The sequence below is a fragment of the Novosphingopyxis baekryungensis DSM 16222 genome, assembly GCF_000420305.1.
GTDB lineage: Bacteria > Pseudomonadota > Alphaproteobacteria > Sphingomonadales > Sphingomonadaceae > Novosphingopyxis > Novosphingopyxis baekryungensis.
On sequence record NZ_ATUR01000004.1, the window covers coordinates 1 to 223,356 of the forward strand.

The 223,356-nt window shown below is 62.8% G+C and carries 232 protein-coding genes, 6 tRNA genes and 1 riboswitch (1 of these 239 only partly in view); of the genes, 122 read left to right on the forward strand and 116 right to left on the reverse strand.

Going from position 1 to position 223,356, the window contains the following annotated elements; translation table 11 throughout:
• Positions 1-180: helix-turn-helix transcriptional regulator (locus G410_RS0106795; protein ID WP_022672901.1), on the forward strand; the 180-nt coding region annotated here is incomplete at its 5' end.
• Here the strand turns inward: G410_RS0106795 and G410_RS0106800 are convergent.
• Together G410_RS0106800 and G410_RS0106805 are read right to left on the reverse strand one after the other, a co-directional pair.
• Positions 177-1,493 carry a tyrosine-type recombinase/integrase gene (locus G410_RS0106800; protein ID WP_022672902.1) on the reverse strand — a complete coding sequence of 439 codons (1,317 nt, stop codon included), beginning with the start codon at positions 1,491-1,493 and terminating at the stop codon, positions 177-179. The two genes, G410_RS0106795 and G410_RS0106800, sit on opposite strands and share 4 nt — an antisense overlap.
• A gap of 158 nt (positions 1,494-1,651) precedes the next feature.
• A tRNA-Ser gene (locus G410_RS0106805) sits at positions 1,652-1,744 on the reverse strand.
• Positions 1,745-1,958: 214 nt separating this feature from the next.
• Here G410_RS0106805 and G410_RS0106810 point away from each other — a divergent pair.
• Both G410_RS0106810 and G410_RS0106815 read left to right on the forward strand, forming a co-directional pair.
• Positions 1,959-2,768: a DUF1134 domain-containing protein gene (locus G410_RS0106810; protein WP_022672903.1), complete on the forward strand. Its 810-nt coding sequence runs from the start codon at positions 1,959-1,961 to the stop codon at positions 2,766-2,768.
• Positions 2,769-2,837: 69 nt separating this feature from the next.
• Positions 2,838-4,049, forward strand: coding sequence for an amino acid aminotransferase (locus tag G410_RS0106815; protein ID WP_022672904.1), 1,212 nt, complete (start codon positions 2,838-2,840; stop codon positions 4,047-4,049).
• Positions 4,050-4,310: 261 nt separating this feature from the next.
• Here the strand turns inward: G410_RS0106815 and G410_RS0106820 are convergent, their stop codons facing one another.
• Both G410_RS0106820 and G410_RS0106825 read right to left on the reverse strand, forming a co-directional pair.
• Positions 4,311-5,084 carry an alpha/beta fold hydrolase gene (locus G410_RS0106820; RefSeq protein WP_028971162.1) on the reverse strand — a complete coding sequence of 258 codons (774 nt, stop codon included), beginning with the start codon at positions 5,082-5,084 and terminating at the stop codon, positions 4,311-4,313.
• A gap of 63 nt (positions 5,085-5,147) precedes the next feature.
• The gene (locus tag G410_RS0106825; RefSeq protein WP_211215003.1) at positions 5,148-5,633 is read right to left on the reverse strand and encodes an Rrf2 family transcriptional regulator; all 486 of its coding nucleotides are present in this window, start codon (positions 5,631-5,633) and stop codon (positions 5,148-5,150) included.
• A gap of 132 nt (positions 5,634-5,765) precedes the next feature.
• On the opposite strand from G410_RS0106825, the gene G410_RS0106830 reads away from it, so the two are divergent.
• Entirely contained in the window at positions 5,766-6,209 is a 444-nt protein-coding gene (locus G410_RS0106830) for a carboxymuconolactone decarboxylase family protein (RefSeq protein ID WP_022672907.1), read from the forward strand.
• Between the two features lie 58 nt (positions 6,210-6,267).
• Here the strand turns inward: G410_RS0106830 and ribH are convergent, their stop codons facing one another.
• The 5 genes from ribH to G410_RS15940 all read right to left on the reverse strand — a co-directional run bounded on the left by ribH (position 6,268) and on the right by G410_RS15940 (position 9,512).
• Complete coding sequence (gene ribH / locus G410_RS0106835; RefSeq protein WP_022672908.1) at positions 6,268-6,690, reverse strand: 6,7-dimethyl-8-ribityllumazine synthase; 423 nt, start codon at positions 6,688-6,690, stop codon at positions 6,268-6,270.
• A gap of 24 nt (positions 6,691-6,714) precedes the next feature.
• Positions 6,715-7,335, reverse strand: a complete 621-nt coding sequence (locus tag G410_RS0106840; RefSeq protein WP_022672909.1) for a riboflavin synthase — start codon at positions 7,333-7,335, stop codon at positions 6,715-6,717.
• A gap of 1 nt (position 7,336) precedes the next feature.
• Positions 7,337-8,296 carry a bifunctional diaminohydroxyphosphoribosylaminopyrimidine deaminase/5-amino-6-(5-phosphoribosylamino)uracil reductase RibD gene (gene ribD / locus G410_RS0106845; RefSeq protein WP_156851913.1) on the reverse strand — a complete coding sequence of 320 codons (960 nt, stop codon included), beginning with the start codon at positions 8,294-8,296 and terminating at the stop codon, positions 7,337-7,339.
• Positions 8,296-8,745 (reverse strand): hypothetical protein, encoded by a 450-nt coding sequence (locus G410_RS0106850; RefSeq protein ID WP_156851884.1) that lies wholly within the window; start codon positions 8,743-8,745, stop codon positions 8,296-8,298. The genes ribD and G410_RS0106850 overlap by 1 nt, the downstream gene beginning before the upstream one ends.
• A gap of 80 nt (positions 8,746-8,825) precedes the next feature.
• Positions 8,826-9,512: an energy transducer TonB gene (locus G410_RS15940; RefSeq protein ID WP_022672912.1), complete on the reverse strand. Its 687-nt coding sequence runs from the start codon at positions 9,510-9,512 to the stop codon at positions 8,826-8,828.
• Positions 9,513-9,751: 239 nt separating this feature from the next.
• On the opposite strand from G410_RS15940, the gene G410_RS0106860 reads away from it, so the two are divergent.
• Positions 9,752-10,687: a ribose-phosphate pyrophosphokinase gene (locus G410_RS0106860; RefSeq protein ID WP_022672913.1), complete on the forward strand. Its 936-nt coding sequence runs from the start codon at positions 9,752-9,754 to the stop codon at positions 10,685-10,687.
• A 4-nt stretch (positions 10,688-10,691) separates the two neighbouring features.
• Positions 10,692-11,489 (forward strand): histidinol-phosphatase, encoded by a 798-nt coding sequence (hisN, locus tag G410_RS0106865; RefSeq protein WP_022672914.1) that lies wholly within the window; start codon positions 10,692-10,694, stop codon positions 11,487-11,489.
• A 22-nt stretch (positions 11,490-11,511) separates the two neighbouring features.
• Here hisN and G410_RS0106870 read toward each other — a convergent pair whose 3' ends face one another.
• Positions 11,512-12,261, reverse strand: a complete 750-nt coding sequence (locus G410_RS0106870) for an SDR family NAD(P)-dependent oxidoreductase (protein ID WP_022672915.1) — start codon at positions 12,259-12,261, stop codon at positions 11,512-11,514.
• A 254-nt stretch (positions 12,262-12,515) separates the two neighbouring features.
• Here G410_RS0106870 and rpmI point away from each other — a divergent pair, with 254 nt between their 5' ends.
• The 5 genes from rpmI (at position 12,516) to G410_RS0106895 (ending at position 18,398) form a co-directional block, all read left to right on the forward strand.
• Positions 12,516-12,719, forward strand: a complete 204-nt coding sequence (gene rpmI, locus G410_RS0106875) for a 50S ribosomal protein L35 (RefSeq protein ID WP_022672916.1) — start codon at positions 12,516-12,518, stop codon at positions 12,717-12,719.
• Positions 12,720-12,761: 42 nt separating this feature from the next.
• Positions 12,762-13,124: a 50S ribosomal protein L20 gene (gene rplT / locus G410_RS0106880; RefSeq protein WP_022672917.1), complete on the forward strand. Its 363-nt coding sequence runs from the start codon at positions 12,762-12,764 to the stop codon at positions 13,122-13,124.
• Between the two features lie 86 nt (positions 13,125-13,210).
• On the forward strand, positions 13,211-14,305 hold the full coding sequence (gene pheS, locus G410_RS0106885; protein WP_022672918.1) for a phenylalanine--tRNA ligase subunit alpha: 1,095 nt from the start codon (positions 13,211-13,213) through the stop codon (positions 14,303-14,305).
• Positions 14,302-16,692: a phenylalanine--tRNA ligase subunit beta gene (gene pheT / locus G410_RS0106890; protein WP_022672919.1), complete on the forward strand. Its 2,391-nt coding sequence runs from the start codon at positions 14,302-14,304 to the stop codon at positions 16,690-16,692. Before pheS ends, pheT begins: the two co-directional genes overlap by 4 nt.
• Positions 16,693-16,817: 125 nt before the next feature.
• A complete protein-coding gene (locus G410_RS0106895; protein ID WP_022672920.1) occupies positions 16,818-18,398 on the forward strand; it encodes a peptide chain release factor 3 in 1,581 nt (526 codons plus the stop codon).
• 93 nt (positions 18,399-18,491) lie between these two features.
• Here the strand turns inward: G410_RS0106895 and G410_RS0106900 are convergent, their stop codons facing one another.
• Positions 18,492-19,757, reverse strand: a complete 1,266-nt coding sequence (locus G410_RS0106900; RefSeq protein WP_028971164.1) for a spinster family MFS transporter — start codon at positions 19,755-19,757, stop codon at positions 18,492-18,494.
• Between the two features lie 67 nt (positions 19,758-19,824).
• On the reverse strand, positions 19,825-22,218 hold the full coding sequence (locus G410_RS0106905) for a TonB-dependent receptor (protein ID WP_022672922.1): 2,394 nt from the start codon (positions 22,216-22,218) through the stop codon (positions 19,825-19,827).
• A gap of 175 nt (positions 22,219-22,393) precedes the next feature.
• Between G410_RS0106905 and G410_RS0106910 the strand changes: the two genes are divergently transcribed.
• Positions 22,394-23,008 (forward strand): TetR/AcrR family transcriptional regulator, encoded by a 615-nt coding sequence (locus tag G410_RS0106910; RefSeq protein ID WP_245559315.1) that lies wholly within the window; start codon positions 22,394-22,396, stop codon positions 23,006-23,008.
• A 9-nt stretch (positions 23,009-23,017) separates the two neighbouring features.
• Here the strand turns inward: G410_RS0106910 and metW are convergent, their stop codons facing one another.
• On the reverse strand, positions 23,018-23,623 hold the full coding sequence (metW, locus tag G410_RS0106915) for a methionine biosynthesis protein MetW (protein ID WP_022672924.1): 606 nt from the start codon (positions 23,621-23,623) through the stop codon (positions 23,018-23,020).
• Positions 23,620-24,735 carry a homoserine O-acetyltransferase MetX gene (metX, locus tag G410_RS0106920; protein ID WP_022672925.1) on the reverse strand — a complete coding sequence of 372 codons (1,116 nt, stop codon included), beginning with the start codon at positions 24,733-24,735 and terminating at the stop codon, positions 23,620-23,622. Before metX ends, metW begins: the two co-directional genes overlap by 4 nt.
• 82 nt (positions 24,736-24,817) lie before the next feature.
• Here metX and hisC point away from each other — a divergent pair, with 82 nt between their 5' ends.
• Positions 24,818-25,912 carry a histidinol-phosphate transaminase gene (gene hisC / locus G410_RS0106925; RefSeq protein ID WP_022672926.1) on the forward strand — a complete coding sequence of 365 codons (1,095 nt, stop codon included), beginning with the start codon at positions 24,818-24,820 and terminating at the stop codon, positions 25,910-25,912.
• Here the strand turns inward: hisC and G410_RS0106930 are convergent.
• The 4 genes from G410_RS0106930 to ftsE all read right to left on the reverse strand — a co-directional run bounded on the left by G410_RS0106930 (position 25,909) and on the right by ftsE (position 28,749).
• Complete coding sequence (locus tag G410_RS0106930; protein WP_022672927.1) at positions 25,909-26,601, reverse strand: 1-acyl-sn-glycerol-3-phosphate acyltransferase; 693 nt, start codon at positions 26,599-26,601, stop codon at positions 25,909-25,911. The genes hisC and G410_RS0106930 overlap by 4 nt on opposite strands.
• Positions 26,602-26,603: 2 nt before the next feature.
• Complete coding sequence (locus G410_RS0106935; RefSeq protein WP_022672928.1) at positions 26,604-27,134, reverse strand: YdcF family protein; 531 nt, start codon at positions 27,132-27,134, stop codon at positions 26,604-26,606.
• The gene (locus G410_RS0106940) at positions 27,131-27,958 is read right to left on the reverse strand and encodes a cell division protein FtsX (protein ID WP_156851885.1); all 828 of its coding nucleotides are present in this window, start codon (positions 27,956-27,958) and stop codon (positions 27,131-27,133) included. The genes G410_RS0106935 and G410_RS0106940 overlap by 4 nt, the downstream gene beginning before the upstream one ends.
• Before the next feature lie 77 nt (positions 27,959-28,035).
• Positions 28,036-28,749, reverse strand: coding sequence for a cell division ATP-binding protein FtsE (gene ftsE, locus G410_RS0106945; RefSeq protein ID WP_022672930.1), 714 nt, complete (start codon positions 28,747-28,749; stop codon positions 28,036-28,038).
• Positions 28,750-28,855: 106 nt separating this feature from the next.
• Between ftsE and G410_RS0106950 the strand changes: the two genes are divergently transcribed.
• Positions 28,856-29,629, forward strand: coding sequence for a zinc-ribbon domain-containing protein (locus tag G410_RS0106950; RefSeq protein ID WP_245559316.1), 774 nt, complete (start codon positions 28,856-28,858; stop codon positions 29,627-29,629).
• 112 nt (positions 29,630-29,741) lie between these two features.
• Positions 29,742-29,827 (forward strand) — tRNA-Leu (locus G410_RS0106955).
• 563 nt (positions 29,828-30,390) lie between these two features.
• Here the strand turns inward: G410_RS0106955 and G410_RS0106960 are convergent.
• Positions 30,391-31,248, reverse strand: coding sequence for an SDR family oxidoreductase (locus tag G410_RS0106960; protein WP_022672932.1), 858 nt, complete (start codon positions 31,246-31,248; stop codon positions 30,391-30,393).
• 98 nt (positions 31,249-31,346) lie between these two features.
• Here G410_RS0106960 and G410_RS15945 point away from each other — a divergent pair, with 98 nt between their 5' ends.
• Both G410_RS15945 and G410_RS0106970 read left to right on the forward strand, forming a co-directional pair.
• Positions 31,347-31,760, forward strand: a complete 414-nt coding sequence (locus tag G410_RS15945; protein WP_022672933.1) for a winged helix-turn-helix transcriptional regulator — start codon at positions 31,347-31,349, stop codon at positions 31,758-31,760.
• 106 nt (positions 31,761-31,866) lie between these two features.
• A tRNA-Leu gene (locus G410_RS0106970) sits at positions 31,867-31,952 on the forward strand.
• 199 nt (positions 31,953-32,151) lie between these two features.
• Here the strand turns inward: G410_RS0106970 and G410_RS0106975 are convergent.
• From G410_RS0106975 to G410_RS0107000, 6 genes are all read right to left on the reverse strand, one after another.
• The gene (locus tag G410_RS0106975) at positions 32,152-33,057 is read right to left on the reverse strand and encodes a ParB/RepB/Spo0J family partition protein (protein WP_022672934.1); all 906 of its coding nucleotides are present in this window, start codon (positions 33,055-33,057) and stop codon (positions 32,152-32,154) included.
• Positions 33,054-33,830, reverse strand: coding sequence for a ParA family protein (locus G410_RS0106980; RefSeq protein ID WP_022672935.1), 777 nt, complete (start codon positions 33,828-33,830; stop codon positions 33,054-33,056). Before G410_RS0106980 ends, G410_RS0106975 begins: the two co-directional genes overlap by 4 nt.
• Positions 33,827-34,447 (reverse strand): 16S rRNA (guanine(527)-N(7))-methyltransferase RsmG, encoded by a 621-nt coding sequence (rsmG, locus tag G410_RS0106985; protein ID WP_022672936.1) that lies wholly within the window; start codon positions 34,445-34,447, stop codon positions 33,827-33,829. The genes G410_RS0106980 and rsmG overlap by 4 nt, the downstream gene beginning before the upstream one ends.
• Positions 34,444-36,264 (reverse strand): tRNA uridine-5-carboxymethylaminomethyl(34) synthesis enzyme MnmG, encoded by a 1,821-nt coding sequence (mnmG, locus tag G410_RS0106990; protein WP_022672937.1) that lies wholly within the window; start codon positions 36,262-36,264, stop codon positions 34,444-34,446. Before mnmG ends, rsmG begins: the two co-directional genes overlap by 4 nt.
• 66 nt (positions 36,265-36,330) lie before the next feature.
• Positions 36,331-37,620, reverse strand: coding sequence for a tRNA uridine-5-carboxymethylaminomethyl(34) synthesis GTPase MnmE (gene mnmE / locus G410_RS0106995; protein ID WP_022672938.1), 1,290 nt, complete (start codon positions 37,618-37,620; stop codon positions 36,331-36,333).
• A gap of 12 nt (positions 37,621-37,632) precedes the next feature.
• A complete protein-coding gene (locus tag G410_RS0107000) occupies positions 37,633-37,893 on the reverse strand; it encodes a DUF6489 family protein (RefSeq protein WP_028971170.1) in 261 nt (86 codons plus the stop codon).
• Between the two features lie 102 nt (positions 37,894-37,995).
• On the opposite strand from G410_RS0107000, the gene G410_RS0107005 reads away from it, so the two are divergent.
• Entirely contained in the window at positions 37,996-38,694 is a 699-nt protein-coding gene (locus tag G410_RS0107005; protein ID WP_022672940.1) for a dienelactone hydrolase family protein, read from the forward strand.
• 11 nt (positions 38,695-38,705) lie between these two features.
• Positions 38,706-40,310 (forward strand): FMN-binding glutamate synthase family protein, encoded by a 1,605-nt coding sequence (locus G410_RS0107010; RefSeq protein ID WP_028971171.1) that lies wholly within the window; start codon positions 38,706-38,708, stop codon positions 40,308-40,310.
• Positions 40,311-40,442: 132 nt separating this feature from the next.
• Here G410_RS0107010 and G410_RS0107015 read toward each other — a convergent pair whose 3' ends face one another.
• The 4 genes from G410_RS0107015 to hemE all read right to left on the reverse strand — a co-directional run bounded on the left by G410_RS0107015 (position 40,443) and on the right by hemE (position 44,197).
• Positions 40,443-41,153 carry a TerC family protein gene (locus G410_RS0107015; protein WP_022672942.1) on the reverse strand — a complete coding sequence of 237 codons (711 nt, stop codon included), beginning with the start codon at positions 41,151-41,153 and terminating at the stop codon, positions 40,443-40,445.
• Positions 41,154-41,250: 97 nt separating this feature from the next.
• On the reverse strand, positions 41,251-42,507 hold the full coding sequence (gene rho, locus G410_RS0107020) for a transcription termination factor Rho (RefSeq protein ID WP_028971172.1): 1,257 nt from the start codon (positions 42,505-42,507) through the stop codon (positions 41,251-41,253).
• A 205-nt stretch (positions 42,508-42,712) separates the two neighbouring features.
• Positions 42,713-43,153: a protoporphyrinogen oxidase HemJ gene (gene hemJ / locus G410_RS0107025; protein ID WP_022672944.1), complete on the reverse strand. Its 441-nt coding sequence runs from the start codon at positions 43,151-43,153 to the stop codon at positions 42,713-42,715.
• A 15-nt stretch (positions 43,154-43,168) separates the two neighbouring features.
• Entirely contained in the window at positions 43,169-44,197 is a 1,029-nt protein-coding gene (hemE, locus tag G410_RS0107030) for a uroporphyrinogen decarboxylase (protein WP_028971173.1), read from the reverse strand.
• Positions 44,198-44,499: 302 nt separating this feature from the next.
• Between hemE and G410_RS0107035 the strand changes: the two genes are divergently transcribed.
• From G410_RS0107035 to G410_RS0107085, 11 genes are all read left to right on the forward strand, one after another.
• Entirely contained in the window at positions 44,500-45,339 is an 840-nt protein-coding gene (locus G410_RS0107035) for a pyruvate, water dikinase regulatory protein (protein WP_022672946.1), read from the forward strand.
• Positions 45,339-45,932, forward strand: a complete 594-nt coding sequence (locus G410_RS0107040) for a Maf family protein (RefSeq protein ID WP_028971174.1) — start codon at positions 45,339-45,341, stop codon at positions 45,930-45,932. The genes G410_RS0107035 and G410_RS0107040 overlap by 1 nt, the downstream gene beginning before the upstream one ends.
• Positions 45,929-46,753: a shikimate dehydrogenase family protein gene (locus G410_RS0107045; protein WP_022672948.1), complete on the forward strand. Its 825-nt coding sequence runs from the start codon at positions 45,929-45,931 to the stop codon at positions 46,751-46,753. The genes G410_RS0107040 and G410_RS0107045 overlap by 4 nt, the downstream gene beginning before the upstream one ends.
• The gene (gene coaE, locus G410_RS0107050) at positions 46,750-47,382 is read left to right on the forward strand and encodes a dephospho-CoA kinase (RefSeq protein ID WP_022672949.1); all 633 of its coding nucleotides are present in this window, start codon (positions 46,750-46,752) and stop codon (positions 47,380-47,382) included. The genes G410_RS0107045 and coaE overlap by 4 nt, the downstream gene beginning before the upstream one ends.
• A 31-nt stretch (positions 47,383-47,413) precedes the next feature.
• Positions 47,414-48,118 carry a DNA polymerase III subunit epsilon gene (gene dnaQ, locus G410_RS0107055; RefSeq protein WP_022672950.1) on the forward strand — a complete coding sequence of 235 codons (705 nt, stop codon included), beginning with the start codon at positions 47,414-47,416 and terminating at the stop codon, positions 48,116-48,118.
• 64 nt (positions 48,119-48,182) lie between these two features.
• Positions 48,183-48,752 (forward strand): ribosome hibernation-promoting factor, HPF/YfiA family, encoded by a 570-nt coding sequence (gene hpf, locus G410_RS0107060; RefSeq protein WP_022672951.1) that lies wholly within the window; start codon positions 48,183-48,185, stop codon positions 48,750-48,752.
• Positions 48,753-48,829: 77 nt separating this feature from the next.
• Positions 48,830-49,315, forward strand: coding sequence for a PTS sugar transporter subunit IIA (locus G410_RS0107065; RefSeq protein WP_245559317.1), 486 nt, complete (start codon positions 48,830-48,832; stop codon positions 49,313-49,315).
• Positions 49,275-49,769 carry a PaaI family thioesterase gene (locus tag G410_RS0107070; protein ID WP_033317460.1) on the forward strand — a complete coding sequence of 165 codons (495 nt, stop codon included), beginning with the start codon at positions 49,275-49,277 and terminating at the stop codon, positions 49,767-49,769. The genes G410_RS0107065 and G410_RS0107070 overlap by 41 nt, the downstream gene beginning before the upstream one ends.
• 23 nt (positions 49,770-49,792) lie before the next feature.
• On the forward strand, positions 49,793-50,110 hold the full coding sequence (locus G410_RS0107075; protein ID WP_162604081.1) for a DUF1491 family protein: 318 nt from the start codon (positions 49,793-49,795) through the stop codon (positions 50,108-50,110).
• A 176-nt stretch (positions 50,111-50,286) separates the two neighbouring features.
• A complete protein-coding gene (locus G410_RS0107080) occupies positions 50,287-51,015 on the forward strand; it encodes a cell wall hydrolase (RefSeq protein WP_022672955.1) in 729 nt (242 codons plus the stop codon).
• An 85-nt stretch (positions 51,016-51,100) separates the two neighbouring features.
• Positions 51,101-51,580 carry an MmcB family DNA repair protein gene (locus tag G410_RS0107085; protein ID WP_033317484.1) on the forward strand — a complete coding sequence of 160 codons (480 nt, stop codon included), beginning with the start codon at positions 51,101-51,103 and terminating at the stop codon, positions 51,578-51,580.
• 55 nt (positions 51,581-51,635) lie between these two features.
• Here G410_RS0107085 and G410_RS15950 read toward each other — a convergent pair whose 3' ends face one another.
• On the reverse strand, positions 51,636-52,253 hold the full coding sequence (locus G410_RS15950) for an ankyrin repeat domain-containing protein (protein WP_033317461.1): 618 nt from the start codon (positions 52,251-52,253) through the stop codon (positions 51,636-51,638).
• 72 nt (positions 52,254-52,325) lie between these two features.
• On the opposite strand from G410_RS15950, the gene G410_RS0107095 reads away from it, so the two are divergent.
• Genes G410_RS0107095 through G410_RS0107105 form a run of 3 tightly spaced genes read left to right on the forward strand, consistent with a single transcriptional unit; the run spans position 52,326 to position 54,083 of the window.
• Entirely contained in the window at positions 52,326-52,952 is a 627-nt protein-coding gene (locus tag G410_RS0107095; protein WP_022672958.1) for an SCO family protein, read from the forward strand.
• Entirely contained in the window at positions 52,949-53,389 is a 441-nt protein-coding gene (locus G410_RS0107100) for a YcgN family cysteine cluster protein (RefSeq protein WP_022672959.1), read from the forward strand. The genes G410_RS0107095 and G410_RS0107100 overlap by 4 nt, the downstream gene beginning before the upstream one ends.
• Positions 53,373-54,083 (forward strand): M48 family metallopeptidase, encoded by a 711-nt coding sequence (locus G410_RS0107105; RefSeq protein ID WP_022672960.1) that lies wholly within the window; start codon positions 53,373-53,375, stop codon positions 54,081-54,083. The genes G410_RS0107100 and G410_RS0107105 overlap by 17 nt, the downstream gene beginning before the upstream one ends.
• A 12-nt stretch (positions 54,084-54,095) precedes the next feature.
• Here the strand turns inward: G410_RS0107105 and G410_RS15955 are convergent, their stop codons facing one another.
• From G410_RS15955 to G410_RS0107135, 6 genes are all read right to left on the reverse strand, one after another.
• Positions 54,096-56,213 carry a transglycosylase domain-containing protein gene (locus G410_RS15955; protein WP_051137238.1) on the reverse strand — a complete coding sequence of 706 codons (2,118 nt, stop codon included), beginning with the start codon at positions 56,211-56,213 and terminating at the stop codon, positions 54,096-54,098.
• Positions 56,214-56,314: 101 nt separating this feature from the next.
• Positions 56,315-56,725, reverse strand: a complete 411-nt coding sequence (msrB, locus tag G410_RS0107115; RefSeq protein ID WP_028971179.1) for a peptide-methionine (R)-S-oxide reductase MsrB — start codon at positions 56,723-56,725, stop codon at positions 56,315-56,317.
• A gap of 162 nt (positions 56,726-56,887) precedes the next feature.
• Positions 56,888-57,928: a DNA polymerase III subunit delta gene (gene holA / locus G410_RS0107120; protein ID WP_022672964.1), complete on the reverse strand. Its 1,041-nt coding sequence runs from the start codon at positions 57,926-57,928 to the stop codon at positions 56,888-56,890.
• 22 nt (positions 57,929-57,950) lie between these two features.
• Positions 57,951-58,457, reverse strand: coding sequence for an LPS assembly lipoprotein LptE (gene lptE, locus G410_RS0107125; RefSeq protein WP_022672965.1), 507 nt, complete (start codon positions 58,455-58,457; stop codon positions 57,951-57,953).
• Positions 58,454-60,961, reverse strand: coding sequence for a leucine--tRNA ligase (gene leuS, locus G410_RS0107130; RefSeq protein WP_022672966.1), 2,508 nt, complete (start codon positions 60,959-60,961; stop codon positions 58,454-58,456). The genes lptE and leuS overlap by 4 nt, the downstream gene beginning before the upstream one ends.
• A 10-nt stretch (positions 60,962-60,971) precedes the next feature.
• Positions 60,972-61,403, reverse strand: a complete 432-nt coding sequence (locus G410_RS0107135) for a DUF3576 domain-containing protein (protein WP_425411246.1) — start codon at positions 61,401-61,403, stop codon at positions 60,972-60,974.
• A gap of 268 nt (positions 61,404-61,671) precedes the next feature.
• On the opposite strand from G410_RS0107135, the gene G410_RS0107140 reads away from it, so the two are divergent.
• Positions 61,672-62,415, forward strand: coding sequence for a hypothetical protein (locus tag G410_RS0107140; protein WP_156851887.1), 744 nt, complete (start codon positions 61,672-61,674; stop codon positions 62,413-62,415).
• 51 nt (positions 62,416-62,466) lie between these two features.
• On the opposite strand, the gene G410_RS15960 is transcribed toward G410_RS0107140, so the two are convergent.
• Positions 62,467-63,045: a thiamine phosphate synthase gene (locus G410_RS15960; protein WP_022672969.1), complete on the reverse strand. Its 579-nt coding sequence runs from the start codon at positions 63,043-63,045 to the stop codon at positions 62,467-62,469.
• A 23-nt stretch (positions 63,046-63,068) separates the two neighbouring features.
• Between G410_RS15960 and G410_RS0107150 the strand changes: the two genes are divergently transcribed.
• Positions 63,069-63,728 carry a YggS family pyridoxal phosphate-dependent enzyme gene (locus G410_RS0107150; RefSeq protein WP_022672970.1) on the forward strand — a complete coding sequence of 220 codons (660 nt, stop codon included), beginning with the start codon at positions 63,069-63,071 and terminating at the stop codon, positions 63,726-63,728.
• A gap of 42 nt (positions 63,729-63,770) precedes the next feature.
• Here the strand turns inward: G410_RS0107150 and G410_RS0107155 are convergent, their stop codons facing one another.
• The 8 genes from G410_RS0107155 to G410_RS0107190 form a co-directional block, all read right to left on the reverse strand.
• Positions 63,771-65,675 carry a cation:proton antiporter gene (locus tag G410_RS0107155; protein WP_028971181.1) on the reverse strand — a complete coding sequence of 635 codons (1,905 nt, stop codon included), beginning with the start codon at positions 65,673-65,675 and terminating at the stop codon, positions 63,771-63,773.
• 73 nt (positions 65,676-65,748) lie between these two features.
• Positions 65,749-66,438 carry a ligase-associated DNA damage response endonuclease PdeM gene (pdeM, locus tag G410_RS0107160; protein WP_022672972.1) on the reverse strand — a complete coding sequence of 230 codons (690 nt, stop codon included), beginning with the start codon at positions 66,436-66,438 and terminating at the stop codon, positions 65,749-65,751.
• Complete coding sequence (locus G410_RS15965) at positions 66,438-67,514, reverse strand: retroviral-like aspartic protease family protein (RefSeq protein ID WP_022672973.1); 1,077 nt, start codon at positions 67,512-67,514, stop codon at positions 66,438-66,440. The genes pdeM and G410_RS15965 overlap by 1 nt, the downstream gene beginning before the upstream one ends.
• 127 nt (positions 67,515-67,641) lie before the next feature.
• Positions 67,642-70,080 carry a ligase-associated DNA damage response DEXH box helicase gene (locus G410_RS0107170; RefSeq protein WP_022672974.1) on the reverse strand — a complete coding sequence of 813 codons (2,439 nt, stop codon included), beginning with the start codon at positions 70,078-70,080 and terminating at the stop codon, positions 67,642-67,644.
• A 9-nt stretch (positions 70,081-70,089) separates the two neighbouring features.
• Entirely contained in the window at positions 70,090-70,278 is a 189-nt protein-coding gene (locus G410_RS0107175) for a hypothetical protein (RefSeq protein WP_022672975.1), read from the reverse strand.
• 124 nt (positions 70,279-70,402) lie between these two features.
• A complete protein-coding gene (gene pgmG, locus G410_RS0107180) occupies positions 70,403-71,797 on the reverse strand; it encodes a phosphoglucomutase/phosphomannomutase PgmG (RefSeq protein ID WP_022672976.1) in 1,395 nt (464 codons plus the stop codon).
• A gap of 37 nt (positions 71,798-71,834) precedes the next feature.
• The gene (locus G410_RS15970) at positions 71,835-72,116 is read right to left on the reverse strand and encodes a co-chaperone DjlA (protein ID WP_022672977.1); all 282 of its coding nucleotides are present in this window, start codon (positions 72,114-72,116) and stop codon (positions 71,835-71,837) included.
• 1 nt (position 72,117) lies between these two features.
• Positions 72,118-72,897 carry a division plane positioning ATPase MipZ gene (locus tag G410_RS0107190; RefSeq protein ID WP_022672978.1) on the reverse strand — a complete coding sequence of 260 codons (780 nt, stop codon included), beginning with the start codon at positions 72,895-72,897 and terminating at the stop codon, positions 72,118-72,120.
• Positions 72,898-73,027: 130 nt separating this feature from the next.
• Here G410_RS0107190 and panC point away from each other — a divergent pair, with 130 nt between their 5' ends.
• A complete protein-coding gene (gene panC, locus G410_RS0107195) occupies positions 73,028-73,873 on the forward strand; it encodes a pantoate--beta-alanine ligase (protein WP_028971182.1) in 846 nt (281 codons plus the stop codon).
• A gap of 69 nt (positions 73,874-73,942) precedes the next feature.
• Positions 73,943-74,236, forward strand: a complete 294-nt coding sequence (locus G410_RS0107200; protein WP_022672980.1) for an SEL1-like repeat protein — start codon at positions 73,943-73,945, stop codon at positions 74,234-74,236.
• Between the two features lie 80 nt (positions 74,237-74,316).
• Here G410_RS0107200 and G410_RS0107205 read toward each other — a convergent pair whose 3' ends face one another.
• The 4 genes from G410_RS0107205 to G410_RS0107220 form a co-directional block, all read right to left on the reverse strand.
• The gene (locus tag G410_RS0107205) at positions 74,317-75,456 is read right to left on the reverse strand and encodes a GNAT family N-acetyltransferase (RefSeq protein WP_022672981.1); all 1,140 of its coding nucleotides are present in this window, start codon (positions 75,454-75,456) and stop codon (positions 74,317-74,319) included.
• A gap of 88 nt (positions 75,457-75,544) precedes the next feature.
• Positions 75,545-76,006: a RidA family protein gene (locus G410_RS0107210; protein WP_022672982.1), complete on the reverse strand. Its 462-nt coding sequence runs from the start codon at positions 76,004-76,006 to the stop codon at positions 75,545-75,547.
• A complete protein-coding gene (locus G410_RS0107215; RefSeq protein ID WP_022672983.1) occupies positions 76,003-76,659 on the reverse strand; it encodes an HAD family hydrolase in 657 nt (218 codons plus the stop codon). Before G410_RS0107215 ends, G410_RS0107210 begins: the two co-directional genes overlap by 4 nt.
• Positions 76,656-76,937 (reverse strand): DUF3572 family protein, encoded by a 282-nt coding sequence (locus tag G410_RS0107220; RefSeq protein ID WP_022672984.1) that lies wholly within the window; start codon positions 76,935-76,937, stop codon positions 76,656-76,658. The genes G410_RS0107215 and G410_RS0107220 overlap by 4 nt, the downstream gene beginning before the upstream one ends.
• 51 nt (positions 76,938-76,988) lie before the next feature.
• Here G410_RS0107220 and G410_RS0107225 point away from each other — a divergent pair, with 51 nt between their 5' ends.
• On the forward strand, positions 76,989-77,354 hold the full coding sequence (locus G410_RS0107225; RefSeq protein ID WP_022672985.1) for a response regulator: 366 nt from the start codon (positions 76,989-76,991) through the stop codon (positions 77,352-77,354).
• Positions 77,355-77,503: 149 nt separating this feature from the next.
• On the opposite strand, the gene rpmG is transcribed toward G410_RS0107225, so the two are convergent.
• The 4 genes from rpmG to G410_RS0107245 form a co-directional block, all read right to left on the reverse strand.
• Positions 77,504-77,671, reverse strand: a complete 168-nt coding sequence (gene rpmG, locus G410_RS0107230; RefSeq protein ID WP_022672986.1) for a 50S ribosomal protein L33 — start codon at positions 77,669-77,671, stop codon at positions 77,504-77,506.
• Between the two features lie 172 nt (positions 77,672-77,843).
• Positions 77,844-78,206 (reverse strand): Hpt domain-containing protein, encoded by a 363-nt coding sequence (locus G410_RS0107235; RefSeq protein WP_022672987.1) that lies wholly within the window; start codon positions 78,204-78,206, stop codon positions 77,844-77,846.
• The gene (locus tag G410_RS0107240; RefSeq protein ID WP_022672988.1) at positions 78,203-78,820 is read right to left on the reverse strand and encodes a LuxR C-terminal-related transcriptional regulator; all 618 of its coding nucleotides are present in this window, start codon (positions 78,818-78,820) and stop codon (positions 78,203-78,205) included. The genes G410_RS0107235 and G410_RS0107240 overlap by 4 nt, the downstream gene beginning before the upstream one ends.
• Positions 78,821-78,908: 88 nt before the next feature.
• Complete coding sequence (locus tag G410_RS0107245) at positions 78,909-79,232, reverse strand: hypothetical protein (protein ID WP_156851888.1); 324 nt, start codon at positions 79,230-79,232, stop codon at positions 78,909-78,911.
• 280 nt (positions 79,233-79,512) lie between these two features.
• Here G410_RS0107245 and G410_RS0107250 point away from each other — a divergent pair, with 280 nt between their 5' ends.
• The 3 genes from G410_RS0107250 to G410_RS0107260 all read left to right on the forward strand — a co-directional run bounded on the left by G410_RS0107250 (position 79,513) and on the right by G410_RS0107260 (position 81,033).
• Positions 79,513-79,878, forward strand: coding sequence for a hypothetical protein (locus G410_RS0107250; protein WP_022672990.1), 366 nt, complete (start codon positions 79,513-79,515; stop codon positions 79,876-79,878).
• A gap of 2 nt (positions 79,879-79,880) precedes the next feature.
• Entirely contained in the window at positions 79,881-80,444 is a 564-nt protein-coding gene (locus G410_RS0107255) for a TMEM165/GDT1 family protein (RefSeq protein WP_022672991.1), read from the forward strand.
• 109 nt (positions 80,445-80,553) lie between these two features.
• Positions 80,554-81,033, forward strand: coding sequence for a Dps family protein (locus G410_RS0107260; RefSeq protein ID WP_022672992.1), 480 nt, complete (start codon positions 80,554-80,556; stop codon positions 81,031-81,033).
• 90 nt (positions 81,034-81,123) lie between these two features.
• On the opposite strand, the gene G410_RS17960 is transcribed toward G410_RS0107260, so the two are convergent.
• Complete coding sequence (locus G410_RS17960) at positions 81,124-81,672, reverse strand: hypothetical protein (protein WP_156851889.1); 549 nt, start codon at positions 81,670-81,672, stop codon at positions 81,124-81,126.
• Between G410_RS17960 and G410_RS17965 the strand changes: the two genes are divergently transcribed.
• Complete coding sequence (locus G410_RS17965) at positions 81,646-82,182, forward strand: hypothetical protein (RefSeq protein WP_156851890.1); 537 nt, start codon at positions 81,646-81,648, stop codon at positions 82,180-82,182. The two genes, G410_RS17960 and G410_RS17965, sit on opposite strands and share 27 nt — an antisense overlap.
• A 204-nt stretch (positions 82,183-82,386) precedes the next feature.
• Here the strand turns inward: G410_RS17965 and G410_RS18380 are convergent, their stop codons facing one another.
• Positions 82,387-83,184 (reverse strand): cold-shock protein, encoded by a 798-nt coding sequence (locus tag G410_RS18380; protein WP_022672994.1) that lies wholly within the window; start codon positions 83,182-83,184, stop codon positions 82,387-82,389.
• A gap of 347 nt (positions 83,185-83,531) precedes the next feature.
• Between G410_RS18380 and G410_RS0107275 the strand changes: the two genes are divergently transcribed.
• The 5 genes from G410_RS0107275 to rpoN all read left to right on the forward strand — a co-directional run bounded on the left by G410_RS0107275 (position 83,532) and on the right by rpoN (position 87,844).
• Entirely contained in the window at positions 83,532-84,149 is a 618-nt protein-coding gene (locus tag G410_RS0107275; RefSeq protein ID WP_022672995.1) for a ribonuclease D, read from the forward strand.
• A 57-nt stretch (positions 84,150-84,206) separates the two neighbouring features.
• Positions 84,207-84,932, forward strand: a complete 726-nt coding sequence (locus G410_RS15975; protein WP_022672996.1) for an LPS export ABC transporter periplasmic protein LptC — start codon at positions 84,207-84,209, stop codon at positions 84,930-84,932.
• A gap of 12 nt (positions 84,933-84,944) precedes the next feature.
• Entirely contained in the window at positions 84,945-85,481 is a 537-nt protein-coding gene (locus tag G410_RS0107285; RefSeq protein ID WP_156851915.1) for an LptA/OstA family protein, read from the forward strand.
• Positions 85,482-85,602: 121 nt separating this feature from the next.
• Positions 85,603-86,373 (forward strand): LPS export ABC transporter ATP-binding protein, encoded by a 771-nt coding sequence (gene lptB, locus G410_RS0107290; protein ID WP_156851916.1) that lies wholly within the window; start codon positions 85,603-85,605, stop codon positions 86,371-86,373.
• Between the two features lie 46 nt (positions 86,374-86,419).
• On the forward strand, positions 86,420-87,844 hold the full coding sequence (gene rpoN / locus G410_RS0107295; RefSeq protein ID WP_022672999.1) for an RNA polymerase factor sigma-54: 1,425 nt from the start codon (positions 86,420-86,422) through the stop codon (positions 87,842-87,844).
• 51 nt (positions 87,845-87,895) lie between these two features.
• Here the strand turns inward: rpoN and G410_RS0107300 are convergent, their stop codons facing one another.
• From G410_RS0107300 to G410_RS0107315, 4 genes are all read right to left on the reverse strand, one after another.
• Positions 87,896-88,087, reverse strand: a complete 192-nt coding sequence (locus tag G410_RS0107300) for a DUF1328 domain-containing protein (RefSeq protein ID WP_022673000.1) — start codon at positions 88,085-88,087, stop codon at positions 87,896-87,898.
• A gap of 60 nt (positions 88,088-88,147) precedes the next feature.
• Positions 88,148-88,330 carry a DUF5818 domain-containing protein gene (locus G410_RS0107305; RefSeq protein WP_022673001.1) on the reverse strand — a complete coding sequence of 61 codons (183 nt, stop codon included), beginning with the start codon at positions 88,328-88,330 and terminating at the stop codon, positions 88,148-88,150.
• A 14-nt stretch (positions 88,331-88,344) separates the two neighbouring features.
• On the reverse strand, positions 88,345-89,460 hold the full coding sequence (ald, locus tag G410_RS0107310; RefSeq protein WP_022673002.1) for an alanine dehydrogenase: 1,116 nt from the start codon (positions 89,458-89,460) through the stop codon (positions 88,345-88,347).
• An 84-nt stretch (positions 89,461-89,544) separates the two neighbouring features.
• On the reverse strand, positions 89,545-90,537 hold the full coding sequence (locus G410_RS0107315; RefSeq protein WP_028971184.1) for a peptidylprolyl isomerase: 993 nt from the start codon (positions 90,535-90,537) through the stop codon (positions 89,545-89,547).
• An 80-nt stretch (positions 90,538-90,617) separates the two neighbouring features.
• On the opposite strand from G410_RS0107315, the gene G410_RS0107320 reads away from it, so the two are divergent.
• The 7 genes from G410_RS0107320 to G410_RS0107345 all read left to right on the forward strand — a co-directional run bounded on the left by G410_RS0107320 (position 90,618) and on the right by G410_RS0107345 (position 95,875).
• Positions 90,618-90,707: transfer RNA gene (locus G410_RS0107320), tRNA-Ser, on the forward strand.
• Positions 90,708-90,843: 136 nt separating this feature from the next.
• Entirely contained in the window at positions 90,844-91,989 is a 1,146-nt protein-coding gene (locus G410_RS0107325; protein ID WP_022673004.1) for a tyrosine-type recombinase/integrase, read from the forward strand.
• Positions 91,973-92,464 carry a hypothetical protein gene (locus G410_RS17970; RefSeq protein WP_156851891.1) on the forward strand — a complete coding sequence of 164 codons (492 nt, stop codon included), beginning with the start codon at positions 91,973-91,975 and terminating at the stop codon, positions 92,462-92,464. The genes G410_RS0107325 and G410_RS17970 overlap by 17 nt, the downstream gene beginning before the upstream one ends.
• A gap of 63 nt (positions 92,465-92,527) precedes the next feature.
• Positions 92,528-92,722, forward strand: coding sequence for a helix-turn-helix domain-containing protein (locus G410_RS18455; RefSeq protein WP_084489057.1), 195 nt, complete (start codon positions 92,528-92,530; stop codon positions 92,720-92,722).
• A gap of 1,170 nt (positions 92,723-93,892) precedes the next feature.
• Positions 93,893-94,477, forward strand: coding sequence for an HD domain-containing protein (locus G410_RS15980; RefSeq protein ID WP_022673006.1), 585 nt, complete (start codon positions 93,893-93,895; stop codon positions 94,475-94,477).
• Between the two features lie 25 nt (positions 94,478-94,502).
• Complete coding sequence (locus G410_RS0107340; protein WP_022673007.1) at positions 94,503-94,970, forward strand: hypothetical protein; 468 nt, start codon at positions 94,503-94,505, stop codon at positions 94,968-94,970.
• A gap of 113 nt (positions 94,971-95,083) precedes the next feature.
• Positions 95,084-95,875, forward strand: a complete 792-nt coding sequence (locus tag G410_RS0107345; protein WP_022673008.1) for an alpha/beta fold hydrolase — start codon at positions 95,084-95,086, stop codon at positions 95,873-95,875.
• 132 nt (positions 95,876-96,007) lie between these two features.
• On the opposite strand, the gene G410_RS0107350 is transcribed toward G410_RS0107345, so the two are convergent.
• The 6 genes from G410_RS0107350 to G410_RS0107375 form a co-directional block, all read right to left on the reverse strand.
• Positions 96,008-96,748, reverse strand: a complete 741-nt coding sequence (locus tag G410_RS0107350; RefSeq protein ID WP_162604082.1) for a hypothetical protein — start codon at positions 96,746-96,748, stop codon at positions 96,008-96,010.
• A gap of 223 nt (positions 96,749-96,971) precedes the next feature.
• The gene (locus tag G410_RS0107355; protein ID WP_022673010.1) at positions 96,972-97,889 is read right to left on the reverse strand and encodes a Kiwa anti-phage protein KwaB-like domain-containing protein; all 918 of its coding nucleotides are present in this window, start codon (positions 97,887-97,889) and stop codon (positions 96,972-96,974) included.
• The gene (locus tag G410_RS0107360; RefSeq protein WP_022673011.1) at positions 97,882-98,493 is read right to left on the reverse strand and encodes a hypothetical protein; all 612 of its coding nucleotides are present in this window, start codon (positions 98,491-98,493) and stop codon (positions 97,882-97,884) included. Before G410_RS0107360 ends, G410_RS0107355 begins: the two co-directional genes overlap by 8 nt.
• Before the next feature lie 104 nt (positions 98,494-98,597).
• Positions 98,598-102,620 (reverse strand): hypothetical protein, encoded by a 4,023-nt coding sequence (locus tag G410_RS0107365; RefSeq protein ID WP_022673012.1) that lies wholly within the window; start codon positions 102,618-102,620, stop codon positions 98,598-98,600.
• Between the two features lie 719 nt (positions 102,621-103,339).
• Positions 103,340-104,560 carry a tyrosine-type recombinase/integrase gene (locus tag G410_RS0107370; RefSeq protein WP_022673013.1) on the reverse strand — a complete coding sequence of 407 codons (1,221 nt, stop codon included), beginning with the start codon at positions 104,558-104,560 and terminating at the stop codon, positions 103,340-103,342.
• Positions 104,561-104,569: 9 nt separating this feature from the next.
• Positions 104,570-107,563 (reverse strand): N-6 DNA methylase, encoded by a 2,994-nt coding sequence (locus tag G410_RS0107375; RefSeq protein ID WP_022673014.1) that lies wholly within the window; start codon positions 107,561-107,563, stop codon positions 104,570-104,572.
• Positions 107,564-107,624: 61 nt separating this feature from the next.
• Between G410_RS0107375 and G410_RS0107380 the strand changes: the two genes are divergently transcribed.
• The 3 genes from G410_RS0107380 (at position 107,625) to G410_RS0107390 (ending at position 111,844) form a co-directional block, all read left to right on the forward strand.
• Positions 107,625-107,915, forward strand: coding sequence for a hypothetical protein (locus G410_RS0107380; protein WP_022673015.1), 291 nt, complete (start codon positions 107,625-107,627; stop codon positions 107,913-107,915).
• Between the two features lie 424 nt (positions 107,916-108,339).
• Positions 108,340-109,506, forward strand: a complete 1,167-nt coding sequence (locus tag G410_RS0107385; protein ID WP_022673016.1) for a PepSY-associated TM helix domain-containing protein — start codon at positions 108,340-108,342, stop codon at positions 109,504-109,506.
• A gap of 223 nt (positions 109,507-109,729) precedes the next feature.
• Positions 109,730-111,844, forward strand: a complete 2,115-nt coding sequence (locus G410_RS0107390) for a TonB-dependent receptor (RefSeq protein WP_028971188.1) — start codon at positions 109,730-109,732, stop codon at positions 111,842-111,844.
• Between the two features lie 256 nt (positions 111,845-112,100).
• On the opposite strand, the gene lspA is transcribed toward G410_RS0107390, so the two are convergent.
• From lspA to G410_RS15985, 4 genes are all read right to left on the reverse strand, one after another.
• Positions 112,101-112,583: a signal peptidase II gene (gene lspA, locus G410_RS0107395; RefSeq protein ID WP_022673018.1), complete on the reverse strand. Its 483-nt coding sequence runs from the start codon at positions 112,581-112,583 to the stop codon at positions 112,101-112,103.
• Between the two features lie 152 nt (positions 112,584-112,735).
• Entirely contained in the window at positions 112,736-114,148 is a 1,413-nt protein-coding gene (locus G410_RS0107400) for an aldehyde dehydrogenase family protein (RefSeq protein ID WP_022673019.1), read from the reverse strand.
• A complete protein-coding gene (locus tag G410_RS0107405; protein ID WP_022673020.1) occupies positions 114,145-115,785 on the reverse strand; it encodes an acetolactate synthase large subunit in 1,641 nt (546 codons plus the stop codon). The genes G410_RS0107400 and G410_RS0107405 overlap by 4 nt, the downstream gene beginning before the upstream one ends.
• Before the next feature lie 72 nt (positions 115,786-115,857).
• Complete coding sequence (locus tag G410_RS15985) at positions 115,858-117,225, reverse strand: multicopper oxidase family protein (RefSeq protein ID WP_342662465.1); 1,368 nt, start codon at positions 117,223-117,225, stop codon at positions 115,858-115,860.
• On the opposite strand from G410_RS15985, the gene G410_RS18285 reads away from it, so the two are divergent.
• Entirely contained in the window at positions 117,115-117,528 is a 414-nt protein-coding gene (locus G410_RS18285) for a hypothetical protein (protein ID WP_245559331.1), read from the forward strand. The genes G410_RS15985 and G410_RS18285 overlap by 111 nt on opposite strands.
• On the opposite strand, the gene G410_RS15995 is transcribed toward G410_RS18285, so the two are convergent.
• On the reverse strand, positions 117,501-119,444 hold the full coding sequence (locus G410_RS15995; protein WP_022673022.1) for a cytochrome c/FTR1 family iron permease: 1,944 nt from the start codon (positions 119,442-119,444) through the stop codon (positions 117,501-117,503). The genes G410_RS18285 and G410_RS15995 overlap by 28 nt on opposite strands.
• Positions 119,441-120,100 carry a cation efflux transmembrane domain-containing protein gene (locus G410_RS0107420; protein WP_022673023.1) on the reverse strand — a complete coding sequence of 220 codons (660 nt, stop codon included), beginning with the start codon at positions 120,098-120,100 and terminating at the stop codon, positions 119,441-119,443. Before G410_RS0107420 ends, G410_RS15995 begins: the two co-directional genes overlap by 4 nt.
• Before the next feature lie 86 nt (positions 120,101-120,186).
• Here G410_RS0107420 and G410_RS0107425 point away from each other — a divergent pair, with 86 nt between their 5' ends.
• The 6 genes from G410_RS0107425 to G410_RS16000 all read left to right on the forward strand — a co-directional run bounded on the left by G410_RS0107425 (position 120,187) and on the right by G410_RS16000 (position 124,103).
• On the forward strand, positions 120,187-120,579 hold the full coding sequence (locus tag G410_RS0107425) for a MerR family transcriptional regulator (RefSeq protein WP_022673024.1): 393 nt from the start codon (positions 120,187-120,189) through the stop codon (positions 120,577-120,579).
• Between the two features lie 169 nt (positions 120,580-120,748).
• On the forward strand, positions 120,749-121,084 hold the full coding sequence (locus tag G410_RS0107430; RefSeq protein ID WP_028971191.1) for a hypothetical protein: 336 nt from the start codon (positions 120,749-120,751) through the stop codon (positions 121,082-121,084).
• A 49-nt stretch (positions 121,085-121,133) separates the two neighbouring features.
• A protein-coding gene (locus G410_RS17685) for an IS5 family transposase (RefSeq protein ID WP_413840884.1) occupies positions 121,134-121,900 on the forward strand; the annotation gives its coding sequence in 2 pieces (ribosomal slippage) (positions 121,134-121,455 and positions 121,455-121,900; 768 coding nt in all).
• Positions 121,901-121,903: 3 nt separating this feature from the next.
• Positions 121,904-122,812: a hypothetical protein gene (locus tag G410_RS17975; RefSeq protein ID WP_156851892.1), complete on the forward strand. Its 909-nt coding sequence runs from the start codon at positions 121,904-121,906 to the stop codon at positions 122,810-122,812.
• A 601-nt stretch (positions 122,813-123,413) separates the two neighbouring features.
• Entirely contained in the window at positions 123,414-123,758 is a 345-nt protein-coding gene (locus G410_RS0107445; RefSeq protein WP_022673025.1) for a DUF3140 domain-containing protein, read from the forward strand.
• Positions 123,759-123,857: 99 nt separating this feature from the next.
• Positions 123,858-124,103, forward strand: coding sequence for a DUF2061 domain-containing protein (locus G410_RS16000; RefSeq protein ID WP_022673026.1), 246 nt, complete (start codon positions 123,858-123,860; stop codon positions 124,101-124,103).
• A gap of 52 nt (positions 124,104-124,155) precedes the next feature.
• Here G410_RS16000 and G410_RS0107455 read toward each other — a convergent pair whose 3' ends face one another.
• From G410_RS0107455 to G410_RS0107470, 4 genes are all read right to left on the reverse strand, one after another.
• Positions 124,156-124,500, reverse strand: a complete 345-nt coding sequence (locus tag G410_RS0107455) for a hypothetical protein (RefSeq protein WP_022673027.1) — start codon at positions 124,498-124,500, stop codon at positions 124,156-124,158.
• 239 nt (positions 124,501-124,739) lie between these two features.
• The gene (locus tag G410_RS18290; RefSeq protein WP_051137239.1) at positions 124,740-125,336 is read right to left on the reverse strand and encodes a PEPxxWA-CTERM sorting domain-containing protein; all 597 of its coding nucleotides are present in this window, start codon (positions 125,334-125,336) and stop codon (positions 124,740-124,742) included.
• 450 nt (positions 125,337-125,786) lie between these two features.
• Complete coding sequence (gene thiC, locus G410_RS0107465; RefSeq protein ID WP_022673029.1) at positions 125,787-127,694, reverse strand: phosphomethylpyrimidine synthase ThiC; 1,908 nt, start codon at positions 127,692-127,694, stop codon at positions 125,787-125,789.
• Positions 127,695-127,743: 49 nt separating this feature from the next.
• Positions 127,744-128,136 (reverse strand): hypothetical protein, encoded by a 393-nt coding sequence (locus G410_RS0107470; RefSeq protein ID WP_022673030.1) that lies wholly within the window; start codon positions 128,134-128,136, stop codon positions 127,744-127,746.
• 55 nt (positions 128,137-128,191) lie between these two features.
• Positions 128,192-128,303: riboswitch (TPP riboswitch) on the reverse strand.
• 127 nt (positions 128,304-128,430) lie between these two features.
• On the opposite strand from G410_RS0107470, the gene G410_RS0107475 reads away from it, so the two are divergent.
• Positions 128,431-129,321: a hypothetical protein gene (locus tag G410_RS0107475; RefSeq protein WP_156851893.1), complete on the forward strand. Its 891-nt coding sequence runs from the start codon at positions 128,431-128,433 to the stop codon at positions 129,319-129,321.
• Between the two features lie 19 nt (positions 129,322-129,340).
• Here G410_RS0107475 and G410_RS0107480 read toward each other — a convergent pair whose 3' ends face one another.
• The 3 genes from G410_RS0107480 to G410_RS0107490 form a co-directional block, all read right to left on the reverse strand.
• Positions 129,341-130,207 carry a MipA/OmpV family protein gene (locus G410_RS0107480; protein ID WP_028971195.1) on the reverse strand — a complete coding sequence of 289 codons (867 nt, stop codon included), beginning with the start codon at positions 130,205-130,207 and terminating at the stop codon, positions 129,341-129,343.
• A gap of 163 nt (positions 130,208-130,370) precedes the next feature.
• On the reverse strand, positions 130,371-130,814 hold the full coding sequence (locus G410_RS0107485; RefSeq protein WP_022673033.1) for a DUF2141 domain-containing protein: 444 nt from the start codon (positions 130,812-130,814) through the stop codon (positions 130,371-130,373).
• On the reverse strand, positions 130,811-131,548 hold the full coding sequence (locus G410_RS0107490; protein ID WP_022673034.1) for a sterol desaturase family protein: 738 nt from the start codon (positions 131,546-131,548) through the stop codon (positions 130,811-130,813). Before G410_RS0107490 ends, G410_RS0107485 begins: the two co-directional genes overlap by 4 nt.
• A 177-nt stretch (positions 131,549-131,725) precedes the next feature.
• On the opposite strand from G410_RS0107490, the gene crtY reads away from it, so the two are divergent.
• Together crtY and G410_RS0107500 are read left to right on the forward strand one after the other, a co-directional pair.
• Entirely contained in the window at positions 131,726-132,883 is a 1,158-nt protein-coding gene (gene crtY, locus G410_RS0107495; RefSeq protein ID WP_022673035.1) for a lycopene beta-cyclase CrtY, read from the forward strand.
• 2 nt (positions 132,884-132,885) lie between these two features.
• Complete coding sequence (locus G410_RS0107500; protein ID WP_022673036.1) at positions 132,886-134,454, forward strand: phytoene desaturase; 1,569 nt, start codon at positions 132,886-132,888, stop codon at positions 134,452-134,454.
• Here G410_RS0107500 and G410_RS0107505 read toward each other — a convergent pair.
• On the reverse strand, positions 134,451-134,792 hold the full coding sequence (locus tag G410_RS0107505; protein WP_022673037.1) for a GIY-YIG nuclease family protein: 342 nt from the start codon (positions 134,790-134,792) through the stop codon (positions 134,451-134,453). The two genes, G410_RS0107500 and G410_RS0107505, sit on opposite strands and share 4 nt — an antisense overlap.
• An 89-nt stretch (positions 134,793-134,881) precedes the next feature.
• On the opposite strand from G410_RS0107505, the gene G410_RS0107510 reads away from it, so the two are divergent.
• Together G410_RS0107510 and G410_RS0107515 are read left to right on the forward strand one after the other, a co-directional pair.
• On the forward strand, positions 134,882-135,463 hold the full coding sequence (locus G410_RS0107510; protein ID WP_028971199.1) for an LOG family protein: 582 nt from the start codon (positions 134,882-134,884) through the stop codon (positions 135,461-135,463).
• A 114-nt stretch (positions 135,464-135,577) separates the two neighbouring features.
• A complete protein-coding gene (locus tag G410_RS0107515; protein WP_156851894.1) occupies positions 135,578-136,519 on the forward strand; it encodes a phytoene/squalene synthase family protein in 942 nt (313 codons plus the stop codon).
• A 42-nt stretch (positions 136,520-136,561) separates the two neighbouring features.
• On the opposite strand, the gene G410_RS0107520 is transcribed toward G410_RS0107515, so the two are convergent.
• Positions 136,562-137,347, reverse strand: coding sequence for a 3'(2'),5'-bisphosphate nucleotidase CysQ (locus G410_RS0107520; protein WP_022673040.1), 786 nt, complete (start codon positions 137,345-137,347; stop codon positions 136,562-136,564).
• On the reverse strand, positions 137,344-138,702 hold the full coding sequence (locus tag G410_RS0107525) for a TldD/PmbA family protein (protein ID WP_022673041.1): 1,359 nt from the start codon (positions 138,700-138,702) through the stop codon (positions 137,344-137,346). The genes G410_RS0107520 and G410_RS0107525 overlap by 4 nt, the downstream gene beginning before the upstream one ends.
• A 118-nt stretch (positions 138,703-138,820) precedes the next feature.
• Here G410_RS0107525 and G410_RS17370 point away from each other — a divergent pair, with 118 nt between their 5' ends.
• Both G410_RS17370 and G410_RS16015 read left to right on the forward strand, forming a co-directional pair.
• The gene (locus G410_RS17370; RefSeq protein WP_022673042.1) at positions 138,821-140,164 is read left to right on the forward strand and encodes a sensor histidine kinase; all 1,344 of its coding nucleotides are present in this window, start codon (positions 138,821-138,823) and stop codon (positions 140,162-140,164) included.
• A gap of 14 nt (positions 140,165-140,178) precedes the next feature.
• Positions 140,179-140,535, forward strand: coding sequence for a response regulator (locus G410_RS16015; RefSeq protein WP_022673043.1), 357 nt, complete (start codon positions 140,179-140,181; stop codon positions 140,533-140,535).
• Between the two features lie 81 nt (positions 140,536-140,616).
• Here G410_RS16015 and queE read toward each other — a convergent pair whose 3' ends face one another.
• The 9 genes from queE to G410_RS0107580 form a co-directional block, all read right to left on the reverse strand.
• Positions 140,617-141,249: a 7-carboxy-7-deazaguanine synthase gene (gene queE / locus G410_RS0107540; protein ID WP_022673044.1), complete on the reverse strand. Its 633-nt coding sequence runs from the start codon at positions 141,247-141,249 to the stop codon at positions 140,617-140,619.
• A 16-nt stretch (positions 141,250-141,265) separates the two neighbouring features.
• Positions 141,266-141,976 carry a 7-cyano-7-deazaguanine synthase QueC gene (queC, locus tag G410_RS0107545; RefSeq protein ID WP_022673045.1) on the reverse strand — a complete coding sequence of 237 codons (711 nt, stop codon included), beginning with the start codon at positions 141,974-141,976 and terminating at the stop codon, positions 141,266-141,268.
• Between the two features lie 196 nt (positions 141,977-142,172).
• Positions 142,173-142,568, reverse strand: a complete 396-nt coding sequence (locus G410_RS16020) for a hypothetical protein (RefSeq protein WP_156851896.1) — start codon at positions 142,566-142,568, stop codon at positions 142,173-142,175.
• A gap of 103 nt (positions 142,569-142,671) precedes the next feature.
• Complete coding sequence (gene hslO / locus G410_RS0107555) at positions 142,672-143,619, reverse strand: Hsp33 family molecular chaperone HslO (protein ID WP_028971201.1); 948 nt, start codon at positions 143,617-143,619, stop codon at positions 142,672-142,674.
• A 13-nt stretch (positions 143,620-143,632) separates the two neighbouring features.
• On the reverse strand, positions 143,633-144,559 hold the full coding sequence (argF, locus tag G410_RS0107560; RefSeq protein WP_022673047.1) for an ornithine carbamoyltransferase: 927 nt from the start codon (positions 144,557-144,559) through the stop codon (positions 143,633-143,635).
• A gap of 88 nt (positions 144,560-144,647) precedes the next feature.
• A complete protein-coding gene (locus G410_RS0107565; RefSeq protein ID WP_028971202.1) occupies positions 144,648-145,841 on the reverse strand; it encodes an aspartate aminotransferase family protein in 1,194 nt (397 codons plus the stop codon).
• Between the two features lie 99 nt (positions 145,842-145,940).
• A complete protein-coding gene (locus G410_RS16025; protein ID WP_022673049.1) occupies positions 145,941-146,444 on the reverse strand; it encodes a GAF domain-containing protein in 504 nt (167 codons plus the stop codon).
• 112 nt (positions 146,445-146,556) lie between these two features.
• Entirely contained in the window at positions 146,557-146,928 is a 372-nt protein-coding gene (locus tag G410_RS0107575) for a tRNA-binding protein (RefSeq protein WP_022673050.1), read from the reverse strand.
• On the reverse strand, positions 146,918-147,379 hold the full coding sequence (locus tag G410_RS0107580; RefSeq protein ID WP_022673051.1) for a MaoC family dehydratase: 462 nt from the start codon (positions 147,377-147,379) through the stop codon (positions 146,918-146,920). Before G410_RS0107580 ends, G410_RS0107575 begins: the two co-directional genes overlap by 11 nt.
• A gap of 156 nt (positions 147,380-147,535) precedes the next feature.
• Between G410_RS0107580 and G410_RS0107590 the strand changes: the two genes are divergently transcribed.
• Positions 147,536-148,435: an EamA family transporter gene (locus tag G410_RS0107590; RefSeq protein WP_022673053.1), complete on the forward strand. Its 900-nt coding sequence runs from the start codon at positions 147,536-147,538 to the stop codon at positions 148,433-148,435.
• Between the two features lie 16 nt (positions 148,436-148,451).
• Here the strand turns inward: G410_RS0107590 and glmS are convergent, their stop codons facing one another.
• From glmS to glmU, 5 genes are read right to left on the reverse strand one after another with little or no spacing between them, the layout of a single operon-like run.
• A complete protein-coding gene (gene glmS, locus G410_RS0107595; RefSeq protein WP_022673054.1) occupies positions 148,452-150,287 on the reverse strand; it encodes a glutamine--fructose-6-phosphate transaminase (isomerizing) in 1,836 nt (611 codons plus the stop codon).
• 16 nt (positions 150,288-150,303) lie between these two features.
• The gene (locus tag G410_RS0107600) at positions 150,304-150,669 is read right to left on the reverse strand and encodes a type II toxin-antitoxin system VapC family toxin (protein ID WP_022673055.1); all 366 of its coding nucleotides are present in this window, start codon (positions 150,667-150,669) and stop codon (positions 150,304-150,306) included.
• A 3-nt stretch (positions 150,670-150,672) separates the two neighbouring features.
• Entirely contained in the window at positions 150,673-150,921 is a 249-nt protein-coding gene (locus G410_RS0107605; RefSeq protein WP_022673056.1) for a ribbon-helix-helix protein, CopG family, read from the reverse strand.
• A 47-nt stretch (positions 150,922-150,968) separates the two neighbouring features.
• Entirely contained in the window at positions 150,969-151,640 is a 672-nt protein-coding gene (locus tag G410_RS17375; protein ID WP_022673057.1) for a hypothetical protein, read from the reverse strand.
• On the reverse strand, positions 151,641-152,987 hold the full coding sequence (gene glmU / locus G410_RS0107615) for a bifunctional UDP-N-acetylglucosamine diphosphorylase/glucosamine-1-phosphate N-acetyltransferase GlmU (protein ID WP_022673058.1): 1,347 nt from the start codon (positions 152,985-152,987) through the stop codon (positions 151,641-151,643). It lies immediately after the preceding gene.
• A gap of 73 nt (positions 152,988-153,060) precedes the next feature.
• Here glmU and G410_RS0107620 point away from each other — a divergent pair, with 73 nt between their 5' ends.
• The 3 genes from G410_RS0107620 (at position 153,061) to G410_RS16035 (ending at position 156,198) form a co-directional block, all read left to right on the forward strand.
• Positions 153,061-153,768 carry an HAD hydrolase-like protein gene (locus G410_RS0107620; RefSeq protein WP_022673059.1) on the forward strand — a complete coding sequence of 236 codons (708 nt, stop codon included), beginning with the start codon at positions 153,061-153,063 and terminating at the stop codon, positions 153,766-153,768.
• Entirely contained in the window at positions 153,765-154,517 is a 753-nt protein-coding gene (locus G410_RS0107625; RefSeq protein WP_022673060.1) for an enoyl-CoA hydratase/isomerase family protein, read from the forward strand. The genes G410_RS0107620 and G410_RS0107625 overlap by 4 nt, the downstream gene beginning before the upstream one ends.
• 76 nt (positions 154,518-154,593) lie before the next feature.
• Entirely contained in the window at positions 154,594-156,198 is a 1,605-nt protein-coding gene (locus G410_RS16035; RefSeq protein ID WP_022673061.1) for a hypothetical protein, read from the forward strand.
• Between the two features lie 28 nt (positions 156,199-156,226).
• On the opposite strand, the gene G410_RS0107635 is transcribed toward G410_RS16035, so the two are convergent.
• The 4 genes from G410_RS0107635 to G410_RS0107650 all read right to left on the reverse strand — a co-directional run bounded on the left by G410_RS0107635 (position 156,227) and on the right by G410_RS0107650 (position 158,858).
• The gene (locus tag G410_RS0107635; RefSeq protein WP_022673062.1) at positions 156,227-157,288 is read right to left on the reverse strand and encodes a nucleotidyltransferase domain-containing protein; all 1,062 of its coding nucleotides are present in this window, start codon (positions 157,286-157,288) and stop codon (positions 156,227-156,229) included.
• Positions 157,285-158,142, reverse strand: a complete 858-nt coding sequence (locus tag G410_RS0107640; RefSeq protein ID WP_022673063.1) for an HprK-related kinase A — start codon at positions 158,140-158,142, stop codon at positions 157,285-157,287. The genes G410_RS0107635 and G410_RS0107640 overlap by 4 nt, the downstream gene beginning before the upstream one ends.
• Positions 158,139-158,456 carry an HPr-rel-A system PqqD family peptide chaperone gene (locus G410_RS16040; protein ID WP_022673064.1) on the reverse strand — a complete coding sequence of 106 codons (318 nt, stop codon included), beginning with the start codon at positions 158,454-158,456 and terminating at the stop codon, positions 158,139-158,141. The genes G410_RS0107640 and G410_RS16040 overlap by 4 nt, the downstream gene beginning before the upstream one ends.
• Before the next feature lie 63 nt (positions 158,457-158,519).
• Positions 158,520-158,858 (reverse strand): hypothetical protein, encoded by a 339-nt coding sequence (locus G410_RS0107650; RefSeq protein WP_211215007.1) that lies wholly within the window; start codon positions 158,856-158,858, stop codon positions 158,520-158,522.
• Between the two features lie 258 nt (positions 158,859-159,116).
• On the opposite strand from G410_RS0107650, the gene G410_RS16045 reads away from it, so the two are divergent.
• The 8 genes from G410_RS16045 (at position 159,117) to G410_RS16055 (ending at position 168,517) form a co-directional block, all read left to right on the forward strand.
• A complete protein-coding gene (locus G410_RS16045; RefSeq protein WP_033317503.1) occupies positions 159,117-160,376 on the forward strand; it encodes an ATP-binding protein in 1,260 nt (419 codons plus the stop codon).
• Between the two features lie 207 nt (positions 160,377-160,583).
• A complete protein-coding gene (locus tag G410_RS16050; protein ID WP_022673067.1) occupies positions 160,584-161,633 on the forward strand; it encodes a substrate-binding domain-containing protein in 1,050 nt (349 codons plus the stop codon).
• A 116-nt stretch (positions 161,634-161,749) separates the two neighbouring features.
• Positions 161,750-163,126, forward strand: coding sequence for a phosphate ABC transporter permease subunit PstC (pstC, locus tag G410_RS0107665; RefSeq protein WP_022673068.1), 1,377 nt, complete (start codon positions 161,750-161,752; stop codon positions 163,124-163,126).
• On the forward strand, positions 163,123-164,409 hold the full coding sequence (gene pstA, locus G410_RS0107670) for a phosphate ABC transporter permease PstA (RefSeq protein ID WP_022673069.1): 1,287 nt from the start codon (positions 163,123-163,125) through the stop codon (positions 164,407-164,409). Before pstC ends, pstA begins: the two co-directional genes overlap by 4 nt.
• 58 nt (positions 164,410-164,467) lie before the next feature.
• Positions 164,468-165,271 (forward strand): phosphate ABC transporter ATP-binding protein PstB, encoded by an 804-nt coding sequence (gene pstB / locus G410_RS0107675; RefSeq protein ID WP_033317504.1) that lies wholly within the window; start codon positions 164,468-164,470, stop codon positions 165,269-165,271.
• A gap of 24 nt (positions 165,272-165,295) precedes the next feature.
• Complete coding sequence (gene phoU / locus G410_RS0107680) at positions 165,296-165,970, forward strand: phosphate signaling complex protein PhoU (RefSeq protein WP_022673071.1); 675 nt, start codon at positions 165,296-165,298, stop codon at positions 165,968-165,970.
• A gap of 13 nt (positions 165,971-165,983) precedes the next feature.
• Positions 165,984-166,679 carry a phosphate regulon transcriptional regulator PhoB gene (gene phoB / locus G410_RS0107685; protein WP_022673072.1) on the forward strand — a complete coding sequence of 232 codons (696 nt, stop codon included), beginning with the start codon at positions 165,984-165,986 and terminating at the stop codon, positions 166,677-166,679.
• Positions 166,680-166,867: 188 nt separating this feature from the next.
• A complete protein-coding gene (locus G410_RS16055; protein ID WP_022673073.1) occupies positions 166,868-168,517 on the forward strand; it encodes a sulfatase-like hydrolase/transferase in 1,650 nt (549 codons plus the stop codon).
• A gap of 45 nt (positions 168,518-168,562) precedes the next feature.
• On the opposite strand, the gene G410_RS16060 is transcribed toward G410_RS16055, so the two are convergent.
• Positions 168,563-169,402 (reverse strand): glutaminyl-peptide cyclotransferase, encoded by an 840-nt coding sequence (locus G410_RS16060; RefSeq protein WP_022673074.1) that lies wholly within the window; start codon positions 169,400-169,402, stop codon positions 168,563-168,565.
• Positions 169,403-169,504: 102 nt separating this feature from the next.
• A complete protein-coding gene (locus tag G410_RS0107705; RefSeq protein ID WP_022673076.1) occupies positions 169,505-170,920 on the reverse strand; it encodes an OprO/OprP family phosphate-selective porin in 1,416 nt (471 codons plus the stop codon).
• 287 nt (positions 170,921-171,207) lie between these two features.
• Between G410_RS0107705 and G410_RS0107710 the strand changes: the two genes are divergently transcribed.
• From G410_RS0107710 to G410_RS0107760, 11 genes are all read left to right on the forward strand, one after another.
• Positions 171,208-172,812, forward strand: coding sequence for a carboxyl transferase domain-containing protein (locus G410_RS0107710; RefSeq protein WP_022673077.1), 1,605 nt, complete (start codon positions 171,208-171,210; stop codon positions 172,810-172,812).
• Between the two features lie 60 nt (positions 172,813-172,872).
• Positions 172,873-174,708, forward strand: coding sequence for an acetyl/propionyl/methylcrotonyl-CoA carboxylase subunit alpha (locus tag G410_RS0107715; protein WP_022673078.1), 1,836 nt, complete (start codon positions 172,873-172,875; stop codon positions 174,706-174,708).
• 138 nt (positions 174,709-174,846) lie between these two features.
• Positions 174,847-174,932: transfer RNA gene (locus tag G410_RS0107720), tRNA-Tyr, on the forward strand.
• 139 nt (positions 174,933-175,071) lie between these two features.
• Entirely contained in the window at positions 175,072-176,301 is a 1,230-nt protein-coding gene (locus tag G410_RS0107725; RefSeq protein ID WP_022673079.1) for an MFS transporter, read from the forward strand.
• A 91-nt stretch (positions 176,302-176,392) separates the two neighbouring features.
• Positions 176,393-177,181, forward strand: a complete 789-nt coding sequence (locus tag G410_RS16065; RefSeq protein ID WP_022673080.1) for a hypothetical protein — start codon at positions 176,393-176,395, stop codon at positions 177,179-177,181.
• Between the two features lie 53 nt (positions 177,182-177,234).
• A complete protein-coding gene (locus G410_RS0107735) occupies positions 177,235-178,614 on the forward strand; it encodes an NAD-dependent succinate-semialdehyde dehydrogenase (protein WP_022673081.1) in 1,380 nt (459 codons plus the stop codon).
• Position 178,615: 1 nt separating this feature from the next.
• Entirely contained in the window at positions 178,616-180,028 is a 1,413-nt protein-coding gene (locus G410_RS0107740; protein WP_022673082.1) for a dihydrolipoyl dehydrogenase, read from the forward strand.
• 99 nt (positions 180,029-180,127) lie between these two features.
• The gene (gene rlmB / locus G410_RS0107745) at positions 180,128-180,868 is read left to right on the forward strand and encodes a 23S rRNA (guanosine(2251)-2'-O)-methyltransferase RlmB (protein WP_022673083.1); all 741 of its coding nucleotides are present in this window, start codon (positions 180,128-180,130) and stop codon (positions 180,866-180,868) included.
• Between the two features lie 10 nt (positions 180,869-180,878).
• Positions 180,879-181,496: a DNA-3-methyladenine glycosylase family protein gene (locus tag G410_RS0107750; protein WP_022673084.1), complete on the forward strand. Its 618-nt coding sequence runs from the start codon at positions 180,879-180,881 to the stop codon at positions 181,494-181,496.
• A 99-nt stretch (positions 181,497-181,595) separates the two neighbouring features.
• Positions 181,596-181,808 (forward strand): helix-turn-helix transcriptional regulator, encoded by a 213-nt coding sequence (locus tag G410_RS0107755; protein ID WP_022673085.1) that lies wholly within the window; start codon positions 181,596-181,598, stop codon positions 181,806-181,808.
• Positions 181,805-182,449, forward strand: a complete 645-nt coding sequence (locus G410_RS0107760; protein ID WP_022673086.1) for a hypothetical protein — start codon at positions 181,805-181,807, stop codon at positions 182,447-182,449. Before G410_RS0107755 ends, G410_RS0107760 begins: the two co-directional genes overlap by 4 nt.
• Before the next feature lie 21 nt (positions 182,450-182,470).
• On the opposite strand, the gene G410_RS16070 is transcribed toward G410_RS0107760, so the two are convergent.
• From G410_RS16070 to G410_RS0107775, 3 genes are read right to left on the reverse strand one after another with little or no spacing between them, the layout of a single operon-like run.
• Positions 182,471-182,995, reverse strand: a complete 525-nt coding sequence (locus tag G410_RS16070; protein WP_022673087.1) for a hypothetical protein — start codon at positions 182,993-182,995, stop codon at positions 182,471-182,473.
• A 4-nt stretch (positions 182,996-182,999) separates the two neighbouring features.
• On the reverse strand, positions 183,000-184,553 hold the full coding sequence (locus tag G410_RS0107770) for an ABC transporter permease/substrate-binding protein (protein WP_022673088.1): 1,554 nt from the start codon (positions 184,551-184,553) through the stop codon (positions 183,000-183,002).
• Positions 184,550-185,296: an ATP-binding cassette domain-containing protein gene (locus G410_RS0107775; RefSeq protein WP_245559318.1), complete on the reverse strand. Its 747-nt coding sequence runs from the start codon at positions 185,294-185,296 to the stop codon at positions 184,550-184,552. The genes G410_RS0107770 and G410_RS0107775 overlap by 4 nt, the downstream gene beginning before the upstream one ends.
• Positions 185,297-185,428: 132 nt before the next feature.
• On the opposite strand from G410_RS0107775, the gene G410_RS0107780 reads away from it, so the two are divergent.
• Positions 185,429-186,238, forward strand: a complete 810-nt coding sequence (locus G410_RS0107780; protein WP_022673090.1) for an SDR family oxidoreductase — start codon at positions 185,429-185,431, stop codon at positions 186,236-186,238.
• A gap of 45 nt (positions 186,239-186,283) precedes the next feature.
• Complete coding sequence (locus G410_RS0107785) at positions 186,284-186,661, forward strand: metallopeptidase family protein (RefSeq protein ID WP_022673091.1); 378 nt, start codon at positions 186,284-186,286, stop codon at positions 186,659-186,661.
• 38 nt (positions 186,662-186,699) lie between these two features.
• Here the strand turns inward: G410_RS0107785 and G410_RS0107790 are convergent, their stop codons facing one another.
• Positions 186,700-186,990, reverse strand: a complete 291-nt coding sequence (locus G410_RS0107790; protein WP_211215008.1) for a 4a-hydroxytetrahydrobiopterin dehydratase — start codon at positions 186,988-186,990, stop codon at positions 186,700-186,702.
• A 48-nt stretch (positions 186,991-187,038) separates the two neighbouring features.
• Here G410_RS0107790 and G410_RS0107795 point away from each other — a divergent pair, with 48 nt between their 5' ends.
• Both G410_RS0107795 and G410_RS0107800 read left to right on the forward strand, forming a co-directional pair.
• On the forward strand, positions 187,039-187,641 hold the full coding sequence (locus G410_RS0107795) for an ABC transporter ATP-binding protein (RefSeq protein WP_022673093.1): 603 nt from the start codon (positions 187,039-187,041) through the stop codon (positions 187,639-187,641).
• A complete protein-coding gene (locus G410_RS0107800) occupies positions 187,638-188,276 on the forward strand; it encodes a heme exporter protein CcmB (protein WP_022673094.1) in 639 nt (212 codons plus the stop codon). The genes G410_RS0107795 and G410_RS0107800 overlap by 4 nt, the downstream gene beginning before the upstream one ends.
• Before the next feature lie 31 nt (positions 188,277-188,307).
• On the opposite strand, the gene G410_RS0107805 is transcribed toward G410_RS0107800, so the two are convergent.
• Complete coding sequence (locus G410_RS0107805; protein ID WP_022673095.1) at positions 188,308-189,066, reverse strand: competence/damage-inducible protein A; 759 nt, start codon at positions 189,064-189,066, stop codon at positions 188,308-188,310.
• 65 nt (positions 189,067-189,131) lie between these two features.
• Here G410_RS0107805 and map point away from each other — a divergent pair, with 65 nt between their 5' ends.
• From map to glnA, 4 genes are all read left to right on the forward strand, one after another.
• Positions 189,132-189,959 (forward strand): type I methionyl aminopeptidase, encoded by an 828-nt coding sequence (map, locus tag G410_RS0107810; RefSeq protein ID WP_022673096.1) that lies wholly within the window; start codon positions 189,132-189,134, stop codon positions 189,957-189,959.
• Between the two features lie 130 nt (positions 189,960-190,089).
• Positions 190,090-192,195, forward strand: coding sequence for an outer membrane protein assembly factor BamB family protein (locus tag G410_RS17380; protein ID WP_022673097.1), 2,106 nt, complete (start codon positions 190,090-190,092; stop codon positions 192,193-192,195).
• A gap of 76 nt (positions 192,196-192,271) precedes the next feature.
• A complete protein-coding gene (locus G410_RS0107825; protein ID WP_022673098.1) occupies positions 192,272-192,610 on the forward strand; it encodes a P-II family nitrogen regulator in 339 nt (112 codons plus the stop codon).
• A gap of 121 nt (positions 192,611-192,731) precedes the next feature.
• On the forward strand, positions 192,732-194,144 hold the full coding sequence (gene glnA / locus G410_RS0107830) for a type I glutamate--ammonia ligase (protein ID WP_022673099.1): 1,413 nt from the start codon (positions 192,732-192,734) through the stop codon (positions 194,142-194,144).
• Between the two features lie 93 nt (positions 194,145-194,237).
• Here glnA and G410_RS0107835 read toward each other — a convergent pair whose 3' ends face one another.
• Positions 194,238-195,143 (reverse strand): LysR family transcriptional regulator, encoded by a 906-nt coding sequence (locus G410_RS0107835; protein ID WP_022673100.1) that lies wholly within the window; start codon positions 195,141-195,143, stop codon positions 194,238-194,240.
• Positions 195,144-195,226: 83 nt separating this feature from the next.
• Here G410_RS0107835 and G410_RS0107840 point away from each other — a divergent pair, with 83 nt between their 5' ends.
• From G410_RS0107840 to G410_RS17385, 6 genes are all read left to right on the forward strand, one after another.
• On the forward strand, positions 195,227-195,982 hold the full coding sequence (locus tag G410_RS0107840; protein WP_022673101.1) for a pirin family protein: 756 nt from the start codon (positions 195,227-195,229) through the stop codon (positions 195,980-195,982).
• Between the two features lie 118 nt (positions 195,983-196,100).
• Complete coding sequence (gene wrbA, locus G410_RS0107845) at positions 196,101-196,700, forward strand: NAD(P)H:quinone oxidoreductase (protein ID WP_022673102.1); 600 nt, start codon at positions 196,101-196,103, stop codon at positions 196,698-196,700.
• A gap of 44 nt (positions 196,701-196,744) precedes the next feature.
• Positions 196,745-197,461 (forward strand): RluA family pseudouridine synthase, encoded by a 717-nt coding sequence (locus tag G410_RS16080; protein ID WP_051137256.1) that lies wholly within the window; start codon positions 196,745-196,747, stop codon positions 197,459-197,461.
• Entirely contained in the window at positions 197,448-197,843 is a 396-nt protein-coding gene (gene arfB / locus G410_RS0107855) for an alternative ribosome rescue aminoacyl-tRNA hydrolase ArfB (protein ID WP_033317469.1), read from the forward strand. Before G410_RS16080 ends, arfB begins: the two co-directional genes overlap by 14 nt.
• A gap of 74 nt (positions 197,844-197,917) precedes the next feature.
• Positions 197,918-198,412: a GAF domain-containing protein gene (locus G410_RS0107860; protein ID WP_022673104.1), complete on the forward strand. Its 495-nt coding sequence runs from the start codon at positions 197,918-197,920 to the stop codon at positions 198,410-198,412.
• A 162-nt stretch (positions 198,413-198,574) separates the two neighbouring features.
• Positions 198,575-199,456: a glycine zipper 2TM domain-containing protein gene (locus G410_RS17385; protein WP_084489093.1), complete on the forward strand. Its 882-nt coding sequence runs from the start codon at positions 198,575-198,577 to the stop codon at positions 199,454-199,456.
• Between the two features lie 117 nt (positions 199,457-199,573).
• On the opposite strand, the gene G410_RS0107870 is transcribed toward G410_RS17385, so the two are convergent.
• Positions 199,574-200,317: an arginyltransferase gene (locus G410_RS0107870; RefSeq protein WP_028971214.1), complete on the reverse strand. Its 744-nt coding sequence runs from the start codon at positions 200,315-200,317 to the stop codon at positions 199,574-199,576.
• Positions 200,318-200,459: 142 nt separating this feature from the next.
• Positions 200,460-201,737: a threonine ammonia-lyase gene (locus G410_RS0107875; RefSeq protein WP_022673107.1), complete on the reverse strand. Its 1,278-nt coding sequence runs from the start codon at positions 201,735-201,737 to the stop codon at positions 200,460-200,462.
• Positions 201,738-201,793: 56 nt separating this feature from the next.
• Between G410_RS0107875 and G410_RS0107880 the strand changes: the two genes are divergently transcribed.
• The 3 genes from G410_RS0107880 to G410_RS0107890 all read left to right on the forward strand — a co-directional run bounded on the left by G410_RS0107880 (position 201,794) and on the right by G410_RS0107890 (position 204,659).
• Positions 201,794-202,675 carry an NAD(P)-dependent oxidoreductase gene (locus tag G410_RS0107880; protein WP_022673108.1) on the forward strand — a complete coding sequence of 294 codons (882 nt, stop codon included), beginning with the start codon at positions 201,794-201,796 and terminating at the stop codon, positions 202,673-202,675.
• A 2-nt stretch (positions 202,676-202,677) separates the two neighbouring features.
• Positions 202,678-204,330 (forward strand): amidohydrolase, encoded by a 1,653-nt coding sequence (locus G410_RS0107885; protein WP_051137257.1) that lies wholly within the window; start codon positions 202,678-202,680, stop codon positions 204,328-204,330.
• An 89-nt stretch (positions 204,331-204,419) separates the two neighbouring features.
• Positions 204,420-204,659 (forward strand): hypothetical protein, encoded by a 240-nt coding sequence (locus G410_RS0107890; protein ID WP_022673110.1) that lies wholly within the window; start codon positions 204,420-204,422, stop codon positions 204,657-204,659.
• Positions 204,660-204,757: 98 nt separating this feature from the next.
• Here G410_RS0107890 and G410_RS0107895 read toward each other — a convergent pair whose 3' ends face one another.
• Both G410_RS0107895 and G410_RS0107900 read right to left on the reverse strand, forming a co-directional pair.
• Positions 204,758-206,161 (reverse strand): DEAD/DEAH box helicase, encoded by a 1,404-nt coding sequence (locus G410_RS0107895; protein WP_022673111.1) that lies wholly within the window; start codon positions 206,159-206,161, stop codon positions 204,758-204,760.
• A gap of 180 nt (positions 206,162-206,341) precedes the next feature.
• On the reverse strand, positions 206,342-206,860 hold the full coding sequence (locus G410_RS0107900; protein ID WP_022673112.1) for a hypothetical protein: 519 nt from the start codon (positions 206,858-206,860) through the stop codon (positions 206,342-206,344).
• A gap of 220 nt (positions 206,861-207,080) precedes the next feature.
• Here G410_RS0107900 and G410_RS0107905 point away from each other — a divergent pair, with 220 nt between their 5' ends.
• Complete coding sequence (locus tag G410_RS0107905) at positions 207,081-207,860, forward strand: SapC family protein (RefSeq protein WP_022673113.1); 780 nt, start codon at positions 207,081-207,083, stop codon at positions 207,858-207,860.
• A gap of 3 nt (positions 207,861-207,863) precedes the next feature.
• Positions 207,864-208,418 (forward strand): cytochrome b, encoded by a 555-nt coding sequence (locus tag G410_RS16090; protein WP_022673114.1) that lies wholly within the window; start codon positions 207,864-207,866, stop codon positions 208,416-208,418.
• A gap of 223 nt (positions 208,419-208,641) precedes the next feature.
• Here the strand turns inward: G410_RS16090 and G410_RS0107915 are convergent, their stop codons facing one another.
• Positions 208,642-209,520, reverse strand: a complete 879-nt coding sequence (locus G410_RS0107915; RefSeq protein ID WP_022673115.1) for an N-formylglutamate amidohydrolase — start codon at positions 209,518-209,520, stop codon at positions 208,642-208,644.
• 138 nt (positions 209,521-209,658) lie between these two features.
• Here G410_RS0107915 and cpdR point away from each other — a divergent pair, with 138 nt between their 5' ends.
• From cpdR to G410_RS0107945, 6 genes are all read left to right on the forward strand, one after another.
• Positions 209,659-210,045 (forward strand): cell cycle two-component system response regulator CpdR, encoded by a 387-nt coding sequence (gene cpdR, locus G410_RS0107920; RefSeq protein ID WP_022673116.1) that lies wholly within the window; start codon positions 209,659-209,661, stop codon positions 210,043-210,045.
• Positions 210,046-210,155: 110 nt separating this feature from the next.
• Positions 210,156-210,230: transfer RNA gene (locus tag G410_RS0107925), tRNA-Val, on the forward strand.
• Positions 210,231-210,381: 151 nt separating this feature from the next.
• Complete coding sequence (locus G410_RS0107930; RefSeq protein WP_022673117.1) at positions 210,382-210,858, forward strand: hemerythrin domain-containing protein; 477 nt, start codon at positions 210,382-210,384, stop codon at positions 210,856-210,858.
• 56 nt (positions 210,859-210,914) lie between these two features.
• Entirely contained in the window at positions 210,915-211,682 is a 768-nt protein-coding gene (locus G410_RS0107935) for a thioesterase family protein (protein ID WP_022673118.1), read from the forward strand.
• Positions 211,683-211,941: 259 nt separating this feature from the next.
• Positions 211,942-213,288 carry a spinster family MFS transporter gene (locus G410_RS0107940; RefSeq protein WP_022673119.1) on the forward strand — a complete coding sequence of 449 codons (1,347 nt, stop codon included), beginning with the start codon at positions 211,942-211,944 and terminating at the stop codon, positions 213,286-213,288.
• A gap of 102 nt (positions 213,289-213,390) precedes the next feature.
• Positions 213,391-214,005, forward strand: a complete 615-nt coding sequence (locus G410_RS0107945) for a flavin reductase family protein (protein WP_022673120.1) — start codon at positions 213,391-213,393, stop codon at positions 214,003-214,005.
• 11 nt (positions 214,006-214,016) lie between these two features.
• Here G410_RS0107945 and rlmN read toward each other — a convergent pair whose 3' ends face one another.
• The 3 genes from rlmN to G410_RS0107960 form a co-directional block, all read right to left on the reverse strand.
• Positions 214,017-215,273, reverse strand: coding sequence for a dual-specificity RNA methyltransferase RlmN (rlmN, locus tag G410_RS0107950; protein WP_028971218.1), 1,257 nt, complete (start codon positions 215,271-215,273; stop codon positions 214,017-214,019).
• Positions 215,274-215,356: 83 nt separating this feature from the next.
• On the reverse strand, positions 215,357-215,839 hold the full coding sequence (locus tag G410_RS0107955) for a hypothetical protein (protein WP_022673122.1): 483 nt from the start codon (positions 215,837-215,839) through the stop codon (positions 215,357-215,359).
• Positions 215,836-216,474 (reverse strand): histidine phosphatase family protein, encoded by a 639-nt coding sequence (locus G410_RS0107960; RefSeq protein ID WP_022673123.1) that lies wholly within the window; start codon positions 216,472-216,474, stop codon positions 215,836-215,838. The genes G410_RS0107955 and G410_RS0107960 overlap by 4 nt, the downstream gene beginning before the upstream one ends.
• A 134-nt stretch (positions 216,475-216,608) precedes the next feature.
• Here G410_RS0107960 and G410_RS0107965 point away from each other — a divergent pair, with 134 nt between their 5' ends.
• The 3 genes from G410_RS0107965 to G410_RS0107975 all read left to right on the forward strand — a co-directional run bounded on the left by G410_RS0107965 (position 216,609) and on the right by G410_RS0107975 (position 222,380).
• Positions 216,609-217,271 carry an outer membrane protein gene (locus tag G410_RS0107965; protein ID WP_022673124.1) on the forward strand — a complete coding sequence of 221 codons (663 nt, stop codon included), beginning with the start codon at positions 216,609-216,611 and terminating at the stop codon, positions 217,269-217,271.
• A 147-nt stretch (positions 217,272-217,418) separates the two neighbouring features.
• A complete protein-coding gene (gene dnaN, locus G410_RS0107970) occupies positions 217,419-218,534 on the forward strand; it encodes a DNA polymerase III subunit beta (RefSeq protein ID WP_022673125.1) in 1,116 nt (371 codons plus the stop codon).
• 267 nt (positions 218,535-218,801) lie between these two features.
• Complete coding sequence (locus G410_RS0107975; protein ID WP_033317470.1) at positions 218,802-222,380, forward strand: class I SAM-dependent DNA methyltransferase; 3,579 nt, start codon at positions 218,802-218,804, stop codon at positions 222,378-222,380.
• A gap of 67 nt (positions 222,381-222,447) precedes the next feature.
• Here G410_RS0107975 and typA read toward each other — a convergent pair whose 3' ends face one another.
• Positions 222,448-223,356, reverse strand: the end of a protein-coding gene (gene typA / locus G410_RS0107980; protein WP_022673127.1) for a translational GTPase TypA. The gene runs 918 nt beyond the window's last position; only the last 909 of its 1,827 coding nucleotides appear in the window; the start codon falls outside the window, past its right edge; its stop codon occupies positions 222,448-222,450.

A 223,356-nucleotide genomic window follows, 5' to 3' on the forward strand; every position in this document is an offset into this window, starting at 1 on the left:
CAAGATCGTCTGATCGGATTGGAAAAGGTCAAAGAGCTTTCCGGATTCGGTCGATCCAAAATCTACGCGATGATGTCGGACGGCCATTTCCCAAATCGGGTAGGCGATGGCGGCAAAGCTCTGTGGTCGGAACGCGAGATCGATCATTGGGTAGAGCAGAGAAAAGACAGCCGCCCTTAAGTCCTTCTTTTCCGTCGGGGGCTATGAATAATTGCATTGGGTTCGATAGCGCCTTCCATAATTAGCGTTGCCCATTCCTCTGCCATCTCCCGGCGCCGCGGCATGTATTTGGCCCGGTTATAGCGAAACTCGCTCTCGGACATGCCTGCCGGTACATGCGCCAGCATTAGATCGATAATCAGCCTGTCGCCGATCACGCGAATGTCCTGACCAAGCTCCACGCCGATCGCCTCGTTCATGATGGTGGAGAAGCTGGAGCGCCAACCATGCGGGACGTGGCGGCCTTTGTAGCCCTCGCGGTTGTATAGGTAGCCAACCGCGTTCTCACTAAGTGGCTGCAGGCCGGAGGTGATCGCTGGAAAAATATAGGGGCAATTGCCGCTCAGGCGATGAACTGCCCGGAGTGTTGCCACGGCTGCTTGGCTGAGCGGCACCCGGTGATCATAGTCATCGTCCTGCCGCTGGTCTGCTTCGAGCTTCATCTTTTCCGCAGGCACCACCCAGGTGGCTTCGCTGCTGTCGCTATCGAACGAAGCAAAATCGATGCCATGGATGTCCACCCATTCAGCATGGCGAACCATGCCAGGTCGCTGCGCAACCAACGCGAGGAAGCGTGAGGCCAGCCGAGTAACCGGCGATGCGCCTGCATCGTCAATGATTGCGAGGAAACGTCGGATCTCATCCACGTCGGTGAGAGCCGGATAGCGCTTGGCCTTGGGCACCTTCTTCATCGCCTCGCCAACATCGGTGGCAGGGCTCTCGCACTTGATCCCCATGCCTCTGGCAAACCTGTAGACCGACCGCACGCGCTGCTTCAGCCTGTGCGCGCTCTCGATCGCGCCGCGGTCCTGCACTTTGTAGAGCACCGCCAGCAGCAGCTGTGTATCGATGTCCTCCAGCGGCAGATGTCCCAGATCGGGGAACAGATCGCGCTCCATGCTGCGCATCACATCCTGCGCATGCACCGGCTTCCACGCATCGACCTGCTGTGCATACCAGCGACGCGCGATCGTCTCGAAGCTATAGTCCGAACTCATGTCACCCAGCAGCCGCTTCTTGGCGACGCCGTGCTTCGGGTTGCGCCCTTCCTTCAGAAGCTTGCGCGCACTTTCCATCGCCTCGCGCGCATCGCCCAGTCCTACGTCCGGAAATGCGCCGATAACCAGCAACTGCTCTTTGCCGTCGAATCGGTATTTATAGCGGAAGCTCTTATGCCCCTTGGCGCTCACATGCAGGAACAGGCTGTTCCGATCAGCCAGTTTGTAAGCCTTATCGCGCGGCTTGGCCGTCCGCACCTGTCTGTCCGTAAGCATCCGCTACCCCCAAACCGATTGTTTCGATACCCCCGATCTACCCCCAATCGACATGGATTGGTGCGGAAACGGTTGGACCACAATCGAATCGAAAATAGCGCAAACGTCAAGGGTTGCGGGGCTTTGCGGACACTTATGGAAGGATATGGAAGGGGAGGTGGCGGACACGGAGGGATTCGAACCCTCGGTACGGAATTAACCCGTACGGCGGTTTAGCAAACCGCTGGTTTCAGCCACTCACCCACGTGTCCCGCTTGGCTTGGCAAGCCGCGTCCTATAACCGCGGTCTTTCGGTCCCGCAACGTCAGAATCCACCTGTCTTCCTTCACGCGGCGTACATTGTGCCTTAGGCAGACCGCAAAGCACGGCCTGACGCGCTTTGACCGCCCTTGCCGCGGGGCGATGGCAAGGTGGAATGCCAGGCGGGGACTGGACGGGCCGATGGGTTTGAGGGAGAATGACGCCATGACGAATGCGATAGTGCGACATCTGCTGCCGATAGCGGCGGCGTTCCTCATGATGGGCCAGCCGGCCTCTGCGCAAATTCGGGAGATCGATCCGAATCAGGCGATCGATGCCGATCTTGGCCCAGCCCCGGATGAGCAGCGCCTGCCGGACGATGCGGCGGCCCCCACCTATAATCCCTATGATGTGCCGGCCGAGGACAATGTTCTCATGAACGGCCAGACCGATCCCGATTCGGCCTATCAGGGCCAGCCACTGCCGCCACCGCCGATGCAGGCCGATGGCACCCGCGCGCCGGCCCCCGTGCCCGCCCCTACCGGCCGGGCGGATACCTATCAGAAGGACGATCTGATCGGCGCGGCGCAGGGCGTGTTCGGCAAGGGCGCCAAGGGCCTGGGCGGCGTGATCGAGGATATTCTGGCCAAACAAGGCGAGCCCAATGCCTATATCGTGGGCCGGGAAGGCGGCGGAGCCTTCATCGTGGGCGTGCGCTATGGTTCCGGCACGCTGTTCCACAAGATCGAGGGCGAGCGTCCGGTTTACTGGACCGGGCCGTCGGTGGGTTTCGATGCGGGCGCGAATGCCGGCAGCACCTTCATTCTGGTCTATAACCTGTACGACAGCGAGGAGCTGTACCGCCGCTTCCCCGCCGGTGAGGGCGCGGCCTATCTGCTGGGCGGGTTCAACGTCAGCTATATGCGCAGTGGAGACAAGGTGCTGATCCCGGTCCGCGTGGGTGCCGGCCTGCGGCTGGGGGCCAATGTCGGCTATATGAAATTCTCCAAGAAGCAGCGCTGGCTCCCTTTCTGATCGTTCAAATGCTCCGATAGCGGCGGACCGCGTGGCGCTGCGCTCTTGCAGCGGCGCGGCAGACACGGCATGGCACGGCGCGAACCCAACAAGCCGGAGCGCGCCATGTTCGAACAGCTGCAAGACCTTCCCCCTGACGGGCTGCTCGCGCTGATCAAACTGTATCGTGACGATGCGCGCCCGGAAAAGATCGATCTGGGCGTGGGCGTGTACCGCGATTCCGATGGAGGCACCCCGGTCTTTCGTGGGGTCAAAAAGGCCGAGCATCGGCTCCATGAGACGCAGGACAGCAAGAGCTATCTCGGCCCGGAAGGCGATCTCGGCTTCGTCGCGGCGCTGCGGCCCTATATCTTCGGACAGGGCGATGCTTTTGGCGATCGTCTGCGCGGCGTGCAGACCCCGGGCGGCACGGGTGCGGTGCGGCTGGCTTGCGAAACGCTGGCCAAGGCCGGCGCGACCAAGGTGCTGCTGGGCACGCCCAGCTGGCCCAATCATGCGCCGATCATTCAGGCAACCGGCATGGAACCGGTCACCTTCACCCATGCCGATATCGCGACCGAAACGCTGGATTTCGACGCGCTGCTGACGGCCATGAAGGCAGCCGAAGCGGGCGACGTCGTGCTGCTGCATGGCTGCTGCCACAATCCCACCGGGATCGATTATGATCTGAACCAGTGGGCGCAGATTGCCGATCTGGTGGCCGAACGCGGCCTGTTTCCGCTCATCGACCTGGCGTATCAGGGCCTGGGCGCCGGGTTCGAGGAAGATGCCGAAGGCTTGCGCAAGGTGCTTGCCGCCGCGCCGGAATCGATGCTGGCCTATAGCTGCGACAAGAATTTCGGACTGTATCGGGAGCGCGTGGGCGCGCTGTACGCCATTTCCAAGACCGACGACCAGGCTGCCACCCTGTTCAGCCATCTGCTGTCCAATGCGCGCGCCAACTGGTCTATGCCGCCGGATCATGGCGCGGCGACGGTGCGCGTGATCCTGACCGATGACGAATTTCGCCGCGAATGGGACGCCGAAGTGGCCGAGATGCGCGCGCGGCTGAACCGCATGCGCGCCGCGCTGGCGCAGCATGGCACCATCGGCACGGTCGACCTGGCTGCAGTGGGCGAACAGAACGGGCTGTTCTCCACGCTGAACCTGAACAAGGATCAGGTAATGGCCCTGCGTAAGAGCCACGGCATCTACATGGCTGCTTCCGGCCGCATCAACGTGGCGGGTCTGAACGAGCGGAACATCCCGCACTTCGTCGAAGCGCTGCGATCGATCGCCTGATTCGGCCCGGCCGGAAGTTCGCACTCGGCACACCCCGTTCCGCCAAAATTCTGTCGAAGCGTGTTTTGGCAGCGACGAATGGCGCATGTGCCGGACGGAAATGAACCGAGCCATTGCGGCAGGATAGAGCGCGACGGGCGTGTAGGACAGCGTTCCCACCAAGTGGCGTGGCTACCCCGTCACGTCACGCTCGGCCGGTCCATGCATCAAGGGATGAGTCGGCAAATACAAACGTCGGTTTGTGCTAATTGCGCCAGGCCATCAATCGATTGACTGGAGAAACGCTGTCACCGTGCGTGCGAATGCGGCGACATTGTCTTCATGGACCACATGGCCAGCGTCAATCATCGTCAAATCGCTATCGGGCCGTCGCTGTACCATAGCCTGCAGCACGGCATGATCCACAACCCTGCTGTCGGTGCCACCGATCACCAGAGCCGGACAGTCGCTGGCAAGCCAGTCGTCCCACCAATTACCGTTTAGCCCCTCGCCCACCGCGATCATATCATGCGCGTTGAACGCGAAAATATAGCCGTCCGACGTCTGGCGAACCGAGGCGGCTACGGACCAGTATAATCGGTCGCCGACCGCTTGGGCGACATCCAGCTTGCCGGGAAAATTGCCGGACCATGTCTGCAGAAAGTCAAAGCCACCATGTTCCTCGGCAGCGGCCTCTTCGATGATCATGGCGCGCACGCGGCTCGGGTAACGAGCGGCGAACTGGAAGGCATTGGTCCCGCCAAGCGAATTACCCATTAGCAGGACGGGATCTTCGATCTGCAGATGGTCGAGCAGCGCGCCGATATCACCGACAAATGCCGCACGCGAATAATCGCGTGCGTGATCGCTCCGCCCATGGCCGCGCTGATCCAGCGCAATCACGCGCCAGTTTGGGAACAGACGGCGTGTGACGGCTTCGAAGGAGGTCGCCTCCATCCAGAGAGCATGGAGAGCAAGAATGATCGGCCCAGGACCACCGCTATCCAGATAGGAAAGACGCATGCCGTCATGATGGAAAAAGTGGCGTGTGGACATCTTGTCAGCGCCCAATCATCGACTGGTCGGCTCGGTTCAAGCGCGCCTCGCCGAGATGTCCATTCAGCGGCGATGCTCCGCCACATAATTCGCCACCGCAGCCTTGTTGTGATCGTCGATCTGCGCTTCGCCGTCCCGCACCATATCGGCCACCGTCTGCGTCGATAGCGCATCGCGCCATATTCTTTCGGCATTGAGCATGCGCTTCTTGATGAAACAGTCGGCCGCATAAACGCATGGATTTGTCGCTTTGCCCGGTCCGCGTCGGCGAATTTCGCGGCAAAGGAAGAAAGGCTCGGACCCGTCGATCGCTTCCACTACATCCAGCAGGCTGATCCGGTCCGGCGGGCGGGCGAGACGGTAGCCGCCTTTGGGCCCCTGCACAGCGTCGAGCACACCGGCTGATGTGAGGGCGCGCAGATGTTTGAGCAGATAGCTGTCCGACAGCCCGTGCAGTTCGGCCAGATGCTTGCCGGATAGCAGCGCATTTTCGGGCAGCCCGGCCAGTACCAGCATGCAGTGCAGGCCCGCTTCGACCCCGTCGCTCATTCGTCTCATGCATCAAGGATAGTCTCCGTCCGGTCAGGTGCAAGCGACGCGTCGACAGCGGCTTGACCCTTATCGTCGATAAGTTATATAGATGATAAAGGGGCGTTTCAAACGGAAAAGGAAAGCCAGCCGATGGTACAGCGTTTCAACATAGCAACGCTTGCTCCCGATCTTTACGAGGCCATTACAGCGCTCGACCGCGCACTGACCGCATCCGGCATCGACGCCGATCTTCTCCATTTGCTCAAGCTGCGCGCGTCGCAGATCAATGGATGTTCCTTCTGCGTGGACCTCCACGTGAAAGAGGCCCTTGCCGATGGCATGGACTCGCAACGACTGCATCAGGTCTCTGCCTGGTACGAATCGCCTGCATTCGATGATCGGGAACGGGCGCTGCTATCATGGACTGAGAGCGTCACGCTGCTAGCGGAAAGCCATGCGCCCGACGACGTGTATGCCGAGATGAAACGGCATTTTGCGGCGGATATGATCGCCAGGATGACGGTCGCCCTCGGCGTCATCAATCTATTCAATCGGCTTGCCGTGCCCTCGCGCATGCGTCCGGCACAGCGTTAGGCCATCATCGGTTCGATCTGTCTTTCTGCCGCCATCCAACGGCGCACACGGGCCCTCGTTAACCCGCGAACTTGCCGCGCAAATCCAGCAGGGCGATCGCCGCCTGCGCCGCTTCGCCGCCTTTGTTCTTTTGTGCAGGATCGGCGCGGGCGGTGGCCTGGGCTTCGTTTTCCACGGTGATGATGCCATTGCCGATGGCGATGCCGTCCATGGTCAGCGCCATGACGCCCCGCGCGCTTTCGCCCGCCACGATCTCGAAATGATAGGTCTCGCCGCGGATCACCACGCCGATGGCGACGAAACCGTCATAGCGGCCGCTTTCGGCGGCCATGGCGAGCGCGCCGGGGATTTCCAGCGCGCCGGGCACGGTCAGCACGTCGGCATGATGCCCGGCGTCTTCCAGTGCGGCTTTTGCGCCCTGGATGAGCATATCGTTCAGATGGTCGTAGAAGCGCGCTTCCACGATGAGGAATTTCGCCATGAATATTGTCCTTTGCGGGGCCCGTCAGGCGGCCCGTTTCACCTGTTCGAAGCGCGCCAGATAGCGCGCCAAAATGTCGATCTCCAGATTCACCGCCTGCCCCGTTTCGGCATCCGCCAGGGTGGTCTGCTCGGCGGTGTGCGGGATGATGTTGAGCGTGAAGACCGTGCCGCCCGGCTTGTCCTCCACATCGTTCACCGTCAGCGATATGCCATCCAGCGAGATGGAGCCTTTGCCGGCGATATGCGCGGCCAGCGCGTCCGGCACGCGCACGGTGAATTTGGTGGAATCGCCCTGCGGCTCCAGCGCCACGATCTCGCCCACGCCATCGACATGCCCGGTGACGATATGCCCGCCCAGCTCATCGCCGACCTTCAGCGCGCGCTCCAGATTCAGGCGGCGGCCTTCGCGCCACTGGCCATGCGCGGTGCGCGAGACGGTTTCGCCCGACACATCGACCGCAAACCAGTGGCCGCTATCATCGGTGCCCTTGTCCACCACCGTCAGGCACACGCCCGAACAGGCGATGGAGGCGCCGATGGCGAAATCCGATGGATCATAGGCGCAGCCGATAGTGGCGCGGATGTCGCCGCGCTGATCGATGCTGCGGATGGTGCCGATGTCTGTGATGATGCCGGTAAACATGTCAGCGCTCGTAGACCTCCAGCCGGTCGCTGCCAAGCATGCGCGTGTCGGCAAGGTGCCAGCGATCATGCGCATCGGCCAGCCGGTCCAGCCCGATATCGCCCAGCGCCGCGCGGCCATCGCCGATCAGGATGGGCGCGCGATAGAGGATGAGCCGGTCCACCAGATCGGCGCGCAGAAAGGCGGCGGCGGTCTCGGCCCCGCCTTCGACCAGCAGATAATTGCCGGGCAGATCGGCGATGTTTTCCGGCGCATCGATCCCGGTCCAGCCAGCTGGCACATCGCCGCGCGTCAGCAGCACGCGCTGCGGCGCGCGATCCGCCAGCCCGGCGATGCGCACGTCCAGCCGCGGTGCATCGGCGCGGAAAGTCCCGCCACCGACCAGAATGGCGTCGCTGCGCGCGCGAAGGCTGTGGCCATGGGCGCGCGCGCGATCGCCGGTGATCCAGCGGCTGGCACCGTCGGCCATGGCGATCCGCCCGTCGAGCGATGTGGCGAGTTTTAGCGTGACATGCGGGCGGCCATGCTGCTGGCGCGTGAAGAAACCGGCCATCGAGCGATGCGCCTCGGCCGCCATGACGCCGTGCGTAACCATGATGCCCGAATCGTGCAGGCGGGCGATGCCCTTCCCCTCGGTGCGCGGATCGGCATCATGCGCCGCAATCACCACCCGGTCGGGCCGGGCATCGGCCAGCAGATCCGCGCAGGCCGGGCCACGCGGGCTGTCATGCGCGCAGGGTTCGAGCGTGACGAAGACCGTGGCCCCCTCCAGCGAGCCGGACAGCTGCGCCAGCGCCTGCGCTTCGGCATGGGGGCGGCCACCGGGCTGGGTCCAGCCGCGCGCGATGACGTGCCCCCTGCGGGTGATGATGCAGCCGACATGCGGGTTGGCCCCGGTGCGGCCACGCCCCCGCTCCCCCAAAAAGAGCGCGGCGGCCATGACGTCCCGATCGCGATGCATCATCGGGCGGTGGGCGCTGGATCGGGCGCGGCGGGGCCGGACCGGGCAGGCGTGGCCGTATCGGTCTGGCCGCCGGTCTGCGCCGTGACCGGGCGCTCGGCAGCCGCCTCGGCCTCGATCTCTTCCACATCCATGCCGACCGCGCGGCCCAGCACCTTGTAATTGCTCTTCACCTTGGCCTCGCGCTCGGCCCGCGCGATGCGGCGCTCCTCGCGTTCCTTCATGATCACCGCCATGCTGCGGTCGATCGGCCAGCTTTCGACATAGATGACTTCCGGCGGCAGCGGGGCGGACTTGGCCTTCGCATCCAAGATCAGCGCGACCACCAGCCCGATGGCCGGGATCAATGCCAGCGCCAGAAACAGCAGCTTGAACGGCTGCTCCTGCGAGAGGAACAGCCGCAAATCGGCATAGGCCTTGCGCGGGCTGACCTGCGAAATGAAATTCATCGACGCCATGCGCGCAAATGTAGGACGGATGGGCGCCCTGCGCCAGTGGGCAGACGCGCCGATCCGTGCCGATCGTGGCGCTATGGCGTGATGGTGAACCGAACCATCAGCGTCTGCCAGCTGGGGACCGGCGTGCCATCCTCGGTCGCCGGCTTGAAGCGCCATTTGGCCAGCGCCTGACGCCGCGTCGCCTCACCGAATTCCGGCGCGCTGGCGCGCACCACTTCGGCGCGCGACACGCGGCCGTCCGGGCTGATCAGCACGCGCACCGTGGCGCTGCCCTCCACCTCCTGTCGCAGCAGATTGGACGGGTAATCCGGCTGGAAATTACGGGCATAGCGCGGATCGCGCACCGCCTCGCGCAGCACCGAGGCCGGTGTGGGCGTCGGGGTCGGCTGCACGCGCGGCGCGATGACCGTGCCGGTGCCGCCCAGGGTGATGCCCGGAACCGGCATCGGGATCGGTTGCGGCTCTGGGCTGGTGCGCGGGCCATCGACCGGTGGTTGCGGCACATCGACCAGCGGTTTGGGGTTGAACAGCGGCGGTGCGGGCGGGGCCGGTGTATCGGGTTCGCTCCTCACCTCCGGAGGGGGCGGTGGCGGATCGAGCGGCAGCACGTTCACCGCCTCGAACGGTTTGGCCTCGCGCATTTCCTGCACAGCCGCCGGTGCCAGCAGCACCGCCGCCAGCAATCCGGCATGAATGACGACAGCCGCCGTCATTCCCTTCGCATCGCGCCCCGTGGCGCGTTGATCGACAAAACTCATCCTCACTCTCCTCCATACAGGCGGCTCCTCAACCGCGGACTAATGTTATACCGTAACATGCTGTCCGTGTGAATAGCGTTTGCGGGAACAGCGTTGGCGGCGCCCTGCTCCGATGCGGCTGCGCGGTAGGGGATCGGCGCGCGCAATTGTCCGCGCCTCCAGGCCCGCGCGCACTAGGCATAAGCGGGCGGGCACGTTAGGGCGTCATCCCAACGTCATCTGACAGCGGGACGCGCCCCATGAAAATCATCTCCGGTAACAGCAATCTGCCGCTCACCCGCGCCATCGCGGGCTATCTTGAGCTGCCCATCGTCGACGCCAGCGTGCGCCGCTTCGCCGATGAGGAGATCTTCGTCGAGATCCACGAAAATGTGCGCGGCGAGGATGTGTTCGTGGTCCAGTCGACCAGCTATCCGGCCAATGACAATCTGATGGAATTGCTGATCATGATCGATGCGCTGCGCCGCGCATCGGCCAAGCGCATCACCGCCGTCATCCCCTATTTCGGCTATGCCCGGCAGGACCGCAAGCCCGGCCCGCGCACGCCGATCTCGGCCAAGCTGGTCGCCAATCTGATCACCCAGGCCGGGGCCGACCGCGTGTTGTCGATCGATCTGCATGCCGGGCAGATCCAGGGCTTTTTCGATATCCCGACCGACAATCTGTTTGCCGCGCCGGTGATGAGCGCGGACATTCTGGCGCGCTTCGGGAACGAGCAGCTGATGGTCGTCTCCCCCGATGTGGGCGGCGTGGTGCGCGCGCGCGCGCTGGCCAAGCGGCTCAACAACGCCCCCCTCGCCATTGTCGACAAGCGCCGCGAAAAGCCCGGCGAATCCGAAGTGATGAACATCATCGGCAATGTCGAAGATCATTTCTGCATCATCATCGACGATATCGTCGATTCGGGCGGCACGCTGTGCAACGCCGCCGCCGCGCTGAAGGCGCAGGGCGCCAGCGATGTCGCCGCCTATTGCACCCATGGCGTGCTCAGCGGCGGCGCGGCCCCGCGCATCGACGGTTCGCAGCTGAAGGAGCTGGTGATCACCGATTCGATCAGCGCGACCGAAGCCGTGAAGGACGCCAAGCGCATCCGCCATCTCACCATCGCCCCGCTGCTGGGCGAAGCCATCCGCCGCATCGCCGATGAAAGCTCGGTCTCCAGCCTGTTCGACTGACATCATGACGCCCGCCGATCTCGATCTCGCCAACCGTCTGGCCGATGCCGCCGGAGCGGCGATCCGCCCGTTCTTCCGCGCCGATTTCGCCAGCGAATCCAAGGCCGATGCTTCCCCGGTGACCGAGGCCGACCGCGCTGCCGAGACCGCGATGCGGCGTTTACTGGATGCCGAGGCTCCGCGCGACGGCGTGCATGGCGAGGAATTTGGCATCAAGGAAGGCAGCACCGGGCGCACCTGGGTGCTGGACCCGATCGACGGTACGGTCAGCTTCATGGCTGGCCGCCCGATCTTCGGCACGCTGATCGCGCTGCTGGAGGATGGCTGGCCGGTGCTGGGCATTATTGACCAGCCGATCGGGCGCGAACGCTGGGTTGGCGCGGCGGGCAAGGGCACCACCTTCAATGGCACGCCCATCCATGTGCGCACCTGCGCCGAGCTGTCCGGCGCAACGCTGGCGAGCACCAGCCCGAACCTGTTTTCCGACACCGGCGGCCACCGTTTCATGTCGCTGGCCGCCAAGACGGCGCACAGCCGCCTCGTCTGGGGCGGCGACTGCTATAATTACGGCCTGCTCGCCAGCGGCCAGATCGATCTGGTGGTGGAGCAGGGCCTGAAACTGCACGATTTCGCCGCGCTCGTGCCCATCGTCGATGGTGCGGGCGGGCTGATGTGCGACTGGGCGGGCGATCCGCTGCACGCGGCGAGCGACGGTGAAATCATCGCGCTGGGCGATCCGGCCAGGCTGGAAGATGTGCTGGAGGCCCTGGAGAGCATTCCCCCCATGGTGCATGAACACTAGACCGATCACCCGGACCGGACGTCTAGGCCATGGTCAGGCCGCCATCGACCCTCAGCTCGGCGCCGGTGACATAGCCGGCTTCGTCCGACAGCAGGAACGCCGCCACCTTGGCGACATCGTCCGGCACGCCGATCCGGCCCAGCGGGATCATCCCGGCCACCTTTTCCTTATAGGTCTTCTGCGCGTCGTCCGGCATGCCCCCGCGCGTGTGGAAATGCGTCTCGGTCAGTCCCGGGGTGACCATGTTGACGCGGATGCCGCGCGGCGCGAATTCACTGGCGAGCGAACGCACCGCCTGCCGCAACGCCGCCTTGGACGCGCTGTAAACCAGCGTATCGGCGCGCGCTCCGCCGACCGTGGCCGATCCCACCAGCAGCATCGCGCCGCCATCGCCGATCCGGTCTGCCAGCGCGCGGGCCTGCAGCAGCGGTCCGCGCAGATTGAGATCGAAATGCCGGTCGACATGCGCGGCATCGATATCGCCGAGCGACTCGAACGCTCCGTAACCGGCATTCAGGAACAGCCCGTCCAGCCCGCCGGGCGCAAAGCTGGCCGCCGCCTCAGCCAGCGCCTCCACCGAATCGGGATCGGACGCATCATTGGCGATCACCGTTGCATCCGGCAGGGCGTTGCGCGCGGCATCGATATGGTCCGCGCTATGGCCGGTCAGCAGCAATCTTGCGCCCTCGCCGGAAAGCCGCTTGGCGGTGGCCAGGCCAATGCCGGACGTACCGCCGGTGATGAGGATGGATGCGTCTTTAAATCGGTTCATAAGCTGAAGCTCCTGATAGACCGGAACAACGCAGCGTCGGCGGATCGGTTCGCACGCGTTTGTCTCCGCATTCGGCCGCTCGAGGCCGCTGGCTGAAGGTGCCGCCGGGGCTTGCCATGGCTGCCATAAACGGCTAGCTGCCACCGCTTCGACAGAATGGGACGGGCTGGCCGGTTAGGGCTGCCATGTTCGTCCGCAAAAGGAACGGCACGCCTTCGGGCATCTGCCGATCCCCCTTATCCAAGGAGACCGAAATGCCCAAGCTGAAGACCAAAAGTGGTGTGAAGAAGCGATTCAAGATCACCGCCACTGGCAAGATCAAGCATGGTGTGGCTGGCAAGCGCCACCGTTTGATGAGCCATAATTCCAAATATATTCGCCAGAACCGCGGTACCAAGGTCCTTTCGGATCCCGATACCAAGACGGTCAAGAAATGGGCGCCCTACGGCCTCAACTGAGCCCCGGCGACCACATCTTAGAACATCTGAAGGGAATATAGCATGGCACGTGTCAAACGCGGCGTAACCACGCGCGCAAAGCATAAGCGCACACTCAAAGCGGCAAAGGGCTATTATGGCCGTCGCAAGAATACCATCCGCATCGCCAAGCAGGCCGTCGAAAAGGCCGGCCAATATGCGTATCGCGACCGCAAGGTTAAGAAGCGTACGTTCCGCGGTCTGTGGATCCAGCGCATCAACGCAGCCGTCCGCGTGGAAGGCATCACCTATTCGCAGTTCATGCACGGCCTGAAGCTGACCGGCATCGAGCTGGACCGCAAGGTGCTGGCCGATCTGGCGATGAACGAAGCCGAAGCCTTTGGCGTGATCGTCAAGCAGGCCAAGGACGCGCTTCCCGCCGACTGATCGATTCCATATCGAATGTGAAAGAAGCGCCGCCCCACGGGGTTCGGCGCTTTTTTCTTGTGCGCAGATGATCTAGCGAGAACGCCATGACTGACATCGATGAAATGAAGGCCCGCTATCTGACCCAAGTGGATGCGGCGCAGGATCTGGACGCGCTGGAAGCGGTCCGCGTGGCCGCGCTGGGCAAGAAGGGCGCCATCAGCGAACAGCTGAAGACGCTGGGCAAGATGAGCCCCGAGGAGCGCCAGACGCAGGGGCCGATCATCCAGGGCGCGCGCGGCGCGGTGGCCGATGCCATTCAGGCGCGCAAGGATGCGCTGGAGCGCGCCGCGCTCGATGCGCAGCTGGCCGGGGAGCGCATCGACATGAGCCTGCCCGCGCCGGTGGCTCCTGCTGGTTCCGTGCATCCGGTGGCGCAGGTGATGGACGAGCTGGCGGAAATCTTCGCCGATCTGGGCTTCGCCGTGGCCACCGGCCCGGAGATCGAAACCGACTGGTATAATTTCACCGCGCTCAATATTCCGGAAACGCATCCGGCGCGCGCTGAGCATGACACGTTCTACACGGCGGAAAACGGCCCGGACGGCACGCCGATGGTGCTGCGCACGCACACCAGCCCGGTGCAGATCCGCACCATGACGTCGCAGAAGCCGCCGATCCGCATCATCGCCCCCGGCCGCACCTATCGTTCCGATTCGGACGCGACGCACACGCCGATGTTCCATCAGGTCGAAGGCCTCGTGATCGATCGGGGCATCCATATGGGCCATCTCAAATGGACGCTGGAAACCTTTGTGAAGGCATTTTTCGAGCGGGACGATATCGTGCTGCGCCTGCGCCCGAGCTACTTCCCCTTCACCGAACCATCGGCGGAGGTCGATGTCGGTTTCTCGGTGGAGAATGGCAAGCGCGTGATCGGGGGCGATCCGGAAGGGCCCAATGGCGGCTGGCTGGAAATTCTGGGGTCCGGCATGGTGCATCCCAAGGTGACCAGCGCCTGCGGACTGGACCCCGAGGAATATCAGGGCTTCGCCTTCGGCTGCGGCATCGATCGTCTGGCCATGCTGAAATATGGGATGGACGATCTGCGCGCCTTTTTCGATGGCGATCTGCGCTGGCTGAAACATTATGGTTTCTCCACGCTCGACATCCCCACCTTGAGCACGGGAGTGGGCGCATGAAGTTCACGCTGAACTGGCTGAAAGCGCATCTCGATACGGATGCGGATCTCAAGACCATCACCGACAAGCTGACCGCCATCGGCCATGAGCTGGAAGGCGTGGAGAACCCCGCCGAAGCGCTCAGGGATTTCCGCGTGGCCGAGGTGGTATCCGCCGCGCCGCACCCCAATGCCGACAAGCTGCAGCTGCTGACGGTCGAAGCGGGCAACGACAAGCCGTGGCAGGTCGTCTGCGGTGCGCCCAATGCGCGTGCCGGCATGAAGGGCGTGTTCGCCCCGCCCGGTGCCTATGTGCCCGGTGCCGGTTTCGAGCTGAAAGCCGCCAAGATCCGCGGCGTGGAAAGCTTCGGCATGATGTGCTCCGAAAAGGAGCTGGAAATCTCCGACGCGCATGAGGGCATTATCGAGCTGCCCGCCGATGCGCCCACCGGCGCGGCCTATCCCGATTATGCCGGGCTGGACGATCCGGTGATCGACGTCGCCATCACGCCCAACCGGCAGGATTGCATGGGCGTGCGCGGCATTGCGCACGACCTGGCGGCGTCCGGCCTCGGCACGCTGAAGCCGCTCGCCATGCCAGCCGATGTCAGCCGCTCCGGCGCTGGCCCCGATGTGCGGACCGATGATCCGGAAGGCTGCCCGGCCTTCTACGCCTGCACCGTCAGCGGTGTTGTGAATGGTGACGCCCCGGACTGGATGAAGCAGCGCCTCACCGCGATCGGACAGAAGCCGATTAGCGCGCTGGTCGATATCACCAACTACATCATGATCGATCTGGGCCGCCCGCTGCATGTCTATGACCGCGGCACGCTGAACGGCGCCCTCGTTGCGCGCCGTGCCAGGGATGGCGAAGAGGTGCTGGCGCTGAACGGCAAGACCTACACGCTCGATCCCGCCATCACCGTGATCGCCGACGACCGGCAGGTGCACGATATCGGCGGCATCATGGGCGGGGAGCATAGCGGCGCGGCGGACGGCACCACCGATGTGCTGATCGAGTGCGCCTATTTCACGCCCGAGCGTATCGCGACCGCAGGGCAGAAGCTGACGCTGACCAGCGACGCGCGGACGCGGTTCGAGCGCGGCGTCGACCCGGCCTTTCTCGATGACGGCCTGGAGATCGCCACCGCTTATGTGCTGTCGCTCTGCGGCGGCACGGCGAGCGCGGTCACCCGCGCCGGGTCACCACCGCTCGATGCGCGGACGATCGCCTATGACCCTGCGCGCGCCGAAACGCTGGGCGGCATCGCTGTAAAAGACGATCGCCAGCAGGACATATTGGAGCGCCTCGGGTTTCACGTGGAACGTAGCGCGCCCTGGACGGTCATCGTGCCCAGCTGGCGCCGCGATGTCGAAGGCTCGGCCGATCTGGTGGAGGAAGTCGTGCGGATGGTGGGGCTCGATGCGCTACCCTCCACGCCGCTGCCGCGTACGCCAGGTGTGGCCAAGCCCACCGCCTCGCCCGAGCAGAAGCTGGAACGCCGCCTGCGCCGTCTCGCCGCATCGCGCGGCCTGAACGAGGCGGTCAACTGGTCCTTCATTAGCGCCAAGGAAGCCGCGCCATTCGGGGGCGGTGACTGGACCGTCGCCAATCCGATCAGCGAAGAGCTGAAGATCATGCGCCCCTCGCTGCTGCCGGGGCTGCTTTCCGCCACGAAGCGCAATATGGACCGGTCCGCCGACAGCGTGCGGCTGTTCGAAGTTGGGCGGCGCTACTTCCGCGCGGCCGATGGCAAAAGCGACGAGCGTGCCACGCTGACCCTGTTGCTGGCCGGTGAGCGCACCCCGCGCGACTGGCAAAGCGGCAAGGCGCAAGGCTTCGGGCCGTTCGATGCCAAAGCGGAAGCGAGCGCGCTGCTGGAAGCGGCAGGCGTTGATGTGCGCAAGCTGATGGAAATGGGCGAGGCCGGCGATCATTATCATCCCGGCCAGTCCGGCACCTTGGGGCTCGGGCCGAAGAATATACTCGCCGCCTTCGGTACGCTGCATCCCTCCCTCACCCGCGACATGGGCTTGAAGGGGCCGGTCATGGCCGCCGAACTGTTCCTCGACGCGATCCCGCTGAAGGCGAAAAGCGGCCACCGGCGCGACGGCTATGCGCCCCCCGCATTGCAGCCCGTCACGCGCGATTTCGCGTTTCTGATCGACGCCGACACGCCCGCGAACGAGCTGGTGCGGGCCATCCGCGGCGCGGACAAGGCGCATATCATCGCCGCGCGCCTGTTCGACCGCTTCGAAGGCGCCGGCGTGCCCGAAGGCAAGGTGAGCCTGGCGATCGAGGTCACGCTGCAACCGGGCGAACAGAGCTTTACCGAGGAAGCGCTGAGCGCGATTTCGGACAAGGTCATCAAGGCGGCGGCCAAGCAGGGCGCTGAATTGCGCGGCTAAACAGATATTGCCGTTCGTGCTGAGCCTGTCGAAGCACCGTCCTTCTTTTTCGCAACGTCGGCGGAAAGAACGTACGGCCCTTCGACAAGCGCAGGGCGAACGGATTTTGTGCTATTGGAACCATCATGACCACCCCCACCTCCAACCGCCGAACCTTTGCGATTATCTCGCATCCCGATGCCGGCAAGACCACGCTGACCGAAAAGCTGCTGCTGCAGGGCGGCGCCATCCATCTGGCGGGCGAGGTGAAAGCGCGCGGAGCGGCACGGCGCGCGCGGTCCGACTGGATGAAGATCGAACAGCAGCGCGGCATCTCGGTCACCAGCTCGGTCATGACGTTCGAGCGGCCGGATGCGGACGGCAATATCATCACCTTCAACCTGCTCGACACGCCGGGGCATGAGGATTTTTCCGAAGACACCTATCGCACACTGACCGCGGTCGATTCGGCCATCATGGTGATCGACGCGGCCAAGGGTATCGAGCCGCAGACGCGCAAATTGTTCGAGGTTTGCCGCCTGCGCTCCGTGCCGATCTTCACCTTCGTCAACAAGGTGGACCGGGAGGGCCGCGATCCGTTCGAGCTGCTGGACGAGGTGGCCGACATGCTGGCGCTCGACGTCTGCCCGATGAGCTGGCCAGCCGGCATGGGCGGCCTGTTCGAAGGCGTCTATGATCTGGAGCGCAACCGGCTGGCGATGCCCAGCGGCCCTTCCAAGGAATATGAGGGCAAAGCGGCGGAGTTCTCCGGGCTCGACGACCCGAAGCTGGACGAGACCATCCAGCGCGCCGAACAGCTGCGCGAAGAGGCCGAGCTGGCCCAGGCGGGCTATGCCGATTTCGATCTGGAAGCCTATCGGAATGGCGATCTCACGCCCGTTTACTTCGGCTCCGCATTGAAGAATTTCGGTGTGACCGAACTGATCGACGCGATCGCCCGCTACGCCCCGCCGCCGCGCCCGCAACCGTCCGAACAGGGCGTGATCGGGCCGGAAACGGACGAGGTCAGCGGCTTCATCTTCAAGGTGCAGGCCAATATGGACCCGCAGCACCGCGACCGAATCGCGTTCATGCGGCTGTGCTCGGGCACGTTCAAGCGCGGCATGAAGCTGACGCCTTCCGGCCTCGGCAAGCCGATTGCGGTGCATTCCCCCATCCTGTTTTTCGCGCAGGACCGCGAGATTGCCGATACGGCGCAGCCGGGCGATATCATCGGCATTCCCAATCACGGCACGCTGCGCGTGGGCGATACGCTAAGCGAGAAGAACAGCATCCGCTTCACCGGCCTGCCCAATTTCGCGCCGGAAATCCTGCGCCGCGTGCAGCTGAAAGATCCGACCAAGACCAAGCAATTGCGCAAGGCGCTGGACGATCTTTCTGAAGAAGGCGTGATCCAGGTCTTCTATCCGGAGATCGGCGCGAACCATATCGTCGGTGTGGTCGGGCAGTTGCAGCTGGAGGTGCTCGTGGCTCGTTTGGAAGCGGAATATAAGGTGGAGGCCGCGCTGGAGCAGGCCCCGTTCGACACAGCCCGCTGGCTGATCGGAGACGAGGACAAGATCGAGGCGTTCAAGCGGATCAACCAGGGCAGCCTGGCCAGCGACCGCGACGGCAATGCGGTCTTCCTCGCCAAATCGGCCTGGGATGTCGGCTATCAGGAAGAGAAGAACCCGGACCTGAAGTTCAGCGCCACCAAGGAGCGGTAGAGTTCAGCTTGCTTGCGGGACGGGGCGTTGGCAGCCCTGCATCCGCTCTGGATGGCCGCGTCGTTTACGGTTTTTCGCAATGACGATGGGCGTTCAGCCCACCCAGTCCTTACGCAGATGCTTGGCTGCCAAGGCCATCAGCAGCGCGGCGATCAGGTAGAAGCCTAGCGCGCCGACCATGGTGTAACGCAGCGCCTCGGCGCCATATTGCGCGGTGATCGCATCCGACACGGCGCCCAGGATCAGCGAGCCGAGACCCAACCCGATCAGATTGTTGATGAACAGGAAGCTGGCCGAGGCTGTGGCGCGCATATTGGCGGGCACCAGATGCTGCACGGCGGTGATGACCGGGCCCAGCCAGACATAGGCCAGCGCCTGCGGCAGCAGGAACAGCGCAAAAGCCAGCCAGATCGAGCTCGACAGCATGCCCGCGGCGAACAGCGGCACCGCAATGACGAAGGCGATGGCGGGCAGGCGCGCATAGGCGGCCTTGTCGCGCCCGCCCAGCCGGTCCCCCAGCCAGCCGCCCGCCAGCACGCCGGCGCTGCCGCCGATCAGCAGCACCGCACCGATAAATTGCGATGTGCCGACCAGATCCAGCCCGAAGCTGCGCTGCATCAGGCTGGGAAGCCAGAAGGCCAGTCCATAACCGCACATCGAACTGAACGAGGCACCGAAGGCGAGCAGCCAGAAGCTGGGCTTTCTAGAGAGGATGCCGAATACGGTGCCGAAGGCGGGTCGCTGCGCATCGCCCGCATGATCATCATATCGGCCGCGCGGCGGGTCTTTCACAAGCAGCTTGAACGGCACAGCGATCAGCACCCCGGCCAGGCCGACCGCGATGAACGCCGTGCGCCACTCGATCGCACTGGCGACATAACCGCCGAACAGGACGCCGGCGGCGGATCCTAGCGGAATGCCGAGCGAATAGATGGACAGCGCGCGTGCGCGCTGTTCCTGCGGAAAGGTATCGGCGATCAGCGCATAGCTCGGCGCGACGCCGCCCGCCTCGCCCACGCCGACGCCCAGACGGAACAGGAACATCTGCCAGAATCCGGTGGCGAGCCCGCACAGCGCGGTAAATCCGCTCCAGACGGTGAGCGAAATGGTGATGACCCAGCTGCGGCTGCTCTTGTCCGCCAGCAGCGACAGCGGGATCGCCAGCGTGGAATAGAGCAGCGCAAAGGCGATACCGCCCAGCGCGCCTAGCTGCGTGTCCGTGAGCTGCAGGTCCGCCTTGATCGGCACCGCCAGAATGGAGAGGATCTGCCGGTCGAGAAAATTGAACGTGTAGACCAACAGCAGCATGGCCAGCACGCCCGCCCGACTACCGGGGGAATTTGCAACGGGGCTGGCCATGCGGGGTCCGATCAGAAAGACGCTGCCAGTGCGATGGGTCCGGCAGCGTCATGAGAGGTTAGGCGACTTAGAATTTGATGCCCGCCGTGACGAACACCTGCCGCGGATTGCCATAATAGGCGGTCAGCACCCCTTCACTACCAAGCGTGGAGGTATAGGGGCTTCCATTTGCGGGGTTCGGAACGAAGGCGCCCGTGTCCGGATTTTGCGCCAGGAAGTTGTAGCCTGACACAATATAACGCTTATCGAACAGGTTGCGGCCATGGAGGCCCAGAGTGAAGCGGTCCCCCGGGGCGTGCCAGACGACATTGGCGTCGAACAGCGTGTAGCCCGGTTGATCGAGCAGCGGGTTACGCAATTCGAACTGCTGTGTCTTGCTGCGATAAGCCGCCGTGGTGCTGGCGTCGACATAGCCTTGCCCCACGGGAAGCGAGAGGCTGAGCGTGCCGCTAGCGGTGAATTCCGGCGTGTTCTGAAAGGCGCGGTTGTCCGCCACATCGATCCCGCGTGCATCGATGAACTGCAGATATTCGGCATCCAGATAGCCCGCCGTGGCGCTGATGTTGAAGCGGCTGGACGGACCGGCGAAATCGCGCGCGACCACGGCATTGCCTTCGAACTCAAGACCCTGGATCCGTGCGCGCCCCGCATTGGTGGTCACACCGACAAAGGTCTGTTGGCCATTGACGGTAGCGCCGACCGAACCGGGGATCTGCACTTCGTTATAATCGGAGCGGAACGCGGCGATGCCGACATTGATCCGGCGGTCGAAAAAGGAGCCCTTATAGCCGATTTCATAGGCATCGACCGTTTCGGGATCGAAAGTGAAAAACTGAAAGATATCGTCCTGATCGCCCTGCGCGCCGCTGACACCATTGCCATTCAGATCGGGCGCGGCCGATCCCACGCCGCGCGGATCGAAGCCACCGCCCTTGAAGCCCTTGGAATAGCTCGCGTACAGCAGATGGTCTTCCGTCGGCTTGAAGCTGAGTGAGGCGCGGGGGGTGAACTTCTTGAAATTGCGGGTTCCGTCAAAATCGGTCTGTTGCACGAACAGGCTACCGGTGCCGCCGAAAAACGGAGAGCCCCCGCCGAGATAGACCGCGCGGTTGATGTTGGAGGAACGCTCATCCCAGGTATAGCGTCCGCCCACCGACAGGGCGAATTGCGGCGTGATATCATAGGTGGCATCGGCAAAGACGGCGTAGGTTTCCGTATCGACATCGCCAAAGGTCAGTGCGGTCACGCCGCCGGGCAGACGCACATCGAAGACGGTGCGTGCATTGGCATCCAGATAATAGAAGCCGACCAGCCCGTTGAAATTGCCCACATTGAACAGCGCCTGCACTTCCTGGCTGAACTGCTTGTTGTTGTAAAAAGCGGGCACGTCGACATCGACTGCGGGCAGCGCATCGAAATCGATCGGGGTGGCGCTGTCATCCTTGCGATAGCCGGTGATGGAGCGGAGCGTTACATAGTTGCCGGCCTCAAGCTCCATGAACAGCGAACCGCCATAGGCTTCCACGTCCTGCTTGGGATCGTTCAGGCCACCGCGGGTATCATAAACGTCGTCGAGCGGCTGGATCCCGCTGCTCAAACCGGGAATGAGCCGGTGGCCGCCACGCGGATTGCTATTGTCATCGGTATAATCGCCCGACAAGCGCACGAACAGCGGGCCGCGATCATATTCGATCGACCCGCGCACCGCCCGGATCTGCTTATCGTAATTTTCCAGCCCGGTGGTCAGGTTGGTACCGAAACCGTCGCGCGAGAGCACCGCTCCACCACCGCCAATGGCAAATCCGCTATCGCCGAGCGGCATGGCAAAACTGGCGGTGATATCCGCCTGATTATAGGTGCCATAGGTGGCGCGCAGATTGAGCCTGGGTGTATCGCCCAGACGGCGGGTCACATATTTGATCGCGCCGCCAATCGTATTGCGGCCATAAAGTGTGCCCTGTGGACCGCGCAGAACCTCGATGCGCTCGACATCGTAGATCTCCAGCACCGCGCCCTGCGGCCGGTTCAGATAGACATCATCCAGATAGATGCCGACACCGGCCTCGAACCCGGCCACCGGATCCTGCTGCCCCACGCCGCGAATGAATGCGGTAAGGGTGTTGTTGGTGCCGCGTGAGGGCTCCAGCGTGACGCTTGGGGTGGTCTGCGCAATGTCCGTGATGTCGATGGCACCGGATTGCTGCAGCTGCTCGCCCGAATAGGCAGTGATGGCGATCGGCACGTCCTGCAGCCGTTCTTCACGGCGGCGGGCGGTCACCACGATCACGCTGCCGGGATCGGAAAGATTGTCGCTCTCGTCCTGCGGTGCGGACGAAGCGGAAACGGCCGCTCCCATGTCATCATTCGCGTTGGTCTGGGCGGTTGCCGGTACGCTGCCGAGCGCCGCCATCGCTACACCGGAGAACAGCGCCACGCGCCACTGAGCTGTCGAAAAAGCCATCGGATATCCCCTCACTACAGGCATGGACGGATCGGCCCGTCTCTATAAACGAGGTGCATAATGAAAGTTGAACCATCTTTCAACTACAGATAAACATGCGCGTAATGAAATGATCGACCATGTCCCCCATCGGGGTGATAAGGGGCGGCCGGCATGGCGCGAAAGGATGGGGATGATGCACAGCAGGACGGGCGGGGACGACGTCAAGCAGCCACGTACCGAGCGGGGGCGGCGTACCCAGCGCAAATTGCTCGATGCTGCCGCCGATGAATTTGGCGAAAAAGGATTCCACGAAGCGTCGATCAGTTCGATCACGCGGGCGGCGGGGACCGCGCTGGGCAGCTTCTATACCTATTTCGATTCGAAAGATGCCATCTTCCGGGCGCTGGTGCGCGACATGTCTCACCGCGTCGGCCGTCATGCCGCCGAAGCGATCGGGCAGGAAAAGGGCGCGCTCGCCATCGAACGGCTGGCGCTGCGCAGTTTTCTAGAGTTCGCGCACGAGCATAAGGAAATTTATCGCATTATCGACGAAGCCGAATTCGTCGATCCCGCCAGCTATCGCCGCCATTATGAAACCATTGCCAGTCGGATCGAGGGGCGGCTGCGCGCGGGCAGCGAATCGGGCGAGCTGCGCGGCGATGTCGGGGAACTGCACGCCTGGGCCATCATGGGGATGAACGTGTTTCTGGGGCTGCGCTATGCCGTCTGGGGGCAGGATGCGGACCCGGACGCCTTGTCTGCCGAGGCCGAGCGGCTGATCGCGCACGGGCTGGCGGCACGCGACTGACGCGCTTGTTCAGCGCGTCAGCAGAAACACCGCCTGATCGGCCATCAGATTGGCCCAGCGCTCGCCCCGCGCCCGGCCGCCGGTCAGATACCAGGACTTTTCGATCCGGTAGCCACGCAGACGCGCCAAGGAGCGGAAATCGGCAATGGTCAAATGGTGGATGTTGGGCGTTTCATACCAGCTTTCCGGCAAGGCGCGATTGACCGGCATGCGCCCGCGAAACGCCAGATTGGCACGCACCCGCCAATGCGCGAAATTGGGGAAGGAAACGAACGCCGCCTTGCCGATACGCAGCAATTGCTCGAGCGCGACATCGGGCCGGTTCATCGTCTGCAGCGCCTGGCTGAGCACGGCATAATCGAAGCTGTCGCCGGGATAATCGGCCAGATCGCGTCCGGCATCGCCCTGCACGACCGGCAGCCCCCGCCCCACCGCGTCCGCCACCAGATGCGGATCGATCTCGAGACCGCGCGCATCGACCTGCTTGCGGCTGCGCAGTTCCGCCATCAGATCACCATGGCCGCAACCGATGTCGAGCATGCGTGCGAACGGTTCGATATGCTGCGCGATGATGGCCAGATCCGGGCGCAGGCGGCGGGGCAGCGGGGCGCTCATGCAGACGCACCGATAAAGCCGGACACCACCCGGTCCAGCTCCGGATTGTCCAGCAGGAAGGCGTCATGACCGAAGGGGCTCGACAGCTCGACGAAGCTGACATCCGCGCCCGCCCCGTTCAGCGCATGGACGATCCGGCGGGATTCGGCGGTGGGATACAGCCAGTCGCTATCGAAGCTGACCAGACAGAACCGGGTCTTCGTGCCATCAAAGGCGCCGGCCAACCGGCCGTCATGGGCATCGGCCAGGTCGAAATAGTCCATGGCGCGCGTGATATACAGATAGCTGTTGGCATCGAACCGGCCGGTGAAACTCAATCCCTGATGGCGCAGATAGCTTTCCACCTGGAAATCCGCATCGAAGCCGAAGCTCTTGTCGGTACGGTCCTGCAGACGGCGGCCAAATTTCTCAGTCAGCCCCGCTTCGGACAGATAGGTGATGTGCGCGGCCATGCGCGCGACGGACAGCCCCGCCGTCGGTGGATCGCTTTCATGATAATAGGCCCCGCCGCGCCATTTGGGGTCCGCCATGATCGCCTGCCGCCCGACTTCGTGGAAGGCGATGTTCTGCGCCGAATGCCGCGCCGCGCTGGCGATCACCACGGCCCGCGCCACCCGCTGCGGGAACAGCGAGGCCCATGTCAGCGTCTGCATACCGCCCATCGATCCGCCGATGACGGCATGCAGGCGCTCAATGCCGAGATGCCCGATCAGCAATTCCTGCGCCCGCACCATGTCTGCCAGCGTGATGACCGGAAAATCCATGCCATAGGCCACAGCGGTGGCCGGATCCTCGCTGGCCGGGCCAGAACTGCCCATGCAGCTGCCCAGCACATTGGCGCAGATAACGCAGAACCGATCCGTATCGACGGGTTTGCCAGGCCCCACCATGCGCGCCCACCAGCCGGGCTTGCCCGTCATAGGATGGGTGGAGGCACAATATTGATCGCCGGTCAGCGCGTGGCACACGAGGATGGCGTTGTCCGCATCTTCGTTGAGCGTGCCATAGGTTTCATAGGCGATTTCGACCGGCGCGAAACTGCCACCGCTATCGAGCGGGACCGGCCCCAACAGCCGCACCTTGCGGTCCAATCCGAAACGCTCATCCATCATCTGGTGCCTTAGCAAGCACGGCGCGGCTTGCAATGGCGCGGCGTGCTTGGCGCGGACCGGGCGGCGCGCTAGATGACAGATCATGAGCGCACCAAAACCCAAAGCCTGGATCGATGCCATCCACGCCTATGTCCCCGGCAAGAGCAAGGCGGCCAGCGGCCAGACGCTGATCAAATTGTCGGCCAATGAGAATCCGCTGGGTACATCGCCGCGCGCGATGGAAGCCATGGCGGCGCTGGACGGCCCCCGGCATCTCTATCCCGACCCCGATTCCCGCGCGCTACGGGACGCGATCGGCAAGGCGAACGGGATCGATCCGGCCCGCATCGTCTGCGGTACCGGATCGGGGGAGCTTCTGGGGATGGCCGCGCAAGGCTATGCCGGGCCGGGCGATGAGATCCTGTATGTGCGCTATGGGTTTTCGCTCTATGACATCATCGCGCGCAAATGCGGCGCCACACCGGTGGAAGTGCCGGACCGCGATTATGGAACGGATATCGACGGGCTGCTCGCCGCAGTCACGCCCAATACGCGGGTGGTTTTTCTGGCCAATCCCAACAACCCCACCGGGACGCTGTCCAGCGCGGCGGAGCTGGCCCGTTTGCATGCGGCGCTGCCGGCCGATGTGCTCCTGGTGCTCGATCATGCCTATGTCGAATATCTGTCCGAAGAAGAGCAGGATGGCGGGCTGCAGCTTTCCATGGCGGCGGACAATGTGCTGGTGACGCGCACCTTTTCCAAAATCTACGGGCTGGCCGGAGAGCGCGTGGGCTGGGCGACCGGCCATCCGGATATCATCGCCACGCTCAACAAGATCCGCGGACCGTTCAACCTGACCAGCGATGCGCAGGCCATGGCCGAGGCCTCCGTCCAGGATGCCGATTTCGTGCAGGAAACCCGGGCGCATAATCGCAAATGGCGCGCCTGGCTGACCGAAGAAATCACGGCGCTGGGCAATCACGGCGTCCGTCCGGTGCCCAGCTACGCCAATTTCCTGCTGGTGCTGTTCGAGGGCGGCAAGAATGCGGAGGGCGCACAGGAAGCGCTGGCGGAGGCTGGCTATGCCGTGCGCCATCTGCCCGGGCAGGGCCTGCCCCATGCGCTGCGCATCACGATCGGCAGTGAAGAGGACAATCGCGCCGTGGTGGCCGCGCTACGCGCCTATCTGAACGGTTAGGCGCCCGGCAGGTTGAGCGCGTTGATGGCTGTGTGCACGCGTGCCTCGGCCTCTTCGCGGGGCAAACCGGGGGGTATCGTCTCGCCGATCAGATAGGTGATCACGCCCTTGCGCACGGGCAGGCCGTTGCGGTCGACATGTTGCCGACTGTTCACGGCAATCGGCACCACCGGAATGTTGAGCAGTTTGTACAGACCCGCAAAGCCGGAACGCAGCGGTGGTGCTTCGCCAGGCAAGGCGCGGGTGCCTTCGGGAAAGATCACGATCGGTCGCCCTGCCGCGGACATGGCCCGTCCGGTTTTCATCAGCGCGCGCAGCTCCTTGGCGCCGCCCGCCCGATCGATACCGATCAGTCCATAGGTGGATGCCACCACGCCCCAGAGCGGAATTTTCAGCAATTCCCCCTTGGCGATGACGGCTGGCCGATCGAACAGGCGCGGCATATCGATCGTTTCGAAATAGCTTTCATGCTTGATGGCGTAGAGAAATGGCTCGCGCGGCAATTCTCCGTCGATGCGCACGGTCACCCCGCCGATATGCGCCATGCAGTTGTTCTGAAACCAGCTCCAGTTCTCCGCGATGCGCGCCAGCAGTTCCTTGTTCACGAAGGCCATGATCGTGCCCAGCAGGACATAGATCGTGCTGCCGCCGTAAAAGATGATGGCGTACAGAATGCGGCGAAGCGTCATCGTCAAATTCCCAGCAGCGACGCGGCAAGCCGCAGCCAATATTTGTTATATTCCCGAAATAGCGCCGCAAAGCTCGGCCGGGTCGGCACCGCGTCCGGTACCAGCAGGATCTCCGCCGGCAAGGTCTTGGCCAGTTCCAGCTCGGCCCGGCGCATGTGCCAGTCGCTGGTGACCAGGCGGATCGAGCGGACGTCGCGGCGCGCGGCCCAGCGGGCGGTCTCCGTGGCGTTGGAGCGCGTATCGATCGAACGAAAGCCAAGATCGATGCAGCAATCTTCCAGCTTTTTGGGCCAGTCATATTCCGCTTCCAGATCGGCCACGCGCACATCTGGGTCCACGCCGGAAATCAGCATATAATCGGCATCCCCGTCTTCGAGCACCTGCAAGGCGCGGTCGATGCGGTTGGCCCCGCCGGTCAGAACCACCACCGCATCCGTTTTCTGATCGCTTGCCGGTTCCGGCAGCAAAAGCGAAAACCAGGCAAATCCCAGGATCCAGGCCAGCACGGGCACCGAGAGCAGGCGGACGATCACAGCATTTTCCGCAACGCGCCGAGGATGGTGAGCCGCGCCATCAGCATGGCCAGCAGGACGGTGATGACCGGAATGCCCAGAAGCGGTGCGAGCAACCAGGGTGAAAAGGTCGATGCGTTCAGCAATGGTGTCTCCAGAGCGGCCAGCTGGCGGCTCAGCCCCACCAGCATAGCCGCCCCGGCCAGAAAACCCAGAACAGATCCGAATGTCGCATCCAGCGCCATGCGCCGTTGAAACAGCCGGGATATCTGCAGATCGGTGCCGCCCAGCAGATGAACGATGGCGATGGTAGCGCTATGGCTGCCCAGCGCGCTGCGTGCGGCCAGCACCACGGTGGCCGCCGTTGCGATGGCCAGCAACAGGATCAGCGCGGCGGCCAGCCATTGCAGCGACTGCATGGCCTGCAGAACGGGTTCGAGCCAGGCGCTATCGGCATCGATCCGCGCGCTGGGGGCCACATCCAGTACAGCCGCGCTGATACTGGCCAGCATCATGTCGTCCACCGGACGGGCAAGCGTCAGATCGATCAACGCCGGCAGGGGAATATCCTCTGCAATGCTGCCGCCGCCGAACCACGGTGCCAGCAGCGCCTCCACATCGGCGGGGGGCACGGCATCGGCGCGCACGATCTGTGGCAGCTGCACCAGCGCCCGCTGCGCCGCCCGTTGTTCCCGATCGCGCACGGCGGGGTCGGGCGCCAGGATCTGCACGGTCGCTTCGCGCGACAATTGCTCGCCCGTCGACGTGGTGGCCGAAGACAGCGTAAGCGCGGCGGCGGCGGCCAGCACCGTGAGAAACACCATGATCGCGATGACCCAGGGCATGGGCCCGCTCAGCCGGCCCTCCGGCATCAATTGGCGGTTCGGCGCGCTTTGGGTTCTGCCACGGAACATGAGCGCGTTCAGGCGCCAAGAACCAGCGGCTTGGGCGGATAGCGCAGCGCGCCCGTCGGATCCGACAGGCGGCCGCGATCCAGCTGCATCATCTGCGCGCCGCCGATCTTGCCGATCAGGTGAATATCGTGGGTTGCCACGACCACGGTGGTGCCAAGCTTGTTAAGGGCACTGAACAATTTCAGCAGCCGCACGGCAAGATCGGGATCGACATTGCCCGTGGGTTCGTCGGCCACCAGAATCTCCGGCCTGCCGATCACCGCCCGCGCAATCGCCACACGCTGCTGCTCCCCGCCGGACAAGGTGGCGGGCCGCGCCGTGGCGCGCTCGGTCAGCCCGATCCAGTCGAGCATTTCCTTCACCGGCCCGGCTAGATCGCCCTCCGGCACGCCCGCCACGCGCAGCGGCAGAGCAATATTGTCGAACGCGGTAAGATGGGGCACCAGCCGGAAATCCTGAAACACCACCCCGATACGGCGACGGAACCCCGGCAGACGCCGACGCGGCATCGTCACCGCATCCTCGCCGAATAATTTGATCACGCCGCGGCTCGGCCGCTGCGCCAGATAAAGCAATTTGAGCAGCGATGTTTTGCCAGCGCCAGAGGTGCCCGTCAGGAAGTAAAAGCTGCCTGGAAAAAGCGTGAAGCTGATATCGGACAGCGTTTCAGCGCCGGTGCCGTAGCGCAGGCCGACATTCTGGAATTCCACCACCTGATCCATATCCTGTCAGCAGATGGCAAAAGCCGGGGGCCGGGTAAAGCGCCACGTGCGGCGGCTGGCCTCCCCCGCCAGAAACGTATCGCTGCTTGCGCTTGATTCGCGCCTGATGTTTATGGGCCGCATGCTGCTCATCTGTCCTGCCTGTAACACGCGCTATGTCGTTCCGGACGCCGCGATCGGCGCGACGGGGCGGCAGGTCCGCTGCGCCTCGTGCAAGCATAGCTGGTATCAGCAAGCTGCCGCGCTCGATCTGGAGACAGAGCACCAGAGCGACCCGGTGCCGGATGAGACCTCCCGTCACGCGCCTGCGCCGGAGAGGTCAGCGCCAGAACCGCGTCGGGCAGAGGCACCGCCGAAAATGGCTGAAGAGCCCGCTCCACCGCCGATCACCCCGCCCCGCTATGAACGATCCGTTGAGAATCGCCGCAGCAGCTTTGCGCATGAGCCGCCCTTCCGCCCGCGCCGCAATCCGGCGCGGCTGTGGACGATCGCTGCCTTGCTGTTCGCGCTGGTGATCGCCGGGGGCGGTTTCCTTCTCTGGCAGTCGGGCTGGCTCAGCAGCGGCATGACCTTTGCCGCGCAGCAGCCCGCACTGGAAATCGTGCTCGATGCCAAGCAGGACCGGCAGACATTGACCGATGGGACGGAATATTTCGCCGCCAGCGGGACCATCGTGAACAGCAGCGCCATCGAGCAACAAGTGCCCCCCATGCTAGTGGTGCTGAAGGACGTGCAGGGCCGCACGGTTTATAGCTGGACGATGAACCCGCCGGTGCGCAGCCTAGCGCCGGGCGGCAAGGCGGAATTCAACGAAGCCAAGCTCGACGTGCCGCGTTCGGCCACCGAACTGTTCATCGGCTGGGCCCGCGATTCCGAGTGATCGACAGTTCGCGGGAAAATCTTTGCACGAAATATCATAGCCCTGCCCAGCTTATCTGGTTGCGCGCGCCAGACCCCTTTGCTAATGGCTCCGGCCTACCTGCGGACGGTGTGCGGTCGTGGCGGAATGGTAGACGCGCAACGTTGAGGTCGTTGTGGGCGAAAGCCCGTGGAAGTTCGAGTCTTCTCGACCGCACCAATTATTTCAAGACTTTAAAGACGAATCAACGGGTTAGATGGGTAGGGTTTTCCGACATCCCCCATAATATCCCCTGCGATGAGTTCGCTTGCGTCTGCTGTGTATGTCACTGGATCAGAGCGGGTATCCCAGTGGTTTCGTCTCGGCTTTACGGCACTTCCCGATAAGCCGAGACGACCTTTGCACGAATTTGAATGCCGAAGATCAGGTTCGCTGGTTGCATCTTCTTTGATGATCGCCATCGTATACGCATCTGCCCGCGCGACCGCACCTCGTCACTACAGACCCCGGTGACTGGAGCCAGTCTGCCGCGGAACCAGCCTCAGCAGTGGTAACATCGGTTGTCACAAGCGGCCCAAAGGAGACATCCGACCCTCTGTCTCGATGCTGCGGTGCGGCCCGTCAGACCAGTCGCTCGCTGTAGGTGCAAAATCGAGCCGGCCGCGAATGGGAAGTGTGGCGGACGTAGCTGCCGTTCGCCCTCTGACATCCGACGACCGCTTCACGCGCCTTTCGACGGCGGTTTTGAAGCGGTCGTTGTGTGTCGGCGTGGCCGTCTGGCGCTAGGTGCCGGACGAACTTAGTAAATATGTGACCACAGCGGAAAGTGGTGTTGTTTCACGCCCGATAAGAGCGGACAAATCTTTGCTGTCTTCGAACAGAGCACCGGTCGCTGTGACGGTGTCCATCGCGGCAAGGAAACCAGCAAATTCAGGCGGCATACCGGTTTGCGCCAACGCAGCAGCGTAGTCTGCCTCTGTCATGTTGACGTATGGGATTGCCTTGCCAGCCTGTCTGGACAATTCGGCAGCGGCCTCGGCCAAGGTGAATGCATCGTCACCGGCTAGTTCGTAGGTTTTTCCCTGCTTTGCGGGATCCATCAAGACGGCGGCGGCAGCAGCGGCGTAGTCTTCGCGCGTCGCGGCTGAAATTTTCCCATCGCCCGAGGCTCCAATCAATGCGCCATGCTCAAGCGCAGCGGCAAAACCCATCGCGTAGTTCTCCGTGTACCATCCGTTGCGCAGCAAGGTTGTGGACAGGCCGGAGGCCGCAAGCAACTCTTCGGTGGCTACATGTTCGGATGTCACAGGAGTGGGGTTTTCGGCTGCGCGCAGAAAGCTGGTATAGGCGATATGTTTCACACCCGCGGCTTTGGCGGCGTCGATCACCGCTTTGTGCTGTGCGACACGCTGGCCGATTTCGGAACTTGAAATCAGCAGCAGCTGGTCGACGCCCACCAAGGCAGGGGCAAGTGTTTCGGTGGCGTTATAGTCGAACACGCGGACTTCAACGCCAAGCTCAGTGGCCTTTTCGGGGTTTCTCGCAAGGGCGACGATGGGCTCTGCGTCGATTTGAACCTTGAGTTTTTCAACGACAATTTGGCCCAACTGGCCGGTAGCGCCTGTGATCGCGATAGTCATGTGGTACTCCTTCAAAACTGATGGAAAACTAGATAGCGACTTCACTTACCATCCGTAAGTACGTACTAAAATGTTAGTTTGAGTTTTTGAGAGGCCACATGCCAAGCCTGAGTGAGACGATCCAATCGGGGGGGCTAAAGGGCAACCTTTTGGTTACGCAATGCCCGTCGCGCCAGATCCTGAAGGACGTGACAAGCCGCTGGGGCGTTCTTGTGCTGATCGCGCTGCAAACCGGTAGGCTGCGCTTTGCCGAATTGCGCCGTACCGTGGGCGGGGTCAGTGACCGGATGCTGTCCCAGACCCTTCAAACGCTCGAAAGAGACGGTTTTGTCAGCCGCACCGTCTACGATGTTGTGCCGCCGCATGTAGAATACTCCCTGACCCCCAGAGGCTGCGACGTGGCCGAGTTGGTCCGCGCATTGGCCGATTGGATCGAAAACGCGACGCCTGATATCATGGCAGGAAAAGCGCCCCCACCGACCGAGAGTTTGTCTGGCATCACGTCCGATTAAATCCACAAGTGGCAATGCAGACGGGCCGAACTGCCGCATCCCTACATTGCGACGCAGAACAGCAATGCGCTGATCTTACTGGTTCGAATGTCGACGTCCACGGTGTGCGGTCGTGGCGGAATGGCAGACGCGCAACGTTGAGGTCGTTGTGGGCGAAAGCCCGTGGAAGTTCGAGTCTTCTCGACCGCACCAAATTCATCTGATGTCTCTGAATACCGCGAAGCGCCTAGCCATCGCTTTGGCTTGGCGGTCTCTCGTCATGCCGTGCGTGTTCCCTGCCCGAATGAGGTCCGCCCTTTAGGAAGCCATTGGGCGCGCAATCCCGGGGCAAACCGCTGTTTCTATTGCGAGATCTTGCGAGTGGGTCACGAAGTAGCGCTGCGCGACTTTGCTAAAAGTCTCCGCCGCTCAGCCGCTGACAGAGCATATCGAGCTGGTCCAGACTTCCGTACCGAATCGTCATGCGCCCGGACGAACCCTCGCTGGCGATGGCCACGTCGAGCCCGAGCAGATCCGACAGCTGGGTCTCCAGCGCCTTGATATCCGGATCGTCGCTCTTTGGCGAGTTGGTCGATGCGCGGCGCCGTGGCTCGGCCCCGCCCTTCGATTGCCGCACAATTTTTTCCACGTCACGAACCGTCAGCCCATCGCGTTCAATTCGGTGGGCCAACCCTTCCGCATCGTCAAAACCGATCAATGCGCGCGCATGGCCCATTTGTAGCCGGTTTTCCAGCATGAGGGCACGCACCGAATTTGGCAGATCGAGAAGCCGCATGAGGTTCGCCACATGGCTGCGGGACTTGTCGACCAATGCCGCCAGGGCCTTCTGACTATGGCCGAAGTCTTCCGTCAGACGGTGATAGGCCTCCGCCTCTTCGATCGGGTTCAGATCCTCGCGCTGCACGTTCTCGATCAGCGCGATTTCCAGCGTCTCGCTATCGCCGAAATCGCGGATGATGGCCGGGATCTCATGCAGGGCGGCGCGCTGTGCCGCGCGCCACCGCCGTTCGCCAGCGACGATCTGATAGCCTTTGCCACTGGGTGCAGGCCGCACGACGATCGGCTGGATGATCCCGCGTTCGCGAATGCTCTGGGCCAGTTCCTCCAACGCCGTCTGGGCAAAATGCCGCCGCGGCTGATCGGGATGCGGCTTCAGATCGGCAATCGGAAGCAGCCGAACGCTCGACTGATCTGGCGCCACTGGCGTGTCGTTCGACGGACGATCGCGGATGGCATCGCCCAGCAAGCTGTCGAGACCCCGTCCAAGGCCGCGTTTTTTCTCTCCGGCGGCACTCATGCGGCAATATCCTCTTTCGGAAGACGCTCGATCAATTCGCGCGCCAGATCGATATAGGCCATGCTACCGGCGCAGCGATGATCGTAAATCAACGCCGGCAGGCCATGGCTGGGCGCTTCCGACAGGCGCACATTGCGCGGGATGACGGTATCGAACACGATCGGGCCGAGCACGGACCGCACATCGTCTGACACCTGCTCCGTCAGCCTGTTGCGCCGATCATACATGGTGAGCGCCACGCCCAATATGGACAGATCCGGATTGAACCGCGTGCGCACCAGCTCGACGGTCTGCAACAACTGGCTGAGCCCCTCCAGGGCAAAGAACTCGCATTGCAAAGGCACCAATACGGAATGCGCAGCGACCAGGGCATTGACCGTCAACAGGCCTAGCGACGGCGGGCAATCGATCAGGCAGACATCATAGGTGGAAGCCGATGCGATGGCGGTTTGCAGGGCGTTGGAACGGCGATCGCGATCGACCAGCTCGATTTCCGCGCCGGACAAGTCGACCGTCGCCGGCACGATGGACAATCCGGGCACGTCGGTTTTGACCGTGCACTCCGCCAGATCGGCTTCACCGATCAGCAATTCATAGCTGGTCCAGTCGCGCTGATCCCGTGCAACCCCCAGCCCGGTCGACGCATTGCCCTGCGGATCGAGATCGATCAACAATACTTTCGCGCCCGTCGCCGCCAGTGCGGTCGCGAGATTGATGGCGGTGGTGGTTTTTCCAACGCCGCCTTTTTGATTGGCTATTGCGATGCACCTCATACGGCGCCCCTCCCTACCAGAATGCCGGCGTCTGGATCGCTCAAGCTTTGTTCCACGTGGAACATGACCTTATGTTTTCGCGGCAGTTCGGCATAATGCATAGCAGCATTTTTTCCACGTGGAAGCACCCATGCTGTGTCTTCACAGGAAAACGGCCGCGCAAGATCGAGCAATTCAAGCACCGGCGCAAAAGCGCGTGCGACGATCGCGCCTGCGGGTCTTGGCGCGATCGTCTGCAAACGGCTGCATTCGACCGTCACTCTGGCGCTCAAGCCTAACGCGGTGATGGCTTCTTCCAGAAACGCACAGCGCCGTTTGCGCGATTCGACTAGGACAACATCATCCGACCGCAAGATTGCCAGCACAAGGCCAGGCAATCCCGGACCGCTGCCAAGATCCAGCATCGGCCCTTTCAATGTCTTTGGCAAATGGGGCGCGAGTTGGGCGCTATCGAAGATGTGGCGCTCCCACAAATTTGCGACGGTCGACGCAGAAATGAGATTCTGCTGGCTGTTTTCCGCGACCAGCATGGAAGCAAATTGGTCGAGCTGTCCCAATGTTTCACGTGAAACACCGAGCGTCGCGGACAGCCATTCACAAACGGCATCCTTGGTCACGCTACGGTCAACTTTTTCGACGCAACCAGAATTGCGGTGAGTGCAGCCGGGGTAATGCCGCGAAGGCGGCCGGCCGCGCCCAAACTCTGCGGTCTCGCGGCCTCCAGCCGCTCCACCATTTCGTTCGAAAGGCCGGCTATCCGCCGGTAATCCATATCGCGGTCCAGCCGCAACGCATCGTTCCGTTGCAGCAGATTGAGCTCATTATCCTGGCGGAGCAGATAGGGCGCATAGCGGATATCTTCGGTCACCTCGTCGAGCAGCTCAGCGCCGAACGCATCGTCGACGAAGTCCCGCGCATGATATTCCGGATGCGCCAACCATTCGGCACCGGTTTTCGGCGGCCCTGCCTTCCCGCCACCGTGCGGGTGATCGAAGCGCTGGTTCAGCTGGTCAAGCGCCGCTGCCTTGCGCTCCGCCATGCTCGCATGTTTTGCAGCCCTCTCCGCCCCGACACAACCGAGTGCAATGCCCATGCCCGTCAGCCGCGTCATGGCATTGTCCGATCGCAGCCGGAGACGATACTCGGCGCGTGCGGTCAACATGCGATAGGGTTCGGTCACGCCCTGGAGCACCAGGTCGTCGATCATGACCGCCATATAGCTGTTAGCTCGGTCGAGCGCGGGGCCTGACTTACCGAGAAGCTGGGCCGCAGCATGGAGGCCGGCCATAAGCCCCTGGGCCGCTGCTTCTTCATAACCCGTGGTGCCGTTGATCTGACCCGCGCAATAGAGCCCAGGCATGGCCCGCAATTGCAGCCCATGATCGAGCGAGCGCGGGTCGATATGGTCATATTCCACGGCATAGCCGGGCACGACCATCTCGACCTGTTCGAGGCCGCGCATGGAGCGCAGCATCGCGTGCTGGATGTCCACCGGCAAAGATGTGCTGATGCCGTTGGGATAGATGGCATGATCATCCAGGCCCTCAGGCTCCAGAAAAACCTGATGCCCGTCCCGGTCGCCGAAACGATGAATCTTGTCCTCGATCGACGGGCAATAGCGCGGACCCGCGCCATCGATATGGCCGGAAAAAAGCGGCGATCGATCCAGCCCAGACCGGATGATGTCATGACTGCGCTGATTGGTGCGCGTGATGGCGCAGAACAATTGCGGCACCGAACGCGCGCCTGACAAGGGGGACATGGTCCAATGGCCATCGTCCGACGGCTGCTGCTCAAGCTTTGCCCAATCGATGGTCCGGCCATCGAGCCGCGGCGGCGTGCCGGTCTTCAATCTGGCCATCGGGAGCGCCATGTCCCGCATTTGCGCTGCGAGACGCGTGGCACCGCCCTCCCCGACACGGCCCCCGTCCATTCGCTCCTCGCCGCGGAACATCTTTCCGCCGAGAAAAGTGCCCGTGGCGAGAATGACCGCGCGGCAAGCAATGCGATCCCCATTGGCGAGGATCAGACCGGCGATCACGCCGTCTTGCACCACAAGCTCGGCAGCCTCCCCCTCGACAATGGTCAGATGGCTTTGCGCCCGGACCATCGTCTGGATCGCATCACGAAAGAGACGCCGGTCGGCTTGCACGCGCGGCCCGCGCACGGCGGCGCCCTTGCTGCTGTTGAGCATGCGATAGTGGATGGCCGCCGCATCGGCAGCGCGCGCGATGAGGCCATCCAGCGCATCGACTTCCCGAACCAGATGGCCCTTGCCCAAACCACCGATGGCCGGATTGCAGGACATGGCACCGATCTTGGTCTGGTCGAGCGTGAGCAATGCGACGTTGCAGCCCATCCGCGCGGCGGCTGCAGCAGCTTCGACGCCGGCATGTCCGCCACCGACGACTATGATATCGAATGTGTGGGTCACGGTGCAGACCTACCGCGTGCAGCTTTAGAGGTCAAAATGAGATCGCCCCATGTTCCACGTGGAACATCATTTTCCGATGCAAAAGCCGGAGAAAATATGATCCAGCAAATTTTCCGTATGTGTCCGGCCTGTGAGGCGATCGAAGGCCAGCCGTGCCAGCCGAAGATGCTCGGCGCGCAGCAGAAGATCGCGCGCCTTGGCCGCATCTTCCAGCTGGTTCGCGGCCTCCCGCAATTCGTCCCGCTGACGAGCGTTCAAGGCATAATCTCCAGGACGCGGCACCAGCGTCTTGCCCAACGCGACGATGCGATCCTGCAATGCTCTTAGCCCGTCACCGGTGACCACCGAGACCGGCAGCGCGTCATCGCCTTTGGCCAGCCCGCCGAGATCAGCCTTGCTGTCGATCTCGATCAGCGCAGCATGATCGGGCCCGTGCCCCCGTTCACCAAGCCATAGAATGATGTCGGCCCGGTCCATCGCAGCGTGCGCACGCTGGATCCCAACCTTCTCGATCGCGTCGTCGGTGCTGTCCCGCAGCCCAGCCGTATCGCTGAGCACAAAGGCCAAACCGCCAAGCGCGATAGGCACTTCCACCACATCGCGGGTGGTCCCGGCCATGTCAGAAACGATCGCGGCGTCCCGCTGGGCGAGTGCATTGATCAGGCTGGACTTGCCGGCATTTGGCGGGCCGGCGAGCACCACCCTTATGCCGTCGCGCAAGCGCTCAACCGTTGGCTTTGCCGCCTCCGCCGAAAGCTGGTTCGCCAGCGCCAGCGCGTCGGCCGACACCTGGTCGTCCGCCTGCCCTTCGGACGCGACATCGTCTTCATCGGAGAAATCGAGTTCGGCTTCGACCATGGCTGATAGCTGGAGCAAATGTTGGCGCCACTGTTCCACCTGCCGCCCAAATCCACTGCCCGCCATGTCGATTGCGGCGCGGCGCTGCCATTCGGTTTCCGCAGACAGAAGATCGGACAGCGCTTCGGCCTGGCCGAGATCGATACGGCCATTGGCAAAGGCGCGCCGCGTAAATTCGCCGGCCTCCGCGGCGCGCAAACCAGCGATCTGATCCAGCGCACCTTCCACGGCCCGCACAACCGCGCGTCCACCGTGCAGATGGAGTTCCACCAGGTCTTCGCCCGTCGCGCTGTTCGGGCCGGGAAAACTGAGGACCACGGCCTGATCCAGAACCGCGCCATCGCCGCCGCGCAGCATCTGCAGCGCCGCCGTTCGCGGTTCCGGCACGCGACCGGACAATTGCGCAAGCGCAGTCAGCGCTTGCGGCCCGCTGATTCGAACGATCGCGATGGCGGCGGGCGGCTGCCCACTGGACAGCGCAAAAATCGTATCAGCCATGGCCCGGAAGCGTCAGTCCTTGGACTTCTTCGACGTGCCCTGCATGCTGTTGGCCGCTGCGCCTTCCATGAAAGTCTGAAACATCTTCAGGCCCATTTGACCCATCGGCGCGACCTGCTTGGCGAAGCTTTCGAGCTGATCGAGGTTCGTCACGCCCTTCATGGCCTGCGCGACATTGTCGACATAAATCTCGTTGGCCTTGGTCACATCGGGAAGACCCATGAAGCGGCGGGCCTCTTCCGGCGTGCAGTCGATCTCGATATTCATTTTCATGACGCCCATGCCTCTCGTTGCGGAACGGCCATCATGGCCGCTCGTTGCGTCTGCGATACATAGGGATGGATCGGCCATCCCGAAAGAGCAGGAGAATTCCCCATGACCGCCATGCGCAGCATCGACACCCTGGACGGCAACAACAGCTTCAATTGCTATGTCGCCGAGCCGGAGAACAAGCCGAAAGCGGCGATCATCGTGATTCAGGAAATCTTCGGCGTCAATGCGGGCATCCGGCGCAAGGCCGACAAGCTGGCGGAGGCCGGATATCTCGCCATCGCGCCCGATCTGTTCTGGCAGCTGGAACCGGGCATCGAGCTTGATCCCGACATCGAGGGGGAAATGCAGGAGGCGCTGGATCTGATGCAGAAGTTCGACCAGGATGAAGGCATCCGCGACATCGAAGCGACGATCCGCTTTGCGCGCAGCGAGTTCGGCGTCAGCAAGGTTGGCGCGGTCGGTTACTGCCTGGGCGGAAGGCTGGCCTATATGGCCGCCGCGCGCACCGACAGCGATGCCACGGTCGGCTATTATGCCGTCGGGGTAGATGGCCTGCTTGGTGAAAAGGACGCCATTGCCAACCCGCTCATGCTCCACATTCCCGAAGAAGACGGCTTTGTGGACAAGGAGACGCAAAAGGCCATGCATGATGGCCTGGACGATCACCCCAAGGTGACTCTCCATGACTATCCCGGCATGGACCATGGCTTCGCTACCGAGTTCGGAAACCGGCGGGACGAGGAAAATGCTGCAACCGCCGACAAGCGCAGCATGGACTTCTTCGCGCAGCATCTGGGCTGAGGATCGCCGCGATGACCAGGTTACGTTGGAAAGACGGCTGGCGATTGGTGCTGCCGGTCGCCATTCTGGCCATGCTGGTCGTCTGCCTCTTGGATCCGGGGCGCTATTGGGTGCTCTGGATTCTCGTGCCCTTGACGCTTCTGGCGTTGTGGGACTTCTTCCAGCGGCCCCACACGCTGCTGCGCAACTTCCCGATCACCGGCCATATCCGCTGGATCATGGAGGCCCTGCGGCCCTATCTGCGCAGCTATATCGTGGAAAGCGATCTGGACGGACGGCCGTTCAGCATCGACGAGCGCGCGCTGGTCTATGCCCGCGCCAAGGGCGATCTGGACGATCACCCGATGGGCACCGAGCTGGACGTCTATTCCTCCGAATATGAATGGATGACCCATTCGATCGCGCCCAATGATTCCGCCGACAAGAATCCGCGCGTGCTGGTGGGCGGCCCGCAATGCAGCAAACCCTATCAGGCATCCGTGCTGAACATATCGGCCATGAGCTTCGGATCGCTCGGCTCGAACGCAATTGAGGCGCTCAATCTCGGCGCGAAGCTGGGCGGCTTCTATCATGACACCGGCGAAGGCGGTATCAGCCGCTATCACCGCAAGCATGGTGGCGATCTGACCTGGGAGATCGGCAGCGGCTATTTCGGCTGTCATGACGGTCAGGGCCATTTCGACGCCGAGATGTTTCGCGATAACGCGCAGCATGAGCAGGTGCGGATGATCGAGATCAAACTCAGCCAGGGTGCCAAACCGGGCCATGGCGGTGTTTTGCCCGGCGCCAAGGTGACCGAAGAGATTGCCGAAGCCCGCGGTGTGGAAGTTGGACAGGACTGCGTGTCCCCCGCCGGCCACAGTGCCTTTTCCAACCCCATCGAGATGCTGGAATGGTCCGCGCGGTTGCGCGACCTGTCCGGCGGCAAGCCGGTCGGTATCAAATTGTGCGTCGGCCAGCCGCACGAAGTCATGGCGATCATGAAAGCGATGCTGGAGACGGACATCCTGCTCGATTACATCGTGGTGGATGGCGGCGAAGGCGGAACCGGCGCGGCGCCGGTCGAGCTGTCCAACCGCGTCGGCTATCCGCTTCGCGAGGGGCTGATCATCGTGCGCAACGCGCTGGTCGGATCGGGCCTGAAAGATCGCATCAAGCTGGCCGCGTCCGGCAAGGTGCATAGCGGCGCGGGACTGGCCGCCAATGCAGCGCTCGGCGCGGACTGGTGCAATGCCGGCCGTGCCTTCATGTTCTCGCTTGGCTGTGTGCAGTCCATGCGGTGCCATACCGGCCTTTGCCCGACAGGCGTGGCGACCCAGAATCCGACCAGGCAACGCGGCCTCGTCGTCGAAGATAAAGCGGAGCGGGTGGCACGCTTCCACCAGCAGACCGTGAAGGCCCTGCACATGATCATGGTGTCCATGGGTCTGCAGCACCCGCGCGACATCCGGCCGGAACATTTCCATGAGCGCATTTCGGATATGCGCTCCCAGTCGATCGACAAGGTCTATGATTTTCTGAGCGAGGGAGAACTGCTCGGTGGCAGCGCCAGCGAATCCTATGCCGCGATGTGGAACGCGGCGCAGGCGAGCAGCTTCCGGTCGGTCGCAGCCTGATCAAAGCGCCTCACGCATTGTGCAGACCGGTCTGGAAACCATCGTCATCCAGAACAGGTCAGCTACCACTCTGCTTGAACGAGCAATCCGACGGCGATCGTCCACAACCTAGGGACGATCGTCGATTCCGGTTCAGCCGAACAGCGTCAGCAGGCCCGTTGTGTCCGCGCCGCCGACCAGACCCTCATAGACCATCTTGCCGGCAACATAGAGGATGACGATCAGGCCCAGATAGCCGAGCCAGCGATGCCGTTCGATATATTTGGCGATGATGTTGGCCGCCACACCCATCAGGATGACCGACAGGATCAGGCCAACCACTAGAATGCCGGGATGCTCGCGCGCTGCGCCGGCCACAGCCAATACATTGTCGAGGCTCATCGATACATCGGCCACGGCAACGGCCCAGGCGGCGGCGGCGAAACTCTTGACCGGTTTGACACCGACCTCGTCTCCGCTCGCGCTGCCGCCCTCCTGCAGTTCGCGATAGAATTTCCACGCAACCCAGATCAGCAACAGGCCGCCGGCGAACACCAGACCCACGATCCCCAGAAGCCAGGTGACGATGAGGGCGAAGAAAATGCGCAGGACCAGCGCCGCACCGATGCCGATCAGGATGACCTTTTTACGGTCTTCCGCCGGCAAGCCCGCCGCCAGCGCACCGACGACGATGGCGTTATCGCCCGCCAGCAGCAGATCGATGGCCAGCACCTGACCGAACGCGGCCAGTTGCGACGGCTGCGTGATGTTCGAAAAATCGGCGATGATATGCTGCCAGATTTCCGACAGCGAGCCGATTCCGGCCGATGCACCCGCTTGGGCGAATAGGAGAAATTCGAACATGGAAGCTCCTGGAACGTGACGGGCCAGCCCGCATCACGGGCCAAAATCGGCGAATCCGACCATGGCCCGCATCTTAATGGCGATCTGTAGCGGCTGCCTACTGATTCATCGAGTCGAAGAAATCTTCGTTGCTCTTGGAGTCCTTCATCTTGTCGAGCAGGAATTCCATCGCGTCGATGGTGCCCATCTGCATGAGGATGCGGCGCAGGACCCACATCTTGCTGAGCACGTCCTTCTCCACCAGCAGCTCTTCCTTGCGCGTGCCGGACTTGCCGACGTCCAGCGCGGGGAAGATGCGCTTGTCAGCGACCTTCCGGTCGAGCACGATTTCGCTGTTGCCGGTGCCCTTGAACTCTTCGAAGATCACCTCGTCCATGCGGCTGCCGGTATCGATTAGTGCGGTGGCGATGATGGACAGCGAACCGCCCTCCTCGATATTGCGTGCCGCACCGAAGAAGCGCTTGGGCCGCTGCAAGGCATTGGCGTCGACACCGCCGGTCAGCACCTTGCCGGAGCTTGGCACCACAGTGTTGTAGGCGCGGCCCAGACGGGTGATGGAATCGAGCAGGATGACGACATCCTTCTTGTGCTCGACCAGCCGCTTGGCCTTTTCGATCACCATTTCGGCGACCTGGACGTGGCGATTGGCCGGCTCGTCAAAGGTGGAGCTGATGACCTCACCCTTCACCGAGCGCTGCATGTCGGTCACTTCCTCGGGCCGCTCGTCGATCAGCAGCACGAGCAGATAGACTTCGGGATGATTGTCCGTGATGGCCTTGGCGATATTCTGCAACAGCACGGTTTTACCGGTGCGCGGCGGCGCGACGATCAGCGCGCGCTGGCCCTTGCCCTGCGGCGAGATGATGTCGATCACCCGCGCGGACTTGTCCTTCACCGTGGGATCGAGCGTATCGAGCGTCAGTTTCTGTTCGGGATACAGCGGCGTAAGGTTATCGAAATTCACCCGGTGGCGCACGGCGTCCGGATCGTCGAAATTCACCTTCATCACCTTGGTCAGCGCAAAATAACGCTCGCCATCGCGCGGTGCGCGGATTTCGCCTTCCACCGTGTCGCCGGTGCGCAGACCGAACTGGCGCACCATGTTCGGCGAGACATAGATATCGTCCGGCCCGGCCAGATAGTTCGATTCCGGACTGCGCAGGAAGCCGAACCCATCGGGCAGCACTTCGATCGTGCCGAGGCCCAGGATTTCCTCACCATCATCCGCGCATTCCTTGAGGATGGCGAACATGAGGTCCTGCTTACGCAGCGTGCTTGCACCTTCGACGCCCATTTCTTCGGCCATCGAAACGAGGGCGGCGGGCGCAGTGTCTTTGAGTTCTTGAAGATGCATATGGATTCCAAACCCGGCAGGACGCGGGACAATGTTGAAACTGGAAAATTCGGCGCGCGGCGCCAGGCTGGCGAGGCGCGCGAAACAAAGCCCGGACGGGCTGCATGGCAACGGATTTAGGCTCCGCCGCCGGGCCTGTCAATCGGGCCCGGTGAATCGGGCATCCGATCGGGCTGTTCCGCCGCCGCCATGTGGATGCATGGCCTCAGAAGGGTTTGACGATCACCAGGACGACGATGAGCGCAATCGCGATGGCCGGCACTTCGTTCAACAAACGCAGCGCCTTGCCGCTCAACGGCCGCTCGCCGCGTGCCAGCTTCTTGCCATAACCGATGAGATAGCCGTGATAGCCGGACAGGCCGATCACCAGCAGCAGCTTTGCGCCGAACCATCCCGTGCTCCAAGCACCGATGGTGAAGGCCAGCGTCAGCCCCAAGATCCAGACCAGGATCATCGACGGATTGAGGATGATCTTCAGCAGCTTGCGCTCCCGTTCGGCGAATTTCTCCGCCTCTTCGGAGCCGGACAGGGCCTCCTGGTGATAGACATACAGCCGGGGCAGCATGAACAGGCCAGCCATCCAGAAGATGACGAAAATCAGATGGGCGGCCTTCAGCCAGAGATACAGCACGGACAATGTTTCCATTCGAATCTTGTAGAATTATTTGCCGAGCAGCCCAAGCAATTTTCCGACATGCGCGATCGGCGTGTCCTGCTGAATGCCATGACCCAGATTGAAGATATGCGGGCGATCGGCAAAGGCATGGCGGATGGTCGCCACCGCGGATTCCAGCGCCTCCCCGCCCGCGATCAGCAACAGGGGATCGAGATTACCCTGTACCGGCAGGCCTTTGGGCAGCACGTCATTTGCCCAGACGGGATCAACCGTTTCGTCCAGCCCGATGGCATCGACGCCGGTTGCCTCGGCATAGCGGGCCAGCTTGCCGCCGGCACCCTTGGGAAAACCGATGATCGGGGTATCCGGATGACGGTCCCGCACGCGTTCGACGATGGCGCGGTTGGGCGCGATCACCCAGCGTTCGAACTGCGCGGGGCTGAGCGATCCGGCCCAGCTGTCAAACAATTGCACCGCTTCGGCTCCCGCCGCGATCTGGCCGCTGAGATAATCCGCCGTCACCTCGATCAGCCGATCGATCAGTGCCTGAAAACGCGCTGGCTCGGCATAGGCCATGCGGCGCGTCAGGCTCTGGTCGCGGCTGCCCTCGCCTGCCACCATATAGGTCGATACGGTCCATGGACTGCCGGCAAAGCCCAGCATGGTGGTCTGCGGCGGCAAGGCGGCACGGACCTGGCGTACCGTCTCGTAGATCGGCTCGAAGCGGCTGAAATCGGGCGTCAGGGCGTCCAGCGCATGATCGGCCAGGATCGGGGTCAGGCGCGGCCCCTCGCCCGCCACGAAGCGCAGATCCTGCCCCAGCGCGTGCGGGATGATCAGGATGTCGGAAAACAGGATCGCACCGTCGAAGCCGAACCGCCGGATCGGCTGCAGCGTCACCTCGGCGGCGGACGGGCTGTCATAGACCAGATCGAGGAAGCCGCCCTTTTCCGCCCGCAATGCCCGATATTCGGCAAGATAGCGGCCGGCCTGGCGCATCAGCCAGACGGGGGGCGGATCACGGCGTTCCCCGCGCAGCACGGCGAGCAATGGTTTATCGATTCTCGCAGTCATGCCGGGCTTCCTAAATCCTTATATATTTAAAAGAGAGATAGATGATGGGAGATGGGCCGTGGATAAGCGGCGCTCTAGGTCCATCCACCATGTTTGCCAACAGATTGACTCCATCGCGCCGGGGACTCCGGCAACGAGTCGCACCGGGCTACCCATGTTTTCAACAGCATGGGGATAACAAAGCCAGGCTGTGGACGAATGCTGGGCGACTCGCGTTGCACCATGCCGTTTGTCCGCAGCGCAGATCATCCCCAGCGCTATCCCTTGATTTATCCACGATTCGCCAACAAAGCTCAGCGGCCATGGAACGCTTTCACCTTCATCTGCTCTCGGACTCGACCGGGGAAACGCTGGATAACATCGCCAAGGCTGCGCTGGTGCAGTTCGACGAGATCGACGTGGTGAAGCATTTCTGGCCGATGGTGCGCTCCGATGTGCATCTGGAACGCATTCTGGACGATGTGGCCGAAAATCCGGGGATGGTGCTGTTCACGCTGGTGAATGTCGAGACGCGCCGCAAGCTGGAAAAGCGCTGCCGGGCGCTCGGTCTGCCCGCTATCCCGGCGCTGGATGCTGTGACCGATGCCTTGTCCGACATGCTGGGGCAGAAGGCCAAGGCGCGGCCCGGGCGGCAGCATAGTCTGGACGCCGCCTATTTCGCCCGCGTGGAGGCCATCCAATATACCATCGCCCATGATGATGGGGTGCATCAGGAAGGGTGGGAAGAGGCCGATATCATCTTGGCGGGCGTGTCGCGCACCTCCAAGACGCCGACCAGCATCTATCTGGCCAATCGCGGATACAAGACCGCCAATATCCCGGTGGTGGTGGAATCGCCGCCGCCCGATACGCTCTATCATCTGCGCAACCCGCTGATCGTGGGTTTGACGACGAGCGCGGACCGGCTGGTGCAGATCCGCCGCAACCGCCTGCTGTCGCTGAACCAGATGCCGGAAACTGACTATGTGGAGGGGGATAAGGTGTCCGCCGAAGTGAAATTCGCCCGCCGCATCTTCGCCGATCGCGGCTGGCCGGTGATCGACGTGACGCGGCGCTCCATCGAGGAGACGGCGGCGGCGATCATCAATCTGGCGAATGACCGGGAGCTTTCCGGCCGCAAGCGCCAGGGCAATATCATTTGATCGCGCCGCTTGTCCTGGCGTCCGGCAGTGCGATCCGGCGAACCATACTGGAAGCGGCGGGGGTCGCGTTCCACGTGAAACCGGCACGGGTCGATGAAGATGCGTTGAAGGACGCGCTGTCCGATCTGAAATTGCGCGATCTGGCCGATGCCCTGGCCGAGGCAAAGGCGCTGCGTGGATCGCAGGCGACGCCGGATCAGCTGGTGCTGGGCGCCGATTCCATGCTGGAGCTGGCGGACGGCACGCGGCTGGACAAACCCGAGAATCCGGAGGCGGCGCGCGCGCAGCTGTCCGCCATGTCGGGCGGCACCCATAAGCTGCATGCCGCCGCCGTGATTGCCGAAAACGGTGCGGCGGTCTGGCGGCATGTCGATACCGCGCGGTTGCACGTCCGCACCCTGTCGGACGATTTCATTGCCGCTTATGTGGAGGCGGAATGGGATTCGATCCGCCACACCAGCGGCTGCTTCGAATATGAAGGCCGGGGGGCGCAGCTGTTTTCGCGCGTCGACGGCAGCCATTTCACCATTCTCGGCCTGCCGCTGCTGCCGCTGCTGGCCTTTTTACGCGCCCGAAAGATGATGCCGTCATGAAACAGATAACCGGCCAGCCCTATGCCGAGGTGATCGGCAATCCGGTGAAGCACAGCAAATCGCCGCTGATCCATCGTTTTTGGCTCAACCGTCTCGGGATCGATGCCGATTATCGCATCGCCGAGATATCTGCGGACGGGCTGGCGGACTATTTTGCCGAGCGGCGCGAAGATCCGGACTGGATGGGGTGCAACATCACCATTCCGCACAAGATCGCCGCGCTGGATCATGTGGCCGACCCAGGCGGCGTGCGAGACACGATCGGCGCGATCAATACCGTGTTTCGCGGCGAGGACGGCCTGCTGACCGGCACCAATACCGATGCCGCCGGCTTCTGGGCACCGATTGCGGAGCGCAACTGGTCCGGGCGCCATGCCATCGTCATCGGATCGGGCGGCGCGGCGCGGGCGGTTCTTTTCGCGCTGGCCAGAGGCGGCATCGGCGAGGTGACGATGGTGGCGCGCAACCCGTTGAAGGCCATGGGTCTTTTGGCGCATTTCGGTCTGAAAGGCGGCGTGCAGGCGATGGATGTCAAGCTGCCGGCGGCCCATCTGCTGATCAACGCCAGCCCCCTGGGGATGAGCGGACAGGAGCCCCTGGCGCTCGATCTGGAACCGCTCAAACGCGGCGCCTTGGTCTATGATCTGGTCTACAAGCCGGTGGAAACTGCGCTGCTGCGCCAGGCCGAGGACCGCGAACTGGAGGTAGTGGATGGCCTTTCCATGCTGGTGGCGCAGGCCGCCTTTGCCTTTGAGCTGTTCTTCGGGGAAGCGGCGCCGGAGGAAGGCCAGGAGGCGCTGTTCGAGAAGCTGACGGCATGAGCCATCCGCCCGATCAGAGCACACGGCCCGCCATCATTGGTCTGACCGGATCGATCGGCATGGGCAAATCCACCGTTGCCGCGATGTTTGCCGAACTTGGCGTGCCGATATTCGATGCCGATGCCGTGGTGCGGCACTTGCAGGGTCCAGGCGGCGCGCTGCTGCCCATGATCGAAGACGCCTTTCCCGGCACCACGGGGCCGGATGGCGTGGACCGCGGCGCCTTGGGGGAGATGGTCTTCGGAAAGCCGGACGAACTGGCCCGGCTGGAAGCCATCGTGCACCCCGCCGTTGCCAATCGCCGCCTGGGCTTTCTCGATTCCCATGCCGATGCGCCCCTGATCCTGTTCGATATCCCCCTGTTGTTCGAAAAGGGCGGCGCGGACGGCGTCGATCATATCGTGGTCGTCAGCGCGCCTGCTAGCCAGCAGCGCGAACGCGTGCTCGCCAGGCCCGGCATGACCGAGCAGAAATTTGCCGATATTATGAAACTGCAACTGCCCGATGCCGACAAGCGCGCGCGGGCGCATCATGTGATCGATACCGGCACCACGCTGGAGGAGACGCGCCGGCAGGTGAAAGCGCTGATCGCGCGCCTTGGCGGCAGCCGGGATCAATCCCGGCCTTGAATGACATGGCCCACAGGTGAATAGACCACCCATGCGAGAGATTATCTTCGATACCGAGACGACGGGCGTGGACCCGGACAATGGCGACCGGATGGTCGAAATCGGATGCATCGAGATGATCGACCGGGTGATGACCGGTGCCACCTATCATTGCTATTATAATCCCGAACGTCCGATGGATCCGGGGGCCGAGCGCGTCCACGGGCTGGGCGATGCGTTTTTGCGGGACAAGCCGCGCTTTGCCGAGAAAACCGAAGAGCTGCTGGAGTTTCTGGGCGATGCCGCGCTGGTGGCGCATAATGCCAAATTCGATTTCGGCTTTCTCAACATGGAGCTGGATCGCTGCGGACTGGCTCCGGTGGACTATGCCCGCATGGTCGACACGGTGGCGATTGCACGGCGCAAGCATCCCGGTGCCAAGGCATCGCTCGATGCGCTGTGCACGCGCTACGGGATCGATCGCAGTCACCGGGTAAAACATGGCGCGCTGCTGGATGCCGAATTGCTGGCCCAGCTCTATATCGAGCTGACCGGCGGGCGGCAGATCGGCCTCGGTCTGGGCAGTCAGTCCGGCGACGCGGGACAGGCGGTGCAGACGCCCACCAGCCTGTTGCCGACCGGTCCGGCCCGCGCGCCGCGCCACCATGCACCGAATGACGAGGAATTGGCGCGTCATGCACAGCTTGTCGCTGATATTCCGGGGGCGCTTTGGAGCAGCGGCCGTGCGCGTCGCTGACGGTTTGTACTGAACCGTTTCGGTCCTTCGACCGTTTCAGAACATTAAGAAGGAGAAAAATCCCATGCAGATTCAGGTTTCCGGTCATCAGGTGGACACAGGCGAAGCGCTGCGCGCGCATGTCGAGGATCGCATGACTGCGGTTGCGGACAAATATTTCCCTGACACGATTTCTGGCCAGGCGACGTTCGGCCGCGGCCCGCATGACAGTTTCACCTGCGACATCGTGACCCATGTGATGCAGGGTCTCTGGCTAAAGGCCGATGCCAATGCGCAGGATGCGCACAAGGCGTTCGACGGCGCGCTCGGCAAGATCGAGAAGCAGCTGCGCCGCTATATGCGCCGGATCAAGGATCGCCATAGCCAGGCGGCCCATGCGCTGAAGGAAGAGGAAGCCGCCTATACGGTGTTCGATTCCGAGGAAGAATCGCATGAGGCCAGCGATTCGCCACCGATCGTCGCGGAACTGCGCGCAAACATCCCCGAAGTGTCGGTTTCCGATGCGGTTATGGTGTTGAACATGCGCAGCACGCCAGCACTCCTGTTTAAAAACTCTGGAACCGGCCGCCATAATATGGTTTACCGCCGCGACGATGGCACGATCGGATGGGTGGAACCGCAAACCGCGTCCTGACAGCTGCCAATCCCCGGAGATGTTGGGACAATTCGGGTCACAACACACAGGCTTTACTGGAAGCGCCGCTTTTGGGCGTGAGTTCTTTTACTATGTTGATCGACTATAGCTGTGGGTTGCATGAAAAGGCGGTGGTGGCCGATGCCGCCATCTCCGGCAAGGCGGCTTTGTTTGCACTGATGGGGGCCCGTGCCGAGGCGAGCTACGGCGTGGATGCCGATGCCGTCACCGCGGCCCTTCAGCAGCGCGAAAATCTCGGTTCGACCGGTTTTGGCAATGGCATCGCCATTCCGCATGCCCGGCTGGCGCAGATCACCGATCCCGTCGGTCTGTTCGTGCGGCTGGAAAAGCCGGTCGAATATGCCAGTATCGATGAACGGCCGGTCGATCTGGTGTTCGGCCTCCTGTCGCCTGTCGCGGACGGCGCACGACATCTCAAGGTGCTGGCCGGAATTTCACGGACTTTGCGGGATGAGGGCAATCTAGCCCGGCTTCGCGGCGCGTCGAACGCCGATGCCATTTATGCCTTGCTGGCTGGACGTTATGAGTTCGACGCCGCCTGAGGCCTCCAGCGGGCAGGACGCGCATTTTCGCGCGTTGGAGTCGCTGTATCGGACTGCGCCGATCAACCATCTGTTCGATTCCGAGATCGAGATCATGGGTCCGGGCAAATGCGATATCTGGTTCAACGTCGATGAACGCCATTTGCACGCCGCCGGGGCCGTGCACGGATCGGCCTATTTCAAGATGCTGGACGATGCCGCCTTTTACGCGGTGAACAGCCTGGTGACCGATCGGTTCGTGCTGACGACCGCGTTCAATCTGCTGTTCACCCGCCCGATCCAGCCGGGCCGCCTGCGTGCGACGGGCCGCTGGATCAGCGGCCGCAAGCGCATCTATGTGGGGGAAGCCCGCCTGATCGATGCCGATGGGGAAGAGGCCGGACGCGGCACCGGCACATTCATGCGCTCGCGCATCCCGCTGGCCGGCCTGCCCGGCTATAGCAACGGGGCATGATCGCTCCACGGCTGGCCGCGCATATGCATATCGGCGCGATTCGGCGCCTGTGCGAACGCGAGGGAGGCTTTGCCACCATTCTTGCCAAGGGTGATCAGACCGCCGGTGACATCGTGATCATCCTGCGCGGAAGAGACCAGCAATTGCGGCTGATACGCAGGGCGGCCAGCTGGGACGGCCCACCCAGCTGGTCGAACCTGGATACGCAACATATTGAAAATGAACAGGAACTGGAATCCGCGACCGCAAAAATGCGTGCGGTGGACCAGGATCTATGGCTGATTGAACTGGACGTCCCGCAGGCGGAACGGTTCATCGCGCTACTGCGCGACTTGGTTTGACTCCTGCCGGAGCATGAGTAAATGCGACGCCAGAAACGAGCGCAAGTGGTCAACGGTTCCGTCCAGGGGGGCGAAAATCGACAAACACGCGAGTCGGAAGATGATCCCCAGCAGAATGGGTTGTAATTTTTAGGTTTCTGCTGCGCGGGTGTCTGCCGCACGAATATGTGAAATTGATGTTCAATTATCTGAAGGCTGCGGGTGCCGCGGCTGTTTCCATGTTGCTGGTATCCGCCGTCGTCGTGACCGATACCAGTGTTGCCGTTGCTGCCGAAGAGCAGCAGCAGACCACACTCATCGCCGGCGAGATCAATGTCGATCCCGGTGTTCTTGCCGAGCTTCAGGCCGATCAGGCCGTGGCCGATGCGCAGGAAGGTGCAGACGATGCCCAAGGGCCGAGCACCGACAACATTACATTCTATAGCGAAGCCGTGATTGCACCGGTGCCGGAACGCAGCCAGCCCGAGGTCGCAGCAATCCCCGATACGCAGGCCAGCAGCCTGTCGCAGCTCGTATCCATGCAGCGCGCCGATGCCGCGCTCGATGCCGAAGAGCGCTGCCTTGCCGGCACCATCTATTTCGAATCCAAGGGCGAATCTCTGGAGGGCCAGCTGGCCGTAGCCAAGGTTGTCCTGAACCGCGCCGCCTCGTCCCGCTGGCCGAACTCGATCTGTGGCGTGGTGTATCAGAAGAGCCAATTCAGCTTCGTGCGCGGCGGCAAGATGCCCCATATCCGCAAGGCAAGCGCCTCGTGGAAGCGCGCCAAGGCCATCGCCCGCATTGCGCTGGACGGTGCCTGGCAGAGCGAAGTGGATGATGCGCTGTTCTTCCACGCCAAATATGTCTCGCCCGGTTGGCGGCTCACCCGCGTCGGCGCGGTGGACAAGCATATCTTCTACCGCTGAGCGGTGATGACGATCTGATCTAAAGGCCCCGCTCAGGGGCCTTTATTATGTTCCCCTCCTGTTCTATGGCAGGTCCATGTTGGACATGGCCCCTCGAATCGATCTCACCGGCGCAGCTGCGGTAACGCGCGGACTGCGGCGCATGTTTGCCCGCCATCAGTTGTTCCTTCTGCCGGAAGTCCCGTTGCGCAATGGCCGCCGGGCCGATGGCATGGGGCTGGACGCCAAGGGGCAGGTGGTGATCGTGGAGATCAAATGCTCGCGTGCCGATCTTCTGGGGGACCAGAAATGGCGCGACTATCTGGATTTTTGCGACCGTTTTTACTGGGCCGTTCCGCCGGAAATGGATGAGGCGCTGCTGGCGCGGGAGGGGTTCGAGCCGGAGCGCACGGGCCTGATCGTGGCCGATGCCTATGATGCGGCCATCGTGCGGCAGGCCGTCAGCGTGCCGCTGGCTGCGGCGCGGCGCAAGAAGGAAACCGAACGCCTGGCACGCATCGCCATGCGTCGGCACACGCAGATGCAGGATCCGGAAATAGCCTGGGGCGTGGAACCGAGCGACTGATGTTGGCGATGGCGATGGCGATGGCGATCCGCCCCGTCATGCCGGTGGCCGCGCTTTATTTGATGCCGGAAAAGTCCAGCTCGCCATTGGCCTTGGTGGAAGGGGCATCGGGCTTGGCTTCCAGCAGATCGAGAATGGTGCGCGCCCGGTTGTCTAGGCGCGCATAATCGCGAGCGGACCGTCCGCTCACATTATCCGTGATATCCGCATCCGCGCCATGTTTCAGCAGCATGCGCACCGTCTCGGAATCGCGCAACTGCACCGCGCGGATCAGCGGCGTTTCGCCGGCGCGGTTGGTCTGGTTCACCTTGGCCCCATAGGTCAGCAGGGTTTCCATCCCGTCCAGATAGCCAAGCTGCGTGGCCAGCATCAGCGGCGTGTTGCCGTCATCATCGCCGATATTGGGGTTGGCGTTCTTTGCCAGCAGAAATCTGATCCAGGCGGAATCGCGCCGTTCCACCACCATGTGCATGGCGGTGCGTCCGTCGTCGCGTTGCCGCGCATTGACCACATTGGTGCCCGGCACCTGCAGGAGCGACGTGACCTTCTCGCCATCGCGTTTCTTGACCGCTTCCAGAAAGCTGTAGCTTGGCGACACCTGACTTTGCGCCTGGGCGGCATGATAGGGCACCGCCAGACCGGTGAAACTGGATGCGAGGAGGACGGCGATCATGATAGGGCGCATGGATATGGTACCGTTTGATGGTTGATCGGTGCTGTTTAGCAGACCAAAAGAAAGCCTGTCATGAACAAAGCCCGTTTTTCAAGCATGGTCGCCGCGATGGCGCTTGCCGGATGTCAGGCGTCCGATCCCGCGCCCTCCGCGCCGGAGCGTCCGCCGCTGGAAGGGGCCAGCATCGGTGGGCCGTTCACGCTGACCGGCAGCGACGGCAAGCCGGTCTCCTTCAGCGATTTCGATGGGAAATATCGCATCGTCTATTTCGGCTACACCTATTGCCCGGACGTCTGCCCGGTGGATCTGCAGCATATCAGCGCAGGCCTTCGCCGTTTCAGCAAAGAGAACCCCACGCTTGGCCGGGATATCCAGCCGATCTTCATCACCGTCGATCCGGAGCGGGACACGCCCGCGGTGGTGGGGGACTATGTCGGCAATTTCGGCAAGCGGTTGATCGGGCTGACCGGAACGCCCGAACAGATTGCCAAGGTGGCGCAGGAATTTGCGGTCTATTACAGCAAGGAGCCGGGCAGCGGGCCGGACGATTATCTGATGGCGCATTCGCAAACGCCGTTCCTGATGGGCCGCGACGGCAAACCGCTGGCGGTGTTGCCGGTCGACGATCCCTCCACGCCCAAGGTGGACGAAGGCAGTGCCAAGGCCATTGCCGATGAACTGGACCGCTGGGTTTCATGACCGATCGCTTCTGGGAAAAACCGATCGAAGCGCTGGACCGGGCGCAGTGGGAAGCGCTGTGCGATGGCTGCGGCAAATGCTGCATGCACAAGGTGGAAGATGACGAGACCGGTGAGATTTACGACACCAACGTCTCCTGCCGCCTGCTCGATACCAGCACGGCGCGCTGTTCCGACTATCGCCGGCGGCGGTTCCTTGTGCCGGACTGTATCCGGCTGACCCGCAGCAAGATCGATCGCTTTCCCTGGCTGCCCAAGACCTGCGCCTATCGGCTGCGCGCCGAGGGGGAGCCGCTGCGCGACTGGCACTATCTGATCAGCGGTAGCACGGAGACGGTGCACGAGGCCGGCATCTCCGTGCGGGGCCGTGCGATATCGGAAAGCGTGGCGGGGCCGCTGGAAGACCATATTCTGGACGACGATGTTCTGGAGCACTGAAGAGCCCACCGTCGAGATCGACGGGCAGGTCTATCCGCTGCGGATTCGGCGGATGGCCCAGGCACGGCGCATGAGCCTCAGGGCGGATCCGGTGCGCGGCGAAGTGAAGATCAGCGGCCCGACCAGATTGCGCACGGCCGAGGCGCTGGCCTTTGCCCGGTCCCGGCATGACTGGCTGGCCCAGCGCTTTGCCGCGGCGGCCCAGCCGGTGGCGCTGGACGCCGGATCGACCATCGGTTTCTGCGGCGATCCGGTGGAGATCGTGCATGATCCAGGCCATGGGCGTATCGTCAGCCTGTGCGACGATCGCCTGCTGGTCGGCGGGCCGCCGGAGCATGTCGCGACCAGGGTGGAGCGCTGGTTGCGGCGCGAGGCCCGGCGGCTGATGGCCGACGATCTTTCCTTTTACTGCGCGCGCGCGGGCTGCGCGGTGCCAAAGCTGTCGATCGGCGATGCGCGATCGCGCTGGGGCAGCTGTTCCAGCCACGGGCATATCCGGATGGGCTGGCGGCTGGTCATGGCCCCGCATGCGGTGCGCCGTTCGGTGGTCGCCCATGAAGTCGCGCATCTGACGCATATGGATCATAGCGCCAGATTCTACGCGCTGCTCGACCGGATTTTCGATGGGGACCGCAAAAGCTGCGACGCCTGGCTGAAAGCGCATGGCACCGGCCTGCACATGATCGGTGCCTGACCGGCGGAAACTTTAGTAGATCAGCCCATCCTCACCATTGTCGCTGGGCCGCTCGTCCGGCCGCGGCTGGGCTGGGGGCGGTAGCGGTTCGGGACGGCGGGGCTCCTGGCGCGGTTCCGGGCGGCGTTGCCCACGGCCCAGCGCCCGGTCGATCCAGCTGTCATCGAGAACAGGTTCGCTGCGCGGATCGGGTTGCCCTTCGCGCGCGGGCGGATTGCCTTCGATGGGCAGGCCATATTCATCCACGAACTCGCCGTCTTCCGGCGCGCCATAATAGGAGTCCGGATCGTCCTCCAGCTGCCAGTCGGGCAGGGTAACCTCGGTATCGAACGGCGTGGAGGGGCGCGTGGACGTGGCGGCTTTCATGAACGCGGCCCAGGCGCGCGCAGGGGCGGTGCCGCCCTGCAGGCCGCTGACCGTCTTGGCATCGTCCCGGCCCATCCACACGCCCGTGGTGAGCCCGCTGGAAAAGCCGAAAAAGGTACCGTCCTTGTTGCTGGTGGTCGTCCCGGTCTTGCCCGCCGCCGGCCGCCCGATCTGCGCGGCGCGGCCGGTGCCGGTGTTGACCGCGGTCTGCAACAGGTCGGTCATGGTCGCGGCGACATAGTCGTCCACCAGCGGCGCGCCCGGTTCTTCGCGCCGTTCATACAGCACCTCGTTATCGGCGGTGACGACCTTCAGGATGCCATAGGGCTCCACCGCGCGGCCCCCGCCGGATATCTCGGCAAAGGCGCGCGTCATGTCGATCAGCCGCGTCTCGGACGTGCCGAGCACCATGGCCGGATGCGTGTTGATCGGCGTGGTGATGCCGAAGCGCCGGGCCATGCCGGCTACCGTGCTGAAGCCCAGCTCATTGCCGATCTGCGCGGCCACCGTATTCTTGGAAAAGGCGAAGGCGTTGCGCACCGATATCGGTCCGGAGTAGCTGCCGCCGCTGTTGCGCGGGGTCCAGCCGTCGATCTGCACCGGCTCGTCCGTGACCACATCGTCCGGGCTGTACCCAGCCTCCAGCGCCGCGAGATAGACGAACAGCTTCCAGCTCGATCCGGGCTGGCGCACCGCGGTGACGGCGCGATTGTAGTTGGAAGTGACATAGTCCGATCCACCCACCATGGCGCGCACGGCCCCGTCATTTTCCATGGCGACTAGCGCCCCTTGCGCGCCGGATGGCACGTTGGACTGGATCGCCGCGGTCGCTTCGCGCTGCATGGACAGGTCCACGGTGGTCCATACGTCGATCGGCTGGATGGTTTCGTCGATCAGCATGTCGAGCTGCGGCAGCGCCCAGTCGGTAAAATAGCGCACGCTGTTCTGCGGCGGCTCCGGCGCCAGCGCCACGTCGGCCGGCTCGGTGGATGCGGCCTGCCCCGGGCTGATCACGCCATTGTCTTCCATCGCACGCAACACGACGGAGGCACGGCCGATGGCGGCCTGCGCATCGGCAGTGGGGGAGTAGTTGGACGGCGCCTTGACCAGTCCGGCGATGATCGCCGCTTCGCCAAGACTGAGCGTGGTGGCGTCATGATCGAAGAATTTGCGGCTGGCGGCATCGATGCCATAGGCACCGCCGCCGAAATAGACCTTGTTGAGATACAGTTCGAGGATCTGGTCCTTGGAGAATTTGCTCTCCAGCGCCATCGCCAGCACGGCCTCCCGCACTTTGCGGCCCACGGTATATTTGTTGTTGAGAAAAATGGTCCGCGCGAGCTGCTGCGTGATGGTGGACGCGCCCTGCAGACGGCGGTTGGTGTTGCGGTTCTGCCAGGCAAACAGGGCCGAACGGGCCATGCCCTTGGGGTCCAGCCCGAGATGCGATCGGAAGCGGCGATCCTCGATGGAGATCATCGCGTCCTTCATCACCGCAGGGATCTGGTCGCTCGGCAGCCAGCGGCCATAGCTCGGCCCGATTTCCTGAATGATGGAGCCGTCCGCGGCACGCACGCGGATCATCTGGCCCTGCTCGATATTCTTGAGATCGGTGTAGCCCGGCAATTCGGACCGGGCGACCGCCACCATCACCACCAGGGCGACCAGGCCGATCAGGCCCAAAGCAACTCCGATCTGGACCATGCGCGTCAAGATGCGCAGGACCGGACCCTTCCGCTTATTCGATGATGTCGCCCTCGCCATTCACCCCATCCGATACGCCCAGCAGGACGCTCTCACAAGCGCCGTGGCGCTGTATGGGTGCTGAATGACGGATCGTCGGCGTCGTTGGTCGATCCGGTGGATCAGTCGGCGTCGTCTTCGTCCGGTTCGAAATCCAGCGAGGCACTGTTCATGCAGTATCGCAGGCCGGTGGGCGGCGGGCCGTCCGGGAAAACATGGCCCAGATGGCCACCGCAACTGGCGCAGCGCGCTTCGGTGCGCACCATGCCATGGCTGGTATCGCGCACTTCCTCCACCGCATCGTCGGTGGCAGGCGCGGTGAAACTGGGCCAGCCGGAGCCGCTGTCATATTTATCGGCCGATTCGAACAGTTCACTGCCGCAGGCGGCACAGAAATAGGTGCCGTCGCGCTTCTCGCCGTTCAGCTTGCCGGTAAAGGCGCGTTCGGTGCCGCCCTCGCGCAGGATATGGTAGCGTTCGTCGCCCAGCTTTTCGCGCCACTCGGCTTCGGTCATGGTCTTTTCGTCTGTCATGGCATCCATGTGGGAAGAGTTGGAAATATCTTCAATATCGGGGTTCTGCATGCCGAACGCGTGATGGCTTGCGCGCGTTCCCTGATTGGCTTGCTGGTAGCTCCGGCTGGCCGGTATCGCTGGCGGCGCTTGGCGCAGGGATCCGGCCGTACTGGCCTTGGATCAATGACCGCGCGGATTGGCGGCGCGTGCGATCATCAACAGGTCATTGGCCAGCATGGGGCCGGCCAGCGCCGATCCGCCGGACATCAGCCGCTGCTCGATCTCGAACAGGCGCGCGTTCAACCGCGTCAATTTGGACGATGACCAGCAGGATAGCGCCTGCTTATAGGCACCCTGTTCCTTGAAAAAGATGCTGCGCGTGCGGTCGACCAGCGGGCCGATCTGCGCGCCTTCATCCACTTCCGCGCGCAGCCCGGCCAGCTGCACGACGCGCCGTTGCAGCGCCTTGACGATCCGCACCTCGTTCACGCCGAGCTGGCTGGCCGCGCTGAGCTCTTCGCTCGTCGCTCTGATATTGCCGGCCATCACGGCGCCGAGCAGGCCGGAGATATCCTCCTCCAGCGTCTCGGCGCTCAGCAGGGCGATGGTCTGGGCGTCCACGGTTGCGGGACGATCCGGCGCGGCGTCGCAATAGAGGGCGATCTTGTCGATCTCATTGGCGGCCAGGGTCCGGTCGAAGCCGGTGGACTCCGCCACCAGGCGGGCCAGATCGCGGTCCATGCGCAGCCCGGCGGCTTCGGCCAGCCGCGCGACATGCGCGATCGCATCATTCTCGGTCGGGGGATAGCAGGCCAGCATCATCGCACCGGGATGGCTCTGGCCCAGCTTGCGTAGCTTGTTGGTCGGGGTGAGGTTGCCGGTGGTGGCGATCACCGGTGAGCCCGCCTCCGCCGCATCCAGCAGGTTCTCGATCGCGGCAAAGCCTTCATCGCGCGTCAGCCGCAGGCGAATATAGCGCTTGTCCCCGAACAGCGAGATCGATGCCGCCTCATCGGCCAGCAGCGCCGGTTCGGATCGGATCTGCGCGCCATCCAGATCGAGCCGCTCTGCGTCTTTCATTTCGGCGGAAAGCTTGCGCGCAATATCCTCGATCGTGGACGGATCGGTGCCGAACAGCAGGAAGAGGCGGATGTCGGGGCGCTGGCCGATGGCCGCGATCAGATCGCGCTCGCTGAGTTTTCGGCCCCCGGACCTGCTCATGCCGTCTCTGGCACCGGCCCGCTCATGGTGCGGACTCGGCCTGCGCCCGGGCCGCCTCGGCGGACAGGCGCGTGACGATCTGGCTGGCGAGCCGATCGGCGATATTCTCCAGCGCGGTATTCTCCGCCGCGATCACCGCATATTCGGAGGAGACGACATCGATGCCGGCATCGCTGCCCTCGGTCGCGTCCAGCAGCACCTCTCCCGTCGTGAGATCGGTGACCTGATAGCGCGCGCGCAGCGTCCGGCGTTCACGGGTGATGGCATCGTCGCTGCGCACGCCGAAGCCTTCGATCTCGTCATCCAGCTTCACGGTCAGGCGATAGCGCGGCGCGCCGGTGCCGAGCAGCTGCAGCCGTTCCTGCAGCGCATTGCGCACCAGCCAGCCGCCGCGCCCGGCAATCGGCTCCACCTCCACACTGCCCAGCGCGCTGCCCACAAAGCCGTTGCTGCCGCCGGCATAAAGCGGCTTGAGCCCGCAGCCGGACAGCAGCGTGAGCGCCAGCATGGGCAGCAACCAGCGGATCATAGGACGATGTTCACCAAGCGGTCGGGCACCACGATCACCTTGCGCACCGGCGCACCATCGATGCTGCGCTGCACCTTTTCGGATGCCAGCGCGGCCTTCTCCATGGCGTCCTTGTCCAGGCCCTTGGGCACCGTCAGCGTATCGCGCAATTTGCCTTTGACCTGAATGGCCACGGTCACTTCATCCTCCACCAGCAGGGCAGGATCGAAACGCGGCCATGGCGCATCGGCGATCAGGCCGTCCTGATCCAGCCGCGCCCAGCACTCTTCCGCCAGATGCGGCGCCATGGGGGACAGCAGCAGCAGCAGGGTACGGACGGTCTCGGTCCGGGTGGCAGAGGGCTTGGCCTTTTCCACGGCATTGGTCAGCTCGTAAATCTTGGCGACCGCCTTGTTGAAAGACAGCGCCTCGATATCTTCGCCCACGCCAGCGATGGTCTGGTGCAGCTTGCGCAGCAGCGCCTTGTCTTCGCCCTGCGCCGCGTCGGCAGAACCGACCAGCCGCCAGATCCGCTGCACGAAGCGCCAGGCGCCCTCGATCCCCGCGTCGGACCATAAAAGATCGCGCTCGGGCGGGCTGTCGGACAGCATGAACCAGCGCACCGCGTCTGCGCCATATTGGTCGATGATCGCGTCCGGATCGACGACGTTCTTCTTGGACTTGGACATCTTTTCCACGCGGCCTGCCGTCGCCGGCGTCCCGTCGGAAATGCGCATCCAGTCCGCGCCGTCTTTCTTCACTTCGTCTGGCGAGAGCCAGCTGCCGTCCCCGGCAGACCAGGTCTGATGCGTCACCATGCCCTGCGTGAACAGGCTCTGGAACGGCTCGGCCAGATCGATCATGCCGATATGGCGCAGCGCCCGGGTCCAGAAGCGCGCATAGAGCAGGTGCAGGATGGCATGCTCCACGCCGCCGATATACTGGCCGACGGGCAGCCAGCTCTCGGCCTCCGCCTTGTCGAACGGCTTGTCGTCCGGCTGGCTGGCAAAACGGATGAAATACCAGCTGGAATCGACGAAGGTGTCGAGCGTGTCGGTCTCGCGCCGCGCCGGATTGCCGCAGGATGGGCAATCGACCCTGGACCAGGTCGGGTGCCGGTCCAGCGGATTACCGGGCGTCTCGAAATCGATATCCTCGGGCAGCACGATCGGCAGCTGGTCCTTGGGCACCGGCACCGCGCCGCACGCGTCGCAATGGATGATCGGGATCGGTGTGCCCCAATAGCGCTGCCGCGACACGCCCCAGTCGCGCAGCCGCCAGGTCGTCGTCGCCTCGCCCCAGCCTTGCGCCTCGGCGCGGTCGATCACCGTCTTTTTGGCGTCCTCGATAGCCATGCCATCCAGAAAGCGGGAGTTCACGATGCTGCCATCGCCGGTATAGGCGCTGTCGCCCACCGGTTCGCCCGCATCACCCTCAGCGGATACCACGCGGTTGATCGGCAGATCATATTTGCTGGCAAATTCGAAGTCGCGCTGGTCATGCGCGGGCACGCCGAAGACCGCGCCGGTGCCATAATCCATCAGCACGAAATTCGCGACATAGACCGGCAGCGTCCATTCCGGATCGAGCGGATGGACCGCTTTCAGGCCGGTGTCATAACCCTTTTTCTCGGCGGTCTCCAGCTCGGCGGCGGACGTACCGCTGCGGCGGCATTCGGCGGCGAAGTCTGCCAGGGCGGCGTCTTTTTCCGCCAGTTCCAGCGCGATCGGATGATCGGCGGCCACGGCAACGAAGCTGGCACCGAAAATGGTGTCGGGCCGGGTGGAGAAGACCTCCACCTTGTCGGACCGGTCCGCCAGATCGAACGAAAAGCGCAGGCCCTGGCTCTTGCCGATCCAGTTGGACTGCATCAGCCGCACCTTGTCCGGCCAGTCCTTCAGATCGTCCAGACCGCTCAGCAGCTCGTCGGCAAATTCGGTAATCTTCAGGAACCACTGGCTCAGCTTGCGCCGCTCGACCGGCGCGCCGGAACGCCAGCCCTTGCCGTCGATCACCTGTTCATTGGCCAGCACGGTCATGTCGACCGGGTCCCAATTGACCGCGCTTTCCTTGCGATAGACCAAGCCGGCGGCGTACATATCCAGGAACAGGGCCTGTTCATGGCCGTAATATTCAGGTTCGCAGGTCGCCAGTTCGCGGCTCCAGTCGAACGAGAAGCCGATGCGTTTCAGCTGCGCCTTCATGTGCGCGATATTGGCGCGGGTCCATGTTCCCGGATGGACCTTCTTTTCCATCGCGGCATTTTCCGCCGGCATGCCGAACGCGTCCCAGCCCATCGGGTGCAGCACGGCATGGCCGGTCATCGCCTTGTAGCGCGCCAGTACATCGCCCATCGTGTAATTGCGCACATGGCCGATATGGATGCGGCCCGATGGATAGGGGAACATCTCCAGCACATAGGATTTGGGCCGGTCCGGATAGCGATCGGCGGAAAAGCTCGCCTCCTCGTCCCAGCGTTTTTGCCACCGCGCATCGGCAGTGTGATGATTGAAACGGTCTGCCATCAGATTGCGATCAGCCGGTGATGGCCGAGCGCCTCAGGTCGCGCGCCTTGCCGAGAATGATCTGCTCCATCTTCTGCACCGTGGCCGCGCGCACCGGCGCATCGACCCAGGTGCCGCCATTATTGATCTGGCGGGATCCGGCAACACGCAGCGCATCGGCCCGCAGGTCCTGGTCCAGAATGGTCACGGTGAGCTTCATCCGCTCGCCGGGGCTCTGCGGATTGACGTACCAGTCGGTCACGATCACGCCGCCGGCGCTGTCCGTCTGCAGCAGCGGCATGAAGCTCAGCGTATCGAGCGACGCGCGCCACAGATAGCTGTTCACGCCAATCGTGGTCACCTGGCTGGCGGCCAGATCGGCCGTGGGGCGATCCTTCCCGCCACAGGCGCCGAGCGCCAGCGTGGAAGCGATGAGGATGGCGGATGCGGTAAGGCGCGTCATGCGCATGGAAAACCTCTGGCCTGAGAGTAACGGGAATTGCGCGCTTCTATATATGCTCACGCTGCAAGGGCAAGGTTGCTGCGTCACCGCAGGTTAACCTGAGATGGCTAGGATGAAACTGTGAGATAAAGGACACAGCGGCGCATGAAAACTCAAATGCCCGCATCTGCCAGGCTTTGAGCGGAACCGCTTTCGCTTTAAGGGACTTGGAAGAGTATTGCATATCAGGGGAAGCAGGATGTCGTCGGGCCGCAAGCAGCTTTGGATCATGGGGGGCGCCCTGGCGTCTGCCATGGCGCTGTGCGGTGCCGGCGTGGTGGCCGCGCAACCGGCGGTTTCCAACGATTCGAGCCGCCAGTTTTCCGAAATCCTGCTCAATTCCTCCAGCGGTCTGTTCACGCCGGCCGGTCTCGATGCGAAATCGGCCGAGCGCTTCCGGCAGGCCGCCGTGGCGAGTCGCGGGAAGTTCCGCTTCACGCCGGCTGGGGTCGGTCAGGCCCGTACGCGCGCCGTCACCGTGGCGATCCGCGCGTCATCGGACGAGACGCCGCGCGCCGTTTCCGTGCGCAACGTGATCGCGCAAAGTGAAGCCGGGCTGCGCACATCCGGCAATGGCGAGACCCTGACGGTCAAGCCGACCAAATATGAGCTCGGTACGGCGAAGGGCTGGACCAGCTTTGCGCTGCCGAACGAAAGCCGCAAGAGCAACCTGCCCGCCATCGGGCAGATCAGCGCGGGCGCCGGGTACAGGCTCGATGAAGAAGAGCGCGCCAACAAGCGCAGCAAGTTCAACACGCGGGTCACGCTCGATTCGCCGTCATCGGGCCGGACCTTGCAGCGTCGCATGGGCGGCGCGAACGAATATGCCCTGGATGTCGGCGGCAGCTATTCGATCACCAAGGGTGTCGATGTGACCGCCGGGGTTCGCTATGAAAGCGAGCAGCAGGCACCGCTCGTGGATGAGCAGCAGGACAGCCAGGCCGTCTATCTCGGAACGCTGATCCGCTTCTGATATCGCGGCGTCACGGCCAATCCGGCTTCCCGGCAATCCGGCATTTTCTTCTTATCGCTTGATCAACGCATCGATGGCGGCCCAGCCATCGACCGGAAGGTTGCGCATCATCGCGGCGCGGGCGCGGTTCATTCCGCCCAATGCGATCACTTTTTCCTGTCTGTTCGCCTGCTGCGCCATGGCGCGCCATCCGCCGACGCCCAGAACCGGCTGCCCTGGATGGGACCGGGTCGCATGGACCGGAGAGATCAGCATCCATTGCGCACCGGCTCGGCGGGCGGCACGGAGTTCCTGCCGATCATGCACCGCCGCGCTCGCAGCAAGCCCTGCACAGCGACCGCGCTGCCATCGTCCATGCACGCCGTCCGCGCGCCAGCGGCGGGCCTTGCGCGGGGTATCGGCGAGAAAGACCAGCATGCCGCGCCGTTTGGCGATCCGGTGCAATTGCCGGAACAGGGCGCGGCGCGCGCTCTCCTCCAGATCATAATGCCGCAGCACGATCACGCTGCCGAAGGGCAAGGCGCGCGCGCTGCGGATCAGGGCATCGCCGAATCGCGGATCGGTCATCATCCAGACGACCGGGCGGTTTGGCCGGGGCGAACCGCCTCCTGATGCTTTGCCCTTCGCCATGGCCGCAGCTATAGGCCTGAGCCATGAACGAAGCGACCCCCCTCTCCACCGTCCGCGCGGATATCGCGTCCGCTGCCAGCCGTGCGGCACGCGCGCCGGACGCGATCGATCTGATTGCCGTGTCCAAGACGCGCTCTGCGCAGGAGATCCGCCCCCTGCTGGAAGAGGGGCACCGCAGTTTCGGCGAGAACCGCGTGGGCGAGGCGGCGGAAAAATGGCCGCAATTGCGCGACGATTATCCCGGCGTGGTACTGCACATGATCGGGCAGCTGCAATCGAACAAAGCGGAAGAGGCGGCGCAGCTGTTCGATGTCCTCCACACGGTCGATCGCGCCTCGCTGATCAAGGCGCTGGGCAAGGTGGTGGCATCGGGGGGCCGTTGTCCGCCCTGCTTCCTGCAGGTCAATATCGGCGAAGAGGCGCAGAAGGGCGGCTGCGCGATCGACGATATCGGCGCGCTCCTGGAGCGTGCCCGCACCGCCGGTCTCGATATGATCGGGCTGATGTGCATTCCGCCGCAGGAGGTGGAGCCCGCCCCCTATTTCGCGCTGCTGGGCAAGCTCGCAGCCGAGCATGGCTTGGATCAGCTCAGCATGGGCATGTCCGCCGATTATGACACCGCCGTGTTGCTGGGCGCGACGCAGGTGCGCATCGGCACGGCGCTGTTCGGACCGCGCAGCTAAGTCTCTCGGGCCGGCGCGTTCCGCTGGCGTAGCCGGGACGGCTCAGGCCGGATCGGGGATCGGTCCGCCGCTTTCGCGTCCCTTGGCCGCCTCGCGTCCTGCCGATTTCTCGCGCGCGCCTTCCTTGCGGGCGCGCTCTTCCATCTTCTGCGCCTTCAGCTCTTCCGGGGTGTCGGGCGCCACGAAGCTGATGATGATATCGTCTTCCTCGATCGTCGGCCGGGCCGATGTGGAGAAGAACAGCAGGCGTTTGTCCGGCTTCATCACCGCCACCGGCTCTTCGCCCGCATCCAGATTCTCGACGAACTTTTCGAAGGTGAACTTCTCGGTGATCTGCGTCTTGGAGAAGATCCAGCCGTCGCGCTGACGATCCTGCAGCGTCTCGAAGGTGGGGCCATTCTCCATCAGCACGCGGCCCCGGCTGATCCGGTTATGGGTGCCTTCGTCCGCGCTCACCAGTGTGATCTGGTCATAGCCGATTTCCGGCCCCAGATCGGTGCCGACCAGCTGGTTGTAGCTGTCATTCTCCGTTGCCACGATCAGGTGCTGGAATTGCGCCATGTCCAGCTCATGGCCATGCGCCTCGTCCAGAATCTCGCCCTGATGTATTTCCAGCTCCTGCCGCCGGGCGCTGCGCAGGGCGAACTTGCTCGTGTCGGACACGACCACGCGGTAACCCAGGCCTTTCAGGAACTTGCTCAGATCGATGGTCCAGCGGCTGGCACCGACCATCAGGATCGCCTCACCCTTGCCCTGATCGATCCCGAGACGTTTGGCGACCCAGCTGGCCGAAAAGCCATGGGCCACGATGGTGGCAATCACCACGCTGAACACCAGCGGGACCAGCGCGTCGGCGCCATCATAGCCCAGATCGACCAGCCGCAGGGCGAACAGGCCGGTGACGGCGATGGCGACGATGCCGCGCGGCGCGATCCAGGCGATGAACAGCTGCTCGCGCCAGGGAATGCCCGACAGAAACAGGCTGACGAGCACGGTCACCGGACGCACCACGAACAAGAGCAGCAGCAGGAAGACGACGAACCGTGCCTGGAATGCCTGCATCGTTTCCCAGTCGAGCGTGGCGGACAAGAGGATGAACACGCCGCTGATCAGCAGCACCGCAAGATCTTCCTTGAAGCGGTGCAGCGCGCGGCTGGAATGGACCGGTTTGTTGGCCATCACCACGCCCATCACCGTCACGGTAATCAGCCCGGTTTCATGCATGATGATGTCGGCGATTACGAAGCCGAAGATCACGGTGATGAGTAGCAGCGGCGCCTTGAGATATTCCGGCACCAGACCGCGCGGGAACATATAAGTCAGCGCATAGCCCAGCGCCGCGCCGATCAGGCCGGCCACAAAGGTGGCGCCGATCACCTCGAAACCGATACCGGCATAATCCACGCTGTCGCCGCGATAGCTGATGAAGGCATAGATCGCGACGGCGAGCAGCGCGCCGATCGGATCGTTGACGATGCCTTCCCATTTCAGAATGTCGCGCACCCGATTGGGTACCCGCAGCGTGCGCAGCATCGGCCCGATCACGGTCGGCCCCGTCACCACCAGGATGCCGCCGAACAGTGCGGCCACCGACAGCGGCAGGCCCGCGCCATAATGCACCGCGGCGGTGCCGAGCACCCATCCCACCGGCACGCCGATGATGACCAATCGGGCCACGCCCCATCCGGCATAGCGCAGTTCGCGGAAATTGAGGCTCAGCCCCCCTTCGAACAGGATGACCGCCACCGCCAGCTTGACGATCGGTTCCAGCAGCGTGCCGAAATCGCGCTCCGGCTCGATCAGCCCCAGCGCCGGCCCGGCGATGAGGCCGGCCACCAGCATCAGGGCAATCGCGGGAAGGTTGGTGCGCCAGGCCACCCATTGCGCGCCGATGCCGAGGACACCGATCAGCGCGATCTTTACCATCAGAGAGTCAAGTGGGATCATGCCATAAGCCTATGCGCAACAGGAGGCGCGGATGCCAGAGAAAAGGCACGCCACAATGGGTTAGGCCAATGGGTCAGGCACGTTTGCGCGCCATGGTGCGCGATGCGCCGACGGGAAAGCAGGCCAGCCGGTCGGCCAGCGCCACCAGCGCTTCGGGCGGGGCGGCGCAGGCACGCGCGATCTCCGGATGGTCGACATCCAGCCCGCCGGTGAGCGACCCGAAGGCCGGCAGGATCAGCTTGGTCTCGGTGCGCAAAAAGCAGCGGCGCGCGATGCGGCGGCCCCGGACGGTCATGCGCAGCTTGGGGTGGAAATGGCCGGACAGCTCTGGCCGGGTTTCGCCCGGTTCGGCCTCGTGCCGCAGCAGCAACCCATGTTCTTCCAGTTCGGTCACCGCCCGGCCGCCCCAGCGGCCACGGACTTCGCGATCGTGATTGCCGCGGATCCATATCCAGTCGAGCGTGCCGGTCAGCCGCTGCAGGATGCTCGCGGCGCAGGGGGCCAGCCGCGCTTCACCGGCATCGTCATGATAATTGTCGCCAAGGCAGAAGACGCGCTCTGGCCGGGTGCTTGCGACCAGCGCGTCGATCGCCTCCATCGTGGCGCGGCTGTCATAGGGGGGCAGCATCTGCCCGGCGGCGGCGAAGAAGCTGCCCTTTTCCAGATGCAGATCGGCCAGCAGCAGCGCGCGGCGCGCCGGCCACCACAGGGCAGCGTCTCCCGCCACGAACAGGCGGTGGCCAGCGAACGAAAGGGGAACCATCACCGGTCTATGCGCGCGCCGCGGGTCCGGCGCAAGGGCCGATCCGCCGAGCTATCGGCCAATCGCCGCGCCCGCTGCGTCGCCGTGCGGGCACCGGGCCGGGTGAATTGCACCTGCCGCTTATCGAAATCGATGGTGATTTTGGAAAACAGGCTGATCACGTCCATGCCCAGCAGCAGGGCGGGCTTCTCGTGAAGATCCAGCGCACGAAAGGCATAGGCATCGGCAAAGCTGATCGGCAGATTTTCCACCGTGATGCCGCCGATCTCGATCCGTTCGGCCAGCGCGATGGTGGAGGCAATGCTGTCTCCGGTCACGCTTTGCAGGGATCCGGTGCTCGTCCGGGTGCCCCGCCGTGCCAGCAACCGATCGCGCAGCACGCCATTGCCGATGCTGGTCTGCGCGCCGGTATCCAGCACCAGATCGACCGTGATGCCGTTGATCTGCGCCTGATGGATCACCATCCGCCCGCGCACCCGCTGCGCATTGACCACGATGGTGCCATCCGCCGCGATGCCGGAACGCAGCTTGCGACCGGTATCCTCCACCGTCATCCGGTCCTCGTCGAAATCCATCACCACCCGGTGGCCGTTGAGGCCGTCCAGCCCGATCAGCCCCTGCGCGCCGAGATGACGGCGCTGCAGCGCCGGCGCCTCCAGCGCATCGATCGCGAAGCCGCCTGTTTCCAGCCGTTCGACATAGAAGCTGGTGGCTTCATGCCGCCCCGCGATGGTGGCCAGCGTGAGTGGCGGCCCGGCTTCCAGCTGCAGCGCGCGGGCCAGATCGTGGGAAATGACCGATCGCTCGGCGCCGGTATCGATCAGGAAATAATAAGGCCCGGTCCCGTTGACCGCGACTTTCACCGAAACGCGGTTCGATCGGTCGAGTTCGAAGGGCTGGAATTGCGGCGGCAGGTCTGGCTGGGTGGCCGGCACCGGCGGCGGCAAGGGCAGCGGCGCGACTTGCGCGGCGGCGCTGCCTGCCCCGGCCAGCAAGGCGGCAGCCACGGCGCCCGTCACAAAGCGGGCGAAGCGTCGACGCCCGATGAACAGGCGGGATGGGGCCTCAAAGGTCACGGCAGGCAGCCTAGCAGAGCCGCGCGATCCGGAACAGGGACGCAGCGCCTCGCCGCGGTTGGCCCGGTCGTGATCCGGCTGCGCTTTTACTTGTCGGGGAAAGGCGCGCGCAGGGGCCGCCACCCTTTTACAGCGTCATGGCCTCCGCAATCAGCGCCTCGGCCTCGGCAAGCAGTTCATCATCGGCGCTGCCCTGCGCCACGCTTTCGCGGCCGATCAGCACCATCAGCGGCACCGCCAGCGGGCTGACGCGGTCCAGCGCGACATGCACCATGGTGTCCGCCGCGCGGTCGAGCAGATCGCCGAGCCGTCCGATGTCGGTCAGACGCGCGCGCGCGTCGGCCCAGGCGGCTTCCAGCAGCACATGATCGGGCTCATATTTGCGCAGCACGTCGTAAATCAGGTCGGTCGAAAATGTCACCTGCTTGCCGGTCTTGCGCTTGCCGGGATGCTGCCGGTCGACCAGTCCGCCGATGACGGACACCTCGCGGAAGGCGCGTTTCAGCAGGGCGCTCTGCTGCACCCAGTCGGTAAATTCGTCGTGCAGGATATCCTTGGAAAACAGCGCGGCGGGGTCGGTTACCGGCTCCAGGCTGTAACAGCCCAGCGCATAGTCATTGGACACGAAGCCGAGCGGTTTGAGCCCGCGATTTTCCATGCGCTTGGTAATCAGCATGCCGAGCGACTGATGCGCGTTCCAGCCCTCGAAACTGTAGGCGACCATATAATGGCGCCCCTCGCGCGGAAAGGTTTCCACCAGCAGCTGCCCCGGCTCAGGCAGGACGGAGCGCTCGGCCTGGACCGAAAGCCATTCCTGCACATCCGCCGGAAAGCGCTGCCAATGGCTGCGGTCGGCCAGGAATATGCGCACGCGGGCAGCCAGATTGGTGCTGAGCGGCATGCGCGCGCCGACATAGGTGGGGATGCGCGCCGGGCGGCTGGTGGCGCGCACGAACAGATCGGTATCCTTGATCCGCTCCACCTCCAGACTGAGGCCGCTGAAGAAAAAGGTGTCGCCCGGCGATAGCGAGGCGGCGAAATATTCCTCCACCGTGCCCAGCTTGCGGCCATTCTTGAAACGCACGTCCAGCGTGGCGGCATCGACGATGATGCCGGCGTTCATCCGGTGCTGGGTCACGAAACGGGGATGGCTGACGCGCCAACGCCGGTCGCCCGCGTCGATCGGCCCGGCTTCCTCCTCGCTCGCCGGGGCCAGGCGGCGAAAGCGGTCATAGCTTTTCAGCGCATAGCCGCCGTCGCGGATGAAATCGACGATGCGGGCAAAGGCGGCGGGGGTCAGCGCGCTATAGGGCAGGGCGCTTTGCACCTCGTCCAGCAGATCGGATTCGCGAAAGGGCGCGGCGCAGGCCATCGCCATGATATGCTGGGCCAGCACGTCCAGCCCGCCGGGGCGGAAGATGTCGGGATCGCGCTCGTCCGCCTCCACCGCGTCCAGCGCCGCCTGCGCCTCCAGATATTCGAAGCGGTTGCCGGGCACGAGAATGGCCTTGCTCGGCTCGTCCAGCCGGTGGTTGGCCCGGCCGATGCGCTGCAGCAGGCGCGACGATCCCTTGGGCGCACCCATCTGCACCACGCAGTCGATATCGCCCCAGTCGATCCCCAGATCCAGGCTGGCGGTGGCGACCAGCGCGCGCAGATCGCCGCGCGCCATCGCCGCCTCCACCTTGCGCCGCGCCTCGACCGACAGGCTGCCATGGTGGATACCGATGGGCAGGCTGTCGTCGTTCGATTTCCACAGATCCTGAAAGATCAGCTCGGCCAGGCTGCGGGTGTTGCAGAAAACCAGCGTGGTGCGGTTGGTGGCGATCAGCTCCATCACCTGCGGCGCGGCATAGCGGCCCGAATGCCCGCCCCAGGGCACCCGGCCCAGCGGCAGCAGGATATCGATATCCGGGTCCGCGCCTTTTTCGCCCAGCACCAGCGCCACCGAATCGATATCGCCATAGGGCGCGATCCAGGCGCGGTAACCATCGGCATCGGCCACCGTGGCAGACAGCGCCGCCCGCCGCATGGCCGGCGCGATCCGTTGCAATCGTGCCAGCGACAGCGCCAGCAGATCGCCGCGTTTCTGGGTGGCGAAAGCGTGAACCTCGTCGATCACTACGCGCTTCAGATCGGCGAACAGCGTCACACTGTCCGGATGGGACAGCAGCAGGCTGAGCGATTCCGGCGTGGTCAACAGGATATTGGGTGGGCGGCTGCGCTGGCGCGCCTTGCGGTCCGAAGGGGTGTCGCCGGTGCGGGTCTCGACGGTCAGATCGAGCCCGATCTCCTCGATCGGTGCCTTCAGATTGCGCTGGATATCGACCGCCAGCGCCTTGAGCGGGGAGATATAGAGCGTGTGCAGCCCCTCGACCGCACCCTCGGCCGCATCGGCCAGAGTCGGCAGAAAGCCCGCCAGCGTCTTGCCCGCCCCGGTGGAGGCCACCAGCAGCGCATGATGGCCGGCCCGGTCCGCATCCAGCATGGCCGATTGATGATCGCGCACGCGCCAGCCGCGCCCCGCGAACCAGTCGGCCAGTGCGCGGGGCAGCGCGTCGCTCATAGAGTCGGCTTAGCCCAGCGGGTCTCTCTGGGCGTCTTTCTCATCCTCGGCATCGGACTTATCGTACAGGTCATGCGTGGCGCGTTCGGTGCGGCGCTCATCGGCGGCACTGCTGTCCTTCTTGTTGCGCATCAACGCCCAGGCAATGGCCCCGACCAGGATGATCGGCCCGATAATGGTGGCTAGTCCCCAATCCATAAAGCATTCCTTCCTCTCTCGTTCGTAGCCGTAACGAACGGGAGGGAAAGACTATCCCTCGGGACATTTTTTGCCCGGGCGGGGCGTGCTGTTCTTTTATGTCGAAGCGGCGCGCGCGGGGCCTTCAGTGCCCCACCGTCTCGCCGCGTTCGATGCCGGACAGCGCCAGTTGCTCGTCGATCTGGTCCATCAGGCGCTGCAGCCCGGCTTCGCTGCTCGCTTCGGCGCGGGCCACGAGCACGTCCTGCGTGTTGGAAGCGCGCAGCAGCCACCAGCCATCGTCCGTGTTCACGCGCGCGCCGTCGATATCGCTCATATTCGCGCCCGCTGCCTTCATGCGCGCGACGATCTCGTCCACCGCGGCGAACTTGCGGCTTTCATCGACCTGGAAGCGCATTTCGGGCGTGTTGATCATGTCCGGCATGTCGCTGCGCATCTGCGTGACGGATTTGCCCAGCGTGGTCGCCGCCTTGATCAGGCGCACAGCGGCATAGAGCGCATCGTCGAACCCGTAATAATCATTCTTGAAGAAGATGTGGCCACTCATCTCGCCGGCCAGCGGGCTGCCGGTTTCCTTCATCTTGGACTTGATCAGGCTGTGGCCGGTCTTCCACATCAGCGGCTTGCCGCCCAGTTCGGCGATCTTGTCGTACAGCGCCTGGCTCGCCTTGACGTCGGCGATGATGGTGCTGCCGGGCTCTTCGGCCAGCACATCGGCGGCAAAGATCTGCATCAACTGATCGCCCCAGATGATGCGGCCCTCGCCGTCGATCGCGCCGATCCGGTCTCCATCACCATCGAAGGCGATGCCGAAATCCAGATCGTTGTCCGCGACCAGCTTTTGCAGGTCGACCAGATTTTCCGGCTCGGTCGGATCGGGATGATGGTTGGGAAAGGTGCCGTCCACCTTGGTATAGATGCAGTGATGTTCACCGGGCAGCTTCGTGATCAGCTGTTCGAGCGCCGGGCCGGCCGCGCCATTGCCCGCATCCCAGCCCACGCGGAATTCGGCGAACTGGTCCGCGCCCTTGGTGATCCGGTCGATATAGGCGTCCAGCATCGGCTGCTCGCGCGACGTGCCGGTGTCGCCCTTGTCGTCCCAGTCGCCAGCCGTCGCCATCGCGCCCAGCTTCTGGATGTCCGCGCCGAAGAACGGCCCGCCCTGAAACACCATCTTGAACCCGTTATAATCGGGCGGATTGTGGCTGCCGGTGATCATGATGCCGCCGTCGACATCGTCCATGCTGGCTTCGGCGTAATAGAGCATCGGCGTGGGGCCGAGGCCGACGCGCACGACGTTACAGCCGGTGGCGGTGAGCCCCTTGACCAGCGCCTCTTCCAGCATCGGTGAGCTTTCGCGCCCGTCATAGCCAACAGCGACGCAGTTGCCGCCCGCGCGCCGGATCAGCGTGCCGAAGCCGCGCCCGATCGCATCCGCATCCTCCGCGCCCAGGGTTTTGCCGAGAATACCGCGAATGTCATATTCACGCAGCGAGGTGGAGTGGAACTGATGGGCCATGAAACAATGTCCTCAAGATGGAAGGTCGTTGGTCAAACTATTGCCGGGGCCGCCCGGTTGCACGGGCCAGCAGCCGGTCACGCGCATCGGTAAGCGCTTCCAGCGAGGCGGCGTCATTGGTCTGATCGGGCCGCAGCGCGGCGACCTGCCGGCGCCAGGCGGCACGGATGGTATCGGCATCGGCCTGCGGCGCCACGCCGAGCAGCCGCGCGGCATCGTCGAGCGGGCGATTTTCCTGGCGCTGCAACCGCTGATTCTTGCCCCGCCACCAGAACCAGGCGACCGCCGCAAGTATCGCGAGGAGCAGCAGCTTGCCCATGTCAGGCGTCGACCGCCAGTTTCAGGTGCAGCGCCGATATCAGCGCGCGCAGTTCCTGCCGGGCGGCGATATGGCTGGTGCCCAGCTGGCCGAGATGCCCCTTGTCGAGCAGGGTCAGCCCGCTGGGGAACAGTTCGCGGTAGATCACCCGCTCGCTAAGGCCGGGGATCACGCGAAAGCCGACGCGCTTGGCCAGCGCATCGAGCGCGGAGCCTACGCGTTGCTGGTTGCGCGCTTCCATATTGTGCATGCGGTTGCGCAGCACGACCCAGTCGATCGACTTGCCGTCCTGCCGCGCGCGCTTGGTCCGCGCTTCCCAGATAAGCTCGGCATAGAAGCTGATCTTGGTCACTTCGAAGCTTTCGGCATCGACCTTTCCGATCAGATCGAAATCGACGAAGCTGTCGTTGATCGGCGTGACCAGCGTGTCCGACATGGTGGCGACGAAGCGCGCATGGGGATCGTCGCGGCCGGGCGTGTCGAACAGCAGGAAGTCCATGCCTTCGCCCATGCGCGCGATCTGCTGTTCCAGCTCGTCCTGGCTGTCCTGCTCCAGCGCCTCGAACAACGGCGTGGGCAGATCCACGTCCCGCCGGGCAGCGGTGGCGGCGCGATTTTCCAGATAGCGGAACAACGTGCGCTGGCGGCTGTCGAGATCGATACAGGCGACCTTGGCCCCCTGCATCGCCAGCCCCACGGCGACATGGACGGCGGTGGTGGACTTGCCGGTGCCGCCCTTTTCATTGGCAAAAACGATATGATGCGGGCCCTGCGCGGCCATGAATTCCCCCTTGGATCAGCCTTCGGCCTTGAGACGAACCGGCTTGGCTGACATGCGTTATCGCCTGGCCGACCGGCTGCTATGCGATCGGCGGACTGTCGGGCCATGGCTTACCGAAGGGATGATAGCGGTGCAATTGATCAATCGCCTGGCGGCGCTGCGCAGCGCCGTCGACCAGTTGAAAACGGGCGGAAAACTGGCACTGGTGCCCACCATGGGCGCGCTGCATGCGGGGCATCTGCGGCTGGTCGAAGCGGCGCGGGACGCCGCCGACCGGGTGGCCGTGTCGATCTTCGTCAATCCCGCGCAGTTCGGTCCGGGCGAGGATCTGGACGCCTATCCGCGCCAGCTGGAAGAAGACGCCGCCAGGCTGAAGGCCGCCGGGGTGGACCTGCTCTGGGCACCCTCCACCGAGGAGGTGTACGCGCCCGGCTTTGCCACCAGCGTGCGCGTGGATGGTGTGAGCGAGGGGCTGTGCGGCGCGTCGCGGCCGGGGCATTTCGATGGCGTGGCGCTGGTGGTCGCCAAATTGTTCAACCAGGTCCGCCCGGACATCGCGCTGTTCGGCCAGAAGGACTTTCAGCAGCTCGCCGTGATCCGGCGGATGGCGGTCGATCTGGATTTCCCGATCGAGATTATCGGCGTGCCCACGGTGCGCGATGCGGACGGCCTCGCGCTGTCTTCGCGCAACGCCTATCTTACGGCAGAGGGCCGCATGCAGGCGGCGGCGCTGCCCGCGGCCATGCAAGCGGCGGCGGCGGCGCTGCGCGCAGGCAACGCGCCCGCCACCGTTCTGGATGAGGCCAAGAACAGCCTGCTGCGGGGCGGCTTTACTTCGATCGATTATCTGGAAATGCGGGCAGGGGACGATCTGCGATTACTGGACCGCGTGCAGGATGGCGCGCGGCTGTTCGTTGCGGCGCGTATCGAAGGCACCCGGCTGATCGACAATATTCCGGTCGCCATGCCCGCTTGATTTGGCGTTAACGAATTGTTGACCATATTCTGGTGAAACTGTCCCATCCAAGCTGAAGGGGCAGGGACGATGGGGAATAGTCTGAAAAGCGCACGCTTTCTGATCGAAAGCCGAATAGCCGATGCGGCCAGGGGCAATGCCGACGCACTATACGATCTGGGCGTGGCCTATTCGACCGGCAGCGGTGTCGATATCGATCTGGTGGAAGCGCATAAATGGTTCAATCTTGCCGCGCTGAACGGCAGCGAAGAGGGCATGATGTGCCGGGCGGAAATCGCCTATGACATGACGGCGCGCGAAATTGCCGATGCACAGCGCGAGGCGCGTGCCTGGCTGCGCTCCGGCGATCGACGGGCGGCGTAACCTTACGCAAAAACCAGCCGTCGTTTTTAGGCGGCGCCGGGCTGGCCGCAGCATAAACCACGGGAAAACAGGGACGGCCGTCAGCTGCCTTTCCGGAACGGCCCCATGTCGTTCAGAAATTCGATCTCCTGCGCCACCGCCTGGCGCTCGCGCAGCAGGAAATCGTCCACCGCATCGCGAAAGCCTTCATCGGCAATGAAATGGGCCGAATAGGTCGGCGTCGGTTCATAGCCGCGCGCCAGCTTGTGCTGGCCCTGCGCGCCGGCCTCCACCGTGGCCAGGCCGCGCTCGATGGCAATGTCGATCGCCTGATAATAGCATAGCTCGAAATGCAGGAACGGCACGTCCATCAACGCGCCCCAATAGCGGCCATAGATGGTGTCCGGCCCCAGCAGGTTCAGCGCGCCGGCAATCGGCTGGTCTCCATCGAAGGCCAGCACCAGCACGATGCGATCGCCCAGCCGCTGGCCCAGCAGATCGAAGGCCTGCCGCGTCAGATAGGGCGTGCCCCATTTGCGCGCGCCGGTATCCTGATAGAACAGCCAGAAGGCGTCCCAATGCTCGGCGCGAATGGCATCGCCGGTGAACCGCTCGATCCGCACCGCGCCTTGCGCGGCGGCCCGTTCCTTGCGGATGTTCTTGCGCTTGCGGCTGGACAGCGCAGCCAGAAAGCCGTCGAAATCGGCATAGTCGCGGTTCTTCCAGTGGAACTGGCTGTCGGTGCGGATCAGCCAGCCCGCCTCCTCGAACAGCGCGATCTGGTCCGGTGCGACGAAGCTGGCATGCGCGCTGCTGAGCCCGTTCTGCAGCACCAGCGTTTCGGCCGCCTGCAGCAATGGCGCGGCCAGCGCGTCGTCGCGCAGCAGCAGGCGCGGGCCGGGAACGGGGGAGAAGGGCGCGGCAATCTGCAGCTTGGGATAATAGCGCCCGCCCGCGCTCTCGAACGCATGCGCCCAGCTCTGGTCGAACACATATTCGCCCTGGCTGTGGGATTTCAGATAGGCGGGCAGCGCGGCGGCCAGCGCGCCCCCCGCATCCTTGATCACGATCGACGCGGGGCTCCAGCCGCTGCCCGGCCCGACGCTGCCGGACTGTTCCATGGCCGACAGAAAGGCATGGCCGGTAAACGGGTTGCCGCTGGGGTTGCAGGCATCCCATTGCCCGGCCGGCAGATCGGCAACGCCCTTGGCGATCTGCGCCATGATCCGGTCTTCAGCCATGATCGGATAAACGCATCAGCCGCCCGCCGTTCCCGAACGGCGGTGGCGGGCGCGCGCTTTCATGCGGTTATGCGGTGCGGCGGGCAGCTTAGTTGCGCAGCGCAACAATGGCATCGATTTCCACGGCGGCATTCAGCGGCAGCACGGGCGTGGCCACGGCGCTGCGGGCGTGGCGGCCAGCCTCACCGAACACCTGCTCCATCAGATCGGACGCGCCGTTCACCACCTTGGGCTGATCGGAGAAATCCGGGGTGGATGCCACGAATGCACCCAGCTTCACGATCTGCACCACGCGCTCCAGATCGCCGTCCAGCGCCGCCTTGATCTGCGCAATCAGCATGATGCCGCAGGCGCGGGCCGCTTCCACGCCCCGTTCCAGCGAGACGTCCGCCCCCAGCTTGCCGGTCACGATCGCGCCGTCGATGAAGGGCAGCTGGCCGGACACATAGAGCATGCCGTTCGCGATCACCGCCGGGCGATAGGAGGCCACAGGGGCCGCCGGCTCGGGCAAGGTGATGCCGATATCTGACAGGTTCGATTCGAAGCTCATACCGTTTCTCCAACTGGCGCGTGGCCTTCGGCCAGCCGCGCTTCAATCCATTCCAGAGCCGCGTCCCAGCGGTCGATCCGCGCATGCGCGTCGGGCGCCGGCGGAATGCTGCCAGCCAGCCGCGGCTCGCCCACCATATGCAGCCGCCATACTTCAGGGCGATGTTTCTTCACCGATTCATGGTGATTGGGCAGATCGTCGATAAAGACAGTCACGCTCGGGTCGAACCGGTCCACGATCTCGCTCAGCGGCGTGCCCTTGCCGCCCTGGTTGCAGCGCACCTCATGATCGATCCCCACGGCCTTCAGCTGCGCCGTGCGCGCCTCCTGCCGGTGATCGAGCAGATTGGTCAGCACCACCACATCGGCCTTGGCCGCGAGCGTGCGAATCGCCTCCACCGCGCCGTCGATCGGCTGCTGGCGGTTCATCTGGTCGTCGAAAAAGGCATTCAGCAGCGGCCAGACCTCTTCCTGCTCCACCACCGTGCCATCATGCTTGTGGCGCAGCGCCTCGGCAAAGCCGCCATGATCCAGATCGAAGTGGATGCCATGCGCCTCGTCCAGCCATTCGGCGAACGGCACCACCATGTGCAACAGCACCTCGTCGCAATCGGTGATGATCAGCGGCCGTCCGGCCCGGTCGGGAGAAGTCATGCATCCAGCTTTCGTGCTGCGGCGGGAATCTGTGAGGGGTCGATCTGGCGTGCCTCGGCATAGCTTACAAGGTCCGGCTCATAGGCTTCCAGAAAGCCCAGCACCGCGCGGTGGGTGGCCTGATCCTGCAATCCGGCGCGCAGCGCGTCCGGTGTCAGGCCCGTCAGATCGAGGAAGCGCACGGCGCGCGCATCGTCGCTCATGATCCAGGCCAGCGCATCGAGCGCCAGCGCGACAGGGTCTGTGTGGGAGATCGGGTTGGAGGTTGGCGAGCGCACCCGCTTGGCTTAGAGAATTGGCGACGCAGCGCAAGCAGGGGTTGAGCAATCATGGCCAAACGCATCCTCATCGTGGAGGATAACGAGCTGAACCTGAAGCTGTTCACCGATCTGCTGCGGGCGCACAGCTTCATGGTCGAGCCGTTGACCGATGGGCGCGAGGCGGTGGAAACGGCGCGGGCGTTCAAGCCCGATCTCATCATCATGGACATTCAGCTGCCGCATGTCAGCGGGCTGGATCTGATCGTCCAGCTGAAGGCGGACCGCGCGCTCCGGCCCATCCCGATCCTGGCGGTGACGGCCTATGCCGGCAAAGGGGACGAGGAACGCATCCGCGAGGCGGGGGCGGAAGGCTATGTCTCCAAACCGGTGGCGGTGATGAAGTTCGTGGAGGCTGTGCAGGAGGCCATGCGCTAAGGGCGCGCGGCGCGAACGTGCACAAGCGCACGCCCCCCATGGGATCACCCGGCGCGCACGACAAAACCCCGACAAAAGCCGGGGTGCTGTCTCTTCGGAACATCATGGCTGAACGCTGCGCGGAGGCAGCCCGTTCAGCGCCGGATCAATTACTTGATCTTGGCTTCCTTGAACTCGACATGCTTGCGCGCGACGGGATCATATTTGCGGAACGTCATCTTCTCGGTGATGTTGCGCGGATTTTTCTTGGTCACGTAGAAGAAACCCGTATCGGCGGTGCTTACGAGCTTGATCTTCACGGTGGCGGGCTTCGCCATGATACCTATCCTATTCCTGAAAGTTCGGGCGGGCGGCTGATTCGAACGCCGACCACGACAAGCCGGTGCCGATGACCTGTTGTGGCGGCGGAGTCAAGGTTGCTGTGGATAAAGTGCGGTTTTTGGCGGTGCCGAATGCCCCGTCAGCGAGCGGGTTCACAGGAAGGCCGGATCAGGCGTCGATCAGTTCGTGGATCGCCTGTTCGGTCTGCATCGACGCGCGGTGCAACTGGGCGATGAGCGGCCCGGTATCGTCTTCCGGCGCCCGTTCGATCGCGCCGGTTAGGGCGGCCACGCGTGCGGCGCCCACGCTGAGCGCCGCGCCCTTGAAATAATGCGCGCTGGAGCGGGTGGCATCGCGGTCTCCCTTGGCGAAATGATCGCCGATGATGCGCGGGCGCAGCCGCAGCTCCGCAATGAAGCTCTGCACGAAATCCATGAACGGCTCGAACCCGATGGTGTCGATCAGCTCGTCCAGCTGCTCCTGATCCAGCAGCGCATGCGCGCCGGGCACCGGTGCGATAAAGGCCTTCATTGTTCGGCCCGCGCCAGCATGAGGATGGCCTGGGTGCGGTTGGGGACGGCAAGTTTTTTCAAAATGGCCTTCACATGGGTTTTTACGGTGATTTCCGACAGATCGAGATCATAGGCGATCTGCTTGTTGAGCGAGCCGTCGCTCATGGCGCGCAGCACGCGCAGCTGCGCGGCGGTGAGCGTGCGGATGCGCTGCACTTCGGTGCGATCCGCATCCTCGATAGCATCCTGCGCCCCGGCTGAAAACCAGCGGCCACGGCCCAGCACGGTGCGAATCGCCTCCACCATCTCCGGCATGGACGCTTCCTTGGAGAGGAACCCGTCGGCCCCCAGTACGGACAGCTCCTGTTCCACCGCGGGATTGGCGGTGCCGCTGATCACCAGCATCGGCAGATCGGGGAACTGGTCGCGAAATTCGGACAGGCTGAGCAGGCCGCGGCTATCGGGCAGCGAAAGGTCCATGGTCACCATGTCGGCATCGGCGGCCATGCGGCGCGCATCGGACAGGGAGCCGGTTTCTACCAGATGGGTGCCCGGTGCGGCGGCAGCAAAGGCCAGGGCGGTGGCCTTCCGGCACATCGGGTGATCGTCCACGATGATGGCGGTTTTTCCCAAGCCCCAAGCTCCTGTTAGCACCCGCCCTGATGATGGGGGGATTAGATGACAGGTGCTAACAGAAGCTGGTTAATAAAATTGCGGGCCCTCAGGAATCCTGGGTGATCGCGGCATTGTCCACCACCGAGAGCAACGCGTCGAACTGTGACTGCGTAACGTCCCGGCGCTGGCCGGCCCGGGCGTTTTCCTTCGCCTCCAGCGCGGCCACCGTCACCAGCAGGCTGCGCTGATAGGCGCCGCATTCGTCGCTGCGAATGTCCTTGGCGCACACCGCCTTGGTGCGGGTGATCAGATCTTGCACCACCTTGTCCTTGGCGGACAGGTCCGGCGCGGTCGCCGCCATGGCCGGCAAAGCGATCAGCATCATGCCGAGAGGAGCGGCAGAGCGAATGAGGATCTTGATGCTAGCCATGGCAGGTTCCTTGTTGTGCTTCGCCAGATCGTCCCCGGCGATGACCCTCTTCTGGACCATCACGCCCTGCCGCGAAATCACCCCTTGGGGTTAGGTCCGCCGGGCCATGCGGCGCGCCCGCAATGTCAGCCCGTGTGTTACGGCCAGCGATTTCGGCCAGTAATATCGTCCTGTGATTTCAATATGCGATTTCACAGGCCCTTAACCATGATGCGCTATCGCTCCTCCCACTGGCAGCTTCCCATCGGCGGCATGGCCAGGGCAGGCAAAGGAGGGGCGCATGTTCCAGCGGCACGAGAATTTCGATCGGCATCATCCGGCCAGCGAGCATGATATATCGGCGCGGCTGGTCTTTTGCGGGTTGATCGACGAGCTGGAAGATATCAGCCTCTCGCGCCACCCCGATTATTTCCTGATCAAGCTGCAGCAGCTGCGCACCGATGCGCGGGCCTGCCGCCTCCATGCGCTGGTCGCGGTGACCGAGCAGTGCCTGCGCGGCCTAAGCCGGGCGATCGAGCCGGGGCAGCATGCCCGCTTCAACCGTGACTATGCCGCACTGATGCGCGACGCGGTCGATTGCGGGCAGGCCACCCAGGCCGAATCGGAAGCGCTGCTGGCGTCGGCGGCCTATCGCATCTTCGGATAGGCATGGATGGCTTCCTGACCACGATGCTGGCCGTGCTGCTGGCGGAATCCGGGGGCCGCACGCAGCTTCTTGCCGCCTTGACCGCCGCACACTTCCGGCAGGACGGCGCGGTCCTAGCCGGATTGCTGCTGGCCATTGTGCTGAACGTCGCGCTGTCGGCCATTCTGGGCGGCCTCATGCACGGCTGGGTCAGCCAGGATGTGCTGACCTTCTTCTATGCCCTCGCCTGTCTGTTCGCCGGGCTCACCATGCTTGGGTCTCAGCAGGATGTGGCCGGGCCGGTCCACAAACTGGGCGCGCTGCTGGGCAGCTTTCTGGCGTTCAGCCTCTCCATGCTCGGGGACCGAAGCCAGTTTCTGATCCTCGCCATCGCCGCGCGCACGGACATGCCGCTGTTCGTGGCGGTCGGCGGCCTGTTGGGGCTGGCGATCGCCTGTGTGCCGGCCATCGTGTTTCGTGAGGAAATCGCGCGCGCCGTGCCGCTGATCCGGGTCCGGCGTATCGGCGGCTATCTGTTCACGGCGCTCGGCGGGTTTCTGACGGTAGTCGCGCTCGATCTGGTGTGATCGACCTTGTGCATCTCTGTAACCGGATCAATCGGTGGAAACCATCGCACGGTCTGCGGGTTGTTCTTGCATAGAAACGATTTGAAATCACAGGAAGGACCGCTCTCCCATGACGGACAAGCACCCCGGTATCGACGACAACAGCAAAAAAGCGCTCGCCGATGCGCTCAACGGCATTCTGGCCGATAGCTATGCGCTGTATCTGAAGACCAAGAATTTCCACTGGCACATGCACGGACCGCATTTCCGCGATTATCATCTGCTGCTCGACGAGCAGGCGGCGGAAATCCACGGCACCACCGATGCAATTGCCGAGCGCGTGCGCAAGATCGGCCTGAAGACGCTGACGTCCATCGCCTCGATCTCCAAGCATCAGTCGATCAAGGATAGCGACGAGACCGATATCCCGGCCGAAAAGATGCTCGATCTGCTGCGCCTCGACAATCTGGCCTATGTCGCCAAGCTCAAGGAAGCCAAGGAACTGTGCGAGGAAACCGGCGACAACGCCACCGACGGACTGATCGACGATTGGACCGACATGGCTGAAGAACGCGCCTGGTTCCTGGCATCGACGCTCGAAAAGAACTGAGCGACGGCCATCACCACGAACGGCGAGGCGCTGCCGCGAGGTGGCGCCTTTTTTTTCTTGGCTCGGTGGTCGCGGCGCTGGCCAGCGGCCTTACTCTATCGCAGGCGGCGACGCGTTGATGCGTCCCAGCCAATAGAAACCATCGAAGCCGTTATCCCGTTTTTCGCCGGGAAATGGTGCCAGCGCGATGAAATCGGGTCTGTCCAGATCGGTTAGTTCGGGAGAAACGACGCTGCCGCATTGGACGGCGCCCAGCGGCGGCCGGCCATCCGCACCGATTTTCGCACCGCTTTTCATGGTGCAGTGCCATGAGCTGCCACCGGCGTAGCGCATGTCGAGAGAGAGAATCTGATCGGCAGGCGCCAGCTTCATCGCCATCGGTTCAAACAGGAAATTGGCACGCTGCATGGGCGTTTTTTTAGCGTGCGCGCCGCCCACAAGGATCAGCACGCGATCAAACACCCCGCCATCGGCTGCATTTCGGATATTTTCCGCCTGCGCCGCCTCATGCGGATTTTGCCCGGATAGATGGGCAAATTTCATCTCCTGTTGTTCGTCCTTGGCGCCATTGAAGGCTGTGATCGAAATCGGATAGCCTGCCGACTTGAGTCTATGGAGCCGCACGAGCATCGCAAACATGGCCCGGCTCGCTACGCCATCGGATCGGCCCAACCATCCGGCCTTGCCAAGGGCCTCGCCAAATTGCGCTGGCGGCAAAGCCCAAGCGGCCTGAAACGCGGCATTCTGCATCGAATCATGCTCGACTCCGATGAGCAATCTTTGGCCGCGCATGGCCAGCGCGCAGACGACCCGTCCAAAGAAGGCAGGCGATTGGTCCGTACCATGCAGTTCTCCGAACAGGATGAAGCGCGGATCGCGTTGCTCGACCGCGTCCCAGCCTGGCGGCAATGTGCAATCTTCATCGGCCACCGGCGCTTGCAGCGCAGCGGGCGTGCTGTTCTGATCGGCCTTGGCCGGAAGTGTGGTTGGCAGAGCGAGCAACCAAGCGGTCATCAATATGTGCAGTTTCATCATGGCCTCCCCGCCGTCCGAGACCATGATGCTATGCTATCTGCGCGCTATTGCAATGTAGGAAGATCCCTGATCGGGTCGGTTTTCCCCCAGGGGACCGGCTCTTTGATCTTGTAGGAAATATCGTTGCGCGGCCGCGCAATCCTTTCGTGTTCACTTTGTCAACTTTGCACCATTTCGTTGCTACCGGCATCGGGGGGCAGCGATGTGGACAAGGTGACTGGACGGCGGGAAGGCCGGAGACCGGGCGGCAGGTGAAGGACATGCAAAAAGGGCGGCCCCGCGGGACCGCCCTCGATGTTCATCTGCGAAAAGGCCGGATCAGTCGATCGCGTGCAGATTCACCGCAGAATATTTGCCGCGGCGATCGACTTCGATGTCGAACTCCACCCGGTCGCCCTGGGCCAGGCCGGACATGCCGGACCGCTCGACCGCGCTGATATGGACAAAGGCATCGGCCTCGCCATCTTCGCGTTCGATAAAGCCGAAGCCCTTCACATCGTTGAAGAACTTGACCGTACCCTTGGCCTTTTCACCCGTCAGCTCACGCTGTGGTGCGCCGGCGCCGCGCGGTGCGCCGCCGGGGCCACCCGGTGCGCCGGGACGTGGTGCCCGCTCGACCGATTCGACCGGCATGGGCTCACCCTCGATCTCCAGATCGCTGGCCGACACCTTGCCGCCGCGATCGACGAGCGTGAACTTGAGCGGCTGGCCTTCCGCCAGACCGGTCAGGCCGGCAGCTTCCACCGCGCTGATGTGCACGAACACGTCATCCGGGCGATCGTTGCACTGGATGAAGCCGAAGCCCTTCTGGCCGTTGAAGAATTTGACGATGCCTTCGCCGGAGCCGACGACCTGCGCCGGCATGCTGCCGCCGCCGCGCCGTGGTGCGCCGCCGCCGGAAAAACCGCCGCCACCGCCACCGCCGCCGAAGCCGCCGCGTGGTGCACCGCCACCGCCGCCGCGATCATCACCGAAGTTGCGCGGACCATCGAAGCCGCCACGGCCGCCGCCGCCGCCGTCAAATGGTCCGGAGTCCCTATAGCCGTCGAAATTCTCGTCGCCGAAACTATCGCGCTTGTCACGGCCCTTGCCGCGCCGCTTACGGTCAAAACTCATGTCTTAAAAATCACCTTGCTTCGCCCCCCGGTTCGGGCGAAGCAGCGAAGGACGACTGACTGCAACGCCAGATGCGTCCGTAAATTGGAATCGCATCTAGGCTCTTGCATATCGTAAAATGATCGGCGTTGCGATAGCTGTTTTCCACAGGCTGACCCGGGCCGCGCACGGTGCGGCGATGGCGGCAAGGTTCCAAGGCATAACAAAGCGTTGCATATGCGGCGCGCCGCACCATCTGGATGCGGTGCCAACCAAGGTTGCCATGATGGCGGCTCTGGGCCAAAGATCACCGCCCGTCCGCGTCCCACCTCTCTCCTCACTCATCTGTTATATAGGATATCCCCGCCTTGGCCGTGCATTTTCACGAAGAAGACCTGCCCGATGGCGTCCTGGAAACAGGCGATCTGGCCGTCGATACGGAAACGATGGGCCTGCGCACCCCGCGGGACCGATTGTGCCTGTTGCAGATTTCCAATGGCGACGGGGATGAGCATCTGGTCCGTTTCAACCCCGGCTCCAGCTACGATGCGCCCAATCTGAAGCGCATCCTGGCCGATCCGGCGCGGGTGAAGCTGTATCATTTCGGCCGATTCGATCTGGCGGCGATCCAATATTATATGGGGGTGACGGCCGCGCCGGTGTTCTGCACCAAGATCGCCAGCAAGCTGGTGCGCACCTATACCGATCGGCACGGGCTGAAAGAGCTGGTGCGCGAGATGCTGGGCCAGGACATATCCAAGCAGCAGCAGTCGAGCGACTGGGGCGGGCCGCAGCTGAGCGATGCGCAGAAGGATTATGCCGCATCGGACGTGCGCTTCCTGCATCGTCTGCGCGAGCAGTTCATCGTCCGGCTGGAACGCGAAGGGCGCATGGAGATGGCGCAGGCCTGTTTCGATTTCCTGCCGATGCGCGCGCAGCTGGATATTGCCGGATGGCCGGATGACGATATTTTCGCCCATAGCTGATCGTTCCGGCCGGGCTGGTCCTGCGCGCCATGCGCCTGCATCGCAAGGTGCCGGGGCATGAGCAACCGCGCCGACCGGGAACGATCGAAGCGCAAGCAGTTCGCCGCGCCGGGCGGTTCGTTCGACCGGGTGATCGCGATATTGCGGGTGGCGCTGCCATCCGCGGTCGGCGCGCTGGTTGCCGCCCTGCTGCTGCTGCCCCTGATCAGCCGGGATGAAAGCGGCTTCGTGCTGGACAAGGACAAGGTGGACCGTGCGCCCGAGCGGCTGGAGGCCAAGAACGCGCTCTATCGTGGCAGCGATGACAAGGGCCGCCCCTTCGCGCTGAGTGCCGGCAGTGCGCTGCAGCGCAACGCCACCCCGGGGCAGGTGCAGCTGGACAATCTCTCGGCCCGCCTGACGCTGGACGATGGCCCCGCCTCGATCCGCGCAGGCAGCGGCACATATGATATCGAGGCCCAACGAGCGCAGATCCCGGGGCCGCTGATGTTCGAGGCGGAGCCGGGCTATCGGCTGACCACCAGCAACGCCACACTCGCCTTCGGTCCGCAAACGCTGGATGCCACCGGCGGCGTGACGGGCAGCACCGATATCGGCACGTTCAAGGGGGATCGCATGAAGGCCGATCTGGCCAACCGCACGCTCACCGTGTCCGGCAATGTATCCGGCAGCACGCGGCTGGGCCCCTTCACCGCGCAGCGCCTGACGGTGAATCTGGCCAACGGCACCATCGCGCTCGATGGGGATGCAAAAGTGCGCGTCAATCAGGGGCAATTGCGCTAGGGACCGGTCATGATGAAGCGTATCGTTCTTTTTCTGACCGGCCTGGTCGGTTCAGCCCTGCTCCTTTCCACCGCCAGTGCGCAGGTGATGGCCGGGCACGACAGCAATGCGCCGGTCAGTTTCAACGCCGGCCGGATCGAGATTCAGGACCGCGCCGACCGAGTCGTGCTGACCGGCGGCGTGCTGGTGACGCAGGCCGGGCTGAGCCTGCGGTCCACCCGCATGACCATTGCCTATAGCAATGCCTCGGGCATCGATGTGAACCGGATCGACGCGACCGGCGGCGTGGTGATCACCAAGAGCGACGAGCGCGCGACCGGCGACGCGGCGATCTACGATCTGGATCGGCGGCTGATCACGCTGGTCGGCAATGTCACGCTCACCCAGCGCGGCAACCGCCTGAATGGCGGGCGCGTGGTGATCGATCTGGATAGCGGCAAGGCGGTGATCGACGGCAGCGGCGCGGGCGGCGCGGCGCCGGAGGGGATCGAAAGCGCCGGCCCCGGCCGTGTCACCGGAAGCTTCACGGTGCCGCAGCAGGGCCAATGAGCGCGCCCGTTCATCGACTTAGCCCTTGATGCTTGCGCCGCGCCGCCGCATGGCCTGAACCATGCAAGATCCTCCTGCGATCCAAGAGCCGACTGCCATGGACCAAATATCGAGCCAGAAGATGAGCCGCGCCGTCCGGCCGGAAACGGCGATGCAGGAAGATGCGCTCGACAGCGGACTGGCCGTCGTGTCGATCGCCAAAAGCTATGACAAGCGCCAGATCCTGTCGGATATTTCGCTCTCGGTCGCGCGGGGCGAGGTGGTCGGTCTGCTCGGCCCCAATGGCGCGGGCAAGACCACCTGTTTCTATTCCATCATGGGGCTGGTGAAGCCGGACAGCGGGCGCATCGTGCTGGATGGTGAGAATATTACTGGCCTGCCCATGTATCGGCGCGCGGTGCTGGGCCTCGGTTATCTGCCGCAGGAAACCTCCATTTTCCGCGGCATGACGGTGGAAAAGAACATCCGTACCGTGCTGGAGATGGTCGAGCCGGACAAGAAGGTGCGTGACGAGCGGCTGGAGCAGCTGCTCGGCGAATTCGGCCTGACGGGCCTGCGCGCATCGGCCGCGATGGCACTGTCGGGCGGCGAACGGCGGCGCTGCGAAATTGCCCGCGCACTGGCCGCCGATCCTTCGATCATGCTGCTGGATGAGCCCTTCGCCGGCATCGATCCGATCTCCATTGCCGACATCCGCGATCTGGTGGCGGATCTGAAGAAGCGCGATATCGGCGTGCTCATCACCGATCATAATGTGCGCGAGACATTGGAAATCGTGGACCGTGCCTGTATCATCTATGACGGGCAGGTGCTGTTCGCCGGATCGCCGGAGGATCTCGTCGCCGACCCCAATGTACGCCGGCTCTATCTGGGCGAGGGCTTTGCCCTGTGATCCATAGGCCTGTGACCAACAGCGTTTCGAGAGACAAGCATACGTCATGAATTCCCTGGGACCGAGGCTCGATCTACGCCAGTCCCAGTCGCTGGTCATGACCCCGCAGCTGCAGCAGGCCATCAAACTGCTCGCGCTGTCCAATCTCGAGGTCGAAGCCTATCTGAACGAAGCGATGGAGCGCAATCCGCTGCTGGCGAGCGAAAGCCGCGGGCCAGAGGAAGAGCGCCGCATTGCCGACGCGCCGGCGGAGACGCGCGCGGATGAGGGCGTGGACCCGGTCGAGGCACGCGGCGACAAGACCGAAAGCTACAGCGCGCCTGGCACCGGCGGGGCGTTGCCATCGTCGGAGCCGGGCGAAGGCCCCGATTTCGATCGCATGGCCGCGCCGGAGGCGACCTTGCACCAGCATCTGGAAGCGCAGGCGCATGCCAGTTTCGGTGCGCTGGACTGCCGCATCGCGCTGGCGCTGATCGAGCAGATCGACAGCTGCGGCTATCTGCGGGAGAAAACCGACGTCATTGCCGCGCGGCTGGGTGTGGATGCGGTGCATGTGGAACGCGTGCTGCAGGCGGTGCAGCTGTTCGATCCCACGGGTGTCGGCGCGCGCGATCTTTCGGAATGTATCGCCATCCAGGCGCGGGAGGCGGACCGTTATGACCCCTGCATGGCCAAATTGATCGATAATCTGGAGCTGCTGGGCAAGGGTGATTTTACGCGCCTCAAGCGGCTTTGCGCGGTGGATGATGATGATTTTGCCGACATGGTTGCCGAGCTGCGGGGATATGATCCCAAGCCCGGCAGCCGGTTCGACAGCGAAACCCTGCCGCCCGTCGTACCTGACGTGTTTATCCGGGAACGTGCGGATGGCTGGCGGGTGGAGCTGAACGAAGCCAATCTGCCACGGCTGCTGGTGGATCGCCAATATCAGGCCGACCTGGAGGCTGGCGCGGACAAGGCGACCAAGAGCTGGATCGGCGACTGCATCAGCGAGGCGCACTGGCTGATCAAGGCGATGGACCAGCGCCAACGCACCATCATCAAGGTGTCGAGCGCGATCCTGAAGCGACAGGAGGCGTTTTTCCGCAAGGGTGTGACCGCACTGCGCCCGCTGACCCTGCGGGAGGTGGCGGAAGATATCGAGATGCATGAAAGCACGGTCAGCCGGGTGACCAGCAACAAATATCTCAGTTGCCGGCGCGGCGTCTACGAACTGAAATATTTCTTCTCCAGCGGCGTGTCATCTGGCGACGATGGAGAATCGGCGAGCGCAGAGGCGGTAAAAAGCCATATCGGGCGGCTGATCGATGGCGAAGATGCCAAGAGCATCCTGTCCGACGATCGCCTGACCGAATTGCTGAAGGAACAGGGATTCGAAATCGCGCGCCGCACCGTGGCAAAATATCGCGAGGCGATGGGCCATGGATCTTCGGTGCAAAGGCGGCGGCAGAAGAAGATGGAGGGTCTGTAGGCCGCGCTGGCAGCGCTAGCCTACCCTTTGCTGCCCATACATGCGGTCGCCTTACATGCGGTCGACGGTGTCCTTCACCTTTTTGCCAGCCATCAGCCCCAGCACCAGGAAGACCACGAACAAGATCATCGCGATCACAAACAGCGCGATGGCAATATTGACGAACGCACCGGATACGCCGCCAAATCCAAAGATGGCGGCAACAAGAGCAATGACGAGGCAGATAAGAGCAAGTTTGATCATGGTCAGACAAGTCGCGACGGGAGCAACTGGTTCCGGCTAGTGGGGTTCTGCGTCGCGATATTATCCAACGTCCGGCCCAATGGCATGCACCTGCAGTACGTCGGTATCGATCGCCACGCCGGCCACGCGCACACGCTTTTCCACCAGATCGACGGGCGTGCGGCCAAGTTCCAGCCCCCAGCGTGCGCCATCATCGGCCCGCAGCACGAAGCCCCCGGCACTGCGCTTCAGCGTGCCATGCAAGGTGATGCTGTCGCTCAGGCCAGCGCGTCCGCGACTGGCACATAATCATAGCCCAAATCCTCGGCCACCGCCTGATAGGTGACCGAACCGTTCCACACGTTCAGCCCCTCGGCCAGATGCGGATTGCGGCGCAGCGCTTCCTTCCAGCCCAGATCGGCGATCTTCAACGTGTGCGGCAAAGTGACGTTGTTCAGTGCATAGGTGCTGGTGCGCGCCACCGCGCCCGGCATGTTCGCCACGCAATAATGCACCACGCCGTCGACCATGTAGGTTGGGTCATCATGGGTGGTGGCCTTGCTAGTCTCGAAGCAACCGCCCTGATCGATCGCGACATCGACCAGCACCGCACCCGGTTGCATCGTCTTCAGCATCTCGCGCGTCACCAGCTTGGGGGCGGAGGCGCCAGGGATCAGCACCGCGCCGATCACCAGATCCGCCTGCGCCACGCATTCGACCAGATTCGCACGGTTCGAGAAGCGGGTGACTGCCCGCGCCTCGAAATAATTGCCGAGCTTCTCCAGCACTTCGGGATCGCGATCGAGAATCGTCACCTGCGCGCCAAGGCCCGCGGCCATCTGCGCGGCGTTAAAGCCGACCACGCCGCCGCCGATCACGGTGACATTCGCCGGCGCCACACCGGGCACACCGCCCAGCAGCACGCCGCGGCCGCCATGCGCCTTTTCCAGCGCGCTGGCGCCGGCCTGTACGGACATCCGCCCGGCCACCTGGCTCATCGGCTTCAGTAGCGGCAGCTGACCGCGCTCGTCGGTCACTGTTTCATAAGCGATACAGGTCGCGCCGCTGGCCACCAGATCCTTGGTCTGTTCCGGATCGGGCGCCAAATGCAGATAGGTGAACAGGATCTGCCCTTCGCGCAGCATGGCGCGCTCCGCCGGCTGTGGTTCCTTCACCTTCACCACCATCTCTGCCTGGGCAAACACGGTCTTGGCATTCGCAACGATGGTCGCGCCGGCTGCCTCATATTCATGATCGTGCGAGCCAATGCCTTCGCCGGCGCCGGTTTCCACCATCACCTCATGCCCATGCACGATCAGCTCGCGCGCACTCTCGGGCGTCAGGCCTACGCGATATTCATGATTCTTGATTTCCCGGACGGTACCAACGCGCATGAGGGGCTCCTGCAAACTCGGATATAAGACGCGTGTCTTAGCGAGGCGCCAAACGGAAAGCGACTCCCAAGCTGTTACTTTGTTTCAGTTTTCCGTAACTTTCCGAACGGGCACGGGGATGTTGCAAATATCCGCCCCGCCTGCGGGAACGTTGAAGAACGGATCGCGCCGGTTTGCGCGCGCATCGGCATAGCGTTCGAAGGTGGCGCCTTCTGTGGAAAGATATTGGAATTTCGGCTGCGCAGCCTGTGGCAGATCCGTGGCCAGGCGCGCCGAGACGATCGGCACGCGCTGCGCAGGATCTTCGTAGAAGCCAAGATCGCCCGTGCCCCGCGGCAGGCTGGAAAGATGCTCCATCCCCTCGATGACCCGTCCGACGAGCGCGATGTTGCGATCCAGATGCCGCGGTGCCTGCCCGATCACGGTGTAAAGCTCGGCCCCCGTGCCGGTATCGGGCGAGAGATTGCGGCCGACACCGACCATGCCGTAGCAATGGACCGGCCAACTGCTTTTGTCGTCCATCCCGAGTGGCCAGCCTTCGGAAAACTTGACCTCTGATGCATAGGCATCGCGCTGGACCCAATGTTCGAGCCGGTGCTGTTCGGCCGAAGCCAGCGCCTCGGCGCGCTCTTCAGCAGTCATCTGGACCGGCAACTCTCTCAGCGTGATATGCGTAAATGCGACATACGCGCTCTCCGGCACCGTTGCCAAACCACGCGGTAGCGGCTTTTCCTCGCTCGCATCGCCCCACTGCACGACATAATTGTCCTGCACGCGGTTCACGCTGGTCCCGTCCCACCAATGCGCGGCCGCCAGCTTGCGGATATTGCCCACCCACCCTTGCGAATAGGGCGGCGGCATCAACTGGATCACGACGCGGCGTGGTTTGCGGTCACGATCTGCCGACAGCTCCATTACCAGCAAATCCTCCGGCGCGATCGCCACCCATTCGGACGCAGGCGCCTGTGCCACGATCTCTCCGGGCGATGGAGACGCAGCCGGCGCGCCCTGCGCAAACGCTCCGAAGGACGGCAAGGTGAGGGCGCAAATGAGGGCGGCGAGGCAATGTTTTTTCATGGGTGACAGACTGACACAAAGCAGCGGCTTGCGAAAGCACGCTCAACCCATTAGAGGCAGCCGCTTCCAGCCGGAAATGCGGAGCGGTGGCCGAGTGGTCGAAGGCGCACGCCTGGAAAGTGTGTAAAGGGGCAACTCTTTCGTGGGTTCGAATCCCACCCGCTCCGCCATCTTTTAATCCACGAAGATGCGTCAACGTTCAAAAACGTTGAAAATCTGGGCACTTTGTCGCTGTTCCATTCCGCTGGCGTGCGTTGACATTCCCACATATCCGGCTGATGGTGTGGGCATGAAAGTGGGTAGGCATTGAGTGGCCTCACCGCCATGGCGGTGAAGAATGCGTCCAAGCCAGGCCGTTATGGCGACGGCCGCGGTTTGATGCTGGTAGTTTCCCCATCCGGTACGAAGAGCTGGATCTTGCGGATTCAGGCCAACAAGCGGCGCCGAGACTTTGGGCTCGGGCCTTTTCCTGACATTAGCCTAGCGGAGGCGCGCTCGCGAGCCGACATCTATCGGTCTGCGGTTCGGCTGGACAAAGACCCCGTTGCAGAGCGTCGTCTGGGCAATGCCGTTCCAACCTTTGCCGAGGCTGCGACATCAGCTCATGCGGAGCAGAAGGCGGGCTGGAAGAACGGTAAGCACCAGGCGCAGTGGATCTCGACGCTCGAACGATACGCATTTCCTTCTATCGGCAGCGTTCCGATTAATGAAGTGGGGATGCGTGATGTCCGAGACTTGTTGTCGGCAATCTGGCTGTCAAAGCCGGAGACGGCAAGGAGAGTGAAACAGCGCATTGGCACGGTCATCGATTTTGCAGTCGCAAAACAATGGCGAGACACTGAATTGCCGATGCGCGCGATCCTGAAGGCTCTGCCAGCTCAGCGCAAACGGGTGATTCATCATAGATCGATTTCCTATCAAGCATTGCCGGGCTTTTACCACGCTTTGAGCGGGAAAAGCTCGATGGGCAGGCTGGCATTGCAGTTTGTAATTCTTACCGCTTGTCGATCTGGCGAAGTCCGGGGCGCTCGCTGGGACGAGGTGGATATATCCGCGAAGCTGTGGACCGTTCCTGAAGAGCGGATGAAGGCCGGACGGCCCCACATTGTCCCGCTTAGCCAGCCCGCGATTGATCTTCTACGACACGTAAAACGGCTTGGATATTCCCATACTGATCTGATATTCCCGGGGCAGAAGAGAGGTTCGATGCTTTCGGACATGACTTTACTGAAGGTGCTGCGCGATAAGAACCTGGATTTCACGGTCCACGGGTTTCGCTCGACCTTTCGTGACTGGGTGGCAGATACCACCGATTACCCTGCCGAGGTTGCAGAGGCCGCTTTGGCACACACGATCGCCGATAAGACGGTGGCCGCTTACAAGCGGACAGCTTTCCTAGAAAAACGAAAAGTCCTGATGGATGCCTGGGGCGCATATGTCACTGCGCTTTGAAAGCTATCATAAACGAAGAAAATTGTGGGATTTAACGCAGGAAGTGCACTCATACCAAGCGCTCGAAGCTCTCGAACATGGTGATTTGGAGCCATTAGCCGCGTATATTGAGCAAAAGGGCGGAATGATCGACCACTGCGTGACTGCGCTCTTAATTGATTGCCTGAGGCAGCATGGGACATCCAGCTTTCAGCTTCTATCAAAAAAGCGTGTCAGAGGAAGTAACGCAAAAAAAGCGCCGATTGAGGTGCTTGAAAGAGCAAGCGACATCCGCCGCTGGACATTTGAATATTGGGATCGTCGGCAAACCAAAGAAACGGAAAAGTCGATTTTTGAAAGTTTGGCAGAAGGCGAAACGGTTAATGCTCGTACGATCCGCGAAGCCATACAGGCCTCTTTGAAAAACGAAAAACTTCGTGAGCTTTGGGAGCGGCGAACGAGGGCGTTAAATGCGTTGAAAAAACGATCTTCGTAATTTCATCGAACGCTGAGTTCTCATTGGGCATCATTACGTCTCCTAATAAGTTTGGAGATACACATGGACAGGAACGTAAACCCATTAGCGCATTCAATCTTGGATGTTTGTGAATTAACCTCGCTCAGCCGTTCGAGCATCTATGAATTGATCAACCGCGGTGAGCTCGAAGTGATATCAATTGGTAGGCGCCGTCTTGTTCTGGCCAGATCGGTCGAGAAATTGCTTGGCATAAAGAGCGGAACCGCGGGCGAATGACCACTCGCGCGACGTCCATGGACTTTGGATCCACGCTTGCGCAGAAATCAGCGGATAAAATTGCGAATGTCCTATGGGACTCGCGCGCGCGTAAAAGACTCAGTTCTCAGTCCATCTTGATAGGTCAGCTTGGGCGATGGTCGTGGTGATGATCAGCTACCAGCTTGAGGAGCAGGAAGTGGGCGAGCTGATCCAAGCCACAACCTATGCCATTGTAGCTGGGCTGGCGCTCAACCGGATGATTACCATTGCTTGGGAGCTTACCGGTGTGACAGACGCGCGCCGCGCTACCGGTGTGTTTCTCAAGCTTGCTTGTGAGGCCCTGCGCCGAGGGGGGCATCCTTCGGCATACATCTATGTGATCGAGAACGGAACCAAACTGGGTCTGCACGCTCACGTGCTGATGCATGTGCCTCCTTCAAAGGCACGATGGTTTGGGTACCGTCAACGCAAATGGCTTGGGTGCGCCGGAGGTATCTGGTGCAAGGGGTTCATTAAGACCAAGCCCATCGGTGGAAGCTACCGACTTGCTAATTCGTCCGAGCGCTATCTAAGCAATTTAGGACGGGTGCTGCGGTACTGCCTCAAGGACTCAGATGAGCAGTCAAGGCGCAGATACGGCATTCGGGCCAAGCCAACGCGAGGACCAGTCTCAGGGAGACGATGCCAAATCTCGCGCAACCTTTCAGCAAGTTCCCGCGAGGCTGCAAAGCGGTGCGGTAAATCGCTATAACCCTTTCTCTAAGCCCCTTATTATAGAGTCTAGAAGAGGGGTGAGTGACTGCCGTCCGGATGTTTGGTGGTAGATGTCTCAAACGGGTATCGGAGGTTGAATACCAGATCCATTTAGCATGCCGAGAAAGACCTATTTGGGAGAGCCTAATAAATATGTTTGACCCGAATTTCACCTTGAAGACGTCCTGAATTTAAACTTTCTCATGTTAAAAAAAGTACAAATACGGGACAAAAGTTTTGGCACATCAATGTTCGTGGACATTCGCCATTGCTTATACTCGTTGCAGCGTTTATCTCGGCTATGCCGGATGCCTTTAAAGGCTTCAGCAAATCTCAAACAGGACGATCATCTCGTCCGGCCGGGAACGTTTATGACGTTCTCCCGACTGGACGGGTAGAGGTCAAAAGACGCTCGGCTTTCCAAAGGAAATACCGATGAGCGAACACGTCCTTTCATCTGCGCTAATACGAGCCGCTGTTTACGCCGCCGACCGCCACTGCGGACAGACCCGAGGTGACGGGGTTACCCCGTACATAAACCACCCCCTAGCCGTTGCCAGCATATTGCGGAACGATGGCGGGATCAGTGATCCAGACACGCTGGTTGCCGCATTACTTCATGACGTAGTCGAGGATACGAACGCTACGATCGATGAGGTTCGAACACTGTTTGGCGAAGGGGTCGCCGCCATTGTCGCGGAGGTAAGCGACGACACCTCTTTGCCGCGTGAACAGCGAAGGCGTGAGCAGCTTGGCAAGATTAGATTGATGAGCCCTGGAGGCCGTCTGGTGAAGCTTGCCGACAAGATAGCTAACTTGCGGGATTTGCAGAGCAGCCCTCCTAGGGATTGGAGCATGGATCGACAACTTGCATATGTGTCATTTGCTTGCGCTGCCGTAAATCAGCTTCGCGGCACGCATGCTGCACTCGAGCATATATTTGATGAAGTGGCGGCTGCCGGTGCCGATTGTTCGTCGGACGCTTTTGAAATGCTGAAAATGGGTACGTCTTGTGATTAGCGCACAGTCGCCGCGATCGCCGTACATGCAGATGTTCAGAGACGAACTTTCTGAGCCGAGCATTCGGTTTGAAGAGACTAATTATCTAAAAAACCAGCTGAGGCACCATCGAGCCGCCTTCAAGAGTTTATGCGATGGAGAGGTTGCACATCAGGTTCGCTGCGCGATCAACCGTCTCCAGCGGATCAAGGCTTCCGGCGTTTATCAAGAATGGTGCTGCCGATCCTTGTGGGACGAGATGTGCGTCGAGGAATTTATCGGGCCCGGTGAGTTTCGTCCGTTCATGGAACCAGACGTTGCGAAGATAGTGAATACGCTGGTCAGCAGAATCCCCCGACATTTGGTAGAAGCCATGCACTGCTGGCTGGACGACGAGGGGCCAGTCGAGACCGGCTCAATGAACTTAATGCTGATCACGGACGCCATTGATCAAGAGCTTTGGAACCGTGCGCTTCTGCGCGGCGAGAGAATGCATGAGATCCGTCTCCTCTGACATACGCTGCAGTGACTGCAATTGGGCCGGAAGCGGACCATCCGCTCTTGGCCTCACCTTCGGCAATATAGACATCCACGGGCCCATAAGTCGGTGTGAGACGTTACCGTTCCATGACCATGCATTTCACGCGCACGGGGCGCGGAAAACCCCTTCTTCTCGTCCACGGACTGGGGGCTACCTGCGGCTCGTGGGATACGATCTCGCCTGCGCTCTCTCAAGTCAGGGAGGTAATCGCCGTGGACCTGCCTGGCCACGGGCAGACGCCCGAAGAGGCCGACAGCGGCACGTTTGGCGGGCTAGCGCGCAGTCTGAACGACTGGCTCGGCACGGAGAATCTCACAGGTATCGATATGGTTGGCAGCTCGCTGGGTGCGCGCTTGGTGCTCGAGATGGCGCGGCGCGGCCAAGCGGGCGCGGTTGTTGCACTGGATCCTGGCGGCTTCTGGAAGGGGTGGGAGCGCACCTTCTTCAAAGCCACCATAACACCATCGATTGCTCTGGTTCGCGCGCTGCGACCGGCGCTTTCTGCCATAACCAAAAATGTCGCAGGCCGGACCGCGCTCATGGCCCAGCTCTCAGCAAGGCCGTGGGCGCTCGATCCGGCGTTCGTCGCGCGTGAACTAAAGTCATTGGCTAATACGCGCACCGTCAATTCGCTTGTGAAGGATCTCGCCAATGGGGCAATGCAGGAGGGCCCTGCGGAAACGGCTGCGCCCGTTGTCATCGGCTGGGGACGCAAGGATCGGCTGTGTCTACCGCAGCAGGCGGATCGCGCGATCAAAGCCTTCCCTGAAGCGACGATGCACTGGTTCGAGCGTAGCGGACACTTCCCGCTGTGGGATCAGCCAGAGGAAACCGTCCGCGTGATTCTGGACGCTAAGAGCATCTCGGAATCGAAATAATATTGCAACTGGCCGGTTAGCAAATCGAGGACCTATGCAGGGGCTAGTCCCATTGTAAGTTCCTTTGTTGGGCCGTATGCGGAATTACCGCTTGTAGGTCGAGATCGAGAAAACTCATCTTTTCGGTCGAACCTAATGAAGCGGATCGTGGACGATGGCCGGATGGTAGTGACCGACGATACAGTCGCTTGGCAGATCGTCCGGAATGCTTAGCGCGGTGCCAGCCCATGGGCTGCCCGAATGGCTCTCCTGATCGGGTAGTTGTTCGCAGAATGCCCGCTCCACCATCATCCCCCCAAACTCACGTATCAGCCGCTCGCGCATCAGCGTCATAGGGATATCGCAGATAAGCACTGTTGGGCGGCCGATCGACTTGAGTACCCGCTTCGCCTCCCACCGGTCGACGACTCTCATACCCAGACAGAAGAGGTATTCGCTGCCGTAGACGAGGTAATGGCCGCAGCCGCCAGTTCTGGTGACGAGGCTTCGCTCGTCGGCGCAGAAATAAAGGACGCCCTCGCGGCCACCCTCCGGCCTGCGCGCGCCAATGTCGTCGATCGCGGCGGCCAGCCGCTCCTCGGTTGCGCCGCCGAGGGCTCCGCCCAGGAATATCGCGCGCGCCCGGTCCTCAACCTCGCCAGCGCGAAGAATGCGCAGGCCGCGTTTGTAGAACTGGCCGACGTCGTCGGTGCGGGTCCCATGCGCCGCCCTGAACGCACGATAATCGCGGACCAGCCGCGTCGCGACTAGCTCCTTCATGTCCACGGCCGTACCGGTGACGCGCATCACGATCTCGTCAAGCCAGCCAAGGTCGTCGGAGACGACGTATTCCGGCGGGTTGCGAACGAACTCTGCGGTGACGTCTTCGGTCACGACGTCCCCGACCATTCGCCAGAAGCGGTTCCGCCAGCGATCGACGAGGGGGAACGATAACACATCCTCGGGGGGCAGCGGGCGCGAGTCTTGATCCTCGGCGATCTCGCGATCCTCGTAACCAGGCCTCATCGGGCCAGCGTGCGGACATAACGACCAACGGTAACCCACGCCGTTTCCTAGCCCATGCTTGCCGCGCGAAAGGCTGCCGGGCCGCTGCCGGTCAAGCCACCGCCTCCGTACTCTGCACATCGTACATTTGCATCGACAGTCGGGAGTCGAGACGGTGATCGAGCAGCGCCTGGAAGATGTCACGGCACGTCTCGGGCGTGGGCACGATGCGACCGTCGTCTGCGAACGTAATGGTCAGGCCCATCGCCGCGCACTGCGCACGGAGGTTCTGCATGAACTCCGCGCTGCGGAAATGCCCCTTCTCGCGTATCGCTATCGCCCGCCGAAGGTGGATCTTGTTTGCACCGACGAATTCAGTGATGGCGGCGACATCCGAGAATATGTCGAGGAAATCGGGTTCGGCGACCAGCTCCTGAAAGGCCTCGACGTGGCCCGCGCGATAGGCGAGGACAGACTCGAACCTTCCTTTGTGAGAGACGAACACCTCGCCTCCGAAGACGAAGAAGTCGAAGAACGGCTCTAGGCTGAAGGCAGGGCGATCGTCGATGTCGAGCTCCTCGTCCTCAAAAACGACGCGAAGGATTCCCGCCGTTCGCCTGGTGCTCCACGTCGCATTGGTCTTGCGCACGGCAAGTAGGACGCCATCCGCGGTCGCGAATCGTAACATGTAGAAGTCGGCGTTGGCGATCTGCTTAAGCTGCCTCACCTTCAGCTTCTCGACCGGCTCGGCGGCCTGGCCGTCGACTAAGGCGATGTGCGTCTCGTCAGCTCCGAGCGTCAGAACGCTGCCCTCGTTGTTCTGCGCGAGAATCCCGTACTCGATGGTCTCGGTCACGGCCTGAAGCGCTTGGGAGACCGCCCCCCTCAACGATGCCGCCAAGTCGTCCGTGATGCCGACCCACCGTCCGTTGAAGACAGGAAGTCCATCCCGGGTCGACTTCTTGTAGACCCAGACCGTAAGATCCGCGGCGGCCAGGTCGAAAGCCTTCAATCCCGCCAAGTCAGCCATTGGTCTCTCCCTCTTGCAGCTCGCGAAGGATCATCACATCTTGTAGGCTGCCCTTGCGATAGACTTTATCAGGTTCGACCTCGCCGCGAAACAACGCGCGTCCCAGCCTAGGCTTGTCTATCCCGATGAAACTATACTTGATTTCGTACAGCCGCCAGCCGAACACGATCAGGATCGGGTTCATTACGATCTGCCCAGACCGGTAGGTGATCCAGAAAATCCAAAAGAAGAACACCGTGAAGCCGAGCAGGCGCGTAGGTGACCCGTAATCGAGACCCATGAAAGATACGATGTAGGGCATCGCGTAGTTGATGAGGTCGGCCGGAATGTGCTTCGCCTCCGCCACACTCACTTGGCGCGGCGTCCCGATGGCCCCCAACGTTAGCATTGTGAGGATGAGGCACGCGATTCCGACCACCACCGTGCCGAATGCCCACCACGGGTGCATCAGCGGCACGACGCAGCTTTCGCCGAACCACGCCGACGGCGGACAAAACCCCCGGCGTACCGCAACCGGATCGACGTCTTGGACGAGGAGCACTAGCCCGAGCGGCAGGTAGGAGCCCACATAGAGGGCGAAGGCCGATGTCGTCCTGAGTTGCATTCCACCTCGCACTGTCGGTTCGCGTGACGCGACCCCGGCGGGAGCACTATACCCCGCATCGGCCGCACGAGGCAATTTCACATGTGACGAAAAGTCCGCTCGGGCTACTCGCTGATTTCTCGAATAGCTTCCCTGACCGACGTCGCGGCAGAAGCCGCCACGGCCGACATCGCGGCACTCAGGACTGCGGCGACGCGTGGCCACCCGGGTACCGTGCCTGTCGCCGCTGCGCGGATCGCAGGCACTGTCACTCGTGGCGCGACCAGCTGTGCTGGACTGTCGCACCTTGCCAACCACCCATCAGTCACCACGTCCGAGAACTCGCGCGCGACGAACATGCCCAGCCCGGGCTGGCGAAGGTACCGCGCCGCCACGGAGTGGCAAATGAGCAGCTTCTCCGGCGTTAACACGGCTTGGAGCGGAGCAAGGAGAGTAGCAAGCAGGTGCCCCTCCCATGTCCCATTCCCGGTAAGGATCCGAGAGGCGGCCTTCTCGCTTCCGGTCAGCAATCGCTCCAGATCCTCGAGCATAGCGCGGGCTCCTGCCGTCGCCTCGCACACGGGAAGGTCTACAAGCCATCTTGCAATGGGTATCGCTTCGGGTGCCCTCCTCGCCAGCAGTGGAACGATGCGCGACAGCAACCGGACCTTTATCATCTCGCTCGTACGCGCGGGCGGCTCACCAGGCGCCTCGTCAAGACGGCGACCCAGGGTCTCGCGTCCAGCGGCCCGCTCCGCTTCCGCGAAGGTGATTGCGCGCGCTTCACGCACCGCGTCGAGTGCACTGTCGGCCACCTCCAGAGTGTCGACGGCCAAGCGCGCGAGTGGAGCGCCCTGTCCTAACTGCGCCAGCAGGTCCTCCGCGCCGCGAAGCCGCCCCGCCAACCGCGCGGCGATTGGCCAGGGTGCGGGACGCAGCATGTCCAGTTCCACCATGATCAGTATAAAGAGATCGAGGTTCGCCGGCGTCTGGCCACCCCATCTCAGCTCCTCCATCGCACTCGCCGAACCGAACACCCGCCGCAAGTCCATGGCTTCCGGGTCCGGGACGGCGTCGGGTTTGAGACTGTACGCGATCGTGTTCACGACCTGGGACCCGAACTGGCGGACGGACACGAGCGGCTCCGGCGGCATTGCCCGGCCGTCCGCCACGAGCAGGTCGGTGGCATCGCCAAGTCGATCGACCGCCTCGGGGGTGCATCCGGCGAGATGGAGCGCGATGGCTTGATCGAACAACAGCCCGATGCGCCGCACCGGTGGCTCGGCCGGATCCAGGCTGCCTATGGCGGACAGGAGGCGGTCAGCCGCGAGCGTCCAGTCCCCGGCCTTGCCAGCGGCGAAGCCCGCATCGCGCAGAACGTCGGTTCTCCACGACATGGTCAGCGGGAAGGCGCCTATCGCGGTTTCGTAAAGAGGTAGCGCCTCAGGCGCTCTTCCTTGCCGCGTGAGAACCCGTCCCTTTGCCGCCAGCACGCGCGGCGACTCCCCCATCGCTGCGGCGATCCCGTCGGCCAGCGTCAGCGCCCCCGCTGGATCGCGCAAGTTCTCATCGACGACTCGGATTCTTAGCGGTGCCGCCGCCGACGCTAGCTCGGGGGCTTCGAGCTCGCCCGCGAGCCGCTGCGCCCGCTCCAGCGTCGCCGCCAGCAGGGTCCAACGGGGCTCGGGGCGGCTGGCCTCGCCGAGCCAGACGCGGTCGAGCGCCATCGCGGCGGCCTCCCCGTCGCCCGCGTATCCGCGCAGGGCGACCGCACGGTCATCGACGTCCATGCGCTCGATCAGGTCCAGAAGCCTAGCGAGCTCCTCCGCGTCGGTGACGACGGGGATCAGCGCCATGGGCAGGAACGCCGTCAGATCCGGCCACCCAGCGTCATCCGCCGCGGTTCCATCAGGCAGTACGAGGCCACGCATGCTCTCAGCGACTCGCTCGCCCACCCGAGCGAACCGGACCCCAATCGTTAGACGCCGCTCGAGCGGCAGCCCAGTGGGCTTCTGCAGCACCTGCCAGAGCAGCAGTAGGTGAAAGAATTCCTCGCCTACGGCCGACCGGGTAGGCTTGACTTCCGCCTCTTCAAAGGCTCGGTCAAGGACGGCGTTCAGCCTTTCGCAGTCTCCGATCTCCACGGCGATGCGGGCCTGCAGGACCCGAAAGGCAGCCGTGTCGGCTGGCTCGGGAAACGGGGGCGAGATCCCCTCGCCAATCCCGAAGTAGGTCAGCATCGACGCCGTATCGGCGATCTGGCCCCAGACCTTTTCCGACGCTTGGAGCAGCGAAGGCAGCAGGGGGATGATTGATGCGGCCGTGCGACCCAGCATCGCATGCGTCGCGAGTTCCATTACGTCGGATGCGAACATGCTGCCTGCGCGCAGGAAGGTAAACGCGATGCCCCTGTGCATGGCGACCGCCCAGTCCTGCCCGCGGGTGTCGTTGCCAAGGTTGCGCAGCAGCGGCGACTGTCGGAGATCGCCGGATCCCATGCGCTCGAGCCATGGCCCGGTCAGCCGGTCGATGACGTCGCCCGGCTCAGCGATCGGCGGGTCTATGCGCGCGACCGCCATGAGCCGCTCCCTGGGCGCGCGGCCGAGTAGAAGGCTTACGCGGGCCAGCAGCTCGCGATCATCAGGCGGTCGGGTCGCCACGATACTGCGCGCTTCGGCCCTGGCATCCAGAATTTCCGGCGGAGTTACCACCAGCTCGGAGATGCTTATTGGCGGGAACCTAGCATCACGCAGCGCGGCAACGCGTGCGTCGACCAGCTGCGGGTGCCCGCTCGTAGACGCATGGAGGATCTTGGACCAGTCGACCGCCAGCTCTTCGGGGCAACCCGAGGCGAGTAGGTGCTCCCGGATATCGTCCTGTTCGAATGCGGGCGCCGCGAACGTGCGCGACGTGTCGAGACCGAGCTGGGCTGCCAGTCGGGGAGGAAGCGGGCCGGAGGCGGTCACAAAAAGCGCACCGCCCGTTCGGGCCTGCACGGAGAGCAGGTTGCCGAGCGCAGCTTCGAGCGTCCGCGGATCACCCGTAAGGGGCAGGTCGTCGAGCACCACGTTTTCCGGGCCGGCCTCCAACAGCCGCGTCGCAAGTGACTCGATCCGCGCGCGCGCGCCAAGCGGCGGGATGTCGCGGAGATCGACCCAGGTGACGGGCCGGGCGGAGCCTATCGCCGCCAACGCGAGACCGGTCTTCCCCATGCCTGTCGCGCCGTGGATGAGGACGGCACCCGCAGCGCCTGCAGCGGAGATGCGGCTCTCGAGCACAGGCCTGGCGTGCCGGTTCGGATTTGCGATGGGCGGAGCACCGAAGGGCTCTGGCGCTACAGCCATCGTCGCCGCGCCGGGCGCGCCCTTGGTGAATGCCTGCATGAGCGCGAGCAGCTGCGCCTTGGGTACCGCCGTAGTGCCGGCCGCATCGACGATCCTCAGTAGGTCCCCCCGGCGGAGCACCCGCGCGCCCTTGGTGGTGGCTACCCGCCATACCTCCAAATGCAACGCGTCGAGCGCAGCTAGCGCCTCCGACGAGCCCAGACCGCGCGTTTCGCAAAGCTCGACCAGCTTAGCCTCAACGGTGCGTCGCAGATCCTGCCAGTCTGGCCATCCGGTCACCCACTCGATGGGCGTCACGATGCGGGAGATGAATTCCTCATGAGTGGCGGTGCCGAGCCACCCGCGCATCGTGGCCGGCAGTGTCGCCTGATCCTGCAGGAAGGACTGGATGCCAGCTGCCAGTCGCCCCGCGCCGAGGCCTGTCGGCGCAGCCTGGATGAGCCGCCATGCGTCCAAACCGCGCTCGTCCAATCCAAGCGGCCGGCCGTTCTCGCGTCCCACGCCCGAGGTCGTAAGGAACCTGAAGCGCACGGCCGTGCCCATGTTGCGCTCGAGGTGGCCCCAGAAGTTGCCGATCGCCTCAAGCACGCTCTTAGAGCGAAGGGTGACGTTGCCCGAACCGGCCGTGTCTTTCACCTGCTCAGTCGTGGCCGCCTGGAGCCCGATCTGATCTAGGTCCTCGGCACCCTCGAGGACCAGAATCTCGCCTGCGGCCAAGTCAAGCCAAGCTTGGATGCTTCGAAGCATTTGGTACGAATAGCCGCGAAGGGAGTCGACCGCCTCGCGCTCGACGGACCCGATCAAGGGCTGGGGATCAGGTTCTTCCACCTGCCTTATCTAGGTCAATCCTCCGTAGTTTCAGCCTTCTCGTTCAAACTTTCCGTGTTCCAGCGCCTGTCGGCCTGGCGACGGTAACGCCGCAGCTGCAGATAACGTCGTTCCAGGCACGACCCGGCAGCGGTGGCGAAGCTACGCATGTGGTGCTATTGCGGAGCAACCGCTGGACGCGGCTTGCCTCCAGCTGCGCACACGCGTTTGCCGAGGGGCGGAATGATTTAGGTGGCGAGCCTGGGATTTCCGCGCGACTTAAGCTGTGAAATCCCAAGCGTAGAAGTCTGTGACAGCATTGCGTTCGATCAAACGGCGGCTTTTGGATCGCGGGAGATGGCGCCTGAACGGCGGATATTCGAGCGCAGCTGCTGCCCCAACCTTCATCAACAAGCGTCGGCTTATCGCGTTTAGGCATCTAAAAGCGCCCACCAATGCTGAATCAACGAACGGCGGCTTTCGGGCTTGACCAACGGCTCGGCGAACGACCGGGAATGGGCGCAAAGCGGGCATTAGAATCAGTTTGCATTAACGTCCGCAACTAGGGGCTGAAGCAGAAAGTCTGCTTTCGAGCGCGGCTGACAGGGACTCGCTGAGATATAAAAATGGGTGAGCCAGTCGCACGCGGACCAACGGTCGAACCCGATTGGAACCAGCGGACAGATCCCGAAGTGTGGCACGTTCACGCAAACGCATTATTTCCAAACTCCCTTGAACGTGTTCGCAACGGCGCCTGATCTTACCCGTAGCTGCGCGCCGTATCTCTGCGCTGTTGAAGGTGAACTCCAACGTAGCGCCTGAGCGATTGCCACCCCGTCCTGGCCTTCGGCAATCAGATCCTGAGTGAGACCGACCCTGAGAGAATGTGTCGAAATTGTTCGAATGTATGCGGCAATGTCACCTCCTGGCACGTCAACCAGTCCAGCTGCCCACGCTTCCTTTATGATCCGCCTGTAGATCCCATTCACACCTTGCCTGGTGAGTGGTTCTGTCCCGGCTGTATAGACCGCCATTCCCTGCTGGATCGGAATTGATCCAGCGTCATGTCCCCCCTCTGCTGCCTTCCCCTTCTTCCGCGTCACATGAACCCTGCGAAAAACCGTCCCTTCCGCGATCGATGCTGCATCAAGCCAGCGCCTAATCCGCCGCATCGTATCTGCAGAAAGCCAGGCGTAGGCCCCATTTCGCTCTTGGTCGGTTTTGGATTCGGGGATGAACAGGCTGCCCGTTCCTTCTTCCGCGCTTTCTATATCTTCAACCTGGATCGCACATAGCTCGCTAACTCGGAGACCGGCATTGTACCCTGCAGAGAGCATGGCCGCATCACGAAGGCCTGTAAGTGTCTCGCTGCAAAGCTCGAGCAAAGCGCCAATGGTTACAGGGGAACTATCAGCTGAGAGGGCATCTCCGAACCTGATGGCTTGGGCCTGGCGCACCTTTGCACCGCGTTTTTTTCTAATCGCCTTCAGCCGGTTCTTGACCATGCGTGAGTGAACCGCATCGGTGTCGAGTTCGAGCATGGAATGAGCGGTGGCGATGCTCCCTATGCGCCGTGCGATCGTCGAAGGTTTCGCTTTCTGGCGATCGCGCTCTTCAATGTAGCGGACGATGGTCTCAGCCTCAGCGGGGAAGGCCGTTCGCTTTTCAGCGAGGCACCAATCAACGTAGCAATTGATGTCGCTGGCAATGGCAAGTTTGCTGTTCAGGGCCAGCGCATCGAGCGCAGCATCAAACCCGATTCTGCTGACCGGCGGAATATCTGGATGTGCGCCGACCGATAGCGCGTCGGCAATTCGCAGCTCTGCGCGTGTCTCGGGATCGATCCTGCCTGCCGCCTTACGGCGCACCGGAATTCGACCGGCAGCCTCATGCGAAATAATCTCTGTTGCGCTGCGGTCCGATTTGCGCCGCGTCATTGTAGATCTTCATCCAGGGAGCAAGGCATCAACGAGCCTTTCTACAACAGTCGCAACGCCGTCCGCCTCGAGAGCTGTCCGGATCATCTGGCGCTGTGTCGTGAAGTAAACATCGCTTGGCAAATCGATGGGCGCTGCGATGCCGGCAGCATAATGGGCAGCTTCAGCAAGATCGAGATGCAGCTGATCTTCGGCATCATACTCCGGAATGGGCAAGGTCCAGACAAGGTTGTCAAAATGCCGGGGATCGCGCTGGCCGACCGGCTGTAGATCCTTGACGCGGTCAAGAACGGTTTGGCTGTTAATAATTGCCGAGACATAAGCCGCTTCGTCGACGGAGCTTGCAGCACACCAATAGGCGTTCTTATCGATGAGAACATTTTCGTCTTCGATCCAACACGCACAGAGACGCGTGCCCGACGCTGGATAGAGGATGCGGATTGACGAAACCGGGAATTGTTTCGACAACTTGCTTAGGTGGTCGATCGATTCCGATAGCGTTGCGTTTGGTGTCCCGTCCGCTCGCTTGTTACTGTTTTCGTTCCATTTTTCTTCAGCGTCGCTTAGCCAGGATGCCAGACCGCGATGGCCTCTTTCCTCTGCCATCTGGGAGCTCATCACGGCACCATCTTCGAATGGCACGATACCGCGCGGAATGTCTAGCAGCCGATAGGGCGCAATCGAGCTTCCTACGGCAACTCCGCGAACAAATGGGCTTTCTATGGGACCCTCGGGAGGGTCGACCTCTGTCCAGGGCTTGTTGTCGAGGTTTCCTGCGATACCACGGACACGGGGCGCATCACGGCGCGCCCCTATTCTGCTGCCAGCCACCGGTTCAACCAAGAAAAAGCGCCGCGGATTGAACACTGCGCCTTGACGAAACCGCTGTCTATAAGGTGACGCGGCAACAAGGGTGCGCGCGCGTGGCCATCGCGTCCGCGAATGCGTTAGCGCAGCTTCCGCTTCTTCATTGCTCGCATCGCGGCGAGGCAAAATTCCTACCCAGCGGTCGATTTCTACCGGCAAAGTTGCATCGCTGTCGCGTGTCCCGAAAAGCACACAGGTGCTAGTCGTGCTCGACCCTGATTGCGCGCCGAAGATTGGCCAAACGCGTTCTAGGCCCCAGCCTCCGGAGACCGCAATTTTCACACCTTCAAGGCTGCCATCGCGAATAGCCGCGAAAACTGGCGCATTGGTCAGGGAGTAGGGAAGGACCATCGCGATCCGGCCGCCTTCGGTGAGGTAACGATCGGCGCCGCGCGCCCAGAAGAGAGCGCACATGTCCTGATGCGTTGCCAGGTTCCCACCGACCCAGAGGTTGTAATCGGTAAGCGCCTCACGAAGGCGGTCTTTCATTGATGCGCTCAAATGGCGGTAAACGATCCATGGCGGATTGCCGATTAGTACGTCTGCCCTGTTCGCTGGATGGGACAGCCAAACAGGTCGCAGCAGATTGCGGAGCACGAAGGTCCAGATGCCATTGCGCCCGCTGGTGTAGAGATCCTTTAGTTGGGCGAAAGTTTCACCCAGAAGTGCGGCGTCAACACTATCCGCACCGGCGCGGACGATAGCTTGCTCAATTTGGTCGGGCTCGGCGAGCGTTTGCGAGCCGCGGTTAAGCTCGTCGAGCGCCGCTTCAAACAACTGCTGCTCGCTAGCTACACCAGCGGGAATGCGTAGCGGGGGACCGTCCGGAACTTCTACTAGCACCTCGGCCGAGCGCCCGAGTGGCCGTAGATTCCATTGCATTGCATCGCCCATGAACACGGGTACGCTAAGCGTGGCCGGTCGGTGTTCGAGCAGTTCTCCAAGCGCGAGCAGCCAGGTAACCCGCGCAAGCGTGACGGCAACCGGGTGGACGTCGAGCCCAAACACATTGTTCCCAGCGATAGCGACAATGTCGCGCGGCGCAGTCCCTGCTGCCCTGCCAGCGGCAGTGAGATGGCGCAAAGCGTGAAAGAGAAACGTGCCCGAGCCGCAGGAGGGGTCGAGGACGCGTTGGTCGAGCGGATTATCGACGGCGGCGGCGACAATGCGCGCCGCGAGCCAGTCAGGTGTGTAGTACTCGCCGAGATCGTGACGCTCATCTGGATCTATGAGGCTTTCATAAAGGCTCTTAAGCACGTCGATTTCAACGTCGCGCAAACGAAAGCGGACGGTCTCGTTGGCGAGTGCCCGAACCAGCTCGGCGCCACCTTCCGCTAGTAGAAGCCAGTCAAAGAAGTCGGCCTCCACCGCGCCGACTATTCCTTCATCGGCGAGCAGCTGACCGGAGAGCACCGCTGGCGCGTCGTCGACAGGCAAGTCCAGGACACGTGCCGCAATCGCTTTCACGAGAATTGTAAGATAAGTGTGCTGGAGGAACAGCGCGTCGCTGCCGACGTCATCGCCATACACTTGTCGCAGGAGGCCGTCCCAAAGTTCGCGTTTAAGGCGCACTTCAGGGTGATTGGAGACCGTGGCCCACATAGTGGCAAGCCTGTTACGAGCATTACCGAATGCGAGGCTATGCCGACCGAATGCAAGTGTTATTGCGATGGGTGTCGGTTTGACGTCGGGCTGGGGCGCAATCAGCGGCTCCAGCCAAGCGAGCAATTCATCGGGTTTTGCCGCATCAACCTGATACCTGCCTATAGCGACAAGCTCATCGGCATCGAGTGTGTACGCGAGGATTGTAGCTCCGTCGGTTGCCAGTCCGACTGGCGAACGCTCTGAGCCGCTACGAGCTGCTGCGTCGCGAAGGTAATCAGGCATTCTGGCTTCGACATCGCGCTCTTCGTTTCTCAAATCTGATTTGAGTTCGATAACAGTCGCACCCCATGCGACATCGACCCCTCCGCGATTGTCAATGAGGTAGCGTTCATGCTCAAGTTCGCTGAAACGCGCGTCGAACCCATCTCGAAGCAATTCCGTGACAAGACCGCGCAGCGCCTCGTGACGCGGGCGCGAAGCCATTAAGGCGACAATTTCGGGAAGTCGGTCCTGGCGCCAGTTACTGGGCATAATTGATCGTAGTCATAGCGCGTTTATTGCACATCGCAACGTCGCAGCGTAGAGCCAATTGATGGCGTATACCCAAGTCGATATGTTCCAGAATACACCGAAGGCCCGTGAGGCGGTATCGTCTGATGTCTTAGCGCGAGTGCGTCAGCGGCTAGAGGCTGTGTTGGTGCGCTTGCAAGCCGAGTCGCAGTTCTGCTGGGATGATGAGCTTGCTGCCATCCACGAAGAGAACGGTTTTCGGGCTGCTGCGACGCTTCTGGGTGAAGAAGGTGAAGCATTGTGGGCACGCTTCGACGCGGAAATGGATCGGCTCTATAGGTCGGTTCACGACGGTTCCGAAATCGCATCATAAGCTCCAACCCTACCCTTCTAGCATGGCCGCTGTTACCATATTGTTCTATTATGTAAAGTGAGGATGAGCGTCGTCAGAGAGCTGCCTTGGGAGCTATGAATCAAGTCGGAAAAGGCGGGTCCGACAAGCACCCGCGCGTAAAAGAAGGCACCAAGAGCAATTGATTTCGTTCATCTTCGTCGCGGAGTTCCTTCCCTTGGCTCGCATTTGTGCCGACTTTGAACCGTGAGACACCAGAGGTTCCGCGAGATCGAGCATATTTAGCAGTCTCGGTTTGCCGCATTATCTGGATGGATCGCAAGACTTCCTTCGGGACGACGAGCACGGAGCGACGCGATCTGGGCCTTCGCGTACATCCTTCCATTCAGTACTCTGCTATTGATAATCATTCGCATTGACGTTGTCCCATTGCCGCCATATTGGCATGGCAGTGACCCGCGACGCGATCAGAATTTGGTATCTTACTCACAAGTGGAGCAGCATCGTATCGACGCTGTTCCTCCTGATGCTGTGCGTCACGGGCCTCCCGCTCATCTTCCACGACGAGATCGACGCGGCCTTCGATGAGGACTACGACAGTACTCTGGCGGGCGCACCTTCCGCACAGGCGGGTCTGCCGCTGGATGAGGTGCTGGCTACGGCGCTTGCCGACCGTCCCGATGAGGTTCCGCTGTTTATGGCTTTCAGTCAGGACAGCCCGCTGCTTACTGTGACGACAGGCCCTTCTCCCGATGCAGCAGGAGAGGATATGACCTTGCTGTTTTTCGACAGAACGAGCGGACAAACCCTTGGCCCTGCACCTTCGGGCGGCGTCATGGACATCGTCCTGTCGCTCCATACCGATCTGATGCTTGGCCTCCCCGGGATGCTGTTTCTCGGCGTGATGGGCCTCGCATTCGTCCTGTCGCTTGTTTCCGGCACCGTGCTCTACGCGCCATTCATGCGGCGTCTGCCTTTCGCTACCTTGCGGACGGGTCGAACCAAGCGCCTGGGCCGTCTCGACCAGCATAATTTCCTCGGCATCGTGACTCTTGGATGGGCACTGGTGATTGGCCTCACCGGCGCGATCAACGCCTTTGCCGATCCGCTGACCGATGCGTGGCGCGAAGGCGAGCTGGCGGAGATGACTGCCGCCTACGAGGGGTCTGCGCCTCTTGTCCCAAGTGATTACGGATCAATCGATGCTGCCATGGCCGCTGCCCAGACAGCATTACCCGGTCTTTCGCCGCAATTCATCGGTTTTCCCGGCGGAGCATGGAGCAGCGGTCATCACTACGCGATCTTCTTTCAGGGCGATCGGCCGCTCACCAGCCATGTTCTGACCCCGGCCCTCGTCGATGCCGAGACCGGTGAACTGACCGATGCGGCATCCATGCCGATCATCAACCAAGCACTCATGTTGTCCAAACCGCTGCACTTTGGCGATTATGGGGGCCTTCCGCTCAAGCTGCTTTGGGCGCTTCTTACCCTCGTGACGATCTGGGTGCTGTGGACCGGCGTTATGCTCTGGCTGCGGCGCGGTTCTGGCCATGTCGATCGCCGCGTCTCGGAAATCCTGCAAGCGCATCCACATGCGGCGAATTTGAAATGACAACTCGACCTGTTCGCCGCCGTCGGTCTTCGGCGATCTTCGCATGGCCAGCTGTTATCGCCTCATTGACGGTTGTTGGTCTTGTTATCGGCCTGACCGGCGACGGTTGGCGCGAGGGCTTCGCATGGGTGTTCGTGTCAGGCGCTCCAATCGCAATCCTCATCGCCTTCAAGCGGCGACAATCACCAAAACTCTCACAAAAACCTGAAACGAAAGACAATGGATGATGTATCGCCTCTCCGCCCTTTCCACCATCGCCATCAGTACTGCACTGGCATGTCCTGCCTATGCGCAGCAGGACGGTGAGGAGAACATTATCGTCGTGACCGCTCAGGCCGATAACGCTTCCGTCGTGCTCAACAGTGGTGATGCAGGTGCGCTTGGCGACAAACCGGCGGAAGACCTTCCGTTTACAATCCGAAGTTACGATGAAACCCTCATACTCAACCAGCAGCCGCAGACCTTGGGCGATGTTCTGGAGAACGATCCCACGATCCGCACCACTTTCGGCTTTGGTAATGCGGCGGAGCAGTTCGTGGTGCGCGGCTTTCCGCTGTTCGGGGACGATGTCGGCCTGAACGGACTATACGGCGTCGCCCCGCGCCAGCTCGTCGCGCCGGAGCTTTTTGACAGCGTGCAGGTGCTGAACGGCGCGAGCGCGTTTCTCAACGGCGCAGCGCCCGGCGGATCGGGGCTTGGTGGCAGCGTCAATCTGCAATTGAAGCGCGCTGGAAACGACCCGCTCAACCGGGTCACGGCGGGCTACAGCAGCGATACGCATTTCGGCGGCAGTTTCGATGTTGCGCGCCGCATGGGCGAAGGCGGCGAGTGGGGACTGCGGGTGAATGGTGCCTATCGCAGCGGAGAAGTTGCAATCGACCGGGAAGATCGCAAGGCGCTCGTGCTCGGTGCGGCGCTGGATTTTGATAGCGGGCCTTTTCGTGCCGCCTTGGATTTGGCGTATCAGGAAATCCGCGTGGACAGCCTGCGGCCCAAGGTCACAATCGCCAGCGAAGCGATACCGACCGTGCCCGACGCCGACGCGAACTATGCGCAGGATTTTACCTTCAGCGATTTGCGTGATGTCTTCGGTACGCTTTCGCTTGAATATGATGTTGCCGACAATGTCTTGCTGTATGCGCGCGCCGGTGCTCGCGATGGCCGGGAAGACGGCATCTATAGCGGCATCACCGTGAACGATGCGGTCACAGGTGATGCAACTGGCAGCGCTCTGCTGGTCCCTCGCACCGACAATAATGAGGCGGTCGAAGCAGGGATGCGCATCGCGCTTGGATCGACAGTAACCCACGAGATCAACTTTGGCGGCAACGCCAACTGGCAGACCAACCGCAATGCCTTCGATTTCCTAGGCGGTTTCGGCGGGTTTGGCACCAATCTTTACGACACACCCCAAGTCACCGTGCCGGGCACCGGCTTCGTCGGCGGCGATCTGGACGATCCGTTTCCGATCACCGACACGCGCTTGCTAAGCGCTTTTGTGTCCGACACCGTGGGTTTCTGGGATGATCGCATTCTGCTGACCGGCGGTCTTCGTTTGCAGGCGATCCGCCAGCAGAACTTCAACTACTACAATGGCGGTGATCTGGACTCGATCTATCAGGAGGATGCAATAACGCCGGTGGTGGGTCTCGTGGTCAAGCCAGCGCCCGGCCTGTCGTTTTTCGCCAACCGGATCGAGGCCCTGCAACAGGGGCCTAGCGCTCCGCTGGACCCATTGATCGTGACCAATCCGGGTGAGACACTGGCTCCGCGTCGGTCGGTCCAATATGAGCTGGGAGGCAAGGTTCGCTTCGGCACCCTGTTCGCAAGTCTTGCGGCCTATCACATTGAGCGTCCAGGCGAAGGTATTTTGCCTGACGGCAGCTTCGGCTACCTTGGCGATCAACGCCACCAGGGGCTGGAACTGACCGTCAATGGCGAGATCGCGCCGAACCTGCGTCTCATCGCCGGTGCGGCGATTACCGATGCCGAGCTCGATGGCGGCAATGCAGTTCCCGGCGTTGCCGATTTCACGGCGAATGCGGACATCGAATGGGATCTTCCTTTCGTTCCCGGCATGACGCTAACAGGCAGAGCCGTTCACACATCCGATCAATGGGTGGATACGGCAAACACGCTGGAGATCAATGACTGGACTCGCTTCGATGTTGGTGCGCGATATGTTTTTGCGGCGGGCAATACGCCGGTCACGCTACGTGCGACAATCGATAATATCGCGAATGACCGCTATTGGGCATCAGCGTTTGACAGCTTTTCGGCAGCACTTTTACAAGGTCGTCCGCGCACAGTGAAGGCGTCGGTTTCGGTGGATTTTTGAATGTAGGTTATACTAGCATCCATCTCTAAGATTTATAAAGTCTCCTTTTGATAGATGTCTCGGTACGTTGTTTAAATGGCTGCTACAGTTACTGGAGCTTCAAGGCGTCTCGCGATGAAGCGCCGCCTAGCCGCGACGGAAAGATTGTCGCGAGAAACGTATCTGCAATTGCTCCTCTTGGGGGCGCAAGGAACCTCGCCTGACCTGCTGTCGTAATTGTCGGGACAATCCCCGTCGGCTTTCTGATTTGGCGAAGTCAAATATGTTTGGCTTCGCCGGTTTCTGGCTGTTCCTCGCCCACCAAGACCAATAGGGATAGTCCGATCACAATTGCGATATCGGCCAGATTGAATGCGGGCCAATGATGCGTGCCCCAGAATAGGTCGATATAGTCCCTCACCGCGCCAAACATCAGCCTATCCGCAACGTTGCTCAATGCTCCGCCGATGGCGAGCCCGAGGCCGACCGAATGCGCGGTAGATTGCGTTCGGAACAGCCAGGCTCCGAGCAATCCGGAAAGTATTATTCCAATCGCAATAAGGATCACGGGTGCCGCGTCACCAGCTAGGCCGAACGCAACACCGCTGTTTGTAAAGGCGACAAGATTGAAGCCCGGAAATACTACCATGACATTGCCCGCTCCAACCAAACCGTGTGTTGCCGCCTTGGATAGCTGGTCGAGCACGAATGTCGCCGGGATGATGGCGAGTGCGGCTTTTTTCGCGGATGCCAACGTCATTTTGTTCTCCTTCTTTTCAAGAGTATTGGGCGTGGGACTCTTATGTAGCCGCTGCGCTGCCGCGTGAGGGCAGCAAGCTCCAACCACTCATGAAAAGCTGGTACCGCGAAGCGGCAATGGTCGCATGCTCGTGCAATGCTACGAACCACCGATCAGCCGCTTACCTCGGGAGCGAAAGAACCCGACGGAGTGTTTTTGACCACCATCTTCTCCGTGCTCATATCCGCCATCGTATAGCCGATGCCGCCAGTTCCGAGACCGGACTGCCGGCGACCGGCAAACGGCATCCAGTCGACACGAAAAGCGGTATGATCGTTGACCATTACGGCAGAGGCGGCCAGCGCATCGACGCAATAATCTGCTATGTGCACCCGCTCGGTAAAGACGGCTGCCTGAAAGGCGTAAGGCAACGCGTTCGCCTGCTCGATAGCGGTATCGATGGAATCGTATCCGTAGACACAGATAAGGGGTCCAAAAACCTCCTCCTGAGAGACCTTGGCATCGCGGGCTGGGTTCACAAGGACCGTTGGGCGGTACAGGGTGGGACCGATGCGCTTCCCTCCCGCGACAATGCTGGCACCACCCTGGACGGCCGCATCGACCCAGGTCTCGATGCGATCGACTTCGGCGGGCCGAATGAGAGGGCCGCATTGGGTGTCATCGCGAACCGGATCGCCGACCACCAGCTTTTCCGCGCCCGCCCCGAGTTTGGCCGCGAAATCCGCCAATTCGTTTTGCGGCACGAACACGCGCTGGACCGATACGCAAACTTGGCCTGAATGATAGTAACCGCCTTTCAGGAGCGCCGGGATCACGACATCGTGCGGAACCTGCTCGTCGATAATAACCGGTGCTGCACCTCCATGTTCGAGGGCTAGGCGTGTCCCCGGCGCGAGCTTGGAGCGCAGCATCCATCCCACCCTGGCCGATCCAATGAACGAGAAGAACGCCGTGCGCGGATCGGTGACCATCCGCTCGGCAACATCGTCCGTACACGGCGCGAAGCGGCACCAGTGTTCATCCAGACCGGCTTCGTACAGGATCTCAACAAAGCTCTGGCAGGAAAGCGGTGTGTCCTTGGCCGGTTTCACCAGGACGGGGCAGCCCGTCGCCACTGCTGGACCGACCTGATGCGCGATCAGATTAAGCGGATGGTTGAAAGCCGAAATCGCCACGACCGGTCCAATTGGCTCGCGGAATGTGTAGGCTTTTCGTCCTTCGCCCGCCTGGGTCAGGTCCATGGGGATTTCACGGCCTCCGCTGGCGAAAAGTTCGTGCGCGCACAACTCGACGCTTTGAATTGCCCGGCTCGTTTCCACACGCGCATCGACGATGGGTTTCCCGCCCTCGCGCGCGATTTGCAGTGCTAGCGCCTCGTCGCGTTCGCGCATCAGCGCACTGGCGCGCTGCAGGATGGCAATCCGTTCGTGGATGGGAAGCAGCGCCTTGCGATTTGCATGCAGCGCGCTCGCTTCATCCAGCCAGCGATCGACCTGCGGCCAACCAACCAGCTCCACACTGCCGATGGGTTCCTGGCCGAAGGGATTGAGAACCTGCCAGCTCACTGTGGGCATTCCATCGCACCAAGTTCATCGATGAGCACCTTTCGGTTTTCCGAATAGTCGACCGGTAGATCCACGAGATGGACGCCGCCGCTTTCAAAGGCCTCGTTCAAAGTAGGAATCAGTGCCTCGCTGCTGGCGACGCGGTGGCCGGTTGCGCCATAACTTTTGGCGTAGGTGACGAAGTCCGGGTTGGCGAAACTCAGTCCGTAATCGGGGAAGCCAAGCTGTTCCTGCTTCCACCGGATCATACCGTAAGCGGAGTCGTTGAGAATGAGCACCACCAAGTTGAGGCCCAGCCTGACCGCAGTTTCCACCTCCTGCGAGTTCATCATAAAACCGCCGTCGCCGCAAACGGCGAGTACCCGGCGATTCGGCGACAACATCGCTGCCATCATCGCCGAGGGCAAGCCCGCCCCCATCGTCGCGAGCGCATTGTCGAGCAACACGGTATTGGGTTCGTGAGCTATGTAATTACGAGCGAACCAGATTTTGTAGATGCCGTTATCGAGTGCGACGATGTCGTTCCGTTCCATGACCTTCCGCACGTCGGCGACGATACGCTGGGGCACCATCGGAAATCGGCGATCGTCGCTGCCGCGGCGGATATGTGCAGCGATGTCCTCATGGACATTGGCATAGGCTGCCGGGTCACTCGGCTGTTTGCCACGAAGCCGGGTTCCCAATCGTTCCACTGAACCGGCGATATCGCCGATGACTTCAAGCTGCGGGAAGTAGACCTGGTCGACCTCGGCCGCCTTGTAATTGATATGAATGACGGTGCGTCCGCCGGGCTCCATGAAGAAGGGCGGTTTTTCGACCACGTCATGGCCGATATTGACGATAAGGTCCGCGCGGTCGATGGCGCAATGAACATAGTCGTTCGACGACAGCGCCGCGGTTCCAAGATACAGCGGGTTTGCTTCGTCGAGCACGCCTTTGCCCATCTGCGTATTGAAGAAAGGAAACTGCGTCTCGTCGACGAACAGGCGCAGCGCCTTGCAAGCGCTGCGCCTGTTGGCGCCGGCACCGATCAGCAGCAGCGGGCGTTCTGCGGACAGAATGCGCTCAGCCGCTTCATCGAGCGCTGTATCTCCGGCCACGGCATATTGGCGCGGATGGGGCGCAACGACAGGTTCGGACGTTTCTTCATCCGCAATATCTTCCGGCAATTCCAGCAAAACCGCGCCAGGCCGCTCTTCTTGCGCTCTCCTGAAGCCTTCGCGAACCAGCGACGGGATCCGTTCGCCATTGACGATCTGCTTGGCCATCTTGCACAAGGGGGTGAATAGCGAAACGACATCGACGATCTGGAATTGTGCCTGCTTCGAGACCTTGATGGGTTTTTGTCCGGTAATGATGACAAGAGGAAAGGCCCCGAGAGCGGCATAGGCCGCTGGTGTCGTGAGATTGGTCGCGCCCGGCCCCAAGGTTGCCAGACACACCCCGGCTTTGCCGGTCAGACGTCCATAAGTGGCCGCCATGAAGCCCGCGCCTTGTTCGTGACGCGTGACCACCAGCTTGATCGACGAAGTGCGGAGCGATTCAAGAAGATCCAGATTCTCTTCGCCCGGCACGGCGAAGACATATTCTACGCCTTCGGCTTCGAGGGCGGCGACCATGAGATCGGTTGCTTTCATGAACTGAATCTTTCTCTTGTAATTGTATGTCCAGATGTTTGTCCCGAATTGGTTTCGAGCCCTCGGCTTTGTTTAGGAGGTGACAACGAATTGCCCCATCATCCCGGCATCTTCATGTTCGAGAATGTGGCAATGATACATATAAGGCAAATCGGGATCGGTATAATCTTCGAACCGCAAGAGTAGCCTTACGGCCTCGCCAGGAAATACCACAACCGTGTCCTTGAGCCCCTGTTCAGCCGCCGCCGGTGCGCGGCCATCCCTGTCGATAATACGGAATTGCACATCGTGAATATGAAATGGGTGCGCCATCATGGAGGCGTTTTCGACCTGCCAGATTTCGGTCGTGCCGACCTTCACCGACTCGTCGATGCGCTGCATGTCCATCGATCTGCCGTTGATTGTAAATCCGCCGCCGCGCATCATGCGCATACCCATGCCCATCTCGAGCACGAAACGGCGCGTGCGTACCGCAGCAGTGGGGTCTATCCGAGGCAATGTGGCGAGCCTGCGCGGCATCGTGATCACTTGGCTCCGGCGCTCGGCAGGACGGATGTCCAATATGGTAAAACGGCGTCGTTCATCCATCATCCCGCCGCCCATCATTCCGCCGCGGCTCTCGCGTTCGCCGTTCATCCAATCGCCCATAGGCCGTTCAGATCCGCGCATGCGGTCCGAACCCATCATGTCCCGGCCCCTATTTCCGCCCATGCCTCTCATGCCCATGTCCATGATTTCCAGACCGTCAGCGACTAGCGAAACCGGCCTGCCATCGCTGACATCGACGATCACCTGCGCGCGTTCTCCGGGGGCGAGGACGACGTTGTCGGTTTGCACGGGCGCCTCGAGCAAACCCCCATCACTTCCGATCTGGTGGAAACTGCGGCCATCATCAAAGCCGAAACGATAAAACCGCGCATTTGAGCCATTGACCAGGCGGAGTCGCAAGCGGTCCGTCTTGGCCTCGAAAACGGGTTCGACCACGCCATTAACCAGCATCGTGTCGCCCATCATTCCCATCATGACGTTGCGCATGCGCGTCGAGTAAATGAAGCTGCCATCGCTTGCGAAAGCACGGTCCTGGATGACCAGCGGTATATCATCGACCCCATAATCGTTCGGAAGGTCGAGCGCTTCGGACGCCTGGTCGCGGACATAGATCATCCCGGCCAGTCCCTGATAGACTTGCGGTCCCGAACGTCGGTGAGCATGCGAATGATACCAGAACATTGAACCACGCTGGCGAACGTCGAATTCCGCGGTCCAGCTGCCCCCTGGCTCGATGGGTTGATGCGGCCCGCCATCGGCGCGCGCCGGCAAATGAAACCCATGCCAATGGACCGTCGCGGTCTCCGAAAGCGCGCTTCGCACATTCATTTGCACACTCTCGCCATCGTGCATCTCAAGCGTTGGGCCAAGAAATGGCTGATTGATACCGATTGTGGGCGTTTCCAGGCCTTCGAAAAAGCGGGATACACCTTCCTGCAGATTAAGATCGAAGGTCCGTACGCCGTCTCGCCGCTCTCCGGCATAAAGCTGTGGTATGGCAAGCGAGGACCCCTCCCCGGTGAAGGGGGAGAATGCTTGACTGCCACCGCCTTGGGAGCGGATTGCGAGACCGCCCAATACAAGACCGCCAGCGCCAAGCGCCATACCGCCAAGAATAGAGCGTCTATTGATCATATCACCTTCCCGAGCCGCGCATGGAAGTTCCTTCAGCCATTCCCGGTTTGGACACGCTGAGCCCGCAGGCTTTTCGTTTTATTGAGCCAGTATGCGAACCCGATGAAGACAACGGTGAGCAGCTGCGCCAACACAGGCTCAAGGGCCGGTGACAGGCCGAGGATCGGGGCGCGAGGCATGCCCGGAAGCGGTGTGATACCGACCAGCCCAGCTTCTTGCAGCCCGGAGATCCCTTTTCCGGCCAGCACGACTGCAAGAATGCCGATCAGGATCGAACTGTAAGCGAAGAAGGTCGAGATCGGTAGTCGCCGACTGTAGCGCAGCATGGCCCAGGCGATGAGCGCGAGGAGCAGGATCGCCGCCCCAGCCCCTGATAAGATCGCTCCGGCCTGCCCTTGCGACCAAAGCGCTGCGAAGAACAAGATGGTCTCGAACACTTCGCGATAGACCACAAGAAAGGCGAGGCCGAACAGGAACCATGCAGAACCGCGCCCCAGCGCCCGCTGCATTGTCTTCTGGATATAGCGTTGCCATTCGCCCGCTTGCGATTTCCCGTGCATCCATATGCCGACCGAAAGCAAAACGAGAGCGGCAAAGAGCGATCCAAACCCTTCGACCAGTTCGCGGCCAGCTCCGCTAATCCCGATAAGGTATGTCGCGGCCGCCCAAGTCAGTCCGCCGGCACCCAGCGCGGCAATCCATCCACCGTGAACGTACCGCAAGACCTCCGTTTTCTCGGCCTTGCGCAGGAATGCGATCATCGCGATCACGATCAGCAGCGCCTCCAGACCTTCACGCAATAAAATCGTGAAAGCACCCAGAAATGCCGCCGTCTCGCTGGCATTGTCGGAAGCGAGCACGGTTTCGGCCCGGAAGAACAGATCGTCGAGCGCGCTTACTTTTTGCGCGACGGTTGCCACCGGCGCTCCCCGGCCAATCGCCGATCTCAGCTCAGCCATGGCGGTTTCGATCGACGCCATAAGTCCGGCATCGCGCGTGCTTAGAACTCCCTCCAGCGGCTCGAAACCGTCTAGGTAGGCGGACAGCGCGAGTTCGCGCGCCTCCTCCACATTCCCCGCCTCATAAGCGGCGAGGCTTTCGCGCAAGCGATCGCGAGCTAAAGTTAACGAGCCTGCTGTCCCTTTCTCTAGGGTTTCGGGATGAGCGCGCAGGAATGCAATGACTGCCTCTGCCCGGTCCGCGCCAATGGCTTCGTTTGCTGCTGCTGGTGTAAGGCCAGACAGGGTCGTCAAATCAGGAATGATTGCACGGATGGACGCGTCTTCAATCCATATCCTTCTTCCGCGCTCCACTTCTGCAAACGCGATGGACCCTGTATGATAGGCTAGGCTCCAGCGGTCCTTTGCAGAGAGTTCCGCAAAACCGGGCATGGCTGTCCCCTCCAGACCCTGCCCGATGACTTGGTAGAGCGCGAAAAGGCTGCGTTCGCGGGCGCGGGCCACGTCATCAAAAGCAATTGGTGCAGGATCGAGGCCATCTGCCGCCGGGCCATCACCGCCACCGGTCATTCCATGACAGCTGGCGCAGAATTGGGCGTACAGAGCGGCACCGCGCGCAAGGTCGGGAACCGTGTCAGGCGCGAGCGGTATGGGATAGGCCCCGATGAGCTTGCTCGCCAGTCTGCGCGCATCGCGCGAAACGATTGCCGGCTCCACCCTCGCGGTAATTGTCTCGGCAAGGCTTCTGGATTCCGAAACGAGTTCGCTACGTCGTGGACCCGCAGGCAGAGCAGTCATGCGCGCGGAGATCGAAGCGGAAAACTCCAGCATTTCGGCATATTCCAGCGCGTTTATGACTTCGCCGTCTTCGACCGCTTCGGCGTAGTCCACTGCGATGTAATCGAGCAGGCGCCAGGTTGTTTGAACCTCGTCCTGTGTCCCTGCAAAGGCAGGCGCTGCGCTTGCAATAGCGCAGAATGCGATGAGACTTGCGACGAGGGCACGCAGTATCGTCACGAAATAGGTACCCCTGCATCTGCGCCATGCTGCGCGTTCAGTTCATCGACTGCCCGACGGACAATAAGGTAAGCCGAGTGCAGGAAGATGAGTGCAATGATCGCCGCTACCATCAGATCGGGCCAGGCCTGCCCTGTCCATGCGACGAGCGCCGCGGCAATTATGACGCCGACATTCGCAACCGCGTCGTTGCGGCTGAAGAGCCAGATCGCCGATACATGGGCATCGCCATCGCGAAATCGCATGAGCACCAGCGCGGCAGCGATGTTGACGACCAATGCCGCGACGGCAATCCCGCCCATCAATCCCGCCTCGGGCGCCACGGCGGTGAGCGAGCGCCAGACTGCGAAACCAATTACACCAAGACCCAGTCCTCCCAAGAAGAGGCCTTGAGTAAGCGCGACCCGCGCCCGTGTCCGGCCACTCCAGGCAAGCGCGAGGATGCCGATCAAGGTGATCGATCCATCACCGATGAAATCGAGCGCGTCGGCCTTCAACGCCTGGCTGTCGGCAAGGAAGCCGCCGAAGGCTTCAATAACGCCAAAACCCAGATTGAGCACGACCACGATCCATAAGGCGCGGCGATAGGCAGGATCATCAGCGGCTCTTTGCGTGTCGCCCGTGCAGCCACAATCGGATGTTTCGGTTTCCGTCATACCACCCTAAGTAGGACCTACAGTAACTGTAGGAGCAAGCGAAAATTGCGAATGGTTCGCGATTTGAGCGTTGAAGGAGAAGGAATATGCTTATCGGAGGCCTTGCAAAGGCGACGGGCACCAAGATCAATACGATCAGATTCTACGAAGAGATCGGTATTATGCCCGAAGCCGCGCGCACTGCGGCAGGCCAGCGGACATACGAGGATCGGGACATAGAACGGCTGTCGTTTATTCGCCGAGCACGCAAATTGGGCTTCTCAATCGGCGAAGCGCGGTCCTTGTTGGAGCTGAAAAACGAGCCGGATGGGGAGTGCCAGAAAGCCGCAGATATAGCGTATCGGCATTTGCACAGCGTGGACGAGCGCCTTGCGGAACTTACGGCACTGCGCGAAGAGCTGCTGCAGATTACGGAGTCTTGTAGGGGCGGCAGTGTGTCAGACTGTGTGATCATCGAGAAGCTCTCGCGACATCGTTAGATATCTCCCCGTCGATTTAACTCGATAAGACGGCCGAGCCCCGTGCCAATTCGGCTCTTGAGTGCCTCGAGGATGAGAATGCTTTATAGATTACCATCGCTATAATTGGTGTACCGCCTAAATCCCAGGCGAGGCTTATAGTTCAAAGAAACAAAGTCGGAGTAGAGCCATGGCTTATCGTGAATTGACCGTTGATGCGTCCCCGCACAGCAGTCTGGTAAAAATACTGAACCGGGTCCGCATGTTGGCTGGTAGGCTCGACGCGCGGGTTTCGGTGGTTTCATATGCATGGCCCCGCTTTTCGGTGTCGGATTTGGTCACACCTAATATGCTATCGGGTGCGGAACAGGAGCGCGCTGTCGAGAAGGAACTGGTGGCGGCACACAGCGCTTTCGACGAGGTATTTGGGTCCGCGAGCGTTACCGCAGAATGGTGTTCGGGCATCGGCAATCCTGACAGAGCCCTTCTAGGCCCTGTTGACAAACTGGATTCACAAACGGGCTGAGTTGTGATTCAAGATAGCTTTTGCGGAGGTTATCTTGGCGCGGTTGCTGATGGAGGATGCGGAGTGGGCATTCTTTGAACCCTTTTTGATGGCGGTGCGTGGGCAAGGCGGTCGGCCTGCCTCCAACCACCGGCTTGTTCTGGATGGCATTTTCTGGATTGCTCGCACTGGTGCTGCCTGGCGTGATCTGCCTGAAGAGTTCGGCAAGTGGTCGAGCGTCTATCGCCAGTTTCGGCGCTGGACCTTGTTAGGGCTGTGGGAGTTGGTGCTCGATGCCCTCAATGACAGCGGCGCGGTGCCAGACAGCGTCCAGATGATCGACAGCACTGTTATCCGCGCGCACCACTTGGCAGCGGGCGCAAAAGGGGGACTCAAAGACAGGGTTTTGGCCGTTCAAAAGGTGGCTTCACGTCCAAAATTCACCTCATTACCAACGCTCACGGCCTCCCTGTCCGGGCGGAAGTAACTGGCGGCGAGGTCTCCGACTTCAAAGGCTTCGATGCTCTGGTGGATGATGACCTACCGACGGCTCGCGTGTTCTTGGCTGACCGGGGCTACGACAGCGACCATATCCGAAGCACCATTGCGCTACGTGGCGGAACGCCGGTGATCCCGGCCAAGGCCAACCGCAAAGAGCCAATACCCCACGACACCGTCACCTACGCGTTGCGAAACCGCATCGAACGGTGCTTCGCGAAGCTCAAATGCTCACGCCGTCTCGCAACCCGATACGACAAAACATCAGCAAGCTACCTCGGCTTCATACATATCGCCGCCGCTCGCCTCTGGACCAATCAGTTTGTCAACAGAGCCTAACTAATGGCAAGTGATGTTGCAAAAGTTTCTAGAAAGATTTACTTTTTTAGGGTTGAGCACTTCGCTGAAATTAGAGAATCGTTACCTGGCGCGTGCGAGCGGATCAGTGGACTTTCGTTTACTGACTCGGGAAGATATCGATTAGATACATTGTCAAAAAATAGGTATGCGCTCTATCCCGATAGCTTGAAGTACCCGCTCAAAATGCGCTTCGGAAAGATAAGGCGAGACGCACTTCCTCAAGTAGAACATGCAGGCGAACTGAGCACTCTAGATATCGATGAGAACGCTGGCCTCGCCGATCTCTCTCACATTACGATATTTGATGATGGCTTTGTCGCGGCCGAGTGGAATTCCGATGGACCAAAGCTTTCACAGTTGACCCCTTACTTTCATGAAAAAGGTCGACTGAACTCCCCGCCAAAATTTCTTACTTTGTTTGAACGAGACATTCTTGAGGTCGTAAGGAAACTTCATACAGTCCGAATGTTAGAAGTAGAGTTGCCGCCCGAGTCAGCCAAACTTGCTAGAGAAGCTGACCACGGGCTCTATGCGGCAATTAAGGCATCTGAAGCGCTAGGTGCGACCAAACGTATCGGTCTAAAACTGACAGCAGATAAAGGGAGCGAAAGACTATTAGAGCTCACAAGACGGCTTGCTAGCTTGGTGAAAAATCGACCGCACGAAGTTAATCGTTTCAACACCATTAGCGCTCGCGGCTATGATGGCAAAAGTCGTACAGCAAGATACATCGATATTCTTCAAAGCAAGATGCTTACGACAGAGGAGTTCGCGAAAAGCAACAGTCGGTCCGCTGGTGTGGATACAGAAGAAGCATACAGATTGTTGCAGAAGGCTTACATAGAGAATATTGATCGCCTTACAGACTCTGCTTTTTCTCGAGATATGTAATGTCTGCTTATCTAAATTGCAGAAGGCGAATAGATGTATTTATACTGATATTATGCGTCTTTTCTGTTTATTTTGCATCGCTTCGATCTTCGATCCCGGTGGATGATCGAGTTTTCCTTTCGGCAGCAACAATATCAGCAACCTTGCTTGGATTCAGCCTCGCCGCGGGGGGCTTCCTGATTGGCAGACTCGACGGACCGCAGTTTCACTTTGTTCGCCGCGAAAAAAGCTTAGAGCAGTTGATCGGGATTCTTCAATCTACGCTGTGGCGCTTTTGCGGGATGATATTTGTCTCACTCATTGCCTTTAGCATGTATCGCCTTGACAAATCGGTAGCACTTTCGTTGTTTTTGGGCTGGCTAATATATTCTTCTTTAGCGCTTATTTGTTTAATCTGGGCCTTAGCTGCAATTCTGCGACTTTCTGCTAAACCACCGCGCTAGTCGACGTTTTATAGGCCCCCTAACTTGCGTGTTTTTATACCTGACGCGGCGCAATTGCGTGCGTGACGAAACGGCGTTGTCGTCTTGTTCGGCACGAAACCTAAAACGGAACCCCTTACACCTCCCACGCCTTCTTGTTGAAACACACAGGAGACCCCATGGCCGACGATCAGGACCGCGACGAGCTGTTCACCACCTTCAACGACAAGGTGAACATGGCGCCCAAGGCACTGGAGGACTGGCTCGATACGGACGAGTCCAAATCGGTCGGCGATAGCGATGGCGGGGAGTCGACCGGGCACAAATCCGGCCGCAAGATCGTCGATATCAAGCGCACCAACAAGGCCGATCTGACGGACGATCAGTGGGACTGGATGGCCAAGGTGGTGGGCTATATCAACCGCCACTGCGCGCAGGTGCCGGATGAGCCGGAGGGATCGGACTGGGCGTACAGCCTCAAAAACTGGGGCCATGATCCGATGAAGGAGGATGGCTGCGCGTGACGCAGCGTGCCGGAACGGGGATGTTGATCGCCCCAATCGATCAGTAAAAGCATGTTTGATCGTTTCCGCCGATGCCGATGCGGCGCTAGGACGGTGGACATGCAGCGCAATCTCTCCAAGACCCTCAGCTTCCTCGCCCTCCATCTGATCGTGGGGTTCAGCGTGGCCTATGCCTTTACCGGCTCCTTCGCGCTGGCCGGCGGCATCGCGCTGGTCGAGCCGCTGGTGAACGCGGTGGTGTTCTTCTTCCACGAACGCGCCTGGGAGGAGGGCAAGCGGCCCGCGATCCTCGACATCATCCTGCACCGCCACGGCGCAGAGGAACGCTCGACCCCGCCTGCGTGATGTCGAGCGCGGTCTGGAGTCGCCGCCCGCTCAGCTTGTTAAAGGCGGCGTTTCAGCCTTTGCTCTCGTCGATGCCCCCGCCCGCAATCCGCCGATGCTCGTCCACGCTCCTGCGCATTTCGCGGGCTTGCAGGTGCAGCGCCTGGTTGCTCATGCGGATTTCGCGGCTTTGCTGGTAAAAGCCCAGGACCAGCCACAGGAAGGCGAGCGGGCTGGATACGCCGCCGAGGAAATCGCCCAGCTCGTTCATTTGCAGATCGGCCGGGTTCTGGCCCTGTATGATCAGATAGACGATCAGACCCAGCACATAGAGCGCGGAGAGCACCAGGCCGATCAGCGGCAGGCGGCGGCGTTCGCGCCGGTCGTTCAGAATGTCTGCCGCTGCGCTATCGCTCATATCCCCGCCCTGTTCCTCGATGCCCTGTGACCGCCGGCATCCTCGCGCACAGAAAGCGGCGCGTCCACGGCTTTGTCGATCGCGCCGCCGAAGCAGGGCGGGCTATCGGCTATCGCAGGCGTGCCAGGGCGCGGTCATGCGGTCTGGAAAGGCGAGCCCGGAAACAGCGAAGCCCCGCCACTTTCGTGACGAGGCCTCCATGATATAACGGACATTGTCATCCGCAAAGAAGACTGGGCTCAGGCGTAGCTGACCGAAACATTCTGACGTTTGCGCTGACGCATCGCGCCGCCAACGAAACCGAAGCCCAGAAGCATCAGGGCCCAAGTCGCCGGCTCAGGAACCGCACCGGCGATTGCCGGCTCGTACGTTACTGTAACCGTACCACCCGTATAAATGGCATCAGCAAAACCAGGGTCATCGTCGAAGTCTTCGAAAAACTCCGCAAATACCAGACCGTCACTGCCGGCGAAAAAGTCCAGTCCTTCCCCAACCAGATCGAGGGAGCCCGCATAGCTCGAACTTCCCGCGAAATCGTCACCCGGACCCCAGGTCAGAATGACGCCGTCGAGGGCCGTGCTGTAAAGGCCAAGCTGCGCTTCTGAAAGCCAACTAAGGCCGAAGGTAGTGAGCGACAAATTCCAGGCCACGTTCGTTACCTGCGCGCCTGCGCCGATATCGTACGAAAAAAGCGCGTTGCCAGGCTCAAACAAGCCATCAACACTCGGCACGTTGTTAACGTCGATAACAAATTCAGCCGCATTCGCTGCGCTGGGAACCGCAAACATCAGCGCCGCCGCGCCCATGGCTGCCGTTTTTTTCACCAGGCTCGTCATATCAAATCCCCTATTATGTGACTTGGCGTGAACTCCGAACTCGAGAAATCGATTCATCAATGGTTAACTTTTGCTTAAGAGTCAAGTCTTCGCAGCCCCACGGATCGCTGCGTGCCACTTTAGACAGTCAAGTTCGAACGTTCGACTCCGCTGCCGCAATGGAAGCGACTGCCTTCCACTGCTGACAAAAGCAGGCGTGCATGTTCGCTCAGATACAGTAGCTGCTGCGCCAAGATGTCCAAGACAAGTCCGTCAGATTTTTGTATATTTCAGGGAAGGAGGCCCCAATTTGTTGAGCGCCTTCAGTCAGCCCGGTTACGCTCGGCAGTCTGTTTCCTGTCCCCACGCCTTCGAACGGGCCCGACCAGCAGACTGCATCGGGCAACGAAAAAGGCGGCGCCTTATGGCACCGCCTTTTCTTTGTCTTCTCGCCTTTGCAGCTTCGCGTGATCAATCCTTCGACGCGGCTTCCACCTCGTCTTCGGGCAGATAGAGATGCTCGCCCTTGGCTTTGTAGAGCTTGCTCATCTCTTCCATGCCTTCCTCGTTCGCATCACGCTCGGCAGGGCTGTTTTCGCCTTTCAGGTCCTCGGCGGCCAGATAGCTGTCGCTGTTCTGCTTCGCCGCGAAATCGCGCACTTCCTGGCTGATCTTCATCGAACAGAATTTCGGACCGCACATCGAGCAGAAATGCGCCGTCTTGGCGCCTTCTGCCGGTAGCGTCTGGTCGTGGAACTGCTCGGCGGTGTCCGGGTCGAGCGAGAGGTTGAACTGGTCGCGCCAACGGAATTCGAACCGGGCTTTGCTCAACGCATCGTCGCGCACCTGCGCAGCCGGGTGGCCTTTCGCCAGATCGGCGGCATGGGCGGCGAGTTTATAGGTGACCACACCCACCTTCACATCGTCGCGGTCCGGCAGGCCGAGATGCTCCTTGGGCGTGACGTAGCAGAGCATCGCCGTGCCATACCAGCCGATCTGCGCTGCGCCGATGCCGCTGGTGATATGGTCATATCCCGGCGCGATATCGGTGGTGAGCGGCCCGAGCGTGTAGAACGGGGCTTCGCCGCAGCTTTCCAGCTGCTTTTCCATATTCTCCTTGATCTTGTGCATCGGCACATGGCCGGGGCCCTCGATCATCACCTGCACATCCTGTTCCCAGGCGCGCTTGGTCAGCTCGCCCAGCGTATACAGCTCGGCGAACTGCGCTTCGTCGTTCGCGTCGTAGATCGATCCGGGGCGCAGGCCATCGCCCAGCGAATAGGCGATGTCATAGGCCTTCATGATCTCGGTGATCTCGTCGAACCGCTCATAGAGGAAGCTCTCCTTGTGGTGGGAGAGGCACCATTTGGCCATGATCGATCCGCCGCGGCTGACGATGCCGGTCATGCGCTTGGCCGCCATGGGCACATAGGGCAGGCGCACCCCGGCATGGATGGTAAAATAGTCCACACCCTGCTCGGCCTGCTCGATCAGCGTGTCGCGGAACACCTCCCAGGTCAGATCCTCGGCCACGCCACCGACCTTTTCCAGCGCCTGATAGATCGGCACGGTGCCGATCGGCACGGGGCTGTTGCGGATGATCCATTCGCGCGTGTCGTGGATATTCCGGCCGGTGGAGAGGTCCATCACCGTGTCCGCGCCCCAGCGGATCGACCAGACCATCTTGTCGACTTCCGCCGCCACGTCCGATGCGACCGCGCTGTTGCCGATATTGGCGTTGATCTTGACCAGGAAATTACGCCCGATCGCCATTGGCTCGGACTCCGGATGGTTGATATTGTTGGGGATGATGGCGCGGCCACGAGCGATTTCGTCGCGCACGAATTCGGGCGTCACATAATCGGGGATCGACGCGCCGAAGCTTTCGCCGTCACGCTTATATTCCTTCAGGCGCTCCCGGCCCAGATTCTCGCGCTCGGCGACATATTCCATTTCCGGCGTGATGATGCCTTTGCGGGCATAGTGCATCTGGCTGACATTCTGCCCGGCCTTGGCCCGCAGGGGCCGCTTCACCACCTTGGGGAAGCGCGGCACACCGCCGGAGCGATCGGGGCCGAGCTGGCCATTGTCTTCCGGTTTCAGCTCGCGGCCATCATAGGATTCCACATCGCCGCGCGCCTCGATCCAGTCCCGCCGCAGCTGGGGCAGGCCGCCATGAATATCGATGATCGCGCTGTCATCGGTATAGGGACCGGACGTGTCGTACACGCGCACCGGGGCCTCGCCGCCCTCCAGATGGATCTCGCGCATCGCAACCTTGATGCCGCTGCCGGACTTGGCGGCGACATGGACCTTTTTCGATCCGCGAATGGCGCCGGTGGTGACGCCGATTTCGGTCTTTGCGGGTATGTCTGCCATGGTCTTGGGTCCTTCGATCAGAAAGTCAGAATGAGTGTAAAGATGCGCATCACACGCGCACCGCGCCGGCCAGAAACAGCGCCAGGCCGATGGCCACGCTGGCCCCCGGGCCGATACGCCCGGCCTTTTCCAGCAGGCGCCAGGCGAAGGGGATCACCCGGTCCGGCACAGCGAGCAGCAGCAGCCCCTCCACCGCGGTCAGCCCGCCAAGAATGCCGAGCACGAAGCTCAGCCAGTCATTCCCGTACATCGGATTGGCCAGATAGATCAGCGCGCCGATGGTGATGCAGAGCAGCCCGGTGAGATATTGCAGCGCGCGGCTGCCCTCCAGCTCGTCCAGCAGCCGTTCCCAGCCGCCCGTCTGCCGCCATTCGCCAAAACCGGCGGCCACGGCATAAAGGCCGATGAAGATCGCGCTCCAGGCGGTGATCTGTTGGTTCATCTGCAAAAGGCCGCCTCCATATCATGTCGGATGGCGGGGGCGGACGGGGCATTCGGGCCCCACGCCGCTCCCTCCCTCCGCCCGTATTACCGGGATCAGGTTCGACGGGTCGCGGGCTATTCCGCTCTCAACCGGCGTTCACGCGCACGGCTCCCCGGGGATAAGGGGTGACAATAGAGCGCGTCGTAGCGATAGTCCAGCGGAGCGCTTGGCGATGGTCATCGAATGCACCTTCTCGCCACAGAAGCTCGGACGGCCAATCGGCTTGACACCATCAGAAGGCGGGGAGGCCTTATGAACCGATTAAAAACCATCATGGTCCAAACTGCGGCAGCAATGTTTTTCATAGGCACCGCGGCTCAGACTGCAGCGCAAGATACTGGGCCGAAGGAACAAAGCGCTTCCGGCCCGCAGAATGAAGACATCGTCGTGCAGGGCGAAAGCAAAAATTCGCTGCGCGATCTTCTGGAATCGGTACTGGCCGAAGCGCGCGACGGCCAGATGGCCCGCTTTGCCGCACCGATCTGCCCGCGCGCCTTGGGCTTTCCCACCACTTATGGACCAACAATTGAGCAGCGTATCCGCCGGGATGCCAAGAAAGCGGGCCTGAAAACAGGCGGGGCTAAATGCACCGGCAATCTGATCGTGATCGTATCGGACGATCCACCGGCTTTTCTATCTTATGCTTTTAAAACCGTGCCTGGCATGTTCGACGCTCTGACGCATGCCGAACGCAATGCGTTGTTTGCCAACACCGGGCCAAGCTGGGCTTGGCAAGCGGTGGAAGCCGTCGACTCCTATGGGCAGCCGGCTGATATCGCCGGACAAACTAAGATGCGAGCATCACGAATTGGCTTGGAAGGGCGGCAGAATTTCAGCCTGAGCTTTGTGGTGATCGATGTAGGCGCGATCGAAGGGCTCACGCTCCAGCAGCTCGCAGATTTTGCGGCGATGCGAACGTTGGCAAAAGTTCGAAACGAGGCGACGCGAAGCCAACGACCCGACAGTATCCTTGGACTGTTTGCGCTCCCGGATAAGAAACGGCCCGAAGAGATTACCAGCGGTGACCTTGCCATGCTGCGCGCGCTTTATGCCACGTCGCCATCACTCAGTGCCAAACGGCAACGCGCGGCGATGGAGCGCCAAATGAAGCGTGAGGAGGAAAGCGGCGCCGGGGAGAACTGAAGGCCCCCCGGCGTTTATCTTAAAACGTATAACCCAGGCCGACGCCGCCGATGAACTGGTCTGCGCTGCCGCGGATGCTCGTGATGGGGCTGTTCTTGGCATCGCCGAACAGGCGCGAATAGCCGGCCAGGGCGAACAGCGCGAAGCCGCCGTCGGTGATGTCGCCATTCAGATCATAGGTGAACAGCGCATTCACGCCGGCGCTCTTGAAGCCGCCTTCTGCCTGATAGCTTGGCAGGCCGCTGGCGATGGAGCCAGCCGGGCTCACCGAGAAATAATAGTCGTTGAAATTATCGTCGACATGATCGGCGCTGACCGAGAGCACGACCGCCGCGCCGCGGCTGACCGGGGTCAGGAAACTGACCGTTGGCGTGATGATGCGGCCCTTGTGCGCGCCGGCCACGTCCCACACCACGTCCACGGTGGCGGACAGCGTGTCATAGGGCGTGATGACGCCGCTATACTGGATGCCGGCCTGGCCGCCCAGCTCGATCGCGGTGTCCAGCTCGCCGAGCCGCTTTATCACATCGTCCTTGATCTGGCGTGTGCGGTTCAGGCGCACGCGCGCGACGGGGCCGAGCACGAAGCCGATCTTGGCATCGCTGGGATCGTTGATCAGATCCGCGCCGATGCCGGTGCCCTTGGGCTGGAAATTGATGCCGCCGATGCTGCCGGCCGCGGCGGGCACGGGGAAGAACACATAATCGTCCGAGCCTTCATAGCTTGGGCTGACGGCAAGGCCTGCGCCGATGGTCACCCAGTCGCCGCCATAGACCGTGTCCTCCACCGCCGGAATATCGGAGGGCGATGCGCTTGCCGTCTGGGCGGCTGCAGGTACGGAGAGGGCGGCAGCGGCCAGGCCGGCAAGAAGAAGGGGCAAGCGCATAATGATCGGAATCCTGATTGAAATGTCGGGCGGACAATAGCCGATAGGGCGATTGGTTGCGATTGGCCGACGCGCCGGGTGCACGATCGTCACGCAGGTGCGGCTTTTGGGCAACTTCCACCTGCGCGCTCTGTTCGGGCCGCGCCTGCCCCGCGCACGCAGATCAGAGGAAATATTGCATGCGGACCGTCTGCGCATGCGGCGCGGACGCGATGGTCAATGCCACCCGATCGAAACCGGGCGGGCCGAAGGTGACGCGCGGATTGCGGGAAAAACCGATGCCCTCCTTCGGAATGCCGGCAAAGGTATCGAGCCGGTCGTTCGCATTCTCGTCATGATGGGCGGACACCGCATAGCGCGGCTGGGTGAGGCCCTTCACGGTCAGGCTGGGCCGTCTGGCAGATACGGTCAGGAAACGCTTGTCCGGATCGTTCGAGCAATCGGGGAAAAAGGCCGGGTCTGCGGTGATGCAGATCAGCAGATTGCCCTTGGCGGACCGCAGATTGGTAAAGCTGAGCTCCAGCGCGTCATCGCCCGCTGTCGTGACCGGCGCCGCGCCAGTGGCGAACGCCAGCAGCGCAGCGCCCAGGGCCAATCGCGCGATCATGCCGCAGACTTCCGGAAGGCGCCCAGGCCCTTGTCGGTGCCGCAGACCCGGTCCCAGAAGCGGAAATAGAGGCCGTAATTGCAGTTGTACCGCTCATGATGGCGCTGGTGATGGCTGGCGGTGATGGTCCAGCGGCCCAGCGGCCCCTCGGTCCACCAGCGCGGAAACATTTCCCAGCCCATATGGTTGGTCACGCCCATCAAGGTCATGATGCCCAGCACCAGACCCAGCACCGCGACATGGATCGGCACCAGGAACACCAGCGCCGGGATCACCACCGCGCCGGTGAGCGCCTCGATCGGGTGGAAGCTCATCGCCGCCCAGGCGGTCGGCGGGCGGCTGTCATGATGCACGGCATGGGCGATCCGGAACCATTTGGGCTGATGCATCCAGCGATGCGTCCAGTAAAACCATGTGTCATGCGCGAACAGATAGACGAACAGCGACAGCGGCAGATACCAGAGCGGATAGGCTGTCACATCGCCATAGATCGCGGTCCATCCGCGTTCCTGCCAGCCCCACATCACCACGCCTGCCGGGATGCCATAGATGGCCGCGCTATAGAGCGACCAGCGCACCTCCCGCCCCATTTGCGGGCGCATGCCATGGTAAAGACCGGGCCGCACACGCTGGGTCAGCCAGGCGAAAGCGCCGCTGGTGGCCAGATAGCGCAGGCCCACGATCAGCGTCATCGCCAGCGTGGAGGCGATCAGGGAGAGGATCAGCGTCGTCATTGCGGCTCTCCTTACGCGATCGATCTGAACGGGTCATGATTTTTGTGCGCGGCTTGCCCCTGACCGCGCTTGCCGCTTCAATAGCCGAGCAAAAATCGTGGCTTATCGGTGGACAACGCGTGCAGATAAGCAACAGGCGGGATTCACAAGTCTGTCATGCTGGTCTAAGCCGTCCGCATGCTTGAGAAACGCACCTGCGATCTGGCCATTATCGGCGGCGGCCTGGCCGGCGGCCTGATCGCGCTTGCGCTGCGCCGGCAGCGCCCGGAGCTGGAGCTGCTGCTGATCGAAAGCGGCGAGACCTTTGGCGGCAACCATATCTGGAGCTATTTCAGCACCGATGTCGCGCCCGAGCATCGCTGGCTGACCGCGCCGCTGGTGACCCATGGCTGGAGCGGGCACGAGGTGCGCTTTCCGGGCCATAACCGCACGCTGCCCGATATCTATTATTCGATCGAGAGCGACCGCTTCGATCAGGTGATCCGCGAACAATTGCCGGAGCGGATGCGCGTGACCGGTGTGGAGGTGGCCTCCGCCACCCCCACCGCCATCGCGCTGAAGGGGCATGGCCGCATCCGCGCTGGCGGCGTGATCGATTGCCGCGGCCCCGCCGATACGCAGGCGCTGGATTGCGGCTGGCAGAAATTCGTCGGCCAGCTGGTCGAGCTGGAACAGCCCCATGGGCTGACCCACCCCATCATCATGGACGCTACGGTAGAGCAGAAAGATGGCTATCGCTTCGTCTATTGCCTGCCCTTCACCCCCACCTCCATGTTCGTGGAAGACACCTATTACAGCGACAAGCCGGATCTGGACCGGCGGCGGATCGCGCAGCGGATCGGCGAATATGTCGATGCGCAGGGCTGGACCATCAGCCGCACGCTGCGCGAAGAAACGGGCGTTCTGCCGGTGGTTCATGGCGGCAATCTGGCGGATTATTGGAAGGCTGGCGGAGAGCGCACCGCCAAAGCCGGCGCGCGGGCGGCCCTGTTCCACCCCATGACCAGCTATTCGCTGCCCGATGCCGTGCGCACCGCCATGGCCATTGCCGAGCTGGACGATTTTTCCGGCGATGCGCTGCATCATTTCAGCCGCAAGCTGGCGGGCGAGCACTGGCGCGATGGCGGCTTCTACCGCCTGCTCGGCAAAATGCTGTTTCTGGGTGCGCAGCCCAAGGAGCGCTATCGCCTGTTCGAACGCTTCTACCGTCTGAGCCCCGAGCTCATCACCCGCTTCTACGCCGGCCAAAGCACCGCAGCCGACAAAATCCGCATATTGTCCGGCAAGCCGCCCATACCCATATCACGGGCTCTGCGGGCAATTTTGGGTAAATAGGTATGGCGACGACGATAGCTCCACGGGCAGGCGCCCAGGATCCGCGCGAGCCCGATCTGTTCGGCGCGCAGGCCCGCCCCGCCCCCACCGGCAAGACCGCGATCGTGATCGGCGCAGGATTCGGCGGTCTGGCACTCGCCATTCGCCTGCAGTCCGCCGGTATCCAGACCACGCTGGTCGAGGCGCGGGACAAGCCGGGTGGCCGGGGCTATTATTGGGAGCGCGAGGGTTTCGTCTTCGATGCCGGCCCCACCGTGATCACCGATCCCGATTGCCTGAAGGAACTCTGGTCGCTCACCGGCGCGGACATGGCGCGCGACGTGACGCTGGAGCCGGTATTCCCCTTCTATCGCCTCAACTGGGTGGACGGCACCAATTTCGATTATTCGAATGACGAGGCCAAGCTGAACGCGGAAATCGCCAAGCTGAACCCGGACGATGTGGCAGGCTATGCCAAGTTCCTGGACTATAGCGCAGGCGTGTTCGAGGAAGGCTATGTGAAGCTGGGCCACAAGGCGTTTCTCGATTTCCCCAGCATGATCAAGGCCGCGCCGGCACTGATGAAATATCAGGCCTGGCGCTCGGTCTATTCCATGGTCAGCAAGTTCGTGAAGAACGAGAAGCTGCGCGAGGCGCTGAGCTTCCATACGCTGCTCGTCGGCGGCAATCCCATGACCACCAGCGCCATCTATGCGCTGATCCACAAGCTGGAAAAAGACGGCGGCGTCTGGTTCGCGATGGGCGGCACCAACCGGCTGATCGCCGGGATGGCCGCGCATTTCGAGCGGATCGGCGGCACCATGCGGCTGGGCGACCCGGTCGAGCATATCGAGACGATGGGCGACCGCGCGACGGGCGTGACCACCAAGAGCGGCTGGCATGGCGATGCCGATGCGGTGGCGAGCAATGCGGACATCGTGCACAGCTACAAGGATCTGCTGGGCAAATCCCCGCGCGGGCAGAAGGCGGCCAAGAAGCTGGCGAAGAAGAAATATTCGCCGTCGCTGTTCGTCGTGCATTTCGGCATCGAAGGCCGCTGGCCGGGCATTCCGCACCACATGATCCTGTTCGGCCCGCGCTATGACGGGCTGCTCAAGGACATCTACGATCACGGCGTGCTGCCGCAGGATTTCTCGATCTATCTGCACCACCCCACCGTCACCGATCCGTCGATGGCGCCGGAGGGCTGCTCCACCTTCTACGCGCTGGTGCCGGTTGCCCATATGGGCAAACTGCCGATCGATTGGGACGAGGCCGGGCCGCTCCTTGAAAAGCGCGTGCTGGACGAAGTCGGCCGCCGCCTGATCCCCGATATTCATGAGCGGATCGTGACCAAGTTCCATTATGCGCCGCCGTATTTCGCGCGCGATCTCTCCGCGCATCTCGGCAGCGCGTTCAGCCTGGAACCGGTGCTGACGCAAAGCGCCTATTTCCGCGCCCACAACCGCGACGACCAGATCGGCAATCTGTATTTCGTCGGTGCCGGCACGCATCCGGGCGCAGGCATCCCCGGCGTGGTCGGCAGCGCCAAAGCCACCGCAGGGCTGATGCTGGAAGACATGCTGGTTTAGCGTTTAACAGGCACCGGGCCTTCATCCGTTCGGGCTGAGCCTGTCGAAGCCTCGTCCTTCCCTCTGGACTTGGCCAACCGGCTTATCTCCTTCCAGTCGCCGCGAATCAGCGCCTTTTTCTTGGCGCGGCTCCAGCCCTTGATGCGCCGTTCCATCGAAAGCGCTTCATATCGCGTCGGGAAGTCTTGCGCCCAAACCAGCTTTACCGGTAGGCGGTCCGCCGTGAAACCGGGGATCGAACCGGCATGGTGCTGGGCCATGCGGTTTTCCAAATCGCCGGTATCCCCGGTGTAATATTGGCCACCATGGCAATGGAGCATATAGGTCCAGAACGCCATGGTCCTGTCCTGAGGCCGACCTTGATCAAAAGGAAGGACGACCCTTCGACAGGCTCAGGGCGAACGGAGAGAAGAATTTGCCAAGAGAACTGAAAAGCCTGGCCGTCTATTGCGGCTCCGCCACCCCTTCCGATCCCATCTATATCGATACCGCCCGCCAGGTCGGGCGCGCGCTGGCGGAGCGGGGCATTCGCGTGGTCTATGGCGGCGGACGGCTGGGCCTGATGGGCGCGGTGGCCGATGCCGCGCTGGACGCAGGCGGCGAGGTGATCGGCATCATTCCCGAGGCACTGGTCGGCAGCGAAGTGGCGCATCGCGGCTGCACGGAGCTGACCATCGTGCCAGGCATGCACGCGCGCAAGCAGGCCTTCACCGATCTCAGCGACGGTTTCGTCACCCTGCCCGGCGGCGTCGGCACCATGGATGAGCTGTGGGAAGCGATCAGCTGGGCGCAGCTGGGCTATCATGACAAACCCGTCGGCCTGCTCAATGTCGGCGGCTTCTATGACGAACTGATCGCGTTCAACCGCCGCATGATCGACACCGGCTTCATCCGCGCCCAGCATGCCGGCATCATGGTGCAGGCCGAGGAGATCGGCGCGCTGGTCGACAAGCTTGCCGCTTACGAACCGCATCGCACCATCTTCCAGATGAAGGCGGATGATTTGTGAACGAATTCCGTCATTGCGAGGAGCCGAAGGCGACGCGGCAATCCAGAGCGGATGCAGCGCTGCGCAAGCCCTGGATTGCTTCGGCCTCGCGGCCTCGCAATGACGTCCTGTGTCATGGCTGAGTTCGACCGCCCTGCCCTCGTCGCCCATGCGCGCGACAGCATCGCCAAGGGCTCGCGCAGCTTTGCCGTGGCGTCCAAGCTGTTCGACAAGCCCACGCGTGAGCGCGCCTGGCTGCTCTATGCCTGGTGCCGCAAATGCGACGATCTGGCCGATGGGCAGGATCATGGTGGCGGCATGAGCGTGATCGACGATGCGGCGGATCGGCTGAACTATCTTACCGGCATGACCGAAGCGGCATGGAGCGGCGTGCCTACCGGCGATCCCGCGTTCGACGGCTTCGGGCTGGTCGCACGCGAATGCGGCATTCCGCGCCGCTATGCCGATGATCTGATTGCCGGGTTTGCGCTGGATGCCGAGGAATGGCGACCGCGCAGCGAGCAGGATCTGTACCGCTATTGCTATCATGTCGCGGGCGCGGTGGGCTGCATGATGGCCATCATCATGGGCGTGGACCCGGAAGATGACGAGACGCTGGACCGCGCCACGGACCTGGGCCTGGCCTTTCAGCTTGCCAATATCGCGCGCGATATCGAGGAGGATGATGCCGCCGGACGCTGCTATTTGCCGATGGAGTGGCTGGCCGAGTTCGACATTCCGCCCGGCCAGCATATGAAGCCGCCCTTCCGTCCCGCGCTGGTCACGATGGCCAGACGGCTGGCCGATGCGTCGGAGCGCTACGAGGCCTCGGCGCGCGTCGGCGCGGCGCGCCTGCCCTATCGCAGCCGCTGGGCGGTGCTGGCGGCGGCCGGCATCTATGGCGATATCGCCCGTGAAGTGCGCCGCCGGGGTGCCCATGCCTGGGATCACCGGGTGTTCACGAGCAAGGCCGATAAATTGCGCTGGGTGGCACGGGCGGCAAAGCAGGCGCGCGGCACGCCGGAACAAGCCAGCCGCGATGGGCTGTGGGACCGCGCGATGATGCCGCGGGGATAGGGTGCGCGAGCGGACCGGCGTGGCGTTGCCACGGAGGCCCCCTCAATCCCCCGATAGAATCTCCGCCGCTTTGGGTGCCAACCGCTCCACCACCGCGCCGTGAATGCCCGGCGCGCAGACGATCAGGCCAAAATCCTTGGGGCTCGCCTTGTTATAACGAATGGGATCGCCCAGCGCGTCGCTCACCGTGGCGCCCGCTTCGGCGGCGATCAGATTGGCCGCCGCGACATCCCATTCATTGCCCCAGCGCAGCGTGGCGACCAGATCGGCCGCATTGCTCGCCACCATGCAGATGCGCAGCGCAATGCTGTTGGGCTTGGGCACCATCGACAGGTCCCGGTCGGCCTTGGCCAGCCCGTCGCTCGGCACGCGCGCGCCGGTGATGTTCGCGCGGGTGCTCGCATGGATGGCGGCGCCGTTCAGCCATGCGCCCTCGCCGTGCCGGGCGGTGAAACAGCGGTCGCCCACCGGCGCATAGATCACCGAGAAGACCGGACGGCCGCCTTTCATCAGGGCGATCGACACCGCCCAGCCCTTGCGCCCGCGAATGAAATCGCGCGTGCCGTCCACCGGATCGACCAGCCAGGTCCAGTCGCGCCGGATACGATCGCTATTGTCCTCGGTTTCCTCGCTCAACCACCCCGCCTCGGGCAGGATCGCGCAAAGCCGTTCCTTCAGCAGATCGTCCACTGCCAGATCGATGTCGCATACCGGATGGCCGGGCTTTTTCTCCCACACCTTGCAGTCCGGCTGCTGCCCTTCGCGCCAGCGTTCCATCGCCAGAGCACCGCCGTCGCGCGCGGCAGCGATGATGGCATCACCGTTCACGCCGCAACCGTCATGCCGTCGATGCGCAGCGTGGGCACGTTGAGCGCGCGGGTGAACGCCAGATCGTCGGCAGGGGTCAGCCCCGCGAACATGTCCTTCAGATTGCCCGCCACGGTAATCTCGCTCACCGGCCGGGTGATCTGCCCGTCCTCGATCAGGAAACCACCCGCGCCGCGGCTGTAATCGCCCGTCACGCCGTTCACGCCCTGGCCGATCAGTTCGGTCAGATAGACGCCGCGCTCGATGCCGGCCATCAGCGCGGCGGGGCTCTGTGTGCCCGCTTCCATGTGCACATTGGTGGCGCCCACACCGGGCGATCCGCCGACGCCGCGCGTGGCATGGCCGTTCGGCGCCAACCCCAATTGCCGCGCCGATGCCGTATTGAGCAGCCAGTGGGTGAGCACACCCTTGTCGATCAGTCTGGACGGCGCCGTCGGCAGGCCCTCTCCATCGAACGCCTTGGAGGCGAGGCCGCGCATGCGGTGCGGATCGTCCACGATCGTCACGCCGCTGTCGAACAGCGCTTCCCCCAGCATATCCATCAGGAAACTGGCGCGCCGGGCCACCGACGGGCCGGAGATCGCGCCGAGCAGATGGCCGACGAGCGACCCGCCCACGCGCGGATCGAGAAGGACGGGCATCGCGCCGCCCTGCAATTTCACCGGATCAAGCCGCGCCACCGCCCGCTCGCCCGCCTTGCGCCCGATCTCTTCGGGGCTGGGCAGATCGGCGGCATGGCGCGCGGTGCGATAGGCATAGTCGCGCTCCTTGGCCGCGCCCTCGCCCGCCAGCACGCTGGCCGAGAGGCTGTGGCTGGAGCGCGCATAGACGCCGCCGAACCCGGTGCTGGTGGCCAGCGCGACGATGGAGCGGCCCACGCTGGCCCCGCCGCCTTCGCTGTTGGTCACGCCGGGTACGGCGCGCGCGGCATCTTCTGCCGCCAGCGCGGCTTCGCGCAGCGCCTGCGGGTCTGCGGCCGCGCCGCCATCCTCGCCCAGATCGTCCAGATCGAAATCGCCGAACGGCCCGCGCGCCAGCCGCTCCTCCGGGGCCAGCCCGGCATAGGGATCTTCTGGCGCAGCTTTGGCCATCGCCACCGCCCGCTCGGCCAGCTCGCGCAGCAATTCGGGCGCCAGCGCGCTGCTCGAAACGCTGGCGGAGCGTTTGCCGACGAACAGCCGCAGACCGATCTCCTCGCCCTCCGACCGTCCGGCATCTTCCAGCTTGCCCAGACGCACGGCGATTTCCGTCGCCGCGCCGCCGGCGTAAATCGCGTCGGCGGCATCGGCACCGGCGTCGCGCGCGGCGGAAACCAGCAATATTGCGCGTTCCAGCGCCTGTTTCTCGTTCAGCATAGACCGGGCGATGTAAGCAGCGCCCTGCCGCCGGTCAATCGCCGCGCCGTCGCAGGCACCCGTCCTGCCGTTCGCTCGCTTGTCGGCGGCAGGACAAGGGCGTAAACGGCTGCCGATCATGATCGAACGCCTCAAATCCATCTGGCAGGAATTGCTGAGCCCGGAACGCCAGCATGGCTACGGCACCACCTTGCTGCCCGCCGCCGTGGCGCTGGCGATTCTGATCCTACTATCCGGCGGCATCGCCATCATCGGCGCGATCGACAGCGAGCGGGAGGCACGCGAGGCCAGCCAGTATACCACCGGCGTGATCGCGCGGCTGGAAAAGGTGCGCGCGCTGGCGGTGGATATCGAGACCGGGCAGCGCGGCTATCTTCTGACCGGCCAGCGCAGCCTGCTGACGCCGATGAAGGAGGCTGCCGAGCGTGAGGTGCAGCTGCTCGATGAACTGAAGACCTATGCCTATGGCAATATGGAAGGCCCGCAGGAAGGCTGGCTGATGGAGATCGACCGGCTGGTGCGCGCCCATTATTCCGATGCCGCCGAGAGCGTGAGCCTGGCCCGCCGGGGGCAGCGCGCCGCCGCTATCGAGGATGTCCGCTCCGGCGCGGGCAAGGCGCGCATGGACCGGCTGCGCGCGCTGATCGATCGCTACGAGGCCTATGAATATAACCGGCAGGCGCGCAGCCTGGACGATGCGCGCGATTATGAGCAGATCGGCGGACAGCAGGTGCTGCTCGTGCTGGTGGTCCTGCTGCTTTTGCTGCTGCTGATCGCCTATCTGCTGTGGCGCAACACCCGCCTTCTGAAGACCGAAATCGAACTGACCGAGGTGACCGAGGCCAAGGAGCAGGTGGAGTTGATCAGCCGCGAGCTGAACCACCGCGTGAAGAACCTGTTTGCCGTGGTGATGGCGATCATCAGCATGACCGCCCGGCGCGAAAGCGATGCCACGGTGGCCGGTGACAAGATGCGCCAGCGCGTCAACGCCCTGGCCCGCGCGCATCAGCTGACCATCGATCAGGATGGTGGCCGCGCCGTCAGTCTGCGTTCTCTGGCGGAAGATGTGCTGGCTCCCTATGCCTCGGCCGCGCTGCGCAAGAATGTGGAAGGCCCGGAGGTGCAGCTCGTGCCCCGCGCGGCCACGCCGATCGGCCTAGCCCTGCATGAAATGGCCACCAACGCCGTCAAATATGGCGGCTGGTCCAACGAAGCGGGCGGCGAGATTTCCATTCGCTGGACCGCCACCGACGATGCGGACCGCAGCCATGTGGAACTGGTCTGGTGCGAAAGCGGCGGCCCGCCGGTGGCCGCGCCGGCAGAAGACAGCAAGGGCTTTGGCAGTCAGCTGGTGGCCCAGAGCCTGCGGCAGATTGGCGGCCAATATGAGGCGCAATGGCTGGAAAGCGGCCTGCGCGCCGTGCTGCGGTTCAGCGTAAGCAGGGAACCGGACGACGCGTAATCTCTTTAATATGTATGAAGAACTTTACCGTCATGGTGGCCGAAGATGAAGCCCTGATAGCCCTGGACATGGTCGAGGGCCTTCGTGAGCGCGGAATGGACGTGATCGGCCCGTGCATGTCGCTGAAGGAATGCATGGATTGCATTGGCGGCGCGCAGACGATCGACGCGGCTATTCTGGACGTCGACCTGGCGGGCAAGGATGTGTTTCCGGCGGCCATGCTGCTGCGAAAGCTGGGCATTCCGTTCATATTTCACAGCGGGCATCTGGAACGCGCGCATCTGCCCCGCGAGCTGGCGGACGTGCCGCTGTTCAACAAGCCGGCGCCGCTGGACAGTATGGCCCGCGGCCTCCAACGCACGATCAACTGAGGCGTAGTTCATCCGATCAGAACAGGCTGCTTCGGCAGCCTTTTTCTTGGGCACCCAAGGCAGGCACGCCGCCGCCGAGTGTCAGGGAATGCCCAGCATCTTGTGGGTCTGCAGGCTCAGCCGCCAGCGCGGATGGCCTTCCACGAAGCGCATCGCCTCCAGCCGGTTGGCGTCCGCTGCGGCGCTGTCCATCGGCTGGATCAGCAAATGGGTGAACGCCCAGTCCTCCATCGCCCGCCAGTCCGACCCCGCCTGTGGCCAGACCAGTTTCAGCTCGTCGCCCGATCGCTGCACCGTGTCCGACCCGGCCTTGGGGCTGATGCAGATCCAGTCGATGCTGCGCGGTACCGGCAATGTCCCGTTGCTCTCGATCGCGATCTCGAACCCGCGCGCATGCAGCGCGTCGATCAGCGCGTCGTCCACCTGCAGCATGGGCTCCCCGCCCGTCATCACGACATAGCGCCGCTCGGTCCCCGCGCCCCATAGCGCGGCCACCTTGTCGGCCAGCGCATCGGCGGTGCGGTAGCGCGCTCCATTTTCGCCATTCATGCCGACAAAGTCCGTGTCGCAAAACTGGCAGATGGCGGTGGCGCGGTCCTGCTCCCGCCCGGTCCACAGATTGCAGCCGGCAAAGCGCAGGAACACCGCGCGCCGCCCGGCCTGCGCGCCTTCACCCTGCAAGGTCGGGAATATCTCCTTGACGGCATAGCTCATGGGCGCACGATCCGTGTCATGCCACGTCCGGGGTGACGGCATAGACGGTGGGGTCCGCGATCCCGGCCTCGACAAATCCGCCATGGCGCAGGCGGCAGCTGTCGCATTCGCCGCAATGCTTGCCGTCCGCCGTGGGGTCATAGCAGCTCCAGCTCATCGCCGGGTCGAGCCCCAGCCGCATGGCCTCTGCCGCAATCCTGGCCTTGGTCATATATTGCAGCGGCGCGCGCACCTCGAAGCTCTCCTTGGCGTCTCCCGCCTTGGTGCCGAGCAGCGCCAGTTTCTGAAAGGCGTCGATAAATTCCGGGCGGCAATCGGGATAGCCCGAATAATCCAGCGCATTGACGCCGATCACCATGTCGCGCGCGCCCGCCGCCTCGGCCCAGCCCAGGCACAGCGACAAAAAGATGGTGTTGCGCGCCGGCACATAGGTAATCGGGACGCCGCCATCCTCCCGCGTGCCCGCGCCATCCTTGGGCACATCGATATCCGCCGTGAGCGCCGATCCACCGAATTGGGTTAGATCGAGCGGCAGCACCACATGGCGCAATGCCCCCAACTCCTTTGCAATGCGTGCGGCGCTTTCCAGCTCGACCCGGTGGCGTTGATTATAGTCGATCGTCAGGGCGAGGATATCGAACCCCTGCTCGCGTGCGATACCGCCTGCCACCATCGAATCCAGTCCACCGGACAGGAGGACCACCGCTTTTTTTCCATGTTCGCTCATTCCGCGGGAGCTAAGCCTCCCGCATCCGCACTGCAACCACCCGCATAAAAAACGGGCCACCCCGATGGAGCGGCCCAGTTATGGCTCGCAAAAGCCAGCTAGGGAGGAAAGCGTACCGAACCGGGTACGTCACATGCTTATAGCACGCACCCATAAACAGACGCTTAACGAACGTTCAGGCGGTATCCGGTCGCCGTCAGCACGGGCCGGTCTGCCGCGCTTCATAGTCGAATGCGAACGGCTCGTTATGGTCCAGCCCCTGGCTTCGGATCTGCACCAGCCGATCGGTTTCGCGCCGGATGCTCGTGTTCCCGCGCACACCGTTGCAGCTGTAGCGGAAGGAAGCGATCCGCCCGTCCGCCCGCAGCTGCCGAATATCGCAGGACTTGCCCCGGTGCCGTGCATGGACAAGCGCTTGTGGATTGCCAAGGCAGATCCTGCCGACCGTTTTCATGTCATGGTCCTTGTCGCGCAAGGTCCACGCGCCCTTTTCCAGCGTCTTCAGGGAAAAGACGGGCGAGGCGGCCATCGCCGCGCCGGACAGTATGACGGCCGTCGTCAGGCCGAGCATGATGGTGGTTGGTTTTTTCATAATGGTCATCCGCATGATTCCATGACCCGCCGTTGCCAGCATAGGCCGAAATCGATCAAAAAGCGAGTCTGCCGGCACGTCATGCCGGCAGCGACATCGCCGTTCAGTTTTCCAGGCTTACCAGAGAGATCGGGAACTGGCGGCTGCAAAATTCGCAATCCACCTTGATCGCACCGTCATCGTCGGCCATGGCGCGCCGTTCCTCGGCGGGGAAACGCCCGATGACCGAGCGGATATGGTCGGGATCACAGCGGCAACCCTTGCGCAGCATCGTGCCCTGTTCGATCCGCACTTCCTGTTCCTCATGGAACAGGCGCCACACCAGCTCTTCCAGCGGCAGACCCGGATGGCCCAGCTCCTCCGGCTTCACCGTCTCGGCCAGCGCGCGCAGATGCTCCCATTCCGGATGGTCGAGCCGCACGTGCAGACGCTCGCGCCCCTCCTCGCCCTCGGCCAGATGCTGGATCAGAAATCCGCCCGCCACGGGCCGCCCGTCGACCACGCCGCGCGCGGTGCGGATCAGCGTCGGGATCTGCTCGGACTGCGCGAAATAATATTCGCACGCCTCCGCCAGCGAGGCGCCTTCCAGCGGGACGATGCCCTGATAGCGCCCGCCCGGTTCATCCTTGTTCTGCGTGCGCCGATCGAACGTGATCGCCAGATAGCCCTGGCCGAACAGCCCGAACAGCGATGGCTCGGGCGGCAGCTCGGCCACCTTGGCCTCGTCATATTGGGCATAGCCGCGCAGCTCTCCGTCGCGATAATCGCACACCAGCAGCGTCACCGCGCCCTGGCCCTGATTGGCCTGCATGGTCAGCTCGCCGCCGACATCCTTCAGCAGCGATCCGAGCAGCGCGGTCAGCGTGACCGCTTCGGTCAGCAATGCCTCCACGGCGGGGGGATAGACATGGGCGGACAGGATATCGGCCAGGCTGTCCTCGATCCGCACGGCACGGCCCCGCGCGCTGCGCCCCGGAATGGAGAAGCGCAAGGGCCGGTCGGAAAAGGTTTCGGATTGGGGGCTGTTCTGGGGAGTGTTCTGGTCAGTCATCGCCCATAGATAGTCAGAGCTGGCCGAAAACCCAGCGCAGGATCGATTTTTGCGCATGCAGCCGGTTTTCCGCCTCGTCGAATATCACCGATTGCGGACCATCGATAACGGCGGGCGTCACCTCCTCACCGCGATGCGCGGGCAGGCAATGCAGGAACAGCGCGTCCGGTTTGGCCTGACCCATCAATGCGGCATCGACCTGATAGGGGCTCATATCGGCCATCTTCGCCTCGCCGCCCTCCTGCCCCATGGAAATCCACGTGTCGGCCACAATGATATCCGCGCCCGCCGCCGCCTCGGCTGCGTCCCGGTGGATGCTGATCTTTGCGCCGCCTTGGCGGGCGCGGCCGATAAAGCCCTCGTCCGGATCATAGCCCTCCGGGCAGCCGATGCGCACATCGAACTGCATCAGGCCCGCCGCCTCGACAATGGAATTCAGCACATTATTGCCATCGCCCAGCCAGGCCAGCTGCAGGCCGGGCAGCGCCTTGCCATGCTCCACGATGGTCAGCAAATCCGCGACGATCTGGCAGGGATGCGACAGATCGGTGAGCGCATTGATCACCGGCACGCTGGCGTGGCGCGCCATCTCCTCCACATTGTCATGCCCGTCGGTGCGCAGCATGATGGCATCGACATAGCGGCTGAGCACCTGCGCGGTGTCGGCCACCGTTTCGCCGCGGCCCAGTTGCATCGATCCGGCATCGGCCACGATGGCGCTGCCGCCCAGCTGCCGCATCGCCATTTCAAAGCTGAAGCGGGTGCGCGTGCTGCTCTTTTCGAAGATCATCGCCAGCACATGGCCATCCAGCGGACGGTCGGCGTCCGGCTTTCCCTTCGGCCAGCCCTTGCGCAGCGCCTTGCGGTCGATCGCATCGGCCAGCATGGCGGCAATGGCATCGCCGCCGGCATCGGAGAGATTCAGGAAATGGCGCGTCATATCGTTCCCCCTGCTAGATTGTGATCGATGCATATACGCCGCCCCTGCCGCTCGTTCCGAGCGGTAGGACGGCGTGCACGGCCTGCCCTCAAGCCGCTTCCGGCACCTTGTAGCTTGCCGCACCGGCGCTGAGCTTCTGCATGAACTCGTCGATATGCGCATCCTCGATCACCAGCGGCGGCAGCACGCGGATCGTGTTGTCCGCCGCGGCCACCGTCATCAGATCGTGATGATCGCGCAGATGTTCGTAGAAGGGCCGGCTCTCGACCTTCATTTTCAGGCCGAGCATCAGTCCCTTGCCGCGCACCAGCTCGAACAGATCGGAGTGATTGCCGATAAACTGTTCCAGCGCGCCGCGCAGCCGCTCGCCCCTGGCCGTAACATCGGCCAGAAACGCCTCGTCCGAAATGATCTTCCACACGGCCTCGCCCGCCGCCATGGCCAGCGGATTGCCGCCATAGGTGGAGCCGTGGCTGCCAAAACCCATGCCCTGCGCGCCCTTTTCGGTGGCGAGGCAGGCGCCCAGTGGAAAGCCGCCGGCAATGCCCTTGGCGGTCGCCAAGATGTCCGGCTGCACATCATACAGCTCATGCGCGTAGAGCTTGCCGGTGCGCCCCACGCCGCATTGCACCTCGTCCAGCACCAGCATCAGATCCTGCTCGTCGCAGATGTCGCGCAGGCCGGTCAGGAATTCCTGGCTGGCCGGGCGGATACCGCCTTCGCCCTGGATCGGTTCGACCAGGAAGCCGGCGGTGTGCGGGCCAACGGCAGCGCGCGCCGCTTCCAGATCGTCAAACTCCACATATTTGAAGCCCGGCAGCAATGGCAGAAAGCCCTTGTGCATCTTATCCTGATTGGAGGCGCTGATGGTGGCCATGGTGCGGCCGTGGAAGGCCATGGAAAAGGTGATGATCTCGGTGCGCTTGGGATCGCCGCCCTCGCGCTGATGATAGGCGCGCGCGGTCTTGATCGCGCATTCCACCGCCTCGGCCCCGGAATTGGTGAAGAACACCGTATCGGCAAAGGTCGTGTCCACGATCATCTGCGCCAGCCGCTCGCCCTGCGGGCTGCCATACATGTTGGACACATGCATCAGCTTGGCCGCCTGGCTCTGGATCGCTTCGATCAGCGCCGGATGGCTATGGCCCAGCGAATTGACCGCGATGCCGCTGGCAAAGTCCAGCAGCCGCCGGCCATCCTCGGTAATCAGATGGCAGCCATCGCCCTCCACCGGACGCACATCGCAACGCGGATAGACGGGCATAAGCGGAGTGATGGACATGGGGGACGGCCTTTCATGTAAAAACAGGGGCGGCCACATCGGGCCGCCCTGAAACATCACATTAGGCTCTGCTCATGCGAGAATCAATGCAGCCGGCCCTTACCGATCGAGCCGCTGCGCTTCGATCTTGCGTTGCTCCATCAATCGCACCGTGTCGTCGACCAGTGCGGATAGCTGCCGGCTATGGTTATCGCCAAAATCGAACCGCGGCTTCTGATCGATCACGCACAGGGTGCCCCGGCGCATGCCATTCGGAAGGCGCAGCGGCAGGCCGGCATAAAAGCGGATGCCCGGCTGTCCCGTCACCAGAGGGTTGTTGACGAAACGCGCATCCAGATGCGTATCGTCCACCTTGAACAGACCGTCCCGCTGCACCGCATGCGTGCAAAAGGACATCGCCAGCGGCGTCTCGTCCGGCATCAGGCCGACCTTCGCCTTGAACCACTGCCGCCGATCATCGAGGATGGAAATCAGCGCGATCGGCGCGGAAAACATCCGTGCCGCCCGCTGAACGATGAATTCGAACGCCGGATCTTTTGTGTTTTTGAGGGCGGCAGCATCTCTGCTGGATGATGAAGCGATAATTCTAGTCTGCGTAGTCATGACGCCCCGCGTCTATCGCGCGCTACTTTCCATTCGGTAAACGCCATGCGACCTGCCACTTGGCGGCGGCCAATCACGCCGCCGGCGGCCGGTGCGGCGCGCGCGGGCGGCTTCAGAACAGCCGCCCGCCGTCCGGCACGCCCTGATCAGGGCGTAGCAGCACGACATGGCCGTTCTCGTCCGGCACGCCGAGCGTCAGCACCTCGCTCCTGACCGGGCCGATCTGGCGCGGCGGAAAATTGACGATCGCCAGCACCTGCGTACCGACCAGATCCTCCAGCCGGTGCCGCTCGGTAATCTGCGCGCTGGAGCGCTTGATACCGATCGGTGCGCCGAAATCGATGCGCAGCTTGAAGGCAGGCTTGCGCGCTTCGGGAAAGGCTTCGGCCTCCACGATCGTGCCGACACGAATGTCGACCTTCAGGAAATCGTCGAAGCTGATGCTGTCGGCAGGATCCGCGCCCGCCGCGTGATTAACGTGCATCGGCTGGCTTCTTATGTTGCAGTCCGCTGCGCTTGCAGCTGCCGACCAGCGTGCCATCCTGATTGAAGGCGCGGTGGATGAAGGTGACGATCCCGGCCTTGGGGCGCGACTTGCTCTCGCGCAGATCGGCCACTTCGCTCTGGATGGTCAGCGTATCGCCGACGAACACCGGCGCGGGAAAGCGCACCTCGTCCCAGCCCAGATTGGCGATGGCGGTGCCCAGCGTGGTATCCCCCACCGACACGCCGACCATCAGGCCCAGCGTGAAGGTGGAATTGACCAGCACCCGGCCATAATCGCTGTCCTTCATATATTCGGCATCGAGATGCAGCGCGGCGGGATTATGCGTCAGCGTGGTGAACAGCAGATTGTCCGTCTCGGTCACCGTGCGGCGCATCGTATGATCGAATATCTGCCCAACTTCCAGTTCCTCGAACCACAGACCTGCCATGCTCTAATTCTCCCAAGATGATCGCTTTTCGATGCGACGGGCGTGCGGCAAGCGGCGCGGCGCTGTCAACCGGCCTGCTGCGGGAAGGGCTGGCCTATCGCCTACGCGCGGCCTAGGGGGCGCCTGATCACCGCAGCCATCGACCGAGTCCAGCCCATGCGCCCCCTACATTTCTTCCTCGCTCTGGCGGTCATGGCGGTATGGGGCACCAATTTCGTGATTATTCATGAAGCGATCGCCGTGCTGCCGCCGCTGCTGTTCGCGGCGCTGCGCTTCACCATCGCCTTTCTGCCCGCCGCCTTCTTCGTAAAGCGCCCGGCGGTGCCGCTGTGGAACCTGGCGGCGTTCGGGCTGCTGATCGGCGTCGGCCAGTTCGGCGTGCTGTTCATCGCCATGGACGGGCAGATCACGCCCGGCCTCGCCTCGCTGGTGGTGCAGATGCAGGTGTTCTTCACCATCGGCCTGTCGGTCTGGCTGACCGGCGAGCGGGTGAAACCGATGCAGATCGCCGCGCTGCTGCTGGCGGCGGGCGGCGTGCTGATCATTGCGCTGCATATCGAGGGGGCGACCACCATCGTCGGCCTGCTGCTCACGCTGTTTGCCGGTGCCAGCTGGGCGGCGGGGAACATGGTCTCACGCCGCAACGGCAAGATCGACATGCTGGGCTATATCGTCTGGAGCAGCCTGTTCCCCATCCCGGTATTGTTCGCGCTGGCCTTTCTGTTCGAAGGGCCGGGCGCGATCATGGCCGGGCTGCAAAGTGCGCATGCGGGCACCTGGGCCGCCGTGATATGGCAGGCGGTGGGCAACACGCTGTTCGGCTATGGCATCTGGTCGTGGCTGCTCGCGCGCCATCCGGCGGCGACCGTTGCGCCCTTCGCGCTGCTGGTGCCGATCTTCGGCCTCGGCGCATCGGCCCTCTTGCTGGGCGAGGCGCTGCCGCTGTGGAAGATCATTGCCTCGGCCATGGTCATCGGCGGGCTGGCCGTGGGCTTTGTCGATTCCCAGCGGCTTGCCCGTATCTTTGCGCGCTCCGGCCAGGGCGGCGCGGCCTGACGCGCGCCGCCTTGCGTCACTCCACCGTTACGGATTTGGCCAGATTGCGCGGCTGATCGACATCGGTGCCCTTGGCCACGGCGACATGATAGGCCAGCAGCTGCACCGGCACCGCATAGACCAGCGGCGCGATCAGCGGGTGCACGCTGGGCATCTCGATCGTAGCCATGGCGCCGTCGCCCGCCTCGGCAATGCCTTCCGCGTCGGAGATCAGCACGATCTTGCCGCCGCGTGCGGCCACTTCCTGCATATTGCTCACCGTCTTGTCGAACAGCGGGCCGCTGGGCGCGATCACGATCACCGGCACCGCCTCGTCGATCAACGCGATGGGACCATGCTTCATTTCTCCGGCGGCATAGCCTTCGGCGTGAATATAGCTGATTTCCTTCAGCTTGAGCGCGCCCTCCATCGCCATCGGATAATCCGGGCCGCGGCCCAGATAGAGCACGTCGCGCGCGGGCGCGATCAGCGGGGCGATGGCCTCGATCGCGGCGTCGCGGCTCAGCGCATCGTTCATCGCGCCGGGCGCTTCCTGCAAGTGGGCGACGATCTGCTTTTCTTCCTCCGCCGTCATGCGCCCCTTCACCCGGGCAAAATGCGCGGCGAGGGCGGCGAGCACGGCAAGCTGGCAGGTAAACGCCTTGGTCGAGGCGACGCCGATTTCCGGACCGGCATGGGTGGGCAGCAGCAGGTCCGCCTCACGCGCCATGGTGCTGGTCGGCACGTTGACGACGACGGCGATCTTCTGCCCCTCGGCGCGCGCATGGCGCAGCGCGGCCAGCGTATCCGCCGTCTCGCCCGACTGGCTGATGAACAGCGCCAGGCCGCCCTCTTCCATGATCGGTTCGCGATAGCGGAATTCGGACGCCACATCGATATCCACGGGCACCCGGGCAAATTGCTCGAACCAGTATTTGGCCACCATCCCGGCATAATAGCTGGTGCCGCAAGCGACGATGGTGACGCGGCGGATTTGCGACACGTCGAACTGGATATCGGGCAGCGCCACGATATTCTCCAGCGGCCGCAAATAGCTGCCCAGAGTCTGTGCGACCACGGTGGGCTGCTCGTAGATTTCCTTGAGCATGAAGTGGCGATAATTGCCCTTCTCGATGGCCCCCGCCGTCACGCCGCTGTCCACGAACTCGCGCTCGACCGGCTGATCCTGCGCATCGAAAATGGCGATATCGCCACGCTTCACCACCACCCGGTCGCCTTCCTTCAGATAGGCGATGCGGCGGGTGAGCGGGGCGAGCGCCAGCGCGTCGGAGCCGAGATAGGCCTCGCCCTCTTCATCGCCTTCGCCGCGCCCCACCACCAGCGGCGATCCGAGCCGGGCGCCGATCATCAGATCGTCATGATCGCGAAACAGGATGGCCAGCGCGAAAGCCCCTTCCAGCCGGGGCAGCACGGCCTTGACCGCCTCATGCGGCGTGTTGCCCGCCTCCACCTGTTCGGCGATCAGATGGACCACCACTTCGGTATCGGTCTGGCTTTCGAAGGTGCGCCCGCGCGCTTCCAGTTCACGGCGCAGCGGTTTGAAATTCTCGATAATACCATTGTGCACCACCGCGACCGCGCCGCTGGCGTGCGGATGGGCATTGTCCACCGTCGGCGCGCCATGGGTGGCCCAGCGGGTATGCGCGATGCCGGCGGACCCGGAAGCCGGCTCCCCCACCAGCTTTTCGGCCAGATTCTTCAGCTTGCCCTCGGCCCGGCGGCGATCGAACTGGCCGTCATGCACGGTACAGATGCCGGCGGAATCATAACCGCGATATTCCAGCCGCTTCAGCCCTTCGACCAGCCGATCGGCCACATCGCCGCGTCCAAGAATTCCAATAATGCCGCACATGGATCAAACGCTTTCGTCAGAGAGTATAGGGAACGCGGATGCCCGGCATATTTGCCGGAAAATCCTTGGTATTTCGTGTAATCAGGATTGCGCCATTTACCTGCGCGGTGGCCAGAATATATGCATCCAGCAGCTTCATGCGGGTGCGAAAGCGAATATCGGCTGCAGCCAGCGCAATACGCGCGTCCACCTCCACCAGTTCGAAGTAGGACAGCATGTCGCGCACCTGCTCGCGATCTTCCAGCCGCTCTCCGGCAAGCACCTCGGTCCATACGATCCGGCTGATGCGATGCGTACGATAGCGCCGCAACTCCGCCCGCGCTTCCTCCTTGCGCTTCAGCCAGTCGATCAGGATATTGGTATCGAAAAACGGATCGGACACGCCTCAAAGCTCGTCATAGGGTCTGCGGTCTTGCCGAATATTGCGCTGATAGTCCAAGCCGTCGGCTATATCGTCGCGATCCGCCCAAAGCCCGAACCCCTTGTCAATCCAGCTGCGATCATCGCTGGATCGCGCCAGAAAATCATGGATGGCCTCGCGCACCAAGGATGCGCGCGATCGCTCCTTGCGCAGCGCAAGAGCGTCCAGCTTCTGGATATCCTCATCGGGCAGATCGGCGAGAATGCGGGTCATGCCATCGCGATATCATATCATGATATCAAGTCAAGCAGGGCGGGAGATCATTCATGCATTATGATGTCTGCGCCCTCATCCTTTTGCGCGTATTTTTCGGCCTTTTCATAATCGATCGACATCAGGCCGGCGGGCCTACATTGATGGGCGGCGATCGTCTTGTCGCCGCGCATGGCGAAGATGCCGTCGTTGAATTCCGGCTTGTTGCCGCCTTCGCCAAAACCGGTGCGGATGACATTGCTGTAGACCACATAGGTCGTATCGCCGCGTTCGAACATCAGCTGCGCCTCGCCGCCGCCGGAATAGGGCACCGAGACGAAGCGGATCGCGCCGCCCTGCCGCGATTTGGGATAGACCAGCTCGCTCTCCTCGCCCTGCATGCCATAGCGATATTGCGCGAACCGCGATCCGCCGATCTGCGCAGCCGCGCAGACGGAGGCGATCTTGCCGTTTTCCAGCGAGCAGGAAAACAGGACTTTTTCTCCCGGAGCGCAAAGATTGTCGAGACCCGGCTTTGTCTTGACCACGGATGCAGGCGCCATGGCCATGGTCGCCATGCTGCCCCGTGAGGTCGCCTTGGCCTCCGGCGTACCTGGCGTGGCACGGGCCGCCGGTGCATCGATCGGATCGCCGCTATCGGAGGGCTCCGGCGTGCAGGCGAGCATACCGATCGCCAGCAGCGCTGCGGCCGAAAATCCGGCTATGCGTGTCGACCGCATTCAGCCTTCCTTTTTCTTGCGCATGCTGCTGTTGAACCGGTCCGCCCAGCCGGGCTTGACCAGCTGCTCTCCGCGCACGAGCCGCAGATCGCCATCACCCACATCGCGGCTGACCGCGCTGCCCGCCGCCACGATCGCGCCACGCCCGATCCGCACCGGCGCGATCAGCGCGCTGTTCGATCCAATGAACGCACCGTCGCCGATCTCGGTCTTGTGCTTGAACCAGCCATCATAGTTGCAGGTGATGGTGCCTGCCCCGATATTCGCGCCCGCGCCGACCGTGGCATCGCCCAGATAGGTGAGGTGGTTCGCCTTGGCCCCCTTGCCCAGCACGGTCTTCTTCATCTCCACGAAATTGCCGACCTTGGCGCCTTCTTCCATGATCGAGCCGGGCCGCAACCGGGCATAGGGACCAACCGAACAGCCGCCCTTCACATGCGCGCCTTCCAGATGGCTGAACGCATGGATCACCGCGCCGTCCTCTATCGTCACGCCCGGCCCGAACACGACATTCGGCTCCACCGTCACGTCCCGGCCCAGCACGGTATCATGCGCGAAGAACACCGTTTCCGGCGCGATCAGCGTGGCACCATCGGCCATCGCCTGGGCGCGGCGCAGCTGCTGCCAGTCCGCCTCCACCCGCGCCAGTTCCGCGCGGCTGTTGACGCCCGCCACTTCGCCCGCGCCGGTCTCGATCACGGCGCTTTTCTGCCCCGGCAGCATCACGATATCGGGCAGATAATATTCGCCCGCCGCATTATCGTTGCCGATCTGGTCGAGCAGCACGAACAGGTCCGTCGCGCGCGCCGCCATCAGGCCGCTATTGCACAAGGTAACAGCGCGCTCGGCCTCGCTCGCGTCCTTATACTCCACCATTTTCTCGATCGTGCCGGTGCCGTCCGCCACGATCCGCCCATAGGCCGCCGGATCATCGGGCCGGAAACCCAGCACCACGCAGCGCGGATCGTCCCCGAAACGCAGGCGGTCGACCATCGCCTGCATGGTTTCGGCGCTCACCAGCGGCACGTCGCCGTAGAGGATCAGCACATCGCCGGAAAAGCCCTTGAGCGCGTCATGCGCCTGGCGCACGGCATGGCCAGTGCCCAGCTGCTCGGTCTGCTCGGCAATAACAATGTCGCGGTCCGCCAGGCTGGCGGCAACCTGCTCCTTGCGCGCGCCGACCACCACGACGGTGCGCTCCACACCAAGCGCGCCCAGCGTGTCGGCCAGATGATGCAGCATCGGCTTGCCCGCAATGGGGTGCAGAACCTTGTGCAGATCGGACTTCATGCGCGTGCCGGACCCGGCGGCAAGCACGATGGCGGCGAGCGGACGATCGGTGTTCAATGGCTGTCTCCTTGCGGCAGTGCTGTTGCATGGCACACTTGCATAATCCAGTGGCTTGCGGCCATGTCCGCCCATGACAGATTTTCCTTACGCCATCATGGGTTTTGATCTGGACGGCACGCTGCTCGATACCAGTGACGAGCTGACCGCATCGGTCAACCACACGCTCGGCCTGATGGGCCGCGAGACGCTGACGCGCGATCAGGTAAAGCCGATGGTCGGCCTGGGCGCCAAACATATGCTGAAGGTGGGGATAGAGCGGACCGGCAGCGACGGCGATGATCGGGATGCGCTGCTGAAGGAATATCTGCCCAGATTGCTGGAGCATTATGGCGCCAATCTTGGCAGCGGATCCCATCCCTATCCGGGCCTGATCGACGCGATGGACGCGCTGCAGGAACGCGGCGTGACGCTGGCCGTGGTCACCAACAAGTTCGAAAATTTCGCCGAGACGCTGCTGACAGCCGTCGGGCTGCGGGATCGCTTCGCCTGCGTGATCGGCGGGGACACCATGGGCAAGGGCAAGTCCAAGCCGCACCGTGCACCGATCGACGAGATGGTCCGGCGCTGTGGCGGCACGGTGAACGAGACCCCGGCGGCGTTCATCGGCGATTCGATTTACGATATCATGGCCGCGCATAATGGCGGCCTGCCCGCCATCGCCGTCAGCTTCGGCTTCCTGCACCAGCCGGTCGAGGAACTGGGCGCGGACGCGATCATCGATCATTATGACGCGCTGATCCCGACGCTGGAGAAGATCGCGAAGGCGTCCACCAGGTGACCATCTCGCGCAGCAACGATGACGGCATCGGCACCATCCTGATGGACCGGCCACGGCGCAAGAACGCGCTGCAGCTGGAAGACTGGGAGGCCTTGGCCAGCGCGATTGCCGATGCAGACGCCGATGACGATGTGCGCGCCATCATCCTGACGAGCGCCCAGCCCGGCCTGTTCTGCGCCGGCGCGGACATTGCGGACATCGCCGCGCATCATGAGGACGCCGAATGGCGCGCGCGCAAATATGAAGCGGTGCAGGCCTGCAACCGCGGGCTATGGTCCAGCGACAAGCCGGTGATCGCCGCCATCGATGGCGATTGCATCGGCGGCGGCTGCGGGCTGGCACTGGCCTGCGACATCCGCATCGCCGCCCCCCACGCGCGCTTCGGCGTGACGCCGGCCAAGCTCGGCATCGCCTATGCCCGCTTCGACACTGCCCTGCTGGTGGCGGCCGTCGGCATTGCGCAGGCGCGTCGCCTGTTGATCACGGCCGACCTTATCGACGCTCCGGAAGCTCTGCGCATAGGCCTGATCGACGAAATTTCCGACGATCCACGGTCTCTCGCCAACATCAGGGCGCAAGCTCTGCAAAGCCTTTCGCAGCACAGTATTGCAGTCTCAAAGAAACATTTGCGCGCTATCATGCAAGGCACGGTGCTGGAAGACGCGGAAAGCCGGTCGCTTTTTATCGAAAGCTATACGCGGGAAGGGTTCAGGGAGCGGCTCGACAGCTTTGTGCGCCGCAAGGGATAGGACTTTCGTTACACGGTTCATTTTTGCAGAAGCTGAAATATTGTCGAACGCTGGTCGACGCTCTGGGGGGAGTATCATGCGCATTCTATTCTTTTTCGCGATCCTGGTCCTGGCTGTCGGCCTGCCAGGGAGCGCTCAGGCCAGATGGCTGGAAGCGTCGAGCGACCATTTCGTGGTCTATGCCGATGATAGCGAAAAGGATTTGCGCGCCTTCACGCAGCAACTCGAACGCTATGATGCGGCGATGGGGTTTCTATTCAACGACCGGGCAGCCAAACCGAGTCCATCCAACCGCGTCACGATCTATGTCGTAAAAAACGAACGCGACGTGCGAAAGCTGCTGGGGAATGGAGCAAAAAACGTTGCGGGTTTCTACGTGCCACGGGCCGGCGCTTCGGTCGCATTCGTGCCCAAGATCGACGTGCAGTCGCGCGAAACCGACAGATCCATGCTTATTCTGCTGCATGAATATGCCCATCATTTCCTGATTTCGAACAGCAGTTTTCCCATGCCGGCCTGGATGTCTGAGGGGGCGGCGGAGTTCTATGCTTCGGCCAGTTTCAATAAGGATGGCGGTGTCAGCCTGGGCCGTCCGGCGCAGCACCGCGCCTATGAATTGTACAATGATGGCGGCCTGACCGTCGAGCAGATCCTATCCACGCCGCGCAATGATCGAAGCCGCAGTTTCAGTGCTTTTTATGGCAAAAGCTGGCTCCTCTATCATTACCTGATGCTGTCAGGGGACCGAACTGGCCAAATTCGCAAATATGGCCAGGCTCTGCAAAACGGCCTGCCCTTGCGCGACGCTGCCGTGGAAGCCTTTGGCGACCTCGATCAGTTGGAGAAGGACGTCGGCAAATATCTGTCGCGACGGCGAATGAATGTCATTCAATTATCAGGCGAAAAAATCGACATCGGGCCGGTGCAGATACGCACCCTGGGCAACGGCGAAGCCGATATGATGCCCGTGCGCATCACCTCCAAAAGTGGCGTGACGCGCGAACAGGCGCTCGAACTGCTTAGCGACGCACGCGAGATAGCCGCAGACTATCCCGGCGATGCCGCCGTGCTGGCGGCGCTGGCGGAAGCGGAATTCGATGCCGGTTTTGACGACCGGGCCATTGCAGCTGCCGATGGCGCCCTGGCGATCGATCCGAAGCGGGTGAATGCCTATGTGCAAAAAGGCTATGCCATGTTCAGGAAAGCCGAAAATGCGGACGACAGGGAAGCCGCCTTCGCCGAAGCCGTAAAGCCCTTCGTCGCGCTGAATAAAATCGAAAACGACCATCCGCTTCCGCTCATCTATTTCTACAGAAGTTATATGGAACGTGGCGCCAAGCCCAGTGAATTGGCGGTGCGCGGCCTGGATTGGGCATCGCAGCTTGCACGTTTCGATCTGGGCTTGCGGTTCATGCTGGCCCGGCAGGATTTGCTGGACCGCGATTTCGCACGCGCACGCGCGAACCTGATCCCGGTGGCCTATAATCCCCATGGCGGCGCGCTGGCGTCGCAGGCGCGTGCCGTGCTGGACGCGCTGGAAAAGATCGGAGACCCGGAACAACTGGCCAGAATGATGGCGGCCAGTCCCGAGACAGACATGCAAACCGGCGGCGACCGTGAAGGGGAGAACGGGGAAGAGGATGGCGAAACCGGGGACGCGCTTTCCAGCACACCCCGTTAGTCCCGCAGGGACCGCCGATCGCCGCAGCTCAACTCCTGCGCCATTTGGTCCACAGATGGCGCGCCAGCATGGCAGGCGGCATGCGCATGGCATGCCCGCGGATGGTGAAGGCCAGGCGCAGTAACGGTCTGGTTTGCCGCCCCCAGCCGTCGCGGGCCATCAGGCGGGCCTCGAACAGATTGTCCATCCGGCTGTTATGACCGCGCAGCTTTTCGTCCACCGGGGTGCCGTAGATCCGCTCGGACAGGCGCAGCGCGCGGCGGACATGGGAAAGCAACTGATGGCGGCGCGCGCGCACGGCCAGCGCGTCCCAGAAATTGGCCGATCCGGCAAATTCGCGCAGCATCCGGTCGATATCCCACAGATTGCGCAGGCCGCCCTCCATCTCGCCATCGGCAAACAGATGCGCGATCGCATGGCAGACCATGTCTGCGGGCGACAGGACATGGAGCCCGTGCCAGCTGCTGAACTTGGCCAGCCGTACGCCTTTCTGCTGCGCATCGGGCTGCAGCGCGATGGCCGATGCCAGCATGGCGGCGGGATCCGGGCTGGGCCGCGCCGTGCGGGGAAGGATGGTGTGATGCACGTCGATCATCCGATCCCGCTCACGGTGGATCAGCGGCGGCAGCTCATGCATCCAGCGGCGATAATATTGATCGTCATAGGCGTCTTCCTTCACCCATTCCCATCCGGCCGCGAGCAGCGCCTTCTCCACCTCATCCAGATCCTTTTCGGCGACAAGGATGTCCAGATCACCAATCGAGCGGCCAGCCCCGGCATCCATGTTCGCCGCAACATAGGCGGTGCCTTTCAGCAGAACCGCCTTGCCATGATAGTCTTTCAGCGCGCGGCGGCAGCAATCGGCTTCCCACAAAGCCGCGCGCCGCTCCTGTTCGGAAGAGCGCCGCGCGTCGGCCAGCACGGCCTCCACCTCGACGGGCAGACCGCGCCCTTCCAGCCGCACGGCCAGCGCACCGATCAGCCGTTCCGCCCGCGCCACCGCGATCAGCGCATTCCATTGGCGCGCCCCGAAACTGCCGGCCAGGCGGGGGTCCCGCAAGGTCGCGGCGAGACGGCGAATGGGGGTCATGGAAACTGCGCCCAGAGCTGGTCGATTAGCTCCAGCCCCTCTTCCCCGCGCCGATAGTCGATGGCCCGTGCAGGCACCGTTTCGCAAAAGCGCGTGAGCGCGGCAAAACCGGCTTCGCCAAGCGCGACATAATTGGTCGAGGCCTGGGTGAGCCGCATGAACAGCTCGCTTGGGGGGACGGTGCGGATGGCGCGCGCTTCGCCGAAACGCGGAAACAGGATCAGCCTGGGCAGGGCCGCCTCGTCCATCCGCTGGATCGCATCGTGCGACGGCACGAGGTGGCGGATATCGCCCTTCGGCGTGCCACGCAGACGTGGCCCGAGCCGCTGATGGCCGACCCGCTGTTCCAGCGCTTCGATACCCTCATTTTTCAGGCTGACCAGCCGGGGAAAGGGATGCACCGCGCCATCCTCCAGCCCCAGCAGGGCAAACTCGTCGCTCAGGAACCGCCAGCCGCTTTCGCCCAGCAGCGCGGCCATGGTGGATTTGCCCGATCCGGACATCCCGGTCATCACCAGCGCGCGGCCATCCTTCTCCGCCGCGCCGGCATGCAGCAGCAGATGCCGCCGCCAGCCCAGCGCCATCTGCAGGTTCATGCCCATTTCCGCCGCCAGCAGCCCTTGCACAAGCGGCAGCGGCGCAGCGTCCGGCAACATGTAATCGCCCGAAATCATGACCGAGGGCCGCAGCCATCGGCGCCACGGACGGGCCGGTTCCAGCCGGACCGTATAGTCGCAATAAGACGGCGTGGGGTACGCCGCGTAAAGGCGCTCGAGCGCCGCGACGGGCGCCCGCCAGGCCGATCCGATGCGAAAGGCCGCCGGACCGACGCGGATGCGCAATTCATGCATCATGGCCCGCCTTCTGCGCCGTCCGCCTGCCCGGGGCTTACCCGTTCGGCCAAACCAAGCGCCGCCAGCTCTTCCAGCCGCGCGCCGATGATCGCCGCCGCATCGGTCTGCGGCAGCTCGTAATCCTCCGCCAGACGCGCGGCGATGGCGGGCGCATCCATCGCCCTGTCCTGCATGACCGAGAGGATCTGGGGCACCGGTTCCATCACGATATGGGTCTGCCCGGACCGGCGATGATAGACCAGCGTCACCGCGTCGAGCGGATGCCAGACGAGCTCGCTTTCGGGCACACGGATATAGAGTGGATCATGGGGCATGATCTGCCCCTTGTCCGCACGCAGGGCGCAGGGCGCAAGCCCGAAAAGGGCCGGAATGCGCGATCAGCGCGGCATTTGCAGCGATGCGTAGCAGGTAAAGCCGCTCTGGCCGGCCTGCAGCCTGCGGATATAGTTCAGATAGGCCTGGTTCTGCTCATAGCTTGCGCCGGGCAAGGCGCCGCCCTTCATCGCACGCTTGACCTCTTCGCCGGTAAAAGGCCGCCCCGGCGGCGCAAAGGAACCCGGCGTATCGGCGGGCACCAGGCGGCCGTCGCCCGCAATATATTGTCCGGCATGGCTGCGGTCCGGCACGGGAATTTCGCAGTTGAGAACCGATCCGGCGGCCTGCGCAATGGCCGGGCGCACGCTGACGATGGTGGAGGCGGCAAAGGCACCCAGCATCAGGGCGCGGCGGCGATCGACCACGCCTGCGGTCTTTTTCGCTGCGTTATCTCCGTCCGCATCCGCCTGTTCATGCTCAGGACCGTCACTCACCGCTATCGTCTCCCAGAAAAACGAGAAGCCATTGCATAGCGAGCGATGCAGATGAAAGCGAGGGTGCACGGCGCATGCCCTTGCCGGTCGTCCGATGCCGGGACGGTCGGCGATGGTGAAAATCGCAATTTGTGGCGCTCCGGCAAGCTGCTATGGCCTCTGCACATGAGCCGCTCTTCCCTCTTTCGTCTCTCCATGGCGGCGCTGCTGCTGTTTATCGGCGCGATGGCGGCGGCCAGTTCCGGCGCCTTGGCCGAGCGCACCGTCATCATGTTCGTGGCCGGGATGGCGGCGATTTTCGTGGCGTCGGATCAAGGCGGCGGCCGGGCCCGTGCGCGCTCCACGCGGCAGGCCCAGCGCCCGCCCATGCGGATCAGCCACCACCTCGATTTTCAGAGATTTATCGATGCCTCGACCGATCCGATCATCGTGGTGGAAGCGGCGCGGGTGACCAACGCCAATGACGCGGCGTTACGGCTCTTCGGGGAAAATGTGGTGGGCGAAAATGTGCGCACCGTGGTGCGGCATGCCGGCGCGGCGGAACGACTGGCCGATGAAGAGGCCTCGCATGAAGGCCGCCCGTTGCGACTGACCGGCATCGGCATGCGCGATCAAAGCTGGGACATGCGCATTCAACGCATCGCGTCCGGCCAGAAGCTGGTGCAGCTGACCGACCGCACGTCCAGCCAGGCGGCGGAAAAGATGCGCGTCGATTTCGTGGCCAATGCCAGCCATGAACTGATGACTCCATTAAGCTCGGTCAAAGGCTTCATCGAGACGTTGAGAGAGCCGGATGCGGGCGAATCCGCACCGGTGCGGGAACGCTTTCTCGCAATCATGGCCGCCGAGACCGACCGGATGCAGGCCCTGGTACGCGATCTGATGTCGCTCAGCCGGATCGAGGCGGAAAAGCATCATCCCGTCGAAACCAGCGTCGATATCAGCGCGATTGCAAAAAGCGTGGCGGGCGAGCTGGCTGCAGGGTCCAATCCGCGCGGCGGCGAGATTGCGCTGGAAGGGGTCGACCAGCCGGTCATGGTGATGGGCGATGTCAGCCAGCTGCGGCAGTTGCTCTACAACATTCTCTTCAACGCCATGAAATATGGCCGCGCCGGCACGCCGATCACGCTGAGCTTGGGGCTGTCGCGATCGGGATCGATGGCGCGGCTGCGTGTGGCCGATCAGGGCGAAGGCATTGCGCCGGAACATATTCCGCGCCTGACCGAGCGTTTCTACCGCGTCGATTCCGGCCGCAGCCGCCAATTGGGCGGCACCGGGCTGGGGCTCTCTTTGGTCAAGCATATCGTCGATCGCCATCGCGGCCATCTGGAAATATCCAGTGAGCTTGGCAAAGGCACGGCCATCACCGTGATGCTGCAGATCGCGCGCGATCGGCTGGCCATGCCGGTGCAGGATATCACCTAGGCCTAGGGCCACCCAATCGGCACCGCCATCGGCACGGCAGCGCGCGCTTTGTAAGAGCATTGGACAAAAATTGTCACGCGACTGTCATGTGACAGTCACCGGGAAGCCATGCCGCATCCCTAAAGCGCGCAGATGATACCGGCCTTTCGAACAGCTGATGCCAATGGCCGGAAATATAACAAACGCTCATTTTTCAAGAGGTTTACGATGTTCAAGCAGGTTGCGGCCCTGTCCGCGGGAATCGCGCTTCTGGCAGGCTGTCAGGATCAGGCCAGCACCTCGGGTGGCGGCACGCGCGATCATATTGCCATCGTTGGCTCCTCGACCGTCTTCCCCTTCGCCAAGGCCGTGTCCGAGCGTTATGCCTCGGGTGCAGCAGGCCGCACCGCACCTGTGCTGGAATCGACCGGCACCGGCGGCGGTATCGAGCAATTCTGCGCCGGCGTCGGCCCGGGCACGCCCGATGTGGCCAATGCCTCGCGCCGCATGAAAGTGAGCGAGCTGGAAACCTGCCAGAAGAACGGCGTGACCGATGTGGCCGAGGTTACCATCGGTATCGATGGCATCGCCATGGCCCAGTCCGTCGAGGGACCGAAGTTCGCGCTCACCGAAGCGCAGATCTATCAGGCGCTGGCGGCCAAGCCCTATGGCATGGAACAGACGGCCAAGACCTGGGCCGATGTCGATGCCTCGCTGCCCAACATTCCGATCGCCGTCTATGGCCCGCCCAGCACGTCCGGCACGCGCGATGCCTTTGAGGAACTGATCCTTCAGAAAGGCTGCGACGCCAATCCGAAGATGGCCGCGCTGAAGGAAAGCGACAAGGACCAGCATGATGCGGTCTGCACCGACATCCGCACCGACGGCGCATATAAGGAGCAGGGCGAGAACGACAATCTGATCGTCCAGAAGCTGGCCAGCAACCCGGACATGCTGGGTGTGTTCGGCTACAGCTATATGGAAGCGAACGCCAACAAGGTGCGCGGCATCCCGATCCAGGGCGTAACGCCCACCTATGATACGATCGCCAGCGGCGAATATCCCGGTGCGCGCCCGCTCTACATCTATGTCAAGAAGGCGCATATCGGCAAGATTCCGGGCCTGAAGGATTATGTGCAGGAATTTGTTTCGGCAGGTGGCAAGGATGGCTATCTTGCGCCGCTCGGCCTGATTGCCCTGCCCGACGATGCGCGGGCAAAGGCGGCTGCCGATGTGGACGCCATGACCTCTATCGACGCGGCTGCGCTGGCCAATTGATCGGGATATGGCAGGGCGTGGCTGGGCCTGCCGTTTCGGCGGCAGGCGGCACGCCGGGGCTAATCCGCAGATGGCGTGGATGCTGACGATGTTTTGGACCGGGAAAGGCTGAGCGAATGGCTGGGGCAGGTCTGTTATTTCTGGTGCTGGGGCTGGGCCTGATCGCATGGATCACGGGCCGGGCGCGGGCGGCTGCGTTCGTCAAGGCGGACCGGACGAACCTCAACAGCCTGCCCAGCTATCATGGCTGGTACATGGCGCTGTTCGCCGTGGTGCCGCCGCTGCTGTTCCTGGCGGTCTGGGGCGCCATCGTTCCGGCGCTGCAAACGGACATGGTGCTGTCTGCGCCCGCTGCGCAGGCGCTGCCGATGGACGGTTTTGCCCGCGCATCGATCCTGTCCGAAGCCCGGGCCATCGCGTCCGGCGCGCAGGACACCGCGTTCCAGCCGATGGCCGAACAGTTCGTGCCGCTCTACCGGGCCGCGATCGCCCATTATAACTGGATTGCCGTGGCCGCGACGGTGCTGCTGCTGTTTGCTGGCGGCACCTACGCCTTTACCCGGTTGAAGCCTGATTTCCGCGCCCGCACCAAGGTGGAACGGGTGGTCATGGGCGCGCTGCTGACGGCCTCGCTCATCGCCATCGTCACCACCATCGGCATCGTCGCCTCGCTGATTTTCGAGACGGTCCGCTTCTTCCAGATGGTCAACCCGATCGAGTTTCTCTTCGGCGCGACCTGGAACCCGCAAAGCACGGTCACGCCGGGTGGGGACAATGGCTTTGGCGCCATTCCGCTGTTCTGGGGAACGGTGTTCATCGGCGCGATCATTGCCATGATCGTGGCCATTCCGCTCGGCCTCATGAGCGCGGTCTATCTGACCCAATATGCCCGTCCCGCCGTGCGCAAATGGATGAAGCCAATTCTGGAGATCCTCGCCGGTGTGCCGACCGTGGTCTATGGCTATTTCGCCGCCCTGACGATTGCCCCTGCCCTGCGCGATTTTGCCGCCGCCGTGGGCATTCCCGGTGCCTCGTCCGAGAGCGCGCTCGCCGCCGGCGTGGTGATGGGGGTGATGATCATTCCCTTCGTTTCTTCCATGGCCGACGATTCGATTGCAGCAGTGCCCAATTCCATGCGGGACGGTTCGCTGGCAATGGGCTCGACCAAGTCTGAAACCATCAAGAAGGTGCTGATCCCGGCCGCGCTGCCCGGTGTGGTCGGCGGCGTGCTGCTGGCCGTCAGCCGCGCCATCGGGGAAACCATGATCGTGGTGATGGCCGCCGGCCTGACCGCCAACATGACCGCCAACCCCTTTGCCAGCGTGACCACGGTGACGGTGCAGATCGTCCAGCTGCTGACCGGCGATCAGGAATTCGACAGCCCCAAGACGCTTGCCGCCTTCGCGCTGGGCCTGGTGCTGTTCATCGTCACGCTGCTGCTGAACCTCGTCGCCCTGCGCGTGGTGAAGCGGTACCGGGAGGCCTATGAATGATTGATACGACGCCCCGCTTCACCGTGGACGGCACGCGCACCGCGCCGACCAACTGGGACAGTCCGGACATGCGCAAGCGCATTGCGCGGCGCTATGCTGCCGAGCGGCGTTTCAAATATCTCGGCATGGGCGCCGTCATCCTGTCGGCGGCGTTCCTCGCCTTTCTGCTCTATGTGATGATCGGCAACGGGCTGAGCGGGTTTCAGCGGACCGAAGTGGCGCTGGACGTGGACTTCCCCGCGCTGACCGGCGGCACCGGCGCCGCCGCGCTGACCGGGCCGAGCGCGGAAAACACCGCGGCATCGCTCGATCTGCCGGGCGTCGTGTCCGTCGCAGTGGAAGCGCAATATGGCGAGACCGAGGTGCCGATCTTTTCCAGCGGTGCCTGGCAGATCGTGCAGAAACGTCTGCTGGAGGATCCGGCGCTGATCGAGGCCAGGCAGACCATGTGGCTGCCCGCCTCGTCCGAACTGGATATCGCGGCCAAGGAAGGCGGTAGCGCGCAGGCCGAGCGGCTGCTTGCCGCCCTGCGCGCCGGCGATGCGGTGCAGACCGGCTTCAACAGCAGCTTCCTGACCGGATCGGATGCGACCGATCCCGCGCAGGCCGGCATCTGGTCCGCCTTCAAGGGATCGCTGATGACCATGCTGGTCACCGTTATCCTTGCCTTCCCGATCGGCGTGCTGGCCGCGCTCTATCTGGAGGAATATGCGCCCAAGAATCGCTGGACCGATCTGATCGAGGTGTCGATCAACAATCTGGCGGCCGTGCCCTCCATTATCTTCGGCCTGCTGGGCCTCGTCGTTTTCCTGAACTGGTTCAACATGCCGCGCTCCGCCGCGATCGTCGGCGGTCTGACGCTGGCTTTGATGACCATGCCGATCATCGTCATCGCCGGGCGCAATGCGATCAAGTCGGTGCCGCCGTCGATCCGCGAGGCGGCGCTCGGTATCGGTGCCTCGCCCATTCAGGTGGTGTTCCACCATGTCCTGCCGCTGGCGCTGCCCGGCATCCTGACCGGCACGATCATCGGCATGGCGCGCGCGCTGGGTGAAACCGCGCCGCTGCTGCTGATCGGCATGCGCGCCTTCATTCCTACCCCGCCCGGTGGCCTGACCGATCCGTCCACCGTGCTGCCCGTCCAGATCTATCTCTGGTCGGACGAGGTCAATCGCGGGTTCGTCGAGAAGACCAGCGCCGCGATTATCGTGCTGCTGCTCTTTCTCCTGTCGATGAACGCGCTGGCCATCTATCTGCGCAACAAATTCGAAACCCGCTGGTGATCCGATGACCGATGATAACAGACGCAATGAGCAGCTTGCCCGCATCGCGCGCAACAATATGGGCGAAGCTGCCGCCGATGTGCCGTCCGAGCCGATAGGGCTGGCCGATCCCAAGATCAGCGCCCGCGGCGTCAATGTGTTCTATGGCGCCAAGCAGGCGATCAAGGACGTCTCGATCGATGTCGGCATGGACAATGTCGTTGCCTTCATCGGCCCTTCGGGCTGCGGCAAATCCACCTTTCTGCGCACGCTCAACCGCATGAACGATACCATCCCCATCGCGCGGGTGGAGGGCGATATCCGCCTGGACGGTGAAGATATCTATTCCCCCAAGATGGACGTGGTGCAGCTGCGCGCACGGGTGGGCATGGTGTTCCAGAAGCCCAACCCCTTCCCCAAATCGATCTACGACAATGTGGCTTATGGCCCGCGCATCCACGGGCTGGCCTCCGGCAAGGCGGAGCTGGACGAGATCGTCGAGCGATCGCTGCAGCGTGCCGGGCTGTGGAACGAGGTCAGCGACCGGCTGAGCGATAGCGGCACGGCGCTCTCCGGCGGGCAGCAGCAGCGTCTGTGCATTGCGCGCGCCATCGCCGTCGATCCCGAAGTGATCCTGATGGATGAGCCCTGTTCCGCGCTCGATCCGATTGCCACGGCGAAGATCGAGGAACTGATTCACGCGCTGCGCGGGCAATATGCTATCGTCATCGTGACGCATAACATGCAGCAGGCCGCCCGCGTCTCGCAACGCACGGCCTTTTTCCACCTCGGCACGCTGGTGGAATATGGCAAGACATCGGAAATCTTCACCAACCCGCGTGAAGAAAAGACCAAGGACTATATCACCGGTCGCTACGGCTAACCTAGCACCGCAGAGGAACAGGATATGAATCAGGCTGGCCATACCGTCAAAGCGTTCGACGATGAAATGTCCGACATCCGCGGCATGATCTCGGACATGGGCGCACGCGCCGAAGCGGCCGTCGAGGCGGCGATGAATGCGCTGCGCGACAATGACGTGGAAAGCGCGCGCGAGATCGTGAAGGGCGACAAGGAAATCGACGCGATCGAGGCGACCGTGGAGCGCCGCGTGGTGCGCACCATCGCGCTGCGCGCCCCGATGGCCGACGATCTGCGCGATCTGGTCGCCGCACTGAAAATGAGCGGCGTGATCGAGCGCATCGGCGACTATGGCAAGAACGTCGCCAAGCGCGTGGGCGCGCTGGAGGGCCATGGCTTTCTGGACAGCAATCCGCAGCTTTTCCGCATGGCCGATATCGCCATCGAGATGGTGCATATGGCGATGGAAGCCTATGCGCGGCGCGATGTCGACATGGCCCGCGCGGTGTGCGTGCGCGACGATGATGTCGACCAGCTACACAAGGAGCTGTTTGTCGATTTCATCGCGCATGTCGCCAAACATCCGACCGACGCAACCGAGATCGCGCATCTGCTGTCGATTTCCAAGAATCTGGAACGCATCGGCGATCACGCCACCAACTGTGCCGAGATGGTCTATTTCTCGCAGACCGGCAGCAATCTCGGCGACGAGTTCGATTGAGGAACCGCGCATTATGAACAAACCCCGCATGCTGCTGGTCGAGGATGACGAATCGCTGGCTGAACTGGTCCGCTGGCATTTCGAGCGGGAGGAGTTTCAGGTGCGGCACACGCCGGATGGCGAGGAAGCCCTGCTGCTGGCGCGCGAACAGACGCCCGATATCGTGCTGCTCGACTGGATGATCGAAAATCTGTCCGGCATCGAGGTGTGCCGCCAGCTGCGCAAGATCGAGACCACCGCCAATGTTCCGATCATCATGCTCACCGCGCGCGGCGAGGAGGATGACCGTATCCGCGGGTTCGAGATCGGCGCGGACGATTATGTCACCAAGCCCTTCAGCCCGCGCGAGCTGGTGGCCCGCGTCAATGCCGTGCTGCGCCGCGTGCGCCCCGCACTGGCCGGCGAGACGCTGAAATTCGCCGATGTCGAGATGGACACGGTGGCCCACAAGGTGAAACGCGACGGCCAGACCATCGCGCTCGGCCCCACCGAATACCGCCTGTTCAAACATTTCCTGGAGCATCCCGGCTGGGTGTTCAGCCGCGAACGTCTGCTCGACAGCGTCTGGGGCCATGACAGCGATATCGAACCGCGCACCGTGGACGTGCATATCCGCCGCCTGCGCAAGGCGCTGAACATAGACGGCAAGCCGGACCTGATCCGCACCGTCCGCTCGGCCGGCTATTCGCTGGATCAGGACGCGGCCTAAGCGCACGCCCGATCGCCCCTCGCTTTTTCTGGCGGCTGAGGAAGACGACCCGATCCTGTCGGGTGGCGGCCTTTAAGTATTTGGGAATGCTACCTGTCTACCGACGCATGTTTCATGAGGCGTTGAAACGGCGTGCCGAGGCGGCGCGCGTTTGCGCGTGGGGACTTGGCGCGTAGAAGGGAGGGGGGATGGCCAGACAGGCGATAGCGCAGATCGGCAAGCCGCTCCTGCTGGCGGCCTATCTGTTGTCGCTCACGCCAACCCTTGTCGAACGGACGCGCGGGATCGAAGATTGGCCGGGCCTCGTCCTCTATGCCCTGCTGTTTGCCGGTACTTCGGTGGCACTGGTGGCGACAGGCTATATCCGCCGCAGCGCAATCCGCCTGCCCCTGGCCGCGCTGCTGGCCATCGCGGCGTGGTTCAGCCTGACCTACACCGGTGCCACCACCCAATTTCTAAGCTATGACGGCTTCATCAACATGGTGCGGTCCGCCGGTTTTGCGCAGGACGCCATCGCCCAGAATGGCCATGCCATCCTATCTTCGCTCCTTGCGCCGGTCCTGTTGTTGTTGGGCCTTGCCCTTCCACCGCCATCGGTGCCGGCGCGCGTGCGCTATGCGCCTATCCTGTCGCTGCCTTTGGCGATGGCGTTGCTGACCGGCATCCTGTTTCTGCGCGGCGGGGAAGGCGCGCGCGGCCTGCCGGACAGCTATGCACCGCTCTCCTATGCCCTGCTGATGGGGTATGAGGCGGTCATGCTGGATACCGGCCCGCGCCAGCCGGTGACGATGCAGCCGCAGCGCCGCACCACCGCGCATATCGTGCTGATCGTGGATGAAAGCGTGACCGGGCGATATCTGGATATCAACAGCGAAACCGGCGTGCCGACGCCGCTGTCGCAAGCCTGGCCAGGGGTGACTATCCGCAACTTCGGCGTTGCCGCAGCGGTGACGACCTGCAGCATCGGCAGCAACGTCACGCTGCGGCATGGCGGCACGCGCGGTGATTACCGGCGGATCAATGCCACGCTGCCGCCGATCTGGGCCTATGCAAAGCGCAGCGGACGCAGGACCGTGTATATCGACGGTCAACGCAATCATGGCCGATTGCAGAACCGTATGACGCAAACGGAAGCCGCCATGATCGATCGCTTCGTGCAGTTCGACGATGTGCCGGTACAGCGCCGCGATATGGCCATCGCCGCGCGGTTGACCGACCTCCTGCGCTCGCGCGAACCGCTGTTCATCATGGTCAACAAGGTTGGTGCCCATTTTCCGGTGCACGACAAATTTCCGGACAGCATGGCAGTCGACAGGCCGATGCTGGCGCGCGGCACCCATCTGGACATAGCCGATACCGGCAATCGAACCGGCTTTGAAGGGCAGCCCGAGGACTGGCGACGCTATCGTAACAGCTACCGCAACACGCTGCGCTGGAATGTCGGCATGTTCTTCGAGCGGCTTCGCAAGCGTGCCGATCTGTCCAACACCATCATGCTGTACACGTCGGACCATGGCCAGAATCTGCATGAGGATGGCGGTGCCGGACTGTCGACGCACTGCAATCCTGATCCGGTGAAGACCGAAGGCGAAGTGCCGCTGGTGATGCTGGCGGGCCATCGCACCGCCAAAGACGCGCCAAGCGCGACACCGTCCGGACCGGCAAGCCATTACCAGGTCTTCCCTACCCTGCTCCACCTGATGGGCTATGCGAAGCGCGACATTGCGCCAGTCTACGGCATGGGGCTGGACAGCGACGCGCCCGACCCCGGCACCTTCAACGCCCGGTTCAACGCACGGCTGAACAGGCAGCCCGTGTGGCGCAGGATCGGCCAGTAGGCAGGCGCACGGTCCACAGCGAAGAAACGATCGGTTTTGCGTGCCTCACTCCATCCCCGGCACCGTCACCTCGAACATGGTCGGCCACAGCTTGCCGGTGATGAACAGCCGCCGCCCCTTGGCGTCCCAGGCTATGCCGTTGAGGACGGCATTCGGCTCGATCGCGCCGATTTCTTCTGCGATCGCGCGGCAATCGATGATCTGGGTGACGATGCCGGTTCTGGCGTCGATGCGCAGGATGAATCCGGTCATCCAGACATTGGCGAGGATGCTGCCGTCCACATATTCCAGCTCGTTCAGCTGCGGGATGGCGCGGCCGTCCGGCATCTGGACGAGCAGCGTGCGGCGCTGCGCGAACGTGTCCGGGTCCATGAAGCGCAGGATGGGCGATCCGTCGGACAGGATCAGCGACTGCCCGTCCCCGGTCAGTCCCCAGCCCTCGCCCGCATAGTGAAATGCGCCCCTGGGCGCGAAATCCTTCAGCGCCCAGCGATGCGCCACGCCTGCCTGCCAGGTGAGGCTGATCAGCGCGTCCTTCCACAGCGCCAGCCCCTCGCCAAATTCCTGCGGCGGGATGGCGGTGCGTTGCAGCACCGCACCGTCTTCCAGACGAACCTTGCGAATTTCGGACTGTGCGCGCTGGCCCGTGCTCTCATACAGCGCGCCGTCATGCCAGAGCAGCCCCTGTGTGAACGCCCGCGGATCATGCGGATAGCGGGCGGCGATGGTGGGCACCACGACAGGCGGCAGCGCGGGCGGCCTCTCTGCGGCCCGCGCCTCGTCCTGCAATGTCCGGGTGGCCGCCTGCGCAGACGCCGTTTGCGCCGCCGCGCAGCCGGGCAGCAACAGGGCCAGCGATAGGGACGCGAACAGATAGGCTTTCATGGCCGCCATCATGCCCGCACGGCGCGGCATGGTAAATCGCGATTGCGACGAACCGCTGAACGGCCTTGTGTGGCCGAACGGCTGGAAAGCGCTGCCAAAAGGCTAGAAAGCGATCTGCGCGCGCGCGCCAATCTCGTCCACCGCATAATCGCGATTGCCATTGGTGCCGGGAAGGATGGCATCGCGGTACACCAGATGGCCATAGGTCATCAGAAAACGGACATAATCCACCGGCGTCCAGATCAACGAAGCTTCATAGCCGTCCTGTGTGCCGCCGATGATCGGCCCGTCGATCAAATCCAGCCGGTCATAACGGATATTGGCCTGGATCGCGCCGATCCCGCCATCGCTTACGGGATCGCTCACCTTGACGCCCCGGAACATGCCGCCCCTGTAGACCCGGCTGTCGTCGGTGAAGAAATAGCCCGCCTCCAGCGAGGCCCCGAAGAAGGTGGGGTCGAAACCGGTCTCGCTATCGACCTGCTGAGAAAAGGTCTCTGCCGCGGCATGGAAGCGCCCGGAGATGGCGGCAGCTTCCAGCCCATAGCCGAACGTGTCCTTCGCGGTCAGCGACGGCGTGCCGATAAAGCGGACATCGGTGGTATGGAGGAGTGGGCGCTGGCGATAGATCACGCGCTGCTCGGTCTCGCCCAGATCGCGATAATGCAGCGATCCGCCGAAATGCAGCTGGGTTGCCCCCAGCTTGGGCGCATAGACCAGCCGGGCGTCTCCACCCACGGCGTTGTTGGCATCGTCGAGCAGATCTTCGGCATTGGCGGTGAACACACCGCCCTGCACCAGCCAGGGACCATCATTATATTGTGCGGAAATACCGACACGGCGGATAAAATCGAACGCATCGGTAAAGGCCGCGCGTTCGATGAAGCTGGTGTCGTTGGAGCTGGAAAGCTCTTCCAGCCCCTGAAAGGGATTATGCTGGCCGACGGTGACGACCAGCGGGCCGTCCTGATAATCCAGGAAGGCATCGATCACCACGACCGAGTCGGCGGAAAAATCCATTTCCAGCTTGTACCCGAACCCGCCCGGCATGGTGCCGTCCACGCCCAGCCGCGCGCGCCGCAGCTCATTGGAAAAACCGAGGCCGGGATCGCTGACGCCGGCGGGCGAACTGACATAGCCGGCGTCCAGCATGACGCGGCCACGCGGCTTGAAGCTCCAGCCATCGCCGGTGCTGATCTGCGGCGCGCCCTTCCAGCCGATCTTGTCGGACGGCGCGGCCACCGGCGTGCTGGCGGCCACGGCCATGGGAGGCGCGGCTGGCGGGGTGGTGCTTGCCGGCGTGCCGGCTGCGGAGGACGGGGCGACGGCGGAAGATGGCGCGCTCAAGGACGAGGCATCGCCCTGACCCACCTTCGCCTCCAGCGCGGCCAGCCGTGCTTTCAGTTCCGCGATCTCCGCGCGCAAGGCCGCATTATCGGCGGCGGACGTCTGCGCCTGCGCCGGCGCGATGGCCATAAGGCCAGCCAGCAGAATGGCGGTTTTCGGGAGGGCTTTCATCGCGCCGATTCACTCCAAACTCGAATCCGGGCCGCGATAGGGGACAAAAGAAATATTGCAAAGAACCGACATTCCCGTGACCTCCTTATGGCACCCGATATCTCGCGGCCCGTGATGGCTGGCCCGTGCGGCAAATGAGACCGGGCAATTGCGCGGGGACGATGAGCGCCGAGAAATTGCCGCACCGGCTTTCCATGCACGCCGCTGCTCGCTAGGCCTGTCGCGGTGACAGGAGAGACCATGCCAGCGACCAGAATACAGCCCGCCCCCACGCAAGTGCCAGCGCCATGAGTGCACCGGTGCTGACCAGCCAGATCGACACCGGCGGCGAGGCTTTTGCCGCCAATGCCGCGCATAACCGTGCGCTGGTGGAAAATTTGCGCGCCGATGTGGCGACCGCTGCGCTGGGCGGGGCCGAGGGCAGTCGGCAGCGTCATGTCGATAGGGGCAAACTACTCCCGCGTGACCGGGTGGAACGGCTGCTTGATGCGGGCTCGCCTTTCCTCGAGATCGGCCAGCTTGCCGCCAATGGTTTGTACGGCAAGGACGATATTCCGGGTGCCGGCGTGATTGCAGGCATCGGCCGCGTCTCTGGCCGCCAGTGCATGATCGTCTGCAACGACGCCACGGTGAAGGGCGGCACCTATTATCCGATGACGGTGAAGAAGCATGTCCGCGCGCAGGAGATCGCACAGGAAAACCGGCTGCCGTGCATCTATCTGGTCGATAGCGGCGGCGCGAACCTGCCGCATCAGGCCGAGGTGTTTCCGGACCGCGACCATTTCGGCCGCATCTTCTTCAACCAGGCGCAGATGAGCAGCCAGGGCATTGCGCAGATCGCCTGCGTGATGGGCAGCTGCACCGCAGGCGGCGCCTATGTGCCGGCCATGGCCGACGAAAGCGTGATCGTGCGCGAGCAGGGCACCATCTTCTTAGGGGGTCCACCGCTGGTGAAAGCGGCGACCGGCGAGGAGATCAGCGCCGAGGATCTGGGCGGCGGCGATCTGCACGGACGCAAGAGCGGCGTGGTCGATCATGTCGCCGAGAGCGACGAGCATGCCCTGACCATCGTGCGCGATATCGTCAGCACCCTGCCGCAGGACCATGTGCCGGACGTCAACCTGGCCGCGCCCCGCCCGCCCCGCTTCGATGCGGAAGAATTGTACGGCATCATCCCGCAGGACGTGCGCCAGCCCTATGATGTGCGCGAGATTATCGCCCGGCTCGTCGACGGCAGCGAGTTTCAGGAGTTCAAGGCGCTCTACGGCGAAACGCTGGTCTGCGGCTTTGCCCATATCCACGGGCTTCCGGTGGCGATCCTGGCCAATAACGGCATCCTGTTCAGCGAGAGTGCGGTCAAGGGCGCGCATTTCATCGAACTGGCCTGCCAGCGGCGCATCCCGCTATTGTTCCTGCAGAATATCAGCGGCTTCATGGTCGGCGGAAAATATGAGGCGGAGGGCATCGCCAAACATGGCGCCAAGCTCGTCACCGCGGTGGCCACGGCCAGCGTGCCCAAGGTCACCGTCCTGATCGGCGGCAGCTTCGGCGCGGGCAATTACGGCATGAGCGGGCGCGCTTATTCGCCGCGCTTCCTGTTCAGCTGGCCCAATAGCCGGATCAGCGTGATGGGCGGCGAACAGGCGGCCAGCGTGCTCGCCACCGTGCACCGCGATGCGGACAACTGGAGCGAAGAAGAGGCCGAAGCCTTCAAGGCGCCGATCCGCGAGAAATATGAGGAAGAGGGCAACCCCTATTACGCCACCGCCCGCGGCTGGGACGATGGCATCATCGATCCCGCGCAGACGAGGGATGTGCTCGGCCTGGCCTTCGGGGCCTGCCTGAATGCGCCGGTGCCGGAGAAGCCGCAGTTCGGTGTTTTCCGGATGTGATGATGCCCCGACGCTCCAGCCATATCTGTGCCCCGGTCAGGGGATCAATCGAGGTCCTTCATGCTTAAATCCCTCCTTATCGCCAATCGCGGCGAAATCGCCTGCCGCGTTATCCGTACTGCACGCGCGCTCGGCATTCGTACCGTCGCGGTCTATTCGGACGCCGACGCCAACGCGTTGCATATGCGCATGGCCGATGAGGCCGTGCATATCGGGCCCTCGCCCGCGAACGAGAGCTATCTGGTCGGTGACAAGATCATCGCTGCGGCCAAAGACAGCGGCGCGGAGGCGATCCATCCCGGCTATGGCTTCCTCAGCGAGAATGCGGACTTCGCGCAGGCGGTGCTGGATGCGGGGCTGATCTGGGTCGGCCCCAAGCCCGCCAGCATCCGCGCCATGGGCCTGAAGGACGCGGCCAAGACACTGATGGACAAGGCCGGGGTGCCGACCACGCCCGGCTATATCGGCGACAATCAGGACCCCGATTATCTTGCCGAGCGCGCCGCCGAGATCGGCTATCCGGTGCTGATCAAGGCGGTTGCGGGCGGCGGCGGCAAGGGCATGCGCAAGGTGGAGGCCGCCGAGGGCTTTGCCGACGGACTGCAATCCGCCCAGCGCGAAGCCAAAGCGGCGTTCGGCAATGATATCGTGCTGATCGAAAAATGGGTCGAAAGCCCGCGCCATATCGAGGTGCAGGTCTTCGGCGATTCCCTCGGCAACGTCGTCCACCTGTTCGAGCGGGACTGCTCGCTCCAGCGCCGCCACCAGAAGGTGATCGAGGAAGCCCCTGCCCCCGGCATGGACGAGGCCACCCGTGCCTCCGTCTGCGACGCAGCCGTGCGCGCCGCCAAGGCGGTGGATTATGAAGGCGCGGGCACGATCGAGTTCATCGCCGACGGCTCCGAGGGTCTGCGCGCCGACCATATTTACTTCATGGAAATGAACACGCGGCTTCAGGTCGAACATCCGGTGACCGAGGAGATCACCGGCGTCGATCTGGTCGAATGGCAATTGCGCGTGGCCAGCGGCGAGCCGATCCCGATGCAGCAGGACGAGCTTGCCATCAACGGCCACGCCATCGAGGCGCGGCTCTATGCCGAGGATCCGGCCAGCGGCTTTCTGCCCAGCACCGGGCGGCTGGAACTGTTCGATCTGCCGGATATGGGCCGGGTTGAAACCGGCGTGGGCGAAGGCGCGGACATATCGCCCTTTTACGATCCCATGATCGCCAAGCTGATCTGCCATGGCGCGAGCCGCGACGAGGCGCTGGCGGGCCTGCGCGAGATGGTGGCCGACAGCGCCGTCTGGCCGGTCAAGAGCAATGCCGGCTTCCTGGTGCGCGCGCTCGATCATCCGGACTTCGTTGCCGCCAATCTGGACACCGGCCTGATCGGCCGTGCGGGCGACGATCTGATGCCGCAGGGCGCCCCGACGGACGAGGAGCTGGGCGAAGAGGCCGATGCGTTGATCCAGGGCGGCCCGATGGCGGGCTTCCGCCTCAATGCGCCGCGCAAGGACAGCGCCTGGTTCCTGCTCGATGGCGATCCGGTGGAACTGCCCGTCGGTACAGGCGTGGAGGAACCCGCCGAGGAACTGCTGATCGCCAGCGAGGGCGAAGTATGGCAGCTCCAACCCTTCCGCGCGGACGGCAGCGGCGCGGCGGCTGCCGGCGACGGCGCGATCCTTGCGCCCATGCCCGGCAAGATCATCGCCGTCAGCGTGGCCGAGGGCGATGCGGTGAAGACGGGCGACAAGCTGGTCACGCTGGAAGCCATGAAGATGGAACACAGCCTCACTGCGCCGTTCGACGGCACGGTGACCGAGCTGAAAGCCAGCCAAGGCGCTCAGGTGCAGAAGGACGCGGCGCTGGTGGTGGTCACGCCAGACGAAAGCTGAGGGTGCGGCAGACACCGGCAAGGCAAAATTTGCAGCGGCGCAGCGCTTGACATCGAACCGCCGCCTCGCCATTGACCCGGCCTTGTCCGCGGCGTGGCCGCTCGCGGACCGCCGCTCCATCGGAGCGGTCGACCCTGGGGACAGGTGGCCGAGTGGTTAAAGGCAGCAGACTGTAAATCTGCCCGGTTTTCCGTACGCTGGTTCGAATCCAGCCCTGTCCACCAGACTTCCCTTGCTTCGATCCACGCCGATATCCCGGCACCGCCTGCCCCTGCCCCTTTGGCGTGCGCCATCGCATCTGTTTTGACGATGCGCATTCGCTGCGCTGGCACATATGGGCGGCCGGGACTATAGGCGCGCTCCATGTTGTCTGCGCTGAACAATGTCCGCACCTTCTTGCTGGCGATCTTCATGATCATGGCCGGCAGTGGTTTCCTGTCCACGCTCATTGCGGTGCGGCTGGAGCTGGGCGGCACGCCGGCCCCGCTGATCGGTCTGGTCGGCACCGCCTATTTTGCAGGCCTGACCGTGGGATCGCTGCGGGTTGGCAAGCTGATCGGCCAGGTCGGGCATATCCGGTCGATCGCCGCCTTCCTGTCCATGTTCTCCGCCAGCAGCCTGTCCTATGCGCTGTGGCAGGATGTCGCCTTCTGGACGGTGCTGCGCTTCGTCGACGGGTTCACCATCGCCGGGATCTTCGTCTGTCTGGAAAGCTGGCTGAACGACCGTACCGACAGCACCACGCGCAGCTCTGCGCTGGCCGCCTATATGGTGGCCTTGTATCTGGGGCAGGCCCTGGGCCAGTTCCTGCTCAATCTGAGCCAGGAAGCGCCCGCGCTGCCGTTCATGTTCTCCGCCATCCTGTTGTCGCTGGCGTTGCTGCCGGTGGCGCTGACCAAGGCGACCCAGCCCGCAATTCAGGACATGAAGCCCCTGTCGATCAAGCGGTTGTACGGCATCTCTCCGCTCGGCGTGGTCGGCACCGCGGCAACCGGCGTCATGCTGGGCGCTTTTTATGCCCTGGGCGCGGTGTTCATTCGCAGGCTGGGCCTCAGCATTTCGGACGTGGCCTTCTTCACCTCCTGCGCGATCGGCGGGGGCGTGCTGCTGCAGTGGCCGCTCGGCATGCTGTCGGACCGGTTCGACCGCCGCCGCGTGCTGGTCAGCAGCTTCATGATGGCCGCGCTGGTCTGCGCTGCGCTGACTGTGCTGAGCGAGATACGGCTGCTGCTGTTCGCGCTCGGCGCGATGTTCGGCGGCCTTGCCTTTGCGCTCTATCCGCTGTGCGTGGCGCACACCAATGATCATATCGAGGCGGGCGACCGCGTGGGGGCCAGCGGCAGTCTGGTCATGCTCTATTCGGCAGGCGCGGTGGCCGGGCCGCTGATCGGATCGCTCGGCATGGCCATCTTCGGTCCGCCCGGCCTGTTCGGCACGATCGGGCTGGCGGCCTTGCTGGCGGCGCTGTTCGGCATGTGGCGGCTCTACGCCGCTCCGCCCGTGCCGAGCGAGGATCAGACGGCCTATCTCGGCATGGCCCGGACGACCGCGCTCGCCATGACGTCGGAAGAGGAGGCCAGCGAGGCGCCCTAGCGCCTGCGCGGGCCATATCGCCCGCCCTGCCCACCGCGCATATCTCGCGGCCTAAGGAACGAAAGCGACGTCCAGCGCTTCAACTGGCATCATGACATCAACGAACGACCACCCTGCCATCAAACATCTGGCGGACGACTTCTGGAATATCCGTGGCGATTTCCGGATCGCCAAGATTCTCAACGTCGGCGCCCATATGTCTCTGGTCCGCAGGCCCAATGGCAAATTCCTGCTGATCGATTCCTACGAGTTGGACAAGGAGGGTCTGGAAGCGCTGAAAGCGCTGACGGACGGCGGCACCAAGATCGAAGCGGTGTTGAACGTGCACCCGTTCCACACCGTCCATTGCGCCTTTGTGCACGCGCTGTTGCCGCATGCGCGTCTCATCGGCACGCGTCGCCATCATCGGATACAGCCCGATCTTCAGTGGGACAAAGCCCTTATAGAAGACGCCGCCACGCAAGCCGAATTTTCCGACGTGCTGGACTTTTCCATTCCCGCCGGCGTCGATTTCATCTCCAGGGATGAAAGCGTCCATGTCGGCTCGGTCCTGGTGCGTCACCGGACGAGCGGGATCGTGCATGTCGATGACACGCTGAACGCGTTCGACCTTCCTTCGCTGGTGCAGAAAGTGGTTGGCGAGCGCGCGCTGCGTTTCCATCCCAAGCTTGCGGACGGCCTGGAAAAGAGGGCCGGGGCGGCCGGCGATTATGCGGCGTGGGCGCGCAGGCTCGGCCGCGACTGGGCGGACAGCCCGATCGTTTGCACCGCGCATAACAGCATCTTCAATCTGTCCGGCGCGACCTTTTCCGACGCGATGACCGATGCCCTCGCGCATGCCAGCGACACGCTGTCCAAGCATCACCAAAGCTATGGCTGACGTCGGCACTCCCATGCCGACACGCCGATCAATTTTCGAAGAAGGATATCCCCATGAGCGACAAGACCATTCAGACCATCAATCCGCTGACCGAAGAGGTGCTGCAGACCTATCCGATCATGACGGATGCCGAAGCCAATGATGTGGTGCGCAAAAGCCATGAAGCGCATCTGGAATGGCGCCTGAAAAGCCTGGAAGAGCGCGCCAAGATCATCGGCGCCATCGGCGAGCAGCTGCGCAAGGACAAGGACGCCTTTGCCCAGCTGATGACCGACGAGGTCGGCAAGCTGCTTGGCGGATCGAAGCAGGAAATCGATCTGTGCGCCGGGATCTGCGATTATACCGCCAAGAACGGCCCGGACATGCTAGCCGATGAAGAGCGCGAGCTGCAGCAGGGACGCGGGATCGTCACCCATTCGCCGATGGGCGTGATCTACGGCATCCAGCCGTGGAATTTCCCCTGCTATCAGGCGGTGCGCTATTCCATCTCCAGCCTGATGGTCGGCAACGGCGTGCTGCTGAAGCATTCCGAGAACTGCACTGGCAGCGCGCTGAAGCTGAAGGAAATCTACGAGGCGGCGGGTCTGCCGAAGGATCTGTTCGGCGTGCTCCTGATCACCCATGACCAGTCCGACAAGATCATCGAGCATGATCTGGTGCGCGGCGTGACGCTGACGGGCAGCGATAAGGCCGGCCGCACGGTGGCGCAGAAGGCCGCTTCGGTCACCAAGAAGACCGTGCTCGAGCTGGGATCGAACGATGCCTATATGATCTTCGACGATGCCGATCTGGACAAGGCGATCAAGACCTGCGTGCAGGGGCGTCTGTTTAACAATGGCCAGACCTGCGTCAACGCCAAGCGCTTCATCGTGACCGAGAAGAATTACGACGCGTTCGTAAAGGGCTATGCCGAGGCTTTTGCCGCCATCGAGATGGGCGATCCCACGCAGGACGGCACCAAGCTTGGCCCGTTGGTCTCCAAGAGTCAGCGCGATCAGGTGCACAAGCAGGTGGAAGCCAGCATCGAGAAGGGCGCGCGCCTGGTTGCCGGTGGCACCGTGCCGGATCGCACGGGCTGGTTCTACCCCGCCACCGCGCTCGCCGATGTGACGCCCGGTCAGCCCGCCTATGACGACGAGATCTTTGGCCCCGTCGCCTCGATCATCAAGGCGAAGGACGATGAGGACGCCATGCGCATCGCCAATGACAGCCGCTATGGCCTTGGCGGCGGCATCTTCAGCAAGGACGAAGCCCGCGCGATCAAGATGGCGTCGGACTATTTCGACACCGGCATGGTCAACATCAACACCTACGCCATCGCCCAGCCAAACATGCCGTTCGGCGGCGTGAAGGACTCCGGCTATGGCCGTGAACATGGCGAGGTTGGGCTGAAGGAGTTCGCCAACGTCAAGTCGATCACCATCGGCGGCTGATATGGCGGAAACACTGCATTGCGACGTTGCGATCATCGGGGCGGGCACGGCTGGGCTGGCGGCGCAAAGCGCTGTTCATGCCGCCGGAGGCAAGGCCCTGCTGATCGATCCCTATTTTGCCGGGACGACCTGCGCCACGGTGGGCTGCATGCCCTCCAAGCTACTGATCGCGGCATCGCATGCAGCCCATGGGGCGCGCACGACCGACATGTTCGGCGTGCGCGTGCCGACCGTGACCATCGACGGCAAGGCGGTGATGCAGCGGGTACGCGACGAGCGGGACCGCTTTGCCCGCCTGACGCGCGAAAATATTCAGGATCTGCCGGACGATGTGCGCATGCAGGCGCGCGCGCGCTTCATCGGTGCCAATCGCCTTGCGCTGGACAATGGCCAGGAGGTGGAAGCGCGAAGCATCGTGATCGCCACCGGCTCTTCCCCCTTCGTGCCGGACGCCTTTGCCGATCTGGGTGATCGCATGCTGACCAACGAGACTATATTCGATCTGGAAGACCTGCCGAACCGGCTTGCGGTGATCGGATCGGGCTCGATCGGGCTGGAGCTGGCGCAGGCGATGGCGCGGCTGGGCGTGGACGTGACGCTGTTCGACGCGGGCAAAACGTTGGGCAGCGTGCGCTGTGCCCGTGTCCATGACGCGTTGAAGGACATCATCACGAACGATCTGACCGTTCATATGGGCGTCGATCTGGAGGCCGAGCAGAAGGAGGATGGCGTTTCGCTGCGCTGGACCGGAGACTCCTCTGGTCAGGCGGCGTTCGATTATGTGCTGGTGGCCACGGGCCGTCCGCCCAATCTCGACAGCCTCGATCTGGACAAGGCCGGGATCGCGCTGGACGATCATGGCGTGCCCGTCCACGATCGCAACAGCATGCAATGCGGCGACAGCGCGATCTTCATCGCCGGCGATGTCGCGTCCGATCTGCCGCTGCTGCACGAAGCGTCGCAGGACGGCGCTTTGGCCGGGCGCAACGCGGTGGCGTTTCCGGCCACGGTGAAGAGCGAGCGGTTTGCCGCCTTCGGCATTACGTTCACCAGCCCGCCCACGGTATGGGTCGGCAAATCGGAAGAAGAGGGCGTCATCACCGGCGTGGCCGATTTCAGCGATCAGGGCCGTTCGCGCGTCGAGGGCGTCAATCAGGGCGTGCTGACGCTCTATGCCGCCGCCCCCGATGGCCGGCTGATCGGCGCGGATCTGTGCTGCCCGGCGAGCGAGCATCTGGGCCATATGCTGGCCTGGGCCGTACAGCAGGGCCAGACGGCCACGCAGCTCCTCGAAATGCCCTTCTATCATCCCACGATCGAGGAAGGGCTGAAGTCTGCCCTGCGCACCATTTGCGGCGCCGTTCCGCTGCCGCTGCCGGAAAATCAGGACCGCGGCTCCCCGCCCGGCGCGTGAGGCGTCAGTTGCCGCCACAGTTGCAGGCGGGCGGCGGCTGTGGCAGCGCTGCCACGCGCCTTTCCGGCGCTTCGCATCATAGCATTAGAGGATAGGCCCATGGCCAAACGAGGACGCGCGCGCAAGGAAGCCAAACGGGGCCTGCCGCATTTCTATGGCCGCCACGCGGTCGAGGCGGCGCTGGACAATGAGGACCGTGAGGTCAAGAAACTGTTCCTGACGCGCGAAGCGGCAGCCACGCTGGATATTCCCGAAGGCATGCAGGTGCAATATTGCGAGGTGACGGACCTTGCGCGGCACGTCCCCAAGGATGCGCCGCATCAGGGCATGGTGGCCGAGGTGATGCCGCTGGACGATCTGTATCTGGCCGATGTGATGGACGCCGGGCCGCAGGGCACCTTGCTGTTCCTCGACCAAGTGACCGATCCGCACAATGTCGGCGCGATCTTCCGCTCCGCCGCCGCCTTCGATGCCGTGGCCGTGGTGACGCAGGACCGGCACGCCCCGCCCGAAAGCGGCGTGGTGGCCAAGGCCGCGTCCGGCGCGCTGGAACTGGTGCCATGGATCCGCGTCGTGAACTTGTCGCGCGCGCTGATCGAGGCGGCAGAGGCGGGCTATTGGCGCATCGGGCTGGCCGGCGAATCGGAGATGCTTCTGTCCGACGCGCTGACGCCGGGCCGCAATGCGCTGGTGCTGGGCGCGGAAGGCGAAGGCCTGCGCCACAATGTCGGCGAGCATTGCGATCAGCTGGCCAGGCTGCCGATCTCCGATCGCATGGAAAGCCTCAACGTTTCCAACGCCGCCGCCATCGCGCTCTACGCCACCGCCATGCGCGGCTGATCCGCTGCCGATGGGCCTGACCGCCGATCAGATTACCGCTGCGCTCGATACGCTGGGCGCGCAGGAGCCTGCCGTTGCGCGCGCCGTGGCGGCTGCAGGCTATCCCGAGCCGCGCATCCGCGATCGCGGTTATGCCACGCTGCTGCGCACCATCGTTGGCCAGCAGGTCAGCGTGGCGGCGGCGGCATCGGTCTGGACCAAGCTGGAAACGTTGTTGGGGCCAGGCTGCCCACCCGGCGCGCTGACTGCGCAGGATTTCGACTCCTTGCGCGCCTGCGGGCTTTCCCGGCAAAAACAGGGCTATGCCCGCTCGCTTGCCGAGCTGATACTGTCCGGCGATCTGCCACTCGACGCTCTGCCCCAGGATGATGAGGAGGCGATTGCCTATCTCACGCGGGTGAAGGGCATCGGGCGCTGGTCTGCCGAAATCTATCTGCTGTTCGCAGAGGGCCGCCCGGACATCTGGCCGGCAGGCGACCTTGCAGTGCAGGCCGGCCTCCACAAAATCCTCAATTTGCCCGAACGCCCGGCCGAGAAAGAAGCCCGCCGCCTGACCGAAACCTGGTCCCCCCATCGCGGCGCCGCATCGCTGCTGACCTGGCATGTCTATAACAATCCGGCACTGTAACGCATCGCCGACGGCTGTCTGTAAAGAATTCTTGACTGACAAGAACCTTTGACAGTAAAGAGTTCTTGTCAGCGCAAATGGCTGTTGGGAGATCGAGGTTTGGAAAACCGGTTGAAGGGGCTGCGCGAAGCGGCGGCGTGGAGCCAGGGCGAACTTGCCCGGCGGCTCGGCGTATCCAGGCAGACCATCAACGCGGTCGAAACCGATAAATATGATCCCAGCCTGCCGCTCGCGCTGCGCATGGCGAAACTGTTTGAAGTGCCGGTGACCGATATCTTCATCGATCGCTGGACACCGGAGGACGTGACATGAACACACTTGCAGCGAAGGAAAAAAAGAATGCTTCCTGGAAGCGCCTGATCCTGCCGATGGGGATTGGCGCTGTGGTCGGCTACACGGCGATGCACTTTGGTCACGTTCCCGTGGAGAGGTTCCTGAGCGGGATCGCGCCAGATCATCTGGCGGGCATGGCCATGGGACTGCTGGCGCTGGTGGTGGCTTTGGGATGCTTTGCCGGGTCGCTGTTCCCAGCATCGGTCGCGCGGTCCTATGGCATTGGGCCGGGCGAGGATGTGACCGACGAAACCACGCTGATGCGCTGGAGCGCGCTGTGCGCCGTCTTCTACGCGCTGTTCCTGCTCACCCTGGGCTTTACGGGACAGCTGACGGATGCTGCCGCTGGAACATTTGCCGTCATCGGCCTGATCGGTGCGGTGGCCACCAACGCCTATCTTTGGCACCGCTATGACGAGCTTTGGCGGGAGATTACCGCGCAGGCCTGCGTCATCACGTTCACGCTGTTTCACTATGTCCTGATGGCCTGGGCAGCGCTGGCCGTGCTGACCGACAGCATCGGCTTTGGCCCGGTCAGCGTGCTTTCAGTCCTCCTGGGTATTTTCACCGGGGCATCGATCTATGCCACGGCCAAACGCGGCATGGTCCACATGCCGTGACGCCGGGGCGGGCAAGACGGCCTATTCGATCGGGGCGAGCACCGCCGGGTTGAGCGCCTTCACCTCGCGCAGGAAGCTTTTCGGCTTCTTCCAATATTCGGTCTGCGGATTGATCTTCAGGCCGATCGACCTGGACACCCCGGCGATGAAGTGGACGCAATTGGCTTTTTTGAGGCTGTAGCTCGGCTGCTGTGCGGCGGCCCAACGGCGCACCTCGGCCATCAGCGCCTTATATTGCGCGTCGCTCAGCCGGACCGAGAAATGCGCGTCGCTGTCGTCGATATAGCTCTGCTTGGCGACATCGAGGCGGCCATGCACAGAGCCCATGAGCAGGGCCGGGCTGATGGTCTTGGCGGTAAAGCCATAATTGGTATCGACCGCTGCGCCCGTGACATCGTCGGTGCCCTCCAACTTCACAAAGGCATGCGGAAAGCTGCCACCGAAGTCCTGGCTGTAGAAGGTGGCTACCACCTCCGCCTGCGCGGCGGAGCCCAGGCCGAACAGCGCGGCAAAACACGCCGCAAGCGTCACTATCCAGAACCGCATATGTCTAGTCTCCCTGATCTTCCATCTGCTGCGCTAGCCAACGGGCCGCCGCCTCCGGCGTCTGCTTGTCCTCTTCCCGGTCGACCAGATAATTGGCCTGCCGCATCAGATCGACATCGATCTTCCCTGTCAGCGGCTCCAGCGCCGCCAGAAAGCGCGCGTCCTTCGCCCGCCCCGGCGCCACCAGCATGATCGCGTCGTAATTGGGCAGCACCCCCTTGGGGTCTTCCAGCGTCACGAAATTCTGCGCCGCGATCCGTCCGTCCGAGGAAAAGGCGCTGATCGCATCGACCTGCCCGCTCGATAAAGCGGCATACATGAACGTAGGATCGAAACTGCGTTTGGAGGCGAAGTCGATCGGATAGGCCGCCTGCAGCTGCTGCCATTCCGGCCGCTCCAGAAAATCCAGATCGGCGCCAAAGCGCAGGCGGGACGACTGGCGCGCCAGATCGTCGATCGTGCGCAGCCCGGCGTCCGCATCGGCGCGGCGCACGGCAATGGCATAGGCATTTTCGAAACCCAGCGTGCCGATCAGCCGCGCGTCATGTTCCTGCGCCATCCACTGCGCGATCGCGGCACGCATGGCATCGCGCGCGATCGGCTTTTCGCGGTTCATCTCGTTGGTCCAGATCGTCCCGGCATAGTCGACATAGACATCGACCGAATCGTTGAGCAGCGAGCGGAACACGACGGCCGATCCGAGGCCCTCCTTGTAGGCGACGTCATATCCTGCCGCTTCCAGCCGATCGCCGATCAGCCGCGCGATGATATATTGCTCGGTAAAGGTCTTGGCCCCCACGGTCACCTGCTCGCGCCCGTCACCGCCGGACGGGATCAACCGCGGTGCCAGCGCGGTGGCCAGACCAATGGCAATGATGGTGAGCGCCGCCCATATCTTCCACCGCTGACGCTGCGCGATGCCGCGCTGGATCAGCCCAAGCAGCTGGTCCGCCGCCAGCGCCAGGCCAGCCGACGCGATGCAGCCGGCCAGCACCAGCGACCAGTTCTGCGTCTGCAATCCGGCAAAGATCAGATCGCCCAGGCTGGTCTGCCCCACGGTGGTGGCCAGCGTGGCGATGCCGATGGTCCAGACGGCGGCGGTGCGGATGCCGGCCATGATCGTCGGCGCGGCCAGCGGGGCCTGCACCCAGAGCAGTTTCTGCCGCCGCGTCATGCCCACGCCGTCCGCCGCCTCGGTCATAGCCGGATCGACGCCGGTCAGCCCGGTCACCGCATTGCGGATGATCGGCAGCAAGGCATAGAGGGTCAGCGACAGCAGGGACGGCAGGAAACCAAGCGGCGTGATCCAGTCGCCCAGCAGCGATCGCAGCGCCAGCAGCAGCGGATAGAACAGCGCCAGCAGTGCCAGGGTCGGGATGGTCTGCACCAGGCTGGCCCCGGTCAGCACCACGCCGGCCACCGCGGGCCTCCGCGCGGCCAGGATGGCAAGCGGCAGGCTGATCAGGATGGCGAGCGCCAGCGCGGCGATGCACAGTTCCAGATGCGCGGCGAGCAATGTCGGCACGCGTTCGAAGGCGCTGGACCAGCGATCGTTCATGGCTGTGCCTTCCTTCCAGCGCGCTCCATCGCGACCAGCCGCTCGGCCTGCCGCCGGGGCACCGCCACCAGCGCCTGCGCCGCTTCGGGCAGCGGTTCGTTCATGATCCCGTCGGGCGTGTCGTCGGCAATCACCTGGCCATGCGACATCACCAGAACACGGTCGGCATGGAGCAGCGCCTCGGCCATGTCGTGCGTCACCATCAGCGTGGTCATGCCCAGCCGCTCGTGCAGGCGGCGATAGGTTTCACCCAGCGTATCGCGCGTCAGCGGATCGAGCGCGCCGAAGGGTTCGTCCATCAGCATCAGTCCCGGCCGCCCCGCCAGTGCGCGCGCCACGCCCACACGCTGCGCCTGTCCGCCGGATAATTCCGTGGGGCGGCGGCTGGCGAAAGCGCGCGGCAGTTCGACCATGTCCAGCAATGCGCCGGCATCGCCGCCGCCGGCTTCCCCTGCAATCCGCCGGTCGATCAGGATATTCTCGGCCACCGTCATATGCGGGAACAGGCCGATATTCTGGAAGACGTAGCCGATCGATCGGCGCAGGGCGTGCGGCTCCTGCGCGGCGACATCTCCGCCATCCAGCATGACCTGTCCCTCATCCGGCACGATCAGGCGGTTGATCGTCTTCAGCAACGTGGACTTGCCGGAGCCCGACTGGCCGACCAGCGCGACGAAGCTGCCCGCCGCAATCTCCAGCGAAACGCCATCCACCGCCGCCACGTCACCATAACGCTTCGTCATATGTTCAAAACGGACCACCGGCCCGGTTGTCTCAGTTTCACCCATCCGATGCCTTCTGACGCGCGCCGCCGCCCAAGGCAATGCTGGACTAAGCGCGGCGGCAGCGTAGGAAGGTGGCAAGGAGAAACGCAGATGAGAGATCGAAAGATTCTGTTCGTGACCGGCGCCGCATCCGGCATCGGCCGCGAAGTGGCCCGCTATTTTACCGAACGCGGCTGGTTCGCCGGGCTGACCGATGTGGACGAGGCCGGCCTTGCCGAGACCGCTGCGATGATCGGTGCGGACAATTGCTGGACGCACCGGCTCGACGTGGTCGATCGCGCGGCATGGAGCGAGGTCATCGCCGCCTTTTCGCAGCGCACCGATGGCCGCCTGCACCTGCTGTTCAACAATGCCGGCATCGGCAAGGGCGGACCCTTTCAGGAGATGACGCCAGCCGATATCGACCGATTGGTCGCGATCAATTTTACCGGGGTGATGAACGGCACGCAGGCCGCGTTCGATCTGCTGAAGGCGTCGCCCGGTGCCTGCATCCTCAACACCAGCTCGGCCTCCGGGATCTACGGATCTGCGGGCCTCAGCGTTTACAGCGCCACGAAATTCGCCGTACGCGGGCTGACCGAAGCCTGGGACATCGAATTTGCCCCGCACAATATCCGGGTTCGATCGCTGATGCCGGGCTTCATCGATACCAATATCCTCGCTGCTGTGGGGGAGCAGAGCAACCAGTCCGGCAAGGAGCGCCTGCAGTCCGCAGGCATCGAGGTCAGCCCGATCGAAATCATCGGCAAGGCGGCCTGGGATGCGGTGCATGGCAATGCGGTGCACACGCCGGTAAACAGCATGGCCAAGCAGCTGATGTTCGCGGCGCGCTGGTTCCCGGGGCGGCTGCGCAAGACCATGGGGCTGGTGAACGGGCTCGATAAAGCCGTTGCCAGCTAAGCCAGCCTATCGCCCGGCCGGTCCGCCAGCCTGTCGGAGGACGTGATGGACAATGACGGGATGGCGGCCACCGCGCGGCGGTCGATCGCCGGCTTGCCGGACCAGTTTCGGCAGCATCTGGCCGATGTCGTGGTGCAGGTGCAGGACGTGGCCGATGCGGACATGCTGGCGTCGGTGGGCCTCACCCATCCGATGCAGCTGTCTGGCCTGTATTCCGGCCGTCCGATCGGTGACAAGAGCATATGGGATATCCCCGGCGGCACGCCCGACCGCATCTATCTTTTCCGCCTGCCCATTCTGGCCGAAGCGCGGGATCGCGACATTCCGGTGGAGCGGCTGATCCACCATGTGACGATCCACGAGATCGGCCATCATTTCGGCCTGAGCGATGACGATATGCACGCGCTGGAAGAGGAGGGCTAGCAGCGGCAGCGCCGATACGCGTGCGCCCGGCGTGAGGCTCAGACCAAGCCGTCCACCGTCTTTGCCAGCGCCACGTCCTTTTCGCTCAGCCCGTCGCAGTCATGCGTGGTCAGCGTGATGTCCACTTTATTATAGACGTTCGACCATTCGGGATGATGGTCCGCCTTTTCGGCATGCAGCGCCACGCGCGCCATGAAACCGAAGGCGGCCACGAAATCGTCGAATTCGAAGCTTTTCGAAATCGCATCGCGTGCCGAGTCATGTTTCCAGCCCATCAGATCGGAAAGGGCGTCCTTGCGGTCACTGTCGCTGAGTTTCTGGACCATGATATGCGTCTCCGGCTTGGCAGTTGGGGTGAGAGATGCCTAAGTCGCGCCATGGAGCAGCGTCAAGCGGAGCCCGCACCCGATGCGGTGGTGATCGACCGGCTGGCCTGCCTGCGCGGTGGGCGGCTGGTGTTCGAGCGGCTGGACTGGCGCATCGCGCGCGGCACGCTGGGGCTGCTGACCGGACCAAACGGTGCGGGCAAATCCACCTTGCTGCGGATCATCGCCGGCTTGCTGCGCCCTGCCGCGGGGTCGATCATGGTGGAGGGCCGGGTGGCGCTGGCCGATGAACGGCGCGCCCTCGATCCGCTGCCGACCTTGCGGCAGGGGCTGCGCTTCTGGGCGGCCATGGATGCGCAACCGGCCACCGCCACCGATAGGGTGCTGGAATCGCTGGGCCTTGCGCCGCTGGCGGACGTGCCGGTGCGCATGCTCTCGACCGGGCAGACCAAGCGCGCCGTGGTGGCCCGTGCGCTGCAATCGGGCGCGGACATCATGCTGCTCGACGAACCGATGAACGGGCTCGACAAGGCCAGCGCCGCGCTGATGGCGGCAGCGCTGGCGGCGCAGGTCCGTGCCGGCACCACGCTGGTCCTTGCCTCCCACATTCCCATCGGCATCGATCCGACCACGACGCTGGATATGGCCATATGAGCGCGCTGCGCCTGATCGCGCGCGATCTGCGGCTGGCCTGGACCGGCGGCGGGCTATGGCTGCCGATCCTGTTCTTTCTGGCCGTCGCCATCCTCTATCCGTTCGCCGTGGGCCCGGACGCCAAGCTGCTGCGCGCCACCGGCGGCGCGATGCTGTGGATCGCGGCGCTGCTGGCGGCGCTCTTACCGATCGAGCGGCTGATCCGGCCGGACTGGGAGAGCGGCTTTCTCGATCAGCTGGCCGTGCGGGGCTGGGCGGACGAGGCGGTGGCCGCGCTCAAGATCGCTGCCCATTGGCTGAGCTTCGGTCCGCCGCTGCTGCTGGCCACATTGGTCGGCGCGGCGCTGTTCGATCTGGATGGAGACATGGCGGGAACGCTGCTTGGCGGTCTCGCCATCGCCACGCCGGCGCTGGCGGCGCTCTCGGTCACCATCGCCGCGCTGACGGCGCGGGCGGGTGGCGGCGCGGCGGGGCTGATGCTGCTGCCGCTGGCGATCCCGGTGCTGATCTTCGGCGCCGGAAGCCTGGGCCCGAATTCGGTCGGCGCGATGCCCCTGCTGGCGGCGGTGAGTCTGGGGCTTACCGTGCTCGCGCCATTTGCGGCGGGCGCGGCCATGCGGGCTTTGCGCGACTAGAGCCTCCCCAAATATGCTGGGAAGGAACGGTTCAGATGCCCCCGTCGGTCACGTCGTGGCCCAGCTCCTTCAGGCCGGTCTTCAGCGCCGCGATGCACGCCTCCAGCCGGTCCTGCTCGGTAGAGCGCACCACGAAATTCGCGCCCACCGTGCCTTCGCGGAAGAACGGATAGCTGCCGATCTGGCAGCCCTCATGCGCTTTCTCCGTCTCCCGCAGAAGCACCGCCACCTCGCTCTCCGCAATCCAGCAGCCGATCTGCTGGCTCAGCAGCGGCGCGCCGCCCTCCAGCGTGCCGGTGAGCGCATCCAGCATGCCCGCGGTGATGTGCGGGACGCCCGCCATGATGAAGATGTTCTCCACCTTGATGCCCGGCGCGCCGCTCATCCGGTTGGGGATCAGATCGCCGCCCTCCGGCACGCGGGCCATGCGCAGACGGCCTTCGTTGATGCCGCCCTTGCTCTCATAATAGCGCTCCAGCGTCGCGCGCGCTTCGGGGTGCACCACCACGTCCACACCGATGGCCGCGGCAATCGCGTCCACCGTGATATCGTCATGCGTGGGGCCGATGCCGCCGGTGGTGAACAGATAATCGTTGCGCGCGCGCAGCAGATTCACCGCCTCGGCAATCGCGTTCATATCGTCGGCGACCACGCGCACCTCGGCAAGGCGAATGCCCTGCACGTTCAGCCAGGTCGCGATTTGCGCGATATTCTTGTCCTGCGTGCGGCCGGAGAGAATCTCGTCTCCGATGATGACGAGGGCGGCGGTCCAGATACGGTTTTTGCTCATGCCACCAGCCTTAGACGCGCAAATCCATCTCGCAAAGACTGCTGTCCTGCCCTATATCGGCGCATATGGACCAATATATTTCCGTCACTCCGCAAGAAGCCGCCACTCCGCGTGACGGCGCCATCAAACTTCACGGGGAGGAAGGCTTTGCCGGCATGCGCCGCGCTGGCCGTGCCGCCGCCGAGGTGCTCGATGCGCTGATCCCGCATGTCGTGCCCGGCGTCACCACGGGCGAGCTGGACGATCTCGTGCGCACGCACATGATCGCGCTTGGCGGCGTGCCGGCCACGCTCGGCTATCGCGGGTTCACGCACAGCTGCTGCACCTCGATCAATCAGGTGGTGTGCCATGGCATTCCGAACGACAAGCCGCTGAAGGATGGCGACATCGTCAATATCGACGTGACGATCATCATCGATGGCTGGCATGGCGACACCAGCCGCATGTTCCTGGTCGGCGATGTCCCGCTGAAAGCGCGCAAGCTGGTCGACGTGACCTATGAGTGCCTGATGATCGGCGTGAATATGGCGCGGCCCGGCGTACAGCTGGGCGATATCGGCGCGGCAATCCAGAAGCATGCCGAAGCCAACCGCTATGGCGTGGTGCGCGATTTCTGCGGCCATGGCCTTGGCCGCCTTTTCCACGATGCGCCCGAAGTGGTTCATGCCGGGCGTCCCGGCACCGGCGTCGAGCTGCGCGAAGGCATGTGCCTGACGATCGAGCCGATGATCAATATCGGCAAGGGCGGCGTGAAGATCCTGGACGATGGCTGGACCGCCGTTACCCGCGATCGCAAGCTGTCCGCGCAGTTCGAACATTCGATCGGCATCACCGCCGATGGCTGCGAGATATTTACCGAAAGCCCCAAGGGTCTGCACAACCCGCCTTACTGACCCGCCAGCGGGGCGGCCTCATTGGTGCGAGCGGAGCGGAAAATTGCCGCGCGCGGGCGGAAAATCAGGATCATCGCTTTACCCCTATCGGATGGCGCGTTAGCGTTCATGCCGTGAGGTACGGACAATAATGCGCATTCAATGGCTTGGACTGCTGGCCCCCGTGATATTGCTGGCGGGCTGCGACTTTTCACAAGATGACAAGGACAAGGCCGCGCCCTCCCCGCCTGCCGAGGTGGCCGCAACACAGATCGACGGCGACTTTCTGACGACCGGCGGCGATGGCACCAATTGGGCTGCCATCGGCTTCAACTATTATGAGCAGCGTTTCTCTCCGCTCAGCGCCATCAACCGGTCCAATGTCGAGCAGCTGGGCGTGGACTGGACGGTCGATCTTTTGCCCGGACAGGTGCCGCAGTCCACGCCGCTCGCCGTCGACGGCAAGATCTACATCACGGCGCCGCGCTCCCGCGTGGTGGCGTTCGATGCGGCCACGGGCGAACAGCTCTGGTCGTTCAACGCCGGTCTCGCCCAGCCCGGCGAAGGCCAGAAGGTCACCGGCGTCGGCAATCAGGGCCTGGCGATCTGGAAGGGCCGCCTGTACGTCGGCACGCTGGACGGACAGCTGATCGCGCTGGATGCGATCACCGGGGCTCAGCTCTGGTCGATCCAGACCGGTACGGCGACGGGCCAGTATCGCATCACCTCGGCGCCCCGCATCGTGAAAAACATGGTCATCATCGGCAGTGGCCGCGCGGCGGATGGCGGGCGCGGCTATGTCTCCGCCTATGACACCACCGACGGCGCGCTGCGCTGGCGCTTCTACACCGTGCCCAAGTCCGATGGGGCGGTCGATCAAAGCTCCAGCGACGCGGTTCTCGGCACAGCCCGGCAAACCTGGGGCGGCGCGGCGCTTGGCGCGGCTGCGGGGGGATATGTGACCGATGCCATAACCTATGATCCCGATCTGGACCGGCTGTATGTCGGGGTCGGCGCGGGACCGGGCACCGCGCCCGATGGCGGCGACCGGCTGTTCCTCTCGTCGATCGTGGCGCTCAACCCGGACGATGGCGAGTTTCTCTGGCATTATCAGGAAACGCCGGGTGGACGGCCAGCCTATGGCGCGAACCAGCCCTTCGTTCTGGCCGATCTGCCGGTGCCGACCGCGATCCCTGAGGCGAAGGCCACTCCAGGAGCGGTACCGACACCGGGCGTGGCACCCTGCCCGATGATCGCGCCCCCTCCTGGACCGGAGGGGGACACCATTCGCCGGGCGCAGGCCGAATGCCAAGCCCGCGCCAAGGTCAGCGTGCCGAACCGCAAGGTGCTGCTGCACGCATCGGACAATGGCTTCTTCTTCGTCATCGACCGGACCAACGGCAAGCTGATCAGCGCCACGCCCCTGTTCGACCAGCAGCGCTGGGCCGAAGGCTATGATCTGCAGACCGGCCGCCCTTTACAGCCAGGCAGCGCCGCGCAGGCCAGGAACAATCCGTCGTCCGACGCTGCGCCTGCAAGCCGGAACGCACGCCAGCAGACGGCCACGACAAGCCGGCCCGCCTTCCCCCTGGTCGATCCGGCACGGGCGCCGCGCTGGATGAGCTTCAACCCGCAAACCGGCCTGATCTATTTCACCCTGCCGAAATATAGTGCGCAGGCGAGCGGCGAAACGACCGCCGGGAGCGGCGTTTCTACGGACGCTCGGCAGCCGCGCTGGAGCCTGGACGGAGCGCAGATCGTCGCGTTCGATCCGGTGACGGCCACTGTCCGCTGGCAGCGCGATCTCAGCGTCGCACAAAATGGATCACCGCTGTCCACGGCGGGCGGACTGGTCTTCCTAGGCACCGGCATCGGACGGCTTGTCGCGCTCGATGCGGCCACTGGCGAGACGCTGTACAATCAGGATCTTGGCTCCGGCATTCTCTCCGCGCCAAGCACCTTCCTGATCGAAGGCGTGCAATATATCGCGGTCACCACCGGCTTCGGCGCCACCTTCGATTGGCCAGCGCCGCAAAGTGCGCGCGGCGATGGTGAAAGCGCCGCGGACGATAGCGATGCGAGCGAACCAGCCGGCTGGCTCTTGCGCGTGCCCGCCCGTCCACGCCTGGTGATGTTGCGGATTGGTGGCAGCACCCAGCTGCCAGCGGTGCCCCGTGCACGGCCATCGCCCGTGCCTACGCCGCAATCGACGCCGGGCAGCGCCCCGAGCCCGCAGGCGGAACCAGCCCGCCCATGAAGCGCTGTCACTCTGCAGACCGAGACGATCACGCTGGCAAAAATGGCCTCTTAACGGACCAAGAAATGGGGACGCGGTGAAAAAGATAGAAGCGATCATCAAGCCGTTCAAACTGGACGAAGTGAAGGAAGCGCTGCACGAAGTCGGCGTGTCCGGCATCACCGTGACGGAGGCCAAGGGCTTCGGCCGGCAGAAGGGCCACACGGAGCTGTATCGCGGCGCGGAATATGTCGTCGACTTTCTGCCCAAGGTGAAGCTGGAGGTCGTGGTCGACGATCAGCTTTGGGAGCGGGTGGTGGAAGCGATCGCGAACGCGGCGCAGACCGGCCGCATCGGTGATGGCAAGATTTTCGTCACGCCGATCGAGGCCGCCATGCGCATTCGCACGGGCGAGCGGGATTCCGACGCGCTGTAATATCCGATATCGCGCAAGAATGTGCCGACATTCATGCTGCGCTGCAAAACAGATTTGCAGGAACGCGTGACTTTCTGTAGGGATATTGCGCGAAACACCCTCCAACGAAAGGCAATCGAACATGGCCACCTCCGCCAAGGACATCTTGAAACGTATCAAGGATGAGGAGGTCGAATGGGTTGATCTTCGTTTTACCGATCCGAAGGGCAAATGGCAGCATCTCACCATGTGCGCCGAAGTGCTGGGTGAGGATGAACTCGAAGACGGCCTGATGTTCGATGGCAGCTCCATCGAGGGCTGGAAGGCGATCAACGAGAGCGACATGATTCTGCGTCCCGATCTGGACGCGGTCTATATGGATCCCTTCTCCGCCACGCCCATGATGATCCTGTTCTGCGACATCGTGGAGCCGTCGAGCGGCGAGCTTTATGCACGCGATCCGCGTTCCACCGCCAAGCGCGCCGAAGCCTTCATGAAGAACAGCGGCGTGGGCGACACCATCTATGTCGGCCCGGAAGCCGAATTCTTCATGTTCGACGATGTGCGGTTCGAAACCGGTTACGACCGCAGCTATTATAAAATCGACGATATCGAACTGCCGACCAATTCGGGCCGGGAATATGATGTCGGCAATATGGGGCACCGCCCGCGCGCCAAGGGCGGCTATTTCCCCGTTGCGCCGGTCGACAGCGCCGTCGACATTCGCGGCGAGATGGTCGCCACGATGATGGAAATGGGCCTCAAGATGGACAAGCACCATCATGAAGTGGGCGCCGCGCAGCATGAGCTGGGCCTTACCTTTTCCACGCTGGTGACCACGGCGGACCAGATGCAGGTCTATAAATATGTCGTCCATCAGGTGGCGCACAGCTATGGCAAGACGGCCACGTTCATGCCCAAGCCGATCGCGACCGACAACGGCTCCGGCATGCATACCCATATGTCGATCTGGGATGGCGGCAAGCCGCTGTTCGCCGGCGACGGTTATGCCGGGCTGAGCGACATGTGCCTGCATTTCATCGGCGGCGTGATCAAACATGCCAAGGCGCTCAACGCCTTCACCAATCCGACCACCAACAGCTACAAGCGCCTGGTGCCGGGCTATGAAGCACCGGTGCTGCTGGCCTATTCCAGCCGCAACCGTTCGGCCAGTTGCCGCATCCCTTACGGGGCGGGCGAAAAGGCCAAGCGCGTGGAATTCCGTTTCCCCGATCCGCTGATGAACCCGTATCTGGCCTATGCCGCGCTGCTGATGGCCGGTCTGGACGGCATCCGGAACAAGATCCACCCGGGCGAGGCGATGGACAAGAACCTGTACGATCTTCCCCCGGAAGAGCTGAAGGATGTGCCAACCGTTTGCGCCTCGCTGCGCGAAGCGCTCGACGCGCTGACGGTGGACCACGACTTCCTGCTGGAAGGCGACGTCTTCACCAAGGACCAGATCGAAAGCTATATCGAACTGAAATGGCCCGAGGTTGCGCGCTTCGAAATGACGCCAAGCCCGGTCGAGTTCGACATGTATTATAGCGGCTGATCCGCCCATCAATATGCAAGCGAAAGGGCGTCCTGCGGGGCGCCCTTTTTCTTTGGCCCCTTTGCTATCGCAACGCGCATTGGCGTCTGCGCGCTATTGGCCTGCGCAGACCCGTGCCAGTTCTTCCGCGAGGAACGTCAGCAGCAGATCCACGCGTTTCGGGCGCAGCGGCGATGGCGGCATGACCAGTTGCAGGTCGATGCGCGGGGCGCTCCAGTCATGCAGCAGACGGACCAGCGTGCCGGTCTCCAGCGCATCGCCAATGATGAATTCCGGCAAGAAAGCGATGCCGAGCCCCGCTTTCAGCGCATCCAGCATCATCGCACCATTATTGGTTTGCAGGCGCCCGTCGGGATGGATAGCGACACTGTCCTGACCGCGTTCCAGCCGCCAGGTCTGACGGCCCGGCGCGTTGGTATAGGCAAAACAATCGCGCCCCTTGATCTGGGACGGATGCTGCGGTGTGCCATGCCGTGCGATCCATGCCGGCGCGGCCACCGGCACCACCCGGATCGGCGCGACGCGGCGGGTGCGCAGGCTGCTGTCCGGCAGATTGGCGATGCGAATGGCCAGATCGAACCCCTGCGCCACCAGATCGACGCGCGCATCGTCCAGCTGCACATCGATCGCGATGCCCGGATGCTCCGCCATGAACCGCGCAAGCAGCGGACCGAGAAAAGCGATACCGAAGCTCATCGGCGCGCTGAGCCGCACGGTGCCGCTGGCTTCGCTGCTGTCCGCGCTGGCCGCTTCCGACAGAGCGGTGCCCTGTGCCACCAGCTGGTTGGCATGTTCGGCCATGCGCTTGCCGGTTTCGGTCAGCGACAGACGACGGGAGGTGCGATGCAGCAGGCTGATGCCCTGCGCCGCCTCCAGTCGGGAGACCGCCTTGGAAATGGTGGCCTTGCTCAGCCCCAGCGTGCGCGCCGCACCGGTGAACGATCCTTCCCGCGCCACGGCGGCGAAAATCGCCCAGCCCTCGAAATCCGGTAATGCCATAAATGGAAACGATCCGTTTCAACACTCGTTGTTTCGGAAACGATAGCGCTGCCCCATATCATCGGCAAGCAAGGAGACATTCCATGGCCACAGTTACCGCTTTCAAGACGAGCACATCCGACGCCCCCGCCCCCACTTCCGGAATCGAACGGCGGCCTTTTGCCTCACTCGGCAAGGCCGATCATGGCTGGCTGAAGGCGAACCATCATTTCAGTTTCGCCAGCTATCATGATCCACGCCGCATGCAGTGGGGCGCGGTGCGTGTGTGGAACGATGATCAGATTGCCGCGCAGTCCGGTTTTCCGCCGCATCCGCACGATAATATGGAGATCATCACCTATGTCCGCGAAGGTGCGATCACGCATCGCGACTCGATGGGCAATGAAGGCCGCACCGAGGCGGGCGACATTCAGGTGATGAGCGCGGGGACCGGTGTGACCCATAGTGAGGCCAATGTGGACGGGGAGGAAACCCGCCTGTTCCAGATCTGGATCATGCCGCGGGAGCGCAATATCGCGCCGCGCTGGGACGCCAGGCCTTTTCCGCGCGGTGACCGGTCCGGACAGTTCGTCACACTGGCCAGCGGCGATCCGGCGGACAGCGACGCGCTCTACATCAATGCCGACGCCAAATTGCTCTGCGCCACCATGGAGCAGGGTGAGATCATCACCCACCGGATCGAAGAAGGGCGCTCGGCCTATCTGGTCCCGGCGCGCGGCAGCCTGACCATTAACGGTGAAGCGTTCGACGCACGGGACGGGGCGGCCATTCGCGGCGGCACCGATCTGAAAATCGAGGCGTTGAGTGCATGCGAGATCGTCATGGTCGACAGCGTCTAAAAGTTCCGGCCCGTCATCCCTTCCCCTCCCCCCCTATGGATGACGGGCCGGTCACCTGGCACGGCAATGCGCCTGCCCCATCACTCCCCCCACCATTCAGACAGAAAGATTTTCGATCATGAGCAAGGTCCTCGTCCTATATTATTCGTCCTACGGCCACACCGGTGCCATGGCAGACGCCATTGCCAAAGGTGCCCGCGACGCCGGCGCGCATGTCGATGTGAAGCGGGTGCCGGAAACCGCGCCGGAAGACGTGGTCGAGTCTGCGGGATTCCAGCATGACGAGAGCCATGCGGTGGCCGCAGTCGACGATCTGAAGGAGTACGACGCGATCATCGTCGGCTCCCCCACCCGCTATGGCCGCCTGACCAGCCAGATGGCCGCGTTCTGGGATCAGACCGGCGGACTGTGGCAGAATGGTGGCCTGGTCGGCAAAGTCGGCGCGGCGTTCACGTCCACCGCCAGCCAGCATGGCGGCCAGGAAACGACGCAATTCTCGATCCTGACCAATCTGCTGCATCACGGCATGATCATCGTCGGCCTCGACTATGGTTTCGACGGTCAGCTGACGCTGGAGGCGGTGCATGGCAATTCGCCTTATGGCGCCAGCACCATCGCAGCGGGCGACGGCAGCCGCCAGCCGAGCGAGCTCGATCTGGCCGGTGCGACCTATCTTGGCCGCCGCGTGGCGCAGACCGCGGCCAAGCTGATCGACTGATCGGCCTTGAACTTGCATCGGTCACCTGCCACGTCCGGCAGGTGATCGAAGTACCTGTAACCCTTTTCATCGACGGCGAAGCGCTGGTGGTCGACAAGCCCGCCGGGCTGGATGTCGACACACCCAAGCGCGGCGGCTTCAGCCTTGTGTCCATGCTGGGCGCACTGCGCTTCGGCTTCAAGCGGGAGCCGAGCGCAGTGCACCGGCTGGACCGGGACACGTCGGGCTGCCTCCTGCTGGCGCGGCATCCCAAGGCGCATGCCCGCTTCGCCAAGGCCTTCGAGGATGGGCTGGTCGAGAAAGTCTATCTCGGCATTCTGGACGGTGTGCCGGAACAGCGAGAAGGCACGATCGAACTGTCGCTGGCGAAGCAAAGCTCCAAGGAGCGCGGCTGGCGCATGATTGCCGCCAAGGCCGGCAAGACTGCGGTGACCCATTGGCGCGTCGTGGCCGAGGAACATGGCAAGGCGCTGGTCGAGTTTCGCCCGGAAACCGGACGCACCCATCAGCTGCGCGCCCATGCGCTGTATGGCATCGGCATCCCGCTGATGGGCGATCCGGTCTATGGCACTGGCGAGCAGACCTTGCTCCACGCCAGCGCCATCCGGCTGCAACGCGACGGGAAGGACCCCGTGGAAGCACATGCGCCGCTACCGAAGATCTTCCTGTCCCACGGGTTCAGCGATCCGCAGCCGGCGCTCCATCCAGTGCCAGACACGCCGAAGGCAGCGCCTGCCGACGAAGCCGATGCGCGTTCCTGAAGAATATATCGACGAAAGCTTTTTGGCCGGATCCGGCCCGGGCGGCCAGAATGTCAACAAGGTGGAAACGACCGCGCAACTGCGCGTGAATATTTTCGCCCTCGGCCTGCAGCCCTATGCCTATCGGCAGCTGAAGGATCTGGCCGGTTCGAAACTGACCAAGGACGGCGTGCTGGTGATCACGGCGCGCACACACCGCACGCGCGAAGCCAATCGGGACGAGGCGCGGAGGCGGCTCACCGCGTTGCTGACCAAGGCGCATCATCGCGATGCCAAGCGCCGCAAGACCAAACCCAGCCGCGCCGCCAAGGCCCGCCGGGTCGAGGGCAAGAAGAAACGCAGCGCGGTGAAGCAGAAACGTGGCCGCGTGACGCTGGATTGAAATTGGGCGACTGGAACCGGCGCCCGCGCTCGCAACCGCCGTCCGAATAACGACAAGAATTGAGGAAGTAAGAGATGTTCGCCTTCGATATCGACCCCGACATGCCCACAGCGCAGCGCTGGGACGAGATCATGGCCGCCGCCGACGCCCTGACCGAGGGTGAAGCCGATGCGGTGGCCAATATGGCCAATGTGGCCGCGCTGCTGTGGCAATTCCTGCCGGACGTGAACTGGACCGGTTTCTACCGCATGTCCGGGGGCGAACTGGTGCTCGGCCCGTTCCAGGGCAAGGCGGCCTGTATCCGCATTCCGGTGGGGAAAGGCGTGTGCGGCGCAGCCGTGGCGGACAAGGCGACGCAGCTGGTGGCAGATGTGCACGCGTTCGAAGGGCATATTGCCTGCGATGCGGAGAGCCGGGCCGAACTGGTGGTGCCGCTGCTGCGCGATGGGGAGGTGCTCGGCGTGATCGATCTGGACAGCCCAACGCCGTCGCGATTCTCGAATGAGGATGCCGCCGGATGCGAGCGGCTGGCCGAAATGCTGGTGTCCCGCCTGCCCGCCGCCTTGTAGCAACCGATCAAGTAAGCGCGGGTGCAACCGCTTCAAAACGGGACGAATTTTCAGCACGCCACGCGCCCACTGGTGGCAAGCGGCTGTAAATGTTAAGGAACTCTTAAGCAAACGCGCACGTTCGACTTGGAAGATGCGGACGGCCTTAGGAGCGACCTGATCATGAAAAATTTCGCCTGTTTATGGATGTCTGCCCCGCTATTGGCCGTGGCAGCGCCAGCATTGGCCGCGCCGGACTCTCCGCGCTACGAACCTTATGGCGCGGAATATGCGCCCACCGCGCCTTACGACGAGGGTGCCTATGCCTGGAACGACCGGGTCTATTCCGAACAGGATTCACAGACTGGCGTGTATGACGGCACCTGGACCGGCAATTATGTCGACGATCAGGGCCGCGTCTATCAGGGCGAATGGAACGGGACCTATGTCGACGAAAACGGCCAGGCCTATCGCGGCAATTATCGCGGCACATCCGTCGGCGCACCGCGCTACGGCTATGAAACCGGTGGCAATGCCCGCGCCCCTTATGCGCAAGATGGCGACTATCCGGTCGCTTACCGGAATGGTGATCGCCGCTATGCGCCGGGATATGACAGCCGGTATCCGCGACAGGACAATGGCGTTGGCGGCGCGGTGATTGGCGGCGTGGCGGGCGGCATTGCCGGCAATCTTATCGGCGGGCGCGGCAATCGTCTTGCCGGCACGCTTATCGGTGGCGGCCTTGGCGCGGCAGCTGGTTATGCCATCGACCGGGCGGAGGATCGCGGACGCACGCCGGTGCGTGGTTATACCGATGGCCGGCCCTATGATCCACGCTATGCAGATCCGCGTTATGCCGACCGCGCTGGCGCCCATTATGTTTATGGCACACCGACCGGCTATGGCTGGCAGGGACAGCCTGTGGCCAATGGCTATTACGCCCAGCCGCAAAACTATGGGGGCACCACCACCACCGTCGTGGTCGTACCGGGACAGACCACCTCCACGACGACCACGACCGTGACCGAGGAATATGTCGATGTCAGTAGCGGCCAACGCCGCTAACGGCTGCTAAGCAGGGGCTGCAACCGCTGAGGCGTTCCGATATTTGCAATAAAAAACCCCGCCACCATCATGGTCGGCGGGGTTTTTTATGAGCCGGGTGCCACGCTCGCGGGCGGATTACCGCCCCGGTGGATCGAACCGCTCCCACCCATCGGGGCCAAGCTTTTCCAGAGGACGATAGCGGATTTTATACTGCATCCGGTCGGACCCTTCGACCCAATAGCCCAGATAGACATAAGGCAGCCCGGCTTTGCGGGCGCGCAAGATGTGATCGAGAATGATGTAATTGCCCAGCCCCTTGCGATCCTCGCAGGCGGGATCGAAAAAGCTGTAGATCATCGACAATCCATCGGACTGCTGATCGGTCAGACAGGCACCGACCAATTTGCCGGGGCGGCCGTCCACGGCGGGCTCGCGATATTCGATCACATAGCTGTTCACGGGCGTCTGCTCGACCATGTCGGCATAATCCGTATCGTCCATGTCGTTCATCCCGCCGTCGGGATGGCGGGTGGTGAGATAATTGCGCAGCAGCTCATATTGCTCGGACGTGGACCAGGGGCGGCAGGCGGTGACCTGCAGATCTTCGTTCCGGCGGATCAGCTTGCGCTGCGTCGCACCGGGCGAAAACTCATTGGCCAGGACGCGCACCGACACACAGGCGCGGCAGTCCGCACAACTGGGCCGATAGGCGACATTCTGGCTGCGCCGAAAGCCTATCCGCCCCAGCGCGTCGTTGAGTTCATCGGCGTGCGTGCCGTTGAGTTCGGTGAACACCTTCCGCTCGGTGCGCCCGGGAAGATAGGGGCACGGCGCGGGGTTGGTCAGGAAAAATCGGGGGAAGCGTACCGGTGCGCTCACGGGGAATAATGGTCCTGGCCAGTGAAAGAGACATGCGTGTGAAGAAGGAATCTAGGCGCAGCGATTCCTCATGGAAAGCCGATTTACCACGTTTCGGCGCAAGATTGAAACGTCTGGGTCGATAGTTGGGCGCCCGAGTCGCTCAGTCCATCTCCACACGGTGCACCGCATATCCCTCATCCAGCAGTTCGCTGATGAGGGCATCGAGCTGCGGCTTGTCGCGCGCTTCGCATTCGATATCGGTGATCAATCCCTTGGCCGGCAGGTTGGTGAAAATACGCTGATGATAGATCTCGATGATGTTGACGCGGTGCGCATCGAATATCCGCATCACGCGGAACAACGCGCCGGGGCGATCCTGCAAGGTGATCCGCAGACGGGATAGCTGGCCCGAGCGCGCCAGATCACGGATCAGCACATTGGCCAGAAGGCGGGTATCGATATTGCCGCCGCACAGCACCAGCCCGACATTCTTGCCCTTGAAGCGTTCCGGCGCATCCAGCACGGCAGCGAGGCCGGCAGCGCCCGCCCCTTCCACCACGGTCTTCTCGATCTGCAGCAGCAGGCTGACCGCGCGCTCCAGCTGCGGCTCGCTGACCAGCAGAATATCGTTCACACGCTCGGCGATCCATTGCCGCGTGAGGGCGCCCGGCTCCTTCACCGCAATACCCTCGGCAAGCGTATCGCCCGCGCATTCGCCCGTGCCGCCCTTCACCGCGCCGAACATGGACGGATAGAGCTCCGCCTCCACGCCCACCATCTCGATGCCGGGCTTGACCGCGCGCGCCGCCGTGGCGATTCCGGACATCAGCCCGCCGCCGCCGATCGGCACGACCATGACATCGAGATCCGGGACGACATCGAGCATTTCCAGCGCGATCGTTCCCTGCCCGGCCGCCACGTCCGGATCGTCGAACGGATGGACGAAGGTCAGCCCCTGTTCCTTCTCCAGCTGGCGGGCATGGGCATAGGCGTCATCGAACTTCTCGCCGAACAGCACCACCTGGCCGCCCACGCTTTCCGTCTGCTTCACCTTCACCACCGGCGTCGTGACCGGCATGACGATGGTGGCCGGAATACCGAGCCGGGTGGCGTGATAGCTGAGGCCCTGCGCGTGATTGCCGGCAGACGCGGCAATCACGCCCTTGGAGCGGCGCTCCTCGCTCATCAGCAACAGCGCGTTGAGCGCGCCGCGCTCCTTGAAGCTGGCGGTGAACTGATGGTTTTCGAACTTCAGATAGATGTTCGCCCCGGTCATCTCGCTCAGCGTGCGGCTATAGGTCGTTGCCGTGCGGATGATCGACCCCTCCAGCCGCTCGGCCGCGGCACGGACATGGTCCACGGTCAGAAGGCTGGCGGCCTCTTGCGCGCTGACAGGGTGGGCGGCGGGCGGGGCGGCGATGCTGGACTGCTCGTTCATGGCAGCGGGCTATCCTGTCTGGTCCTGACGTGCAACGCCCGTTAAGGGTAGATGCCATGACCAAAATCGCATTTATCGGGCTCGGCGTGATGGGCTTTCCCATGGCCGGCCATCTGGCCGCCGCCGGGCATGACCTCACCGTCTACAATCGCACCACATCCAAAGCGCAAAGCTGGGTGCAACAGCATGGCGGTGCATCGGCCGCGTCGCCGAAAGAGGCAGCGTCCGGCGCAGATATCATATTCACCTGCGTCGGGAATGACGACGATCTGCGCTCGGTCACGCTGGGGGATAACGGCGCATTTGCCGGCCTTTCCAAAGGCGCGCTATTTGTCGATCACAGCACCGTATCGGCAGATGTCGCCCATCAGCTGGCCGATCTTCTGGCGGAACAGGGCTGCGAGAGCATCGATGCACCGGTATCCGGCGGCCAAGCTGGGGCGGAAAATGGCAAGCTGGCCATCATGTGCGGCGGATCGGACTCGGCGATGGACCGCGCCCGCCCGGTGATGGACGTCTACGCCGCGCGCATCGTCCATATCGGCGGCGTCGGGGCCGGGCAGACCACCAAGATGGTCAACCAGATCTGCATCGCAGGCGTTCTTGCCGGCCTTTCGGAAGGGATAAGATTTGCGCAGGCGAGCGCGCTCGATCTCGGCAAGGTAAAGGACGCCATTTCCGGCGGCGCCGCGCAAAGCTGGCAGATGGACAATCGCTGGGACAGCATGACGCAGGGCCAGTTCGATTTCGGCTTTGCCATCGACTGGATGCGCAAGGATCTTGGGCTGGCGCTCGAAGAGGCGCGCCGCAATGGCGCCAGCCTGCCGACGGCAGCGGCGGTCGATCAATATTATGCCGAGGTTCAGGCCATGGGCGGCAATCGCCAGGACACGAGCGCGCTGATCCGGCGGCTGCGCAAGAGCGGAGAGAGCAATTGACGCTGAAACATCGATTGGCGGGCGCGTTTCTGCTCGCATCCAGCTTGCTGGCGACGCCTGCTTTGGCCGACGGGCTCTATGATAATGTCAACGGCATGACGCTGGACGAAGATGGAAAACTCATCCGCTTCACCGGCATCCTGATCGACCGTGATGGCAAGGTCAGCAAGCTGCTGGGCCGAAAGGACAAACGCCCGCGCGAGCTGGATTGGCGTGAGGACGGCGACGGCCGCACGCTGATGCCGGGCTTCATCGATGCGCATGGCCATGTCATGGGCCTCGGCTTCCAGCAGCTCACGCTCGACCTGTCCGCCACCACGTCGCTTGAAGAGGCGCAGGCCGCCATCGCCGCCTATGCGCAGAAGTTCCCGGATCGCCAATGGATCATCGGCCGCGGCTGGAATCAGGAAAGCTGGGGCCTCGGGCGTTTCCCGACGGCCGCTGAGCTCGACGCGATCGTGCCGGGCAGACCGGTCTGGCTGGAGCGGGTCGACGGCCATGCCGGCTGGGCCAACAGCGCCGCCATGTCGGTGGCCGGTATTACCGGCAAGACGAAATCTCCTGCCGGTGGCCGCATCGAAATGCAGGATGGCAAACCGAGCGGCGTCTTCGTCGACAATGCGTCCTCGCTTATCCAGCAATTTGTGCCCGTACCGCGCCCCGGGGAACGCGATCTCGCCTTGGCCGAGGCGCAGGCGCTGCTCCTGTCCAAGGGGGTCACCGCCACCGCAGACATGGGCGTAACTATTGAGGATTGGCAGAGCTATCGCCGGGCTGGCGATGCCGGCTGGCTGAATATGCACGTGGCGGCCTATGCGGCGGGCGTAGACCAGATGGTGCTGATCGCCGGACCGAAGCCCACGCCCTGGCTCTATGATGACAAGCTGAAGCTTGCCGGCGTGAAGCTGTATCTTGACGGCGCACTGGGCAGCCGCGGCGCGTGGCTCAAGCAGCCCTATGCCGATGCGCCGGGGGAAACCGGCCTGCCGATGCTGGGCAGCGCCGAACTGCGCAATCTCATGAGCCGCGCAGCCATGGACGGGTTCCAGACCGCTGTGCACGCCATTGGCGATGCTGCCAATGCGGAGGTCATCGGCGCGGTCGATGAATTGGCCGAAACATATAAGGGCGATCGCCGCTGGCGCATCGAGCATGTCCAGATCGTCGACCCCGTCGATCTGCCCAAACTTGGCGAGCATGGCATTATTTCGTCGATGCAACCGGTCCACCAGACAAGCGACCGGACCATGGCCGAAGCGCGATTGGGCCCGCAGCGGCTGGACGGAGCCTATGCCTGGCGCTCCATACTCGACCAGGGGGGCATGCTGGCCTTCGGATCCGATTATCCGGTGGAATCCCCCGATCCTTTCGCCGGGTTCGCAGCCGCCATCTCGCGCACGGGAACGGATGGTCAGCCTTTTGGCGGATGGCGCCCGCAGGACGCGGTCAGCCGCACACAGGCCTTGGCAGCGTTCACGACCGCCGCCGCCTATGCGCAGTTCGCAGAAGACGTGATCGGCAGCCTCACGCCCGGCCACCGCGCCGATTTCATCCTCATCGATCGTGATATCATGCTGGCCAGCCCGACGGAAATTCGCGCGACACAGCTGCTGGAAACATGGGTCAACGGGAAGCCGGCCTATCGCGCGAAATGAATCGCAGTTTCATGCTGCAGTGCAACTATTGATTAGTCGGTGCTTGGCTGCTAGCAATTTAAGGCTTGTTATAAGCAGGGAGAATTAAAATGAAGATTGGGAAGCTAGCAGCAGCAGCCGCTGTTCTTTCGCTCACGGCAACACCAGCGCTTGCTCAGGCGTCCTCTGCAGAGCTGTCGGTAGCCAACGTGCAGCGCGATGGCGGGCTGTTCGATAGCGAGAGCGATCTCGCCGGTAGCAATGTGCTGATTGGTATTGCCATTGTCGCAGCCATCATTGGTGCGATTGTGGTCGTTGCTGACGATGACGATGAGCCAGTCAGCCCCTGACTTACCCGGTTATATTTTAGAAAAGGGAGCGCTTGTTCGCTCCCTTTTTTTTGGCTGCTTCAAAGGACAGCCCATGGTCCGCCTATCGGAACGCGCGCTTACACGCCGACGCTGAGAAAATCGGGAACGGGCCCGTTCCAATCACCAGGCGTGCTCGCAGCGACGGTTTCGGAGCGTGCGCTACGGCGCGGTTCTTTGCTGCGCTTTTCCGGTAGTGCTGCCGCCGGTCGCTCCATCTCTTCCACCGGAGCCACGGCTTTTTCTTCCGCCGCTTTGGAAGCGTCCTGCCGGGATTTGCGCGTGCGTGCGGACCGGCGTTTTGGCGGTGCGGCCTCGCCATCGGAACTGCCTTCGCCGTCGCGCGTCCCTTCGGGCGCCGGCTCAGACGATGCGTCTTCCCCACGCGAGATCGTTGTCCCAATCAGCTTTTCGATATTCTCGAGCGCTTCTTCATCATCGGGCGTGACGAAAGTATACGCTATGCCGTTGGCTCCTGCGCGTCCGGTGCGGCCGATGCGATGCACATAATCGTCCGGATGCCAGGGGCAATCGAAGTTGAAGACGTGGCTTACGCCCTTCACGTCCAGACCGCGCGCCGCCACATCGGACGCGACGAGGATGTTGACCTTGCCTTCCTTGAACAGGTTCAGCTCGGCGATGCGCGCCGATTGGTCCATGTCTCCATGGATCTCCCCGCTGGAGAAACCGCGCTTCTGCAGATCCTTGTTGAGATCGCGCACGGTGGTCTTGCGGTTGCAGAACACGATGGCGGTCTGCACCTTGTCCTTTTCAAGCAAAGCCCGCAGCTTGGCCTTCTTGGTTCGCGATGTGACCTTGATCAGGCGCTGATCGATATTGGTGGCTGCCGTGGCGGGGCGCGCCACTTCGATATGCTTGGGATTGGACAGGAAGCGGTCGGCCAGCTTCTTGATCGGCCCCGGCATCGTCGCAGAAAACAGCAGCGTCTGCCGTGTCGCCGGCAGTTTGGAACAGATATTCTCGATGTCGGGAATGAATCCCATGTCGAGCATGCGGTCCGCCTCGTCGATCACCAGCAGCTCGCAGCCATTGAGGAGGATCTTGCCCCGTTCGAACAGATCCATCAGGCGCCCGGGCGTGGCGATGAGCACGTCGACGCCTTTTTCCAGCGCCTTCAACTGATCGCCCATGGAAACGCCGCCGATAAGCAGCGCCATGTTGAGCTTGTGATTGCGACCATATTGCTCGAAATTTTCGGCAACCTGCGCCGCCAGTTCGCGCGTCGGCTCCAGAATCAGCGACCGGGGCATCCGCGCGCGGCTGCGCCCCTGGGCCAGAATGTCGATCATCGGCAGCACGAAGCTCGCCGTCTTGCCGGTACCGGTCTGCGCCACACCGATAATGTCGCGCATCATCAGCACGGATGGAATCGCATTGGCCTGAATCGGGGTCGGCTCGGTATAGCCGGCCTCATTGACCGCTTTCAGTAGCTCATCGGAAAGACCGAGATCGGCGAAGTTCATCCATGATCCTGATATTTGCCGGAACCGCAAACAGGCGCCCGGTCTTTGAAATGAAGCGAGCCCGAAGCGGGAGCACTCGTCACGTTACACGCAGGATGCCTTGCCCCTGCGTGTCATCCTGCTTGGCCAATGCTGCAACAACGCCCTATAGTCAAGCTGCGCCGCCATGCAGGCGGTCGATCATCTGTCGTCGTCTAGCTCTATTCTTCTGAACCGATCGATCTCGCAACGCATGCCGGAACGCGCCATCAGCACATCGCGCTCGGCACAAAGCTTCCCGTCCTTGGCCCGCTCCATGTACATCCCGCCATGGAAATCCATCGCAAGACAGCCTCCGTCCAGATAGGCGCGCACGCGCTTGTTGTCTTTCGTCAAAAAATCCAGGGCGCGGCTGCGCGACGGCGTCATCCCCACAATCTGATCCGCTGCAACGCACTGCTTCATCTTCTTTTCGACATAGCTTGGAGGGCGCATCGCCTCCGACGTCCGCCGCGTATCGTTGGTTGCGGAAAGCTGCGTGCGGTTGGATGCCCGGCGCGGCACGCGTATGATAACGCGTTGCTGGATGCGGACCTGATATACCGGCTGCGCACCGATATCCGGCGCCGCAATGGGTGAATCGCCAGCAGGATCGGGAATTTCTGCCGCCCCGCCCATGGCGGCCACGGCCGTCAAAAAGACGAGCCATTCCAAAATCACATCAACATCCCAACGTCGTTCACTCCGCCATCACGGTCTTCTGTCGCCGCGCGATTGAACGTGGACTGAACTCACTCGTCAACCCCGCAGCCTGGACGTGGGCCAGATAACATTGCAAACCGTCACTCGCCCTTGCGTGCTATAGTGCAGGGTCTTAAGGCGCTTCATCAGTCTTTTCACGTCGCTGCAGGCGACCGACTTTCGTAACGGAGCAGATGCCATGGCCAGCGCGCCGACCCCCAATACCCTTCCCATGTTCTATAATGATCTTGTGCCGCTCAACAGCGAGCAGCATGGCAACTGGCGCACGCGCGGTCTGGACGATGCCAAATTTCTGTCCAACCAACATGCCATTCCGATCACGGTGGACGAATTTGTAGCTTGCTCGCGCACCTACCCGATTATCTTTTCGTCCGGCGAACAGCCTGTGCCTCTGGCATTGATGGGCCTGAACGAAGGCGTGAATACGTTCATTAATGACGACGGCAAGATCGACCAGCCGGTTTACTTGCCCGCCTATATTCGCCGCTATCCCTTCCTGCTCGCGCGTTTGCAGCCGGACAGCGATGAGCTGTCGCTCTGTTTCGATCCGACGGCCGGCGCGATCGGCGAATTCGATGAAGGCGAAAAGCTGTTCGAAGACGGCCAGCCCAGCGAGGCCACCAAGGGCATATTGAAATTCTGCGAGGACTTCGAACAGTCCGGTGCCCGCACGCAGGCCTTCATGGAAGAGCTGAAGAAAAGCGGCCTGCTGATGGATGGTGAAGTTTCGATCCAGCAGAACGGGGTCGAGCAGCCCTTTATCTATCGCGGCTTCAGCATGATCGATGAGCAGAAGCTGAAGGATCTGCGTGGTGACGAACTGCGCAAGATGAACCAGAATGGCATGCTGCCACTCATCCACGCCCACATGTTCTCGCTGCAATTGATGCGGGAGCTTTTTTCCCGTCAGGTACAGCTCGGCAAGATGCCGCAGGTGACCGAAGCACCGCACGTCTGATCTATGGCAGCACGCGCGAAAAACGGCCTGGAACGGTTCAGCACGGTCGCCATCGTGCTGCACTGGGTCATCGCCCTGCTCGTCATTTCCAATCTGGTCCTCGCCAAAGTTGCCGAGGGCCTGAAAGGTGCCGAGCGAGGGGCGCTGATGGGCGCGCATACTGCGCTCGGCATGGCCGTTTTGGCGTTCAGCGTCCTTCTGGTTGCCTGGCGCATCACCCACGCCCGGCCCCCTTATCCCGCACAGCTGGCCGGCTGGGAGCGGCTATTGAGCAGCGTGGTCAGAGTGGTGTTCTACCTGCTGATCGTGGCTATTCCGCTGTCAGGCTGGCTGATGGTTTCCGTCCATGAAGGCGCGCGCGGCATCGACTTTTTCGGCCTCTTCACGGTGCCGCCTTTGCCGATCAGCGCCAGCGATCAGGGCGGGAACATCGTCGAAGCCGTGCATAAAAATCTTGGCGGCGCGATGATCTATCTGATCGGGCTGCACGTGCTCGGCGCACTGAAGCATCAGTTTTTCGACAAGATGCCATATTTCCATCGCATGTGGCCGAGCTGAGCGCCATGCGCCATTTGGACGTGGTTTTTGGCTAATTCCGCCTGGACTTTGCCCACTCGGCATAATCTTTGCAAAAAGCCATGGCGAATTATTGAAACCAAATTTGCCCCGCCTTATTTAAGAAGCGACGGGCATCCCCCCTCTTGTCCGTCTGGTGCCTTCTCGGCACCATCTCCCTGAGCCTTGGCCACCCCCAAAAGGGGTGGTCTTTTTGTGTCAGTGGCTATTCGGCGGCATGCAGCCACGCCCGGCCCGCCAGTTCCTCCTCCAGCCGCAGCACCAGCGCATGAACCCATTGCGCCATCCGGCTCACCTTCTCGGCGTCCGGCTCCCGCCCCCGCGCATCGAGATAGAGCGCGCGGTCACATTCCAGCTGCAGGGCATGAATGTTGCGCGCAGGCTGGCCATGGCGGGCCAGAATATGGCCCCCCGCATAGGGATGGTTGAGCGCTGCGACGAAGCCGGCCGACCGCGCATGATCGAGGGCAAGCGACGCGAATCTGTTCGCTGCACTCCGCCCGAACCGGTCTCCGATCACGATGCGTGGAATACGGTCCGCCGGGAACCGCAGGCTCGGCATGCTGTGCACGTCCAGCAACAGTGCGCCGCCAAACCGTGCCTGCATGGCATCCAGCGTCTGCGCGATCTGCGCATGATAGGGCGCGTGATCGCGCGCGATGCGCTGCTCCAGATGCGTGCGCGGTAACCGTCCGCGCCACAATTCGCCTCCCGTGCCGAGCCAGCGCGGCACCAGGCCGAGACCGCCGCGCACCTTGGCGCTGGGCGGATCGACCTCGGCTGCATCCAGACCGTCGACCATGGCGACATCGATCTCCCGCTCCGCGCGGTTGAGATCGATCCACGCCCGCGGCCGCCGTGCGATGATGCAGGGAAAGCCGGCGGCAATCGCATCGCGGGTCAGCAGATCGACATAACGATCTTCCAGCCGCTGCAGGATCGCCGGGGAAACACGGGCCTGACGCAGGATCTCATCCGGATAGTCCCGGCCGGCATGCGGCACCGACAAGAGGACGGGACGGTTCGGTGTCTGAAGGTCATGCCCAGCAAAGCTGTCATCATCGGGACGGGTTGCCATGGTCATGCGGCGCCAAGCCTATGCGGGGCCATGCCGCCGCGCAATGATTTGCCCGCAATCGGCCATAGAAAATAAACCTTCGCGCGCTAGAAAGGACCTCCGCCGCCAATTTCCTGCCAAAATCTCCGGAGCCCTGCACGTCCCATGTCCGATCCCATTCGCATTCTGCTTGCCGAAGACGACGATGCCATGCGCGGCTATTTGACCCGGGCGTTGGAAAAATCGGGATATGACGTCGTTGCCGTCGACCGTGGAACCGAGGCGTTGCCCCTGCTGGAAGCACAGCGGTTCGATCTGCTGCTGACAGATATCGTGATGCCAGAAATGGATGGGATCGAGCTGGCCCAGCGATGCGGGAAGATCTCACCGCACACGCAGGTCATGTTCATCACCGGTTTTTCCGGCGTGACCCTGCGTGCCGGGCAGGAAGTTCCGCGCGCCAAGCTGCTTTCCAAACCCTTTCATCTGCGCGATCTCGTGATGGAAGTGGACCGCATGTTTGCCGACGAGAGCAAAAGCGGACTGATCTGACAGGCGGGCCGATCATGCATCCCGTGATTAATCTGCTTGAATGCCCCGCAGCGACTGGTTAGAGGGGCGACCTTCGGACGCGCTCACTGTCGGCGCGGACTTCGGAAAATGGGCGTATAGCTCAGTGGTAGAGCACCGTGTTGACATCGCGGGGGTCGCAAGTTCAATCCTTGCTACGCCCACCATTTTCCGAAAATTGCACGTTTCCGTAGCGTGTTTGGCCCGAACCGGGCCGCAATCCTTCAGTCCAGGCAAGCGTTTCGGGTCCGTAACGGGAACCGAATCGATACGCTTCCCATTGAATGCTCCAGAAACCCCGACAGCATGGAGCATTCGATGTCCGATATATTCGACCGCCTGAAAAAGGATCATGACACGCATCGCGATATGCTGGAACAGCTAGGCGATACGAGCGGCGACAGCGACACGCGCAAGACGCTGTTCGAGAAATTCCGTATCGAGGTCAGCGCCCATGCGGCTGCCGAGGAGGAAACACTCTACGCGGTCATGCTGCAGGATCCCGAACTGCGCGAAGAGGGCCAGCATTCCGTGTCAGAGCACAAGGAAATCGATGATTTCCTGGAGGAACTGCAGGACACCGATATGTCCAGCCCTGGCTGGCTGGCCACCTTCAAGAAGATGCGCCACCGCTATGAACATCATATCGACGAAGAAGAGCAGGACATCTTCCCCGTGGCGGAAAAGCAGCTCGAAAAAGGCGTGCCCGATGCGTTGAAAGACAAGTTCGAGGATCGCAAGCCAGCGGAAATCGAGCGGGCCAAGGAAGGTGAGCGCAACGAAGCCCTGGATTGAGCTTTACGCCATGAACGGGGTTGCGGCCTGCCGCGCCCCGTTTACACGGGTTCCTCATGAACCTTGTCGATATCCTCGCATCGCTGCGCGCCAATGATTTGACCGCGCAAATTCCTTCCGGCTGGATGCAGGGGCGCACGGCCTATGGCGGGCTGAGCAGCGCCATCGCCCTGGAAGCCGCCCGGACGGTTGCGGACGATCTGCCGCCTCTGAAAAGTGGCCAGATCGCCTTTGTCGGCCCGATCGCCGAACAGGTGACGGCCACACCAAGATTGCTCCGGCGCGGCAAGAACACCGCGTTCGTGCAGGTCGAGCTGGAAAGCCAAGGCGGTATCGGGCTGATCGGCAGCTTCATTTTCATGAACGGACGCGATAGCGACATTGCGTTCGATCATATCCCCAGCCTCGACCTTCCGCCCGTACCGGCCGATGACGAGACCCGGACGGGTCCGGCTGAATTTTTTACATCCCAGATGGATTATCCGGACAAGCGGCTGGTGCTCGGCGAAGGCAATGTGCACCTGGCCAATTGGCACCGTCTGCGCGAGCGAGACGGTCTCGACGGCGCGACCGAATTGATGGCGATCGCCGATGCGCTTCCGCCAGCCGCGATGGGAGCGATGACCAAACCCGGCCCCGTCAGCACGATGAACTGGCAGTTCAATTTATTGACCGACAATCCGACCACCGAACAGGGCTGGTGGTGGGTCGACGCCGATGGCCATCAAGCGGCCAACGGCTCCAGCAGTCAATATATGTCCCTGCGCAATGCTGCCGGAGAGCCTGTGATGATGGGCATGCAATCGGTCGCCGTGTTCGCCTGACCATTTCCTGCCGTGCCAATCGACCATGAAAATGCATCTGCACGGAGCCGTGTGTTAGCGGTCGCGCCGCTTTTCTATCCATAGCGACCGAAAGCGGCCTCTACCCGGCGCGGGGTCATTCCCGTGCACGGTGCCCGCTCGGCGACGGCGCCCATCTTGCTACATAGCCGTATTGACGCGGACCATACCGCGTATTCGAAAATCGCTTGCGCACTAGTGCAAGGCTGATAGCCTGCAGGTCCTTCAGGAGAGGATTGCCATGACCAGCCAGCCGGCGCGTTTCGCCGAAGCCATAATGCCGGACGTCAGCCCGAGAGCGCGCAAGATCACGCTGACTCTGCTGACGATCACCTATTTTTTCAGCTATATGGATCGCCAGATCCTCTCCATCCTGCTGGAGGATATCAAAGCCGATCTGATCCTGACGGACACGCAGCTGGGCATCATTTCCGGGCTGGCCTTCGCTGTTTTCTATGCGACCCTGGGCATACCGGTGGCATGGCTGGCGGATCGCAAGAACCGGCGCAACATTATCGCGGTCGCGCTGGCTTTATGGAGCGGGGCAACTGCGCTGTGCGGCTTTGCCAATAATTTCCTGCATCTGCTGCTCGCGCGGATCGGCGTCGGCATCGGTGAAGCTGGATCCAGCCCGCCAAGCCATTCGATGATTGCCGACCTCTATGGGCCGGACAAGCGCGCCGGAGCGCTGGCCATCTATTCTCTCGGCGTGACGCTGGGCGCGGCCATGGGCACTATTCTGGGTGGCACCGTCGCGCATTATTTCGGCTGGCGCATGGCGTTCTTCGTCATCGGCCTGCCCGGCATATTGCTGGCCGTGGCGGTGCGCCTGTTCGCGGTCGAGCCGCCACGCGGCATGTCGGACGCCGCGCAAACCATATCCGATGACAGCAGCCCGACCCTGGCCGACGGATTTCGTGCGATGTGGGCCAATCGTGCCGCACGCCATCTGGTTGCCGGTGTCACGATCACCTCGATGATCGGCTATGGACTGACCTTCTGGGGCCCGGCTTATTATATCCGCAGCTTCGGTTTCGATAAGCTGCAGATCGCCATGTACATCGCGCCGATTCTGGCCGTCGGCGGCGTCGTCGGCACGGTCGGCGGCGGCAAGCTGGCCGACTGGTGCGCGAGCCGATATGGCCTGCACAGCCAGAGCCTGATGATCGCCATTCTGAAGACGATCGCCCTGCCCTTCCTGTTCGCGCTCTATCTGATCTATGATCCGTGGATCGCCATGGGCAGCTATTTGATCGCGCTGATTTTCCAGACCGGCTATCTCGGCCCCACCTTTGCGCTGATCCAGGGGCTTGCACCGTTGAAGATGCGCGCGGTCTGGGCGGCGATCACCTTGCTGGTGATCAACCTGATCGGGCTGGGCGCCGGACCGACCGCGATCGGCATCCTGTCCGACGTCTATACGCCGATGTTCGGAGACGAGTCGCTGCGTTATGCCCTGCTGACCGGGGCTGCGCTGACGCCATGGGCGGTGTTCCATTATTGGCGCGCGGGCGTACTGTTGAAGGTTGACCAGCAGAAGGCTGCGGGTCAGGAGCCTGGAGATTCGGCGAAAACCGTTATCGCCTGAACATTTGACGGGCTGCGGTTCCATGGAACGGCCGGCATGGCCTGGACGAAGCGTGTCTTTCACGTCTGGTCATGCTGCCTCGCAGACTCTAGACCAATCGTCATGAGCATTCATTATTACGAACCTGCCGCCGGGCACGGCCTGCCGCATAATCCGTTCAACGCCATCGTCGCGCCGCGCCCCATCGGCTGGGTGGGGACGACCAGCCGGGACGGCACGCACAATCTGGCGCCCTACAGCTTCTTCAACGCGTTCAACTATATCCCGCCGATCGTGGGATTCTGCAGCGTTGGCGACAAGGATTCGCTCAAGAATGTGCGCGACGTGCCGGAGTTCAGCTGGAACCTGGCGACTTGGGATCTGCGCGACCAGATGAATGCGTCCTCCGCCGGACTGGATCATGGCATGAGCGAGTTCGAAGCCGCCGGCATTGCGATCGAGCAGGCGCGTATCATCCGCCCGGCGCTCGTCGCGGCTTCACCGGTGAAGTTCGAATGCAAGGTAACGCAGATCGAACAGCTCAAGACCGCCAGCGGCGATGACGTGCCGAGCTGGCTGATCCTGGGCGAAGTGGTCGGCGTGCATATCGACGAAAGCCTGCTCGAGGACGGCGTCTACCAGACCGAGCGCGCCCGCCCGATCATGCGCGGCGGCGGCCCCGGCGACTATTTCACGATTACCGAGGACAACAAGTTCTTCATGGGGCGGCCTGAATAGGCAGCGCCCTATCAGGCCTCGGCGGCTTCCGCCTCACGGTCCAGCTCGGCGCGGCTTTTCTTGACGGCGGCAGTCTTCAGCTGGCCGCAGGCGGCATCGATATCGCGGCCGCGCGGGGTGCGGATGGGTGCGCTGATCCCGGCTTCGAAGATGATATTGCTGAACTTGCGGATGCGGTCCGGGTCCGAACATTCATAGGGCGCACCGTCCCACGGATTGAACGGGATCAGATTGACCTTGGCCGGCAGACGATAGGCTTTCAGCAGCCGCACCAGCTCGCGCGCATCGGCATCGCTGTCATTCTTGTCCTTCAGCATCACATATTCGAACGTGATGCGCCGCGAATTGCTGGCACCGCCATAATCGGCGCAGGCCTGCAGCAACTCCTCGATGCCATATTTCTTGTTGATCGGCACGATCTCGTCACGCACTTCCTTGCTGACCGCGTGAAGCGATACGGCCAGGTTCACACCAATCTCGTCGCTGCACCGGCCCATCATCGGCACCACGCCGCTGGTCGACAGCGTGATCCGGCGGCGCGAAAGAGCGAGACCGGCGCTGTCCATCACGATCTTGAGCGCATCGCGGACATGATCGAAATTGTAGAGCGGTTCGCCCATGCCCATCATCACGATGTTGGTCAGCATCCGGCCATCGGCGGTGTAGGTGGCGGCGTCTTCATCCGCATCGTCGGTGCCGTCGCCGACATCCATATTGCCCTTAGGCCATTCGCCCAGCGAATCGCGCGCCAACATGACCTGGCCGACGATTTCTCCGGGCGTCAGATTGCGCACCAGCCGCATGGTGCCGGTGTGGCAGAAGCGGCAGTTGAGCGTGCAGCCAACCTGGCTCGATACGCACAGCGTGCCCCGGTCGGCGTCCGGAATGAACACCATTTCATAATCCTGGCCATCATCCGATCGCAGCAACCATTTGCGGGTGCCGTCCTCGCTCACCTGCGCCTCGACCACATTGGGGCGCGCTATGACGAAGCGCTCGGCCAGCCAGGGACGCATGGTCTTGGCGATATCGGTCATCGCCTCGAACTCGCTTGCACCGCGATGATAGATCCAGTGGAACACCTGCTTGGCGCGCAGCTTGGCCGCCTTCACATCCAGCCCGGCCTCCTCGAACAGCGCGCGGATCTGAACGGTGGAGAGCCCCATCAGGTCAAGCTTGCCATCCTGGCGCGGCGTGATGGCACGCGGGACGGGCACGGGATCGAAATGCCCTGCGATGGGCATGGCGGTGGTCAGACTGTCGGACATCGGCCCAATATAGTGGCGCCGCAGCACTTTGGGAAGCCGCGCGTCCACCTGTCAGGGCGCGGGCAGGAACCACCGTGCCAGACCTACCGCGCCAGACAGGCCAGGCGCGCCGCATCCACCGCGCTGGGCGCGCCTGCCAAGGCATATGCATCGACGATGGCCCGTCCACGCATATCCGTGCCTTCGATGCTCATCGCGTTGGCCATGCGGAGTGCCGACAATATGGCACGATCGGTGGCGGCATCGCTGGCCATCGCCTGGGTGCCTCGCCCATCCAGCGCGAACCGCCGTCCGCCGAGTGTCACCGTCAGGCTGCTGCCGGGCCGCCGTGCCCGGCTCAATCGGGCAAAGAAGCGCGCAGGCCCGTTTTCGCTATGGCTGAACCCGGCAGATGCCGTGCTGCGCTGCGGACCGGCAATCCGTTCCGGACGGGCGATGGCATAGCATTGTGCATCGGCACGGAACGCGCCCCAACCTTCGAATATGCCGACCATCTCCTGCGCGGCCACCGGTGCGGCCATCATCATGACGGCGGCCACCAGCCAGACCGCAATCGGCGGCCTCATCCTTTCTCGCCCTCGCCCGCGCCCAGCACGACCATCTCTTCCACACCATCGCAGATCATCACCATGCTGCCCTGGGGCAAGCCTTTCGCAACGGGCGCGCCAAAGCCATCGAGATCGGGCAGATCGCACAATAGGCCCCGCAAGACCCGGCTCGTCATGCCATGGCTGATCAGGATCATGTCATGCGCAAATTGCTGATCATCGATCCACGACCGCAGCCGGCGCGCCACATCTCCATAGCTTTCTGCGCCATCCGGCAAACGCTGGAACAGGCGATGCGCGCCATGGATCACAGGGCCTTGCGCCAGAAGGTCGCGATAATAGAGACCGCCCCAGCTGCCGACGTCGATTTCGTTCAGTCGCTCGTCGGTTCGCGCGTCATGCCAGTCACGACCGATCCTTTCGGTCACCAATGCCAGCGTCTGCAGGGCCCGGCCCGTATCCGACGCCACCAGATCAAGCACGCCATCAAATCCATCGAGATAGGCGCCCAGTCCTGCGCCCATAGTCTCCGCTTGCCGGAACCCCGCGCTGGTCAGCGGCGTATGCGCATGGGTTCCCTGCAAACGCCCGGCGGCATTGAAAACCGTCTCCCCATGGCGGGCGACAAACAGCCTTTTTCCGTTGCTATTCAAAAGCTTCCTGCCTCTATGTGATAATTAGGTCACAGGGTTTTGTTGTGTCAGGTTCATGAAACAATCTATTGCCCGGCCCGTTTTCTGATTGTGCGCATGCTAGAGAGCAGCGCCTCAAGAAACGGAGTACCATAATGCGTAAGATTTTTCTCCCTCTCCTCGTCACCGGCTCCGCCATCGCGGCACCTGCCATGGCTCAGAGCGCCATCGACGGCCCGTTCACCGGTCCGCGCGTGGAACTGACCACCGGTTATGACAATGTGTCCGCCGGTAGCGACAGCGATAGCGACATCGCCAATGACGACCAGTCGATCGACGGCCTGCTTTACGGCGTCGGCGTCGGGTACGATTTCAACGCCGGTGGTGTCGTCCTCGGTGTCGAAGGCGAATATAGCGGCAGCACCGCCAGCGTCGATTACAACAATGACGGCGGCGTCAACACCTTCGGTTTCGGCCGTGTGGACACGGGCCGTGACCTCTATGTCGGTGCCCGCGCCGGCATCCTCGCCAACCCGCAGACGCTGGTCTATGTGAAGGGTGGCTACACCAACGCGCAGCTCAACCTGCAGGCCAATGACGGCACCACCTCGCTGGACCGCAGCTATGAGCTGGACGGCTTCCGCGTCGGCGCCGGTGTGGAGCGTGCCTTCACGCCCAACACCTTCGGCAAGCTGGAATATCGCTATTCCAACTACAGTTCGGCCGATTTCGGCACCGACAACTCGGTCCTCGTGGACGACTTCCGCGTGGATACGGACCGTCACCAGGTGGCCGTGAGCGTTGGCTACCGCTTCTAATCCGAAGCTTATCCACGCGTTTCGGCGCGGGAAGGAAGGTCGGGGCGCTTGCCCCGGCCTTTTTTCATGGTAGGACGTGCCACCATTGCCTGGGGGACTCGCTTTCCACTGCGCAGAGGATGCCAATTGGGGGAAGAAGAGAGGTCCATGAAAGCCACGATCGAGCGCGCTAGCCTGTTGAAGAGCCTGGGCCATGTTCAGTCCGTGGTCGAGCGGCGCAACACCATCCCCATCCTGTCCAACGTGCTGATCGAAGCGCGCGAGGGCGGCGGGTTGAAGCTCATGGCCACCGATCTCGATCTGCAGATCGTCGAGACCGCCGATGCGCAGGTGGAGACCCCCGGCACCATCACCGTCAGCGCGCACACCCTGTTCGACATCGCCCGCAAGCTGCGCGAAGGCAGCCAGGTGGAGTTCCACGCCGCCGATGGCCGCATGCAGATCAATGCCGGCCGCGCGCGCTTTTCGCTCGCCACCCTGCCGCGCGACGACTTCCCGGTGATCGCCGAGGGCGAGTTGCCCACCAGCTTCGAGCTGAGCGCGCAGGACCTCGTCGCCATCATCGACAAGACGCGCTTCGCCATCTCGACCGAAGAGACGCGTTACTATCTCAACGGCATCTTCCTGCACGTCGCCGAAGATGGCGAGCCGGTGCTGAAAGCCGCCGCGACCGACGGGCACCGCCTGGCCCGCGTCACCCTGCCCCGCCCGGACGGCGCGGAGGGCATGCCCGACGTGATCGTGCCGCGCAAATGCGTGGGCGAGCTACGCAAGCTGCTCGACGAGAATGGCGAGGCCCGCGTGCAGATCGACCTCAGCGCGTCCAAGATCCGCTTCACGCTGGGCAATGCCGTGCTGACCAGCAAGCTCATCGACGGCACCTTCCCCGATTACAACCGCGTGATCCCCACCGGCAACGACAAGCTGCTGAAGATCGACCCCAAGAGCCTCGCCGAGGGCGTGGACCGCGTGGCCACCATCGCCACCGAGAAGACCCGCGCCGTCAAGATGGCGCTGGGCAAGGACAAGGTTACCCTGTCCGTCACCAGCCCGGAAAACGGCACCGCGGCCGAGGAAGTGCCCGGCGCATACAGCTCCGACGAGTTCGAGATCGGCTTCAATGCCCGCTACCTGCTCGACATTCTGGGCGAGATCGAAGGCGACAGCGTGGAGCTGCATCTGGCCGACGCCAGCGCCCCCACCCTGATCCGCGAAGGCGACAAGGCCCAGGCGCTCTACGTGCTGATGCCCATGCGGGTGTAACCCGCGAGACAGGAAAGCCGGGTGTAACCCGCAAGACCAGAACGCTGCGTCTGACGCACAAGGCGGGACACCGCGTGTAACGCGCGCCAGGGTCACACTGGTTCACACTGTCCAGAGCGGGAATATGTTCCGTCGCCGCCGTGACGCTGCAGGGGACAATATTGCTCTCCGACGGTTCATTCATGATGAACGCTATAACCCAATTGGCACAATGTAGGACAGCATTTCCCGCTGGCGTCCTTTCGCCCCCCGGGCTAGCCTGCTTGCATGAGTGGGGGAGTGAATAGCGACAAGCTGTCGCAGCTGATCGCCGATGCCAAGGCATCCGGCGGATCGGAAATGGCCAATGCGCAGCTGTTCGTGGAGCGGCTCGCACGTGCGATAGGCGTCGAAGCGCCGGCCATGGCCCGCGAGGAGAACCGCCTGAACGATTATGTGTTCGAGCGCGCCGTGATCTTCCATCATCCCGGCGGCACCACCAGCAACGGGCGAATCGATTGCTACAAGCGCGACTGCTTCATTCTGGAGGCGAAACAATCCGCGAAACGCGAGAAGGCCCGCGCCAGCGAGCAGCTGGAACTGGTGGGCGTAGAAACCAAGCAGAAGCTGGGCCATGCCAAGCGCGGCAGCAAAAGCTGGGACAAGGTGATGATCGCCGCCAAGAAACAGGCGGAGGATTATGCCCGCGCGCTGCCCCAGAACCATGACTATCCCCCGTTCCTGCTGATCGTCGATGTCGGCAACGTGATCGAGGTCTACGCCGATTTCTCCGGGCAGGGCCGCAACTACGCGCATTTCCCCGATCGGCAGCGCTATCGCCTGACCATGGACGATCTGCTGGAAGAGACCGTGCAGGAGCGCCTACGCGCCATCTGGACCGATCCGCAAAGCCTGGACCCCACCAAGATCTCCGCCAAGGTGACGGAGGATATTGCCCAGAGGCTGGCCAAGGTGGCCAAGAGCCTCGAACGCCGGCACGACCCCAAGGACATCGCCGAATTCCTGATGCGCTGCCTGTTCACCATGTTTGCCGAGGACGTGGATCTGCTGCCGGGCAAGGGCTTCGAACAGCTGCTGGAGCGCATGGTGGAAACGCCCGATCACTTCGCGCCCGCTTTGGAAAGCCTCTGGGCCGTGATGGACACGGGCGGTTATGCCCCGCACCTGAACGCTACGCTCAAACGCTTCAACGGATCGCTGTTCAAAAGCCGCCACGCATTGAAGCTGGACGAGGATGATATCCGGGAGCTGTGGCTGGCATCGCGCAAGGACTGGCGCGATGTGGAACCGGCCATCTTCGGCACGCTGCTGGAGCGCGCACTCGATACCAAGGAGCGCGGCAAGCTGGGCGCGCATTTCACCCCGCGCGTTTATGTGGAGCGGCTGGTGGTGCCCACTATCATCGCCCCGCTGCGCAGCGACTGGGAAGAGGTGCAGGCGCTGATCGACGATCTGCAACGGCAGGGCAAGGACGATGCCGCGATCGAGGCGGTGCGCGCCTTCCATCACCGGCTGTGCACCACCCGCGTGCTGGACCCGGCCTGCGGCACCGGCAACTTCCTGTATGTCGCGCTGGAGCTGATGAAGCGGCTGGAAGGCGAAGTGCTGGAAACGCTGGAAGGGCTGGGCGAGGATGAGGCCCGCCTGCTGCTGGACGGGGAGACTGTCGGCCCGCGCCAGTTCTACGGCCTGGAGCTGAACCCGCGCGCCGTGCCGATTGCCGATCTGGTGCTGTGGATCGGTTTTCTGAAATGGCAGCTGCGCACGGTCGAGGTGAAAGACCTGCCCGAACCGATCCTGCATGCCTATGGCACGATCAAGCATCAGGACGCGCTGATCGCTTACGACAGCATGGAGATGCTGCGTGACGAGGCTGGCAAGCCGTTAAGCCGGTGGGACGGCGAGACGATGAAGCTGCATCCGATCACCGGCGAGCAAATTCCTGATCCCGACGCGACGATGGAGCTGTACGAGTATGTGAACCCGCGCCGCGCCGAGTGGCCGCCGGTCGAATTCATCGTCGGCAACCCGCCTTTTATCGGCGGAACCGATATGCGAGAAGAATTGGGCGACGGCTATGCTGAGGCCATATGGAAGGTGCGCAAGGAAGTCTCGGGCGGCGCGGATTTCGTGATGCAGTTCTGGGACGAGGCGGCAACACGGCTGCTCGCCAAGCCGCCCAAGGGTGCCAAGGGCGAGAACCCGCTGCGTCGCTTCGGCTTCATCACCACCAATTCGATCACCCAGACCTTCAGCCGCCGCGTGGTGGAGCGGCATATGAACGCCAAGCTGCCGCTATCGCTGGTCTACGCCATTCCCGACCACCCGTGGCTCAAGGCGAGCGACAAGGCGGCGGTCCGGATCGCCATGACCGTGGCGGTGCGCGGCGAGCGGCAGGGGAAGCTTGCGGAAGTCGTACGCGAGAGCGGGCTGAACACCGATACGCCCGAGGTGAAACTCGAGGTGGATGAGGGAAAGATCACCAGCAAGCTAACGCTTGGCGCTGACGTTACAAAAGCCATAGAATTATTGGCTAACGCAGACCTAAGCAATCAAGGCATCAAGCTTCACGGCAAGGGCTTTATCGTTCCGAAGAAACTCGCCGACGAACAAGAGGGCAGAAATGACGTTTCGTCCGACCGATTAATTCGGCCTTTTGTAAATGGCAGCGATGTGGTGCGTCGATCCAGAGGGGTTTGGGCCATCGACGCATCACACCTTAGCGAAGAGGAACTCAGAAGCCAATTTCCCAAGGTCTATTCCCACCTCACCGAGACCGTGCGGCCTGAGCGGCTCGCAAATCGCAGAGAAGTGAGACGCAAATATTGGTGGAAGTTTGGAGAGGTCGGATCGACCTTTCGACCCGCTTTAGAAGCGCTTGGCGCTTATCTCGTCACGACTAGAACGGCCAAACATCGGCTTTTTGTTTTACTCGATGGCGCAACCATTCCGGAGAGTGGGGTAGTTGCTATCGCTTTGCGGTCGCGTGCATCGCAAGCGGTGCTGAGCAGCAGATCGCATGTCCATTTCACACTTTCGACAGGCGCCTTCTTAGGCGTTGGTAATGACTCGACTTATAATAACACCGTTTGCTTCCAAAAATATCCCTTCCCCGTCCTCACCGACGCCCAATCCGCCAAGCTCGATCAGCTCGGCGAGCGGCTCGACGCCTTCCGCAAGGAGCGATTGGCCGAGCACGACTTCCTAACCATGACCGATGTGTACAACGTGCTCGAACGCTATCGCGAGCTTGACCACAAGGCCGATGTCCCGCCGCTGTCCGAAAAGGAGCTCGGCACCGCCAAGGCGGCGCAGATCACCGTGCTCAAGGATATTCACGACGACATCGACCGCGAGGTCTTCGCGGCCTACGGGTGGGAGGACCTAGGCCAGCGCCTTGTCGGCAGGCCCGGTGCCACCACGCCCAGCCCGCACAAATCGCCCGATCAGGAAGCCGCCGAGGAGGAATTGCTCGTCCGCCTCGTCGCGCTCAATCAGGAACGCGCCGCGGAGGAAAAGCGCGGGCTGGTGCGCTGGCTGCGCCCCGAATATCAGAAGCCGCGCCTCGCCCATAAGGTGAAGGGGCAGGACGTTCTCGATATGGAGGTGGTCGAAGCGGGCGTGGTCGAGGAACGTGCCTGGCCCGCCAAGGATCTCGACCAGATTCGCGCGCTGCGCGATCTGCTCCACGAAGCCGAAGCCCCCCTCCCCGCCGATGCGCTGGCGACTTTGTTCAAGGGGCGCACGACGCCCAAGCGCAAGGCGCGCGTCGCCGATGTGCTGGAGACACTGCTCGCCACCGGCGCGGTGCGCGGCGACGAGACTGGCTACTTCCTGCCACGCTGAACGAAAAACCCGGCCGAAGCGTGGGCTTCGACCGGGTTTCTGTTATCTCTCGCTGGTGCCTGGCGGCTCAGGACGCTTTCTTGCGGCCCGCTTTCTTGCGCTCGTTCGGATCGAGCAGGCCCTTGCGCAGGCGGATGCTCTGCGGGGTGACCTCGACCATCTCGTCATCGTCGATATAGGCGATGGCCTGTTCCAGCGTCATGCGCGTGGGCGGGGTGAGGCGGACGGCATCGTCCTTGCCGGTGGAGCGGAAGTTGGTGAGCTGCTTGGATTTGAGCGGGTTCACTTCCAGATCGTCGGGCTTGGCATTCTCGCCGATCACCATGCCCTCATACACCTTCTCCTGCGGAGACACGAACAGGATGCCGCGCTCTTCCAGCGAGTTGAGGGCATAGCCGACCGCTTCGCCGGTGGAGTTGGAGATCAGCACGCCGTTCTGGCGGCCACCCACGGCGCCCTTATAGGGGCCGTATTTCTCGAACAGGCGGTTCATGATGCCGGTGCCGCGCGTATCGGACAGGAATTCGCCATGATAGCCGATCAGGCCGCGCGAGGGGGCGGAAAAGGTGATGCGGGTCTTGCCGGCGCCGGACGGGCGCATCTCGGTCAGATCGGCCTTGCGGCGCTGCATCTTCTCCACAACCGTACCGGAATGTTCGTCATCCACGTCGATGACGACGGTTTCATAGGGCTCTTCGCGGCCATTCTCGCCTTCGCGGAACAGCACACGCGGGCGGCTGATGCCCAGCTCGAAGCCCTCGCGGCGCATGGTCTCGATCACCACGCCCAGCTGCAGCTCGCCGCGGCCGGCCACTTCGAAGCTGTCCTTGTCGGCGCTTTCGGTGACGCGGATGGCGACGTTCGTCTCCTGCTCGCGGTTCAGGCGATCGCGGATCATGCGGCTGGTCACCTTGTCGCCCTCGCGGCCCGCAAAGGGGCTGTCGTTCACGGCAAAGCGCATGGCCAGCGTCGGCGG

Bases quoted from the DNA above. Each gene is read 5' to 3' on its own strand.
- G410_RS0106800 (WP_022672902.1), bottom strand. From the start codon at position 1,493: ATGCTTACGGACAGACAGGTGCGGACGGCCAAGCCGCGCGATAAGGCT.
- G410_RS0106810 (WP_022672903.1), top strand. From the start codon at position 1,959: ATGACGAATGCGATAGTGCGACATCTGCTGCCGATAGCGGCGGCGTTC.
- G410_RS0106815 (WP_022672904.1), top strand. From the start codon at position 2,838: ATGGCACGGCGCGAACCCAACAAGCCGGAGCGCGCCATGTTCGAACAG.
- G410_RS0106820 (WP_028971162.1), bottom strand. From the start codon at position 5,084: ATGTCCACACGCCACTTTTTCCATCATGACGGCATGCGTCTTTCCTAT.
- G410_RS0106825 (WP_211215003.1), bottom strand. From the start codon at position 5,633: ATGAGCGACGGGGTCGAAGCGGGCCTGCACTGCATGCTGGTACTGGCC.
- G410_RS0106830 (WP_022672907.1), top strand. From the start codon at position 5,766: ATGGTACAGCGTTTCAACATAGCAACGCTTGCTCCCGATCTTTACGAG.
- ribH (WP_022672908.1), bottom strand. From the start codon at position 6,690: ATGGCGAAATTCCTCATCGTGGAAGCGCGCTTCTACGACCATCTGAAC.
- G410_RS0106840 (WP_022672909.1), bottom strand. From the start codon at position 7,335: ATGTTTACCGGCATCATCACAGACATCGGCACCATCCGCAGCATCGAT.
- ribD (WP_156851913.1), bottom strand. From the start codon at position 8,296: ATGCATCGCGATCGGGACGTCATGGCCGCCGCGCTCTTTTTGGGGGAG.
- G410_RS0106850 (WP_156851884.1), bottom strand. From the start codon at position 8,745: ATGAATTTCATTTCGCAGGTCAGCCCGCGCAAGGCCTATGCCGATTTG.
- G410_RS15940 (WP_022672912.1), bottom strand. From the start codon at position 9,512: ATGAGTTTTGTCGATCAACGCGCCACGGGGCGCGATGCGAAGGGAATG.
- G410_RS0106860 (WP_022672913.1), top strand. From the start codon at position 9,752: ATGAAAATCATCTCCGGTAACAGCAATCTGCCGCTCACCCGCGCCATC.
- hisN (WP_022672914.1), top strand. From the start codon at position 10,692: ATGACGCCCGCCGATCTCGATCTCGCCAACCGTCTGGCCGATGCCGCC.
- G410_RS0106870 (WP_022672915.1), bottom strand. From the start codon at position 12,261: ATGAACCGATTTAAAGACGCATCCATCCTCATCACCGGCGGTACGTCC.
- rpmI (WP_022672916.1), top strand. From the start codon at position 12,516: ATGCCCAAGCTGAAGACCAAAAGTGGTGTGAAGAAGCGATTCAAGATC.
- rplT (WP_022672917.1), top strand. From the start codon at position 12,762: ATGGCACGTGTCAAACGCGGCGTAACCACGCGCGCAAAGCATAAGCGC.
- pheS (WP_022672918.1), top strand. From the start codon at position 13,211: ATGACTGACATCGATGAAATGAAGGCCCGCTATCTGACCCAAGTGGAT.
- pheT (WP_022672919.1), top strand. From the start codon at position 14,302: ATGAAGTTCACGCTGAACTGGCTGAAAGCGCATCTCGATACGGATGCG.
- G410_RS0106895 (WP_022672920.1), top strand. From the start codon at position 16,818: ATGACCACCCCCACCTCCAACCGCCGAACCTTTGCGATTATCTCGCAT.
- G410_RS0106900 (WP_028971164.1), bottom strand. From the start codon at position 19,757: ATGGCCAGCCCCGTTGCAAATTCCCCCGGTAGTCGGGCGGGCGTGCTG.
- G410_RS0106905 (WP_022672922.1), bottom strand. From the start codon at position 22,218: ATGGCTTTTTCGACAGCTCAGTGGCGCGTGGCGCTGTTCTCCGGTGTA.
- G410_RS0106910 (WP_245559315.1), top strand. From the start codon at position 22,394: ATGCACAGCAGGACGGGCGGGGACGACGTCAAGCAGCCACGTACCGAG.
- metW (WP_022672924.1), bottom strand. From the start codon at position 23,623: ATGAGCGCCCCGCTGCCCCGCCGCCTGCGCCCGGATCTGGCCATCATC.
- metX (WP_022672925.1), bottom strand. From the start codon at position 24,735: ATGATGGATGAGCGTTTCGGATTGGACCGCAAGGTGCGGCTGTTGGGG.
- hisC (WP_022672926.1), top strand. From the start codon at position 24,818: ATGAGCGCACCAAAACCCAAAGCCTGGATCGATGCCATCCACGCCTAT.
- G410_RS0106930 (WP_022672927.1), bottom strand. From the start codon at position 26,601: ATGACGCTTCGCCGCATTCTGTACGCCATCATCTTTTACGGCGGCAGC.
- G410_RS0106940 (WP_156851885.1), bottom strand. From the start codon at position 27,958: ATGCCCTGGGTCATCGCGATCATGGTGTTTCTCACGGTGCTGGCCGCC.
- ftsE (WP_022672930.1), bottom strand. From the start codon at position 28,749: ATGGATCAGGTGGTGGAATTCCAGAATGTCGGCCTGCGCTACGGCACC.
- G410_RS0106950 (WP_245559316.1), top strand. From the start codon at position 28,856: ATGTTTATGGGCCGCATGCTGCTCATCTGTCCTGCCTGTAACACGCGC.
- G410_RS0106960 (WP_022672932.1), bottom strand. From the start codon at position 31,248: ATGACTATCGCGATCACAGGCGCTACCGGCCAGTTGGGCCAAATTGTC.
- G410_RS15945 (WP_022672933.1), top strand. From the start codon at position 31,347: ATGCCAAGCCTGAGTGAGACGATCCAATCGGGGGGGCTAAAGGGCAAC.
- G410_RS0106975 (WP_022672934.1), bottom strand. From the start codon at position 33,057: ATGAGTGCCGCCGGAGAGAAAAAACGCGGCCTTGGACGGGGTCTCGAC.
- G410_RS0106980 (WP_022672935.1), bottom strand. From the start codon at position 33,830: ATGAGGTGCATCGCAATAGCCAATCAAAAAGGCGGCGTTGGAAAAACC.
- mnmE (WP_022672938.1), bottom strand. From the start codon at position 37,620: ATGGCTGATACGATTTTTGCGCTGTCCAGTGGGCAGCCGCCCGCCGCC.
- G410_RS0107000 (WP_028971170.1), bottom strand. From the start codon at position 37,893: ATGAAAATGAATATCGAGATCGACTGCACGCCGGAAGAGGCCCGCCGC.
- G410_RS0107005 (WP_022672940.1), top strand. From the start codon at position 37,996: ATGACCGCCATGCGCAGCATCGACACCCTGGACGGCAACAACAGCTTC.
- G410_RS0107010 (WP_028971171.1), top strand. From the start codon at position 38,706: ATGACCAGGTTACGTTGGAAAGACGGCTGGCGATTGGTGCTGCCGGTC.
- G410_RS0107015 (WP_022672942.1), bottom strand. From the start codon at position 41,153: ATGTTCGAATTTCTCCTATTCGCCCAAGCGGGTGCATCGGCCGGAATC.
- rho (WP_028971172.1), bottom strand. From the start codon at position 42,507: ATGCATCTTCAAGAACTCAAAGACACTGCGCCCGCCGCCCTCGTTTCG.
- hemJ (WP_022672944.1), bottom strand. From the start codon at position 43,153: ATGGAAACATTGTCCGTGCTGTATCTCTGGCTGAAGGCCGCCCATCTG.
- hemE (WP_028971173.1), bottom strand. From the start codon at position 44,197: ATGACTGCGAGAATCGATAAACCATTGCTCGCCGTGCTGCGCGGGGAA.
- G410_RS0107035 (WP_022672946.1), top strand. From the start codon at position 44,500: ATGGAACGCTTTCACCTTCATCTGCTCTCGGACTCGACCGGGGAAACG.
- G410_RS0107045 (WP_022672948.1), top strand. From the start codon at position 45,929: ATGAAACAGATAACCGGCCAGCCCTATGCCGAGGTGATCGGCAATCCG.
- coaE (WP_022672949.1), top strand. From the start codon at position 46,750: ATGAGCCATCCGCCCGATCAGAGCACACGGCCCGCCATCATTGGTCTG.
- dnaQ (WP_022672950.1), top strand. From the start codon at position 47,414: ATGCGAGAGATTATCTTCGATACCGAGACGACGGGCGTGGACCCGGAC.
- hpf (WP_022672951.1), top strand. From the start codon at position 48,183: ATGCAGATTCAGGTTTCCGGTCATCAGGTGGACACAGGCGAAGCGCTG.
- G410_RS0107070 (WP_033317460.1), top strand. From the start codon at position 49,275: ATGCCTTGCTGGCTGGACGTTATGAGTTCGACGCCGCCTGAGGCCTCC.
- G410_RS0107075 (WP_162604081.1), top strand. From the start codon at position 49,793: ATGCATATCGGCGCGATTCGGCGCCTGTGCGAACGCGAGGGAGGCTTT.
- G410_RS0107080 (WP_022672955.1), top strand. From the start codon at position 50,287: ATGTTCAATTATCTGAAGGCTGCGGGTGCCGCGGCTGTTTCCATGTTG.
- G410_RS0107085 (WP_033317484.1), top strand. From the start codon at position 51,101: ATGGCCCCTCGAATCGATCTCACCGGCGCAGCTGCGGTAACGCGCGGA.
- G410_RS15950 (WP_033317461.1), bottom strand. From the start codon at position 52,253: ATGATCGCCGTCCTCCTCGCATCCAGTTTCACCGGTCTGGCGGTGCCC.
- G410_RS0107095 (WP_022672958.1), top strand. From the start codon at position 52,326: ATGAACAAAGCCCGTTTTTCAAGCATGGTCGCCGCGATGGCGCTTGCC.
- G410_RS0107100 (WP_022672959.1), top strand. From the start codon at position 52,949: ATGACCGATCGCTTCTGGGAAAAACCGATCGAAGCGCTGGACCGGGCG.
- G410_RS0107105 (WP_022672960.1), top strand. From the start codon at position 53,373: ATGTTCTGGAGCACTGAAGAGCCCACCGTCGAGATCGACGGGCAGGTC.
- G410_RS15955 (WP_051137238.1), bottom strand. From the start codon at position 56,213: ATGGCGAGGGCGACATCATCGAATAAGCGGAAGGGTCCGGTCCTGCGC.
- msrB (WP_028971179.1), bottom strand. From the start codon at position 56,725: ATGACAGACGAAAAGACCATGACCGAAGCCGAGTGGCGCGAAAAGCTG.
- holA (WP_022672964.1), bottom strand. From the start codon at position 57,928: ATGAGCAGGTCCGGGGGCCGAAAACTCAGCGAGCGCGATCTGATCGCG.
- lptE (WP_022672965.1), bottom strand. From the start codon at position 58,457: ATGATCCGCTGGTTGCTGCCCATGCTGGCGCTCACGCTGCTGTCCGGC.
- leuS (WP_022672966.1), bottom strand. From the start codon at position 60,961: ATGGCAGACCGTTTCAATCATCACACTGCCGATGCGCGGTGGCAAAAA.
- G410_RS0107135 (WP_425411246.1), bottom strand. From the start codon at position 61,403: ATGACGCGCCTTACCGCATCCGCCATCCTCATCGCTTCCACGCTGGCG.
- G410_RS0107140 (WP_156851887.1), top strand. From the start codon at position 61,672: ATGGGGGGCGCCCTGGCGTCTGCCATGGCGCTGTGCGGTGCCGGCGTG.
- G410_RS15960 (WP_022672969.1), bottom strand. From the start codon at position 63,045: ATGGCGAAGGGCAAAGCATCAGGAGGCGGTTCGCCCCGGCCAAACCGC.
- G410_RS0107150 (WP_022672970.1), top strand. From the start codon at position 63,069: ATGAACGAAGCGACCCCCCTCTCCACCGTCCGCGCGGATATCGCGTCC.
- G410_RS0107155 (WP_028971181.1), bottom strand. From the start codon at position 65,675: ATGATCCCACTTGACTCTCTGATGGTAAAGATCGCGCTGATCGGTGTC.
- pdeM (WP_022672972.1), bottom strand. From the start codon at position 66,438: ATGGTTCCCCTTTCGTTCGCTGGCCACCGCCTGTTCGTGGCGGGAGAC.
- G410_RS0107170 (WP_022672974.1), bottom strand. From the start codon at position 70,080: ATGAGCGACGCGCTGCCCCGCGCACTGGCCGACTGGTTCGCGGGGCGC.
- G410_RS0107175 (WP_022672975.1), bottom strand. From the start codon at position 70,278: ATGGATTGGGGACTAGCCACCATTATCGGGCCGATCATCCTGGTCGGG.
- pgmG (WP_022672976.1), bottom strand. From the start codon at position 71,797: ATGGCCCATCAGTTCCACTCCACCTCGCTGCGTGAATATGACATTCGC.
- G410_RS15970 (WP_022672977.1), bottom strand. From the start codon at position 72,116: ATGGGCAAGCTGCTGCTCCTCGCGATACTTGCGGCGGTCGCCTGGTTC.
- G410_RS0107190 (WP_022672978.1), bottom strand. From the start codon at position 72,897: ATGGCCGCGCAGGGCCCGCATCATATCGTTTTTGCCAATGAAAAGGGC.
- G410_RS0107200 (WP_022672980.1), top strand. From the start codon at position 73,943: ATGGGGAATAGTCTGAAAAGCGCACGCTTTCTGATCGAAAGCCGAATA.
- G410_RS0107205 (WP_022672981.1), bottom strand. From the start codon at position 75,456: ATGGCTGAAGACCGGATCATGGCGCAGATCGCCAAGGGCGTTGCCGAT.
- G410_RS0107210 (WP_022672982.1), bottom strand. From the start codon at position 76,006: ATGAGCTTCGAATCGAACCTGTCAGATATCGGCATCACCTTGCCCGAG.
- G410_RS0107215 (WP_022672983.1), bottom strand. From the start codon at position 76,659: ATGACTTCTCCCGACCGGGCCGGACGGCCGCTGATCATCACCGATTGC.
- G410_RS0107225 (WP_022672985.1), top strand. From the start codon at position 76,989: ATGGCCAAACGCATCCTCATCGTGGAGGATAACGAGCTGAACCTGAAG.
- rpmG (WP_022672986.1), bottom strand. From the start codon at position 77,671: ATGGCGAAGCCCGCCACCGTGAAGATCAAGCTCGTAAGCACCGCCGAT.
- G410_RS0107235 (WP_022672987.1), bottom strand. From the start codon at position 78,206: ATGAAGGCCTTTATCGCACCGGTGCCCGGCGCGCATGCGCTGCTGGAT.
- G410_RS0107245 (WP_156851888.1), bottom strand. From the start codon at position 79,232: ATGGCTAGCATCAAGATCCTCATTCGCTCTGCCGCTCCTCTCGGCATG.
- G410_RS0107250 (WP_022672990.1), top strand. From the start codon at position 79,513: ATGTTCCAGCGGCACGAGAATTTCGATCGGCATCATCCGGCCAGCGAG.
- G410_RS0107255 (WP_022672991.1), top strand. From the start codon at position 79,881: ATGGATGGCTTCCTGACCACGATGCTGGCCGTGCTGCTGGCGGAATCC.
- G410_RS0107260 (WP_022672992.1), top strand. From the start codon at position 80,554: ATGACGGACAAGCACCCCGGTATCGACGACAACAGCAAAAAAGCGCTC.
- G410_RS17965 (WP_156851890.1), top strand. From the start codon at position 81,646: ATGGAGCCGCACGAGCATCGCAAACATGGCCCGGCTCGCTACGCCATC.
- G410_RS17960 (WP_156851889.1), bottom strand. From the start codon at position 81,672: ATGTTTGCGATGCTCGTGCGGCTCCATAGACTCAAGTCGGCAGGCTAT.
- G410_RS18380 (WP_022672994.1), bottom strand. From the start codon at position 83,184: ATGAGTTTTGACCGTAAGCGGCGCGGCAAGGGCCGTGACAAGCGCGAT.
- G410_RS15975 (WP_022672996.1), top strand. From the start codon at position 84,207: ATGAGCAACCGCGCCGACCGGGAACGATCGAAGCGCAAGCAGTTCGCC.
- G410_RS0107285 (WP_156851915.1), top strand. From the start codon at position 84,945: ATGAAGCGTATCGTTCTTTTTCTGACCGGCCTGGTCGGTTCAGCCCTG.
- lptB (WP_156851916.1), top strand. From the start codon at position 85,603: ATGAGCCGCGCCGTCCGGCCGGAAACGGCGATGCAGGAAGATGCGCTC.
- rpoN (WP_022672999.1), top strand. From the start codon at position 86,420: ATGAATTCCCTGGGACCGAGGCTCGATCTACGCCAGTCCCAGTCGCTG.
- G410_RS0107300 (WP_022673000.1), bottom strand. From the start codon at position 88,087: ATGATCAAACTTGCTCTTATCTGCCTCGTCATTGCTCTTGTTGCCGCC.
- ald (WP_022673002.1), bottom strand. From the start codon at position 89,460: ATGCGCGTTGGTACCGTCCGGGAAATCAAGAATCATGAATATCGCGTA.
- G410_RS0107315 (WP_028971184.1), bottom strand. From the start codon at position 90,537: ATGAAAAAACATTGCCTCGCCGCCCTCATTTGCGCCCTCACCTTGCCG.
- G410_RS17970 (WP_156851891.1), top strand. From the start codon at position 91,973: ATGTCACTGCGCTTTGAAAGCTATCATAAACGAAGAAAATTGTGGGAT.
- G410_RS18455 (WP_084489057.1), top strand. From the start codon at position 92,528: ATGGACAGGAACGTAAACCCATTAGCGCATTCAATCTTGGATGTTTGT.
- G410_RS15980 (WP_022673006.1), top strand. From the start codon at position 93,893: ATGAGCGAACACGTCCTTTCATCTGCGCTAATACGAGCCGCTGTTTAC.
- G410_RS0107340 (WP_022673007.1), top strand. From the start codon at position 94,503: ATGCAGATGTTCAGAGACGAACTTTCTGAGCCGAGCATTCGGTTTGAA.
- G410_RS0107345 (WP_022673008.1), top strand. From the start codon at position 95,084: ATGACCATGCATTTCACGCGCACGGGGCGCGGAAAACCCCTTCTTCTC.
- G410_RS0107355 (WP_022673010.1), bottom strand. From the start codon at position 97,889: ATGGCTGACTTGGCGGGATTGAAGGCTTTCGACCTGGCCGCCGCGGAT.
- G410_RS0107360 (WP_022673011.1), bottom strand. From the start codon at position 98,493: ATGCAACTCAGGACGACATCGGCCTTCGCCCTCTATGTGGGCTCCTAC.
- G410_RS0107370 (WP_022673013.1), bottom strand. From the start codon at position 104,560: ATGACGCGGCGCAAATCGGACCGCAGCGCAACAGAGATTATTTCGCAT.
- G410_RS0107375 (WP_022673014.1), bottom strand. From the start codon at position 107,563: ATGCCCAGTAACTGGCGCCAGGACCGACTTCCCGAAATTGTCGCCTTA.
- G410_RS0107380 (WP_022673015.1), top strand. From the start codon at position 107,625: ATGGCGTATACCCAAGTCGATATGTTCCAGAATACACCGAAGGCCCGT.
- G410_RS0107385 (WP_022673016.1), top strand. From the start codon at position 108,340: ATGGCAGTGACCCGCGACGCGATCAGAATTTGGTATCTTACTCACAAG.
- G410_RS0107390 (WP_028971188.1), top strand. From the start codon at position 109,730: ATGATGTATCGCCTCTCCGCCCTTTCCACCATCGCCATCAGTACTGCA.
- lspA (WP_022673018.1), bottom strand. From the start codon at position 112,583: ATGACGTTGGCATCCGCGAAAAAAGCCGCACTCGCCATCATCCCGGCG.
- G410_RS0107405 (WP_022673020.1), bottom strand. From the start codon at position 115,785: ATGAAAGCAACCGATCTCATGGTCGCCGCCCTCGAAGCCGAAGGCGTA.
- G410_RS18285 (WP_245559331.1), top strand. From the start codon at position 117,115: ATGCCAATGGACCGTCGCGGTCTCCGAAAGCGCGCTTCGCACATTCAT.
- G410_RS0107420 (WP_022673023.1), bottom strand. From the start codon at position 120,100: ATGACGGAAACCGAAACATCCGATTGTGGCTGCACGGGCGACACGCAA.
- G410_RS0107425 (WP_022673024.1), top strand. From the start codon at position 120,187: ATGCTTATCGGAGGCCTTGCAAAGGCGACGGGCACCAAGATCAATACG.
- G410_RS0107430 (WP_028971191.1), top strand. From the start codon at position 120,749: ATGGCTTATCGTGAATTGACCGTTGATGCGTCCCCGCACAGCAGTCTG.
- G410_RS17975 (WP_156851892.1), top strand. From the start codon at position 121,904: ATGGCAAGTGATGTTGCAAAAGTTTCTAGAAAGATTTACTTTTTTAGG.
- G410_RS0107445 (WP_022673025.1), top strand. From the start codon at position 123,414: ATGGCCGACGATCAGGACCGCGACGAGCTGTTCACCACCTTCAACGAC.
- G410_RS16000 (WP_022673026.1), top strand. From the start codon at position 123,858: ATGCAGCGCAATCTCTCCAAGACCCTCAGCTTCCTCGCCCTCCATCTG.
- G410_RS0107455 (WP_022673027.1), bottom strand. From the start codon at position 124,500: ATGAGCGATAGCGCAGCGGCAGACATTCTGAACGACCGGCGCGAACGC.
- G410_RS18290 (WP_051137239.1), bottom strand. From the start codon at position 125,336: ATGACGAGCCTGGTGAAAAAAACGGCAGCCATGGGCGCGGCGGCGCTG.
- thiC (WP_022673029.1), bottom strand. From the start codon at position 127,694: ATGGCAGACATACCCGCAAAGACCGAAATCGGCGTCACCACCGGCGCC.
- G410_RS0107470 (WP_022673030.1), bottom strand. From the start codon at position 128,136: ATGAACCAACAGATCACCGCCTGGAGCGCGATCTTCATCGGCCTTTAT.
- G410_RS0107475 (WP_156851893.1), top strand. From the start codon at position 128,431: ATGAACCGATTAAAAACCATCATGGTCCAAACTGCGGCAGCAATGTTT.
- G410_RS0107480 (WP_028971195.1), bottom strand. From the start codon at position 130,207: ATGCGCTTGCCCCTTCTTCTTGCCGGCCTGGCCGCTGCCGCCCTCTCC.
- G410_RS0107485 (WP_022673033.1), bottom strand. From the start codon at position 130,814: ATGATCGCGCGATTGGCCCTGGGCGCTGCGCTGCTGGCGTTCGCCACT.
- G410_RS0107490 (WP_022673034.1), bottom strand. From the start codon at position 131,548: ATGACGACGCTGATCCTCTCCCTGATCGCCTCCACGCTGGCGATGACG.
- crtY (WP_022673035.1), top strand. From the start codon at position 131,726: ATGCTTGAGAAACGCACCTGCGATCTGGCCATTATCGGCGGCGGCCTG.
- G410_RS0107500 (WP_022673036.1), top strand. From the start codon at position 132,886: ATGGCGACGACGATAGCTCCACGGGCAGGCGCCCAGGATCCGCGCGAG.
- G410_RS0107505 (WP_022673037.1), bottom strand. From the start codon at position 134,792: ATGGCGTTCTGGACCTATATGCTCCATTGCCATGGTGGCCAATATTAC.
- G410_RS0107515 (WP_156851894.1), top strand. From the start codon at position 135,578: ATGGCTGAGTTCGACCGCCCTGCCCTCGTCGCCCATGCGCGCGACAGC.
- G410_RS0107525 (WP_022673041.1), bottom strand. From the start codon at position 138,702: ATGCTGAACGAGAAACAGGCGCTGGAACGCGCAATATTGCTGGTTTCC.
- G410_RS17370 (WP_022673042.1), top strand. From the start codon at position 138,821: ATGATCGAACGCCTCAAATCCATCTGGCAGGAATTGCTGAGCCCGGAA.
- G410_RS16015 (WP_022673043.1), top strand. From the start codon at position 140,179: ATGAAGAACTTTACCGTCATGGTGGCCGAAGATGAAGCCCTGATAGCC.
- queE (WP_022673044.1), bottom strand. From the start codon at position 141,249: ATGAGCTATGCCGTCAAGGAGATATTCCCGACCTTGCAGGGTGAAGGC.
- queC (WP_022673045.1), bottom strand. From the start codon at position 141,976: ATGAGCGAACATGGAAAAAAAGCGGTGGTCCTCCTGTCCGGTGGACTG.
- G410_RS16020 (WP_156851896.1), bottom strand. From the start codon at position 142,568: ATGAAAAAACCAACCACCATCATGCTCGGCCTGACGACGGCCGTCATA.
- hslO (WP_028971201.1), bottom strand. From the start codon at position 143,619: ATGACTGACCAGAACACTCCCCAGAACAGCCCCCAATCCGAAACCTTT.
- argF (WP_022673047.1), bottom strand. From the start codon at position 144,559: ATGACGCGCCATTTCCTGAATCTCTCCGATGCCGGCGGCGATGCCATT.
- G410_RS0107565 (WP_028971202.1), bottom strand. From the start codon at position 145,841: ATGTCCATCACTCCGCTTATGCCCGTCTATCCGCGTTGCGATGTGCGT.
- G410_RS16025 (WP_022673049.1), bottom strand. From the start codon at position 146,444: ATGACTACGCAGACTAGAATTATCGCTTCATCATCCAGCAGAGATGCT.
- G410_RS0107575 (WP_022673050.1), bottom strand. From the start codon at position 146,928: ATGCACGTTAATCACGCGGCGGGCGCGGATCCTGCCGACAGCATCAGC.
- G410_RS0107580 (WP_022673051.1), bottom strand. From the start codon at position 147,379: ATGGCAGGTCTGTGGTTCGAGGAACTGGAAGTTGGGCAGATATTCGAT.
- G410_RS0107590 (WP_022673053.1), top strand. From the start codon at position 147,536: ATGCGCCCCCTACATTTCTTCCTCGCTCTGGCGGTCATGGCGGTATGG.
- glmS (WP_022673054.1), bottom strand. From the start codon at position 150,287: ATGTGCGGCATTATTGGAATTCTTGGACGCGGCGATGTGGCCGATCGG.
- G410_RS0107605 (WP_022673056.1), bottom strand. From the start codon at position 150,921: ATGACCCGCATTCTCGCCGATCTGCCCGATGAGGATATCCAGAAGCTG.
- G410_RS17375 (WP_022673057.1), bottom strand. From the start codon at position 151,640: ATGCGGTCGACACGCATAGCCGGATTTTCGGCCGCAGCGCTGCTGGCG.
- G410_RS0107620 (WP_022673059.1), top strand. From the start codon at position 153,061: ATGACAGATTTTCCTTACGCCATCATGGGTTTTGATCTGGACGGCACG.
- G410_RS16035 (WP_022673061.1), top strand. From the start codon at position 154,594: ATGCGCATTCTATTCTTTTTCGCGATCCTGGTCCTGGCTGTCGGCCTG.
- G410_RS0107635 (WP_022673062.1), bottom strand. From the start codon at position 157,288: ATGACCCCCATTCGCCGTCTCGCCGCGACCTTGCGGGACCCCCGCCTG.
- G410_RS0107640 (WP_022673063.1), bottom strand. From the start codon at position 158,142: ATGATGCATGAATTGCGCATCCGCGTCGGTCCGGCGGCCTTTCGCATC.
- G410_RS16040 (WP_022673064.1), bottom strand. From the start codon at position 158,456: ATGCCCCATGATCCACTCTATATCCGTGTGCCCGAAAGCGAGCTCGTC.
- G410_RS0107650 (WP_211215007.1), bottom strand. From the start codon at position 158,858: ATGCTGGGTGCCTTTGCCGCCTCCACCATCGTCAGCGTGCGCCCGGCC.
- G410_RS16045 (WP_033317503.1), top strand. From the start codon at position 159,117: ATGAGCCGCTCTTCCCTCTTTCGTCTCTCCATGGCGGCGCTGCTGCTG.
- G410_RS16050 (WP_022673067.1), top strand. From the start codon at position 160,584: ATGTTCAAGCAGGTTGCGGCCCTGTCCGCGGGAATCGCGCTTCTGGCA.
- pstC (WP_022673068.1), top strand. From the start codon at position 161,750: ATGGCTGGGGCAGGTCTGTTATTTCTGGTGCTGGGGCTGGGCCTGATC.
- pstA (WP_022673069.1), top strand. From the start codon at position 163,123: ATGATTGATACGACGCCCCGCTTCACCGTGGACGGCACGCGCACCGCG.
- pstB (WP_033317504.1), top strand. From the start codon at position 164,468: ATGGGCGAAGCTGCCGCCGATGTGCCGTCCGAGCCGATAGGGCTGGCC.
- phoU (WP_022673071.1), top strand. From the start codon at position 165,296: ATGAATCAGGCTGGCCATACCGTCAAAGCGTTCGACGATGAAATGTCC.
- phoB (WP_022673072.1), top strand. From the start codon at position 165,984: ATGAACAAACCCCGCATGCTGCTGGTCGAGGATGACGAATCGCTGGCT.
- G410_RS16055 (WP_022673073.1), top strand. From the start codon at position 166,868: ATGGCCAGACAGGCGATAGCGCAGATCGGCAAGCCGCTCCTGCTGGCG.
- G410_RS16060 (WP_022673074.1), bottom strand. From the start codon at position 169,402: ATGAAAGCCTATCTGTTCGCGTCCCTATCGCTGGCCCTGTTGCTGCCC.
- G410_RS0107705 (WP_022673076.1), bottom strand. From the start codon at position 170,920: ATGAAAGCCCTCCCGAAAACCGCCATTCTGCTGGCTGGCCTTATGGCC.
- G410_RS0107710 (WP_022673077.1), top strand. From the start codon at position 171,208: ATGAGTGCACCGGTGCTGACCAGCCAGATCGACACCGGCGGCGAGGCT.
- G410_RS0107715 (WP_022673078.1), top strand. From the start codon at position 172,873: ATGCTTAAATCCCTCCTTATCGCCAATCGCGGCGAAATCGCCTGCCGC.
- G410_RS0107725 (WP_022673079.1), top strand. From the start codon at position 175,072: ATGTTGTCTGCGCTGAACAATGTCCGCACCTTCTTGCTGGCGATCTTC.
- G410_RS16065 (WP_022673080.1), top strand. From the start codon at position 176,393: ATGACATCAACGAACGACCACCCTGCCATCAAACATCTGGCGGACGAC.
- G410_RS0107735 (WP_022673081.1), top strand. From the start codon at position 177,235: ATGAGCGACAAGACCATTCAGACCATCAATCCGCTGACCGAAGAGGTG.
- G410_RS0107740 (WP_022673082.1), top strand. From the start codon at position 178,616: ATGGCGGAAACACTGCATTGCGACGTTGCGATCATCGGGGCGGGCACG.
- rlmB (WP_022673083.1), top strand. From the start codon at position 180,128: ATGGCCAAACGAGGACGCGCGCGCAAGGAAGCCAAACGGGGCCTGCCG.
- G410_RS0107750 (WP_022673084.1), top strand. From the start codon at position 180,879: ATGGGCCTGACCGCCGATCAGATTACCGCTGCGCTCGATACGCTGGGC.
- G410_RS0107760 (WP_022673086.1), top strand. From the start codon at position 181,805: ATGAACACACTTGCAGCGAAGGAAAAAAAGAATGCTTCCTGGAAGCGC.
- G410_RS16070 (WP_022673087.1), bottom strand. From the start codon at position 182,995: ATGCGGTTCTGGATAGTGACGCTTGCGGCGTGTTTTGCCGCGCTGTTC.
- G410_RS0107770 (WP_022673088.1), bottom strand. From the start codon at position 184,553: ATGAACGATCGCTGGTCCAGCGCCTTCGAACGCGTGCCGACATTGCTC.
- G410_RS0107775 (WP_245559318.1), bottom strand. From the start codon at position 185,296: ATGACGAAGCGTTATGGTGACGTGGCGGCGGTGGATGGCGTTTCGCTG.
- G410_RS0107780 (WP_022673090.1), top strand. From the start codon at position 185,429: ATGAGAGATCGAAAGATTCTGTTCGTGACCGGCGCCGCATCCGGCATC.
- G410_RS0107785 (WP_022673091.1), top strand. From the start codon at position 186,284: ATGGACAATGACGGGATGGCGGCCACCGCGCGGCGGTCGATCGCCGGC.
- G410_RS0107795 (WP_022673093.1), top strand. From the start codon at position 187,039: ATGGAGCAGCGTCAAGCGGAGCCCGCACCCGATGCGGTGGTGATCGAC.
- G410_RS0107800 (WP_022673094.1), top strand. From the start codon at position 187,638: ATGAGCGCGCTGCGCCTGATCGCGCGCGATCTGCGGCTGGCCTGGACC.
- G410_RS0107805 (WP_022673095.1), bottom strand. From the start codon at position 189,066: ATGAGCAAAAACCGTATCTGGACCGCCGCCCTCGTCATCATCGGAGAC.
- map (WP_022673096.1), top strand. From the start codon at position 189,132: ATGGACCAATATATTTCCGTCACTCCGCAAGAAGCCGCCACTCCGCGT.
- G410_RS17380 (WP_022673097.1), top strand. From the start codon at position 190,090: ATGCGCATTCAATGGCTTGGACTGCTGGCCCCCGTGATATTGCTGGCG.
- glnA (WP_022673099.1), top strand. From the start codon at position 192,732: ATGGCCACCTCCGCCAAGGACATCTTGAAACGTATCAAGGATGAGGAG.
- G410_RS0107835 (WP_022673100.1), bottom strand. From the start codon at position 195,143: ATGGCATTACCGGATTTCGAGGGCTGGGCGATTTTCGCCGCCGTGGCG.
- G410_RS0107840 (WP_022673101.1), top strand. From the start codon at position 195,227: ATGGCCACAGTTACCGCTTTCAAGACGAGCACATCCGACGCCCCCGCC.
- wrbA (WP_022673102.1), top strand. From the start codon at position 196,101: ATGAGCAAGGTCCTCGTCCTATATTATTCGTCCTACGGCCACACCGGT.
- arfB (WP_033317469.1), top strand. From the start codon at position 197,448: ATGCGCGTTCCTGAAGAATATATCGACGAAAGCTTTTTGGCCGGATCC.
- G410_RS0107860 (WP_022673104.1), top strand. From the start codon at position 197,918: ATGTTCGCCTTCGATATCGACCCCGACATGCCCACAGCGCAGCGCTGG.
- G410_RS17385 (WP_084489093.1), top strand. From the start codon at position 198,575: ATGAAAAATTTCGCCTGTTTATGGATGTCTGCCCCGCTATTGGCCGTG.
- G410_RS0107875 (WP_022673107.1), bottom strand. From the start codon at position 201,737: ATGAACGAGCAGTCCAGCATCGCCGCCCCGCCCGCCGCCCACCCTGTC.
- G410_RS0107880 (WP_022673108.1), top strand. From the start codon at position 201,794: ATGACCAAAATCGCATTTATCGGGCTCGGCGTGATGGGCTTTCCCATG.
- G410_RS0107890 (WP_022673110.1), top strand. From the start codon at position 204,420: ATGAAGATTGGGAAGCTAGCAGCAGCAGCCGCTGTTCTTTCGCTCACG.
- G410_RS0107895 (WP_022673111.1), bottom strand. From the start codon at position 206,161: ATGAACTTCGCCGATCTCGGTCTTTCCGATGAGCTACTGAAAGCGGTC.
- G410_RS0107905 (WP_022673113.1), top strand. From the start codon at position 207,081: ATGGCCAGCGCGCCGACCCCCAATACCCTTCCCATGTTCTATAATGAT.
- G410_RS16090 (WP_022673114.1), top strand. From the start codon at position 207,864: ATGGCAGCACGCGCGAAAAACGGCCTGGAACGGTTCAGCACGGTCGCC.
- G410_RS0107915 (WP_022673115.1), bottom strand. From the start codon at position 209,520: ATGACCATGGCAACCCGTCCCGATGATGACAGCTTTGCTGGGCATGAC.
- cpdR (WP_022673116.1), top strand. From the start codon at position 209,659: ATGTCCGATCCCATTCGCATTCTGCTTGCCGAAGACGACGATGCCATG.
- G410_RS0107930 (WP_022673117.1), top strand. From the start codon at position 210,382: ATGTCCGATATATTCGACCGCCTGAAAAAGGATCATGACACGCATCGC.
- G410_RS0107935 (WP_022673118.1), top strand. From the start codon at position 210,915: ATGAACCTTGTCGATATCCTCGCATCGCTGCGCGCCAATGATTTGACC.
- G410_RS0107940 (WP_022673119.1), top strand. From the start codon at position 211,942: ATGACCAGCCAGCCGGCGCGTTTCGCCGAAGCCATAATGCCGGACGTC.
- G410_RS0107945 (WP_022673120.1), top strand. From the start codon at position 213,391: ATGAGCATTCATTATTACGAACCTGCCGCCGGGCACGGCCTGCCGCAT.
- rlmN (WP_028971218.1), bottom strand. From the start codon at position 215,273: ATGTCCGACAGTCTGACCACCGCCATGCCCATCGCAGGGCATTTCGAT.
- G410_RS0107955 (WP_022673122.1), bottom strand. From the start codon at position 215,839: ATGAGGCCGCCGATTGCGGTCTGGCTGGTGGCCGCCGTCATGATGATG.
- G410_RS0107965 (WP_022673124.1), top strand. From the start codon at position 216,609: ATGCGTAAGATTTTTCTCCCTCTCCTCGTCACCGGCTCCGCCATCGCG.
- dnaN (WP_022673125.1), top strand. From the start codon at position 217,419: ATGAAAGCCACGATCGAGCGCGCTAGCCTGTTGAAGAGCCTGGGCCAT.
- G410_RS0107975 (WP_033317470.1), top strand. From the start codon at position 218,802: ATGAGTGGGGGAGTGAATAGCGACAAGCTGTCGCAGCTGATCGCCGAT.